General features: G+C 52.3%; 235 protein-coding genes and 1 riboswitch (1 of these 236 cut by a window edge). Of the genes, 78 read left to right on the top strand and 157 right to left on the bottom strand.

Annotation, left to right across the window (positions count from 1 at the left end; translation table 11 throughout):
• The 3 genes in view from KNO58_RS01175 to KNO58_RS01165 are tightly spaced (each overlapping or abutting the next) and all read right to left on the bottom strand, a layout consistent with a single transcriptional unit that may run on beyond the window.
• Nucleotides 1–980, bottom strand: partial view of a UDP-glucose--hexose-1-phosphate uridylyltransferase gene (locus KNO58_RS01175; RefSeq protein ID WP_214751324.1) — the 5' portion only. 535 nt of this gene lie to the left of the window's left edge; only the first 980 of its 1515 coding nucleotides appear in the window; the start codon lies at nucleotides 978–980; its stop codon lies beyond the left edge, outside the window.
• Nucleotides 980–1981, bottom strand: coding sequence for a UDP-glucose 4-epimerase GalE (galE, locus tag KNO58_RS01170; RefSeq protein WP_214751322.1), 1002 nt, complete (start codon nucleotides 1979–1981; stop codon nucleotides 980–982). Before galE (KNO58_RS01170) ends, KNO58_RS01175 begins: the two co-directional genes overlap by 1 nt.
• On the bottom strand, nucleotides 1981–3165 hold the full coding sequence (locus KNO58_RS01165; RefSeq protein ID WP_214751320.1) for a galactokinase: 1185 nt from the start codon (nucleotides 3163–3165) through the stop codon (nucleotides 1981–1983). Before KNO58_RS01165 ends, galE (KNO58_RS01170) begins: the two co-directional genes overlap by 1 nt.
• A gap of 291 nt (nucleotides 3166–3456) precedes the next feature.
• Here KNO58_RS01165 and KNO58_RS01160 point away from each other — a divergent pair, with 291 nt between their 5' ends.
• The 8 genes from KNO58_RS01160 to KNO58_RS01125 all read left to right on the top strand — a co-directional run bounded on the left by KNO58_RS01160 (nucleotide 3457) and on the right by KNO58_RS01125 (nucleotide 12431).
• Entirely contained in the window at nucleotides 3457–4713 is a 1257-nt protein-coding gene (locus KNO58_RS01160) for a type 2 periplasmic-binding domain-containing protein (RefSeq protein ID WP_214714289.1), read from the top strand.
• 71 nt (nucleotides 4714–4784) lie between these two features.
• Complete coding sequence (locus KNO58_RS01155; protein WP_251026038.1) at nucleotides 4785–5798, top strand: carbohydrate ABC transporter permease; 1014 nt, start codon at nucleotides 4785–4787, stop codon at nucleotides 5796–5798.
• Nucleotides 5795–6625, top strand: a complete 831-nt coding sequence (locus tag KNO58_RS01150; protein WP_214714294.1) for a carbohydrate ABC transporter permease — start codon at nucleotides 5795–5797, stop codon at nucleotides 6623–6625. Before KNO58_RS01155 ends, KNO58_RS01150 begins: the two co-directional genes overlap by 4 nt.
• Before the next feature lie 10 nt (nucleotides 6626–6635).
• On the top strand, nucleotides 6636–7562 hold the full coding sequence (locus tag KNO58_RS01145; protein WP_214751316.1) for a glycoside hydrolase family 43 protein: 927 nt from the start codon (nucleotides 6636–6638) through the stop codon (nucleotides 7560–7562).
• Nucleotides 7563–7583: 21 nt separating this feature from the next.
• Complete coding sequence (locus KNO58_RS01140) at nucleotides 7584–9368, top strand: glycoside hydrolase family 2 protein (protein WP_214751314.1); 1785 nt, start codon at nucleotides 7584–7586, stop codon at nucleotides 9366–9368.
• A gap of 49 nt (nucleotides 9369–9417) precedes the next feature.
• Complete coding sequence (locus KNO58_RS01135; RefSeq protein WP_214751312.1) at nucleotides 9418–10746, top strand: glycoside hydrolase family 43 protein; 1329 nt, start codon at nucleotides 9418–9420, stop codon at nucleotides 10744–10746.
• A 357-nt stretch (nucleotides 10747–11103) separates the two neighbouring features.
• Nucleotides 11104–11556: a sigma factor gene (locus tag KNO58_RS01130; RefSeq protein ID WP_214751311.1), complete on the top strand. Its 453-nt coding sequence runs from the start codon at nucleotides 11104–11106 to the stop codon at nucleotides 11554–11556.
• A 5-nt stretch (nucleotides 11557–11561) separates the two neighbouring features.
• Entirely contained in the window at nucleotides 11562–12431 is an 870-nt protein-coding gene (locus KNO58_RS01125) for a tyrosine-type recombinase/integrase (protein WP_214751308.1), read from the top strand.
• 348 nt (nucleotides 12432–12779) lie between these two features.
• On the opposite strand, the gene KNO58_RS01120 is transcribed toward KNO58_RS01125, so the two are convergent.
• The 11 genes from KNO58_RS01120 to KNO58_RS01070 form a co-directional block, all read right to left on the bottom strand.
• On the bottom strand, nucleotides 12780–13790 hold the full coding sequence (locus KNO58_RS01120; RefSeq protein ID WP_214751306.1) for a nitroreductase family protein: 1011 nt from the start codon (nucleotides 13788–13790) through the stop codon (nucleotides 12780–12782).
• A complete protein-coding gene (locus KNO58_RS01115; protein WP_214751304.1) occupies nucleotides 13791–15287 on the bottom strand; it encodes an oligosaccharide flippase family protein in 1497 nt (498 codons plus the stop codon).
• 18 nt (nucleotides 15288–15305) lie between these two features.
• Nucleotides 15306–16409, bottom strand: a complete 1104-nt coding sequence (locus KNO58_RS01110; RefSeq protein WP_214751302.1) for a polysaccharide pyruvyl transferase family protein — start codon at nucleotides 16407–16409, stop codon at nucleotides 15306–15308.
• Nucleotides 16406–17245, bottom strand: a complete 840-nt coding sequence (locus KNO58_RS01105; RefSeq protein ID WP_214751300.1) for a glycosyltransferase family 2 protein — start codon at nucleotides 17243–17245, stop codon at nucleotides 16406–16408. The genes KNO58_RS01110 and KNO58_RS01105 overlap by 4 nt, the downstream gene beginning before the upstream one ends.
• Before the next feature lie 18 nt (nucleotides 17246–17263).
• Nucleotides 17264–18235 (bottom strand): EpsG family protein, encoded by a 972-nt coding sequence (locus KNO58_RS15445; RefSeq protein WP_353047412.1) that lies wholly within the window; start codon nucleotides 18233–18235, stop codon nucleotides 17264–17266.
• A gap of 146 nt (nucleotides 18236–18381) precedes the next feature.
• Nucleotides 18382–19473 carry a glycosyltransferase family 4 protein gene (locus KNO58_RS01095; protein WP_214751295.1) on the bottom strand — a complete coding sequence of 364 codons (1092 nt, stop codon included), beginning with the start codon at nucleotides 19471–19473 and terminating at the stop codon, nucleotides 18382–18384.
• Between the two features lie 4 nt (nucleotides 19474–19477).
• Complete coding sequence (locus KNO58_RS01090; protein ID WP_260570731.1) at nucleotides 19478–20122, bottom strand: sugar transferase; 645 nt, start codon at nucleotides 20120–20122, stop codon at nucleotides 19478–19480.
• A 130-nt stretch (nucleotides 20123–20252) separates the two neighbouring features.
• Nucleotides 20253–21146 carry a UTP--glucose-1-phosphate uridylyltransferase GalU gene (gene galU, locus KNO58_RS01085; protein WP_214751293.1) on the bottom strand — a complete coding sequence of 298 codons (894 nt, stop codon included), beginning with the start codon at nucleotides 21144–21146 and terminating at the stop codon, nucleotides 20253–20255.
• A gap of 217 nt (nucleotides 21147–21363) precedes the next feature.
• A complete protein-coding gene (locus KNO58_RS01080; RefSeq protein WP_214751290.1) occupies nucleotides 21364–22131 on the bottom strand; it encodes a tyrosine-protein phosphatase in 768 nt (255 codons plus the stop codon).
• A gap of 14 nt (nucleotides 22132–22145) precedes the next feature.
• Nucleotides 22146–22862 carry a CpsD/CapB family tyrosine-protein kinase gene (locus tag KNO58_RS01075; RefSeq protein WP_214751288.1) on the bottom strand — a complete coding sequence of 239 codons (717 nt, stop codon included), beginning with the start codon at nucleotides 22860–22862 and terminating at the stop codon, nucleotides 22146–22148.
• On the bottom strand, nucleotides 22855–23577 hold the full coding sequence (locus KNO58_RS01070; RefSeq protein ID WP_214751286.1) for a YveK family protein: 723 nt from the start codon (nucleotides 23575–23577) through the stop codon (nucleotides 22855–22857). Before KNO58_RS01070 ends, KNO58_RS01075 begins: the two co-directional genes overlap by 8 nt.
• A gap of 195 nt (nucleotides 23578–23772) precedes the next feature.
• Here KNO58_RS01070 and KNO58_RS01065 point away from each other — a divergent pair, with 195 nt between their 5' ends.
• Both KNO58_RS01065 and galE (KNO58_RS01060) read left to right on the top strand, forming a co-directional pair.
• Nucleotides 23773–25005: a hypothetical protein gene (locus KNO58_RS01065; protein ID WP_214751284.1), complete on the top strand. Its 1233-nt coding sequence runs from the start codon at nucleotides 23773–23775 to the stop codon at nucleotides 25003–25005.
• 32 nt (nucleotides 25006–25037) lie between these two features.
• The gene (gene galE / locus KNO58_RS01060) at nucleotides 25038–26054 is read left to right on the top strand and encodes a UDP-glucose 4-epimerase GalE (protein ID WP_214751281.1); all 1017 of its coding nucleotides are present in this window, start codon (nucleotides 25038–25040) and stop codon (nucleotides 26052–26054) included.
• 23 nt (nucleotides 26055–26077) lie between these two features.
• Here galE (KNO58_RS01060) and KNO58_RS01055 read toward each other — a convergent pair whose 3' ends face one another.
• From KNO58_RS01055 to KNO58_RS01035, 5 genes are all read right to left on the bottom strand, one after another.
• Nucleotides 26078–26428, bottom strand: coding sequence for a hypothetical protein (locus tag KNO58_RS01055; RefSeq protein ID WP_214751279.1), 351 nt, complete (start codon nucleotides 26426–26428; stop codon nucleotides 26078–26080).
• Nucleotides 26429–26553: 125 nt separating this feature from the next.
• Nucleotides 26554–27753 carry an alpha-amylase family glycosyl hydrolase gene (locus tag KNO58_RS01050; protein WP_214751277.1) on the bottom strand — a complete coding sequence of 400 codons (1200 nt, stop codon included), beginning with the start codon at nucleotides 27751–27753 and terminating at the stop codon, nucleotides 26554–26556.
• 83 nt (nucleotides 27754–27836) lie between these two features.
• Nucleotides 27837–28760, bottom strand: a complete 924-nt coding sequence (locus KNO58_RS01045) for an LCP family glycopolymer transferase (protein WP_214751274.1) — start codon at nucleotides 28758–28760, stop codon at nucleotides 27837–27839.
• Between the two features lie 103 nt (nucleotides 28761–28863).
• Nucleotides 28864–29709, bottom strand: a complete 846-nt coding sequence (locus KNO58_RS01040; RefSeq protein ID WP_214751272.1) for a YihY/virulence factor BrkB family protein — start codon at nucleotides 29707–29709, stop codon at nucleotides 28864–28866.
• Nucleotides 29710–29782: 73 nt separating this feature from the next.
• Complete coding sequence (locus tag KNO58_RS01035; RefSeq protein ID WP_214751270.1) at nucleotides 29783–30736, bottom strand: LCP family glycopolymer transferase; 954 nt, start codon at nucleotides 30734–30736, stop codon at nucleotides 29783–29785.
• A 434-nt stretch (nucleotides 30737–31170) separates the two neighbouring features.
• Here KNO58_RS01035 and KNO58_RS01030 point away from each other — a divergent pair, with 434 nt between their 5' ends.
• The 4 genes from KNO58_RS01030 (at nucleotide 31171) to KNO58_RS01015 (ending at nucleotide 33705) form a co-directional block, all read left to right on the top strand.
• Nucleotides 31171–31383 carry a hypothetical protein gene (locus KNO58_RS01030; RefSeq protein ID WP_214751268.1) on the top strand — a complete coding sequence of 71 codons (213 nt, stop codon included), beginning with the start codon at nucleotides 31171–31173 and terminating at the stop codon, nucleotides 31381–31383.
• A 61-nt stretch (nucleotides 31384–31444) separates the two neighbouring features.
• Nucleotides 31445–32326, top strand: coding sequence for a phosphogluconate dehydrogenase (NAD(+)-dependent, decarboxylating) (gnd, locus tag KNO58_RS01025; protein ID WP_214751266.1), 882 nt, complete (start codon nucleotides 31445–31447; stop codon nucleotides 32324–32326).
• Between the two features lie 142 nt (nucleotides 32327–32468).
• A complete protein-coding gene (locus tag KNO58_RS01020) occupies nucleotides 32469–32981 on the top strand; it encodes a DUF1643 domain-containing protein (protein ID WP_214751264.1) in 513 nt (170 codons plus the stop codon).
• A 235-nt stretch (nucleotides 32982–33216) separates the two neighbouring features.
• Complete coding sequence (locus KNO58_RS01015) at nucleotides 33217–33705, top strand: hypothetical protein (protein ID WP_214751262.1); 489 nt, start codon at nucleotides 33217–33219, stop codon at nucleotides 33703–33705.
• Nucleotides 33706–33747: 42 nt separating this feature from the next.
• Here KNO58_RS01015 and KNO58_RS01010 read toward each other — a convergent pair whose 3' ends face one another.
• The 4 genes from KNO58_RS01010 to amaP (KNO58_RS00995) all read right to left on the bottom strand — a co-directional run bounded on the left by KNO58_RS01010 (nucleotide 33748) and on the right by amaP (KNO58_RS00995) (nucleotide 35722).
• A complete protein-coding gene (locus KNO58_RS01010) occupies nucleotides 33748–34362 on the bottom strand; it encodes a flavodoxin family protein (protein WP_214751260.1) in 615 nt (204 codons plus the stop codon).
• A gap of 121 nt (nucleotides 34363–34483) precedes the next feature.
• A complete protein-coding gene (locus KNO58_RS01005) occupies nucleotides 34484–34927 on the bottom strand; it encodes an Asp23/Gls24 family envelope stress response protein (protein WP_214751258.1) in 444 nt (147 codons plus the stop codon).
• Nucleotides 34928–34951: 24 nt separating this feature from the next.
• Entirely contained in the window at nucleotides 34952–35167 is a 216-nt protein-coding gene (locus KNO58_RS01000; RefSeq protein ID WP_214751256.1) for a DUF2273 domain-containing protein, read from the bottom strand.
• A gap of 12 nt (nucleotides 35168–35179) precedes the next feature.
• Nucleotides 35180–35722, bottom strand: a complete 543-nt coding sequence (gene amaP / locus KNO58_RS00995) for an alkaline shock response membrane anchor protein AmaP (protein WP_214751254.1) — start codon at nucleotides 35720–35722, stop codon at nucleotides 35180–35182.
• A 345-nt stretch (nucleotides 35723–36067) separates the two neighbouring features.
• On the opposite strand from amaP (KNO58_RS00995), the gene KNO58_RS00990 reads away from it, so the two are divergent.
• Nucleotides 36068–37273 carry an MDR family MFS transporter gene (locus tag KNO58_RS00990; protein ID WP_214751252.1) on the top strand — a complete coding sequence of 402 codons (1206 nt, stop codon included), beginning with the start codon at nucleotides 36068–36070 and terminating at the stop codon, nucleotides 37271–37273.
• A 225-nt stretch (nucleotides 37274–37498) separates the two neighbouring features.
• Nucleotides 37499–38470 carry a GGDEF domain-containing protein gene (locus KNO58_RS00985; RefSeq protein ID WP_251026009.1) on the top strand — a complete coding sequence of 324 codons (972 nt, stop codon included), beginning with the start codon at nucleotides 37499–37501 and terminating at the stop codon, nucleotides 38468–38470.
• A 30-nt stretch (nucleotides 38471–38500) separates the two neighbouring features.
• Here KNO58_RS00985 and KNO58_RS00980 read toward each other — a convergent pair whose 3' ends face one another.
• From KNO58_RS00980 to amaP (KNO58_RS00960), 5 genes are all read right to left on the bottom strand, one after another.
• Nucleotides 38501–40093, bottom strand: coding sequence for an FMN-binding glutamate synthase family protein (locus KNO58_RS00980; protein ID WP_214751250.1), 1593 nt, complete (start codon nucleotides 40091–40093; stop codon nucleotides 38501–38503).
• Between the two features lie 59 nt (nucleotides 40094–40152).
• Entirely contained in the window at nucleotides 40153–40536 is a 384-nt protein-coding gene (locus KNO58_RS00975) for a hypothetical protein (RefSeq protein ID WP_214751247.1), read from the bottom strand.
• Between the two features lie 163 nt (nucleotides 40537–40699).
• Nucleotides 40700–41140 (bottom strand): Asp23/Gls24 family envelope stress response protein, encoded by a 441-nt coding sequence (locus tag KNO58_RS00970; RefSeq protein WP_214751245.1) that lies wholly within the window; start codon nucleotides 41138–41140, stop codon nucleotides 40700–40702.
• A gap of 52 nt (nucleotides 41141–41192) precedes the next feature.
• Entirely contained in the window at nucleotides 41193–41399 is a 207-nt protein-coding gene (locus tag KNO58_RS00965; RefSeq protein ID WP_214751243.1) for a DUF2273 domain-containing protein, read from the bottom strand.
• A gap of 12 nt (nucleotides 41400–41411) precedes the next feature.
• A complete protein-coding gene (amaP, locus tag KNO58_RS00960) occupies nucleotides 41412–41954 on the bottom strand; it encodes an alkaline shock response membrane anchor protein AmaP (protein ID WP_214751241.1) in 543 nt (180 codons plus the stop codon).
• Between the two features lie 341 nt (nucleotides 41955–42295).
• Between amaP (KNO58_RS00960) and KNO58_RS00955 the strand changes: the two genes are divergently transcribed.
• On the top strand, nucleotides 42296–43351 hold the full coding sequence (locus tag KNO58_RS00955) for a TIGR04086 family membrane protein (protein WP_251026008.1): 1056 nt from the start codon (nucleotides 42296–42298) through the stop codon (nucleotides 43349–43351).
• 49 nt (nucleotides 43352–43400) lie between these two features.
• On the opposite strand, the gene KNO58_RS00950 is transcribed toward KNO58_RS00955, so the two are convergent.
• Nucleotides 43401–44249, bottom strand: coding sequence for a MurR/RpiR family transcriptional regulator (locus KNO58_RS00950; protein WP_214751239.1), 849 nt, complete (start codon nucleotides 44247–44249; stop codon nucleotides 43401–43403).
• Nucleotides 44250–44457: 208 nt separating this feature from the next.
• On the opposite strand from KNO58_RS00950, the gene KNO58_RS00945 reads away from it, so the two are divergent.
• The 4 genes from KNO58_RS00945 to gntK all read left to right on the top strand — a co-directional run bounded on the left by KNO58_RS00945 (nucleotide 44458) and on the right by gntK (nucleotide 50850).
• On the top strand, nucleotides 44458–46884 hold the full coding sequence (locus KNO58_RS00945; RefSeq protein ID WP_312845866.1) for an EAL domain-containing protein: 2427 nt from the start codon (nucleotides 44458–44460) through the stop codon (nucleotides 46882–46884).
• Nucleotides 46885–47022: 138 nt separating this feature from the next.
• Nucleotides 47023–47907 carry a phosphogluconate dehydrogenase (NAD(+)-dependent, decarboxylating) gene (gnd, locus tag KNO58_RS00940; RefSeq protein WP_214751235.1) on the top strand — a complete coding sequence of 295 codons (885 nt, stop codon included), beginning with the start codon at nucleotides 47023–47025 and terminating at the stop codon, nucleotides 47905–47907.
• 82 nt (nucleotides 47908–47989) lie between these two features.
• Nucleotides 47990–49333 carry a GntT/GntP/DsdX family permease gene (locus KNO58_RS00935; RefSeq protein ID WP_214751233.1) on the top strand — a complete coding sequence of 448 codons (1344 nt, stop codon included), beginning with the start codon at nucleotides 47990–47992 and terminating at the stop codon, nucleotides 49331–49333.
• A 17-nt stretch (nucleotides 49334–49350) separates the two neighbouring features.
• Entirely contained in the window at nucleotides 49351–50850 is a 1500-nt protein-coding gene (gntK, locus tag KNO58_RS00930; protein ID WP_260575739.1) for a gluconokinase, read from the top strand.
• A 474-nt stretch (nucleotides 50851–51324) separates the two neighbouring features.
• Here gntK and KNO58_RS00925 read toward each other — a convergent pair whose 3' ends face one another.
• Nucleotides 51325–51846 (bottom strand): dihydrofolate reductase family protein, encoded by a 522-nt coding sequence (locus KNO58_RS00925; RefSeq protein ID WP_376778139.1) that lies wholly within the window; start codon nucleotides 51844–51846, stop codon nucleotides 51325–51327.
• A gap of 72 nt (nucleotides 51847–51918) precedes the next feature.
• Here KNO58_RS00925 and KNO58_RS00920 point away from each other — a divergent pair, with 72 nt between their 5' ends.
• From KNO58_RS00920 to KNO58_RS00900, 5 genes are all read left to right on the top strand, one after another.
• Nucleotides 51919–52809 carry a helix-turn-helix transcriptional regulator gene (locus KNO58_RS00920; RefSeq protein WP_251026007.1) on the top strand — a complete coding sequence of 297 codons (891 nt, stop codon included), beginning with the start codon at nucleotides 51919–51921 and terminating at the stop codon, nucleotides 52807–52809.
• Between the two features lie 84 nt (nucleotides 52810–52893).
• A complete protein-coding gene (locus KNO58_RS00915; protein ID WP_214751225.1) occupies nucleotides 52894–53163 on the top strand; it encodes a hypothetical protein in 270 nt (89 codons plus the stop codon).
• A gap of 93 nt (nucleotides 53164–53256) precedes the next feature.
• Complete coding sequence (locus KNO58_RS00910) at nucleotides 53257–53730, top strand: GNAT family N-acetyltransferase (RefSeq protein WP_214751223.1); 474 nt, start codon at nucleotides 53257–53259, stop codon at nucleotides 53728–53730.
• 134 nt (nucleotides 53731–53864) lie between these two features.
• Nucleotides 53865–54581, top strand: a complete 717-nt coding sequence (locus KNO58_RS00905; RefSeq protein WP_214751221.1) for a polysaccharide deacetylase family protein — start codon at nucleotides 53865–53867, stop codon at nucleotides 54579–54581.
• A 127-nt stretch (nucleotides 54582–54708) separates the two neighbouring features.
• Entirely contained in the window at nucleotides 54709–55647 is a 939-nt protein-coding gene (locus KNO58_RS00900; protein ID WP_214751219.1) for a peptidoglycan DD-metalloendopeptidase family protein, read from the top strand.
• Between the two features lie 41 nt (nucleotides 55648–55688).
• Here the strand turns inward: KNO58_RS00900 and KNO58_RS00895 are convergent, their stop codons facing one another.
• The 4 genes from KNO58_RS00895 to KNO58_RS00880 form a co-directional block, all read right to left on the bottom strand.
• Complete coding sequence (locus KNO58_RS00895) at nucleotides 55689–56087, bottom strand: cytidine deaminase (RefSeq protein ID WP_021066236.1); 399 nt, start codon at nucleotides 56085–56087, stop codon at nucleotides 55689–55691.
• 133 nt (nucleotides 56088–56220) lie between these two features.
• Nucleotides 56221–56583: a cyclophilin-like fold protein gene (locus KNO58_RS00890; RefSeq protein WP_214751217.1), complete on the bottom strand. Its 363-nt coding sequence runs from the start codon at nucleotides 56581–56583 to the stop codon at nucleotides 56221–56223.
• 65 nt (nucleotides 56584–56648) lie between these two features.
• On the bottom strand, nucleotides 56649–57209 hold the full coding sequence (locus KNO58_RS00885; RefSeq protein ID WP_214751880.1) for a sugar O-acetyltransferase: 561 nt from the start codon (nucleotides 57207–57209) through the stop codon (nucleotides 56649–56651).
• A complete protein-coding gene (locus tag KNO58_RS00880; RefSeq protein WP_251026006.1) occupies nucleotides 57209–57940 on the bottom strand; it encodes an SDR family oxidoreductase in 732 nt (243 codons plus the stop codon). The genes KNO58_RS00885 and KNO58_RS00880 overlap by 1 nt, the downstream gene beginning before the upstream one ends.
• Nucleotides 57941–58044: 104 nt before the next feature.
• On the opposite strand from KNO58_RS00880, the gene KNO58_RS00875 reads away from it, so the two are divergent.
• On the top strand, nucleotides 58045–58923 hold the full coding sequence (locus KNO58_RS00875) for a LysR family transcriptional regulator (protein WP_214751215.1): 879 nt from the start codon (nucleotides 58045–58047) through the stop codon (nucleotides 58921–58923).
• Here KNO58_RS00875 and KNO58_RS00870 read toward each other — a convergent pair.
• On the bottom strand, nucleotides 58920–59492 hold the full coding sequence (locus KNO58_RS00870) for a TetR/AcrR family transcriptional regulator (RefSeq protein WP_214751878.1): 573 nt from the start codon (nucleotides 59490–59492) through the stop codon (nucleotides 58920–58922). The genes KNO58_RS00875 and KNO58_RS00870 overlap by 4 nt on opposite strands.
• Before the next feature lie 138 nt (nucleotides 59493–59630).
• On the opposite strand from KNO58_RS00870, the gene KNO58_RS00865 reads away from it, so the two are divergent.
• Nucleotides 59631–60380, top strand: coding sequence for an SDR family oxidoreductase (locus tag KNO58_RS00865; RefSeq protein WP_021066230.1), 750 nt, complete (start codon nucleotides 59631–59633; stop codon nucleotides 60378–60380).
• 46 nt (nucleotides 60381–60426) lie between these two features.
• Here the strand turns inward: KNO58_RS00865 and KNO58_RS00860 are convergent, their stop codons facing one another.
• The 5 genes from KNO58_RS00860 to KNO58_RS00840 form a co-directional block, all read right to left on the bottom strand.
• Entirely contained in the window at nucleotides 60427–61446 is a 1020-nt protein-coding gene (locus KNO58_RS00860; RefSeq protein ID WP_214751213.1) for a FecCD family ABC transporter permease, read from the bottom strand.
• Nucleotides 61443–62462, bottom strand: a complete 1020-nt coding sequence (locus tag KNO58_RS00855; protein ID WP_214751211.1) for a FecCD family ABC transporter permease — start codon at nucleotides 62460–62462, stop codon at nucleotides 61443–61445. The genes KNO58_RS00860 and KNO58_RS00855 overlap by 4 nt, the downstream gene beginning before the upstream one ends.
• A gap of 4 nt (nucleotides 62463–62466) precedes the next feature.
• Entirely contained in the window at nucleotides 62467–63501 is a 1035-nt protein-coding gene (locus KNO58_RS00850) for an ABC transporter substrate-binding protein (RefSeq protein WP_214751209.1), read from the bottom strand.
• A 169-nt stretch (nucleotides 63502–63670) separates the two neighbouring features.
• Nucleotides 63671–64168: a hypothetical protein gene (locus tag KNO58_RS00845; protein WP_214751206.1), complete on the bottom strand. Its 498-nt coding sequence runs from the start codon at nucleotides 64166–64168 to the stop codon at nucleotides 63671–63673.
• Nucleotides 64169–64219: 51 nt separating this feature from the next.
• Nucleotides 64220–64819: an FMN-binding negative transcriptional regulator gene (locus KNO58_RS00840; RefSeq protein ID WP_214751204.1), complete on the bottom strand. Its 600-nt coding sequence runs from the start codon at nucleotides 64817–64819 to the stop codon at nucleotides 64220–64222.
• 107 nt (nucleotides 64820–64926) lie between these two features.
• Here KNO58_RS00840 and KNO58_RS00835 point away from each other — a divergent pair, with 107 nt between their 5' ends.
• Complete coding sequence (locus tag KNO58_RS00835; RefSeq protein ID WP_214751202.1) at nucleotides 64927–65613, top strand: haloacid dehalogenase type II; 687 nt, start codon at nucleotides 64927–64929, stop codon at nucleotides 65611–65613.
• Here the strand turns inward: KNO58_RS00835 and paiA are convergent.
• A complete protein-coding gene (gene paiA / locus KNO58_RS00830) occupies nucleotides 65588–66109 on the bottom strand; it encodes a spermidine/spermine N(1)-acetyltransferase (RefSeq protein WP_214751877.1) in 522 nt (173 codons plus the stop codon). The two genes, KNO58_RS00835 and paiA, sit on opposite strands and share 26 nt — an antisense overlap.
• An 8-nt stretch (nucleotides 66110–66117) precedes the next feature.
• On the bottom strand, nucleotides 66118–66570 hold the full coding sequence (locus KNO58_RS00825) for a MarR family winged helix-turn-helix transcriptional regulator (protein ID WP_214751200.1): 453 nt from the start codon (nucleotides 66568–66570) through the stop codon (nucleotides 66118–66120).
• A 142-nt stretch (nucleotides 66571–66712) separates the two neighbouring features.
• Here KNO58_RS00825 and KNO58_RS00820 point away from each other — a divergent pair, with 142 nt between their 5' ends.
• Entirely contained in the window at nucleotides 66713–67069 is a 357-nt protein-coding gene (locus tag KNO58_RS00820; RefSeq protein ID WP_214751197.1) for a DUF2200 domain-containing protein, read from the top strand.
• A complete protein-coding gene (locus KNO58_RS00815; protein ID WP_214751195.1) occupies nucleotides 67069–67491 on the top strand; it encodes a DUF1801 domain-containing protein in 423 nt (140 codons plus the stop codon). The genes KNO58_RS00820 and KNO58_RS00815 overlap by 1 nt, the downstream gene beginning before the upstream one ends.
• Nucleotides 67492–67504: 13 nt before the next feature.
• Here KNO58_RS00815 and KNO58_RS00810 read toward each other — a convergent pair whose 3' ends face one another.
• Both KNO58_RS00810 and KNO58_RS00805 read right to left on the bottom strand, forming a co-directional pair.
• Nucleotides 67505–69265 carry a helix-turn-helix domain-containing protein gene (locus KNO58_RS00810; RefSeq protein ID WP_214751193.1) on the bottom strand — a complete coding sequence of 587 codons (1761 nt, stop codon included), beginning with the start codon at nucleotides 69263–69265 and terminating at the stop codon, nucleotides 67505–67507.
• 115 nt (nucleotides 69266–69380) lie between these two features.
• Nucleotides 69381–71090 carry a methyl-accepting chemotaxis protein gene (locus KNO58_RS00805; protein ID WP_214751191.1) on the bottom strand — a complete coding sequence of 570 codons (1710 nt, stop codon included), beginning with the start codon at nucleotides 71088–71090 and terminating at the stop codon, nucleotides 69381–69383.
• Nucleotides 71091–71294: 204 nt separating this feature from the next.
• On the opposite strand from KNO58_RS00805, the gene KNO58_RS00800 reads away from it, so the two are divergent.
• Both KNO58_RS00800 and KNO58_RS00795 read left to right on the top strand, forming a co-directional pair.
• Nucleotides 71295–71942: a TVP38/TMEM64 family protein gene (locus KNO58_RS00800; RefSeq protein ID WP_214751188.1), complete on the top strand. Its 648-nt coding sequence runs from the start codon at nucleotides 71295–71297 to the stop codon at nucleotides 71940–71942.
• Nucleotides 71943–72061: 119 nt separating this feature from the next.
• Entirely contained in the window at nucleotides 72062–73594 is a 1533-nt protein-coding gene (locus KNO58_RS00795; protein WP_214751186.1) for a methyl-accepting chemotaxis protein, read from the top strand.
• Between the two features lie 45 nt (nucleotides 73595–73639).
• On the opposite strand, the gene KNO58_RS00790 is transcribed toward KNO58_RS00795, so the two are convergent.
• From KNO58_RS00790 to KNO58_RS00755, 8 genes are all read right to left on the bottom strand, one after another.
• Nucleotides 73640–74722: a universal stress protein gene (locus KNO58_RS00790; protein ID WP_214751183.1), complete on the bottom strand. Its 1083-nt coding sequence runs from the start codon at nucleotides 74720–74722 to the stop codon at nucleotides 73640–73642.
• Nucleotides 74719–75216 (bottom strand): potassium-transporting ATPase subunit C, encoded by a 498-nt coding sequence (locus tag KNO58_RS00785; protein ID WP_214751181.1) that lies wholly within the window; start codon nucleotides 75214–75216, stop codon nucleotides 74719–74721. Before KNO58_RS00785 ends, KNO58_RS00790 begins: the two co-directional genes overlap by 4 nt.
• A 9-nt stretch (nucleotides 75217–75225) precedes the next feature.
• Nucleotides 75226–77247 carry a potassium-transporting ATPase subunit KdpB gene (gene kdpB / locus KNO58_RS00780; protein ID WP_214751179.1) on the bottom strand — a complete coding sequence of 674 codons (2022 nt, stop codon included), beginning with the start codon at nucleotides 77245–77247 and terminating at the stop codon, nucleotides 75226–75228.
• Between the two features lie 16 nt (nucleotides 77248–77263).
• On the bottom strand, nucleotides 77264–78901 hold the full coding sequence (gene kdpA / locus KNO58_RS00775) for a potassium-transporting ATPase subunit KdpA (protein WP_214751178.1): 1638 nt from the start codon (nucleotides 78899–78901) through the stop codon (nucleotides 77264–77266).
• Between the two features lie 25 nt (nucleotides 78902–78926).
• Nucleotides 78927–79007 (bottom strand): K(+)-transporting ATPase subunit F, encoded by an 81-nt coding sequence (gene kdpF, locus KNO58_RS15440; RefSeq protein WP_214751876.1) that lies wholly within the window; start codon nucleotides 79005–79007, stop codon nucleotides 78927–78929.
• 209 nt (nucleotides 79008–79216) lie between these two features.
• Nucleotides 79217–79360, bottom strand: a riboswitch (cyclic di-AMP (ydaO/yuaA leader).
• Nucleotides 79361–79699: 339 nt separating this feature from the next.
• The gene (locus tag KNO58_RS00765; RefSeq protein ID WP_214751176.1) at nucleotides 79700–80566 is read right to left on the bottom strand and encodes an SDR family oxidoreductase; all 867 of its coding nucleotides are present in this window, start codon (nucleotides 80564–80566) and stop codon (nucleotides 79700–79702) included.
• A gap of 75 nt (nucleotides 80567–80641) precedes the next feature.
• Nucleotides 80642–81478, bottom strand: a complete 837-nt coding sequence (locus tag KNO58_RS00760) for a Cof-type HAD-IIB family hydrolase (RefSeq protein ID WP_214751174.1) — start codon at nucleotides 81476–81478, stop codon at nucleotides 80642–80644.
• A 146-nt stretch (nucleotides 81479–81624) separates the two neighbouring features.
• A complete protein-coding gene (locus KNO58_RS00755; RefSeq protein ID WP_260570651.1) occupies nucleotides 81625–82506 on the bottom strand; it encodes an AraC family transcriptional regulator in 882 nt (293 codons plus the stop codon).
• A gap of 156 nt (nucleotides 82507–82662) precedes the next feature.
• Here KNO58_RS00755 and KNO58_RS00750 point away from each other — a divergent pair, with 156 nt between their 5' ends.
• From KNO58_RS00750 to KNO58_RS00730, 5 genes are all read left to right on the top strand, one after another.
• A complete protein-coding gene (locus tag KNO58_RS00750; RefSeq protein WP_214751172.1) occupies nucleotides 82663–82908 on the top strand; it encodes a hypothetical protein in 246 nt (81 codons plus the stop codon).
• 13 nt (nucleotides 82909–82921) lie between these two features.
• Nucleotides 82922–83902: an aldo/keto reductase gene (locus tag KNO58_RS00745; RefSeq protein WP_214751170.1), complete on the top strand. Its 981-nt coding sequence runs from the start codon at nucleotides 82922–82924 to the stop codon at nucleotides 83900–83902.
• Between the two features lie 89 nt (nucleotides 83903–83991).
• Nucleotides 83992–84615, top strand: coding sequence for a DedA family protein (locus tag KNO58_RS00740; protein WP_214751168.1), 624 nt, complete (start codon nucleotides 83992–83994; stop codon nucleotides 84613–84615).
• 129 nt (nucleotides 84616–84744) lie between these two features.
• Nucleotides 84745–85662 carry a TerC family protein gene (locus tag KNO58_RS00735; RefSeq protein WP_214720334.1) on the top strand — a complete coding sequence of 306 codons (918 nt, stop codon included), beginning with the start codon at nucleotides 84745–84747 and terminating at the stop codon, nucleotides 85660–85662.
• A 325-nt stretch (nucleotides 85663–85987) separates the two neighbouring features.
• Complete coding sequence (locus KNO58_RS00730) at nucleotides 85988–86191, top strand: hypothetical protein (RefSeq protein ID WP_214751166.1); 204 nt, start codon at nucleotides 85988–85990, stop codon at nucleotides 86189–86191.
• A gap of 14 nt (nucleotides 86192–86205) precedes the next feature.
• On the opposite strand, the gene KNO58_RS00725 is transcribed toward KNO58_RS00730, so the two are convergent.
• A complete protein-coding gene (locus KNO58_RS00725) occupies nucleotides 86206–86703 on the bottom strand; it encodes a DUF305 domain-containing protein (RefSeq protein WP_214751164.1) in 498 nt (165 codons plus the stop codon).
• Between the two features lie 173 nt (nucleotides 86704–86876).
• Between KNO58_RS00725 and KNO58_RS00720 the strand changes: the two genes are divergently transcribed.
• From KNO58_RS00720 to KNO58_RS00710, 3 genes are all read left to right on the top strand, one after another.
• Nucleotides 86877–88331 (top strand): UDP-N-acetylmuramoyl-L-alanyl-D-glutamate--2,6-diaminopimelate ligase, encoded by a 1455-nt coding sequence (locus KNO58_RS00720; RefSeq protein WP_214751162.1) that lies wholly within the window; start codon nucleotides 86877–86879, stop codon nucleotides 88329–88331.
• A gap of 76 nt (nucleotides 88332–88407) precedes the next feature.
• On the top strand, nucleotides 88408–89085 hold the full coding sequence (locus KNO58_RS00715; RefSeq protein WP_214751160.1) for a response regulator transcription factor: 678 nt from the start codon (nucleotides 88408–88410) through the stop codon (nucleotides 89083–89085).
• Entirely contained in the window at nucleotides 89082–90476 is a 1395-nt protein-coding gene (locus KNO58_RS00710) for a sensor histidine kinase (protein WP_214751158.1), read from the top strand. The genes KNO58_RS00715 and KNO58_RS00710 overlap by 4 nt, the downstream gene beginning before the upstream one ends.
• Before the next feature lie 38 nt (nucleotides 90477–90514).
• Here the strand turns inward: KNO58_RS00710 and KNO58_RS00705 are convergent, their stop codons facing one another.
• Nucleotides 90515–91471: a F510_1955 family glycosylhydrolase gene (locus KNO58_RS00705; protein ID WP_214751156.1), complete on the bottom strand. Its 957-nt coding sequence runs from the start codon at nucleotides 91469–91471 to the stop codon at nucleotides 90515–90517.
• Nucleotides 91472–91531: 60 nt separating this feature from the next.
• Nucleotides 91532–93388: a heavy metal translocating P-type ATPase gene (locus tag KNO58_RS00700; protein ID WP_376778138.1), complete on the bottom strand. Its 1857-nt coding sequence runs from the start codon at nucleotides 93386–93388 to the stop codon at nucleotides 91532–91534.
• 283 nt (nucleotides 93389–93671) lie between these two features.
• Here KNO58_RS00700 and KNO58_RS00695 point away from each other — a divergent pair, with 283 nt between their 5' ends.
• From KNO58_RS00695 to KNO58_RS00670, 6 genes are all read left to right on the top strand, one after another.
• Nucleotides 93672–95171 (top strand): multicopper oxidase family protein, encoded by a 1500-nt coding sequence (locus tag KNO58_RS00695; RefSeq protein WP_214751154.1) that lies wholly within the window; start codon nucleotides 93672–93674, stop codon nucleotides 95169–95171.
• A gap of 26 nt (nucleotides 95172–95197) precedes the next feature.
• Complete coding sequence (locus tag KNO58_RS00690; RefSeq protein WP_214751151.1) at nucleotides 95198–95779, top strand: YdhK family protein; 582 nt, start codon at nucleotides 95198–95200, stop codon at nucleotides 95777–95779.
• 427 nt (nucleotides 95780–96206) lie between these two features.
• The gene (locus KNO58_RS00685) at nucleotides 96207–96896 is read left to right on the top strand and encodes a M23 family metallopeptidase (protein ID WP_214751149.1); all 690 of its coding nucleotides are present in this window, start codon (nucleotides 96207–96209) and stop codon (nucleotides 96894–96896) included.
• A 203-nt stretch (nucleotides 96897–97099) separates the two neighbouring features.
• Nucleotides 97100–98266, top strand: a complete 1167-nt coding sequence (locus KNO58_RS00680; RefSeq protein ID WP_214751147.1) for a sensor histidine kinase — start codon at nucleotides 97100–97102, stop codon at nucleotides 98264–98266.
• A 91-nt stretch (nucleotides 98267–98357) separates the two neighbouring features.
• A complete protein-coding gene (locus KNO58_RS00675) occupies nucleotides 98358–98504 on the top strand; it encodes a hypothetical protein (protein WP_021066172.1) in 147 nt (48 codons plus the stop codon).
• A gap of 49 nt (nucleotides 98505–98553) precedes the next feature.
• Nucleotides 98554–98718 (top strand): hypothetical protein, encoded by a 165-nt coding sequence (locus KNO58_RS00670; RefSeq protein ID WP_214751145.1) that lies wholly within the window; start codon nucleotides 98554–98556, stop codon nucleotides 98716–98718.
• A 53-nt stretch (nucleotides 98719–98771) separates the two neighbouring features.
• Here the strand turns inward: KNO58_RS00670 and KNO58_RS00665 are convergent, their stop codons facing one another.
• Complete coding sequence (locus KNO58_RS00665) at nucleotides 98772–99668, bottom strand: AraC family transcriptional regulator (protein ID WP_260570652.1); 897 nt, start codon at nucleotides 99666–99668, stop codon at nucleotides 98772–98774.
• Nucleotides 99669–99904: 236 nt separating this feature from the next.
• Between KNO58_RS00665 and KNO58_RS00660 the strand changes: the two genes are divergently transcribed.
• Nucleotides 99905–101014, top strand: a complete 1110-nt coding sequence (locus KNO58_RS00660; RefSeq protein WP_214751143.1) for a sensor histidine kinase — start codon at nucleotides 99905–99907, stop codon at nucleotides 101012–101014.
• Between the two features lie 61 nt (nucleotides 101015–101075).
• Here the strand turns inward: KNO58_RS00660 and KNO58_RS00655 are convergent, their stop codons facing one another.
• Genes KNO58_RS00655 through KNO58_RS00635 form a run of 5 tightly spaced genes read right to left on the bottom strand, consistent with a single transcriptional unit; the run spans nucleotide 101076 to nucleotide 106546 of the window.
• Complete coding sequence (locus tag KNO58_RS00655) at nucleotides 101076–102689, bottom strand: glycoside hydrolase family 13 protein (protein WP_214751141.1); 1614 nt, start codon at nucleotides 102687–102689, stop codon at nucleotides 101076–101078.
• Between the two features lie 54 nt (nucleotides 102690–102743).
• A complete protein-coding gene (gene pgmB, locus KNO58_RS00650) occupies nucleotides 102744–103394 on the bottom strand; it encodes a beta-phosphoglucomutase (protein WP_214751139.1) in 651 nt (216 codons plus the stop codon).
• Nucleotides 103395–103405: 11 nt separating this feature from the next.
• Nucleotides 103406–104230, bottom strand: a complete 825-nt coding sequence (locus KNO58_RS00645) for a carbohydrate ABC transporter permease (protein WP_214751137.1) — start codon at nucleotides 104228–104230, stop codon at nucleotides 103406–103408.
• Nucleotides 104231–104242: 12 nt separating this feature from the next.
• On the bottom strand, nucleotides 104243–105208 hold the full coding sequence (locus KNO58_RS00640; RefSeq protein WP_214751135.1) for a carbohydrate ABC transporter permease: 966 nt from the start codon (nucleotides 105206–105208) through the stop codon (nucleotides 104243–104245).
• A 60-nt stretch (nucleotides 105209–105268) separates the two neighbouring features.
• Nucleotides 105269–106546 (bottom strand): ABC transporter substrate-binding protein, encoded by a 1278-nt coding sequence (locus KNO58_RS00635; RefSeq protein ID WP_214751133.1) that lies wholly within the window; start codon nucleotides 106544–106546, stop codon nucleotides 105269–105271.
• A 230-nt stretch (nucleotides 106547–106776) separates the two neighbouring features.
• Here KNO58_RS00635 and KNO58_RS00630 point away from each other — a divergent pair, with 230 nt between their 5' ends.
• Nucleotides 106777–107793, top strand: a complete 1017-nt coding sequence (locus KNO58_RS00630) for a LacI family DNA-binding transcriptional regulator (RefSeq protein WP_214751131.1) — start codon at nucleotides 106777–106779, stop codon at nucleotides 107791–107793.
• Here KNO58_RS00630 and KNO58_RS00625 read toward each other — a convergent pair whose 3' ends face one another.
• Complete coding sequence (locus KNO58_RS00625; RefSeq protein ID WP_214751129.1) at nucleotides 107794–108507, bottom strand: DUF1189 domain-containing protein; 714 nt, start codon at nucleotides 108505–108507, stop codon at nucleotides 107794–107796.
• Between the two features lie 171 nt (nucleotides 108508–108678).
• On the opposite strand from KNO58_RS00625, the gene KNO58_RS00620 reads away from it, so the two are divergent.
• A complete protein-coding gene (locus KNO58_RS00620; protein WP_214751872.1) occupies nucleotides 108679–111018 on the top strand; it encodes a glycoside hydrolase family 65 protein in 2340 nt (779 codons plus the stop codon).
• A complete protein-coding gene (locus tag KNO58_RS00615; RefSeq protein ID WP_214751127.1) occupies nucleotides 111015–112292 on the top strand; it encodes a glycoside hydrolase family 32 protein in 1278 nt (425 codons plus the stop codon). Before KNO58_RS00620 ends, KNO58_RS00615 begins: the two co-directional genes overlap by 4 nt.
• A gap of 35 nt (nucleotides 112293–112327) precedes the next feature.
• On the opposite strand, the gene KNO58_RS00610 is transcribed toward KNO58_RS00615, so the two are convergent.
• From KNO58_RS00610 to KNO58_RS00580, 7 genes are all read right to left on the bottom strand, one after another.
• Nucleotides 112328–113047: a glycerophosphodiester phosphodiesterase gene (locus KNO58_RS00610; protein ID WP_214751125.1), complete on the bottom strand. Its 720-nt coding sequence runs from the start codon at nucleotides 113045–113047 to the stop codon at nucleotides 112328–112330.
• Nucleotides 113019–114329 carry an ABC transporter substrate-binding protein gene (locus KNO58_RS00605; RefSeq protein WP_214751123.1) on the bottom strand — a complete coding sequence of 437 codons (1311 nt, stop codon included), beginning with the start codon at nucleotides 114327–114329 and terminating at the stop codon, nucleotides 113019–113021. Before KNO58_RS00605 ends, KNO58_RS00610 begins: the two co-directional genes overlap by 29 nt.
• Before the next feature lie 15 nt (nucleotides 114330–114344).
• Nucleotides 114345–115154, bottom strand: a complete 810-nt coding sequence (locus KNO58_RS00600; protein WP_214751122.1) for a carbohydrate ABC transporter permease — start codon at nucleotides 115152–115154, stop codon at nucleotides 114345–114347.
• Nucleotides 115151–116056, bottom strand: a complete 906-nt coding sequence (locus KNO58_RS00595; protein ID WP_214751120.1) for a carbohydrate ABC transporter permease — start codon at nucleotides 116054–116056, stop codon at nucleotides 115151–115153. The genes KNO58_RS00600 and KNO58_RS00595 overlap by 4 nt, the downstream gene beginning before the upstream one ends.
• Complete coding sequence (locus tag KNO58_RS00590) at nucleotides 116053–117144, bottom strand: ABC transporter ATP-binding protein (RefSeq protein ID WP_214751118.1); 1092 nt, start codon at nucleotides 117142–117144, stop codon at nucleotides 116053–116055. The genes KNO58_RS00595 and KNO58_RS00590 overlap by 4 nt, the downstream gene beginning before the upstream one ends.
• Nucleotides 117141–117728 carry a glycerol-3-phosphate responsive antiterminator gene (locus tag KNO58_RS00585; protein WP_376778137.1) on the bottom strand — a complete coding sequence of 196 codons (588 nt, stop codon included), beginning with the start codon at nucleotides 117726–117728 and terminating at the stop codon, nucleotides 117141–117143. Before KNO58_RS00585 ends, KNO58_RS00590 begins: the two co-directional genes overlap by 4 nt.
• Nucleotides 117729–117928: 200 nt before the next feature.
• On the bottom strand, nucleotides 117929–119416 hold the full coding sequence (locus KNO58_RS00580) for a cryptochrome/photolyase family protein (RefSeq protein ID WP_214751113.1): 1488 nt from the start codon (nucleotides 119414–119416) through the stop codon (nucleotides 117929–117931).
• Between the two features lie 74 nt (nucleotides 119417–119490).
• Here KNO58_RS00580 and KNO58_RS00575 point away from each other — a divergent pair, with 74 nt between their 5' ends.
• Complete coding sequence (locus tag KNO58_RS00575) at nucleotides 119491–120117, top strand: class I SAM-dependent methyltransferase (protein ID WP_214751110.1); 627 nt, start codon at nucleotides 119491–119493, stop codon at nucleotides 120115–120117.
• Nucleotides 120118–120119: 2 nt separating this feature from the next.
• On the opposite strand, the gene KNO58_RS00570 is transcribed toward KNO58_RS00575, so the two are convergent.
• From KNO58_RS00570 to KNO58_RS00545, 6 genes are all read right to left on the bottom strand, one after another.
• Nucleotides 120120–120398: a hypothetical protein gene (locus tag KNO58_RS00570; protein WP_214751108.1), complete on the bottom strand. Its 279-nt coding sequence runs from the start codon at nucleotides 120396–120398 to the stop codon at nucleotides 120120–120122.
• Nucleotides 120399–120511: 113 nt separating this feature from the next.
• Nucleotides 120512–121561 (bottom strand): C45 family autoproteolytic acyltransferase/hydrolase, encoded by a 1050-nt coding sequence (locus tag KNO58_RS00565; RefSeq protein WP_214751106.1) that lies wholly within the window; start codon nucleotides 121559–121561, stop codon nucleotides 120512–120514.
• A 63-nt stretch (nucleotides 121562–121624) separates the two neighbouring features.
• The gene (locus KNO58_RS00560) at nucleotides 121625–123364 is read right to left on the bottom strand and encodes a methyl-accepting chemotaxis protein (RefSeq protein WP_214751104.1); all 1740 of its coding nucleotides are present in this window, start codon (nucleotides 123362–123364) and stop codon (nucleotides 121625–121627) included.
• A 95-nt stretch (nucleotides 123365–123459) separates the two neighbouring features.
• Nucleotides 123460–123909, bottom strand: a complete 450-nt coding sequence (locus tag KNO58_RS00555) for a hypothetical protein (RefSeq protein ID WP_214751102.1) — start codon at nucleotides 123907–123909, stop codon at nucleotides 123460–123462.
• 12 nt (nucleotides 123910–123921) lie between these two features.
• Complete coding sequence (gene fabZ, locus KNO58_RS00550) at nucleotides 123922–124344, bottom strand: 3-hydroxyacyl-ACP dehydratase FabZ (protein ID WP_021066156.1); 423 nt, start codon at nucleotides 124342–124344, stop codon at nucleotides 123922–123924.
• Nucleotides 124345–124357: 13 nt separating this feature from the next.
• Entirely contained in the window at nucleotides 124358–124609 is a 252-nt protein-coding gene (locus KNO58_RS00545) for a DNA-directed RNA polymerase subunit beta (RefSeq protein WP_029594701.1), read from the bottom strand.
• A 207-nt stretch (nucleotides 124610–124816) separates the two neighbouring features.
• Here KNO58_RS00545 and mscL point away from each other — a divergent pair, with 207 nt between their 5' ends.
• Complete coding sequence (gene mscL, locus KNO58_RS00540) at nucleotides 124817–125194, top strand: large-conductance mechanosensitive channel protein MscL (protein WP_214751100.1); 378 nt, start codon at nucleotides 124817–124819, stop codon at nucleotides 125192–125194.
• A gap of 27 nt (nucleotides 125195–125221) precedes the next feature.
• Here mscL and KNO58_RS00535 read toward each other — a convergent pair whose 3' ends face one another.
• The 4 genes from KNO58_RS00535 to KNO58_RS00520 form a co-directional block, all read right to left on the bottom strand.
• On the bottom strand, nucleotides 125222–125497 hold the full coding sequence (locus KNO58_RS00535) for a glycerate kinase (protein WP_251026003.1): 276 nt from the start codon (nucleotides 125495–125497) through the stop codon (nucleotides 125222–125224).
• Nucleotides 125498–125561: 64 nt separating this feature from the next.
• On the bottom strand, nucleotides 125562–126341 hold the full coding sequence (locus tag KNO58_RS00530) for a flagellar hook-basal body protein (RefSeq protein WP_214751098.1): 780 nt from the start codon (nucleotides 126339–126341) through the stop codon (nucleotides 125562–125564).
• A gap of 11 nt (nucleotides 126342–126352) precedes the next feature.
• Complete coding sequence (locus KNO58_RS00525; RefSeq protein ID WP_214751096.1) at nucleotides 126353–127126, bottom strand: flagellar hook-basal body protein; 774 nt, start codon at nucleotides 127124–127126, stop codon at nucleotides 126353–126355.
• Between the two features lie 117 nt (nucleotides 127127–127243).
• Entirely contained in the window at nucleotides 127244–129175 is a 1932-nt protein-coding gene (locus KNO58_RS00520) for a sensor histidine kinase (RefSeq protein WP_214751094.1), read from the bottom strand.
• Nucleotides 129176–129355: 180 nt separating this feature from the next.
• On the opposite strand from KNO58_RS00520, the gene KNO58_RS00515 reads away from it, so the two are divergent.
• On the top strand, nucleotides 129356–131167 hold the full coding sequence (locus KNO58_RS00515; protein WP_214751092.1) for a sensor histidine kinase: 1812 nt from the start codon (nucleotides 129356–129358) through the stop codon (nucleotides 131165–131167).
• The gene (locus KNO58_RS00510) at nucleotides 131148–131927 is read left to right on the top strand and encodes a response regulator (RefSeq protein WP_214751090.1); all 780 of its coding nucleotides are present in this window, start codon (nucleotides 131148–131150) and stop codon (nucleotides 131925–131927) included. The genes KNO58_RS00515 and KNO58_RS00510 overlap by 20 nt, the downstream gene beginning before the upstream one ends.
• Before the next feature lie 35 nt (nucleotides 131928–131962).
• Here KNO58_RS00510 and KNO58_RS00505 read toward each other — a convergent pair whose 3' ends face one another.
• From KNO58_RS00505 to KNO58_RS00430, 16 genes are all read right to left on the bottom strand, one after another.
• A complete protein-coding gene (locus tag KNO58_RS00505; RefSeq protein WP_214751088.1) occupies nucleotides 131963–132724 on the bottom strand; it encodes an SDR family oxidoreductase in 762 nt (253 codons plus the stop codon).
• Nucleotides 132725–133159: a DUF4275 family protein gene (locus KNO58_RS00500; protein WP_214751086.1), complete on the bottom strand. Its 435-nt coding sequence runs from the start codon at nucleotides 133157–133159 to the stop codon at nucleotides 132725–132727. It lies immediately after the preceding gene.
• A gap of 101 nt (nucleotides 133160–133260) precedes the next feature.
• The gene (gene mreB, locus KNO58_RS00495; RefSeq protein ID WP_214751084.1) at nucleotides 133261–134247 is read right to left on the bottom strand and encodes a rod shape-determining protein; all 987 of its coding nucleotides are present in this window, start codon (nucleotides 134245–134247) and stop codon (nucleotides 133261–133263) included.
• A 77-nt stretch (nucleotides 134248–134324) separates the two neighbouring features.
• Nucleotides 134325–135626 carry a UDP-N-acetylglucosamine 1-carboxyvinyltransferase gene (gene murA / locus KNO58_RS00490; RefSeq protein WP_214719350.1) on the bottom strand — a complete coding sequence of 434 codons (1302 nt, stop codon included), beginning with the start codon at nucleotides 135624–135626 and terminating at the stop codon, nucleotides 134325–134327.
• A 246-nt stretch (nucleotides 135627–135872) separates the two neighbouring features.
• Entirely contained in the window at nucleotides 135873–136091 is a 219-nt protein-coding gene (locus KNO58_RS00485; RefSeq protein ID WP_021066143.1) for a DUF1146 family protein, read from the bottom strand.
• A 197-nt stretch (nucleotides 136092–136288) separates the two neighbouring features.
• A complete protein-coding gene (locus KNO58_RS00480) occupies nucleotides 136289–137485 on the bottom strand; it encodes an EAL and HDOD domain-containing protein (protein ID WP_251026002.1) in 1197 nt (398 codons plus the stop codon).
• Nucleotides 137486–137662: 177 nt separating this feature from the next.
• Entirely contained in the window at nucleotides 137663–138073 is a 411-nt protein-coding gene (locus KNO58_RS00475; RefSeq protein ID WP_128123479.1) for a F0F1 ATP synthase subunit epsilon, read from the bottom strand.
• A gap of 28 nt (nucleotides 138074–138101) precedes the next feature.
• On the bottom strand, nucleotides 138102–139520 hold the full coding sequence (gene atpD, locus KNO58_RS00470) for a F0F1 ATP synthase subunit beta (RefSeq protein WP_285222543.1): 1419 nt from the start codon (nucleotides 139518–139520) through the stop codon (nucleotides 138102–138104).
• Between the two features lie 34 nt (nucleotides 139521–139554).
• Nucleotides 139555–140412, bottom strand: a complete 858-nt coding sequence (gene atpG, locus KNO58_RS00465; protein ID WP_214719348.1) for an ATP synthase F1 subunit gamma — start codon at nucleotides 140410–140412, stop codon at nucleotides 139555–139557.
• Between the two features lie 36 nt (nucleotides 140413–140448).
• Entirely contained in the window at nucleotides 140449–141957 is a 1509-nt protein-coding gene (gene atpA, locus KNO58_RS00460; RefSeq protein ID WP_114165153.1) for a F0F1 ATP synthase subunit alpha, read from the bottom strand.
• 18 nt (nucleotides 141958–141975) lie between these two features.
• Nucleotides 141976–142509, bottom strand: a complete 534-nt coding sequence (locus KNO58_RS00455) for a F0F1 ATP synthase subunit delta (RefSeq protein ID WP_114165154.1) — start codon at nucleotides 142507–142509, stop codon at nucleotides 141976–141978.
• A complete protein-coding gene (gene atpF / locus KNO58_RS00450) occupies nucleotides 142509–143036 on the bottom strand; it encodes a F0F1 ATP synthase subunit B (RefSeq protein ID WP_021066136.1) in 528 nt (175 codons plus the stop codon). Before atpF ends, KNO58_RS00455 begins: the two co-directional genes overlap by 1 nt.
• 71 nt (nucleotides 143037–143107) lie before the next feature.
• Nucleotides 143108–143320 carry a F0F1 ATP synthase subunit C gene (gene atpE, locus KNO58_RS00445; RefSeq protein WP_024370837.1) on the bottom strand — a complete coding sequence of 71 codons (213 nt, stop codon included), beginning with the start codon at nucleotides 143318–143320 and terminating at the stop codon, nucleotides 143108–143110.
• A 78-nt stretch (nucleotides 143321–143398) separates the two neighbouring features.
• Nucleotides 143399–144136 (bottom strand): F0F1 ATP synthase subunit A, encoded by a 738-nt coding sequence (gene atpB / locus KNO58_RS00440; protein WP_114165155.1) that lies wholly within the window; start codon nucleotides 144134–144136, stop codon nucleotides 143399–143401.
• Nucleotides 144136–144564 carry an ATP synthase subunit I gene (locus KNO58_RS00435; protein WP_214751082.1) on the bottom strand — a complete coding sequence of 143 codons (429 nt, stop codon included), beginning with the start codon at nucleotides 144562–144564 and terminating at the stop codon, nucleotides 144136–144138. The genes atpB and KNO58_RS00435 overlap by 1 nt, the downstream gene beginning before the upstream one ends.
• The gene (locus tag KNO58_RS00430; RefSeq protein ID WP_021066132.1) at nucleotides 144561–144788 is read right to left on the bottom strand and encodes a hypothetical protein; all 228 of its coding nucleotides are present in this window, start codon (nucleotides 144786–144788) and stop codon (nucleotides 144561–144563) included. The genes KNO58_RS00435 and KNO58_RS00430 overlap by 4 nt, the downstream gene beginning before the upstream one ends.
• 645 nt (nucleotides 144789–145433) lie before the next feature.
• On the opposite strand from KNO58_RS00430, the gene KNO58_RS00425 reads away from it, so the two are divergent.
• From KNO58_RS00425 to KNO58_RS00410, 4 genes are all read left to right on the top strand, one after another.
• Nucleotides 145434–146834 (top strand): FAD-binding oxidoreductase, encoded by a 1401-nt coding sequence (locus KNO58_RS00425; RefSeq protein WP_251026031.1) that lies wholly within the window; start codon nucleotides 145434–145436, stop codon nucleotides 146832–146834.
• Nucleotides 146831–148162: a (Fe-S)-binding protein gene (locus KNO58_RS00420; protein WP_251026001.1), complete on the top strand. Its 1332-nt coding sequence runs from the start codon at nucleotides 146831–146833 to the stop codon at nucleotides 148160–148162. Before KNO58_RS00425 ends, KNO58_RS00420 begins: the two co-directional genes overlap by 4 nt.
• Before the next feature lie 183 nt (nucleotides 148163–148345).
• On the top strand, nucleotides 148346–149470 hold the full coding sequence (locus tag KNO58_RS00415; protein ID WP_021066129.1) for an ABC transporter ATP-binding protein: 1125 nt from the start codon (nucleotides 148346–148348) through the stop codon (nucleotides 149468–149470).
• Entirely contained in the window at nucleotides 149467–151053 is a 1587-nt protein-coding gene (locus tag KNO58_RS00410) for an ABC transporter permease/substrate-binding protein (RefSeq protein WP_214751078.1), read from the top strand. Before KNO58_RS00415 ends, KNO58_RS00410 begins: the two co-directional genes overlap by 4 nt.
• A 60-nt stretch (nucleotides 151054–151113) precedes the next feature.
• Here the strand turns inward: KNO58_RS00410 and KNO58_RS00405 are convergent, their stop codons facing one another.
• From KNO58_RS00405 to glyA, 10 genes are all read right to left on the bottom strand, one after another.
• Nucleotides 151114–152274, bottom strand: a complete 1161-nt coding sequence (locus tag KNO58_RS00405) for a GGDEF domain-containing protein (protein ID WP_251026000.1) — start codon at nucleotides 152272–152274, stop codon at nucleotides 151114–151116.
• A 156-nt stretch (nucleotides 152275–152430) separates the two neighbouring features.
• Nucleotides 152431–153060, bottom strand: coding sequence for a uracil phosphoribosyltransferase (gene upp, locus KNO58_RS00400; protein ID WP_021066126.1), 630 nt, complete (start codon nucleotides 153058–153060; stop codon nucleotides 152431–152433).
• A gap of 143 nt (nucleotides 153061–153203) precedes the next feature.
• The gene (locus KNO58_RS00395; RefSeq protein WP_214751076.1) at nucleotides 153204–154580 is read right to left on the bottom strand and encodes a glycoside hydrolase family 191 protein; all 1377 of its coding nucleotides are present in this window, start codon (nucleotides 154578–154580) and stop codon (nucleotides 153204–153206) included.
• Between the two features lie 360 nt (nucleotides 154581–154940).
• Nucleotides 154941–156170: a hypothetical protein gene (locus KNO58_RS00390; RefSeq protein WP_214751074.1), complete on the bottom strand. Its 1230-nt coding sequence runs from the start codon at nucleotides 156168–156170 to the stop codon at nucleotides 154941–154943.
• Between the two features lie 136 nt (nucleotides 156171–156306).
• On the bottom strand, nucleotides 156307–157023 hold the full coding sequence (locus tag KNO58_RS00385; protein ID WP_251025999.1) for a hypothetical protein: 717 nt from the start codon (nucleotides 157021–157023) through the stop codon (nucleotides 156307–156309).
• A 116-nt stretch (nucleotides 157024–157139) separates the two neighbouring features.
• Entirely contained in the window at nucleotides 157140–158378 is a 1239-nt protein-coding gene (locus tag KNO58_RS00380) for a sensor histidine kinase (protein ID WP_214751070.1), read from the bottom strand.
• Between the two features lies 1 nt (nucleotide 158379).
• On the bottom strand, nucleotides 158380–159057 hold the full coding sequence (locus tag KNO58_RS00375) for a response regulator transcription factor (protein ID WP_214751068.1): 678 nt from the start codon (nucleotides 159055–159057) through the stop codon (nucleotides 158380–158382).
• Between the two features lie 71 nt (nucleotides 159058–159128).
• A complete protein-coding gene (locus KNO58_RS00370) occupies nucleotides 159129–159398 on the bottom strand; it encodes a hypothetical protein (RefSeq protein ID WP_214751066.1) in 270 nt (89 codons plus the stop codon).
• A 108-nt stretch (nucleotides 159399–159506) separates the two neighbouring features.
• Complete coding sequence (locus KNO58_RS00365) at nucleotides 159507–160433, bottom strand: hypothetical protein (protein WP_214751064.1); 927 nt, start codon at nucleotides 160431–160433, stop codon at nucleotides 159507–159509.
• Between the two features lie 3 nt (nucleotides 160434–160436).
• Entirely contained in the window at nucleotides 160437–161690 is a 1254-nt protein-coding gene (gene glyA, locus KNO58_RS00360; protein WP_021066118.1) for a serine hydroxymethyltransferase, read from the bottom strand.
• Between the two features lie 129 nt (nucleotides 161691–161819).
• On the opposite strand from glyA, the gene KNO58_RS00355 reads away from it, so the two are divergent.
• Nucleotides 161820–162605 carry an alpha/beta hydrolase gene (locus KNO58_RS00355; protein WP_214751062.1) on the top strand — a complete coding sequence of 262 codons (786 nt, stop codon included), beginning with the start codon at nucleotides 161820–161822 and terminating at the stop codon, nucleotides 162603–162605.
• A 33-nt stretch (nucleotides 162606–162638) separates the two neighbouring features.
• Here KNO58_RS00355 and KNO58_RS00350 read toward each other — a convergent pair whose 3' ends face one another.
• The 9 genes from KNO58_RS00350 to rho all read right to left on the bottom strand — a co-directional run bounded on the left by KNO58_RS00350 (nucleotide 162639) and on the right by rho (nucleotide 169558).
• Entirely contained in the window at nucleotides 162639–163181 is a 543-nt protein-coding gene (locus KNO58_RS00350) for a TIGR01440 family protein (protein WP_214751867.1), read from the bottom strand.
• Nucleotides 163178–163618 carry a ribose 5-phosphate isomerase B gene (rpiB, locus tag KNO58_RS00345; protein ID WP_214751060.1) on the bottom strand — a complete coding sequence of 147 codons (441 nt, stop codon included), beginning with the start codon at nucleotides 163616–163618 and terminating at the stop codon, nucleotides 163178–163180. The genes KNO58_RS00350 and rpiB overlap by 4 nt, the downstream gene beginning before the upstream one ends.
• Before the next feature lie 4 nt (nucleotides 163619–163622).
• Nucleotides 163623–164123: a low molecular weight protein arginine phosphatase gene (locus KNO58_RS00340; RefSeq protein WP_021066114.1), complete on the bottom strand. Its 501-nt coding sequence runs from the start codon at nucleotides 164121–164123 to the stop codon at nucleotides 163623–163625.
• A gap of 34 nt (nucleotides 164124–164157) precedes the next feature.
• Nucleotides 164158–165156 carry an L-threonylcarbamoyladenylate synthase gene (locus tag KNO58_RS00335; protein WP_214751058.1) on the bottom strand — a complete coding sequence of 333 codons (999 nt, stop codon included), beginning with the start codon at nucleotides 165154–165156 and terminating at the stop codon, nucleotides 164158–164160.
• A complete protein-coding gene (gene prmC / locus KNO58_RS00330) occupies nucleotides 165122–165994 on the bottom strand; it encodes a peptide chain release factor N(5)-glutamine methyltransferase (protein ID WP_214751866.1) in 873 nt (290 codons plus the stop codon). Before prmC ends, KNO58_RS00335 begins: the two co-directional genes overlap by 35 nt.
• Complete coding sequence (prfA, locus tag KNO58_RS00325) at nucleotides 165994–167064, bottom strand: peptide chain release factor 1 (RefSeq protein WP_214751056.1); 1071 nt, start codon at nucleotides 167062–167064, stop codon at nucleotides 165994–165996. Before prfA ends, prmC begins: the two co-directional genes overlap by 1 nt.
• Before the next feature lie 79 nt (nucleotides 167065–167143).
• Nucleotides 167144–167755, bottom strand: coding sequence for a thymidine kinase (locus KNO58_RS00320; RefSeq protein WP_214751054.1), 612 nt, complete (start codon nucleotides 167753–167755; stop codon nucleotides 167144–167146).
• Nucleotides 167756–167892: 137 nt separating this feature from the next.
• A complete protein-coding gene (locus KNO58_RS00315) occupies nucleotides 167893–168135 on the bottom strand; it encodes a type B 50S ribosomal protein L31 (RefSeq protein ID WP_021066109.1) in 243 nt (80 codons plus the stop codon).
• A gap of 82 nt (nucleotides 168136–168217) precedes the next feature.
• Nucleotides 168218–169558: a transcription termination factor Rho gene (gene rho, locus KNO58_RS00310; protein ID WP_214751052.1), complete on the bottom strand. Its 1341-nt coding sequence runs from the start codon at nucleotides 169556–169558 to the stop codon at nucleotides 168218–168220.
• Between the two features lie 378 nt (nucleotides 169559–169936).
• On the opposite strand from rho, the gene KNO58_RS00305 reads away from it, so the two are divergent.
• A complete protein-coding gene (locus tag KNO58_RS00305) occupies nucleotides 169937–170632 on the top strand; it encodes a C40 family peptidase (protein WP_214751050.1) in 696 nt (231 codons plus the stop codon).
• Between the two features lie 119 nt (nucleotides 170633–170751).
• Nucleotides 170752–171150 (top strand): hypothetical protein, encoded by a 399-nt coding sequence (locus tag KNO58_RS00300; RefSeq protein WP_214751047.1) that lies wholly within the window; start codon nucleotides 170752–170754, stop codon nucleotides 171148–171150.
• 12 nt (nucleotides 171151–171162) lie between these two features.
• Here KNO58_RS00300 and KNO58_RS00295 read toward each other — a convergent pair whose 3' ends face one another.
• From KNO58_RS00295 to KNO58_RS00260, 8 genes are all read right to left on the bottom strand, one after another.
• Nucleotides 171163–171933, bottom strand: coding sequence for an ABC transporter permease (locus KNO58_RS00295; protein WP_138858765.1), 771 nt, complete (start codon nucleotides 171931–171933; stop codon nucleotides 171163–171165).
• Nucleotides 171923–172849: an ATP-binding cassette domain-containing protein gene (locus KNO58_RS00290; RefSeq protein ID WP_214751045.1), complete on the bottom strand. Its 927-nt coding sequence runs from the start codon at nucleotides 172847–172849 to the stop codon at nucleotides 171923–171925. The genes KNO58_RS00295 and KNO58_RS00290 overlap by 11 nt, the downstream gene beginning before the upstream one ends.
• A gap of 101 nt (nucleotides 172850–172950) precedes the next feature.
• Nucleotides 172951–173919 (bottom strand): class II fructose-bisphosphatase, encoded by a 969-nt coding sequence (glpX, locus tag KNO58_RS00285; protein ID WP_029594665.1) that lies wholly within the window; start codon nucleotides 173917–173919, stop codon nucleotides 172951–172953.
• Nucleotides 173920–173935: 16 nt separating this feature from the next.
• The gene (murA, locus tag KNO58_RS00280) at nucleotides 173936–175189 is read right to left on the bottom strand and encodes a UDP-N-acetylglucosamine 1-carboxyvinyltransferase (RefSeq protein ID WP_214751043.1); all 1254 of its coding nucleotides are present in this window, start codon (nucleotides 175187–175189) and stop codon (nucleotides 173936–173938) included.
• Between the two features lie 26 nt (nucleotides 175190–175215).
• Nucleotides 175216–175866, bottom strand: coding sequence for a fructose-6-phosphate aldolase (gene fsa / locus KNO58_RS00275; RefSeq protein WP_214751041.1), 651 nt, complete (start codon nucleotides 175864–175866; stop codon nucleotides 175216–175218).
• Between the two features lie 174 nt (nucleotides 175867–176040).
• Nucleotides 176041–176895, bottom strand: a complete 855-nt coding sequence (gene fba / locus KNO58_RS00270; RefSeq protein ID WP_021066099.1) for a class II fructose-1,6-bisphosphate aldolase — start codon at nucleotides 176893–176895, stop codon at nucleotides 176041–176043.
• Between the two features lie 157 nt (nucleotides 176896–177052).
• A complete protein-coding gene (locus KNO58_RS00265; protein ID WP_021066098.1) occupies nucleotides 177053–177415 on the bottom strand; it encodes a response regulator in 363 nt (120 codons plus the stop codon).
• An 80-nt stretch (nucleotides 177416–177495) separates the two neighbouring features.
• On the bottom strand, nucleotides 177496–177846 hold the full coding sequence (locus KNO58_RS00260) for a YxeA family protein (protein WP_214751039.1): 351 nt from the start codon (nucleotides 177844–177846) through the stop codon (nucleotides 177496–177498).
• A gap of 112 nt (nucleotides 177847–177958) precedes the next feature.
• On the opposite strand from KNO58_RS00260, the gene KNO58_RS00255 reads away from it, so the two are divergent.
• Complete coding sequence (locus tag KNO58_RS00255) at nucleotides 177959–178381, top strand: hypothetical protein (RefSeq protein WP_214751037.1); 423 nt, start codon at nucleotides 177959–177961, stop codon at nucleotides 178379–178381.
• 36 nt (nucleotides 178382–178417) lie between these two features.
• Here the strand turns inward: KNO58_RS00255 and KNO58_RS00250 are convergent, their stop codons facing one another.
• Nucleotides 178418–180073, bottom strand: a complete 1656-nt coding sequence (locus tag KNO58_RS00250; RefSeq protein WP_214751035.1) for a glycerol-3-phosphate dehydrogenase/oxidase — start codon at nucleotides 180071–180073, stop codon at nucleotides 178418–178420.
• Between the two features lie 262 nt (nucleotides 180074–180335).
• Between KNO58_RS00250 and KNO58_RS00245 the strand changes: the two genes are divergently transcribed.
• The 3 genes from KNO58_RS00245 (at nucleotide 180336) to KNO58_RS00235 (ending at nucleotide 182711) form a co-directional block, all read left to right on the top strand.
• A complete protein-coding gene (locus KNO58_RS00245; protein WP_214751033.1) occupies nucleotides 180336–181451 on the top strand; it encodes an NADH-dependent flavin oxidoreductase in 1116 nt (371 codons plus the stop codon).
• Between the two features lie 264 nt (nucleotides 181452–181715).
• Complete coding sequence (locus KNO58_RS00240) at nucleotides 181716–181928, top strand: hypothetical protein (protein ID WP_214751031.1); 213 nt, start codon at nucleotides 181716–181718, stop codon at nucleotides 181926–181928.
• Nucleotides 181929–181967: 39 nt separating this feature from the next.
• Entirely contained in the window at nucleotides 181968–182711 is a 744-nt protein-coding gene (locus KNO58_RS00235; RefSeq protein WP_214751029.1) for a helix-turn-helix transcriptional regulator, read from the top strand.
• Between the two features lie 14 nt (nucleotides 182712–182725).
• Here the strand turns inward: KNO58_RS00235 and KNO58_RS00230 are convergent, their stop codons facing one another.
• The 5 genes from KNO58_RS00230 to KNO58_RS00210 form a co-directional block, all read right to left on the bottom strand.
• Complete coding sequence (locus KNO58_RS00230; RefSeq protein ID WP_214751027.1) at nucleotides 182726–183274, bottom strand: GNAT family N-acetyltransferase; 549 nt, start codon at nucleotides 183272–183274, stop codon at nucleotides 182726–182728.
• Between the two features lie 42 nt (nucleotides 183275–183316).
• Complete coding sequence (locus KNO58_RS00225; protein ID WP_214751025.1) at nucleotides 183317–184147, bottom strand: TVP38/TMEM64 family protein; 831 nt, start codon at nucleotides 184145–184147, stop codon at nucleotides 183317–183319.
• Nucleotides 184148–184280: 133 nt separating this feature from the next.
• Nucleotides 184281–185876 (bottom strand): CTP synthase, encoded by a 1596-nt coding sequence (locus KNO58_RS00220; protein ID WP_214751023.1) that lies wholly within the window; start codon nucleotides 185874–185876, stop codon nucleotides 184281–184283.
• A gap of 235 nt (nucleotides 185877–186111) precedes the next feature.
• Nucleotides 186112–186591, bottom strand: coding sequence for a DNA-directed RNA polymerase subunit delta (gene rpoE, locus KNO58_RS00215; protein WP_021066088.1), 480 nt, complete (start codon nucleotides 186589–186591; stop codon nucleotides 186112–186114).
• Between the two features lie 80 nt (nucleotides 186592–186671).
• Nucleotides 186672–187991, bottom strand: coding sequence for a hypothetical protein (locus tag KNO58_RS00210; protein ID WP_214751021.1), 1320 nt, complete (start codon nucleotides 187989–187991; stop codon nucleotides 186672–186674).
• 173 nt (nucleotides 187992–188164) lie between these two features.
• On the opposite strand from KNO58_RS00210, the gene KNO58_RS00205 reads away from it, so the two are divergent.
• Entirely contained in the window at nucleotides 188165–189463 is a 1299-nt protein-coding gene (locus KNO58_RS00205; RefSeq protein ID WP_214751019.1) for a methyl-accepting chemotaxis protein, read from the top strand.
• A 40-nt stretch (nucleotides 189464–189503) separates the two neighbouring features.
• Here KNO58_RS00205 and KNO58_RS00200 read toward each other — a convergent pair whose 3' ends face one another.
• The 7 genes from KNO58_RS00200 to KNO58_RS00170 form a co-directional block, all read right to left on the bottom strand.
• Nucleotides 189504–191633: a (Fe-S)-binding protein gene (locus KNO58_RS00200; RefSeq protein WP_214751017.1), complete on the bottom strand. Its 2130-nt coding sequence runs from the start codon at nucleotides 191631–191633 to the stop codon at nucleotides 189504–189506.
• A gap of 91 nt (nucleotides 191634–191724) precedes the next feature.
• On the bottom strand, nucleotides 191725–192441 hold the full coding sequence (locus KNO58_RS00195; protein ID WP_214751015.1) for a hypothetical protein: 717 nt from the start codon (nucleotides 192439–192441) through the stop codon (nucleotides 191725–191727).
• Between the two features lie 6 nt (nucleotides 192442–192447).
• Nucleotides 192448–192963 (bottom strand): GNAT family N-acetyltransferase, encoded by a 516-nt coding sequence (locus KNO58_RS00190; protein WP_214751012.1) that lies wholly within the window; start codon nucleotides 192961–192963, stop codon nucleotides 192448–192450.
• Nucleotides 192964–193096: 133 nt separating this feature from the next.
• Entirely contained in the window at nucleotides 193097–193525 is a 429-nt protein-coding gene (locus KNO58_RS00185) for a hypothetical protein (protein WP_214751009.1), read from the bottom strand.
• Entirely contained in the window at nucleotides 193522–193941 is a 420-nt protein-coding gene (locus tag KNO58_RS00180) for a YwiB family protein (RefSeq protein WP_214751007.1), read from the bottom strand. The genes KNO58_RS00185 and KNO58_RS00180 overlap by 4 nt, the downstream gene beginning before the upstream one ends.
• A gap of 186 nt (nucleotides 193942–194127) precedes the next feature.
• The gene (locus tag KNO58_RS00175) at nucleotides 194128–194787 is read right to left on the bottom strand and encodes a Type 1 glutamine amidotransferase-like domain-containing protein (protein ID WP_214751004.1); all 660 of its coding nucleotides are present in this window, start codon (nucleotides 194785–194787) and stop codon (nucleotides 194128–194130) included.
• 90 nt (nucleotides 194788–194877) lie between these two features.
• On the bottom strand, nucleotides 194878–196605 hold the full coding sequence (locus tag KNO58_RS00170; protein ID WP_285222542.1) for a glycoside hydrolase family 13 protein: 1728 nt from the start codon (nucleotides 196603–196605) through the stop codon (nucleotides 194878–194880).
• Nucleotides 196606–196818: 213 nt separating this feature from the next.
• Here KNO58_RS00170 and KNO58_RS00165 point away from each other — a divergent pair, with 213 nt between their 5' ends.
• Nucleotides 196819–197283 (top strand): GNAT family N-acetyltransferase, encoded by a 465-nt coding sequence (locus tag KNO58_RS00165; protein ID WP_214751001.1) that lies wholly within the window; start codon nucleotides 196819–196821, stop codon nucleotides 197281–197283.
• A 47-nt stretch (nucleotides 197284–197330) separates the two neighbouring features.
• On the top strand, nucleotides 197331–198095 hold the full coding sequence (locus KNO58_RS00160; protein WP_214750999.1) for a MerR family transcriptional regulator: 765 nt from the start codon (nucleotides 197331–197333) through the stop codon (nucleotides 198093–198095).
• 31 nt (nucleotides 198096–198126) lie between these two features.
• Here the strand turns inward: KNO58_RS00160 and KNO58_RS00155 are convergent, their stop codons facing one another.
• The 5 genes from KNO58_RS00155 to KNO58_RS00135 form a co-directional block, all read right to left on the bottom strand.
• On the bottom strand, nucleotides 198127–198780 hold the full coding sequence (locus KNO58_RS00155; RefSeq protein ID WP_214750997.1) for a hypothetical protein: 654 nt from the start codon (nucleotides 198778–198780) through the stop codon (nucleotides 198127–198129).
• A gap of 89 nt (nucleotides 198781–198869) precedes the next feature.
• Nucleotides 198870–199454 (bottom strand): hypothetical protein, encoded by a 585-nt coding sequence (locus KNO58_RS00150; protein WP_214750995.1) that lies wholly within the window; start codon nucleotides 199452–199454, stop codon nucleotides 198870–198872.
• Between the two features lie 12 nt (nucleotides 199455–199466).
• On the bottom strand, nucleotides 199467–200609 hold the full coding sequence (locus KNO58_RS00145; protein ID WP_214750993.1) for a DegT/DnrJ/EryC1/StrS family aminotransferase: 1143 nt from the start codon (nucleotides 200607–200609) through the stop codon (nucleotides 199467–199469).
• Nucleotides 200606–201448 carry an NAD-dependent epimerase/dehydratase family protein gene (locus KNO58_RS00140; RefSeq protein ID WP_214750991.1) on the bottom strand — a complete coding sequence of 281 codons (843 nt, stop codon included), beginning with the start codon at nucleotides 201446–201448 and terminating at the stop codon, nucleotides 200606–200608. Before KNO58_RS00140 ends, KNO58_RS00145 begins: the two co-directional genes overlap by 4 nt.
• Nucleotides 201449–201477: 29 nt before the next feature.
• A complete protein-coding gene (locus tag KNO58_RS00135; protein WP_214750989.1) occupies nucleotides 201478–203397 on the bottom strand; it encodes a polysaccharide biosynthesis protein in 1920 nt (639 codons plus the stop codon).
• Nucleotides 203398–203816: 419 nt separating this feature from the next.
• Between KNO58_RS00135 and KNO58_RS00130 the strand changes: the two genes are divergently transcribed.
• The gene (locus KNO58_RS00130; RefSeq protein WP_214750987.1) at nucleotides 203817–204569 is read left to right on the top strand and encodes a homing endonuclease associated repeat-containing protein; all 753 of its coding nucleotides are present in this window, start codon (nucleotides 203817–203819) and stop codon (nucleotides 204567–204569) included.
• A gap of 37 nt (nucleotides 204570–204606) precedes the next feature.
• Here KNO58_RS00130 and KNO58_RS00125 read toward each other — a convergent pair whose 3' ends face one another.
• From KNO58_RS00125 to speE, 4 genes are all read right to left on the bottom strand, one after another.
• Nucleotides 204607–205557 carry a sodium-dependent bicarbonate transport family permease gene (locus KNO58_RS00125; RefSeq protein ID WP_214750985.1) on the bottom strand — a complete coding sequence of 317 codons (951 nt, stop codon included), beginning with the start codon at nucleotides 205555–205557 and terminating at the stop codon, nucleotides 204607–204609.
• 199 nt (nucleotides 205558–205756) lie between these two features.
• Nucleotides 205757–206125, bottom strand: coding sequence for a Na-translocating system protein MpsC family protein (locus KNO58_RS00120; protein ID WP_214750984.1), 369 nt, complete (start codon nucleotides 206123–206125; stop codon nucleotides 205757–205759).
• A gap of 2 nt (nucleotides 206126–206127) precedes the next feature.
• On the bottom strand, nucleotides 206128–207009 hold the full coding sequence (gene speB, locus KNO58_RS00115) for an agmatinase (RefSeq protein ID WP_214750982.1): 882 nt from the start codon (nucleotides 207007–207009) through the stop codon (nucleotides 206128–206130).
• Nucleotides 207006–207845: a polyamine aminopropyltransferase gene (speE, locus tag KNO58_RS00110; protein ID WP_214750980.1), complete on the bottom strand. Its 840-nt coding sequence runs from the start codon at nucleotides 207843–207845 to the stop codon at nucleotides 207006–207008. Before speE ends, speB begins: the two co-directional genes overlap by 4 nt.
• A gap of 204 nt (nucleotides 207846–208049) precedes the next feature.
• On the opposite strand from speE, the gene KNO58_RS00105 reads away from it, so the two are divergent.
• Nucleotides 208050–208970 carry an EAL domain-containing protein gene (locus KNO58_RS00105; protein WP_251025996.1) on the top strand — a complete coding sequence of 307 codons (921 nt, stop codon included), beginning with the start codon at nucleotides 208050–208052 and terminating at the stop codon, nucleotides 208968–208970.
• A 36-nt stretch (nucleotides 208971–209006) separates the two neighbouring features.
• Here KNO58_RS00105 and KNO58_RS00100 read toward each other — a convergent pair whose 3' ends face one another.
• Nucleotides 209007–209153 (bottom strand): hypothetical protein, encoded by a 147-nt coding sequence (locus KNO58_RS00100; RefSeq protein WP_214750978.1) that lies wholly within the window; start codon nucleotides 209151–209153, stop codon nucleotides 209007–209009.
• Nucleotides 209154–209291: 138 nt separating this feature from the next.
• Here KNO58_RS00100 and cls point away from each other — a divergent pair, with 138 nt between their 5' ends.
• A complete protein-coding gene (gene cls / locus KNO58_RS00095; protein WP_260570785.1) occupies nucleotides 209292–210815 on the top strand; it encodes a cardiolipin synthase in 1524 nt (507 codons plus the stop codon).
• Here cls and KNO58_RS00090 read toward each other — a convergent pair.
• The 9 genes from KNO58_RS00090 to ypfJ form a co-directional block, all read right to left on the bottom strand.
• Complete coding sequence (locus KNO58_RS00090) at nucleotides 210791–211324, bottom strand: TVP38/TMEM64 family protein (protein ID WP_214750974.1); 534 nt, start codon at nucleotides 211322–211324, stop codon at nucleotides 210791–210793. The two genes, cls and KNO58_RS00090, sit on opposite strands and share 25 nt — an antisense overlap.
• A 61-nt stretch (nucleotides 211325–211385) precedes the next feature.
• Complete coding sequence (locus KNO58_RS00085) at nucleotides 211386–212648, bottom strand: dicarboxylate/amino acid:cation symporter (protein WP_214750972.1); 1263 nt, start codon at nucleotides 212646–212648, stop codon at nucleotides 211386–211388.
• Nucleotides 212649–212805: 157 nt separating this feature from the next.
• A complete protein-coding gene (locus tag KNO58_RS00080; RefSeq protein WP_214750970.1) occupies nucleotides 212806–213309 on the bottom strand; it encodes a YwhD family protein in 504 nt (167 codons plus the stop codon).
• Between the two features lie 57 nt (nucleotides 213310–213366).
• Nucleotides 213367–214419 carry a DUF871 domain-containing protein gene (locus tag KNO58_RS00075; protein ID WP_214750967.1) on the bottom strand — a complete coding sequence of 351 codons (1053 nt, stop codon included), beginning with the start codon at nucleotides 214417–214419 and terminating at the stop codon, nucleotides 213367–213369.
• A 54-nt stretch (nucleotides 214420–214473) separates the two neighbouring features.
• Nucleotides 214474–215847 (bottom strand): PTS transporter subunit EIIC, encoded by a 1374-nt coding sequence (locus KNO58_RS00070; protein WP_214750965.1) that lies wholly within the window; start codon nucleotides 215845–215847, stop codon nucleotides 214474–214476.
• A 12-nt stretch (nucleotides 215848–215859) separates the two neighbouring features.
• Nucleotides 215860–216753, bottom strand: a complete 894-nt coding sequence (gene murQ, locus KNO58_RS00065) for an N-acetylmuramic acid 6-phosphate etherase (protein WP_260570789.1) — start codon at nucleotides 216751–216753, stop codon at nucleotides 215860–215862.
• 163 nt (nucleotides 216754–216916) lie between these two features.
• On the bottom strand, nucleotides 216917–217372 hold the full coding sequence (locus KNO58_RS00060; protein WP_214750961.1) for a GNAT family N-acetyltransferase: 456 nt from the start codon (nucleotides 217370–217372) through the stop codon (nucleotides 216917–216919).
• Nucleotides 217369–218217: a MurR/RpiR family transcriptional regulator gene (locus KNO58_RS00055; protein ID WP_021066056.1), complete on the bottom strand. Its 849-nt coding sequence runs from the start codon at nucleotides 218215–218217 to the stop codon at nucleotides 217369–217371. The genes KNO58_RS00060 and KNO58_RS00055 overlap by 4 nt, the downstream gene beginning before the upstream one ends.
• Before the next feature lie 108 nt (nucleotides 218218–218325).
• Complete coding sequence (gene ypfJ, locus KNO58_RS00050) at nucleotides 218326–219183, bottom strand: KPN_02809 family neutral zinc metallopeptidase (protein ID WP_214750959.1); 858 nt, start codon at nucleotides 219181–219183, stop codon at nucleotides 218326–218328.
• 163 nt (nucleotides 219184–219346) lie between these two features.
• Here ypfJ and KNO58_RS00045 point away from each other — a divergent pair, with 163 nt between their 5' ends.
• Nucleotides 219347–219535 carry a 2-hydroxymuconate tautomerase gene (locus tag KNO58_RS00045; protein WP_012727443.1) on the top strand — a complete coding sequence of 63 codons (189 nt, stop codon included), beginning with the start codon at nucleotides 219347–219349 and terminating at the stop codon, nucleotides 219533–219535.
• A 42-nt stretch (nucleotides 219536–219577) separates the two neighbouring features.
• Here the strand turns inward: KNO58_RS00045 and KNO58_RS00040 are convergent, their stop codons facing one another.
• Complete coding sequence (locus tag KNO58_RS00040; RefSeq protein WP_214750957.1) at nucleotides 219578–221164, bottom strand: Na/Pi cotransporter family protein; 1587 nt, start codon at nucleotides 221162–221164, stop codon at nucleotides 219578–219580.
• A gap of 23 nt (nucleotides 221165–221187) precedes the next feature.
• A complete protein-coding gene (locus tag KNO58_RS00035) occupies nucleotides 221188–222483 on the bottom strand; it encodes an HD domain-containing protein (RefSeq protein WP_214750955.1) in 1296 nt (431 codons plus the stop codon).
• A 100-nt stretch (nucleotides 222484–222583) separates the two neighbouring features.
• Here KNO58_RS00035 and KNO58_RS00030 point away from each other — a divergent pair, with 100 nt between their 5' ends.
• From KNO58_RS00030 to KNO58_RS00020, 3 genes are all read left to right on the top strand, one after another.
• The gene (locus KNO58_RS00030) at nucleotides 222584–223432 is read left to right on the top strand and encodes a lipoate--protein ligase family protein (RefSeq protein ID WP_214750953.1); all 849 of its coding nucleotides are present in this window, start codon (nucleotides 222584–222586) and stop codon (nucleotides 223430–223432) included.
• Between the two features lie 4 nt (nucleotides 223433–223436).
• Nucleotides 223437–224282, top strand: coding sequence for a DegV family protein (locus KNO58_RS00025; RefSeq protein ID WP_214750951.1), 846 nt, complete (start codon nucleotides 223437–223439; stop codon nucleotides 224280–224282).
• A gap of 89 nt (nucleotides 224283–224371) precedes the next feature.
• Entirely contained in the window at nucleotides 224372–224632 is a 261-nt protein-coding gene (locus tag KNO58_RS00020) for a hypothetical protein (RefSeq protein WP_214750949.1), read from the top strand.
• A gap of 39 nt (nucleotides 224633–224671) precedes the next feature.
• Here KNO58_RS00020 and KNO58_RS00015 read toward each other — a convergent pair whose 3' ends face one another.
• Complete coding sequence (locus KNO58_RS00015; protein ID WP_214750947.1) at nucleotides 224672–226621, bottom strand: glycoside hydrolase family 3 protein; 1950 nt, start codon at nucleotides 226619–226621, stop codon at nucleotides 224672–224674.
• Between the two features lie 326 nt (nucleotides 226622–226947).
• Here KNO58_RS00015 and lipA point away from each other — a divergent pair, with 326 nt between their 5' ends.
• Both lipA and KNO58_RS00005 read left to right on the top strand, forming a co-directional pair.
• Nucleotides 226948–227847 (top strand): lipoyl synthase, encoded by a 900-nt coding sequence (lipA, locus tag KNO58_RS00010; RefSeq protein ID WP_353047411.1) that lies wholly within the window; start codon nucleotides 226948–226950, stop codon nucleotides 227845–227847.
• Between the two features lie 18 nt (nucleotides 227848–227865).
• Entirely contained in the window at nucleotides 227866–228696 is an 831-nt protein-coding gene (locus KNO58_RS00005; RefSeq protein ID WP_214750943.1) for a lipoate--protein ligase family protein, read from the top strand.
• The last annotated feature ends 97 nt before the right edge of the window (nucleotides 228697–228793 follow it).

Raw genomic sequence — 228793 nt, 5'->3', positions numbered from 1 at the left:
AGCACGAGCGTGGCCGCTTGAATCAATTGCTCTTTCTCCACCCCTCTCAGACGGACGACCGATAACGGCCATTTTAAATACGTCGCTTCAATCGAAGGGAACGCTTTGAGGTCAAGCGGGAACAACTCCTCGGCCTGTGCCATCGCAAAGTCGTAGCGTCCCCCTTGGTAATGGTCGTGCGACAAGATGGAGCCTCCGACAATCGGCAGGTCGGCGTTCGATCCGGCGAAATAGTGCGGGAACTTATCGACAAAATCCAATAAGCGCTCGAACGCCCCTTCATCGATGACCATGTCCCGATGCTCTTCCGACAATAAGATGCAGTGCTCGTTGTAATAGACATACGGCGAGTATTGGAAATACCACGGTTGTCCGCCCAAGCGGATCGGGACGACACGGTGATTCGTACGTGCCGGGTGGTCCAATCGGCCAGCGTATCCCTCATTCTCGACGCATAGGAGACACTTCGGATAGTCGACCGACCCTGCAGTCGGTTGCAGCAATTTTTGTCGCGCAATTTCAGCTGGATCTTTCTCCGGCTTTGACATATTGATGGTGATATCGAGTTCTCCATATGACGTCGCGACTTGATACGAGATGTTTTTGGCGATTCGTGCCGTCTGAATATAGTTCGATGCTTGAGACAAGTGATAGAAGTAATCGGTCGCTTTCGTCGGTTCATCAAAGTATTTAAGTTGGAACATGTACTCCAAATCAGACGGTTTTGGTAAAAATACATCCATCACTTTAGCAGCCAACATCTCTTTCGTCTCCAAGAAGTCCTCAATCAGGTTCTGCCGCACCGCTTCCTCTGTGATATGATTCAACAGCTCAGGAATGCTCCCGTCGCTATGTGGGACCTCAGCCCACGTGACTCCTAATAAATCGAATAGGCGGTTGCGACAATAGACGATGTCACGACTCGTAATCAACTCTTGACGCTTCGCCTCATCAATCAATCCTTCGATATACGTATTCATCAAGACGTCACGCCTCCCTTATAGCCGTTCGGATGCGCCCGGTGCCAATCCCAAGCGTCCTGAATGATCCGTTTCACGTCAGTGCGCGATGGTTCCCATCCGAGGATGCGTTTCGCTTTCGCCGATGACGCGATGAGACGCGGCGGGTCACCTGGCCGACGCTCTTGTTCCACGGCCGGGATCGCATGACCGGTAACCGCCCGCGCTTCTTCAATCATCTCTTGGACAGAGAAACCATTATTCGAACCGAGGTTAAACACCTCGCTCACCCCACCTTCTTTCAAATAGTCGAGCGCCAAGACGTGCGCCTGAATCAAGTCCTCCACATGAATGTAATCCCGGATGCATGTCCCATCCACCGTCGGATAATCCGTCCCAAAAATGGAGATTGCCTCACGCTGACCGTTCGCGACTTGAAGAACGAGTGGCAGCAAGTGCGTCTCTGGATGGTGATCCTCACCGATGACACCGCCTGCGCGCGCACCGGCCACGTTGAAGTAACGGAGCGAGACGAATCGTAATCCATGCGCCGCCTCTGTCCACTGAATCATTCGCTCCATCGCGAGCTTCGTCTCCCCATAGGTCGACGTCGGTCTCGTCACGGCTTCCTCCGTAATCGGCATCACGTCTTGTTCACCGTATGTCGCTGCCGTCGACGAGAAAACGAGACGTTTCACGTCATGGGCCACCATCACCTCGAGCAAGCACTGCGTTCCATGGACGTTGTTGTCATAATATTTGAGCGGATTGGTCATCGACTCACCGACGAGCGAGTTGGCAGCGAAATGGACGACTTGATCAATCGTTTCTGTCGTGAACACGTCGCTCAAGAAGTTGCGGTCTCGGATATCGCCTTCATAAAACCGCGCCTGCGGATGAACCGATTCCCGATGTCCCGTCTCCAAATTATCAATCACGACGACATCCTCGCCGCGATCCAATAATTGATACACAGCATGTGACCCGATATAACCGGCTCCACCAACGACTAATGTTGTCATCACACTTCCTCCTTCATCCCAAGCTTCATTTCATGTGCTCCTTCACCGATTGAGGCCACATAGAACGTCGGGGCATACCCGATTTCTTCCGAATACCGTTCGGACACCGCTTGACGAAACGAATCAATCGCCTCATCGCGGACGAGGGCAATCGCACATCCTCCAAAACCGGCACCGGTCATCCGGGCCCCGATGGCCCCGTTCGCCCAAGCAGCCTCGACAAGCGTATCGAGCTCTTTTCCCGTCACTTCGTAATCATCTCGAAGCGAGACATGCGACGCATTCATGAGACGGCCGAAATCCTCGAGCCGATTCTCTTTTAAGGCGACGAGCGCCTGGAGCGTCCGATTATTTTCATAGACGGCGTGTCGGGCCCGTTTGACGAGCGTCTCGTCTTGAAGCAGAGAGACGTTCGACTCGAACGTGTCCGGTGTCACATCACCGAGCGACTGAATCGATAACGTACGTTGCAACTGCCCGAGCGCCGTCTCACACTCGGCCCGACGTTCATTGTATTTCGAGTCGGCCAGCTCCCGTCGCTTGTTCGTATTCATGATGACGATTGAGAGACCATCCAAGTCGATGGGTGCATATTCACACGCAAGCGTGTCGCAATCGAGGAGCATCGCGTGACCTCGCTTGCCCATGCCGATGGCGAACTGATCCATAATCCCACTGTTGACACCAATGTACTCGTTCTCGGCCCGTTGCCCCAGCTTCACGAGCTCAAGTGGTTCAAGGTCGAGTCGCTCGATTACATTCAGTCCAAACGCCGTCGCCAGCTCGATTGACGCAGATGAAGACAATCCGGCACCATTCGGAATGTTTCCGAAGAACCACATGTCGATGCCCGTGGCGATGGCCTGAGTCCGTTCCTGCAACAAATGAAGCATCGCTTTCGGATAGTTCGCCCAGTCATCTTCTTCCCGGAACGCTAAATCGCCTAGTCGACGTTCAATCACCCCCACTTCAGGAAAGTTCTCTGAATAGAAGCGGACGACATCGTCTTCACGCTTCCGCATCAAGACGTACGTTCCAAACGTAATCGCAGCCGGAAAGACATGCCCCCCGTTGTAGTCCGTATGCTCGCCGATTAAATTGATTCGACCAGGTGCGAAAAAGAGATGCGTCGGTTCTGTCTCGAACGTTTGTTTATACGACGCGATCATTTGTTTTTGATTCATAGTAATCCTCCTCGGACGATTGAGTAAACGCTTTCACAACTCCATTCTCGTCATTATTTTACTAAAAGTCAATGTAATTTTACTAATTAAATTTGTCTAAATCGTTTATTATAGCCATTTAAAACGTTTATATTGCGACATAACTTCCTAGATGAGAATAATTTAATCGCCTGTATTAAATGAAATAAAAATAATAGTTAAATTTTTTAGTAAAAAATATGTTGCATTATTCATTAAAATTCGTTAAGTTTTATTTGAAAGCGGTTACACCATTATTGGAGGAGGATTCATATGAACATGAAAAAAATTGGAGCAGCGGCTTCAACGGGGTTGTTGGTCTTCTCTCTCGCAGCTTGTAGCGGGGGCGATTCTTCAAGTGATAGCGGGAAAACACAAATCAAGTTCATCAACGGTTTCACCGGCGGGGACGGTGCCTTCATGACGAAAATCGTGGACGGGTTCAACTCTAGCCAGGACGAGTTCGAGGTCGTCCAGTCGCAAGAGAAGGATCACTATACGAAATTCAAGTCAGGGAATTACGATTTGGTCGTCATCCACGAGACGAGCCTTGAGACGTACCAAAAAGATCAATTGATTCAAGACGCCGGCCCTTATATGGAAACAGCCGGATTAGCAGAAGATGACTTCAACGCGGCAGGTATCCAGTCGGGTACGGTCGAAGACAAACTGTTCGGGGTACCGCTCGACATTCACCCGCTCACGATGTTCTATAACGAAGAACTCGTCAGCGAAGCTCCGACGGATTACGAGCAACTGAAGGCACTCGGCGAAACGCTTCAAAGTGAGAACGAGAACCTGTATGCGTTTGGCCTCCCATCGACCGGATTGACGACGTTCTACTTCACGGCCGCCGCCGCGCAAAACGGCATCGACCTTGCGAAAGATGGATATCTCGACTTCACACAGAGCGACTATGCCGATGCGCTCATGCAGTATCACGACATGGTCTTTAAAGACAACACGTCACCTGAAAAACTCGGTCTCGACGGTGAGTTCCAGGCGTTCATGAAGTCAGCGGATGAAGGGGCCAAACAAACGGCCGTCACGATGACCGGTCCTTGGTACTATCAAGCCGTGAAAGAGAAATACGCGGACAACCTCGGCATCGGTGCCATGCCGACACTATTCGAAACGGCAGCGACGACAGGTAACGCCCATACAATCTCGGTCGCCGCTTCAGTCGAGGACGAAGAAGTGAAAGACGGTATCTCTGAGTTCTTGAAGTATCTCTACACACCAGAAAACTTGGCGAACTGGGCTGAATCTGGCCAGACACCATCACACCTTGCGACACTCGACTTGATTACGGAAGACCCCGAGAAATATGAGTTGGCTGCGAAGAACCAAGAGCAGCTCGACACATATGTGGCCGCACCGCGCGTCTATCAATTCGATGAGCAAATGCGTTACATGAACGAAGTCGTCTTCACGAAGTTGACGAGTGAACCAAATCTTACAAAAGATGCGCTCATGAGTGAGCTTGAAAAAGCGACGAAAGCCGCTAAACAGATCGCAGATACTCAATAAGCTGAAGGACACGAGGTCAGTGCAGGGTATCCTGCACTGATTTCTTATGAAGGAGGGTCTTCCCCGTGCATATGACGAACAAATCAAAGTGGCTTGGGTTCATCTTCGTTGTCCCATTCCTGGTAAGCTTCCTAGTCTTTTGGTTAATCCCGCTCTTATACGGCATCTGGATCAGTCTTCACGACTTCCGGTTGTCGGTTGGAAACAATGGATTCATCGGTTTGAAGAACTATGTCGACATCTTGACACCTGACACGATTTATAACCGAACGTTCATGACCTCGCTCAAAAACACCCTCATGTTCATCGTGTTAAGCGTACCGCCGCTCATCTTAATCAGTCTCGGTCTCGCCTTACTGATCGAGCACTTACCGAAAAAATTGAAGACGTTCTTCCGGACCGTCTTTTTCTTGTCCTACTCGATTTCAGTCACCGCCGTGTCCGCCATCTACTTGTGGCTCTTCGGAGCGAACGGTGGGTATATCAACAATATTTTGATGAAGGCCGGACTTATCTCGTCGCCAATCAACTGGACTGGTGACCAACCGTATGCCTGGCTCGTCATCGTCATCGCGACCATCTGGTGGACGATCGGCTTCAACATGTTGTTGTTCGTCAACGCGCTCGACGAAGTCGACGGCACGCTTTACGAGGCCGCTGACTTGGACGGGGCCTCGGCTTGGAATAAATTCCGTTTCATCACGTTGCCAGAGATTCGAAACATCTCGATTTTCGTCATGATCACGACCGTCATCGCCTCATTCAACTTATACGGACAATCGCTCCTCATCACACGAGGCGGACCTGAACAGTCGACGAGCTCACTCATCATGGGCATCAACACGACCGTCTTCGGCAACAACCAACTCGGTGTCGGGTCGGCGATGGCGCTCCTCATGGGGGTCATCATGATGCTCATCACCGGCATCCAATATTGGATCTCGTATAAGAGTGACAAAGACGAACTCGCGAAACCGAGTCGCAAAGAGCGGAAACGTTTGAAACGGGCCGTCAATGCCGGACCGACGAACGTCAATCAGCACCCTGCTGCCACAATCGATAAAAAGGAGCGAAAAATCACATGAGACAGAAACGAATCAAATCAGGCATTCTCGTTGCGGTCGCCTCTGTACTCGCCGTGCTCTTTCTCTTCCCGCTCGTTTGGATGGTGTTCACATCCTTTAAAACGTTGAGCGAATCGCTCGCGAGTGCCTCGCTGTTCCCACGTCAATGGACGCTTGAGAACTATGCCAGCATCTTCTCGGCCTCAGCCGACTCGAACATGGTCCAGTGGACAATCAACACGGCGATCGTCACGTTAATCGGTACCGTGCTCGTCATCTTCGTCGACGTCCTCGCCGCTTATGCGCTGGCTCGCCTCAACATCCCGTTCAAGAAGGTCATTCTCGGCATCGTCGTCGTCGCCTTGACCGTCCCGGGAATCGTCACGTTGTTCCCCGCCTTCTATCTGTTCAAGAGCGCGGATCTACTCGACACATACGCCCCGCTCATTTTGCCGTATTCGGCCGGGACGCTCGGCGTGTTCTTGATTTACAACTTCTTGCGCTCGTTCCCGAAAGAACTCGAAGAAGCGGCTTATCTCGATGGCGCGTCGCAATGGCAAGTCTTGACGCAAGTCATCTTCCCATCAATTAAACCCGTCGTCACGACGCTCGGGGTGGTCACGTTCCTTGCCATTTACAACGACTTCCTCTGGCCGTCACTCGTCACGAACAGCGACGAGATGAAGACGCTCACGCTCGGGGTCGCCACGCTCGTGCAAGGCTCGAACTTCGTCAATCCGGCAGCCATGATGGCATCGACCGTCGTCGCGACCGTACCGGCACTGATTATCTTCCTCTGGGCGAACAAATACTTCGTCAAAGGCGTCACCAATTCTGGAATCAAGTGAGGCGATGTTAATGCAAGCGACACATCTTCCTATTCAAACCGTGAAACGGACGGATCTTCATATGCGTGATCCGTTCGTTTTTTCGGATGAATCGACACAGACATATTACTTATTCGGCACGACGTTCGCCGACGGCGTCGGCGACATCGAACCCGGCTTCCACGTCTACACGAGCAATAATCTCGAGGACTGGACCGGACCTTATCTCGCCTTCTCCCCGCCGGCCGGGTATTGGGGCGTTCGTCATTATTGGGCGCCCGAGGTCCATCGCGTCGACGACAGCTATTGGATGCTCGCGACGTGTAAAGGCGGGATTGGCGTCCATCGGGGCACGACGATTTTACGGGCCGACCATCCCGGCGGACCGTATCACCCGCTCTATAACGAAGCGACCACACCTCAAGAAGAAGAGGCGCTCGATGGGACCCTATACGAGGAGGACGGCAGACGTTTTCTCGTCTACTGCCATGAATGGACGCAGCAATATTACGGAGAAATCAAGGCCGTCGAACTTGATGCCGGGCGCCCCATCGGTCGACCGTTTCAAATCGTCCGCGCCGGTGACCAGTCGTGGATTCGAAAATTCAGTGACCCGCGCATTCAGAAGGAAGGTTATTTGACCGACGCCCCTTTCTTCTATAAAGCGGCGAACGGGCACCTGCTCATGTTTTGGTCGAGCTATGCCGACGCCCATGTGACCGGCGGTGCCGGAGGCTACACGGTCGCCGTCGTCCGTTCGACGTCAGGCTCGATTGTCGGGCCATGGGCCGAAGACGAGACGCTTTTCCTCGACAAGGACGCCGGGCACTGTAGCCTGTTCCGTACGTTCTCAGGCGAACTGATGCTTTGTACACATTCTCCCGACACACCTCACGGGATGGAACGGCCGACGTTCTTTTCGTTAATCGAGACAAATGATGGACTGATGATTCAGTAACCAACAAAGGAGTAGACACTTATGACAATCACACACTTCCCTCGACCACAATTCATCCGGAACGACTGGCAGTCCCTCGACGGCGCCTGGCAATTCGCTTTCGACGATGACAATAAAGGACTCCAAGAACATTGGTTCAAAGGACACGACTTCCCGCTCACCATCAACGTCCCGTTCGCCTATCAGACGGAACGAAGCGGTGTGCATGACCCGAGCTTCCATGACGTCGTCTGGTACGAGCGGACGTTTGACGTGCCGAGCGAGTGGAACGAGCGCGTCGTCTTACATTTCAGCGCCGTCGATTACGAGACGGCCGTATATGTGAATGATCAATTGGTCGGCACGCACATCGGCGGGCAGACCCCGTTCTCGTTCGACATCACCGACGTCTTGAATCACGAAGCAGAACGCGTCTCCGTCCGTGTGTTCGACCCGTCGACAGATGAGACGATTCCACGTGGGAAACAGTTCTGGCAAGAAGCGCCTGACTCGATTTGGTACACGCGAACGACCGGAATATGGCAGAGCGTCTGGCTCGAGCATGTGCCACACGCCTCGCTCCAACGCGTCCGGATGACACCTGACCTCGATCAAGGCGAGATTCGACTCGCCTACGACGTTTCGCCCGGCGCGGTCGGACTCACGCTCGAGACCGAGATTTCCTTCCAAGGCGAGCTCGTCAGCTCAGAGCAAACCCGACTCGTCTCGACGACCGGGACGCGTGCCGTCAACGTCCTGGGGCCGCATATCTTCCATACGAATTTCCATCACGATGGTCGGACGTGGACCCCGGAGAACCCGAACTTGTTCGATATCGTCTTCCGCTTAAAAGACGGCGAACGAATCGTCGACGAAGTAACGTCGTATTTCGGAATGCGAAAAATCCATACCGAGGGCGGCATGTTCTATTTGAACAACAAGCCGTACTATCAAAAACTCGTCCTCGACCAAGGGTATTGGCGCGAGAGCCTCCTCACCCCGCCGTCGGACGACGCGTTGAGACGCGATATCGAGCTCGCCAAAGAGATGGGCTTCAACGGCTGTCGGAAGCACCAAAAAGTCGAGGACCCGCGCTTCCTCTACTGGGCGGATCACCTCGGCTATCTCGTCTGGGGCGAATCGGCGGCCTCCGCCTTCTATACAGAAGACGCGGCGGCACGCCTGACGAGAGAGTGGATCGAGATTGTCGAACGTGACTATAACCATCCGTCAATCGTGGCCTGGGTGCCACTCAACGAGAGCTGGGGCATCCCGCTCGTCCGATCGGATGCGATGCAGCAGCATCACTCGCAGGCGATGTACCATTTGATTCACTCGATTGACGGCACACGTCCCGTCATCTCGAACGACGGTTGGGAACTGACCGTGACCGACCTCTGTGCCATCCATAACTATAATCATGGCCAAGCAGACGAGACGGAGAAATACGAGGTGTACAAACAAGACCTCGCGACGACCGAGTCGCTCCTCGCGTCGCAACCGGCCCGTCGTCGGATTTACGCGAACGGCTTCAGCCATCAAGGCGAACCGATTCTTCTCACCGAGTTCGGCGGGATCGGCTACAAAATCGGTGGCGACGCCGGCTGGGGCTACACGTCGGTCTCTGACGGCGAGACGTTCGTGAACGACTACGCTCGCATCATGGACGCCGTCTACGCCTCCCGTGCGCTCCACGGCTATTGCTATACCCAACTGACAGATGTCGAACAAGAGATTAACGGGTTGCTCACGTATGACCGGGAACCGAAAGTCCCACTCGAGACGATTCGCCAAATCAATGACCAGTGGCATCACGAAATCCGTTAATCCATCACAGGTGCCTCTCGAGGCACCTTTTCTTCTAAAGGAGGAGCTTATGAAACGAAAATCTATGTGGATCAACGCTGCCCTCGTCGGTATCATCGCCATCGCGCTCGTCGGTTGGTCACTCACTAGAGCGGATCAATTGACCGAGAGTGACACGTTCATGAACCCAATTCTACCGGACGGCGCTGACCCGTTCCTATATGAGCATGAAGGGTCATACGTCTATACGCAGACGACCGGCAGCAACGTCACGCTGTGGCGCACCGATGCCCCGACCGAGCTGGCGACAGCCGAATCGAAGGTCATTTGGCAACCGACGAAAGGCGAACGGGACATTTGGGCCCCTGAGATTCATTTCGTGAACGACCGCTGGTACGTCTACTATGCGGCCGTCATGCCGGGCGAGGTGCACAAGATGTATGTGCTCGAGTCGGCGACCGCGGACCCGTTCTCCGATTACACGGAAAAAGGTGTCATCGAGGACCCGTCCGGTAAGTGGGCCATCGATGGCACGATTCTCAAGAACGGCGATGACCTGTATTACGTCTGGTCGGGTTGGGAGGGCGACGTCAACGTCAGCCAATACTTGTATATCGCCGAGATGTCCGACCCGATGACGATTTCGAGTGAGCGGGTCGAGTTGTCTCGTCCGACCTATGACTGGGAGTCGCTCGGTGCCCCACCGTCGATCAACGAGGGGCCTCAAATCCTGATGAAAGAGGACCAAATCCATATCGTCTATTCGGCGAGTGGCAGTTGGACCGACTTTTATCAGCTTGGTCTGTTGTCGGCGGCTAGCGACGCCGACTTGATGGACCCTAACGCCTGGACCAAACAAGAAGAGCCCGTCTTCTCATCGAATGAAGACGTCTTCGGTCCCGGTCACGCTTCGTTCGTGACGTCCCCGGATGGAACGGAAGACTGGATTGTCTATCATGCCGCCCGCGCCGAAGGGAGTGGCTGGACACGGAACGTACGGATGCAGCCGTTTACTTGGGAGGACAATGTACCGGTGTTCGGCGAACCGGTCTCGACGGATGAAGCTCTCCCGCTCCCGTCAGGCCAGACAGGAACGCTTGCGGTCGAGCTGAATGAATCGATGACACCTGACAGCCCCGTAAAGCTGCGACTCGATATCCCAGAGAGCGGCCGTTATCACGTTGTCCTTTATGTCGAGAACCAAACCGAGGTCCCATATACGCTGTCGTACGATGAAAAGTCGTTACGGGGTATGGCCCTTGCAAACGATGGTAACGTCCCCACCCAAAACATCGTCGTCTTTGATGCTTTGGCATTCGATTCCGGTTCAGCCTCAATCGAAATCATGGCCGAGCTTGAAAGTAAAATTAATAGTATTGAGTTACGATATGCGAATTAAAACAGGCCCGAACCTTCCCACTTTTGAGGAAGATTCGGGCCTTTCTGTTTGAACAATGCTCATCATCTCGTAAAGTACTGCCTCATCGCTCAATTTAGTTGATTGCTAGTACAGTCAACAGCATGAAAAAATTAACGTACTGAACGACATCCATTCGCTTCACCGGATATTCATCGATATCCGAGATGGACTAGCGCCCTTATCGCACATAAGCCTAGGGCTTAATTGAAATATCGGCTTACAATAACGAATGGAGTCGGAAGGCGAACGTACAGCAACAACTATTCGCCGAATATCGATGACTATACTCGAATTAACCTAGGAAAACCAACAGAGCGCTCGGAAATGAATTGCCACATGAATCAAATCGACAATCAAATCCACGAATGGGAACCGATGATTCACTATGTCATCCGCCACCTATCGATTCACCCGAACGAACAGGAAGACTGCGCCCAAATCGCAAGGATCGCTCTTTGGGAAGCGTTGAATCGCGGCTGCACGCTGTCCAAGACGTATTGCTTCCAGCGAATCCGGGGCGCCATCCTGAACCACCAACAAAAGAACGCCCGCCATTTGAAACATGAGGTCGCCGCCGAACGGATCCCAGAACAATGCATGGCATCCGAACGTAATCTCTTCGACTGGCTAGACGAGCAGCGGTTGTTGCTGTCGCCCCGCCATTTCGAACTCCTCTGCCACTTGATTGATGGGACCGAACAGACGCTGTCTTATTCGCCGAGTCGTTTGAGGGCTTATAAGGCCGACGTCCAACGCGAACTGAAAGAGGCAATCAACTTGAAGGAGTGAACGACATGAAGCATGTATTACTGAGTGAGGCAATCGACATGTATTTGACCGACATGAGAGAACGAAAAGAAGCCCCCGAGACGACGCTGAAAAGCACGCGTAACTCGTTACTGCGCTTTGCTCGCTATGCAGCCGAACACGATGCAGTGTACATCCAAGATATCAACGAAACGAACCATGCAATCCCGTATAAGAAACAACTAAGCGGAATGGCCGACAATACGGTGAAATCCTATATCATGCGCATCCGTGGACTGTTCACGTTTGCCATCGAACAACGGTGGATGCAACATAATCCGTTCGGTCGCATCGTCACACGGGAGGGCGTCAGCGAACCGCCGACGATCATTACCCGCGACCAATTGAACACGGTGCTGTACCACGCCCGCAATTACACACTCTATACAATTTATCTCGTCGGAGGGGATGCCGGATTACGAATCAGTGAGATTTTGAATTTAGAACTCAATCACATTGATTTCGAGGAGCGCTTGTTGACGGTTCAAAAAGGAAAAGGAGATAAAACCCGCTATGTCCCGATGACACCACGACTCACCGACGAACTGAAGAAGTATATTGCCACGCACCGACCGAAAACAGGGAAATCGAATCGTATTTTCTTGATGCCGACCGGACGTGTCGTCCAACCCGGCTTTGTGAACCATGATTTGAAGGCAATCGCGCAAGAACAGTTCGGCGTGAAGCTGACAAGCCATATGTTACGTCATAGTTTTGCGACGACGCTATACAATAAGAGTCAAAATATCCTTGGTGTAGCCAATCTCCTCGGGCATAAGTCAATCAATACGACGGAGCGCTATCTCCATGTGTCAAGAGAGCGGAGTCGGAAGTTGATTGAGGGGTTGAATGAATAAGTAAAGTAGATGAATCTTGATTCGAAGCACTAGTTTTCACACAACCCGATAACCTTTAGTTGAAATATCCTCAACGAAATTAATCTGAGTTCCGTTTTGATTTTAAGTAAAGATTATACATTTATGAAAAAATATTAATTTTATTCTATCGTTTACACATAAGCATTCTGATAACGAAAGCAACGTTCAAATTCGACTCGAGTTTGCTGACATGATGGATGATACAACGATTTTTACTCATGGTTAATTCACTAGTTTGAATGAATAGGGATACCGTATACACTAAGGTAAATACGAAAAAACCGAATGAGGGATTTTCCAAGTATCCATCATTCGGTTTAAATTTTATTAAATTATTTTTAAAACCTCTTTTACGTGTCTTCTATTTGATACAGCAACTTTTGTTTTTTCTGGGATTCCTCCGATTGCAATCATCATTAATAAGGCTTCCCCATTGCCAATACCAGCATCTTTTTTTAGTTTAATTGATGAAGAGTTATCCAAAGCTAAATTCAATGGGCAAGTTCCTACACCCAGAGAATGTAGCGCATATAATATCGACATTGAATACATACCCCCATCTACCAAATGTTGATTTCTCTCTGACGAACCGACAAAGTGATCCATACGCGTAGTTATAATCAGTAATTTGTCAGCTAAATGCCCAAATCCTCTATTGCCATTTTGATGCTTTAGCAATTTTTTAATATTTTCTTTGTCTTTATATAGATAAACTCGACTAGATTGTCTATTACAAACAGACGGGGTTTTCTGAGCAATTTCGACCGCCTTCTCAACCAAGTCTATATCAATATTTTCGCCAGAAAAATCTCTTAAACTGTATCTAGAATGAGCAAGATTTTCAAAATTGCTATTAATTCCTAAAATCTCAGATTTTTCAACTTCTTTGGCTCCTGCAATAATTTCATTATTCCATTCAATTTGCCTTAGTTTTTTTATTTCTGTTTCAACACTACTTACTTCTTCTCCTAAATTGCTATTGAAAATAACATACTCATTCAGGCATTTAAAAGTTATATTAGCAGTCTCAGTTACACCGTATTTTTGAACATAAATTTTTAATAATTTTATTAAATGTTCAATAGACTTAATTCCAAATTTCGGACGGGGGTTCGGCATAACCATTCCTTTTTCAATTTTATGATAATAAAATATCATTTCTGATTCTAACATTTCTTTACTTTTCCGACTTGGATTTACTCCAGAGGCAGAATATTTAACAAAATTTATTCCATCATATAAAGATTCAAAGAGAATAACGGTAGAAATAAACGCTTTATTATTTTTCAAATACAATTTAAATTCTAGTGGTAATATTTTTTTCAAGTAAGATTTCAATTAATTACCCTCCGTTTGCTTAATAGGATTTTTTATTGGGAAAATCTCAGAGAAACGATAAAACGAAAAATTAAGTATTACATAAATCAATGTGAAGAATACGATTTTAATAAAGTAAAATAAACCTTCATTAGTGATAAGATTTTCAACCAATAAAGATATAAATAAAGATAAACCAATAGGTACTAATAAACCAAAAATCCCTTTCCAAAACATAAACATATTCATTTTTATTGAATATTGATAATAGAGATTCATTATTAAAAAATTGCCTACCAGCAAGAAAATACTTGTAGAATAAGCAATACCTACTTCACCATAGTCTTTTACCAAAAATACAGAAAGAAGCAGATTAGAAACAGCTAACGCGACATATAATATAGATCGAAAAGCATGTTTATTCATAGCTTGCAGTATAGAAATTCCAACATTTTGAATCAATGGGATAAGCAAAGCGATCATCAATATGAGAGTAGTACTATAAACTTCGATAAATTCCTTTCCTGCCCAAATCGAAATAAAATGTTCACCAAAAATTCCAAATCCAATCAGAATGTAAGAAAGAATAATAAATTGTATTTTCCCAACTTTCACAAAAATCTGATTAACCTGACTTAAATCTTTCTCTTGATTTATAATTTTTGTTAATTTAGGCAAGAAAAGGCTGCTAATCGCAGTTGAACATAACATATATACTCTTATAAATTGAATGCTTAGTGCATACACTCCTATTGAAGTAGCATTTCCATAAACGCCTAAAATTATTTGTCCCGTGTTCCAGTATATCTGATCTACAATGATATTCAAAAATACATAAAATGAGTATGTTAATACTTCTTTCAGTAATACATAATCATTTGTTTTGAAATCCCATGCGATTTTCATAACATATACCGCATAATACGCATAATACAACATAATAGAAATATTTACCAAAGCCATAACTACTATTAGAGATGTTGACTTAAAATCAAGAAAAAGTAATGGGATACTTATCACCGGAACTAAAATGATTCTTAATAAGTTTACAAACTTAAATACTATTAACTTTTCATGAGCTTGAATTATTGAACCAAAAACTGAAAGAGGTAAAGAAATTGCAGTAGACAAAGTTAATATCAAAATCATGTTTTTTACATCATTTAATTGACTCGGGTTTAAAGATGAACTAAACATATTATCTATATTTATGTAAATTCCTAAACCAATTAAAGCGCAAAAAAATCCTAACACTAAAAAAATTTTTATAAACATACCTACCAATATATTATTTTCTTTAGTGTCTTCTATACTTGAGGAAATATATCTAATTACTGCATTACCCAATCCTAAATCTAAAATGGATAGATAGATTGCAAACGTAGCTACAAGCGAATATACCCCAAATTCTTCAGCGCCTAAGAATTTTATTTGTAAAGGTGTGTAAAATAGTGTGATTAAAATAGTCAAAAAAATGCCTATATAGGTAAGAGCAGCAGCTCTTTTAATTTCTATCATTTTTAATCATTCTCTCTTTTATTGTGTTCCTAGTGCTTCATTCATAAATTTCCGTGATTTTTGAATTTCTTTTTCTAAAATTAAGTTGGACTCCGAATAATCTGACACCCACAAATCTTCTTTTTCCATAGATGCCCATTTTCGTTTTTTCATATTGAATGTACTTAAAATAGTGTCAATTCGTGAATTCATAGAAGGTACACCATCTTCTCGTTCAAATACAACAAAGTTTTTATTGAAAATAATTGAGAATACTACTCCATGGAAGGAATCAGTTAAAAATATCTCTGAAGATCTTATTAAACTAAGAAATCCACTTGGATCAACGCTGTAATATTCTAAACAATTTAAATCTGAAATATTTATAATTTCTAATTTTTTTTCCTTAGCAATATTATTAATTGTTTCATTTCTCCCGGCTGAAATTTCACCTAAAAAATATGTAAGCAAATATTTTTTCGACGGTTTAACAGGGCTCTGATTCGCTACTTCTGCCCATTTTTCAGCTGAAATCATCAATGTTGGATCTAGTAAAACATGTGACTCTCTTCCTGTTAACTCTTTAATAATTTTTTGTCCTGCATTTTCACGAACTGATAAAAAAGGAATACCTTCTATCATAGTTTTATATTCATTCTTATATTCACTTGGTATTTCAGATATTCCAAAGCTTGGCGCATAAGAAATTCTTTTTTCAACAGAAGCAAATTTTAAAAAGTCGTTTGCATTTCCATTTCTGAAATTAGGGTTCCAAATTTGATCGCTACCAACTACAAAATAATCGTATTTTTGGTCCACTTGTACACTGCTATCACTATAGCTCTCTTCTATTATATTTCGAAGTGTAAACTCATTAAAATTATTCATACGTTCTTTTTTATAAGTAACATATTTGGCATTTGTAATTCTATCTACAAATTTACTTTTAATTTTTTTGATGCTGATTTTTTTTAGTTTTTGCGTTATTTTTTTTCTTTTTGAAAATACACTGTCAAAGGGGATGTTTGTCAAAGTTACTACCTGACTGTTAAACTCCTTTAGAAATTCTTGCAATGCATAATTTTGTAATCTATTTCCATAATTGTCGTAATCCAGAATGGTAATAATGGCAATTTTTTTCATTTTGATATCTCTCTTTTCATATTTTTATAGTACAATGCAACTAATAAGCGTCTTAAAAATTTCAAATTGCTTAAAACTATGAATGGAGCAATTTGAAATTTCTCTTTTATAGTTCCAGACTTCATGATTTTAAAGTAATTGTTTAGTTCTCCAATTTGCATTTTAAGAAGATTACTTCCAAGTCCTGACTCAGCATAATAATGTTTATCCGTATAAACAAGATTATTTTGAATCAAATAGCAATCCTTTTTCAACGTGAAAATATTTTTTAACAGGAAAGCATAATCTTCAGAGAATCTTTCTTTCTCAGGAAATAGAGAGCCAATATTATATTTATTGATTACTATTGAAGAAGTAGGGATATAGTTTTTTAAGAGTATCTTAAATGGAGTAACTTTAATGTAGGTTAGACTCTTTTTTTTCTCAATATTTTCAAACTCTTTAGCCATCATTCTATTGTGACCTATTATTGAAAAATCTTCATTCAAATGCTTCACTAAATTATCAACTTGCTCGATTTTTAATTTGTCCCATATTTCGTCTGCATCTAGTAAACATACAATCTTATGTTTAGAATTTAAAATGCCCAAATTCCGTGCCGAACCTGGCCCTTTATTTATGGAATGATACATAGAATTAACTTTTAAGGGTACATCAGAGAATATCTGATTTATTTTTGATAGAAGTACAGTGTCTAATTTTTTTTTAGTGCTGCAGTCATCGACAATAATTATCTCTCCTATTAATTCTAGTTTAGTTTGCTTTCTAATAGAATCGAGCGCACGAACAAGACCTTTTTCATTCTCATAGTATGGGATTACAACTGAATATTTCACTGAATTACCTGCCTACTTTCATATTAAATATGGGACCACTCCATGCTTATTTCCAATTAGTCTGAGTAAGTAATATAAAACCCAAAAAACGATTGTAAAGTAATTAAAGTAAGTATACTTCCCACTGCTATATGACCTTTTAAAAATCCATGCATAAAAAAGAATTATAGAGGGATAAAAATAATATTGAAATCTGTCTATTGCTTCAATTCCTGAGAAAGCATAAAGTATCAAGAAGATGAAATAATAGTTTAAAATGTATGTTCCCGCTACATCTTTTTGTTTATTTATATATAGTGTATATCCAATATATAAAAAGATGTATTGAACAAAGATAGGTAGGAATTCTGTGAACCCTTTACTTCCTTCCTCCATAATGAAAAAACTAGATCCAGCTCCATACTTCAAAGTATAAAATTCAAAGTACCTAAATATTGGTTGAATTATCGATTTGATAAAACTTGAAAAATAGCCGATAGTTATTAGCATGAAGCCACTTAGAAGTATAAAATGATTTAACTTTAAAAATCTAAAAACCAAGAAGCTTAGAGTTAGAATCGCACTATTGTGGAATCCTGACGCAACTACTATTAAAACAATAAAAAGAGTAATCATCTTAAGATTAAGTTTTTTGGAATTATAAATTACTGAAACTGCTAAAAAAACAATTGAAATTGCAATACTTTGCCTGACTACATTGAAAGAAATTAAATAGTAGTAACTTGAAATAAAATAAAAAATCAGAACCCATTTTGGGAAATCTAATCTTAATATCGTGTAAAACGAAACTGAAACAAACAAAAACGATGTAATATAAATAAAATAACTGTACTCATTATTTTGAATACTATATGTGTAGATAAAATTAATAAGAGGATCAAAGTACACTTCAAAATTTCCATACCAAAAAAATTTGTAATACATGATTCCATCAGTTCCTACTTCAGGTGCTCGCATAATACTAAGAAGAAGTAATGCTGAAAAAAACATAAAACTAGTAATATATACCAGCGGAATCTTGTAATTTATTATGTGGTTATTTGACTCTTCTTTGTATACAAAATTATCATGATATCTTCCTTGAAAGCTCACACACACAAGTACAAATGCAAGCATTACTATATAGATCATCATATTCATTCACCTTTATAAACTTCATCAATTAAGGAAATGTTTTTTTCTATTTCAAAACGATTAATAAAATGAAAATAAGAGTTCTCAGATAACGTCGATATACCTCTTTTTTCCAAAATGCTAATTATGTCAGAAGCAATACTAGAATTTTGATCTTCCAACTTGAAAATCAAGCCGTTATTGAAATAAAGTTCTTTATGTCCAATTACATCGCTTAAAATTATAGGTTTTTTATACGATAAAGCTTCAACCACTGAATATGGCATACCTTCATAGAAAGCTGTCGACATATAAATATCGATTTTATCAAAAAAATCTTCTTCAATATTTTCGTATGCAATATGCCCTAATAAGAAACAATATTTCTCCATACTGTTATCTTGAATAAATTTTTGCATGTTTTCCTTAAGAGGACCGTCTCCCCCATAATAAAATTCATAATTATGCTTACTATCCTTCTCCTGAATAGCTTTAGCTAATTCAAGAAATCTCATTGGATTTTTTTGTTCATTTAATCTACTGAGACTGCCAATTCTAATTTTTTTGCTAAGAATATCGCCGTTTCTACTTTTAGGTTTTTTTACACCATTATAAATAATATGCGATTTTTTTTGATAATCATCTAAAATTTTATTATTAATTGCATGTGATTCCTCTGATTCAGAAACGTGAATTATTTTAAAAGAACTTTTTACTATCATTTTTTCTAAAAATAGAATTATTCTTCTTTTAAAATATGATAAATTTGGTCTTTGTGAATAATATGCATGTGGTGTATAAATAATTTTCAAATGAGGAAAGATACATTTCAGAATTATAGCCTGTATACCACAAAAAGTACTATGAGCATGGATAATTTCAACTTTTCTTTTTTTTACAATACTACTTAGTTTTAAAGTATCGCCTGTTAAAAATTTGAAAATTTTCTTTCTACCTTTACCAACAAAAACTATATTAGAATCTCTACTATTAATATCATCTTCTCCAAATACAACCATTTTAATTGAGTGATTGCTATATTTCATTATTGAATCTATGTGGGTCTTTACGCCCCCTCCATATGCTTCAGATGTTAATAGGATTTCTTTATTCAATTTATTATATTCCTTTCTTTAGAACCATTACTTGAATCGTTTTCAATATCAATTTTATATCAAGCAAAAGAGTCCGTTCTTTTATATATAATAAATCTAGATTGACCATTTCTTCAAATCCAACTTCATTTCTCGCTGTCACCTGCCACAATCCGGTACATCCTGGTTTCACAGTTAAACGTTGGAAATGCTTTTCTTCATACAACATTACTTCACGTGGTAATGGCGGCCTTGGACCTACTAGCGACATCTCACCTTTAATTACATTGATCAACTGAGGAATTTCATCTAAACTAGTTTTTCTTATAAAACGCCCAATCTTTGTAACACGTGGGTCGTTTTTCATTTTGAACATTGCGCCTGTTACTTCATTTTCAACTAGAAGATTAGCTAACAAATCTTCCGCATTAACAATCATAGAACGAAATTTGTACATGCGAAATAATTTACCTCTATTCCCAACACGCTCTTGAATGAAAAAAATTGATGCTTTTGGATCTTCTAATTTAATTAATAACCCTAATATTATAAGTACGGGAGTGAGAATCACTATTCCTAATACAGCACCTCCAATATCTATAGCCCTTTTTAAAAACGAATAAATAATAGAGGGTTCAGAATCGATTGTGTCCCTAAAAACATTATCAATTGTTAGAAATGAAATCTCACTCTCTATGACTTGCTTTGGGATTTCATTTTGAACAGGAACTAAAGTTGCAGCAATTTCATTATTTTCAGAGTTTATTTTATCCAAAACAGTTTCCCCTTTGCTTTCTAATTTATTTGCTTAATACTATTTCAGAGCTAAGCAATTCTTTCATCATTTCTCTTACATCTTCCCCTAAGTCTTCTCTTGCCAAAGCAAACTCCAGAGTCGTTCTAATGAATCCTAATTTTTCACCAACATCATATCTTTTGCCATCAAATTCATATGCAAATACTCTTTGCATTTCATTTAAACGAGTAATAGCATCGGTTAATTGAATTTCATTACCTGTTCCAGGTTTTTGAGTCTCTAAATATTTGAAAATTTCTGGTGTGAATAAATATCGCCCTAAAATTGCCAAATTAGACGGAGCAGTACCGAAAGTTGGTTTTTCCACAAAAGATTTCACTTTATGTAGCGTTGATGACACACTCGAACTTAAATCTACAATTCCATAACGTTGCGTTTCTTCATCCGAAACAGCTTGCACACCTATAATAGAACTATTAGTAATTTCATACTGTTTAATTAACTGGCGTGTACATGGAACATCTGCCTGCACAATATCATCTCCAAGCATTACTACAAAAGGCTCATTGCCTACGAATGCTTTTGCTTGTAAGACCGCATGCCCTAAGCCCATCGGCTTAGATTGACGAATGAAATGAATATTTATATTAGTAGTTTCTTCGACAAGCTGCAAAAACTCAGATTTACCTTTCTCAATTAGAATTTGTTCGAGTTCCGGCACAGAATCAAAATGATCTTCAATGGCCCGTTTACCTTTACCAGTCACAATTAGAATATCCTCAATCCCTGATTCAACAGCCTCTTCAATGATGTATTGAATCGTTGGTTTATCGACAATCGGTAACATTTCTTTAGGCATCGCTTTTGTTGCTGGTAAAAAACGTGTTCCTAAACCTGCTGCTGGAATAACTGCTTTTTTAATTCGTTTTGTAGTCATATACTCTACTCCTTTTGGTAAATTATATATTATATGCATGATTAGTATTAAAAAAGGGTATAAATTACATCATTTCAAAAATATAAATCAAGGTTATCACTTTAGACCTAATATAAAAACATGTGAGGAGTAAAATAAACCTAAAATCGTTCGACAGTTATCGACAAAATGTTTATATCTAGGAATTAGATGTCCATAATTAGTTGAAATTAATACACTATTTTTTCCACTTACCTCGCCAGTTTTTCGTCGGTAGCGTCGGTGGATCAATGAATACAAACTCATCTTTCATAATCGCTTCCGCATTGACTACGTAACTTTCCCACTTGTCTTGACCAAGCTCTTCACGAACAACTTTCTCGACTTCCGTCCAATAAAATGTTCGGCGGCCAGTGCTATGAGCATCTGATGCAATCAAATGACTCAACCCATTACGTAGGAAAGCAAAAGCCAACTCCTTAACGTTCTGACCGAACTCCCCAGTCAAACTGCTAGTCGTAATCTGCGAGAGCGCACCAGATGAGACGAAATCCATCAATCGTTTCGGATTGATTGCGAACTCTTTATTGCGCTCAGGGTGGGCAATCACAGGCGTGTAGCCTTCCGTTTGAAGACCGAAGAAGAGTTGTTCCGCATAGGCTGGCACTGAATCACTCGGGAACTCCACTAAAACGTAACGAGACCCGGCAAGAGATAATGCTTTTCCTTGCTCTAGTGACTCAACAAGGTCTCCAAAAATCCGGATTTCTTGACCTGTGTATAAATCGAGGTTGATTCCTTCTTGCCGCAAAACGTTTTGTAATCTCGTGACAGCATTCGATACATCCAGCTGACTTGTGTCAAACTGTGGGTGAAACGCGTGGGGGGTGACCACGATTGCGGTCACCCCTTCACTTACGGCGCGTTTCGCCATCTCGACCGCTTGTTCAACTGTTTCCGGACCGTCATCAACGGCCGGCAATAAGTGACAATGGATATCAATCATGGCACGCTCTCCTTTTATTCGTATGCGTAATAGTAATAGTAATCGTCACTGCCTTGTGGCTCACGTTTGTTCAACACAACACCAAGAATATGAGCTTCAGCGAGCGTCAATTGTTCTTTCGCTTTGACAACCATCTGACGATCCGATTTATCACAACCGACAACAAGAACAACACCGTCAACTTTACGAGCCAAGAGGCGTGTATCTGCCACTTGCATCATCGGTGGGGCATCCAAAATGACGATGTCGTAGTTCGCTCGAAGTTCTTCTAATACTCGATCCATCATTTTTGAAGACAATAGCTCTGAAGGGTTTGGGGGAATGGGGCCTGCCGCAATCAAATCTAAGTTTTCGATTTGAGTCGAATGTGTCGCCTTTTCAACAGTCGTTTTTTTAGCCAACACAGTCGAGAGACCAATCCCATTCGAAAGACGGAACGTGAAGTGAGCCGTAGGACGACGCATGTCACAGTCAACGAGTAACACACGTTTTCCTTGCTGCGCATAGACGACTGCAAGGTTTGACGATGTCGTCGATTTTCCTTCTCCTGACGATGCTGATGTGATGACCATCGTCTGTAAATCATCATCGACAGCTGTAAACTCTAGGTTCGTCCGAATCGTCCGGTATTGCTCCGAAATCGGTGACTTCGGTTTAAGAACGGTGATTAACTCACGACCAGTTTTGTCATATTGAATGTGTTTACTCTTCTTTTTTCCGAACTTAAACATGGACTTGTTCACCTTTCATGTTAGCTTGGCGCTGTTGACGCATTTCGACTTTATCAATCACAGGGATTGATCCGAGAACTGGGAGCTCCAAAATATTTTCAACGTCTTGTTCCGTCTTAATCCGACGATCCAACACAACCTTGAGAAACGCAATAGTAACTCCAATCATTAAACCAAGCACTGTTGCGATAGCTGTATTCAATAAAATGTTAGGTTTCACCGGCAACATCGGAACAGATGCATTCGAAAGCACTTTGACGTTATCGACACTCATCAATTCCGGTACTTCTTTTGAAAAGACATCACTAATTTCATTTGCAATATCAGTAGCAAGAACCGGGTTTGTATGCTGAACTTTAATGTTAATGACCTGTGAGTTTTGTTCGCTGTTAACCGTGATTAAATTACTAATATTATCAGGTGCTCCAACTACATTTTCTTGTACTTGTTCAAGAATAGCTGGGCTTTGGATAATGACACGGTACGTATTTACAAGTGTTACTGATGATTGAATCTGACTATTGTCCAAAGGCATATTTTCACCTTGTTTAGGGGCTACCAATACCTGTGTCGATGCCTCATATGTCGGACTAATCACGAACGAGCTAACTAAAAAGGCGATAAGTGCCGCGATGATTGCTAAACTGACGATGAGCCACTTGCTCCGTTTTAAGATAGAGAATAGTTCTCCAAGGGAAATTGTTTCTTCTTTCATGCTCGTGTTTTCTCTCCTCTGTTCTTTAAAATCACTACTGGAAAAATTCCGCAGATAATATTTAACAATGCCAATACCAAAACATTATAGCAAAAATCCTCACAGTTGATGACCCATTTTTTAAAATTTGGGTTTTTTGGTATGTAAATCTGATAAACTTTGTTAGGAAGAACTTAACAAAAGGAGGAGACAATAGTGCACGTTAGTGAGCGCCTACTCCAGTTGTACGCAGATACGAATGCGGCAACACGTACAAAACTACAAGATGTCATTAAACAAAATTTAGGGGACGGGAAATCGTTGACCGTGTCCTTCGAAGAATTGACCGGCACGACGGCGCCATCGCTCCCAACCGAAGAAAAATCGGCGTCAGACTTCGCTGGTTGGATCAAGGATGGTAAGAAAGATGCCACGTTTCTTCCATACTATGTGTCTTTACTCGAGATGCATGAGAATGTATTGAACAAAGAAGCGACGGTTCCTCAATCCGCACCGATTGACAAGACAGGCGTCAAGGGGACACCAATCGAGGACAAGGCATCGGTACCTGTTCCTGAGCCAACCGTAGTTGAAACTCCGAAAGCGGAAGAAAAACCACCCGTTACAAAGCAACGTTATATGCCGGAAGCGCCAGTCCCATCACGCGCGGAACGAGCCAAGTACCAACGTACCATTGAACCAGCACGACCAAAACGTAAGTCCGGCAAATGGATTGGCGTCCTTTTACTCTTCGCTTTACTCATAGGAGGTGGCTATATCGGGTATCCATATGTTATGGACTTGTTGGAGCCAAAACAAGAAGCCAAAGTCGTCGAGGAAACGCCGAAACCTGATCCTGAACCGGTCGTTCAAGAGCCGGAAACGAATTACGTCTGGCTTGCATCGAAAAACGTCAATCTCGTCTCAGAACCGAACGGCACGACAGTCACCTATATAGGAGATATCGGCGACCGTTACGAGATTGTGAAGGAACAAGACAATCATGTCGAAGTGAATCTGGATGGAACGACAGCATGGGCCCCACTCGACGCCGTCACGACCGACTGGCCGACGCGCAACTTGACGGACAGCGCCCTACTCGACTGGGTGAACACGAACTTGAACAACGATTGGCTCGGTGAATCAATTCCTGACTTCTTTGCTATGAACGAAGCCGCACTCACGGAGACCATCGACGCGCCGTATGGTCGTGAAACAGATGCGTTGAACGCCTATGCGTTTTATAACGGCGGTTTCTTCGTAATCCAAGACGACAAAGTACACGCCATCGATTGGACGAACACACAAACGACGCGTGAGGTATTCAGCCCGCTCGGCGAACCAGTCCTCGAAACTGACGATGCAGTAGTTTACGAGAGTGAGACATATTCACTCCGCTTATTTGAAGGCACAAACGGACAGACCCGGGTGCGCTTAACTGAAAAGTAATCAATAGAGGATTTTGGGAAGGGGTTATTCATATGAACACTATTTTAGTCACAGGCGGTGCCGGTTACATCGGCACCCATACTGTCTTACAGTTGCTTGCAACAGGTCACGACGTCATCGTTTTGGACAACTTATCGAACAGCCGTCGCGAGGCGCTCGATCGTGTCGAAGCGTTGACCGGGAAATCGGTCACGTTCTATCTCGGCGATATCCTCGACCGCGAACTGCTCGAACAAATCTTTTTGACACATACGATTGACGCCGTTATTCACTTTGCCGGGCTGAAAGCCGTCGGGGAATCGGTATCGGAGCCGCTCCGCTACTACGAGAACAACGTCGTCGGTACGACCGTCCTTTTAGAAGTGATGAACGCGTTCGACGTAAAACGAATCGTATTCAGTTCGTCGGCGACGGTGTATGGTATGCCGGAACGGACCCCGATTGACGAGTCGTTCCCGCTCAGCGCGACAAACCCGTACGGACGGACGAAACTGATGATTGAAGATATCATGCGCGACCTCGCCGTTGCCGACCCGTCTTGGAGCATCGCTCTCTTGCGCTACTTCAACCCGATCGGCGCCCACGAGTCAGGTCAGATTGGTGAAGACCCGTTTGACATCCCGAACAATTTGATGCCATACATCACGCAAGTCGCCGTCGGCCGATTGAACGAATTGAGCGTGTTCGGTGACGATTACGACACACCAGACGGTACCGGTGTCCGCGACTATATTCACGTCGTCGACTTGGCCGAAGGTCACTTGAAGGCACTCGACTACGTCATGGACCACACTGGTGCCGAGGCGTTCAACTTAGGGACCGGGACCGGCTATAGCGTCCTTGACCTCGTGCATGCTTTCGAAGCCGAGAGTGGAAAAGATGTTCCTTACCAAGTAACGCCACGCCGCCCGGGCGACATCGCTATGTGCTTTGCCAATCCATCAAAGTCGAAACGTGTACTCGGCTGGGAAGCGAAACACGACGTCCGCGCCATGTGCCGCGACGCTTGGAACTGGCAATCGAACAACCCGAACGGTTATCGGGCATAAGAAAAACGGCTGACACGAGAACCTTAAGGTTCTTCTGTCAGCCGTTTTGTCACGTCCACTTCAATAATTTCGGGTTCTTTGCCTGGTGTGACGAGCACGCCGAAGTCGAGGACGGCAATCACGATCGCGATGCCAGCTAGCCCCCATGCCGCGTCGAACGTAAACTCGCCGACGATTAAGCCGAACAAGACGAACGCTGCGAACGTCAAATAGTAGAACTTGCGCCAAATCGTCCGGTACTCGATTGCAAACTCACGGTCCCACATGTAGAAAAATACATAGCCCGCTAAGGCAATGAATAGCGTTGCGAACATCCAATACGAAAATGAATGAAACGTAAGGCTTAACACATGCATAAATAGTGACTGATTCACGGGAATTCGCTCCTTAGGTGTATGTAGGATTTTGTCATGGAAATTCCTTCTATACCCATTTTCCTACCAAATGAATCATGAGTCAATACACCTAAATCACACAATTCGATTTTGAACCAAAAGACCTATTCAGATTTTACCCACACAAACCCGTAGGCGTCGAGGTCGATTGTCTCGACCGGTTCACCCGTGAACAGGTTCGTCCCGCCCGTCCGAACGGTCACGGGCTCATTGCTGACGTTCGTATACAACATGAGCTTCTCCCCTTCACTTTTCCGCTCGACCGTGAAGATGCGCTTATCGGACGTATCGATTCGCTGTGCAACATACGGCGAAAAGGCCGGGTGCGTCCGTTTGACGTTCAACTGGCTGATGATGCCGGAGAATACTTGCAGGCGATACGGGTCCGTCTTCAGCTCTTGGATCAGCGCGTCATGGTCGACCGGTGTCTGGACACCGAGCAGTGTCCGATAATCAACGGCCGGGATGCCCTGCAGCGAGAACAAGATGCTGTGGGCGGCGAGAATCATGTCGACGCTCGGCTCAATCAAGTTTTTCTCGAACGGGTCACGCTCATGAATCGACAAGAAGTTGAAGTACGTCTTGCCGTCTTCTGGCGTCTCGATCCGGTTCGCCCAGTCGGACAATTTCTTCGCGTCACCTTGCGCGAAGGCGAGCATGGTATGCGACGCGAGGTCGAAGTGACAGATGGCGTCGGCGACGCTGATGTATGAGCCGAGCTCCGACACGTCCCCTTCATACGCGAGAATCAACTGGCCGTGCGGTTTATAGTGATGGAGCACCACGTGCCACAGTTCGATGACGCGTCGTATGCTCTGCTCGGGCATGCCGCGGAATGACTGGACGTGGACACGTAGCTTCGTCGCACCTTGGGCGAGCCGCTCGATGAAGCCGTCCGTCTCCTCGAGCAGATTAAACTGTAGCTCGTTATAGACGTCCGGCTCCGTATCGTACATGAGTTCGAACTCATGCTTGAAGCGTCCGAGGTCTTCATACAGTCGGATACGCGGATTGATGGCCGTATCGGTCGGCTTGGCCGGGTATGGGAACAGCGAGACGAGATACAAGTCGCTGATGGACGCCTGCACGTGTTCCTTCAACAGATCATGGAGCGCGTCCAAATCCGGGCTCCCGTCCGTCGTGACGGCGTTGGCGTCGATCATGAGCACGCTCGTCTTCTCGCTCACACCTTCCCCGTCGTGCCAATGATGACCGTCCCACTTCGTAAACAGCTCTTGCCAGTCTTCTGCTGTATGGTCGTCCTCTAATCGATTGATGATCGGTTCAACAGTTTCCCAAAGCATGATATCCCTCCTCAGTGTCTCTTTATCACTCCCACCGAACCACGATTTTCAAACGCAAAAAAAGCCATCCCATAAGGAATGACTTAGTTCATCAATCGCTGCAGCTCGGCTTGGACGTCGGCGAGCGAGGCCGAATCCGGATTCCAGTAATAGATACCGTCGGACTCGAGACCACCTGAACCTTCGATTCGGAGCGTGCTGGCGTTACGAAACGCTTTCATATAGTCTGTCGACAACGTCACGAGCTCATTGAACTCGATGTTCGTCTTGGCGCGGTTGCCGGCGACGTCGAGCAGCTTCGTCACTTTGTCGACCGAGAAGTCAGAGCGCCCCTTCTCGACGATGGCCGCGACGACAGCGCGCTGTCGCTCCTGGCGGCCGAAGTCACCGTTCGGATCGTCGTAACGCATGCGGGCGTATGACAACGCCGAGGCACCGTTCAAATCGACCTGGCCAATCGGATAGTTGTAACCGTCCGACGAGAACGCGAAGCTGTTCTCTACCGTGATGCCACCGAGCGCATCGACGACCTCGGTGAACGCCTCCATGTCCGCCTCGACGACGTAATCAATCGGAATATCGAGTAACCCTTCGACCGTGTTCATCGCCATCTCAGCCCCACCGAACGCGTAGGCATGGTTGATTTTATCGTTCATACCTTTGCCAACGATTTCTGTCTTCGTATCGCGCGGGATGCTGAGCATCGCGCCTTCGTCCGTCGTCGGGTTGAGCGTCATGACGATGATTGAATCACTCCGTCCCTGCTCCCCGTCACGGCGGTCAATCCCGAGTAGTAACACCGATACCGATTCCTTCTGTTCAATCGTCTCGACTTGTTTCCGTTCCGGACTGATTTCAAGATTATCGTTCACTTTCGTCACCGTCTCGTTGACGTCCCGGTACATCGACCAGACGAACAGACCACCGGCGACGAGGAAAATCGTCAGAACGCCGAGCGTGATCGCCAACACTTTTTTCCAGCGTGATTTCTTCTTATGTCTCGCCATGCGTGCACCTGCTTTCAAAATCGTTAGATATGGATATAATTCCCGCTTCACGTGTTGTATTATAGCACGTTGTCAAAAAATGCTAACCATATCTTTTCAATTTTCATGGGAAATGTGCCTTATACCGTGTGCGCCGCATATGGTCAGGCCAAGCCGCGTTGATTTCAGCACCGAGCAACATCGTCGCAGCCGTCAAGTAGAGCCAAATCTGGAGCAAGATGACGATCCCAATCGTCCCGTACGTATCACCGAACATCGAGAACTGGTCGACGTAGACGCTATAGCCCGTCGACAGCATCTGCCAGGAGATGACGGCGAAGGTGGCGCCTGGGAGCGTCTCGATGAAACGTACGCGTTGCTGCGGGGCAATCTTATAGAACAGCGAGAACGCGAAGATGAGGATGACCGTCGACACCGTATACCGGGTGAGTGTCGCCAGACGGTCGAAGTCCTCGAGCCGTGGAAACCACGTATACATGAGCTCGACGAACTCACGGCCAAAAATATGGAACACAATCAAGATGACGGCACCAACGCTGAAGGCGATAAGCGTGAGTAACCCAATCAAACGACGGACGACGTAGCTCCGGGCTTCCGTCTCCCCATAGGCGAACACGGTCAGCTTGACGAGGCGGGCCGTCCCGTTCGATGCCGACCAGACGGCAATGATGGCACCGATTGAGACGAGGCCGGCGTTGATGTTGCCGCTGACGTCATATACGATTGACAGCATGTCCCGCACGCTCGAGCCCGGGATGAGAATCTCGATCTGTTCGATCAACAAGGCGTCGTCAATCCCGAACCACGCCATGACGGCGAACAAGAGGACGAACGTCGGAAAGATGGCGAGAAACCAAAAGAACGCGAGCGTCGCGCTATAGTCGTTAATATGATGGTCCTTGAACCGATGGCGGACGTCGATGACGAGACGGATTAGGCGGTCGAGCACGCGGGTCACTCCTTTTCTATTTATTATCGCACATATTAAAACGCCCCATCCGATTTTTGGATGAGGCGAACCGTCACTGTTCCATCAATTGTCCGAGATACGACTTCACGTCTTCGAGTGAAGCGGCGTCCGGGTTCCAGTAATAGATGCCGTCGCTTTCTTTCCCGCCCGTTCCTTCGAGGCGAAGGACGTCCTGGTTTTTGAAAGCGGCCATATAGTCGCTCGAGAGCGTGCGGATGTCTTTGAACGTCATGTTCGTCTTGGCGTTGTTGCCGAGCACGTCGAGCATGTTGTTGAATTTCGAGATTGAGAAGTCGTCTTTGCCTTTATTGACGAGCGCCGTGATGACGTCACGTTGGCGCTCCTGGCGACCGAAGTCCCCGCTCGGGTCGTCATAGCGCATGCGCGTGTAAGCGAGCGCCTCTGACCCGTTGAGCGTAAGTGCGCCCGGTTCGAACGTATGCTCACCTGATGTGAACGCCAAGTTGTTCGTCACGTTGACGCCGCCGAGCAGGTCGACCGTGTCTTGGAAGCCCTTCATATCAACTTCAGCCACGTAATCGATTGGGATGTCGAGTAGGTTCTCGACCGTGTCGAGAGCCATCTCGGCTCCACCGAACGCATAGGCGTGGTTGATTTTGTCAGACGTCTCTTTGCCGACGATCTCCGTCTTCGTGTCACGCGGGATGCTAAGCATCGCGCTTTGATCCGTGTTCGGGTTAAGCGTCATGACGATAATCGAGTCGCTGCGACCTTGCTCGTCGGCACGACGGTCGACGCCGAGGAGAAGGACCGAGATCGGCTTCTTATCGTTGATGGCTTCTGTCGTCATGCGCTCCGGGCTAAGGCCCGTCGACTCGTTCAACCGTTCGACGGTCGAATCGACTTGATTATATAGGTATGTAGCCACCCCGACTCCGATGAGCAGGAACAACCCTACTACGATTCCCGCAATCATCGCGATACGTTTGGCGGGCGAACTCTTTCTACGGCGTTTCTTGACTCTCTTTTTCTTTTGCTCTTCCATGACATAACACCTTTCCTCGAACCCTTGAATGAAATAGACCAGGTTTTAGTTTATCACGCAAACAATTTCGACTTTTTAAGTTTTTTATAAAAAAGGTAAATGAATGCCGAATGATGTCGAAATATTCGTTCGTTTTTAAATATCGGATTTACCACTTCAATTGTTTAGCGTTCCACGCACATTCCTTCGTAAGAGTACCACGCCTCGATCTATATGAAACCGTCATCACTTTTGACTCATATGTATAAGGTCCTGCTTTTCGGACGGGGAATGCTTGAATTCATGTCGAAACTGCGTCAAATATGTGATTTTATAGGTCTGTTTCCTTATATTTAAAAATCTTTTTGGGACATATGAATGATTTTTTGTAATAATTGACTCATTCTTAATTCAGCTGTAAATAAAAACCTAATTATTGGTGGGGGAATCGGCAGATGCGTTACGTCGTCACGTGTTTTTTAGAGAAAAACGAGCTTTGTTCATTCGTCATCTACGGGGGGACGATTCATGAGGCTGCATTCACGTTCGAAAAGACGTTGAAGGTCGCCAGTCCGCTCAACGACTTCGTCGAACTGAGTGACGGCAAGCAAGTAAAGGTCGGGTCCATCCTCGCCTACCGCATCGATGAAGTAAAGCCGCTCTTTTGAAGTCCCTCCATTTCGGGTAACCCTTATAAGGAAACCAAATCAACGAACGGGGTGAACCGATATGGAATTAGGGATGATCGGACTTGGAAAGATGGGGTTGAACTTGGCGCTCAATTTGACGGACAAAGGGCACCGCGTCCTCGGCTACGATCCGGGCAACGTGTCGACGAGCCAATTCGAGACGAAACAATCGCTCGAAGAAGTCGTCGACGGACTCAAAGCACCACGCGTCGTCTGGGTGATGGTGCCGGCCGGTGACGTGACGGAACACGTTTTGAACGACTTGCACGCGTTATTGTCACCGGGGGATATCGTCATCGACGGCGGTAACTCGAACTATAAGGAATCGATGCGGCGGGCCGAGCACTTCAAGGACAAGCTCATCTACTTCTTTGACGTCGGGACGAGTGGTGGTATGGAAGGGGCACGACACGGTGCCTGCACGATGATCGGCGGAGATTTGGAGGCGTTCGGTAAAATCGAGGAGTTGTTCCGCGACGTGTCAACGGACAACGGCTATCTCTATGCCGGACCGAGTGGCAGTGGCCACTTCTTGAAGATGATTCATAACGGCATCGAGTACGGCATGATGCAGGCGATTGCCGAAGGGTTCGAGATTCTCGAGAAGAGCCCGTTCGAGTACGACCACGAGCAAGTCGCCCGCGTCTGGAACCACGGCTCTGTCGTCCGTTCGTGGCTGATGGAGCTGACCGAGAGCGCGTTCCATAAGGATGCGAAGCTCGACGAGATTAAAGGGGTCATGCATGCGTCAGGGGAAGGCAAATGGACGGTCGAGACAGCGCTCGAGTATGGGGTGCCGGCCCCGGTCATCGCCATGTCACTCATGATGCGACAACGTTCGCTCGAAGAGGACACGTTCTCCGGGAAAGTCGTCGCCGCCCTCCGGAACGAGTTCGGTGGGCATGCGGTGGAAAAAAAGTAAGGATTAGCGTCAACCCGAAGCTGGTTGACGTTTTTTATATGTCTAAGTTTGTCAACGTCCACCCATAACCTTTTTTCACGAGGCAGTTTACCTCATAATGGATATAATAAAATAAACTATTTCATTGAAGCGAGGCGATTGGATGTCAAATGCATGGGATTCAAGTTATAAGGTACGCGCAGTGTTAGATGAACAAAAACAATATCGATACCTATTTGAGTGTACGTGGGGTTTAAAAGAGCGTTACGTCACATTCATCATGTTAAATCCGAGTGTTGGAAATCAAGACCGACCTGATCCGACTTTAAAACGCTGTATCAATTTTGCTAAGGATTGGGGATATGACGGCATTAGGGTCGTTAATTTGTTTGCGGGGATTTCCACTAAGCCTCAGAACTTAAGTTCCATGCCTGATCCAATCGGTCCAGAAAATGATTACTATATCTCAACATATACAAAGGACTCAGAAATGGTCGTCCTCGCCTGGGGTCAAGCTATCACATCAAACCTTGCCCGTAGCCGTATGGAGGAAACACTATTCTTATTGCGCGACAAACCTCTATACTGTCTTGCTAAAACGAATTGTGGCACTTATCCAAAACATCCTTTGTTTTTAAGAAGAGACTTAACCCCTATCCCTTTTGTTAATCATTGAACATCCGTATTATTATTCTGCATACTTTACTCATCTTGTTGTCTAAAACCGATTTTTTAAAGTCGGTTTTTTATTGTAGTATTTGTCACTCTTGCTCTTCATCAAAGAAACGTTGGTACCGATGGAAATCGCGTACATTTTTTCCTGTAAATGTACTAATTTCTGTAAAACTCTTTTCGCTTCAGCAGGCGTATGATGAAAGAGCAGCATATCTTGTGACACAGAAGGAGCCGGCATGATGCGTAAACTTCACGACTATAACGTCCACATCCCGAAAGAGCTTTATGAGCCAGGAGACAGACCCGTGTTCCGGAGACGGAATCATAGCTGGCAGGACATGGAGGCATGCTTTAACAACCTCGTCGCCCAAGCGTTCCATGCGTTCGAGCATGGCGGGTACTTCTTATGTGAGGCGTACGCTCTGGTCCACACCCGTATTCACATGCTCAAGCTGAAACGAACGTGTGAGGATGGACGCGGCGTCGAGATGCACGTGACTTATTTGCATGAAATGAAAGATATCTACGTCATGTTTTATATTGACGGTGTAGCGACCCGGGCGCGAACGGCCTGGCTGTCGAACGGGATTCTGATTCTCCAGCCGGACTCGTATGAAAATTGGCTCCACTTTGAACCATGCTGGGTCGGGGATCATTTCATCGACGAAATCTCGATTTTATTGCTGAGAGAGTTCCGCAAAATCGAGCTCCGATCAAGGTTCTAATGTGAACAGCCCCTAGATGTCTAGGGGCTGTCGCGCTGTCCGTCACTCCATGACGTTGCCTTCCGCCGGGATTGGCGTCTGCTTCAATAGGTTCGCGAAATGATAGAGGTTGTACGCCATGACGCGACCGTTCTTTTTCGTGAAGGCATTGTCGCGGCCGGCATCGATGTATGAGTCGCCTGGACCGGCCTCACCGACCCAATACGTGTCGACGTTCGGCGGGACAGTGAAACCGATATGGGATAGCCCATATAAGATGGACGCACAGGCGTGCTTCGCCCCGTCCTCGTTCCCCGTCACGACGACACCGCCGACTTTATTGTAGTAGATGGCCTGGCCTTTTTCGTTCGTCAACGCGCTACCACCGTACAACCGCTCGATGACTTGCGTGGCGATACTACTCTTCTCACCGAGCCAAAGCGGTGTGCCGATGATGAGGATGTCGGCGGCCTTCACTCTCTCGAAGATCTGCGGCCACTCGTCCCCGTCCCCTTCATCCTCCGTCACTCCGAACGCGACGTTGTAGTCGACGACACGGACAATCTCCGAGTCGACCCCGAGTTTGTCGAAGTGCGGAATGATATCTTTCATGAGCCCTTCCGTGTGCGAGGGCGTGCCCTCGCCTTTCAACGAACAGTTCAAGAATAAGGCTTTCATCGAATCCCTCCTTAGATGATCAACAGTTAGGTGTTCCCCTTCCTAAAACGAGTTAATCGCTCGAGCCTGTCCGCGAGGCGGCATAAAAAAGACAGTCCTGTGGAAAAGGACTGCCCGCATATCAGACAAGGTCACGGCTCGGTTCGCCCACTTCTTCGACCGTCTTCCGTTTCACATCGAACTCTTCCCGTGTCATGACGTCTTCGACGTGCATGTTCACTTCGACGACATCGAGACCGGTCATGTCGGTCATCGCCTTTTTGATTTTCAAAACAGTGTCGTCAAAGATGCCCGGTATGCTTTTGCCGTATTCGACGATGACACGTAAATCGAGCGCGACTTGATGCTCCCCAATCTCAGCGTCAATTCCTTTCGTGATGTCTTCGGTGCTCCGAAACCGGTCCGTGAATCCGCTCATGAAGCCACCGCTCATCGACAGGATGCCTTGCACTTCCCCCGTGGCGAGTCCGGCGATTTTCTTGATGACCTGCTCCTCGAACGTCAGTTTATTGTGCCGCCCTCCATCCACCACATTCGTCGGGAGGCTCATATTTTCGTCTTGCATGACCGCTCACTCCTTTGTATCGATTCAGCGCCGCTGCTTCCGTGTGAAAAATTCTACCCACTCGTTTACGTGGAGCGCCCCATCGCCCCATTTCCCGATTAAGAAACCGACCAGTGCCAACGTCACGATCAATACCGTCTGCCCGAAGCCAATCGTCAGGAACAGCACCGCAATGATCACCCCGACGACAATTCCGATGAGACGGAAGCGATAAGGGAACAATATCGTTTTCGTATCCATCACAGCACCTCCTTATACGACTCGTTCTGACGTCTGCCGCTTCGTATCTTGAATGTTCAGTGACACGTCCGTCACGGGCACTTCGAGCAACGACTCAAGACGCTCTTTCACATGCGTCTGAATCTCTTTGCCAAGCGTCGGCAAGCCTTGCCGATTGAAGACGGAACAGTCGATGTGGACGCGCACGCTGTCTCGCTTCGAATCGATGTCAACGTTGACGTCCGGCGCCCGCACCCCTTGGAACGGCTTCAACGACTCATACACCATCTTCTCAATCGTCTCGGTCGAAATCGTGATCCGCCCTTCCCCCGTCTGAATCGTGTAACGCCCCGTATTCGACTTGGCCACCAAACCAGTCACGAGCATGACGAGGAAGACGACACCGAGGAAAATCGAGAGGGCGAGCACGGTGTAGACGTACTCTTCTTGGTTTTGCCAACGCTCCCAATAAGGACTGAGTTGCGGGACGTCATAAATGCCGAGCAACAGTACCACCACGCTCACCAACCCGACGATGCCAGTGATGACCAATATGAATCGATTCAACCTGTTCATACCCACATCCCCTTTGTGCACTCCGCTTCATCTGACAATTTCGCCCCGCTCCGTTAATGTCTGTCTTTATATTTTCCCGTTCTAGCTCGATGGAAACAATTCATATTATGAAGGATCAGTAAGAGATTTTACTTCCTGGGAACACAAAAAACGGTCACTCTCCGCTCGGGAAAGTGACCGCTCCATCTAATAATCAGAACTTATGTTCGGTTTATGGTACAGCGCAAACAAGCGCATATATATTCGCTTTTTCTATTTTTAGCTTAGCAAATCCCGCAACATAAGTCTATTCTTTCTCAGCTGGACTCCCTACAGTAGAGATAGACTTTGGAAAGGAGCACATCGATGGAATCATACCGCTGGGACCTCAATCTGAAGGTCCGCTTGTTCGGTGAAGGTCTGTTCAATCTGTTGTTTTGGATGTACTTCCCGTTCATCACCGTCTATTTTGCTCAAACACTCGGCGTCGAGCTGGCCGGTCTGCTCATGGCCGTGCCTCCACTGTTCCTTCTGATCGGCAGTTTGATTGGCGGTTCGCTCGCAGACGAGAGCGGACGCCGTCCCGTCATGCTCGTCGGGACGTTCGCGCAAGGGATCTTGTTCCTCGCCTTCGCCTTGTCGACGAACGCCTACGTCGATTATGTCACCTATATCGGCATCGGCTTCATGGGCGCGATCTATAAACCGGCCAGCTCGGCCATGGTCGCCGACCTCGTACCGACCGAACATTTACGGGACGTGTTCGCGACGTTCATGGCGTCGAACAATATCGGCGCCGTGCTCGGTCCCATCCTCGGGGCGGTCTTGTTCTTCGAGCATCGTCAGGCACTCCTGCTCGGTTGCGCCTTCGTCCTGTTCGGGTACGGGGTGCTGCTCGCGGCACTGACTCATGAGACACGGCCGGCCTCGACCAAGACGACGGTCGCGACGACATTCCGCACCCAAGGGCGTTCGTATGCGACGATTCTGCGTGATCCGTTGTTCCGCCTCTATTTGATTGCCGGCGTGTTCGCCTTGATCCCGATCATGCAGCTCGACGTGTATTTACCGGTCTATTTGATTGAACAGGCCCCGGCCACGTTCGACGTCTCGAACACGGTCCTGTTCGGTTGGCTCGTCGCCTATAACGGGCTCTTGTTCGTCGTCTTCATCATGCCGGTCACGCGCATGTTCCGCGCCTGGAATGAACGACGTGTCTTCCTGTTGTCGACATTTCTCGCCGGCTTCGGGACGTTCCTCGTCGCCTTCTCGTCGAACATCTGGTATTTGCTCGTCGTCACGACCGTGTTCACGTTCGGCGAATTGATTCGTTCCCCCGTCAGCCAAAGCTTCGTCAGTCGCTACGCACCAGCCGAGTCACGCGGCCAATATCTCGCGGCCGATACGCTCCAAAACACGATCGGCAAGTTCCTCGCGCCGGTGACGGTGCTCGCCTCGGGCTTCGTCTCCCCGATTGCCGTCTTCACACTCATCTTGCTGTCGGCGCTCACCGGGATGGGACTATATGCGAAGTTATTTGACAGGCTGAGTGAAAAGAAAGTCTCGTCGTGAGGCAATCGCTCATCGTCAAAATCAGATTGGTGAAATTGCATGCTAAAAATTGACAAACGATAACGATTTGGTACGGTTGACCTATACTTTCCATTCAAAGGTCGTGAGGTTATCGCAATCACTCTATTATTGATGAACGCCTGTGTCGCGTTCACGGGATTCTACTTAATCTCCAAGATTTATCACTCGTTCCTATTCTCCTCGTCCTATGCGAGAAGCATCCTCATGGGCGGGCTCGCCGGGATGATCGGTCTCTTCCTGATGATAAATGCCGTCGAAGTGAACGAGGACGTCCGCATCGACTTGCGCCATTTGCCGGCAATCCTCCTCGCGTTTTACGGGGCCCGTTTGCCGCTCTTCATCGCCACCGGCATCATCGCCAGCTCCCGGCTGTTGTTCGGTCTCTCCGACCAAGCCATCATCGCGTTCATCGGGACGTTCGTCGTCGGGCTGGGGATGTTGTGGATTCACCGTCGCTTCGCCGACCGAATGTTCCTCCAAGTGATGGCGCTGAACGTCTGGGCTTTGAGCATGCTGTCGTTCGGACTGTGGCTCAATCTCGGTTGGGGTGGAACCTATGTCTCGCTCATCATGACGCTGTGGATGGTCGGATTGGTCGCCGGTCTCTTGGCCAGCGCGTTAACAATCGATTTGGAACGGACCACGCGCCGGGCCAAGGAATACCAACGCTCGGCCGAACGCGATCATTTGACCGGGCTGTTCAATCGACGTGTATGGGAGCAGTCAACCGAACCCCTCGGTGCCACATCCCGCTCCTATCACGTGATGATTTTAGATATCGACCATTTCAAACGTGTGAACGATGTGTATGGCCACGCCAACGGAGACTTGGTGTTGAAACGTTTCGCCGAACTGTTAGTCAGCGAGACGAGAACACAAGACGTCGTGGCACGGCTCGGCGGGGAAGAGTTCGCGATTCTCATTCATGACTTGCCCGTCACGAAAGCGAATAAAATCGCCGAACGGATTCGCGCCAACGTCGAGACGGAGTCTTTCTTCTTGAACGGCTTCGACCCGATTCACATCACGGTCTCGATCGGGGTCGCACACGCCAAGGCCTGTCCGGTCGTCGTCGCGACCGAGGCGGCCGACAACGCCCTGTATGAGGCGAAGCACGGTGGACGAAACCGAGTCGTCAGCACAGGCGTGACGAACGAGCAATTCGGTACGGCTTGAGGAATCAAAAAGACGGATGGCCCGCGCGGGTCATCCGTCTTTCGCTTGTCCATCGAATAATTCCTCGCCTCGCTTCACCCGGCCGTCCGGATACTTATAGGCGACATGCTCGAGCGACAGCTTCGTCGGCGTATCGAGACCGGCCGCTGCCGTCATGTTATAGAGCCCTTCGCGAAGTGAGATGATATAGTTCGTTACGCGGTAACTCTTCTCATCGACGACGAGGGCGTGCTGCAGTTTCGGGTCCGTCGTCGCGACACCGACCGGACATCGGTTCGTATGGCATACTTGCGCCTGGATACAGCCGACGTTGAACATGAGCCCGCGGGCGATGTTGACGCAGTCGGCCCCGAGCGCGAGGGCGACTGCAATCTTATCAGCCGTGACGAGCTTGCCGGAAGCAAACAAGGTGATGCGGTCACGGATTCCATATTTTATGAGTAATTGATGCACATACGGGAGTGCCGCCTTCAACGGCAGTCCGACCGAATCGGCGAGCTCTTGATATGTCGCCCCGGTCCCGCCTTCTCCGCCGTCGACCGTGATGAAATCAGGATGCTGACCGGAAGAAGCCATCTCTTGCACGAGCGCCTCGACGTCCGCAAGGCGTCCGACGACGAGCTTGATGCCGACCGGTTTGCCGCCGATGTCGCGCAGCCACTCGATGAAGCTGAGCAGTTCCTTGTCCGACTTGAACTCGGAGAATCGGTTCGGGCTGTCAATCGTCACGCCGATCTTGACGTTCCGGATGCGGGCAATCTCTTCCGTCACTTTCGCACCGTCGATATGGCCGCCTCTAGTCTTCGCGCCTTGGGCGAGCTTCAACTCGAAGGCACGCACTTGCGGAATCTCACTCTTCGCTTTGAACGCCGCGTCCGAGAACGTCCCGTCCTCGGTCCGGACGCCGAACAGCGCCGGCCCGATTTGACAGATGAGGTCGACCCCGCCCTTCAAATGATGGTCCGACAGCCCGCCTTCGCCGGTGTTCATCCACGTCCCTTTGGCCCGACCGAGCCCGATCGACAGCGCCGTGATGGCGTTCTCGCCGAGTGAGCCAAAACTCATCGCCGACTGCCCGACGAGACCGCGAAGGCGGAACGGCTCCCGACACGTCTGTTTCCCGATGACGATGCTGTCCTCTTCCGTCAACAAGTACGGACCGATCTCTCGTTCGACGACCCGCTCCTTACGGGTGAACAGGTTGTCCTCCTCGACTTGATAGAGGTGAGTCTTCACGGTCTGGCTGTTATCGACGCGGAGTTCATTCCGGTTCGTCGGATAGAGAACGTTCTGCAGATAGAACCCGCCCCGCTCGAAATCCCGCTCTGAGCCGAACCCGATGATGCGCGACTTATATTTCCCGGAAATAACGGCCGCCTCATAGTCGTTCCGCGAGAACGGTTTCGCCTCGTTGTCGTTCAAGAACAAATATTGCCGCATCTCAGGCCCGACCTTCTCCAAGATATAACGTACCTTACCGAGAATCGGGAAGTTGCGGAGGACGGAATGCTCGCGCTGATGGCGGTCCTTGCGCCAGAGATAGAAAATGAACAGGAACGGGGCGGCAATCATCGACACCATCAGGACGAGCACGATGGCGAGCATCGTCGTGTTCACGGACATGACTTGACCTCCTTCAACTAGACGAATAACCCGTCCCGACTGATTCGGGACAGGTTTGTTCATTTGGGTATGGTGACGTCGTCGAAGTGCTCGTCGCGGCAGAGCGTGATTGCCTGCATCGCCAATTGATAGTCAGGTTGCGGCAGGCTGATCAGTTCGGTCGGGAGCACCCATTCTTTATTGTTGTACAAGTGGATGACGAGTTTGACGAGGATGAAATCTTGCTTCTCGAACGTGTTGTCATCGATAATGGTCGCCGTGCTGATTTTGCCTTGCTCGAGGTCCATGTACGGCAACAACAGGTTTCGCACCCGTTCATTCCCGGCGATGACGTATAGGGCGGAAAAATACTCTTTCTTGACGTCACCCGGATTATGAAGCCGCTGGGCCAACTGTTTGAACACGTCGTAGTGCTCGGTCGTCAAGAATTCAAGTTTGTTCATATCGGTCTTTCCTCTCTGTATGGACGAAAATCAATCTGTGTATAGTAATTCCACCCTTTTGCGAATTGTAATCCTTTCGTCATACCCGTACCCCTACTTGTATGTGCACCTTATTCAAACGACAGACGTCCGCATACGAAATGCGGACGTCTGTTTGATATCGTTAGACGAGTTCACGGCTCGTTTCCACTTCAGACTCCGACGCCCGACTCTTGGCGTCGAACTCGGCTTTCGTCATGACGTCCTCGACATGCATGTTCACCTCGACGACCTCGAGCCCGGTCATTTCGCTCATCGCGGCCTTGATTTTCGTGACCGTCTCATTGAAGACGCCTGGGATGTTCTTGCCGTATTCAACGATGACGCGCAAATCGAGGGCGACTTGGCGTTCGCCGACCTCGGCGTCGATGCCTTTCGTGATGTCTTCGGTGCTCCGGAAACGGTCCGTGAGACCGCTCATGAACCCACCGCTCATCGACAAAATCCCTTGAACTTCGCTCGTGGCGAGCCCGGCGATTTTCTTGATGACCTGCTCTTCAAACGTCAATTTGTTTTGACGGATCGTCTCTTCTGTTCGATTCACATTTACGTTTTCGTTAGCCATGTCAATAATCTCCTTTTGTGTTCATTGGTTTGACCGATTGGTAAGGTCGTTGTTAGTTGCGGGTGAAAAAGGCCACCCATTCTTCCATACGAAGTGCCCCGTCACGCCACTTGCCGATTACGAAACCGATGAACGTGAGCGTCACGATGAGAAGCGTCGGACCGAAGCCGATCGTGAGGAAGAGCACTGCCATGATGAGGCCGAGCCCCGCTCCGATGAGCCGGAACCGGTACGGCCACAACATTGTTTTTGTATCCATGCTAGTCCCTCCTTATACGACCCGCTCTGACGTCTTGCGCAACGTATCGTAGATATTGAGTGACACTTCGGCCACTGGCACTTCGATCAACGATTCGATCCGCTCTTTGACGTGCGTTTGAATCGTCTTCCCGAGCGTCGGCAACCCGTCCTGTTTGAACACGGCGCAGTCGATGTGGACGCGCACCTGCTCCCGTTTCGAGTCGATGGCGACGGACACGTCCGGCGAGCGCAGCCCTTGGAATTGCTTGAGCGATTCCTGGACCGTCTTCTCGATTGTGTCTTTCGATACCGTGATTCGGCCTTCATTCGTCTGAATCGTGTACCGTCTCGGTTTTGCTTTGGCGGCCAACCCTGTCATCAGCATGAGCAGGAAGATGACCGCGAGGAATATGCCGATTGCGAGGATCGTGTACATATACCAGTCTTCGTTTTGCCATTGGTCAATATACGTTTGGATTTGAGGGACGTCATACACGCCGAGCAATAGCAGCGCTACGCTCAACAGTCCGATGACGCCCGTTACGACCAAGAGGGCTCGATTGAATCCATTCATCCGTTTATCTCCTTCTCTATCATGTCGTGCCTAAGCGACGTGTCTATTTTTCGTCGCTGTTACCAATCGGTAGTTGTGTTGATTCCCGTTCATACGAACTTGAAAAATTTCGATGTGTTAAATATTTTTTTATTATAATAGTTGAGACTTGAACTCTTATAATTGTTGATATCATGCGGTTTCTTTTTCTATAGAAGAGAATTTACCGAATAATTCGTTCAGAACTTGAAATAAAATTTTACACAACACATCAATGAGTTTGTAATTTTCTTTCCCGGGTAAATTCCGTTCATGGACGATGCAGTTCATACATTTACACGAGAATGGAGACAAAGAAAATCATGGAAACTAGAAGACAAACACGCTTCAGTCAGTATTTGCGTCCGGAGGCGGACGCGGCGGGGAAAAACGTATCTTGGGGATCGATCCTCGCAGGTGTCGTCACCTTTTTCGCACTTCTCTTAACGTTTAGCTTCATCGGATCGGCCATCGGTTTTGGCGTTACCGACGTCACGTCTGACAATCCGTTTGACGGCGTCGGCACAGGATTGATTATCTGGGGAATTCTCACGCTCATCCTATCCTTGTTCGCCGCTGGATTCGTATCCGGTGTGACATCGGCCCGGAGCGGACTCATCCACGGATTCTTGACGTGGGCCACGAGCGTCATCTTGCTATTCTCGCTCCTCACGTTCACGACGATCAATACGTTCCAAACGGTCGGATCAGTCCTCGGGACGGTCGGTAGTGCTGCAGGCAGCGGCATCAGCACGGTCGCAAGCGGCGCGTCGGACGCAGTTACGAACGGATTCACGGCCATCTCTGACAACGTCACGGACGTGAACACGGACGAGTTGCAAGGCAATGTCGAAGAGATTTTACGTGACACGGACATCGAAGAATTGCAGCCGGAATACTTGCAAGGCCAGCTCGACGCAGCCCGTGAAGATGCAACCGAAGCCGGGAAACAAGCGTTGACGAACCCCGAAAACTTTGACCAAATCGTCGCTGACCTCGGTGACAAGTTGACGGAGCGCGCCGAAACAATCGAGCAATCGGTCGATGAGCAAGAGATTGCCGATGCGGTCGCTCAAAATACAGATTTGACACAAGCGGAAGCGGAAGAAGCCACACAAAACATCGTGAACAGTTTGAATGAAGCGACGACACAAGCAAGCGAACAAATCGCTAACGCCCAACAGACACTCGAAGAGACGTCACAAGAGTTAGAGACGCAAATCGAAGAGTTGCGCGTCCAAACGGAACAAGCGGCTGAAACCGCGTCGACCGTTTCGATTTGGAGCTTCGTCGCCCTCATCTTGACGATGATTTTGACATCGATCGCCGGAATTGTCGGCTCGAGCACGGCACGCCGTGATGACACGGTCAACCGATAACAACAAAAAATCCGTCCGCTTTTTATAAGCGGGACGGATTTTTTTGCGTTCACATGCGCCGGAGCGAGATGGCCTCGCGCATTTTTTGGAGCGATTCTCTACCCTCTTCCCCGCGCCGCATCATGACGACGGTGAACAAGGCGTCTATTAGACTGAGCTCGGCGATTCGCGAGGCGAGCGCCTCGGAGCGGAACTCCGTCTCTTGCGACACGGTATAGAGGGCGACGTCACACAGTTTCGACAGCGGCGACTTCGCGTAGTTCGTGATAGCGATCGTCGGGACGCCACGCTCGTTCAACACTTTCGCCACATCGAGCGTGTCTTTCGAGGCACCCGAGTGCGAGATGAGGACGGCGACGTCGTCGGTCGTCAGTTGCGACGCCGACATGAGCTGCATATGCGACTCCAAATTCGCCGTGACGAATAATCCGCTCCGGACGAACTTGTGATACGCGTCGAGCGCGATGACAGCCGAGCCCCCGCTCCCAAAGAACTCGATGCGGCGGGCCGACAAGAGAAGCGCGACAGCCTCGTCGAGTGAGGCCCCGTCCAAGATTTGCCGCGTCGCCTCGAGCGTCTTCACGTTCGACGTGAAAATCTTCTCGGCGATCTCAAGCGGTGTGTCTTCTTGCGAGATGTCCTCATGGATGTCTTGGAGCGGCGCGACGACATCAGTGGCGAGCGCAATTTTCAGCGCCTGATAGCCTTTGAAGCCGACGCGCTGACAGAAACGGAATACGGTCGACTCGGCGACGTCGAGGTCGTCGGCGACTTGGTTAATCGTATGATGGATGATGCGTTCGGGCTGCTTCAAGATATAATCGGCGATACGTTGCTCTTTCTTGCCGAGTGTCGTATAGGCACCACGGATGCGGGCCAGGCCGTTCATCGATTCCATATGTCTCACCCTTTTTCTTTTTACGATACCGTTTCGAAAAAAATTCCGCAATCAAAGACTGAATGTTCTATCTGTCAATGTGCCAAACTATTGACCCACTGTGGAAAAGATTCCCTTCACGTCAAGACAAATATGCTAAGCTAGGAAAGCTCATTTTTGAGAACCTGTCAGCTTTCGTCCGTTTGTCCCGACTTTAATGAAGAAAGGGTTGGTCCCCATCGAACACCACCTCCATAGTACGTACAGTCTTCCCCTCGTCTTGTTATCCATCGCCGTCGCCGTCTTCTCAGCCTTTGTCTCACTCGATATTAGCAGTCGGCTCAAATATGCCGAACGGGTGTCGCGCATCCGTTGGGTGAGCGCCGGAGCCCTCAGTCTCGGGCTCGGCATTTGGGCGATGCATTTCATCGGCATGTTGGCCTTTCATTTAGAGGCCGACGTATCCTACCATATCGGTATCGTCATCGCCTCCATCATTCCAGCCATCGTCTCGTCCGGGTTCGCCTTTTACATCGTCAGTCGGCAGACGGCACGACCGCGCGATCTAGTCATCAGTGCCGTCTTCATCAGCATCGGTATCGTCTCGATGCATTACGTCGGCATGGAAGCGATGCAGATGAACGCCGTCCTGACATACGACCCGTTCATGTGGGTGTTATCGGCGGTCGTCGCGTTCGTCGCCTCGCTCGTCGGGCTGTATCTGTTGTTCTCGCTCCCGGACGTGTCGCGGTTCCATTGGCGGAGGCTCGTCTGCTCTCTCTTGATCGGGCTCGCCGTCTCGGGGATGCACTATATCGGCATGGGTGCGGCCGAGTTCACGCCACTCGCGACGCCACAACCATTGACCGGCTTCTCGATGGACAGCACGCTCCTCGCCTTTTGGATTGGCGGCAGTGTCACGACGCTGTTTGTGCTCATGCTCATCTCGCTTCGCAATGAGAAGCAGCTCGAGCGTCAGTCGATCGAACTCGAAACGAAGTTCCAGTCCGTCATCGAGTCGGCGAACGATGCCATCATCGTCGCGGACGACAAACGCCGCATCGTGCAATGGAATCATGGGGCCGAGCGACTGTTCGGTTATGCCGCAAGCGAGGTGCTCGGGGAATCGATCACGCTCATCATGCCCGAGCGCTTTAAAGTCGCACACGAACAAGGCATGAAACGCTATCGTCAGACCCGTGAAGCGAACGTCATCGGCCGCACGGTCGAGCTCGTCGGACTGCGCAAGGACGGCACCGAGTTCCCGTTCGAGATGTCACTCGGCACGTGGGAGACGGAGAAGGGTCTCTTCTTCAGCAGCATCATCCGCGATATCAGTGAACGGAAACAAATCGAGGAACAAATCAACGACCTCGTCTATTTGGACACGTTGACCGGCCTGCCGAACCGACGCCTGTTCAACGACCGGCTCGACGCCCTTCTCGCGCAAGGCAACGAGTCGACATTCTCCCTGTTTTATATCGACCTCGACAACTTCAAGGTCATCAATGACCGGTTCGGCCACTCGTCAGGTGACGTCTTCTTGCGCCAAGTGACGGACCGTCTGTTGACGACGACCAATAAGAGCGACACGCTCGCCCGTCTCGGCGGGGACGAGTTCGTCATCCTGTCGCCGAACACCGGCAGTAACTTGGCCGCTCACCGTGCCCAAGAGATCACGAACGCGTTGAACCAACCGTTCCTGCTCGAAGGCGAGGACGTGTTCACGAGTCTGTCGATTGGGATTAGCCTCTACCCGTCCGACGGGCGGACGGCCGATGACTTATTGAAAAATGCCGACATCGCCATGTATCGGGCGAAAGAGGACGGCAAGAACGGCTTCCAGTTCTTCACGACCGAGATGAACGAGTCCGTCGCCCGCAAGTCACAGCTCGCGATGGCGCTCCGGAAAGGCATCGGGCGCGGCGAGTTTACGATTCATTATCAGCCGCAAGTGCACCTCGAGACGGAGACGCTCATCGGCGTCGAGGCGCTCGTGCGTTGGACGCACCCCGAGCTCGGCATGATCTCGCCGGCCGAGTTCATCCCGATTGCCGAAGAGACCGGCAGCATCCACCGTCTCGGCGAATACGTCTTGAACGAGGCGTGTCGGCAGAACAAGGCGTGGCAGGACGCGGGTATCGCACCGTTCCGCGTCGCCGTCAACATCTCGGCGCTCCAGTTCGCACAAAAAGATTTGCCGGACATCGTCAGCCAGGCGCTCGAGGCGACCGGTCTCGCCCCGGAATACCTCGAGCTCGAGTTGACCGAGACCGTCATCCAGAGCGCGCAAAGCGCCATCGAGACGATGGAGGCGCTCGTCGCCCTCGGCGTCCACTTGTCAATCGACGACTTCGGAACCGGCTACTCGTCGCTCAGCTACTTGAAGCTGTTCCCGATCGACACGCTGAAAATCGACCAACATTTCACGAAAAACATCGAGACCGACTCGAAGGACGCCGCTCTCGTCAAGACGATCATCCGGATGGCACACGAGCTCGGGTTGAACGTCATCGCCGAAGGCGTCGAGACGAAAGCACAGGTCGCCTTCCTCAAAGCCGAGGAGTGCAATCAGGCGCAAGGCTACTATTATAATAAGCCGATGCCGGCCGAAGAACTCGACTCGTTCCTGTATCCATATAAGAAAAGTGTTTGACCCTCGTCCCGCCTACACGTTAGGTCGGGACGCTTTTTTGTGTTCTTCGAAAAAAATTCCGTCATTCGACTTGTAAATCGAATTTAATTTGATATTATAGTGGAGAGATGGAAAAAAATTCGATTTAGAGGTGACGATATGCAAATCGGTTTGATTGGATTAGGCAAGATGGGATACAACTTGGCGCTCAACTTGAGCGACCACGGTCATACGGTCGTCGGGACGGACGCCGGGAACGTCGAGGCGACATCGAAGTTTGAGATCGTGCCGACGCTTGAGGACATCGTCAACTCGCTCGAGACACCACGCGTCGTCTGGGCGATGGTGCCGGCCGGTGACATCACTGAGGCCGTACTGGCAGAACTGCTCGAGAAGCTGGAGCCAGGTGACATCGTCATCGACGGCGGCAACTCGAACTACAAGCTGTCGGTCGCTCGCGCCGAACAGTTCAGCGCCAAAGGCATCGCCTTCTTCGACTGCGGGACGAGCGGTGGCACGGAAGGTGCCCGCAACGGCGCCTGCACGATGGTCGGTGGTGACGCCGATGCGTGGCCGACAATCGAGCCGATTTTCAAAGATCTCTCGGTCGAGAACGGCTATTTGTACACGGGACCTGCCGGCAGCGGCCACTTCTTGAAGATGATCCACAACGGCATCGAGTACGGGATGATGCAGGCGATTGCCGAAGGGTTCGACATTTTGGAGAAGAGCCCGTTCGATTACGATTACGAACAGGTCGCCCGCGTCTGGAACCACGGATCGGTCGTCCGCTCATGGCTCATGGAGTTGACCGAGAACGCGTTCTCGAAAGACGCGAAGCTCGACGACATCCGCGGCGTCATGCATTCCTCAGGGGAAGGAAAATGGACGGTCGAGACGGCGCTCGAGCTACAGGCGGCGGCCCCGGTCATCGCCATGTCGCTCATGATGCGCTATCGCTCGCTCGAGGACGACACGTTCTCCGGGAAAGTCGTCGCCGCGCTCCGCAACGAGTTCGGGGGCCACGCGGTCGTCAAGAAATAACCGCAAGGAAAAGGTCAGGGGTGGCCTTTTCCTTTGTAAATATTTGTAAACGGTTACACATACGGTAAAGGGGGAAATACATATGTCGAGTTCGACACTCATTTTAATCGCAGTCGCAGGGATTTTCTTGCTCTTATTCTTGGTCATGCGGACGAAGCTCCACGCCTTCGTCTCACTTCTCCTCGTCAGTCTGCTCGTCGGGGTCGCGGCCGGTATGCCGCTCGGGGACGTCATCACCTCGATTCAGAACGGGATGGGCGGAACGCTCGGCTTCGTCGCCGTCGTCGTCGGTCTCGGTGCCATGTTCGGGAAGATGTTAGAAGTCTCGGGTGGTGCGGAACGTCTCGCCCAGACGCTCGTCAATAAGTTCGGTGAGGACAAGGCGCAATGGGCGCTCGCCCTCACCGGCTTCATCGTCGCCGTCCCGGTCTTCTTCGACGTCGGCTTCATCATTCTCGTCCCGATCGTTTATGGCCTCGCCAAAAAGACGGGCCGCTCGCTCTTGTACTACGGGATTCCGCTCCTCGCGGGTCTCGCCGTCACGCACAGTTTCATCCCGCCGACGCCGGGTCCGATTGCCGTCGCCAACTTGATCGGGGCCGAGCTCGGATGGGTCATCTTGTTCGGGGTCATCGCCGGGATTCCGGCAACGATTCTCGCCGGGCCAATCTTTGCGAAGTATATCGCCAAAAAGATTCACGTCAATATCCCGGACTATATGGAGTTCGAAGAGATTGATACGTCGAAAGAACTGCCGAGCTTCAAGATGATCGTCTCGCTCATCTCGATTCCGCTCGTCTTGATTCTCGCCAACACGTTGTCCGCCGTCTTGCTTGAAGAAGGCAACGGCATCCGCACGTTCTTCACGTTCATGGGTCACCCGTTCGTCGCCTTGACGCTCGCGACATTGCTCACGTTCATCTTCCTCGGCACACGTCGTGGCTATACGCGTGACGAAGTCCAGGAGATTGCGACGAAAGCACTCGAACCGGCTGGGATTATCATCCTTGTCACGGGTGCCGGTGGCGTGTTCAAACAAGTGTTGATCGACTCGGGTGTCGGTGACGTGCTCGGAGAAATGATGGCCGGGTCAGCACTCCCGGCGATTGTGCTCGCCTTCTTGATTGCGGCCGTCGTCCGTGTCGCCCAAGGTTCGGCGACCGTCTCGATGGTCACGGCGGCAGGACTCATCACGCCGCTTCTCGAACTTCAAAATATCACCGGTGCCGCGCTCGGTCTAATTGTCATCTCGATCGCCTCGGGTGCGACGGTACTCTCGCACGTCAACGACTCAGGTTTCTGGCTCGTCAACCGCTACTTCGGGCTCGACGTGAAAGACACGCTCAAGTCGTGGACCGTCATGGAAACGATTATTGGATTGACCGGCTTCGCGGTCGTCTTCTTGATCAGCTTGTTTATCATTTAAGTTAGGAAGTGATGTGTGTGTACACGATTGGCGTCGATATCGGGACGACGAGCACGAAAGCCGTCCTGTTCCATAACCAGCAACAACTCGCGGTACATAACGTGTTGTACCCGCTCCTCACCCCGGACACGGAGACGGCCGAGCAAGACCCGGTCGTCATCTACGGGGCCGTGCTCGAGGCGATTTCCGCCGTCCGTGCCAAAGCCGACGGTCCGATTCGCTTCGCCTCATTCAGCTCAGCGATGCACAGCCTGATTGCGCTCGATGCGTCGGGCCGCCCGCTCACCCACAGCATCACGTGGGCCGACAGCCGGGCCAACCCGTATACGCAAGAAATCAAACGCGACTTCGATGCGAGTGCGCTCCATATGCGCACCGGCACACCTGTCCATCCGATGGCGCCGCTGTCGAAGCTGCGTTGGCTGAAAGCCGAGCATGCGGACGTGTTCGCTCGAGCCGTAAAATTCGTTTCCATCAAAGAGTACGTCTTCTATCGCCTGACCGGTCGCTTCGTCATCGACCATTCGATTGCCTCGGCGACCGGGCTGTTCAACTTGAAGAACTGCGATTGGGATCCAGAGGCGCTCGACGTCGCCGGGGTCACACCCAATCAACTGTCCGAGCTCGTGCCGACGACCGAAATTTTGACGCTTAAATCTGATGTGGTTGAGACGCTTGGCTGGGACTTCCCACTCGTCATCGGGGCGAGTGACGGGGTATTGTCGAACCTCGGTGTCGGGGCGTTCGAACAAGGCGTCGTCGCCGTCACGATCGGGACGAGCGGTGCCATCCGCACGGTCGTCCGGGAACCGGTCGAGGACCCGAAAGGACGTATCTTCTGTTACGCCTTGACCGACAAACATTGGGTCATCGGTGGACCGGTCAATAACGGCGGCATCATCCTCCGCTGGCTCCGCGACGAGTTCGCGGCGAGCGAGGTCGAGACGGCGAAACGGCTCGGGATGGACGCGTATGACGTGTTGACGCGCATCGCCGAGACGGTCAAGCCGGGCTCGGACGGGCTGTTGTTCCACCCGTATTTGATGGGTGAACGGGCCCCGCTCTGGGACTCGAACGCACGCGGTTCGTTCTTCGGGTTGAGTATCCACCATAAGCGCGAGCACTTCATCCGCGCAGTACTCGAAGGCGTCATCTTCAACTTGTATACGGTCATGCTGGCGCTCGACGAGTTGACGGGCGCGCCGAACCGGATTCACGCGACGGGCGGGTTCGCCCAGTCGAGTTTGTGGCGCCAAATGATGGCCGACATCTTCGATACACCGGTCGTCGTGCCGGAAAGCCATGAGAGTTCGTGTCTCGGTGCGGTTATGCTCGGGGAGTACGCGTTCGGGGATATCGACGACTTCACGGCTGTGCCACAAGTGACGCACGAGCATACGCCAAATCATGAAGCGACCACGATTTACCGGGAGTTGCTGCCGATTTATATCCGGCTCTCCCGTCATCTCGCTGAAGAGTATGAAGCGATTTCTGCGTTTCAACGGAAGCATGTATAAGAAGAGGCCGAGTTCATGATGAACTCGGCCTTGTTTATTGATCAACGCAATTAATCTTTCTTCTAGGTTAGATTCCTCAAGCGAAAGAGATGGTATACTTTTCATGATTAGAAATCCATTCTAAATGATGAGAGACGAGGTAAAATCGAATGAATAGCATCCTTGATTCTTTGATTGCGGCAATCCCCTTTATCTTCTTTGGCGTTTTGCTCATCAAATCAAAAGATCAGACAAAGTCTGGAGAGACCGGCGCACCGACAGACGGAACTGAAATCTTGTTCAGTTTGTTTCTATCTTTTTTCAGACCAAAAGTCTTGGGATACGCATTCGTCTTGGTCGGCCTGTCATTTGTCGCGATCACGTTTCTTGTTAATTTTATATAACGCACGAAATGATGAAACGTCACATGCAATTCTTCGAACACATGACGCTTTGATACACCAAGTCGACGCTTTCAAAGGTCGGCTTTTTTATTTACCGCTCGTACGTCACCATGACGAACTGTCCCGACGAGCGTTGGCTCGTCAATTTCAACTTCGTCTCTTTCGTGCCTTCCGGGAAGAGCGGAATCCCTTCGCCTAATACGACCGGGGCGATGGCAATCTCGTAGCTGTCAATCAAGTCATGCGCCATCGCTTCCTTGATGACCTCGCCTCCCCCAACGATCCAAATGTCTCCGTCGACGTCTTGCTTCAATCGTTCGATGAGCTGTTCAATCGGCTCGTCCGTGAACGTGACGTGCTCGGCTTCCCGGTCCGGACTGCGTGTCAAAATATAGTTCGGGATATCCTTGTATGGATAGCCGTTCGGCTCAAGCACGAGCACTTCCTCATACGTCTTTCGTCCCATGATGACGGCGCCGACCGTCTGGAAAAAGTCGGCGTAGCCGTTGTCCCCTTCCCCCTCGACCGCGAACAACCAATCGAGTCGGTCGTTCATGCGCGCAATTTTTCCATCCAAACTTGTCGCGATATATAAGACGACGTTTGCCATGATGAATTCCTCCTTGATTCGTGATACATTCAGCTTAATCGATAAACACGACAAAACATGACGGGAATGAGAATAATGAAAAAACGACACCTGCAGTTGATACGACTGTTGAACCGAGGACGTCGGTTCACGGCAGACGAACTGTCCGCTGAGACAGGTGCCTCGGTCCGGACGATTCAGCGCGATATGCTGACGCTCGAAGAACTCGGCTATCCAATTTGGAGCGTACCCGGCACAGGCGGTGGCTATGAGATGTTGCCGAACCGATTGCTCCCGCCGCTCCAGCTCCGGGAACAGGAAGCGGTCGCGCTCTACCTCACCCTCAAATGGATGGAACAGATTCCGGACGTGCCGTTCGGTGAACTACGCGACACACTGTCCGACTGGTACGTGAACGAGTTGCCGCACGACCTCGAGACGAAAATCGCTCGGCTCGAGAAGAACATCCTTTGGCTTGGGAATCAGACCGTCCCATCGTCCCCGTTCACGAAAGACGTGTTTCAAGCAGTCGAGCAACGGCGCAACATCGAAGTGACGTACGCGACGACGAAAGGATCACGCACGTTCACCGTCGCACCGGTCGGGATGGCACTCCTCGATTTGAAATGGTACGTATTCGGTCTCTCGGATTACGGGCTGCGCCAATATCGGATCGACCGGATTGAAGCGATGCGTCTCCTTGATGACACGTTCGAAGCGGACGATTTGGCGACGCTACTCGAGGCGAGTGACGAACGAAGCGGCGTGACCGTCCGGCTCAACATCACCACGCTCGGCCGCCGTCTACTTGAAGACGTATTACCCGATATCAGCGAAAAGAATGAGTGGGAGGTACCGGAAGCCGAGCTTTCGTTCTTGTCGCGGCAATTGCTAGCCGCCGGAGCGGAAGTCGAGGTCATCGAGCCGATTAAACTGCGGGAGATGATGCGGGAGCAGGCGGCGCGGTTATGGAACCTGTATCGATAATCAAATCGATGCTTTGGCCTCATGTAAGAATTGTCTTTATCTGGTAATATGAGTCCATATTGCTATATGTAAAGGAGCGTTTTCATGACCAAGCTATCTTTCTCCACTTTGTTCGTCTCCATCAGTGTCATCTCGCTATTCGCCATCATGGTGTACCTCAACATCTCAACGCTCGAACTGAACGAAACAATCGGTTCAGGCCTGTTCTACTTGAAGGGCTATTATGAAGAAGACAATATGATTGTCACCGAGCAAGGGATTGGTGTCATCACGTTGCCGCTCGCCATCGGTCTCGTTACATCGACCCTCATTAAGCTCATCCAGCACTACAAAGCACCGTCTGTCACGAACTAAAAACAAGCCCTTCAATCTGAGGATTGAGGGGCTTTTCTACGACTATCCCTTGCTGGTGATGCACGGTACACTAAGAGGACACAGGAGGGATTCATGATGACATTCACGACGACCCGCTGCCTCATCCGACCATTCGAGCAAGATGACATTGAACCGTTCATGGTGTATCGAAACGACTTGGACTGGATGCAGCACCAATCGTTCAAAGGATTAACGCTTGAAGAATATGAACGCTCTTTACTCGGCGACCAAGCCATCACTCAAGGCATGCAACTCGCCATCATCCATCAAGAGACGAATGATTTGATTGGCGATTTGTATGTGCAGCAAGACGGGACGACTTATTGGGTTGGCTATACGATTTCGCCCCGACACGCGCGCCAAGGCTATGCGTTCGAAGTCGTGTCCGGATTGATTCGTCATTTGTCCGACCAAGGGGCTGAGACAATCAAAGCCGGTGCCCTTCCGACGAACGAGGCGTCCATCGCCCTCTTGAAAAAGTTGAATTTTACCTTTATCACAATGGAAGACGACGAACAGATTTATGCGCTTGATGTAACGAAATGAACCGACTCACATCCCCGTCCCTGATTTTCAATTTCAGATGCATTTTTAGCTTCAAATTTGAATCAGATGTATGGTACTCTATTTTCCAAACCATACCACGTCACCTGTTTTTGCCTTGAGGGAGTTTTGTTTGGATGATGAAACGTGTCATTTTGCTCATGTCGATTTTTTTGCTGATCAGCTCCCTGTCACAGGCAGCGATTTCGAAACCGAAAGCCTATAACGACCGCAGCCTCATCTATTTGACGCTCGATGACGGACCGAATCGAAAGACGGGCGCGTTGCTCGACGTCTTGAAAAAACATCGGGTGAAGGCGACCTTCTTCATCCTTGGGAAGAATATCAAGGGCAATGAGCACCTCATCCGACGTATCGTCGCTGATGGCCATCTCATCGCCTTGCATGGGATGACACACGTGCGCGAGGAGTTTTATGAATCGCCGATGACGGCCGTTCGCCAAATGCAAGAAGTCCAGACGCTCATCTATGACGTGACCGGCATCCATACGAACATGGCCCGCACGATTTACGGTAGTGACGCCGGGATGACGCCGGCGCACTGGCAAGCGATGGACGAGGCCGGTTTCGAGATTTGGGACTGGAACGTCGGCAGTCTCGACCATATCTATAAGAAAGACAACGCCCCAATCGAGCAGCGTGTGTTCAACCGACTCGAGGCGAATTATGAGATGAATATCGCCTCGATCATCTTGGCACACGATCACTCGATGACACCGCAAGCGCTCGATACGATTATCCGTTATGCGAAAGAACGCGACTATGAGTTCAGGACGCTAGAAGGCGTACATCCCGCTTACAACTTTTTCAATCCGTGGGAACCGAATGAATGAATGAATGAATGAATGAATGAATGAATGACACATGCTGAGTTCACTTGGGCTCAGCTTTTTGTTTGCTCGAAACTTTATGTTCTTGACGCCGTATACAGTAGGAACAACTAGCAAAGGTGGAACCCACATGCAACTCGACGGCCGAACGTTTCCTAAATCATTTCTCGATGGTCAATTCGATTCAATCTATAGCCAGACGACCGACTCATTCAAACAACAGACCTCGCTCGACACGTTCTATCGGCTCGCCACCTCATTCAATGAAGGTGTTCGCCGCTATCGGGTGGTGAATGACATGAAATTGAACGGAAGCCGTCATCTCGTCTGGATGGATGACCGAAAAGAACGCGTGCTTAGCGTTACGTTCAATCAGGACGACCTCATCGAGGAACTATTTATGACGCCCCATCAACCCGATTCGAGGGGTGACCGTCGCTTCACGAAACATACATACCACCTCCCGTTCACGGATGACTGGCTCGTCCTATCAGGTGGCACACACCCTGGTGAGAATAGGCACTATCCGGAACGCGCGCAACGATATGCGTATGATTTCATAAAAGTGAACAACAACTGGTCATATAACAAGACAAAGTCCGGGAACCACTCGTTTTATGCGTTCGGGGAACGGATCATCACACCGTTGGACGGGACGGTGGTGGTAGTGGTCGATGATGTACCTGACGTCCCAGATTCGAGTCGCCCTTTCGGCAATCACGTCATCCTGGAGCATGCCAACGGCGAGTACAGTCTCCTCGCCCACCTCGAAGCCGGTTCGATTGCCGTCAACGTCGGAGACCGTGTCAAGACACGTCAATTGATCGGCCGTTGCGGCAACTCGGGGGATTCATCTGAACCGCACCTTCACTTTCAAGTGATGGACAGTTCTGACTTGGCATCCGCCACCTCACTTCGAATTCGGCTAAAAGGAAGAAAGAAACCGGTCCGCGGTCAAATCATCAGACCGAAACCAGCCTACTTACCGAATCACACGAACTTGGCCGCTGACTTTTTATTTGAACTCGCACTTGCCGTTCCGCGACTCTTGTTTAACTTTTGGAGGTAATCAAAAATGTCCCCACATCAATCGATGTGGGGACATTGCTGTTACATCTCGAGTTCTGTGAACGCGAGCGGGACAAGCTCTTCAAGCGTCACTTCTTTCACGTCGGCGTTGCCGTTCGTGAGCAACACTTTGAAGTCCGGGTCGCCGAACTCGACGAGCACTTGGCGGCAGATGCTGCATGGCGGCAAGAAGTCGACCGTGTCGCCTGACACCGCGACGGCTTCGAAATCGCCTTTTTTATAACCTTGCGCGACCGCTGTAAAGATGGCCGTACGCTCGGCACAGTTCGTCGCACCGAACGAGACGTTCTCGACGTTGACGCCGTCGATGACCGTTCCGTCCTTCATAAGAAGCGCCGCTCCGACGCGGAAGTTTGAATACGGCGAGTAGGCGTTCTCTTTCACTTGGCGGGCACGCTCGACTAATTGTTGTTGGTTCATGGGATCATTGTCCTCTCTGACTCGAAATGAACTGATGCCAGTTCCCGGCCTCTCTTTTTTGGGCAGGATTTTTAGCATACACCTCAAGCGATAGAGAAGTCAACGAAAATTTGAAAGCGGTCACACTGTTGTGTCAGTTTTGAAACGTCAGCTCGACCGTCCCGCTCCCGAGTAGCGGTGCAAGCGTGGAGAAGTCCTCGACCCGACCGATGCGCGTATACGCATAACTCGTCTCGACGTCCTTATAAAACAAGACGAGACAGTCATCCCCATACAGCATGACATCCCCGGCCCGAATCGAGCCGACACGTTCGGGGTTCGTCGGGAACGGTTCGTCGAAATAAAAGTATTTCTCGTTCTGATGCAAGTCCTGCATCGACAGCGTGAGCGGAAGTCGGGCTTGGAGCACCTTCGCTGTCGGGTTGTTTTCGAAACGTACTATGACGTTTATTGCGTCTACTTGTGACGTCACTCCTTCCTGATTCTCCGGATCCATCACCTTGTAGTCCCCACACGCAGCGAGAAACAACATGGAAGCGACTAATCCGAGTCGGATGACGATCATGACGTCTGAACGACACGAGCCGGTGTCCCGGTGACCGTCACATTGTCCGGGACGTCTTTCGTCACCGTCGCATTGGCTGCGACGATGGCGTTCTCGCCGATGGTGACACCCGGCAAAATCGTCGCCCCGGCCCCGATCCAGGCGTTCCGTTTCACACGAATCGGCCTCGTAATCAAGCCGCGCCGTTCGGTCGGGTCGGTCGGATGGTTGACCGTCAACAGCTTGGCGAACGGACCGATCAAGACGTGGTCTTCGATGTCGATGCCGCCGAGATCGGTGAACATGACGCCACGGTTGATGAAGATATTCTTCCCGAGTGTGATGTGTTTCCCGAAATCGGTATAGAACGGCGGCAGCACTGTGACCGAGTCCGCGACGTCTTGCCCGAGCAGCTCCGAGAGCGTACGCTGGAACTCGTCTTTCGGCAAGTACTGATAATTCAGGCGCATGAGTGTCGGCTCGATGGCTCGTTGAATGTGATGAATCTCTTCAAAGACAGCCTCGCCCGCAGCGATTGTTCGGCCGGACACGCGTTCTCTCAATCCGCTACCCATCATCACACCTGTTGTTTCGTCGGTCGGATGATGAGGTTGCTGACAGAGACCCGGTCCGGTGTGTCGATGGCGTAAACGACCGCTTCAGCCACATCCTCACTCGTCAATCCCCACTCGGTTTGCGCCTCATGGAGCGCCTGGGCGGCTTGTTTGTCACTGATTGTGTTGTACAGCTCGGTCTGGACGGCTCCCGGCGAGATAATCGTCGATTTGACGTTGTTCTCTCGCTGTTCTTGGCGCAAGCCTTCCATGATGGCGCGGACCGCGAACTTCGTCCCGCAGTAGACGGCCGACTCCGGATAGACGACGTGCCCGGCCACCGAATCGGTCGCGATGATATGACCCGACTGTTGACGTTCCAAGATTGGGAGCACAGCGGCAATCCCGTTTAATACCCCGGTCACGTTCACATCGAGCATGGCCTGCCACTCGTCACGGCGCCCCTCGACGAGCCGCGCGGTCGGCATGATCCCGGCGTTGTTGAACAAGACATCGATATGCCCGAACGTGTCGAGTGCAGTTTGCACTACCGCCTCGACAGCTGCGTAGTCCGTGACATCGGCTTGCTGGATGACGATGTCGGCCTCGGGATGCTTCGCTTGGATGGCTTCCAACCGGTCAAGACGACGAGCGGCGAGCACGAGATTCGCACCCCGCTCAGCCAATAGATGGGCCGTCGCTTCGCCGATTCCGCTCGACGCCCCCATGATGATGACAACTTTGTTGATGGTCATAATCCATTCCTCCTTTGATTGACTTCAGTATAGGAACGGACAAGCATCATGTCTAATGCTACTATTTGATTAAGAACCATAACGAAAACGCATGGAGGGATGACATGGAGCTACAACAGCTACGCTACTTCCTCGCCGTCGCGAGCGAGAAGAATATTACGCGCGCGGCCGAACACTTACGGCTGTCGCAACCGGCATTGTCTCGGCAAATCCATCAGCTCGAGGACAGTCTCGGCGGTCCGTTGTTCGAACGGAGCCAAGGCGGGGTCACGCTGACCGAACGGGGTTACTATTTGGCCGAACACGCCAAAGAGATGGTCCGTCTGGCCGATAAAATCTCGGTCAACTTGAATACGGCGACGCCCGTCAGCGGAGAACTGTATATCGGCGGTGGCGAGACGGAGACGCTCACCTCAGTAATCGAGACGCTTCGACAGATGAAACAGCTTCATCCCGACGTCAAATTACGCCTGTATAGCGGCAACGGGGACGACGTCATCGACAAGTTGGACCGGGGTATCCTCGACTTCGGGGTCGTGATCGAACCAATCAATCTGGCCGCTTACGCCTCGCGCGAGCTCCCCCATGTCGACCGTTGGGGCATCTTGACGCGCCGCGACAGTCATGTCGGACAAAAGAGTGCCATTGAGACCGGGGATCTTCTCGACTTGCCGCTCATCTTGTCGGAGCAATCGCTCGTCGACCGGCATTTGTCGGCCCGACTCGGTGTCGATTTGTCTGAAGCCGACGTCGTCGCGACGTATAACCTGCTCTATAACGCCTCACTCCTCGTCCGGGAAGGCATCGGGCACGCGCTCTGTCTCGACGGGATCATCAACACGCAAGGGACCGAGTTGGTGTTCGTCCAGCTCCATCCCCCGCTCACGTCTTCCGTCCATTTGATTTGGAAGAGCGGGAGTCGCCTGTCGAACGTCGCCTCGACATTTTTAGAGCTGTTCGATGAACGGGAAACGGCCACCTAAACACGGCGGCCGGAATCGAGACGCAATATGTGCGCCAACTGCTCGTTCATCTCGTCCGGGGTGGCCGCAAAGTCGTGTTCGGCCCAATGGATGATCATCCCGACGATGGCGTTCGCTTGATACGAACAGAATAACTCATGGTCAATCTTGTCTTGCTTGTGCGCCGCCGTATCGCGGAGGAGCAACTTCCGCACCTCGGCGAACAGCATGTAGTAGTAAGCGAGCGGTACATTTTTCGAGAAGACGATGCGATAGAAATCGACGTACGTCTGAACGTGGTGAAAGATACGGATCGTCGAAGGTTCGAGTTCGCGCGGATTGAGTAGCTTCACATGACGATACGGCTCCTCATACGATTTGGCGAGGTCGGCCGTGATCTCTTGGAAATACTCCTCAAATACGTCCTCAATCCGCGCATAATGCAAATAAAACGTGCCCCGATTGACATTTGCCACACGACAAAGTTCCGAAATCGTCACTTGTTCGAGCGAACGATTCCTCAATAATTCGACGAGCGCCTCATGAAGCGCTCGTTTTGTTTTGATGACACGCAAGTCCGGCTTCATGATTCGCACATTCCTCTCAACAGTTATGACTGGAAGTGTTGATTACTCAACAGAATCGCTCTTCATTGATTATTGTAAGCGCTTTCTAAAGTTCATTATAATAGTTATTGAACACATGTACAATAAAAGGAGGAATCAGTCATGCGCTTATCGGGGAAAGTGGCGATTGTCACAGGGGCAGCATCAGGAATGGGAAAAGCGATCGCAGAGTTGTACGCGCAAGAAGGGGCGAAAGTCGTCGTCTCGGACATGAATCTTGACGGGGCGAAGCACGTCGCCGAGAATATCTCAGGCGAGGCCATCGCCATTCAGACGGACGTGACGTCTGAAGAAGCGCTCCAACAGTTGTTCGATGAGACGGTGAAGACATTCGGTCAAGTCGACATCCTCGTCAACAACGCCGGCATCATGGACGGAATGGAGCCGGTAGGTGAGATTTCTAACGAGCGTTGGGAGAAAATCTTTGCCGTCAACACAGTGTCGGTCATGAAATCGATGCGCATCGCCGTCGACTTGTTCACGAAGCAAGGGCACGGCGTCATCGTCAACAACATCTCGGCCGGGGGTTTGTATGGAGCTCGAGCCGGCGCGGCCTACACGGCGTCGAAACACGCCGTCGTCGGATTGACGAAGAACACGGCGTTCATGTATGCCGACCAAAACATCCGTTGTAACGGGATTGCGCCGGGCGCGGTCGCGACGAACATCGGCTCGACGATGACGAACATGAGTCAAGCCGGGTTCGGTCGCCAACAGCTCGGGATGGCCATCAACCCACGCATCGGACAACCGGAAGAGATCGCTCAACTCGCTCTCTTCCTCGGCTCGGACGAATCGAGTTTCATCAACGGTCAAGTCGTCGCCATCGACGGTGGTTGGACGGCCTACTAATCAAAAAAATGAGCCACATCCCGCGTAGGATGTGGCTCATTTCTCGTTATAGCTCCCCTCTCCGGTTCATCCGGATCAAGAGATAAATCAAATACGGCGCCCCGACCATGCCGGTGATGACACCGACGGGATAGCGGGCCGTGAAGGCGAACTGGCCGATGAGATCGGCCGCGAGCACCAAGATGACGCCGACGAGTGCCGCCGGGATAATCGTCGAACGCCCGTCCCCGACGAGCCGTTTGGCGATTGGTCCCGCCAGAAACGCGACGAAGGCGATCGGTCCGGTCGTCGCCGTCGCGAGCGCGAGCATGAGCACCGAGGCGACGATGAGCAGGACGCGCGTCTGATTCGTCTTGACGCCGAGCGACGTCGCCGTCATCTCCCCGAGCTCTAAAATCTGGAGCTGTCGGCTGAGTCGGAGGATGACCGGGAGGCAGAGCGCGACCGCAAAAATGAGCGGCGGGAGCGTCTCCATCTTCACCCCGTTCAAGCTACCGCTCAACCAGCGCATCGCCGTCCCGACATCGTTTTGGCGGCTGATGAGCAACAGATAGTTGATGACTGCCGTGAGCATCGCTTGAATGCCGATTCCGACCAGCACGAGCCGGCCAATTGAGAAGGCGGCGCCTTTTGACAAGAAGTAGATGGCGAGGACGGTCAACAGTCCGCCGATGACCGAGATGATGGAGACGAACGTATCGCTCGCCTGTAAGACGACGATGCCGAACACGGCCGCCGCACTCGACCCGGTCGTGATGCCGATGACGTTCGGGTTGGCGAGCGGGTTGCGGAGCATCGTCTGAAATACCGTCCCGGCGATCCCGAACGCAAGTCCGGCGAAGACACCACCGAGCATGCGCGGCAGACGGATCGTGCCGACGGCGAACGAGGCTCCCGGGACTTGTTCCCCGAACAAGACGCGGATGATGTCTGCGACCGGGTAAATCGTGTTGCCGAGCATGAGCATCAATGCGCTCAACGTAAGGGCCAGCGCGAACAAGACGAGCGTCACGAAGACGGTCCGTTGCCGACGCTTGCGACTGTTGTGGATAATCGGTTGATTCATACGCCACGCACCTTCACTTTCATCGTCAAGGCGATCAAAATCGGGGCCCCGACGAACGCCGTGACAATCCCGACTTCGAGTTCACCGGGACTGCCGAGCAGACGACCCGCCACGTCGGCGAACGTGAGTAAAATCGCGCCCGTCAGTGCCGACATCGGGATGATATACCGTTCATCCGCTCCAATGACCAAGCGGACGAGATGCGGCGCCAAGAGACCGATAAAGCCGATTGGTCCAGCCAGTGCCGTCGCCGCCCCGCACAAAATCACACCTGCGAATGAGGCAATCAGTTTCAACGTGCCGATGCGGACACCGAGACCCGTGGCGAGCTCTTCCCCGAGCGCCAAGATGTTGAGGGACGGTGCCGCCAAGATGGCGATGACGATCCCGCCGATAAAGAACGGCAGGAACGTCATAATCGAATCCATCGTCCCGGCCCCGACGCTACCGACTTGCCAGAACCGGAACTGGTCCATGACGTTCGAGCGCGGAATCATGATGGCCATGACGAGTGACGACAACGCCGCACTCGTCGCCGCACCGGCCAAGACTAGTTTGAGCGGCGTCGAACCGCCCCGCCCGAGCGAGCCGATTCCGAACACGAACGTCGCCGTGAGTAACGCCCCGACAAGCGCGAACCAAATATAGTCGCTCGCGGTCGAGATGTTGAAGAAAGCAATCCCGACGACGACGAACAGCGCCGCTCCCGTGTTGACTCCGAGAATGCTCGGGTCGGCAATCGGGTTACGTGTCACCGACTGCATCAATGCGCCCGAGACACCGAGCGCCGCCCCGCACATGAAACTGAACACCGTCCGAACGACCCGTTGCCGGACGATGTCCGCTTCATACGACTGAACAGCCGGACGGAATAAACCGTCAAGCAGTTCATCCCATCCGACTGTCCGTGAGCCGAAAGCAAGCGAAGCGAGCATACAGACGACGAGCAGGACGAGCGACCCTACGAGGAGGAGCCCGAACCGTCTCGGCGTGTGTAACTTCTTCGGCATATTCATTTGATTACTCGACTTTCGCGAGTGCTTCTGACACGAGTTTCACGTAGTCGTCAATCGTGTATTCGATTGAGAGTGGTGATGGCGTCCCAGCAGCAGCGAGCGGCGTGTTATCTTCGATCATGACGACCGAACCGCGTTCGATGGCCGGCACTTTGCTATAGAGCGGGTCAGCTTGAAGGGCTTTCAACGTGTCTTCGTTCCCGTAGGCGACGAAGATGTCGACGTCGTTCAAAATGTCAGCGTTCTCTGAGCTGAGCTCGAGGTAGAAGCTGTTCTCATCTTTGATTTGGCTCGTGATGTTCTCAGGATACTCCATGCCGAGTTCTTCGATGAAGGCACCACGTGGGTCACCTGTCGTGTAGATGTAGAACTTCGAGAGATCGTCCGGGCTGAGCGCGACGAATGCCGCTTTCTTCCCTTTCATCTCCGGTACTTCAGCAGCCTTGTCGGCGATGAGTTTCTCAGTGTCTTCAATCAACTGTTGACCTTCTGCTTCCATACCCATGGCGATTGAGTCGTAACGAACCGTGTCCTGCCATGATGACACCCAAGGCGTCTCTTGATAGGCGACGACCGGTGCGATTTGTGTCAACGTGTCGTAATCTTCTTGCGTGATACCTGAGTAGGCGGCAAGAATGACGTCCGGCTGTGAGTCGGCGATCGCTTCGAAGTCGAGGCCGTCCGTATCTTGATAGATGTTCGGGTTTTCTTCACCGAGGTCTTTCAACTTGTCAGCCGTCCATGGCAACATGCCGCTGCCGTCTTGGACACCATAGTTCGCAGCCGAGAAACCGACTGGGACGACGCCGAGTGCGAGCGCGACGTCTTGGTTCGACCAACCGACCGTTGCGACGCGTTCTGGCTTCTTGTCGATGACCGTCTCGCCTAATGCGTGTTTGATTGTGATTGGATAGCCTTCTGCCGTTTCGGCAGATTCATCTGTCGTGGCTGCATCTTCATTGTTCGAGCCGCATCCTGCGAGCACGAGCACGAAAGCAGACATGATGATGAACATATGTAGCAGTTTCTTATAGTTCATGTTCGAATCCCCTTTTCTCTCTATGACAACGTTTTACGTCGACATTGATAATCATTATCATTTATGAGTATAGGACGAATCATCGAACGCTGTCAATCTGAACTTCAAGATATCTTCTGAAAAATAGAAACAGCCCGCGTCTCTCATCCGGTGAGAAAGCGGGCTGACGTCATAACGTTTGATTGGCCAAATTGATCAGTTGTTGGACCGGTAAGCGGGTCTCGTCGTCAAGTTCGACGGAGTTGCCATCGATGTAGTAGATGATTCGGGCGGTGAAGCCGTCTTTGTTGATCCACCATAACCCTTGGGACGTCGATTCCGCCTCATCATAGAAAGCAGAGGTCCCGTCCGCAAGTACGTATTGGTCTCCGTACGACGAGACGTCCTCCACGTCTTCAGGTTCATCGACGACTTTATGGACGATGTAGCGCAACTCTTGTGCCGTCTCCTCGTTCACATAGTTAAATACGAATTGATGCATGTGGTGCGGATTTTCGATATCAACCTCACTGTAGCGCTGCGTGATCTCAAACGGAAACGCTATCGGTTCCTCAAATGCGTATTCAATCGGTAGGTTTGGTTGGTCGGCTCGATCCGTCGCCAGCTCGACCAAGGCTAGTAGAACAAGAAGACCACCTAGTACCCGCACAATCCATTTCATTTTCATTGATTTTCGCTCGTTTCGTCATAGATTTAAGTTTCGACTCATTTCCACACCTTACGATTGCCGTTTCTCGCGCATCACATCCGCAATCGGGCACCCTGCCTGCTCGAGCTCGGAGACGATGCGTGTATAATCCTTCTCGTTTCGATTCTGACTCAGCTTGAACGCCGCCTGCATCTCCGAAATGTCGATGCGGAACCCGACGACGCCATATTTCTGCCGTTGCACCGGCTCAGACAGTTCCCCCCAGACGACGGCGTGCTCGCGGTCGCCTTCATGGTCTTGAAGCAGTCCGGCCAGATCTTCCTCGAGTTCGTCCGCATTCAAGATGGTCGCCCGCCCATACGCATGGACGGCCTGATAGTTCCACGTCGATACGTCCTCATGGCCGTACCACGATGCCGACACGTAAGCGTCTGGGCCTTGGACGATCAAGAGGACGGTCTGGTCTTCAATCGTTTGCCATTGCGGATTATTTTTCGCGATGTGTGTCGTGAACCAGGTGCGGCCGTCTTCCTCATGGAAACGGAGCGGCACGTGCGTCGCAATCGGCTTCTGTCCGTCATGCGTGACGACGGTGCCGAACGGATGGGCCTTCAGAAAGGCGTAGACTTCTTTCGGGTCATTCACGGCGTATAGTTTCGGGACGTACATCAAATTCCTCCTGTCTTGTTCGTTGTTCAACTGACTGGACCCTTCCGTATAATTCACGCCAACTAGGGTAAAGAGTAGATGACGCTAAATGATTGAGGAGGGATATGATGAAACCACATGTTAAAGCATTCGTGTTCGATGTCTACGGGACCTTGTTCGATGTCCATTCCGTAAAGGCGGCGTGTGACGAACAGTTCCCCGGAAAAGGTGACCAAATCAGCCAGACGTGGCGGACGAAACAACTCGACTACTTCTTCACCCGCCACATCATGGGGCGTTACACGGATTTCTCTGTCGTCACACGCGACGCCTTACGGTACGCCTTGGCGACAGCCGACGTGACGTGGACGACCGAGACGGAGGATGCGTTGATTGCCACTTACGCCGACCTGTCGCCATATGAAGAGGTCGCGGATGTCTTACATCAACTGCATCATAAACAGACCATCGTCCTCTCGAACGGGACGGACGCGATGCTTGAGGCGCTCATCCATAACGCCGGGTTCACCGACCTGTTCGATGAACTCGTCAGCATCGACGGCATCAAACAGGCCAAGCCGTCACCGGCCGCCTACATGCATTGGTTCAAAAACAGCGGACTGAAGCGGGACGAGGTGCTGTTTCTATCCTCGAACGGTTGGGACATCGCCGGTGCGAAGAACTTCGGGTTCCACACGGCTTGGATCAACCGCGACGGCAAACCGGTCGATATGCCCGACCTGGCTCCTGACGCCGTCTACGAGGACTTGTCAGGCATACTGGAATGGGTCACGGACGAAGCGGCTTGGCCATAATCAAATCGACTTGAGCGTCGTCACCCATATAAAACGTGTGCGCCCCGGTCTGGACGAAGCCGTGCTTTCGGTAAAAGGCGAGTGCCTTGTGGTTATGTTCCCACACACCGAGCCAGATTTCACGCTTCTTCAGTTCGTTCGCACAGCGGATGGCCTGGTCGTACAGCGCCTTGCCGACACCGCTTCCTTGGAAGGCACGTCGCACGTAAATTCGTTCGAGTTCGAACGCCTCTTCGCCCATGGCCTCGGTCTGGGCGTTGTTGGCGTTCACTTTTAGATAGCCGGCCACTTCCCCATCGAGCATGGCGAAAAAGAACTGTGAGTCCGGATTCGAAAGCTCCTGTTCAAGTTGCGCCACGTTGTACGCCCGCTCGAGATACGCGGCCAGATGCGCCGGGTCATTCTCGGCTTCGAACGTTTCCGTGAACGTCTCGATGCTGATGGTGCGAAGTGCGTCAACGTCTTCGATTGTACAAGCTTTGATAGTGATCATGATTGTTCCCCCTAGTAGTCTCGTTTCTTCCCTTTTTTCACGGCATCCCAGTCCCCTTCAATATTGTGGCGGACCCGCTTCAACAACCGGAGCAGCTGCTCGGCTTCTTGGTCGCTCAGCCCGGCGAGCGCGACGTTAGTCGAATGCTCATGCTCGCGGATGATGACCGGGTACAGCGCCTTGCCCCGTTCAGTCGGGACGAGCCGCTTGATTTTCTTGTTGTGCGGGTCGTCCTGCTTCGTGATCAACCCGTTCGTTTCCAACTTTTGAACCGCCCGCGCCGCCGTCGTCCGATCGACTTTGATCAATTCGGCGAGCTTCTCTTGAATGATACCCGGCTCCTCACAAATCCGGACCAAATATAAATATTGCCCTTTCGTCAGCTCGAGCTCTTTGAACTCGATATTGCTGATCGAATCGAGGGCACGGGCAATCATCCCGATTTCACGCAAATGGTCTCTCATACAATCCTCCTGATTGTTGTATTTACAATACGTTACGTTCAGTATAATCCGTTTAGTTGCATTTGCAACAAAAAGTATTTTGGATATGGGCTTTGATTATGTGAGAAAATGAAGGTATCATTCCACGAAACGAGGGGATTTCATGGCACACCGTATTTACACGACGAGCTTTGCGAGCGTCTATCCGCTTTACGTCGCGAAAGCCGAACGGAAAGGCCGGACGAAAGACGAAGTCGATACGATTATTCGCTGGTTGACCGGTTATGACGAGTCTGGGCTCGAGCGCCAACTCGCTGCCGAGGTCGACTTTGACACATTCTTCGCCGCTGCACCCAAGATGAACGAAGACCGCGCCTTGATTAAAGGCGTCGTCTGCGGCGTCCGCGTCGAGAATGTCGAGGAGCCGCTCATGCGCGAAATCCGTTACTTGGACAAACTCGTCGACGAACTGGCCAAAGGCAAGGCGATGGCGAAGATTTTACGAGGAGGCGACGTCTGATGGACTATACGACACTCGTCGACGACAAGCGGCTCGACGCTTTCATCCGTTTGATTGATGTGATTGACGCGAACTTGCCGGACGGGTTCGAGAAGACGAGCGATGGGAACGGCATCCACTACGTCGTACCGCTATCGACATATCCGTCCGGGTATCACGTCACACCGGGCACCCCGCTCCCGTTTTTGAGCGTCATCGCCCAGAAGCATCACGTCGCCGTGTATCATATGGGGGTCTATAGTGACCCGGAGTTGCTTCGATGGTTCGAAGAGGAATACGCCGCACAAGTGCCGACGAAGCTCGACATGGGCAAGAGCTGTATCCGCTTCAAAAATGTGAAGCATATCCCATATGAGTTGATTGGCGAACTCGTCTCGAAGATGACACCAGAGCAATGGATTGCCGCGTACGAATCACGTTAAAAAAAGTCAAACCTCACTCGGTTTGACTTTTTTTACTTTCTAAATCACTTTTTTTGAAATGATTGTAGTAATAAGTTCTAACATGTTCTGTAGTTAGGGTTGGATATTCTTGTTTAAGTTGTTCAGCTACTTTTTGAAACCTTACTTTCAGTGGTGAAGTCATTTCATATTTTTTTAAATACATATTTAATTTTTGATTTCGAATTAAGAGTATGTCCTTTTTCCCTAATTTCATTTTTCTCAACTGTGCTCTCACGCCCTGTATAGGCAGTTCAAGGGTCTCAGCAATAACTTTCGACTTCATTCCTTCTTGATACAACTGAGCTATTTTAACTCGATAGTCCTCTTTCCCTTTGATGATTTTTATTTTATTTTCTTTATCACCAAATTTTGAATAGTAATAACCTTTTACAATACTCAAAGTAATTTCTGGATGTTCATCGACTAAACTATCGACAACCCACTTAAATTTTTCAGACAGGACTTGATGATCTGTAAAACTAGAAAGCATTTCATGAATCTTATTATTCCTTAATTTTATTACTTGCTTTTGATTAAGGTTCATATTTCTTAAATGATAATTAACCATATTTGTGGACATGTTTAGGTCTTTTGCGATTTTTTTACTGGACTTACCCTCGTGAAAGAGTTCAATTAATTTCTCTGTAGTTTTTTGATGATTTTGTTTTTTCTGTTCCTGTTTCTTTTTGTACTTTAATGGATAACTACCACTATATTCAGCCAACGCTTTTCCTAACAAAATCATATTTACATATTTATAAGAAACATTTACTTTCTGAGCAATTGTTGGATTATCTAGTCCTTGTTTATCGTAGGCAATAATTTGCTCGACCAACATTTTATGATACTCATGAATATCAGAATTGTATTGATTCTCGTCAATGCTTTTCACTATTCGATCAAGCTCTCCAATAATTTCATTTTGCTTTTCCAACTCTAATTTTATAAAGAAGGATTGTAGACTTAACCATTTATAAATACTCATTTTTCGAATACCTTGCTTAACCGTTATCATCTCTCGACTTCCTAAAAGATAGATGACAGTGACAGCATCAAATTCATGCTTATACTTTATTATTTCTTTCTCAATTTCGGTTTTAATACTTCTTTTGATATCGATTGCTGTATGAGAATGGCTATCATAGAGATCAGGGATAGATCCACTTCTGAAGCGCTTAGAATATTCAAAAGGTGCATTAAACTTGATTAATATTCTTATAATATCAAACTCTATTTCTTTACCTTGTTTCAAAAATGTTCCTATATACATATTTCTACTGATCAAATCAGGATTTTCACCCATATCTAAAAGAAAAGAACGATAGGAGTGCCTCCCCTTATGAAGTCGCTGAGTTGCTTTGTTAAATGCCAAATGCTTTTCTTTGATATAACTTTCATATAAAGGTTCAGATTTTTGTTTCAGTTTTTCGAAATACATTTTCAAAGTTATCTCATCCCAAAAACCTCCTATCCACCCATAATACTTATGAAAAATACCTTCATACATAAAATCCACTAACTGACTTAACGTGTAGGGACCAGGGTAGTCCATCAAAAATTTTAAATGTGAAAGTGTAATGCTTGTTCCATTTGTATGAGTAATCCCTACTTGTCCGTCTTTATAAATTCTCATTTCAATCCATTTGTCATTAACACTTTGTCTTTTAAACCACTTTCCGTCATCAAACCTCACTCTTTTCGTTTCAATCAAATCTATATGGAGTTGATTGATGCGTAACAAAAACTTATTCAATATCCTTCTCCTCGCCCGGATAATTTTTTAACCCACAGTTTTTATCAATCAATTACAAATAACAATTTAAGTCTAATCATTAAAAAGAGTAGAGGATAATCCTCTACTCCGTAAATCATACCGTAAATTTCTTCGTCATTTGACGCATCTCATCTGCCATGTTCGACAGTTCTTGGGCCGAGGCCGTGATTTCTTCCATCGACGCCATCTGTTCTTCCGTCGCCGCCGAGGTGTTCTCGGTGTCGGTCGCCGTCGTCTCCGTGATGCCTTGAATCTCGTTCACCGATCGTAAAATCTCGGTCGCTCCAGCCGCCATCTCTTGGACAGACCCAGACACTTCCTCTACTTTTTTTCCGACCTCTTCGATTGCCCGCTTGATGTCCTCGAACGCTAGCCCAGCCTGTTGGACGTTCGTGACGCTGTGGCCCATCTCGTTCTCGACGACGTGCATCGTCTGGACGGCTTGTTTCGTCTCTGTCTGCGTATCTCCAATCAAACCAGAGATTCGTTTCGTCGCGATCGCCGATTCTTCGGCGAGCTTCCGCACTTCCGACGCTACGACAGCGAATCCACGCCCTTGGTCGCCGGCCCGGGCCGCTTCGATGGCCGCGTTTAAGGCAAGTAAGTTTGTCTGTTCGGCAATGCCGGAGATTGTACCGGTGATGCTGCCGATTTCTTGCGAGCGGACGTCGAGTTGACCGATGACCGTCTGCAACGCCTTCACTTTCTCATTCATCGCCTCGAGCTGGGACTCGAGCGTCTCAATCAACTCGTTGCCGGTCCCGACTTTTTGGAGTGCCCCATCCGACAGTTCGGTCATGTGTTGGGCACTGTCCGAGACGTGATGAATCCCGTTCGTCAATTCCGTGAGCGTGCTGCTCGATTCTTTCACCCGCGTCAATTGACGGACCGAACCGGAGGCGATCTCCTCCATCGTGACGGCAACCATCTCTGTCGCTTTCGTCGTCTCTTCGACGTTCGATTTCAAATCGTCCGATGACGTTGCGACGCGTCCAGCTGTTGTGGTGACGTTGCCTATCAAGTCGCGAAGACTGTCTTTCATCTCATTGAACGAATTGGCGAGCGAACCGATCTCGTCACGCGACGTGTACGTGCTGTCGACCGTCAAATCGCCGGCTCCAGCACGGCTCATTAATCCATTCAACTCACGAATCGGACGGACGATGAGGCGCGTGATGTATACGCCGAGCCCGATTGAGACGAGTGCCCCGATGGCGACGAGCACCCAGAACAACGTGACCGATTCTGTCCGCTCGTTCTGCATCGTCGTGCTTGCCGTCTCGGCTTCTGCATTGATGCCATTCATGACGACCGTGGCCGTTTCGACGAGATCTTGACGAATCGGACGCAAGTCACTTAAATAGACACGATACGCTGCGGCGTTCTCGCCACGTAACGCAGGTTGAAGCACAAGCTCCGTCCCTTCCAAGTAATTCGCAATTTCGGTGTTCAAGTCGTCGACTCGTCCTTGCATCTCGCCATCGGTCGAAGCGAACGTCTCATTGAACAGCTTTAGGTTCGTGCCGATGCTGTCACGTCGTTCCGTGATGCTCGCCTGCAATTCTTCATTTCGAGACGCATCCGTCGTCAGCATCATCTCGAGCAAATACCCGTCCAAGGCACGGTTATCCGTCCGAATTTGACCGAGTGCGCGAATCGGCAATAACCGGTCCTCGTAAATGGATTCTCCCGCATCGGCCATGCGTCCCATGAAGACGTGGCTGAGTGTGGCGACGAGAACGAGTGTCGCGATGAATACGCTGATCAATACTGTCAGTTTTTTAGACATCTTCAAATTTTTCACGATGATCCCCCCTACCTGATTTATCGTAGGTAAGAGGCTTGAAATGAAGTGTATTTACACATGCGTTGACCTATGTTTCCATTTTTAGCCACACTGATGAACGCAATCGCACATTGCCGACGCATTTGTAGGCTGGCTCCCCTTCATTCGGAGGCAAAATGCGATACGATAAACAAAAGAACTGATGGAAAGGAGGCGTCCGCTGTGCCCCGCTGGCTCAAACTTAGTCTCATGCTCACCGTGTTCGGGAGTATCTTCTATATCACTCATTTCCACTATGAACTCCGTCCGTCTGACGTCCGTGACATCGTCTTGTCGTTCGGCTGGTGGGGTCCGGTCGTCTTTTTCCTCATCTATGCAATCGGTCCAATCATCTTCTTACCGACGTCGGTCCTATCGCTCGGCGCCGGTCTCGCCTTCGGGGTGTGGCCGGGCGTCCTCTATATCCTATTCGGGGCGACGGCGGCGGCCGTGACCGGTTACGTCATGGCCCGACTGTTCGGCAGGTCCGTGCTCAAGGTCGAGAGCTATCCATGGTCGGAGAAGCTGTTCACGCAGATGGAGCAACGCGGTTTTCTATACGTGTTCGTCTTGCGGCTCATCCCGCTCGTCAGCTTCGATTTGCTCAGTTACGCGGGCGGAATTGCTAAGGTTCGGTTCCGGTCGTTTATCCTGGCGACCGTGCTCGGCATGATTCCCGGGACACTCGCCTATAGCTTTCTCGGTGCGAGTCTCGCCTCAGGCAGTATCACCTTGGTCGTCATCGCCGCCCTCGTTTTCGTCACTTTGATCGGCGTCACCTACTACTTCCGCGAACCGGTCAAACGCTGGCTCGGCCTCACTTCTGAGTAGAGAAGCACATTCGCTTCTCTTTTTTTCATCCTCAATATGCAAAACCGGTAAAGATTCGTGTCAATCGGACGATAGTGGGGTAGATATATAGACCTACAACCAGAATGCGAGGAATTAGTATGAGTTCTACGAAACGTAATCCTTTGATGCTTGTCATCACGTTCATCATTGTTTTGACATCCATTGTCGTCCATGCACTCCACCGCTTCACCGATTTCGCCTATACATACACTGTGCTTCGGAACGGCGTCGTCGGTTATGAACATCCAACCGCGACATGGGTATTGTTCGCTATCCCCATCGTCCTCTTCATCGCGATGATGATGAGCCACCCATTTAAACCTCGCGCCTTCCCCTATCTCATGATGCTCACGCTCACGTTCGCTAGCATCTCGACCGTCGCTGGTGGACAAGGGCTCGTCGAGTATCACTTCTCGATTTTCGTCGTCCTGGCGATTCTCTCGTTCATGCGCCGCATTGATTTAATCGTTTACAGCACTGTCATTTTCGCCGTGCAACATTTGGCCGGCTATTTCTTCGTCCCGGAAATCATCTGTGGAACGGCTGACTATCCGTTCAGCTTGTTGCTCGTCCATGCGGTCTATCTCATCTTGCTCAGTGCCGTGCTCGTCGCGCAAATCCACTACCGCAACCTCGAGTCGTCACTTGTCAAAGCACAAGAAGACGAGACGCGTCGATTGTTACAGCAGGCCGTATACGAAACGAGCCGACTCGTCATGACGCTCAAAACCCATGCGACCGAGCTCGAGACGGCGGCCAACCAGTCCCTCTCCTCAGGCGAACAAATCGCGGTCACCGTCGATCCGATTGTCGCGCACGCGACGGATCAAGAGACGTCGATGAACCACGGGGCCGAGGAGATTCAATCGATTCGCTCCCTCACGGCGCTCATCCAAGAACGGATGGCGCAAACAGCTGCCGCTTCATCACGGATTGCGGCCGACGCCATTGCCGGGGACGGAGACATGCGACGGATGGAAGCGAAGGTAGAGGAAATTATCAGGGAATCGGAACGACTCGAGCGTGTCGTCACGACGATGTCGAACCGGTCGACTGAGATTCAAGCCATCCTGCAGCACGTCGAGACAATCAGCGACCAGACGAACATGCTGGCCTTGAACGCCTCGATTGAAGCCGCACGGGCGGGTGACGCCGGTCGTGGTTTCGCCGTCGTCGCTTCTGAAGTCGGAAAGCTCGCCGTCCAGTCCCGAGATTATGCAGCCGAGATGACCCGCGTTCTAGGTGGACTGATGGATGACACAATCATCGTCCGCGATTCGGCACAGTTATTCAAACGCGCGACCGAGAACTGTCAAACCGTCTCGGCCGATGTGACGGCCGTCTTCCATCGTTTGACCGAGGACGTGTCTGAAATCGATGGGCAAATCAGCTCGATTCAAGAGACGCGGCAACGCGTGACGTCGCAGATGGAGACACTCGAGACGCGCCTCGCGACGACAAAACGATCGGCGAGCGAACTCCAACAACAGATTCAGCACGTCGCCGCCGCGACCGAGGAACAAGTCGCCATCCAAAAAGAGTTGAGCCACATGTCGGACCGGCTCGCTTCTACCGCGAGCACGTTAGAAGACGTGACCCGTCAGCTCGAAACTAGAAGCGAGACACGTTAAAACCCGCCGTATTCGTTACCTGATAACGAATGCGGCGGGTTTTCTTTAAATGTCGTCAGACACGACGTGGATATCAAGGTTTTTCGTATCGCGCATGATGGCATTGACGATGGAGCCTCGCCTGACCTCTTGCCAGCGCGTTCTGGCGGATTGACCTAAGATGAGCTGTGTGATCCGCTTCTCATTGGCGATTTCCGTGATGCGCTTGTCGAGCCGTTGCTTCGACGTTTGTACGATTAACACCTCAGCCTGGAACGATGTCCCGCTCTCACGGATGACCCGCAACACTTCGGCTTCCTGCTTCGACAGTCTGGCTTCGTCTCGATCAAGGATTGTCATGATATACAGTTTCGCTTTTAGACGGCTCGCCATGCGAAAGCCGCGATACATCAATTTTCGGGCGTTCCCGTTCAATTTGACGCATACCATGATGCGCTCTTGCAGTCGCGTCGGATCTTCGACGACGTTCTTCGTGGCGCGATACACTTGTTCATCGACCTCGTCAGCGACCTGTCGTAACGCCACTTCCCGCAGACTCGATAAATTCGTCAATGTGAAGAACGAGTTCAAGCTCTGCTCGATTTTGTCTTTGCGATAGATTTTTCCTTGTTTCATTCGTTCTTGAAGTGTCTGAGGTGTCACATCGACCAATAGAATCTCATCCGCCTGGCTAAGAAATAAATCGGGGATTCGTTCCCTGACCTCGACCCCCGTGATACCCTTGACCATCATCAATAAGCTTTCAAAATGCTGAATGTTGACCGCCGCATACACATCAATCCCGTGCTCTAAAATCACTTGCACATCTTGATAACGTTTGGCCCGTAACGATCCAGGTGCATTTGTATGGGCTAACTCATCGATTAAAACGACATCGGGTCGTAAGGCGACAATGGCATCGACGTTTACTTCTTCGAACGAATGTCCTTTATAGTCGATAGTAAGCAGAGGAATGATGGGTAAATCACCAATCATCGCCTCTGTTTCATGACGGCCATGCGTCTCAATCAATCCGATGTACACGGCTTTCCCTTCTCGGACAAGACCGTGGGCATCCGCCAGCATTTTATACGTCTTGCCGACACCTGGGGCGGCCCCGATATACAGGCGGAGGTGACCCCGCTTCATTGACCGCTCTCATCTAGTTGCAGATTGAGACGTAACACGTTCACGTACGTCCCTCCGTTAGAGACGTCTTCGATGACTGCTCGTACCGCATCTGGTTGAAGCCCGCGCGCCTCAGCGACCCGTTCCACTTGCGCCGTGGCATGTTCAAGCGAGATATGGGGATCAAGACCCGAACCGGACGTCTCGACCGCTCCCGGCATGGTCGAATCATACGCCGGTCTATCGGGGTGACTCTCAGCCAAATTATCTCCACCCGATTGTCCCGTCAGTTGGTCGACGGCTGACGGACGACCGTGAAAGTAATTGTCTGACGTGAACGGCTGTGCAATCAACATAGATCCAACCCATTCCCCTTCTCGTTCGACGAGCGAGCCCTGCGCCCGGTCGTCAAAAAATAATTGCCCTGTCACTAGTAAGAAACTCGGAAACAGTACGCCGCATAATACAGTCGTCAACCCCGCGACGATTCCTGCTTGGCCCCATTCTTTTCTCATGTCCATTCCTCACATCCATAGATTTAATAGTAAATCGAGTGCTTTAATCCCGATGAACGGGATCATCATGCCACCAACCCCATAAATGAGTAAGTTTCGTCGCAACAGACGTTCTGACCCGACCGCTTCGTAACGCACTCCTTTCATCGCAATCGGAATCAATAGCGGAATGATGATCGCGTTGAATAACAACGCCGCCAAGATGGCAGATTCCGGCGATCCGAGCCGCATCACGTTCAGCCAGTCCATCTCCGGGATGCCCGCAACGAACATCGCCGGTAAAATCGCGAAATATTTCGCCACATCATTGGAGATAGAGAACGTCGTCAACGCACCGCGCGTCATGAGCAGTTGCTTACCGATTTCCACCACTTCGATGATTTTCGTCGGATTGGAATCCAAGTCAATCATATTTGCCGCCTCTTTCGCTGCCTGCGTTCCGCTGTTCATCGCCAGACCCACATCCGCTTGTGCGAGAGCGGGTGCATCGTTTGTTCCGTCTCCAGTCATAGCGACAAGGTGTCCTGCCTTTTGCTCTTCACGGATGATTCGAATTTTATCCTCTGGTGTACATTCGGCCACGAACGCATCGACGCCTGCTTCTTTGGCAATCGTTGCGGCAGTGAGCGGGTTGTCCCCGGTACACATCACGGTTTTAATACCCATCTTGCGCAGGCGATCGAATCGTTCACGCATACCCGGCTTGACCGTGTCCTTCAAATGAATGACCCCAACAATCCGTTCATTCTCAGCAATGACGAGTGGTGTCCCCCCAGACATCGAGATTTGTTCGACAATCGATGCAACGTCTTCCGGCACATGTCCTCCGAGCGAAGTGATCCACTGCATGATAGCGCTCGCAGCCCCTTTTCGAACACGGCGGCCGTCTGTCAAGTCAAGGCCTGACATCCGTGTTTCTGCCTGAAACGGGATGACCTCGGCCCCGTCTTTAGGGGAGGTGTCTACGTCGCTCCAGGCCTCTTTCGCCAATGTGATGACCGATCTGCCTTCCGGCGTCTCATCAGCAAGCGATGTCAACACGGCAACGCCGAGTGCTTGCGACGCACTAACACCCTCGACTGGAAGCACCTCATAGGCCATGCGATTACCGAACGTGATCGTGCCCGTCTTATCTAAAATGATGGTCCGCACGTCACCTGCGGCTTCTACCGCCTTCCCGCTCATAGCAATCACATTAAAACGCGTGACACGGTCCATACCAGCAATCCCGATTGCTGAGAGCAATCCACCGATCGTCGTCGGAATCAAACAGACGAGCAGTGCAATCAACACGGGCGGGGACAATGTAAATCCGAGATAAGCCGTGAAGGCAGGCAACGTCATGACGACAAGCAAGAAGATGAGACTGAGCGAGACGAGGAAGAGCGATAACGCAATCTCGTTCGGTGTCTTTTGACGCGACGATCCCTCGACGAGGACAATCATCTGGTCGAGAAATGACTCCCCGGGATCGCTCGTAATTCGAACTTCAATCTCATCACTCACGACGAGCGTCCCGCCGATTACCGAAGAAAAATCTCCGCCGGACTCTTTGATAACCGGCGCCGACTCGCCTGTAATAGCGGACTCATCGATCGAGGCAAGACCAGAGATGATTTCCCCATCACCAGGGACGTAATCCCCTGCCCGGACGATTACGATATCTCCTTTTCGCAATACCGACGACGCGACCTCTTCGACACCGCGTTTCGATTTCCGACGTGCCATGACATCATTCTTCGATGCACGCAACGTGGCAGCCTGTGCTTTCCCTCGTCCTTCCGCAATCGCTTCCGCGAAATTTGCGAACCAAAGCGTGACCAGTAAAATCAAACTGACGGCAAGATTAAACCCACGCATTTCATCTGAGACAAGTGTATATAGAGCAGACAAAATGAATCCGCCAAAGACTAAAAATAATACCGGTTGTTTAACCATCGCTATCGGATTGAGTTTCCGGATTCCTTCCACCGAAGCGGAGCGAATTAGCGCGGCATCAATCCCGCGCGCTGTTGAATTTGAATCATTCATCACATTATCTCCTCAATTATTGTAAAGTGAGCCATTCAGTGAGCGGCCCTAACACGAGTACCGGTAAAAACGTCAATGCCCCGACAATCAAGATAATCCCGATCAAGACGACAGCGAATAAGCCAGTATCTGTCCGGAGCGCCTCTTCCGAATGAATCATCGGTTTAGATTGGAAACTACCCGCAATCGCAAGCATGAGCAACAAAGGGACATACCGTCCGAAGAACATGGCGAACGTCGTCGTGATATTCCAAAACACCGTCCCATCTAGCAACCCTTCGAATCCTGAACCGTTATTGGCGACCGCGGATGTATATTCATACAAAATTTGAGAGATACCATGGGCACCACTATTAGTAATCGCGTCACGTCCCTCTGGCATGAACAGCGCGACTCCTGAAAAGACGAGAATGAGTAATGGCGACACAATCAATGTCAACGCGACCAACTTCATCTCACGCGCCTCAACCTTTTTACCGAGCAAGCTAGGTGTATGACCGATGAGTAGCGCCGCCACGAAAATGGTGATGATGACATAAATCATAAAGTTCATAAATCCGGCACCCGCTCCACCGAAGACGACGTTGAGCATCATGTTCCCCATCAGAATCAGACCGGCAAGTGACGGCAAGGAGTCGTGCATCGCATTGACCGCCCCCGTCTCGGCAGCTGTCGTAATCGCGCTATACAGCGCTGTCCCAACGATCCCGAACCGTACCTCTTGTCCATGGAGTGAAGGAGTCGAATGGAGCACCGCGAACATCGCCACCGTGCCGATTAAAAAGAGACTGAGCATGACCCCAAAATATAGGAAGCCTTGACGACGACGCCCTGAGATTTGCCCATAGATGAACGGCATGGACATCGGCAACAGCAACATCAAGAACATTTGAATATAGTTCGTCCACTCGTTCGGGTTTTCAAACGGGTGTGCGGCGTTCGTTGCAAAGTAACCGCCTCCGTTGTTCCCTAACTGTTTGATGACTTCAAACGAGGCGACTGGTCCGCGCTGAATGACTTGTATCGCGCCTTCTAACGTCGTGACGTTAACATTTGCACTAAACGTCTGAGGAACTCCAAGGCTGATGAACAACAGTCCGAAGAACAGACTGATCGGCAGCAGGACATGTACAATCAATCGAATGAAGTCAGCGAAAAACACACCAATCGGTTTATTCAAAATCCCGCGAATAAAAGCGAGCGACATCGTCATGGCCATCGTCGGTGCGACGAACATCACTGTCGTCAAAACGAACGTTTGTGACAAATGGGAGAGTGCCTCCCCTGCGTAATGTTGCTGGTCGGTATTCGTCATGAAGCTGACAATCGTGTGAAGCGCCACATGCCACTCCAAGTTGTCAGCGCCGTTCGGATTAAGCGGCAGCATCCCTTGAAAGCGAAGCAAGCCATACCCGAACAACAAAAAGAATGTGTTCAGAATTAAAAAGTCCCGGGCGTACCCCACCCATGATTGACTGCCGCGTTCGTCAAGACGAAGCCGCTTTAGCCATTTCGTTTCTGTGTGTTTCATGAAATAATCTGGACGCTCTGCGACAGGTTTAAATCGTACCCCGATATATCGTCCGAGCATGACACTCGTGACGGTCGTGACAAGTAGCAACAAACCAAGTGCCACTATAAATGTTGACCACATAACCATTCTCCTCTAACAAAATAATTTAAAATCGTTCCGGGATAAGTAACGCGTAGAATAGATAGAGCATATATCCGACACCGACCAAGAGAAGCAATATAGTCATTGATTCACCTCTTCTCGTTCCATTCCGATGTATCTAAGACACGGACCAAACCTTGCATCAAAGCCAGTAAGCCAATCAATATGATGATCGCGAGCGCATCGAACAAAATAAAATCCCCTTTTTAAGAAAAATAAGTAATTTTTTGGTTTTAAAAGCGCAAAAAAGCCACGAGGCAAGAAGCGGCCCCCGTGACAAGTCACAGCATGAGTCGGATCCCCCTAAAACGCCTGCGAGGTTAGCTGTCGGATTCGGGCCTGCCTAGGAGTTGGCCCTACCTCAAAGAGGATTCACCCCAGTCCGAACTGGACAGTGGGTCCCCCGCTTCCATCTCTGGAACTCGGCGAAAAAGATTTTTCAACAAATACGTATTTGGTTGATGAAATGGATATTACGCCGATTGAAAATCGATGTAAATATGATTTTTATTTTTTTTTGCCCATTCAAATTATCAGATTTTTCCAAACATCACATTCGCTCGAAATATGATTAACCATAACTTTTTTACCAATCATTTTTTGACTTTTTAGAGCTTTTTTAATCAACTTGAGATTCCGGTAGACAACCATCGGCTTGGTCCAGTCCCTTGTTCTGAGCAGTTACGCTTCATCATTTCAAGTGGATTTGACCTTGAAACAAGACTGATCATCCCAACTGAATCCATAAAAAAAAGATGACCGAAGTCATCATTTTCCTTATGATTCAAGTTCATGAACGAGTTTTGATAATGCGTCGCGAAGCGGTGTCACCGGACGACCGAGTACCAACTCGAAATCGTTCGACTCGACTTCAAGTGAGCCGTTGCGGATGCTGTCTTGAATGCCGACGACGATTGGAATCGCACCTTCTGGCACCCCCGCGCCGCGCATGACGCCAGCGTACGCGTCCAAGCTTACTTCTTGGAGCGGCACCTCACGCCCGAGCACTTCACTGAGCGCCTCGACGAGTTCGGCTTGCGTATGAAGCGGACCTGACAGTTCAAAAATGTCCTGTTCGAAATCGTCCGCGAGCAACACGTTCGCCGCCGCTTCAGCGTAATCTTCTTGTAGCGCCCAACCGACTTTGCCGTCACGTGCCGCCGTCACCCAAGGGGCGCCGGCAAGCACGCCTTGAATGCTACCAAGTTCGTTTTCTAAGTACCAATTGTTGCGCAAGAACGCATGCGGGATCCCCGTCCGCTCGATTGCGCCTTCGGTCTCGACATGTGGCGGTGCCATCAAGTTTTGGCTCTCTGTCGCGTCGGCGAGACTCGTATAGGCGATGAACGATACGCCTGCGCGCTCGGCCGCCTCGACGGCGTTCGCATGTTGACGGATGCGCGTGTCGTTGTCCCCGTCCGCCGAAATGATGAGCAGTCGTTCGACGCCTTTGAACGCTTCATCGAGCGTCTCAGGCTTGTCGAAGTCCCCATGTCGCACATCGACACCTTTCGCTTTCAGTGCTTCCGCTTTCTCCGGATTGCGGACGCTGACCGCGAGTTCACTTGCGGGTATCGACTTGAGTAACACATCGACAATTTTCGAACCGAGTTTCCCGGTTGCACCTGTGATTAAGTATTTCATGTCTTCTTCCTCCTTTTTCGTTCACCCGGTACTGTTCCCGGACACGTCACATTCATAACCTCTGAAACGCGCTGTTCAAACGAGCCCATATTTCTTGAAACTGTTCGCAAGCCCGTCTTGATCACAGGCGTCCGTCACGTCGTCGGCGACGCGCTTGACCTCGGGTTTGGCGTTGCCCATGGCGACACCGACCTTGACGTATTCAAGCATCTCGAGGTCATTCAACCCGTCCCCGTAGGCGAACGTCTGCGCTCGCTCGAGCCCTAGATGTTCGAGCAGTGTCGCAATCGCCGTCGCTTTGTTGACGCCCGGGATGGACAGCTCCCCGCTGTTGGCCCCGAATACGGCGACCGTGCTCGGGATGACGGTGAAGCGGGATGCGAACTCTTGTTGGATGACGTCGAGCGGGACGGATGAGCCGAGGAACGAGATTTTGTTCACGTCGGGACGAACGAGGTCGACCCCTTCCATCATCGCGTCATGGAACGGCTTCAAACCGCGCTCGATCGTCGCACTCGCCTCCGGATTGTTCGCCATCAATTCATCAATCATCGTCGCCACCCGTGCCTTGGCGTTGCCGCCGGCGAACAGGCCGTCGTTCGACTCGAGATAGAAATCGATGCCGTGTTCGGTGAAGAACGAGATGAGGTGACTCAAATCATCGACGGAGACTTGTTGGTGGTACAACACTTCCTCCTCGAGCTCGATGTAGCCTCCGGCTGCCCCGATGATGCCGTCAAAGCCGACGTCGAGAATATCCGAGAACAGCTCGGCCTTCGAGCGCCCGGTCGATAAGAAGACGAGATGGCCGTTCTGTCGCGCCTGCCGGACGGACTCTTTGGCCGATTCCGGGATGTTGCCATGGTCATCGACGAGCGTGCCGTCGACGTCTAGAAAGATGATGTGTTGCATAATATCCTCCTCTTTTGTCCTGAAAACAAGAAAAACCTAAACCAGACGCAACACGTGCGCCCAATTTAGGTTTTGCCTGATGATTCAGTAACAATCCTGATGTATACTATTTTCCCCTCAAGCATACCGCTCGCGCATTTCCTTTGTCAAAGCTGTCGTTGTTGCCGCACGTCGGCCCGTGGCGACAGCCCGAACAACCGGGCATACTCGCGGCTGAACTGCGATGGACTCTCGTAGCCGACCTGGAACGCCGCCTCGCCCACGTCCGTCGCCTGCATGAGCAACAGCCGTCTCGCCTCTTGAAGCCGTAACTGCTTTTGGAATTGGAGCGGGCTCATCGCCGTCACTTCCTTGAAATGACGATGGAGCGTCGAGACGCTCATATTGGCGACGCGGGCCAACTCTTCACTCCGAATCGTCTCGTTGAAGTTCGCGATGATGTGGTCGATGACGCGCTTGATCCGGAACGCCTGACTCCCCTCGAACGCCAACTGTCGCAGCATCTCCCCGTTCGACCCTTGCGCCACCCAATACAGGAGTTCGCGCTTATAGAGAGGCGCGAGTGCCACGTGATCCGGTGTGTCGACAAGACGGGCGAGACGTAGCGCGACATCGAACAGCGCCTCGTCGGCATCGGCGATATACATGCCCCGCTTCGGTTCACGCGGCTCGGTCAGTTCGACGTGCCCGACGGCATCAATCAAATCGTCAATCGTCAACTCGAGTTTCAACGCCACGTATGGGACGTCTGCGCTCGCTTTCGTCACTTGTCCCGTCACAGGCAAGTCGACCGAGGCGACGAGGTAATGTCCACCCTCGTAGACGAGCCGTTCGTCACCGAACAACATCTCTTTCCCCCCCTGCAGGATTAGGCAAAATGATGGTTCATTGACGCGAGTGATTGGTTCGGTCACCATCGATTCATGAATGAACGTCATCGCCGGGACGATTGTCGGATGCACCCCGTCCCCCGGTATGTGTCGTGTGATGACGTCAATCAGTTGCAGTCGTGTCTCGATGTCGTTCACCCTCCCTCTATATTCTCCCCTTCAGTATACGGTAGATCGTTTTCTTGGACGAGGCCTGTCCACCCTGTTGAGAGGATTAGGCAAAAACACGACATGAACGCGCTAACGCTCGCCCCACATCTCGCGTCATACTGGTGGCAAAGGAGGGGAAACGACATGGAAAAGACGTATCACGTGACGGTCGAACGTGGCTTCGCGACATTGCTCACCCGTTGTGCGCATTACGCGCTTGCCCATAACGTGGCGATTCGGCTCGATTCATTCCGACTCGAACCGACACCAGAGGCACTTGTCGAGGCGCTAGCGCTTCCGCTTGGCACCCATACCGAATTACGATTGACCATCAACGATGACAGTAGCGTGGATGAGTTCGAACGGTTCCTCTCCACGTATCAACTTTGAAGGAGGCATTTTCATGGAATACGTAAAACTTGGCAATACGGGACTCGATGTCTCAAGGCTCTGTCTCGGCTGTATGGGCTTTGGTGACGCGAACCGATGGATTCATGACTGGGTGCTTGATGAAGCGGCGACCCGCCCGATCATTAAACAAGCACTCGACCTCGGTATCAACTTTTTTGACACGGCGAACATCTACTCGAAAGGCACGAGCGAGGAATACGTCGGACGTGCGCTTCGGGATTATGCGAATCGGGACGAGATCGTACTCGCGACGAAAGTTCACGGTCGAATGCACGATGGTCCGAACGGTGGCGGCTTGTCGCGGAAGGCGATTCTGTCAGAAATCGACCATAGTTTGAAACGGCTCGGGACCGATTACGTCGACCTGTATATCATCCACCGCTGGGACTATGACACACCAATCGAAGAGACGATGGAGGCGCTCCATGACGTCGTCAAATCCGGGAAGGCCCGCTATATCGGTGCATCGGCAATGTACGCCTGGCAGTTCCAAAAAGCGCTCCACGTGGCGGAACGAAACAACTGGACCCGGTTCGTGTCGATGCAAAACCATTTGAATTTGATTTATCGGGAAGAAGAGCGTGAGATGCTGCCGCTCTGCCGGGAAGAGAAAATCGGGATCACACCGTACAGTCCGCTCGCCTCGGGGCGCCTGACACGCGACGTGTCGACCGTGACCCACCGCTCCGAGACGGACGTGATTCAACGTTCGAAGTATGACGCGACGATGGACGCCGACCGGCTCATCATCGATCGGGTCGCCGCCATCGCTGAGACGCGGGGAATTACCCGGACACAGGTCGCCCTCGCCTGGCTCTTGCAACAAGACACGGTCACCTCGCCAATCGTTGGTGCCACGAAGCAGCGTCATTTGGACGAGGCGGCCGGTGCGCTGGCCGTCACGTTGACAAAAGAAGAGATTGCTTCGCTCGAAGAACCGTACGTCCCGCACGCGGTCGTCGGCGCGATTTGAGTCGAAATTCAACCTCAAGTCGTATAGGCGTGCTCCTTGCCGTCGGGTAAAGTAGACAGAGATGTCATATACGCAAGGAGAACCGATTCATGGAACAATGGATTCAACAAATGATTGAGCAGTTCGGTTATTGGGGCGTGCTCTTCCTAATCTTTATCGAGAACGTCTTCCCCCCTATCCCGTCCGAGCTCATTTTAATATTCGGCGGTTTCTTCACGACGACGACGGGACTGTCCCCAATCGGGATGATTCTCGCGGCGACGGTCGGTGCCGTCATTGGGGCCATCGTCTTGTATAGCGTCGGTCTATTCTTCGACGAGGAACGTCTGGAGTCATGGGTCGCGCGTTATGGCAAACGTCTTTATTTGAAAGTCGACGACGTCCGTATGGCCGATCGCTGGTTCGACCGCTTCGGACCAAAACTCGTCTTCTTTGGTCGCTTCGTTCCCGTCGTCCGCAGCCTCATCTCGATTCCGGCCGGCATGTCGAACATGCCGTTCGTCAAATTTTTGATGCTGACGACACTCGGAACGCTAATTTGGAACACGGTGCTCATCTTTGTCGGCGTTTACGTCGGGGAGAATTGGCAAGTGTGGCTTGGCCATATCGAGACGTATTCGCATGTCATGTATGGCGTCCTCGCCGTCATCCTGCTCGGACTAGGCGCTTTCATCGTCCGGGTCATTTGGTCACGTCGCTCTGAACAGCGTTAAGTTTGCACACTCCGAAATCGATTCGGAGTGTTTTTTTGCGGAATCGCAGTTTTTCCTCTTGACTTTGAGTTCTTATGACCTTAAATTGATTATATAGAGTTCACATGAACTTAAAAGGAGGAATTATTGTTGACCCTACTCATCGCCTTTTTGGCACTCGTCGTCTTCATGCTCGCGCTTGACCTCGGGGTGTTCCACCGCAAGGCACACGAAGTCTCGCTCCGTGAGGCATGGACATGGACGTTCGTCTGGATCGGGATTGCCATCGCGTTCGGCGGTTGGTTGTTCTACTCGCAAGGCAGCACGGTCGCGACAGAATATGCGAGCGTCTACTTCATCGAGAAAGCACTCGCCATCGATAACGTGTTCGTCTTCTCGCTCGTATTCGCCTACTTCGCGATTCCGCTCAAGTATCAGCATAAGGTGTTGTTCTGGGGCATTCTCGGGGCAATCTTCTTCCGGGCCGTCTTCATCGTCGCCGGGGTGTCGTTGTTAGAGAACTTCGGTTGGGTCTATTACGTGTTCGGTGCCTTCCTCATCTATACAGGATGGATGATGTTCAAAAACATCGGCAAGGACGAATCGCTCGAAGAGAACAAGACGATCCGTTGGCTCGAGCGCCGCTTGCCGATCACGCAAGACATCTCGTCTGGTAAGTTCACGAAACGCATCAACGGCAAACTGTTCTTCACACCGCTGTTCATCGCGCTCATCTTCATCGAGCTGTCGGATATCGTCTTCGCCGTCGACTCAGTCGCGGCCAGCTTCGCCTACTCGCGTGACCCGTATATCATCTTCTACGCAAACATCATGGCGATTCTTGGACTCCGTAGCCTCTACTTCGTCCTCGCCAACTTGATTGATCGCTTCTACTACTTGAAGCACGGGCTCAGCTTCATGCTCGTCTTCATCGGAGCGAAGATGGTATTGGGCGACGTATACAAAATGCCGATTTGGATGTCACTTGGCGCAATCGTCCTCGTCATCTTGATCAGTGTCGTCTATAGTTTCTATAAAACGAAACCTGGTCAGAAAAATCACGTATAACAAAAAGGAGACGTGCTAGCCTCCCAGGTGTATCACTTCTCAATTGTGGGTAAACCTTTAGTCTAGCAAACACAGAAAAGGTGGTTACAAATGTTTGACCGTATGGGTGATGTGAGTATTGGACTCGTCTTCGGGATCGTGTTGACGCTTTTTTTCAACAGTCTTTGGGGACTTGGAGTCGGCGTGATGTTAGGAATCTTCTTCCTCGTCGCACCGCGCTCGACAAACCGCCGTACTAGAAAATATATACCTCAGATACGCTAAACCGGGGCGCACGCCTCGGTTTTTTCTTATGTATACTGGAGGAAAGGTTTGAGGAGGATATATGGATTATTCAACGACAGAACTGACGGAGGCGAAACGACAAATCGACTCGATTCTCCACAAACTGAACGAGACGGTGACGACGCTCGAGGCGAAAGAAGAGCCTACCCGCTATAAATCACAACTGACACTGGCGAAACGGCGCATTCACGCGCTGACGATTGCCGTCGCATTGATAGAGGCCCAACTTCATTCTGACACATGACAACAGCGACCGATTCACTCGGTCGCTGTTGTTGTCGATTTAGCTTCTTTTGCTGCTTCCTCTTCTTCTTTTTCTAACTCTTCAATCAATCGCTTCATCTCTTCGATTTCACGTCGTTGTGCTTCGATGATGTCTTCTGACAACTGTTTCACGCGCGGATCCTCAATCTCCGCCCGCTCGCTCGTCAAAATGGCGATCGAGTGGTGCGGAATCATCGCCTTCATCCAACTAACGTCATCGACCGTCGTCTGGCTCCGAACGAGCCATAGCGAGAGCCCGAACACGAGCGCGCTCACACCTAAGATGATGGTGTTCAGCTTCTTGTTTTTGTACATGCCCCACATGAACAGCAACATGACGAACGCCATGACCGAGCCCATGATGAGCGCCATATACAGGCGTGTCTGACTGAAGAAGACGTGGTCGAGTTGGAACACGTTCAAATACATGAGCCAATACATGAGGAATGTCGACACGAGAATCATCACTCCGAATTTTGCGTAAGGTTTCATCGTCTACTCCTCCTTTTCTGATGGTCTGTCTAAACCATTGATTGCCTAAACCAAATTCGTTGAAACGTCGAAGAAGCGCTCGCGACATGCCCCCTCTTCCTCATTTCACTTCTTTTTCACAAACGACGGCTATACTGTCAAAATGGACTTTGCCAACAAAGGAGAAATTCGAAGTGTTGAAAACCTTGCAAGACCTGTTGACGGAGCTGAAACAGCTCGTCACATGGACGTATTTAGACAATCCTGCCGAAACGATGATTGAGGGCATTTCCTTCTCTTCTAAAGAAATCAAACAAATTTTTTTATTTGTCTGTATCTCGGGCTATCGCCACGACGGCCATGATTACGTGAGCGAGGCGATTCATAACGGCGCGGTCGCCATCGTCGCCGAACGTCCGATCGAGGCCCGGGTGCCTGTCATCTATTGTAAAGACACGAAACATGCCCTGGCCGAGCTCGCCAATGCGTTTTATAATCATCCATCGACGCGACTTCGTCTGCATGGCGTCACCGGGACGAACGGAAAAACGACGACGACCGCGCTCGCCCATCAATTGTTTGAACATATCGGGATGTCAGCCGGACTCATCGGCACCCTCGGCATCACGTACGCCGGGAAGACGTTTGAGACGCCGAACACGACACCTGACCCGTTGACGATCAATCGCCACCTCCATGCCATGGTCGAAGCAGGTGTCACCGACTGTCTGATGGAAGTCTCGTCTCAGGCTATCGCGGAGGCACGGATTTCCGGCTTGGAGTTCGAGACGACTTCGTTCCTCAATCTGTCCCATGACCATCTGGACTATCATGGGACGATGGTGACGTACGCCTACACGAAAGCCCAGTTGTTTGCCCAGTTGAGGGATTCAGGGTGTGGCATCGTCAATGCCGACGATTCGCATCACGCGCTCATGCTGTCGCTGGCACCGTCCGCCGCCGACTCTTTTTTATTCAGCCGTCAGTCGACTGCCGCGAATTTGGTCGGGCATCGAAAAGACGAGCAGTTCATGCTCCAGTTAGGCGACGAGGTGGCGCAATCGCCCCTTCCGTTCCATGAGGACTATAATCTCGATAACACGTTGTGCGCCATCAGCATCGTCCTGCAAACCGGAGTTCCGTTGGCAGAGATACTGCCTCATATTAAAAAGTTGACGTTGCCGAGCGGACGCCTTGAACGCGTGACCAGAATCGAACAATCGGTCTATATCGACTATGGACATACGCCGGACGCCATCAAACAAGTCATGACGGCATTGACGGCCCGCTATCCTCGTGTGCTCGTGTTGCTCAGTGCTGCCGGTGAACGTGACCGCATGAAGCGCAGCATCATGACCGAGGTCGTCGCTGCTTCAGGCGCGGATGTCATTTTGACGGTCCATGACCCACGGCACGAAGATCCGCAACGCATCCTCGACGATTTGGCGGCCGGGTCATTTGCCGAACTGGTCCAATTCGCTGAACGTGAAGCAGCCATCCGGTTCTTCTGTGACCAGCTGGCGGGATATGATTGTGGCGTCATATTCGGAAAGGGACATGACCGCGTCGAGCGCATCGGAGACGAGGCCGTACCGTTCGACGAACCCGCACTCGTCCGACGGTTTCTTCAATCGCCTAAACTGCCCTGAAGGACAAGGAGAACGTTCACCGTCTCTCGAAACCGTTACGTAGATGAGACGGCTCAGTATCATAGGAGGACCACATATGAAAATTTTGATTGTCGATGACGAAATGAAGATGAGACGGTTGCTCCGTCTATTCTTAGAAGGCGACGGCTACACCTGTATCGAGGCAGCTGACGGACGAGAAGCGATGGAGTTGCTTTCCGAGCGTCCGGACTTGGTCATGTTAGACATCATGATGCCCGGTGTCGACGGCATCACATTGTGCCGCCAAATCAAGGTGCTCGATGCCGAACTACCCGTCGTCTTGCTGACGGCTCGGTCGGACAGTGAGACGACGATTCGCGGGTTGGACGCAGGCGCCGACGACTATGTCACGAAGCCGTTCGAAGGAAATGTGCTCCTGGCACGGATTCGCGCGGTGTTGCGACGGAGCCGTGTCACCAATGTGAACTATGGACAGTTGCGCTATGACGAAGCGAGCGGACGGATCCTCTATCAAGAACAAGAAGTCGTCATGACGCCGAAAGCGACGGCCATCTTGAAACTGTTTTTGCAACATCCGAACCGGCTATACAATCGCATGGATTTATACGACTTGGTGTGGCCCTACTCGTCCGAGTCGGATCCGCGCACGGTCGATGCCCATATCCGCATGATTCGCGACAAACTCGGCGAGGCTGGCTTCCCGATTGACGATTATTTGAAGACGGTGTGGGGGCGCGGCTATCGCTGGACCGAGGAGCGGTCGGACACATGACATTCCGACGCAACAGCCTTCCGTTCCGGATCAGTCTGATCTTTTTATTGACGACGTTATTGATTGAAGGGGTCTTGTTCTTATTGCTCTACCATACGCTCCTCGGTGAACGTGTCGTCGAAGAGATTAACCGACTCGAATCGAGGGCGGAAAGCCATGCGAGCGTACTGGCGATGAGTTTTAACGAGGAGACGATCGATCACGTCGCGACGATGGAGAGCGAGACCGACACGAAAGTCGCCATCACCGCTCCCGACCACTCGATTCTACAGACATCCAACCGCTTCCCCGATCCGCTCTCGATGCTCGTCCAAGCGGAAGCAGAGCGAGGGGATGCCGATGTGACGACCATCCTCGAAGACGATTGGGAGAACGAACCGTATCTCGCGGTACGGACCCCGATTGATGCGATGGAAAATGACACCCGTTACGGGTATGTATATATGTTTCTACCGACCGAGATTATCCATGGCATCAGTCATCGGCTCCAGCTCCGGTTTCTGTATATCACCGGCATCGCCCTCGTCATCACCATCATGACGTTCGTCCTGCTGAGCCGCTTGATTTCAAATCCGATTCAGCTGTTGCGCCGAGCGACCGAGGATGTGTTGACGAATCCTGAGACGTTGACACTGCCGACGTCCCGAGAGGATGAAATCGGCGAATTGGCCCGCTCGATTGAAGCGATGTCGCTTGAACTGGCTCGTCTCCGAAAAGAACGGAACCAGTTCTTGTCCGACCTCGCCCACGAGATTAAGACGCCGCTCACGTATCTGCAGGGATATGCCGAGATTGCCTCGAAGCCACAGACGCCAGAGCCGTTAAAAGCGCAGTCGATTCAGACGATTCTCGAGGAGAGCCAAGCGTTGACCGAGCTCGTCGAGAACGCGTTCCAGCTCGCCCAGTTGGACGAGAACACGTTCACGTTGCATCGCGAACCCGTGGCGGCAAATGAGCTATGCGAGGATTTACGAAGAGTACTCGATACGATGTTTCGAGTGACACCGATTGCGTTCGCCAGCAACACCGACTGTTCCTCCAAAGACGTCGTCTTACAGTTAGATCGACATCGCATCTTACAAGTGTTCCGCTCCATCGCCCACAATGCGATTCAGCATAGCGAAGCCGCTCATGTCCAATTCGATATGCAGCTTGCCGAGGAGACGCTCCACTTCACGATTCAAGACGACGGGAAAGGCATTCCTCAAGAAGACCTGCCTTACATCTTCGATCGCCTGTACCGGGTCGAAAAATCACGCTCCCGCCGTACGGGTGGCAGCGGGCTTGGGCTTGCCATCGCCCATCAAATCATCCGGTTGCACGATGGGACGTTGACCGTCGCCTCTGATTCATCCGGGACGACGTTCACCATCACGCTTCCGCTCCACTAAAAAGTATCCGGCGCCTGACTCAGGCGCCGGATACTTTTTCAGTTCACTTTCCCTGCTTGCAACAGTTGTGTCCATTCGTCGTCTTCATAGACGTATACACTGTTGTCCGATGTCGCTAGCAACAGTCGTTCGTCTTGGAAGACCAGTTCGACTGGGACGCTGTCCGCGTTCAGCGATGGCAGCTCAATGGTCGTCTCCGTCTCGTCGGTCAAATCCGAGACCACCAGATTGAACGAGGTACCTGTTTTAGCGATATACGCCAGTTGCCCCTTTGCTGTGGCCATCATGACGATATTTCCTTGATCGTTGAACGCCTCGAACATGTCTCCCCCGTCGCTCGAGACGAGGATGCCGTCCGGGCCATAGACGAAGACGCGTTTCGGTTCGCTCGCATCGGCCGTGATGCCGGCGATGCCTCGACCTTCGATCCCGTCCATCTTCATCGGCTCAAACGACGTACCACCGTCGAGCGACCGATAAAAACCTGGTTCGAGTTCACTCGTCGCCGTTTCTAAATACACGTAAAGGCTCTCGGATTCGAAGCCCGCACTCATGTAGTGAAAATCAGCCTCGCCCTCTAGCGAGCGAATCTCGAGCGTCTCCCCTTTATCGGTCCCGCGGACGACACCGAGCGGATTTTTATACGGTGAATCCTGTGCCGGGTGACCGCTCGCATAGAATCCGTCTGCGACGAGCTCGAAGCCCATATAGTCGTGTCGGTTCGACGACAATTCGTACCAGCCGTCTTCTCTGAATTCCATCAGTCCCGTATGCGTCGCGATGACCGGACGCCCGTCTGGCCAAAAGCCGGCACCGTGAATATGGGAGACCGCGGTGCCTGTTTTTGTCGCTGTCCAGCGGTCCGGCACCTGTTCCGTCGATGTCTCTTTTTCTTCCGTGACCGGTTCCGTCGACTCGCTCGCTGGTGTCGCGCCCCCACACGAGGCAAGGAATACTGTCATTATGAGCGTCGGTATGAGTAATGTTTGTTTCATTATAGAGTCCCTCCATCTTTAGCATCTTCCTCATTATAGAGACCAAAGATGAAAAACTTGTTAAAGCTTGAGCGTCCGCGCATTGAGCGCGACGATGACGGTACTGAGACTCATGAGCACGGCACCAACCGCCGGTGACAAGATGATGCCAAGCGGTGCCAGCACACCGGCCGCGAGCGGGATGGCGACGATGTTATAGCCAGCGGCCCACCACAGATTCTGAATCATCTTGTTGTATGTGTTGCGAGACAAGTCGAGAATCGACAGCACGTCTTTCGGGTTGCTCCGGACGAGGACGATATCGGCCGTCTCGACGGCGACGTCGGTGCCGCTCCCGATGGCAATGCCGACGTCCGCTTGGGCCAAAGCCGGTGCATCATTGATGCCGTCCCCGACCATCGCCACTTTGCTGCCGTCGGCTTGGACGGTTTGCACTTGCCGTGATTTATCGTCCGGCAACACTTCGGCGTACACTTCCTCGATATGAAGTTGCGACGCCACCCAGTCAGCCACTTTTCGATTGTCACCAGTGAGCATGATGGAGCGGACGCCCCGGTCTTTCAACGCTTGGACCGTCTCTTTCGCTTCATCGCGAACCATATCCGCCAAGGCGATCATCCCGACCAAGTCCCCGTCTCGAATCGTGAAGACGACGGTCTTCCCGGCGGCGGATAGCCGGTCGAACGCCGTTTCGTCAATTGAGAGCTCATGCTCCCGAATATAACGGGGGCTGACGACTTGAACGTGACCTCCCTCTACCTGTCCTTCTAATCCGACACCCGTAATCGAAGCGAAATCGACGACTTCAGGCAACGTCAACTTGCGTGCTTCCGCTTCCCGAAGAATGCCTCGTGCGAGCGGATGCTGAGAGGCCGTCTCGACCGCGGCGGCCAGACGTAACACGTCCTCTTCTGTATGAGAAGATGCGGCTTCAATATCCGTCACCCCGAAATCGCCTTGCGTCAACGTGCCCGTCTTATCGAAAATGACCGCATCGAGACGACGCGCCTCTTCGAATTGGGTCCGATTCCGAATCAACAGTCCGCGTTTCGCCGACAGGGCTGTCGAGACCGCCACGACGAGCGGAGACGCGAGACCAAGCGCGTGCGGACATGAGATGACCATGACGGTGACCATCCGTTCGACGGCCATGCTGACCGGGTAACCGAGGGCCATCCAGATGACGAACGTCAGCACCCCCGCTCCGACGGCGACATAAAACAAGAGCTTGGCGGCCCGATTGGCTAGGTTTTGCGTTTTCGATTTGGATTCCTGCGCTTCTTTGACCAAGTCGATGACTTTCGCCAAGTATGTGCTCTCTCCCGTGCTCGTCGTCGAAATCGTCATGCTACCTTCTTGGTTGATTGATCCGGCGATGACGACATCTCCTGTCTCTTTTTCGACAGGAATCGATTCACCGGTCAACATCGACTCATCAACCGTCGTCCGCCCTTTCAGCAGCTCCCCGTCGACAGGAATCTGCTCGCCCGGTTTGACGAGAATCAAATCCCCGACAGCGAGCGCCGAGACGGGAACGTCCTCGATGTCACTCCCGTTGATGCGGTGTGCCACGCTCGGTAATAGACGAACGAGCTGTTGCAACGCGTTCGACGCACCCATGATCGAGCGCATCTCAATCCAGTGCCCGAGCAACATGATGACGATTAACGTCGCCAACTCCCAAAAGAAGTCATGTCCATGCCCATACCCGAACACGATGGCGACACTATAGAAATACGCGACGCTGATGGCGAGTCCAATCAGCATCATCATCCCCGGATTTCGTTGACGCAATTCGTCGATGCTACCTTTCAAAAACGGCCACCCTCCGTAGACGTACACAATTGTCGCCAACACGAATAACGTCTCCTTTTCATAAGGAAACGTGAGTTCGAAACCGGCCCACTCTTGAATCATATCTGACAAGATGAGAATCGGGATTGTCAGCCCTAACGAGACGAAAAATCGACGCTTATACTCTTCAATCATCCCTTCATGTCCGCCGGCATGCGAGTCATGCACTTCCCCGTGTTCATGATGAGATGACGCGTGGTGTGAATGTTCCACGTTGACCACCTCCTATGTATACCATATACCCCTATATAGTATATAAAAACTTATTTTATCGTTTAACAAATATTTCATAACTTGTTGGTATAACTAAATAGGCTCTCGTTTTTAACTGAAAGGATGATGCCTTATGAACCGCGTAACGAAATGGGTCATCGGGATGGGTATAGTCAGTATCGTAATTGGATTGTTCTTGCTTTTGTTCACATTTGCTCCTGGAAACTGGATGATGGGCAACGGTTCATTCATGGGGGATCGACACGATGGTGGTATGATGCATGGCAACAACAGCATGGGACGTGGAGGCACCGTCGAGCTCGTCGCGTCGAACGAACCGAATCAACGACTCCCCATCCCGGAACGGCTACAACCCGACCGTGTGACGGACGAAGCGCTCTATTATACGGTGCGGACCGAACGTGGCGAGCACCGGTTCTTCGATCAAGGTGTCAGTAGCGAGACGCTTGGCTATAACGGAAGCTTGCTCGGACCGATGATTGAATTGCCGACTGGAAAGACCGTCTATATCACTACGATCAATCAACTCGATGAACCGACCTCGTTCCATTGGCACGGTCTCGTCATCCCGGGAGCCGAGGACGGCGGGCCACATCACTCACTCGATCCGGGTGAGCAGAGACAAGTCCGTCTCGATATCGACCAAGAACCGGGCACGCTCTGGTTCCACCCGCATCCGATGGGCGCGACGGCCGAACAAGTATACCTTGGTTTGGCCGGACTCTTGTACGTGACGGATCAAGCGGAGACCGGGTTGCCGAATGAATACGGTGTTGATGACATCCCGCTCATCGTCCAAGACCGTCTGTTCACGGATAACGGGCAGCTCGACTATGACCGCCAGATGAACGTCGATGGGACGGCAGGTGATACGTTGATTGCGAACGGAGCGATCAATACAACGTTCGACGTGACGACGAATTTATTGCGTGTCCGTCTCGTCAACGGTTCTAACGCCCGGAATCTCGACTTCTCCCTATCGAACGGGGAGGCGTTCACTCAAATCGCGACCGACGGCGGATTGCTCGATCGACCGGTTTCACTTGAGACGTTGACGCTCACACCTAGCGAACGGGCCGAGATTTTAATCGACTTTTCCGACTTGTCGCTCGGTGACGATCTCGCTCTTCAAGCTGACGGGATCCCGTTCACGACATTCACGGTGCGGGACCAAATCGAGCAAGACGGTGATTGGACGGAATCTTTTACGGAGGCCCCTGTCGCTAACGAGTCGAGCGAGGCCGATCGCCAGCTCACGTTGTTCGGGATGGGCAATATGGTGACGATTGACGGCAAACAGTTCGACCCTGACCGGATTGACATCAACGTCCGGCAAGGCTCGACCGAGGTGTGGGAAATTTATAACCGAGAAGACATGATGGGCGGGATGACCCACCCGTTCCACGTCCATGGCGTCCAATTCCGGATACTTGAACGGGACGGGAAACTCCCGCCTGAAAACGAACGTGGCCGGAAAGATACCTTCGCCGTTGCACCGGGGGAAAAAGTAAAAATTGAGATGACGTTTCGAGAGACAGGAACGTTCATGTACCACTGCCACATCCTGGAGCATGAAGAAAACGGGATGATGGGACAGTTGAAAGTAGACTAATCACACTTAACTTGGAGGGACTACGAATGAAATGGAATAAGAAACTTGGCATGATGACGATGGCACTCTCACTGAGCGGTTTACTCGTCGCTTGTGGTGAAGACAACACGACGAATACTGATACGAACATGAATGATCAAATGGAAGAGACGATGGACGGGAACGACCATTCAGGAATGGACATGTCCGGGTCTGGTGACGTCCCCGAAGGCTTGAAGTCAGCAGAGAACCCGACGTTCGCGGTCGGCGACACCGCCGTCATCACAGAGGCCCATATGCCAGGCATGGAAGGCGAGAAAGCGACCATCGTCGGTGCCTACGATACGGTCGCCTACAGTATCTCGTACGACCCGATGCACGGGGGCGAGCGCGTCAAAGACCATAAATGGATCATTCATGAAGAGATTGAAGGTGCACAGAACGACCCTTATGAGGTCGGTGATGAGGTGGAAGTCAATGCCGAGCATATGAGCGGTATGGGCGGCACGACTGCTACCATCGATTCTGTCGAAGAGACGACTGTCTATATGGTCGACTTCACGTTAGAATCCGGTGAAGAAGTGACCAACCACAAATGGGTCACCGAGGAAGAATTGTCGGCACCTTAATTGAAACGTGGTCACACTTTCTCAGTAAGAACAGGCAAGCTAAACCGGGGCACATGCCTCGGTTTTTCTTATGTATGGGACGAAGCATTTCAAGGAAGCAACTGACAAAAGGGGTTGATTCTCATCGACCCCTTTTTGATTTAGGCTAAACTAACTTAAATTACCCTGTTTTTCAAAAGCTAAACTACGAGAAAACGGAGTTTTTTTGAATTTTAGGCATATATCCTTTTACCAACAAAACGTTTCGAGTCTCACACCCGTTGATATGACTAGATTTTCACTAGTACATAATCGTTTTCATAACGATTATACTTTTTTGAAATATAAATGACATATTTGAAACTATTTTTTGATGGTAAAATTTTTTTGTAAGGTAATTATCATTGTTTTGTCGCATTGTTACATAATTGAAAGGATTTACCATACCATGAAAAAACAACTTATGACGATCACATTAGGCGCTCTTCTCGTTTCCGGCTTGACACTTCCTGCCTCGACACCGGTAGAGGCTTCGACATCGTATAAAGTCAAAGTCACGACGAATGTTTTGAACGTCCGTACCGGGCCTGCGACGACTTATCAAAAAGTCGGTAGCGCCACACTCGGCCAAACGTTCAAGTATCTAGGCGCGACCGGTTCATGGACAAAAATCAGTTATAACGGCAGCACCAAATACGTCGCAAGTACATATGTAAAAAAATATAGCGCTCCTTTCATCATGCCGACGAAAGGCACGTTGACGCAAGGCTACGGGCCAGCGAACGGCAAGTACGGCTACACATTCCATAATGGCATTGATTTGGCGGCCGCGAAAGGTACGCCAGTCCAAGCAGCAGCAACTGGACAAGTCATCGTCGCCCGCAATTACGGTGCGTACGGCAACCACGTCATGATTTCGCATACGATCAACGGTCAAGCGTACACGAGCGTCTACGCCCACATGGACCGCTTGAACGTCGTCAAAGGACAGACGATTGCCAAAGGCGCGAACATCGGAACGGTCGGCAACACCGGCAACTCGTTCGGAAGCCATCTCCATTTCGAGATTCACAAAAATAAGTATGTCTACAGTAGCTCGACGGCTGCGAATAGCGTCAACCCGTACACGTTGTTCTAATCCTGACACCTTCCTCCCATCCATGAGGAAGGTGTTTTTTCCTAGAATCTTGCGCAATCCGTCCGACAATCCCGATTAGGCACCGTTCCTAGCTAGGTCTATGGGGGGTATAGGGAATCGTCATCGAATGTCGTATAATAAAAGAGTATGTCGAATACTACTTTTGTTTATATATAGCTGTGTACGGAAGGGAGGTTCTCCTGATGAAGCGAAAGTCATTCTATCCAGCTCGCCGATTCTATCGGCACTCACCACTCAAACGTCCGAATCGGATTCACACGCCACATACCATTCCGATTCATTCCATCGTCGAAGAAGCTCAGGATGCGGTCTGTTATATTGATCTCACTCGCAATCACCTCTATACGAACGATGAGCTCCGTGCCATCTGCCCGTCGATGGTCACCCAGCGCTTCTCACGCCCGGAAGACATGACCCGTTTCTTCATGGATGCGTTCGAGCGGAACGGGGCGGACATGACTGATGTGACATCGTTTTGGGACGAGCTCATGACGAACCGGGTCGGTCGTCATCCGAGCATGGACGCGACCTCGCTCCGCATCGGTGAGCGGACGTTGCAGTTGATTTTTAACTTCACGCACACGCCGCGCGGTGTCTTTATCATGTGGCGGGACATCACGGATGCGATTCGCTTTGAGGAGCAGAAAGACGCGTTCCTCGCCGAGCTGTCCCACGAGTTCCGTTCCCCGCTCACGGCCATCAACGGCTACGCGGAGTTGCTCATGTACCAACATGGCGACGATGAGAAGACGCACGGGATGTTGACGCTCGTCAAACGGGAGGCCGAGCGCCTCGAGCGCCTCGTCGATAACTTCCTCGACTATCAGCGCGTGAACTACTCTGTGGAATGTTTGACACTGTCGACGCTCCAATTGCGTCCTCTGCTTGAAGACGTCGTCGCGCACTATGAAGCAACGGCACCGCAGCATGACGTCATCTTATCCGCGGTTGACCTGACCATCGAGGCTGATCAGGAGAAGCTGTTGCAGCTGCTCCATAACTTGATCGGCAACGCCATCAAGTATTCACCGAACGGCGGCACCGTCTACGTCGACCTGACGACCGAGGGCGACACGTCTGTCCTGTCGGTCCGTGACACCGGGATCGGAATCCCGAGCGACGCCATCCCGTACGTGTTCGACGAGTATTACCGGGTCGACTCCGATGCCCACCGGCCAATCAAAGGGACGGGTCTCGGTCTGCGGATCTGTAAACGCATCGCCGAGGCGCACGGCTGGGGCATCCATGCCGACTCGGTGTACGGCGAAGGCACGACGTTCTCCATCCATCTATATCCCAACGGTTCAATACATGCGGCGTCATTCGCCGAGCGAGAGACGTCCGACTGACAGGACTGGCCACGCGCCGGTCTTTTTTGTTGACTGAATCGTCTTCAAACCGGGAACAGACGAGAAGAGAGACGTAGAAAGGATGATTTGAATGAAACGTCAACGTGGTTTTTTGGCACTCCCGGTCGCCGTCGCCTTTATCCTCATCTTCGGGCTGCTGTTCGATAACTGGTGGCTCGGACTCGGCATCGGCATCGCGATGTTCTTCGCATTCCAAGGGACGAAGAAGAAGGCGTGAAACTTTTTTGAGGTGACAGTCGTAGAAACAGGGCAAAGGAGGCATGTCCATGTCTAACAAACAGACGACCGGCAGCTACGCCTTTCCGCTTGCCCTGGCGATCGGTGTCTCAACTGCCATCGCCCTCGACAACTATTTGATTGGGCTTGCAATCGGTGTCGGATTGTATTTCGCGTTTAGTGACCCGCCAAAGAAAGTCGATCATTCAAACTAGACGAACACCCCCGACCGGACGGAATCTTCATTCCATCGGTTCGGGGGTGTCGCTTATCCTCCTGTTCGTTGCTGCCGAATGTCCGCACGTGGGGACATGCCGAACAGGCGCGCATATTCACGGCTGAATTGAGATGGGCTTTCATACCCGACTTGGAACGCCGCCTCCCCGATATCTGCCGACTGCATCAACAACAGACGCCTTGCCTCCTGCAGACGGAGTTGTTTCTGATATTGCAGCGGACTCATCGTCGTCACTTCTTTGAAGTGTCGATGGAGCGACGACACGCTCATGCTCCCGATTTGAGCCAATTCTTCATTTCGGAGCACTTTTGAAAAGTGACGCATGATGTGGTCGATGACGCCTTTGATTTGGAAGGCTCGACTCCCTTCATAAGATAGCTGCGTCAACACATCGCCGAACGGGCCGTTCGCCAATAGATACAGCAACTCTTTCTTATATAGAGGTGCCAGTGTATCGATGTGTTCTGGTCGTTCGACGAGCTTCGCCAATCGTAGCGTCACATCCCGTAACGCCTCGTCGCTCTCCCCGACGAACAAGGCGCGTCGCTCGTCCTCTCCCTCCAAGATTCGCTCGGTCGAATGTCCGACCGCATCAATCAAATCATCCAAAGTAAATTCGACCATGATGGCGATATACGGCGCTACTTCCGTCGCCACCGTCACTTGACCGATGACCGGCAAATCGACCGAGGCCACGACGCTGTTGCCGCCTCGATAAATGAATGTTTCGTCACCGAGCAACACTTCTTTCTCACCTTGCAAAACGAGACAGAACGACGGCTTGTTCACGCGAGAAATTGGAGGTGCTACGAAGGACTGGTGAATGAAATACAGCGAGGGGACTGCCATCTGGTGAATCCCATCATCTGTGATTGACCGTTGGACCACGTCAATCATGTTTTGGATGGATGGTTCGATAACGTTCACGCTCCTTCATGTGATTTCTCTCAGTATACTGTATCAAGATTAGAAACAATCCGTTTCATTTCTCGAATTGAGCAAAATAGGCAAGAATTCGACTGATTTTCGATAACAACTGAAGCGTGGAGCACGCTATGCTTATTGGACCTGAACTATAAACATATATAACAATCACACATATATCTGCCTACTAATCAAACCATTTATGTCTTGGACATCTTTTGCTGAAAGGAGACCGCACGATGACCGAGCGGCATTTTGATTCGAACGAGCGGTCGGCCGATGACATGATTGTCGACACGACCCCCACATTCCCCTTCATCGATCAAGCCATCGATGCGGTATGTTATATCGACTTCACGACGAATCATTTTTATGCGAACGACCGCCTCCAAACGTTCTTCCCGACGCTTCAATCTTCCTCGTTCCCTACCCGATTGGCACTCGCGAATCACCTTCAAACGACGTTGCATCGGTATGGGTGTCCTGCCGACCAGGCGGCCGCATTATGGGAATCGGTCGTCGCCGCACAGCACATCACTCCGTTCCATGCAGGCGAACGGACGTTGACAATCGGCGAACGCTCGATGGCCCTCTCGTTGTACTTCATCCATCCGCGGACCGGTGTGTTCGTCGTCTGGCGCGACACGACCGCCGAAGTGAGACAACTGGAACAGCAGCACGCTTTTCTCGAGGAATTCACGCGAGAAGTACAGCATCCGCTGACATTGATTTCAAGCTATGCCGAACGACTGTCAGAACACCGGGACCTCGACCCATCGGCACAAGACTTGCTGCACGTCGTCCGTCGGGAGACGGAACGATTGGAGCATTTGCTCACCAGCTTTTTAGACTATCATCAACACACGACGCATGGGAAATTGACGGTGACGACGTTCCTACTCAATCCAATTTTACACAACCTATGCGCCCACTATACGACCCTATCCCCGTTTCACGACATCACACTTTCCGCACCAAAACCAGTCGTCATCCAAGCAGATGTCCAAAGCGTCTTACAGCTGTTACACAATTTGATTGGTAACGCCATCCGCCACTCGCCAGAAGGCGGGGGCATCCATCTCAGCTTGACGGACGCAGACGAGACAATCATCCTCAGTGTCCAAGATTCCGGTCTTGGCATCCCACCTCACTCGTTGCCACGTTTGTTCGACGCGAACGGACTCGATCAAGCGGAACTTGGTCTCTTGTTCTGTAAACAAATTGTGGAAGCCCATGGTTGGGGCATTCACGTCGAATCGATATACGGCGAAGGGACGACACGTCTTGTTGATATGCATCCGATTGATGTGATGAATATGAACAACATTCATGATGAGCCTGACCGATAATTTGCCCACATCATGAGAAATAGGTCACGCGCAGCGAGTCTTGCTGTGCGTGACCTATTTCTCATTGAATCGATTGGTCGCTATAAATTCTTGCTTCATGAGGGAATAAGCGTTTCGTCTCATTTGACACGTTTTGTAAGACGAGTTGCAAACCGTCCACATGGATTGGTAAGTCTTGTTCAGTATCTGAATGATTCAAGACGATGATGAACCGCTCGTCTCCTAACGTCCGTTCATACATATGCAACGACTCGTCTTGCGGAAGTAAATCTGTAAAGTCGCCGTAAACGAGCGCCTCATGTGATTTCCGCAGTTGAATCAGCTGTTGATAATAACGGAATATAGAATCCTCTCGCTCTAAGTCCGCCTCGACGTTCAGCTCGACGTAATTCGGATTGACGGTCATCCATGGTTTTCCTCCAGTGAAGCCCCCTTCCGCATGACCGTTCCACTGAATAGGGGTCCGTGAATTGTCGCGACTGAGCAGTTGCAGGCTCGCCAATACTTCTTTCGCATCTCTGCCTTTCGCCACTTCTTCGTCGTACCGATTCCGCATCGCGATATCCTGATACTCATCAATCGAGTCGAACGTGACGCCGGTCATCCCAATCTCCTCGCCCTGATAGATGTATGGCATGCCCGGAAGCGTGTGCGTGAGCGTGGCGAGCAGCTTCGCCGAAGCGACGCGATGTTCCCCGTCATTGCCATATCGAGTCACTTGGCGCGTATGATCGTGATTGTTCAAGAACTGTGAGTTCCAGCCCCGCCCTTTCAACCCTTCATGCCAATCACGTTGAATCGCTTTGAACCGCAACATGTCCCACGTCGGCATCTCGTCGGCGATTTGGAAATGGAACAACGTGTCGAGTTCACGACGCGACTCATCGACATAGAGCGCACCCTCGGCCGGCGTCACGAACGGGATTTCGCCGACCGTCATACAATCATAATGTTGTAGCACTTGGTCATGCATCTCTTGCAGATAGTCATGGATGCCGGGATTGTTCGCCAAATAACTCAAGTCATACGGGTTGGCCACATCTGACAAGTCCTTCCGTTTTGCGAGCAAATTGATGACGTCCATCCGGAATCCGTCGATGCCTTTGTCGAGCCAGAAGCGCATCATGCGGTAAATCTCGTGCCGCAACGCTTCATTTTCCCAGTTGAGATCCGGTTGCTCGACGGCGAACGAGTGATAGTAATACTGTTCGCTTCCCGCCTCATACTCCCAGCAGGACGGTGCAAAGTACGAGCGCCAGTTGTTTGGTGCTTTCCCGTCTACCGGGTCATGCCAGATGTAATAGTCTCGTTTGGGTGAGTCGGCCGATGCTTTCGCCTCTAAAAACCACGGATGTTGGTCAGATGTATGATTGACGACGAGGTCGAGGATGACTTTGAGCCCAATCGCGTGCGCTTCTTCCAACAATCGCTCGAAGTCCTCCATCGTGCCCGCCTTGTCCATGACCCGGTAATAGTCGGCGATATCATAGCCGTTGTCCTTGTCCGGGGAGACATAGAACGGGTTCAACCATACGACGTCCGCCCCGAGTTCTTTGATGTACGGCAACTTTCGGCGCACCCCTTCTAAATCACCGTAGCCATCCCCGTTCGTATCGAGGAAGCTCCGCCAGTATACTTGATAGACGACGGCCTCTTTCCACCACGTTCGTTTCATCCAATCTCCTCCTCATTAAAAATGCCTCGAGCGTCACCACTCGAGGCTTTGTTTTCAAATCCGCGTCAAGACGTTGTCGAGCGTGAGACCGGTCGTATCCGTGAAGACAATGTCCGCTTCGGTCAATACAAGCGGATCGCCGATACCGACGGCGAACATGCCTGCCGCATGGATTGCTTCAACTCCCGCGACCGCATCCTCGACACCGACACAGTCTTTCGGATCGACAGCTAACGCTTCGGCTGCTTTCAAGAACACTTCTGGATGTGGTTTCGAGTCTACGACGGTTGCCGCATCGACGATATGGTCAAACGCATGGAGCAAACCGAGTTGGCGTGTCACCATATGTGCATTCTTTGACGCCGACGCCATCCCGACCTTATAGCCTGCTTCTTTGAGTTCGCTCAACAACGCCTCAATTCCAGGCAAAATATCATCACTCGTAATCTTTGAAATGAGCGTTACATAATGTTCATTCTTTTTCGTAGCGAGTTGCTCCTTCTCTTCGGACGAAAAATCGTTCTCCCGACCTCCGTGACGAAGGATTCGTTCAAGTGACTCGGTCCGACTGACTCCTTTGAGCGTCTCATTGAATTCACGGTCAAACGGGATACCGAGGTCTTCGCCGAGTGCCTTCCAAGCCAAATAATGATATTCGGCACTATCGGTGATGACACCGTCTAAATCAAAAATGAAAGCTTTCATCGTCAATCTCCTTATTTGTCCCCACCGATTCGCAATCCTTGCATGAAGTACTTATTCAGCAAGATATACAAAATGATGATTGGAATGATACTGACAACCGAGGCCGCCATGATGTAGTTCCACTGTGTTGCGTTTTGACTTTGGAACGACTGCAGCCCGAGCGTCAGTGTGTATTTCTCAGGCGATGTGATGTAGAGGAGCGGTTTTAAGAACTCGTTCCAGAAGCCAAGGAATACGAAGACGGCTTGCGTCGCGACCGAGGCTTTCGCCATCGGGAAAACGATGCGCCAAAACGTCTGGAACCGGTTGAGCCCATCGACTTGTGCCGCTTCTTCGACTTCGCGTGGGAAGTTGATGAAGAACTGTCGCATCAAGAAGATGTACGCGAAGTTGATTGCCCCGGGAATAATCAAGGCGGAATACGTATCGAGAATCCCGAGCGAGCGCATAATCAAATAGTTCGGGATGAGCAAAATCTGTCCCGGTACCATCATGACGGCGAGAATCAAGAGGAATAAGTAGTTCCGTCCTGGGAACCGAAGCCGTGCGAGTGAATAACCCGCCATCGTGTTGAAGATGACGTTCACGATTGTCCCGACCGTCGCAATCAGAAACGAGTTCATGATCCAACGCGGGAACAACGGGTCTTTCGTAAAGATATGTTCAAAGTTGGCGAGCGTCGGGTTTTCCGGCCAAAGCGTCAGTCCCCCGGCCACAATCTCACTATACGGTTTGAACGAGGCGAGCACTGCCCATAGGAATGGATACAGTGTGACGAGCGCATAGGAGATGAGAATGACATACATCACGATACGCGGCCATGTTTTCTTTTTCATATCCATTCCTCCTTAATAGTTGGATTCTTCCTTGTTCAACTTACGGGCAAGCATCGACACCGCGAAGATGATGACCGTCAAGATGATGGCGAGCGCTGACGCATAACCCATCGTCCCAATCGTCTTGAACGCGTATTGATAGATGATGAGCGAGAAGGTGAGCGTCGCATTGTTCGGTCCCCCGGTCCCTCCGGAGATGATATACGCCTGATCGAACAGTTGGAAGCAACCGATAATTCCCATCAATAAGACGTAGTTTGTGACCGGCGTCAAGTTCGGCACCGTGATTTTCATCAATTTCTGCCACGCGTTCGCCCCATCGAGGGATGCCGCTTCATAGAGTGACGACGGAATGTCTTGCAGTCCCGCCAAATAGATGGTCATGAAGAACGGGACCGTCGACCAGATGTTCATGACCATGATGGTCGTGAGCGCAAAGTCGGTCTCGTTGATAAAGTTGACAGGTGCCTCAAGAAACCCAAGGCTGACGAGAACGTTGTTAATCGGACCGTTCAAACTGAATAAGAACATGAAAATCATCGTAAGCGCCGAACTCGATGTGAGTGTCGGTAAGAAGTAAATCGTCCGGAACGTGTTTTGGAACCGAATCCCAGAATTAAGGACGGCGGCCATCAACAGGGCGATCGCCGTTTGAATCGGGACGACGAACACTGCATATCGGAACGTATTTTTCAATGCGGTCCAGACCCGGTCGTCGTTCCACGCGTTGACATAGTTATCAAAGCCGACCCATTGAAAATCGATGCCGCCAAATAAATTGACGCGCGTAAACGACAAGAACAGCGAGTACGCAATCGGAAGTAACGTGAATGTCACTAAGATGATCAGCGTCGGCAACATGAACGTGATGCCCTGCATCGATTCACGACGGTTGCGCTCACTACCTTTTTTCTTTTTAGGCGGTGGTGCTTGCGATGCCGCATCCGTACGCCGATTGATTTCGAGCTGTGTGCCCATATGATCCTCCCTCTCCGAACACAACGAGGCTCGCGCGGTTACGCGAGCCCAATTGTTTCTTTATTGCAATTGCGTCTCGATATCTTTATTTGCTGTCTCTTCTGCTTTTTTCATCGCTTCTTCAAGCGTCATGTCGCCTTTTAACGCTGCCGGCAACAAGTTGTTGTACTCACGGGCAACGATTGAGAGGGAGTCCCCTTTTTGCCAAGGAGTCGCATACGCTCCAGCTGCAACAAACGGTGCTTTCAACTCATCGTCTTGAAGATTCAATTCTTCTGCAATTGATTTGAGTGAAGGCAAGACACCTGCTCCTTCAGACCAAATTTTCATGCCATCTTTTGATGTCGCGTAATCGATGAACTCCCAACCCGCAGCTTTTTCTTCCGAATCACTATTGAGTGAGTACGATACCGTGAACATCATTGAACCGCTATCGCCACCAATTGTCGGGACTTCTTTCGTTCCCATCTCGACATCCGGGAAGTTTTGCTGGATATGTGAAATCGCCCAGTTCCCTTCAATCATGATGGCGGCTTTTTCAGCTCCGAACGAGTCACCGGCCCAACCTTGACCAAGGTCGGCTGGTCGTTGAACAAGTTTGTCTTGGTAAGCATCCACAAGCGGTTGCAAGGCGGCGAGTTGATCTTGTTGCGACAAGACCGCTTTCCCGTCACCGTCCACGATATCCGTGCCACCTGACTGAAGTACGAACATATGACGCGCCAACTCAGATGATGTGATAGCTGGTGTCACACCTGATGGGAGCTCGCCCTGCAACTCTTTCAAGAAACCAGGAAGGTCTTCCATTTCTGTCGGAATGTCGTCCGCTGTGAATCCGGCATCCTCAATCATCTTCTTGTTATAATAGAGACCGAGCGTCGAGTAGTCTTTCGGTAGCCCGAACAACTGGTCTTCTGATTTGAACGCATTGATGGCCGGCTCATAAAAGTCGCCCAAATCTTTTTCGGTTTGCTCTACATATTGATCGATTGGCTCGAGTACCCCTTGCTTCGAAAGTTCAGGAGCGAGAAACGCATCGACGTAAAAGACATCTGGTGCTGTTCCACCGACAAGGTCAGTTTGAAGTTGTGTTTGATAGTCGTTATACACTTTCTTCTTCACTTTGATGCCCGTCTCGTCCGTGAAAGCCGCTAGCAATTCATCGAACGCTTTGACTTCAGCGTCTGTCCCTTTCCATGTCCCGACCGTGATTTCTTTTCCTTCGAGCTCAGACGGGTCTGAAGCGACTTGCGCTTCCTCCTCGCCGCCACACGCGGCAGTAAAGACAAGACCCGATAGCACGAAAACAGATAATGGCTTTGATACTTTTTTATTCATGTGTAATTTCCTCCTCATGGATGATCAAACCCGAATTAAAGTAAACGCTTTCAACTCACAACCTGATTTTATACCCGAAACGTTTCGGAAATCAAGTATTATTTTCAAACGGGTTAAAAACCCCTATTTTTAGAGGTTTACAGACCTTGCACTCTGCGTCTAGACTATAGATATCCAAATAAAATCCGAATATTAACCATAACGTTTTCATAGAGAAGGAGTCTACCACCATGGCCACTTTGAAAGATGTCTCCAAAGCGTCAGGCTTTTCCGTCACAACCGTGTCCCGCGCGTTGAACGGGTATGATGATGTAAATAAAGAGACGCGGGACAAGATTATGAACGTCGCGAAAGAGCTCGGTTACAGCCCGAACATCCTCGCCCGTAGCCTAGTCAAGAAGCAATCAAAGACAATCGGCTTTCTCGTCACCGACTTGAAACGAGAAAGTGTAAAGGATAATTTTCTGTTCGAGACGCTCTGTGGCGTATCGGATGAGCTGTCCACACTCGATTATGAGTTCGTCCTCCTCTCAACGACGACTTCTAAACAAAAAAATAAGACATACGGCCAGATGTGCGCCGAACGCCAGCTTGACGGTGTCGTCATTCAAGGCTTGAAACGCGATGACCCTTATTTGCTCGAAGCCATCGAGAGCACAGTCCCTTGCGTGTTAGTCGACATCCCCGTCGAAGGCGTGAACACCGGATACGTGACTTCAAATCAACTCGAAAGCGCCAAGCAGGCCGTTCGCTATTTGATTCGACTCGGACACCGTCACATCGCCTTCATGAACGGTGCTGCCCATGCGTATGTCTCGACGGTCCGATATGACGCTTATCGTCAAGTGCTTCAAGAAAACGGGATCGAGTTTCGTGATGATTACGTATTGAACGGTGATTTCGAAGAACTCGCCTCAAAAAGCGCGGCCTTGCCGTTTTTGTTGAATCATCCCGAGGTGACCGCGTTCTTCTGCGCTTCTGACGTGATGGCGCTCGGTGTCCTTCAGGCCACGCGCGAACTCGGCTTGAATGTGCCAGAGGATCTGTCGATTATCGGGTTCGATAACATTTTGTTGTCCCAATATGTGTCCCCGCCTCTCACTACTGTCGGACAACAGCCGTATGAGATGGGACGGAAGGCCGCTTCGATGGTCGTCCATATCGTCGAGGGACAAGACGTGCCGCACGAGGCGTTCGTCAATAATGAGCTGATTCTAAGAGAATCGGTCGCAAAAAATCGGCGATGATCATTCATCGCCGATTTTTCGTATCGTCATAAACGCAAAGATGCCGACGGTAGCCCAATATAGAACAGATAGCATCGGCACAGTGACCGGCAATAAAGCGATAACCGTTCGCACTAACAGCGGCGCCGTGATGCCATAAGCCGTAATCGTCCACGCCTCTTTATAGCGAATCGGCACGAAGCGACGGAATCCGAGTCCTGCGAGGGCAAGGAAAGAAATGACGACGAGATGAATCAACATGTCCACGACGATCGCCCCATAAATGTAGAGCGGATAGAACCATTTCAAATCCTCTAAAATCCGCACGACATCTCGTTCCGTCATTTCCGTCTCGCCTAAAAATCCAAGCAAGCTACTATATTCTTTCAACTCGGTCGAGACGCCACTACGTTTGAATACCCAACCCGAATCGTCTAGTAAGAGCGTCTGCAATGCGTCCGTTTCCCGCTCTTCCCCTACCATCACCGTCAAATCCAGTACTTCCATGTTAAACATAAATGGTTCTTCATAACGGATCCCTTGATCCGTGACTGTAAACGCCGGCAAATTCGTCGCAGCTTCGTTTGATTGGTTCACCCATTTCAAACCAAATACGAGTACATTCGCCATCAATACCGCGATGATGACATAAAAAATCGATTTCCAAATCGATTGCTTTCTCCATGCTTGTACCTTCTCGAATTGAAACCCCAGACTAGCAATCACCTGTTCCATGTCAAACCTCTTTTCTAAAACGTTTCTGACCCCATTTAATCACGTTTCTTGAGGTAAGGGAAGGAATCGAATGAAAATTGGTGTTGAATATCCGAAACGTTTCGGATAGAATGGGGTCGAATCAAGAAAGCGCTTTATTATACAGGAGGTTACAAAGTGACGAATACACTGATGAACTATACGACTGGTACTGGAGAGTTACAACATTGGCTCGTTGCAGAGGACGGGTTCCGTACAAATTGGCTTGGCAAAGGGGAGGCTGTGTTTTCACTCGGAAACGGCTACATGGGACTTCGTTCAGTCACAGAGGAGCACTATGCCAACGAGCAACGAAATTTATTTGTCGCGGGAACGTTCAATAAATTTGCTGATAACGAAGTGACCGAACTGCCGAACGCGGCGGATGTGTTATGGATGGAGTTCACATTGAATGGGGTCCGCTTTGATTTGACGCAAGGTGAGATTCTCGCCTACCGTCGCACGTTGAACGTAAAACAGGCCGAACTCGTTCGTGACGTCACTTGGCAGAGTCCAAACGGTGATGTCTATGACCTCACCTTCCGTCGCTTCGTATCGATGGACAATTTGCATGTCATCGCCCAACGTATCACCATCACACCAAAACAAGAGAGCGTGTTGACGATGACATCGGGGATTAATGGACAAATGACGAATAGTGGGGTCCAACACTTTTTAGAAGGCGACAAACGTCTCTATGACGGTCGATTCATGCAGCAACTACAGACGACGACAGAATCCGGCATCGACTTTGCCTTCCACAGCGTTCATCGTTTCACTCGTAACGTTCCGTTCGAGCCAAAATCGATTATTAAAATGGATCGTCGTCAAATCTATTTCGACTTCTCAGACATCGACGTCCCTGCAAATGAAACGTTGACGATTGAGAAATATTCGACCGTCTTTACTTCACGTGACAAAGATATCTCGGTCGAAACGACAGAAGAACTTGCCAACTTCGCATTGAACGCGACACGTGACGTCGAAGCACAAGGCTACGATCGTTTATTCAATGACCATGTCAATGCTTGGGACGAACTCGTCTGGTCGCACGCACCCATTACGATTGAATCGGAAGAAATGTTCGATCAGTTGGCGATCCGCTTCGCTCAGTACCATTTAGCTGTCATGACACCGAAACATGATCACCGGATGAATGTCGCGGCGAAAGGATTGTCCGGTGAAGGCTATAAAGGTCATACGTTCTGGGACACTGAAATCTTCATCTTGCCTTACTATACGTACACGAACCCGAAAATCGCGCGCAGTCTGCTCGAATATCGCTATCTATCATTGCCGGGAGCGCACCGTAAAGCGAAAGAGAATGGATACGAAGGGGCAATGTTCCCATGGGAATCGGCATGGCTCGACGATGGTGAAGTGACACCGGTCTGGGGTGCCGCCGATATCGTGACAGGTGAAGCGACGAAGATTTGGTCAGGTTTCATCGAGCAACATATCACGTCCGACATCGCCTTCGCGGCTTGGCAATATTATCATGTCACCGGTGACCAAGATTTCATGGACAGTTACGGCTATGAACTGCTCATCGATACGGCCAAGTTCTGGGCGAGCCGGCTCGAGTGGAATGAAGCTGAAGGGCGCTATGACATCAATCAAGTCGTCGGTCCTGACGAGTATAAGGAACATGTCGACAACAACGCTTTCACGAACTACACGGCGCACTGGAACATCCAAACAGCAATTCAGTATGTGGAACTGCTCCGTCAAGAGAAGCCGGAACTGTTCGAACAGTTGAACGAAAAACTAGATCTCGAGACAGCCGAGGAACGATTCCGCCACGTCCTCGATTTGATTTACTTGCCGCAAGTCCGTGAAGACGGGGTCTTGCCACAAGATGACACGTATTTGCAAAAAGAGATCATCGATTTAACGAAATACAAAAACCAAGAAAACGTCGGTTCGATGTTTTATGACTACAACCTCGAACAAGTGAACGAGATTCAAGTATCGAAACAAGCAGACGTCATGATTTTGATGTATTTGCTCGAAGACTTGTTCTCGGCAGACGTCAAACGTGCCAACTGGGAGTACTATGAGCCGAAGACGCTACATGACTCGTCGCTCTCTCTGTCGACACATAGCGTCCTTGCTTCAGACCTCGGTGACCAGGAGCTTGCCTACGACTTATTCCGTCGCGCGTCTGAAATCGATCTCGGACCGAACATGAAGACATCTGACGCAGGAATCCATGCGGCATCGCTCGGTGGGATTTGGCAAGCGGTCGTCAACGGATTCGGCGGTGTCCGGATGACAGGTGGAAACTTACGCATCTCGCCAATGCTCCCGCAAGCGTGGAACGCCCTGACGTACTCGATTGATTGGAAAGGTGAGACACTCGACGTTCACGCGTCTCAAGATCAAGTCACGATCACGCGTCGCACGCCTTCGACCGAACCGCTCGTCATCGAAGTGTATGGAGAGACACGAGAAATCACAGATACGTTCACAAGCGAAGTGTTGTCCGTATGAGCTATCGTCCCCGTTACCATTTCGCTCCGCCCTTCGGTTGGATGAACGACCCGAACGGACTCTGTCAGTTCAACGGTGTCTATCATTTGTTTTATCAATATCATCCATTCGGTGTGGAGTGGGACGATATGCACTGGGGACACGCCACATCGACCGACCTCCTTCATTGGGAACATAAGCCGATTGCACTGCGGCCAGATCATGACTATGATCGTGATGGCGTCTTCTCTGGAAGCGCCTTGGTGAAAGACGACGTCATTCACCTCTACTACACTGGTAATACGTGGCTCGACGAGAAGCGGGAGGCGCTGCATCAAGTCCAGTGCCTCGCCACGTCCGTCGACGGCGTGACGTTTGAAAAGGCTGCGCAGAATCCGCTCATTTCTGAAATACCACAACGTGGAAACGCTCACGTACGGGACCCGAAAGTATGGGAGGCAGACGGTCGTTTCTATATGGTACTCGGCACGCGTGACGCGACGGACGGGAAAGTCGTCTTGTACGACTCTGATGACGCTATCCATTGGTCCGAGCGCGGCGTCATTGCCGGCGAAACCGGACGCCACGGTTGGATGTGGGAATGCCCCGACCTCTTCTCGCTTGACGGTCAAGACGTCCTGCTCCTATCCCCCCAAGGTATGGAGCCCGACGGTGACCGGTATCACAATTTGCATCAATGCGGCTATTTCGTCGGCACGCTCGATCTCGAACTCCCGCGTTTCACGCATGGTCCGTTCACCGAGCTCGATTATGGCCATGACTTTTACGCGGCTCAAACATTTCTCGACGAGCGCGGCCGTCGGATTTTAATCGGATGGAACGCGATGTGGGAACGCGAGTGGCCGGAACAAGCCGAGGGATGGACGAACCAGATGACGATTCCTCGTGAACTGTCACTTCGCGACGGTCATCTATATATGACACCGATTGAAGAGATGATTTCGCTTCGACAACAAAGTCACGTGTTGGCTGGTCCGAAGTTTGAAGGCGATGCGTTCGAGTTGTCGTTTGCGACGCATGGCGATTTTCAATTCGACTGTTTCGGGAAAGCCGCTACTTTCTCGAAGACAGGCGATTGGCTCGAATTGACACGAGGCAGAGATGTTCGTCGGCTACAGGCAACGGGCACGACGTTCCGAATCTTCGTCGATGCGTCTTCCATGGAAGTATTCGTGAACGATGGGGAGTTCGTCTTCTCGAGCCGGGTCTATCCGACGTCTTCACGCACCCATCAACTACATGGCGACCTATCGGCAACCTTACACCGCTTTTAATCAATAACACCCGAGACTAGTGTCTCGGGTGTTATTTAGTGATGCGACTTCGATTGGAACCGCTCAACCTCGTCCGTCATGATGGCGTCGACACCGGTCATGTCCGGCAGCTCGCTCGGGTCGTTGATTGTGTAGAGGCGTAGCAGGCGATTCTGTTCGCGTAGCGTCGCCGCATCTTTCGTCCCGACGAACTCGGGCTGGGCGTGGACCGCCTCGGCCCCAATTCGCTCGACAAGGTCGATTAATCCCGGATGACCATCCCCGGTCAAGGCGGCGATTCTCGCGTCACGGGCGACGTCCCGCAACCGGACGAGTGTGTCCGGGTTGAACGACGAGAAGACGACACGCTCTTCTAACTTGAACTCGGTGACGGCGAGCCATGTCAAATACTCGATGCCCTCGTAATCAAATCGATCCGTCTTCAGCTCGATGTTGAGCGTGACGTCGGACGGTTCAATCAAGACGAGCACTTCCTCGAGCGTCGGAATCCGTTCCCCGCTCTCCGTCCGGAGCAAGCGGAGCTGTCGAAGCGTCATATCTTTGACGAAGCCGTTCCCGTTCGTCGTCCGGTCGACCGTCTCGTCATGGATGACGACGAGACGTCCGTCGCGCGTCAACTGGACATCGAGCTCGATGCCGTCGACGTGAGGCAACGCCGCCTTGAACGCGCTTAATGTGTTCTCCGGATATTTGGCGCTATAGCCGCGATGTGCGTAAATCAACATATCATTGCCCCAAGGTGGAAGTTGTCTCATCGGCCGCACTCTTCAACGCCTCTTCGACCGATACGCCTTGGTATAGGCTCTCCATGGCGTTGACGACGCTTTGACGTGACTGCGGGAACGTCGAGATGAGTGCGCCTTGTGTCGCTGGTGAGGCCTTCGTCTCGCTCAATTGATCGACCGTCACTTTCAGCTGCGGATACTCGGCCCACATCTCTTTGACGACCGGCTCGTCATACGCGTCCGGGTTGATGGCGAAGTAGCCCGTCTCGACGTGCCATTTGGCCTGCGCTTCTTTCGACGCCGCATACTTCATGAACTCCCATGCGCCCTGCTTCGTCTCGTCGGCGATGCCGTCACCCATCCAGAGCGAGGCTCCGCCGATGATGACACCTTCCCGATCGGCTTCGTTCGGGACCGGCAAGTATGACGCCCCGACCTCGAAGTCGGTGTTGTCCGCGACGGTCCGAATGCCGGCCGACGAGTCGAGATACATGGCGACTTTCCCTGATTGGAAAGCGGCACGCATGTCGTCCCAGTTTTGACCGACGTTTAGGAACGTCTTCTCGTCATACATCTCTTTAATCAAGTTGAAGGCGTTCTGCCCTTCTTCCCCATCAAAGACAGCTTTCGTAGGTGCCCCGCTACGGCCGTTGTCGTTGTCGACATAGAGCCCGCCTTGCGCGGCGACGAGTTGCTCGAAGAACCAACCGTAGTTGAGCATCGTGAAGCCGGTCTGGCCATCGGTCGTCAGCGCCTTCGCCGCTTGTTTCAACTCGTCATACGTGCGCGGCGCCTTCTCCGGGTCGAGCCCTGCTTTCTCGAACGCGTCTTTGTTGTAGATGAGCACCGGTGTCGACGAGTTGAACGGCATCGAGTACTGCTTGCCGTCGACTTGGTAATAACTCAAGATATTCTCTTCCCAGACGCTCGTGTCAAAGTCTTCTTTATCGATGAACTCTTGGACCGGCGTGATTTTGTTCGAGTCGATCATATACTTCGTGCCGACCTCGAACGTCTGCATGATGGCCGGTGCGTCTGGTGAGCCGGCGACGGCGTTGAACTTCGTGAGCGCCTCTTCATACGTGCCTTGGAACACCGGTTTCACTTCATATTCCTCTTGCGACTCGTTGAAGGCGTCGACTTGGTTGTTGAGTGCGGTCTCTAAGTCCCCGCTCATCGCGTGCCAGAACACGACTTCTGTCTTCCCGTCCGTCGTCGTGGTCGCCGCGGCCTCTTCCGCTTCTTGACTGCCACATGCCCCGAGTAATAATACCGAACTGGCCAACCCTGCGAGTAATGCTTTCTTTTTCATGAACGTTTCCCCCTATTATTTGATGGCGCCTTGCGTCAAGCCTTCCTGTAACTGCTTTTGTCCTGCGAATAACAGCATCAGTGTCGGGATGATGATCAGGATGACCGCCGCCATGACGACGCCCCAATCCGAGGCGACCTCGTTCGACTGCATCTGCTTAATCCCAATTTGCACCGTGCGCGCCTGCTCCGTGTTTGTCACGAGGAGCGGCCATAAGTACATGTTCCATGTCGTCAAAAAGCTATATACCGACAGCGTGACGAGCGGCGTCTTCGAGACCGGCAAGACGACGTTCCAAAAGAAGCGGAAGCGGCTGATGCCGGCGATTTGTGACGCCTCGTACATCTCGTACGGAATCGTCTTGAACTGTTGCCGGAGCAAGAACGTCCCGAACGCGAGCGCGAAGAACGGCACCGACAGCCCCCACACCGAGTTGAGCCACCCGAGCGACTGAATCGTCAAGAAGTTCGGTACCATCGTCGCTTCCCACGGCACCATCATCGTCGCGAGGAAGAGCATGAAGATGAGCCCTTTCCCTTTGAAGTCGATGAAGACGAACGCGAAGGCGGCTAGGCTCGACAAGACGACCTGGCCGACCATCACAAGGAGCGCGACGACGAGGCTGTTCCATAAGTACGTCATGAGCGGGATGCGCTCGAACGCGGCAATATAGTTGTCGAACGTGACGTCACGCGGGATGAGGTTTCCTTTTAACACCTCACTCCCGTCCATCAGACTGATCGAGAACGCGTAGGCAATCGGGAACAGCATGACGACGGCGCTCAAGACGAGGAGCGTATACGTGACTACTTTCCGTAGCGTCATTGGTAATGCACCTTCCTTTCGACGAGCTTGAACTGGAGCCACGTCAATGCCAGCACCGCGAGGAACAAGAGCACGGCCTGCGCACTCGCTCCGCCAACGTTATAGTTGATGAACGCATCTTTGTAAATGGCGTAGACGATGACGTTCGTCGAGTTCGTCGGCCCGCCTTTCGTGAGCAAATCAATCTGTCCGAACGTCTGGAACGCGTTGATGAGCGAGATGATGCCGACGAAGAACAGCGTCGGGGACAGCATCGGGATGGTGATTGCTCGGAGTTGGGTCCAATACCCCGTCCCGGCGATGTCCGCACTCTCGTAAAGCGTCCGGTCGATGTTTTGCAGGCCGCCGAGGAGAATCAAGAACGTGAAGCCGATGTTCATCCAGACGGTCGCGAGCGACACGGATAAGAGCGCGTACTGCGGGTCGAGGAGCCACTGCACCCCGCTCGCCCCGACCGCTTCCAAGAAACGGTTGAAGATGCCGATCGACGGGTTGTACATGAACATCCAGATGACGGATGAGGCTGCGACGCTCATCCCCATCGTCGCCGAGAATGCCGTCCGGAAGATGCCGATGCCGCGTAACTTCTCGTTGGCGAGCAGCGCGAGTCCGAGCGCGATGACGATTGTGAGTGGTACGGTCAACAGGACGAAGCCGATCGTCGCCTGAATGCTCTGCCAAAACGAGGCGCTCGTGAACAGCTTGGCGTAATGCTCGCCCCCCACATAACTGAGCGGCGTCCCTTGCGTGTCCGTCTGAAAGAAGCTCAAGTAAATCGTCCGGAACAGCGGATAGACGAGAAAAATCCCGAACAGCGCGATCGACGGGGATAAGTAGAGTAGCCCACTTGCCGCGTCCGACAATCGTGCCCGGACGCGCTGTCTCGGTAAGGCGACCGTCATTGGAACACCTCCAACGCCTCGAACAGTTTCGGTTGGCGCGGTTCGATACGATTGCCGTTCGTATCAAACAAAGATATCTGTTTCGGATCGACGTGACAGGCGATCTTCTCCCCGATCGACAGCGGCCATTGTCCCGGCCATTTGGCGAGCCATTCGACGCCACCCATATCGAAGGCGAGAATCGTCTCCGTACCGAGCACCTCGATATTCTTCAGTTCGGCATAGAACGTGACGTCCTCTTTTGCCGGCGTAATCTGTTCCGGGCGGATGCCGAGCGTCGCCGTATCTTCTCGCGTCAGCGTGTTCGGATGGAACAAACGTCCGTCCGAGGCAGTCCAACCGTTGTCCGTCCGTTGTACCGGCGTGAGATTCATCGGCGGTGACCCGATGAACGAGGCGACGAACGTATTCGCCGGCTTATTGTACAAATCGAGCGGTTGACCGACTTGTTGGACCTCGCCATCGTTCAACAGCATCATCCGGTCGGCCATCGTCATCGCCTCGACTTGGTCGTGGGTGACGTAAATCATCGTCAGCTTGAGCTTGCGTTGCAGCTGCCGAATCTCGGAGCGCATCTTGGCCCGAAGTTTCGCGTCCAAGTTCGAGAGCGGCTCGTCCATGAGGCAGATCGGTGACTCGGTGACGATGGCCCTCGCTAAGGCAACCCGTTGCCGCTGTCCGCCTGAGAGCTCGCGTGGCTTCCGCTTCAAATAGTCGGTCAGTCCTAGCGTCTCGGCCGCTGCTAGGCACCGTTCGCGCTGTTCGAGCTTCGTCAGTCCTTTCGTATGTAACCCGAATGTAATGTTCTTCTCGACGGTCATATGCGGATAGAGCGCATAGTTTTGGAACACCATCGACAGTTGACGTTCGCTCGGTTTCAAGTCGTTCGCGGCGACGCCATCGATGCGGAGCGTCCCGCTCGTGATCGACTCGAGCCCGGCAATCATTCGGAGCATCGTGCTCTTCCCGCAACCCGACGGTCCGACGAGGGCGAAGAATTCACCGGCCTCAATCGTCACGTCGATGCCACGAATCACCTCGGTGTCGTCATATGATTTTTTGATATTCTGCAGTTGAATTGATTTCATATGATATCCTCCTTCATTCCTTGCGCCGCCCATAATTGCTCGTCCCCAGTCGAGACGGCGAACGCTCCGTGGGACAAAGCTTCATGCACGTGAATCGGTTTTCGGATCATCCCACCCGTCACAATCGGTAGCGAGACGTGTTCCGCGACGTGCTCGATGACACTCGGAATGAGACCCGGCATCAGTTCGAGCGCGTCCGGCTGTTGGTCACGCGCCATCTTAATGCCTGAGGTGATGGCGTCCGAGTCGACGAGGAATAGGCGTTGCACCGTCATCAGGCCGGCCCGTTTGGCGTGTTGGATGACAGACGCCTTCGTCGTCACAATCCCGTCGGCACCGACCCGTTTCGCCAAATAGTCGATGCCGTCCCGGTCGAGACTGATGCCGTTGATACGTTCAGCGTGCAGGAACACGGTCCGATTCTCACGCTTCAAATGCGCGACATAGCGGTCGAGCGTACTGAGCGTCCCCATCATGAGGAACGTCGTCGTCACGTCCGACTGCAGGAACTTCTCGAGTTGTTTCGGTGATTTGATGGAGGCAATCATCTTCTCTTGTCCGATTGTGCGAAGTGTTTCATTCACTTGAATCATCCTTCCCTAGAAAAAAGGACCAACAGAAACAGGACGTCATCGACGTACGGGCTTCTGTTGGTCTCTCGAATGTTCTACCGGTTGCTATTCACTTGGCATGAGGGGTCTCACAAGTCATATCGTACCGGATGAATGTAAAGCGGCCGTGAAGCAGATGCAAAAGTTTGTGAAGACGACGTAAAAAAACCGACTCATAAGGAGTCGGTTTCGTCGAGCGTCTGTCTCGCCTTCGCCAAAATATCGGCTTTGACCTCATCATCGCGGCCTTGCCAGTTGCGAACCATCATCTTCATGCGTTGATTCTTCGCGAACCGTTCCTCGTGCTTGTCGATGAAGTTCCAATAGAGCGCGTTGAACGGACAAGCATCCTCTTCGGTCGTATGTTTCGGATTATACTTGCAGCTTTTACAGTAATCGCTCATCTTGTCGATATACTTCCCCGAGGCGATATACGGTTTCGTCGCGAGCTTGCCGCCGTCGGCATGGAGCGCCATCCCGAGCACGTTCGGCAAGACGACCCAGTCGTAGGCGTCGATATACATCTCGTTGAACCAGTCGCTCGTCTGTTGCGGCGACACCTCGAACAGCGTCGCGAAGTTGCCGAGCACCATGAGCCGTTGGATGTGATGATTGTGCGCCCGCTCGATGACCGGCTTCACGCTCTGATGGACGCAATACATGTCCGTCTCGGCGTCCCAGAAATAACCCGGCAAATCGCGTTCATGTTTGAACGTGTTGACCGATTCATAGCCCGGCATCGATGCCACATAGACGGCGCGCATATATTCGCGCCAGCCGAGGAGTTGACGGACGAATCCTTCGACCGAGGCGAGTGGCGCGTCCGAAGCCACCGCCGCCCGGACGACCTCGTCCGGTGTCAACAGCCCGATGTTGATGGCCGCGGACAACAGGCTATGCGACATCTCTTGATTGTCCGACAGCATCGCGTCCTGATAAGGACCGAACGTCTCGAGCCGCTCTTCGACGAAACGAGCGAGCGTCCGGCGTGCCTCGCTACGTGTCACCGGCCAGACGAACGGGGTGATTTCTCCCGGATGGTCCTTAAAGCCGGTCTCGACTTTTTGGATGACGTCTTTCGTGATGGCGTCCGGCCGGAAATGAATCGGTGCCGGGAACGTCAGCCCGTCTTTCGGCGGCTGACGGTTGTCCGCATCGAACGACCATTTCCCACCGCGCGGCTTCCCGTCTTCAAGCAACACGTCGAACCGTTTCCGCATCTGACGATAGAAACGATCCATCCGCCACGGCGCGTTGCCGATTGTGTCGACCGCTTCCTTCTTCGTTAAATAGAAGAGCGGCACGTCCGAATGTTCGACGAGCTTGTGGCTCTGACCAAACTGTTGCAACTTTTTCTCCATCGCGGCGTCGGTGACGGCCGTGTAATGAATCTCTTCTGGTTCATATCGTGTGAAGTGGTCGTCCCATGCATCCTGGAACGAGTCGGCCTCATGATAGTCGACCGTGTAGCCCTTTTCTCGCAGTTCCTCAGCGAAGTGGCGCATCGCCGAGAAAATGAGGATGAGCTTCTGTTTATGATACGGCCGCCACGTCGCCCGTGACGTCGCCTCAATCATGACGATGACGTCATCGCTCTCGACGTGATCGAATAGCTCGAGCTCATGCGACAGCTGATTGCCGAAAATCCAAAAAGAACGCATCGATTCAACTCTCCTCCCAAAATGGTTATGCTACACTCAATCTACATCTACTGGATTCGGAAAGGAATGGTTCGATGCGCTTCACACGTCTCCAAACATGGATTGACAGCCAATACGAGAACCCGCGCGGCATCGTCGGGACATATATCGGCGAGAAGATGGTGCGTCAACACCGGATCGAAGTCGATTGGACAATCGAGCAACTTGACCTTCAGCCCGACCATCGCGTCCTCGACCTCGGTTGCGGGGCCGGCGACGCACTGGCACAGATGCTGCGTGGCTTTGAGCACGTGCATGTGACCGGACTCGATCGTTCCCCGACCATCGTCCGCTCGGCGCTCCGACGAAATCGAACGAACGTGCAAGCCGGGCGAGCCGATGTCGTCGAAGGCGACCTCGGAACGCTCCCGTTTCCGGACGCGTGGTTTGACCGCGTCTTCAGCATCCACACCCTCTACTTTTGGGAAGACGTGCCTGCGGTGCTTGCCGAGATTGATCGCGTTCTCGTTCCGGGCGGGTCATTCGTTATCACTTACTGTGATGGGAAAGGTGACGTGACGTGGGACGGCATCGCATCCATCGTGCAGGAACAATTCATCCCCGCCACCTCTGCACTCGGCCTGACCGACGTCGTCGAGACACGCGGTCCTGACTCGCGCGATTATCATACGGTTGCCGTGTCCGGACGAAAACCCGTCTAACGTCAACCTCGGCTCTTCCTGGTGACCGCAATCCCGCCAAAGCCACTGATGATGGCGATATAGAAACCCAAATCGTAGAACCAGCCGGTGTTGTTCACTTCGTAGATGCGATACGTGTCATTGAACAATCCTAAAATGAGTGACACCGGTGCAATCCAACCGTGCCAGACACCCCAAAAGAATCCGGCCGGGTCGGTCGTGTACGTCCCGTCGCCCGGCACACAGCCGCCGAGGACGAGCATCAAACTGAGCATGATGGCTAATAATCCGATTCGTTTCATAATAAATCCCTCCTGCTTGTAGTATTCCCGGTTTTAAAGAATTCAGTACGGGCTAACGTGCGCCAGACGAACAAAACAAGCAGCGGCTCATGAAGAGTCGCTGCTTGTTTGTGTTAGCGCCAAAGTTGGACCGTGTTCGCGAACTCGATATCGGTCGCGATTTCCCCGTCGAGGGCATGTAAATCGAAATCCTTACCGTCGAGCCACTCCTGAAAATCGAAGATGACCGGGTCGCGGTCGCCGCCGAGGGCAAACCACGTCTCGAGTGTCTCCGGGAAGTAAGCGGCCGTGTGAATCGTACCGGCCCAACTCTTATACAGCTCCGAGAAGACGCCCTTGTCCGAGTCGTTCATGAGTCGGAACGCGCTCTCGGCGTCTTGGACGATATGTTGATACATCTTGATCTCCATCATCCGTCGCGTCGAGTCGTCGAGATGGTAACGGTTCTCGTGCTGCAACAACTCGAAATGGTTCGTGCAGATGTTCGACTCGCGGACGCGAATATCGCGCGGTGTCGCCTCGATGACACGCGTCTTCGACGACTTGTCGTGGACGACATATGTGAATGAGCCGCGGTGCGGAATCTCTTGAAGCAAATCGACCGCCTCCTCGACCGTGGCGCACGTCTCGAGAATCATCCGGCCGATCATCTGGCAGACGAACCCGTCCCCAGGCCGGCGTCGGTTGATGAAGTTATAGCCCATGGCGAGCCCTTTCTCATTCATCCCGTCCATCCGGCCGGTGACACGCGAGACGGGACCGATGACGGCGTAACCTTCATCAGGCTGGAACACGTTATAGCGTCCGTCGTACGTCATCGGGTGATAGTCATAGTTGCGGACGAGGAAGTTGTCGCCCGTCAAAATCGAACAGCCACTGATTGGATTATTGACCCGGAAATGACCGAAGTGAAGGAGCGTGTCGGCGAGCGTCAAATCGAGCTCGTCTTGGAGTCCGAGCAGTTCTTCCCAAATCTTCGGGGCGAACCGGTAGAACGCCTGCTTCGCCTCACGCTCGTCAATCTCGAAGCGTGGGACACGGAGCTTCCACTGGTCGGTCCGGTTCTCGAGCAGTTTGCTGCGCTTGATGTATTTGCCTTGAAAGCGGCCAAAGTCGTAATGACTGCCGCGGAATTGTGTGAGTTCACTAGAGACACGTTGCATGAAAAAACCTCCCTTCCGCCTAGTATACCGGACGCAACGGAGGTCTGTCTGACTTGAGACTGCTCACAACTTGAACTGTCGGCTCATGCTCTGCATGTCCTCGGCCGTGTGCGATAAATCTTTGACGAGCCGGTTCATCGTCTCGCTCGTCGCCGACATCTGTTCGGTCGAGGCGGCGACTTCCTCGTTGCCGGCCGTACTCTCTTCGGAGATCGACGCGATATCCGATAGCCCGCGTTTGATGTCGTCTTGATTCGTCTTGACGCGCCCGAGTTGCCCTTGCATCGAGTTCGTCAGGCGCTGCATTTCCCGCACGCTCTGCTCGATCTCGTTGAAGGCGCGCTTCGTCTCCTCGAGTGTCCGCTTGCCGTCCTCGGCGGCGTTCATGCTGTCCGTGAACGTCTCACCGAGCGCAATCGAGTTCCGTTTGACGCTACCGACAATCTCCGAGATCTCGCTGACCGAATGGGCGACACTGTCCGACAGCTTCCGAATCTCAGAGGCGACGACGGCGAAGCCTTTCCCGTGCTCCCCGGCACGAGCCGCCTCGATAGCCGCGTTCAAGGCGAGCAAGTTTGTCTGCTCCGAGATTTGACGGATCATCGTGACGAGCGCAGTCACTTCGTCCGCCTGTTGTTCGAAATCCTTCACCTGGCCTTGCGACTCACGCACTTGCAAATGGATGTTTGTCATCTTGCCGACGGAATACTCCATCAGTTCAAGACCTTCTGCCGTCACCCGACTGACGACTTCCGCTTGTTCGCTCACGCCGTTCCCGTCGTGCGCCGTCTGGTCGACGAGTCCCGAAAACTCATTCATGTGTCCGTACAGTTTCATCGTGAGCACGCTCTGATTCTCGACACCGCCCGCGATTTCTTCCATCGTGAACGCGATTTGACGCGAGGCATCGTTCACTTCTTCCGAGATACTCGCCACGTTGCCGCTCTCATCGCGCACCGTCTGAGCGGACGTTTGTAATCCGGATATCAAGTCGCGGAGCATTTTTGTCATCTGATCCATCGAAGCGGTAAGCCGCTTGATCTCATCGTTCGCCTTCAACTGGATGTTGTCCATCTCACAAGCAGCCGTCGCCAAGTCCCCACTCGCGATATGGGTCGCGACACGCTCGAGCTCACGGAGTGGACGAAGTTTCCAGCCAAGGTAGCGCCAAATGATGACCGAGGCGACCCCGAGCAAGACGACGAGTCCGATGAGAATCGGCGGCAAACTCTCTTGCAACACGTCTTCCGTCACCGCGGCGACGTCACTCGCCCCTTTATCGATGCCGAGGACACCGATGACGTCCCCGCCTTGTTTGATTGGAACGAGCACCGTCATATAGTCCCCGTACTCTGGGTCCTCGACGATCGGTGTCGTGACGGTCCCGCCTTCAAACGCCGCTTTGGCATCTTCGAACGACGTTGCCGTCGTCGGCGTGCCGATTTCGACCGCATCGGCCGCGCTCATCCCATCGACGATGATTTGAAGCTCTTCGCCGTCGGCTGCGAGTGTGTATACATACATCGCCCCGATTTGCGTCCGATATGTGTCGAGCTGTTCCCGAAACTGCTCGAACCGTTCATCTTTCGTCGGATTTTGCATGAAGGCCGCATACGCCTCCGCATCAATCGCCTCGCTGATGCGGGCCCCGTCTTCCAATAGAACGGCTTGCATCGAACTCTGTACCGTATGTTTCGTACTGACGTACTGCAACACGCCGAACGTGACGATGAGCAGCGTGATGAACGCCAGCATCATCGCCAAGATTCGCTTCTGCAGCGACTGTGGTTTGTTACGTTTCATGTGATTCCCTCCAATCGTCCTTACTGTATGTATCGGACGATTTTCGAGAAAACTGCACAAAAAACGGATGATTTTCGACAAAACCATCCGTCCGTTCATTCGTTTGTCGAATTCACAACCTCGAGCGGCATCGACAACTCGGCCTCGCCCTCTTCTCCAATATGGAAGAGCGGCAACGTCTCGGTGACGAATAAGTCAGGGTTCAAATCCGCTTGATAGACGTACGTCCGCACGTCCCCTTCACGTTCCGCGACGAGTTCACCGAACGGAATCGGGACACGCGTGCCGTCGACTTCATAACTGATGATCGTCGTCGGATCGAGGCGACGGTCTTCGAGCATCCGAATCGTGAACAGCATCGTCGAGCTGTTCGTCCGCTCGAGCGAGACGGCAATCGATTCCGATTGACCGGCCCGCTTGTCAATCATCGCATCATCGACATCCTGTTCGAATACGACGTTCTCCTCGGCTGGGTCATCTTGTACTTGTTGGCAACCGACGATGGTCGCCAATCCGAGAATCAAGGCAATCACCAATACGCGCATCTCGTCCTCTCCTCACTTCAAGGCGAAAGTGAGTTCCGCTTCACAAGCAACTTCTCCGTCGACTGTCGCTACGGCGCGTCCTTTACCGATTGGTCCACGCACTTTCAAGATTTCGACCTCGAGGCGCAATTGATCGCCCGGGACGACTTGACGTTTGAAGCGACATCCATCGATGCCTGCGAAGAACGCGAGTTTTCCGCGATTCGACTCTTGCTTGAGCATCGCGAACGCACCGACTTGTGCGAGCGCCTCGACAATCAAGACGCCAGGCATGACGTTATAGTCCGGGAAATGTCCGTTGAAGAACTCTTCATTCGCCGTTACATTCTTTAATCCAACGGCCCGTTTGCCCTCTTCGACTTCAAGAATTCGGTCGATGAGCAAGAACGGGTACCGATGCGGGATCACTTCTTTAATCTGTTCAATCGTGTACATGGTTCCACCACCCTTATGATGTTAGCCAAAAATCGGTGATATGGCGCCACGTGTCGATGTTGAACACGTCCTTCCACTCGCCTCCGCCAATTACGCTGTACCCGATGATGGCCCCAATCGCAAGCATCACGAAAGCCAACAGCAGGACAACGATGACGCGCAACAAGATCGGGAAACGTCGATGGTTCGATAATCGCTTCCGCTCCGTCCGCTCTTTGGACTCGGTCTGTTCCGAGCCGTTCTGTTCTTCGTTCGCCACGTCCATACATCCTTTCAGCTGAATTAATCATAACATATTAGTACCTGGTAATAAAACTATTGCATGAGTTCTATATAAGTGTAACGTATCTACCATACGTCGAACAAGCGCCCGGCCTAGGGCAAGGGCGACGCTTCTGTGAAAAATTCCTGCCCGCTTCCGCCTATGCTGTGCTACCGTAAGAGTATTCATCGTTTAGGAGGTATTATTTTTATGTGGAAAGAATTCAAAGAGTTTGCGATTAAAGGCAATGTGATCGACCTCGCCGTCGCCTTCATCCTCGGGGCTGCCTTCACGGCCATCGTCACGTCGCTCGTCAATGACATCTTCATGCCGTTCCTCGGCATCCTCATCGGCGGCATCGACTTCTCGACGCTCACGGCGTCAGTGCTCGGCGTGAACGTGACGTACGGCAACTTCTTGCAAGAAGTCGTCAAGTTCTTCCTCGTCGCCTTCGCCTTGTTCATGATGGTCAAAGTGTTGAACCGTCTGAAACGTGAGCAAGCGGTCGAAGAGACACCGGAACCGGAACTGTCGCGTGAGGAACAGCTCCTCTCCGAGATTCGCGACCTGTTGAAAGAACGCCCGTAACCAAAAGACGCCTGAACCGACTTCGGTTCAGGCGTCTTTGTCGAGTAAACGGTACGCTCGGCTGACGGCGTCAGTCAACAGCGGCGCCGCTTGTCGCATCGTCCCATCAAGCGACATGACGTCTTGTGTGATGGTCTCGGCATACGGATGTGTCAGGAGCCACGCATCTAAAAATCCTTCGCCGCCGTCTGAAATCGGCACCTCGATGACATCGTTTCCAGCGAGTGCCCGACAAACCGCCCGATTCGCTTCCACGCTCGTCAACGACCCTTTGAACGAATCCATCGCCACGACAATTCGCATGTCCATCCCTCCTCCTATTCAGTGTAACGCAAAAACCGCCCTTCCGAAGAAGAGCGGTCCGTGATTAACGCAGTGATGTGACGAGTCCCATCATCTGGTCGCTCATCGACAACGCTCGTGAATTCATCTGATACGCACGTTGCGTGATCGTCATATCGGTCATCTCTTTCGTCAAATCGACGTTCGACGACTCGAGCGTGCCTTCCATCAACAGATTGCCGAGCGGACGGTCGACGTCCGCCCCCAAATCAGCCGCATAGACGTTGTCACCGAGCGGACGGAGCGCCGACGTGTTACGCACCTCGACGATATCGAGACGGCCGAACTCTTGCTCGATCCCGTTCACGCTGGCGACGACCGTGCCGTCTTGACGGACGCGATGCGCCGTCGCCTCGTTCGGCATAGTGATCGGGTTGCCGTCCGCACCGAGGAGGGCGTTGCCGTTCACGTCGACGAGCGTCGTCGTGTCACCGACCGAGAGCTGCATGTTCCCACTCCGAGTCAATCCGACACCGTTCTCCGTCTCGACGGCGAAGAACTGACGGCTCGCTTTTAAGAACACATCAAGGCCACGGTCCGTCTTGCGAATCTGGCCGATATTGAACTGTTGGCTAATATCGGCGACGTGACCGCCAACGCCGATCCGAATCCCATTCGGCGTATCGCGCCCGACCTCGAGTTCGGCGCGAGGTTGATTATCATACGCCTGAGACAAGAGCGAGGCGAAGTGAGTCTGTTCCCGCTTATAGCCGGCCGTGTCGACGTTGGCGATGTTGTGACCGGTCACATCGAGCTGGCGCTGAAGCTGCGTGAGCGAAGAGACCGAGTTATAAATCGATTGCATAAGCTTCCTCCTTAACGAATCCGAGCGATTTCAATGGCCCGCTCGGCACTCTTGTCATATGCTTGGACAACTTTTTGGTTCGCCTCGAACTGACGGTACGTCGTCATCAAGTCGGCCATCGTCCGATCGAGATCGACGTTCGCCTCTTCAATGAACCCTTGCTGGAACAAAACGTTCGCAGCAGGCGGAGCGTCTCCATTGACCCGATAGTCGTTCCCGACTTGCTCGAGTGTCGCCAAGTCATCGATTTGGGCGGTACCGAGCGTCGCCACGTTCTGACCGAGCGACGTGATTTGACCGTCGCCTGACAACGTGAACTCACTCGACGGCAATTGAATCCGTTCGCCGGCGTCTGAGAGGATGTAGCCGCCATCCGCTGAGCGCAGGAAGCGCTCTTCATCGACTGCAAAGCGTCCGTTCGTCGTATAGAGCGTCTCACCGTTCTGTTCGACGGCGAACATCGCCGCACCCGTCGCGTCAGCCGGCACTTTCATATATACGTCGGTCGGGCTGCCCGTCTCCGAGATGCTGCCCGTCGAGAAACGCGGCATCGTCTCTTGCAGATATACGCCCGTCGACAACGTACCGACCTCGCCTTGGACGCGTGACCCCGAATTCCCTGGATGGCTCACTTGGGCGAGCAACATTTCTGGGAACGAGCGGACGACGCCGTTCGATGCCTTGAATCCAGGTGTCCGGACGTTACCGAGGTTATTGCTCAAAATCTCTTGTTGACGTTGGAGCGCGTTCATCGCGCCCGCCGCCGTATATAATCCGCGTAGCATGGTTCGTCTTCCTTTCATCGTTCAAAGTCTTCACTTTCTATATCGTACCAAAGGAACGTTTCATTCACCGTTTTTTGAAAAAAACTAAAAAACCACTCCGCGATGAAGTGGTTTTCGTCAATCGACAATCGGGAGTTCGACCGTCATGGTCGTCCCATTCCCAAGTTCAGAACTGACGCTGATCGTTCCGCCGTGCGATTCGATGATTTCCTTACAGATCGCAAGTCCAAGGCCGGTGCCTCCAATATTGCGACTCTGCTCGTTCTGGACACGGTAGAACTTCTCAAACAATCGTTCGGCATCTGCGGGTGCCACACCCATGCCTTCGTCTTCGATGGCGATCCGGATGACATCGTCATCACACGAGACGTTCACGGCGATATTGCCGCCGTCGGGTGAATACTTAATGGCGTTATTCAAGATGTTCGAGAACACCTGACGCAGTTGCGCCGGGTCTCCGGAAACACGAATCGTTTCATCGCAATCAAAATGGAACGCATGCAACTCGGTCGAACCGGCATGAATCTCAAGAATATCGGACAACATTTCGAACAAACTCTCGACTTTAAAGTCTTGCTCCGTTTTACCAGCTTCCATCTTCTGTACGTCGAGCAAGTTGCTGACGAGCCGCTCGAGCCGGGTCGTCTCGCTATGAATCATACTCAAGTAGCGTTTCCGCTTCTCTTCGTCGACGTGTCGATGTTCAAGCAGTTCGGTAAAGCCAAGAATGGATGTGAGCGGGGTCCGAAGTTCGTGAGACACCGTCGCAACGAGTTCCGTCTTCAACCGGTCAATCTCAATCTCTTTCGTAATGTCCCGCGACACAAACATCACGCCGAAACGTTCGTCCTGCAGTTCAATCGGTTCGGCGTACATCCGTATGATACGTCTTCCCCCTTGCATCGAATACGTAAACGTTTCATCGAATATTCCGCAATTTTTGGCACGATGCGTGAAGCGATTGAGTCCGTCCTGGTCATCGATTTGATCCATAAACGGTTTGTAGAACGCGTCAATCGGATATAAGCTTTGGCGGTCCCCAAACGGGAACGGTTGGTCATACAAATCAAACAGCGCCTCGTTTCCAAAGCGTTGATTCGTGTCCACCTCGACGAAGACAATCGCGTCGCGCATCGTATGAAGAATGCGGGCCGTCTTTTCGCGCTCACGCTCAAGTTCATCATGTTGATGAATCAACGAGCTCGACATCTCCGTGAATGACTTCGACAGTTGGCCGACCTCGTTTTTCATTGGCTCAATCGGAATCAGCGTGGCGTGCGGGTCAACGGCAAGCCGCTCACTGTTCGTGATGAGCGCCTCAAGCTGTTTCGTCAACCGCACAATATAAGGCTGTAAGCTGACGAACAGGATGAATAAGGCGCCAAGTAGAATGAGTAGCCACATCCACTGGGCTTTTGCGAGTTGTTCCGATAACTGCTCACGCAGTCCCGTCTCTTGAAAGTCGAGCTCAGAGCGATAGTCTGTGAACACCGATTCCATATCAACGATACTCGCACTCATGTCGGCCGCACTATTCGAATTAAATTTGAATCGCGTTTGATTTGATGACGCGTTTTTCGGCATAAGCTGGCCAACGGTCGCCATCTGTAAGAACGGCTCGTCCACCTCACCATTCGATTTAGCGACGACATAACGCTCGAGGCCGGGCATGACCCGTGTCGTATAGATGGTGAACAAAAGACGCGCATCTTCCGCGAAGGTCGTCTCTTCTTTCGTCTCTGCGTTCTGTTCGAACCAGCTCGTTTGGTCGTCGATGCGAGTTTGGGCTCGTTTGACTTCAGCCAGCAATGCATCTTCCCCTAGCAAGACGTGACCGCGCATCTCGTACTGCATCGACTGCCACGTCTCGAACAAGTCGGTCGCCCGGGCCCGCTGCTCACTGATGCGCTCGAGTTCGACTGTCGTGTCTCGGATTGCCTGCTGGGTATAAAAATATGTGCCGAGTGACGTCAACGTGATTAACGCGATCAATACGTAAAACACGGTGAGCACTTGGCGGCTAATTCGTTGTTCAATCCAGCGTTTCATATGTTGCCTTCTTTCATATTGGTGAGTAATCAGATTGTCATTTCAGTATGTTCGGCTATTCAAAAAAGTCAGTTTCGTGTACGATAAGAAAACATTGGTCACTTCTAAAAGTGAACGACTAGTGTCAGTATATCGTCCGTTTCTCACAAGAAACTCACAAATCACGAAGGGAATATGCAGATGACCCCTAAATCGATTGGGCTGGTCGTATTGATGATTGTCTTTGCACTCGCAGGCGGGCTCGCCTTGACACGAGGACAAACCATCGACGACGCAGTCACCGTCACACAAGGAACGGCCGATTTGACCGATTCCCGCGTGACCGAACACATCATGCGTCTGGATGGGACATGGCGCTTCCAATCGAGCTTTCTCGATCAAGTAGACCGTGAATCCTATCGAAGCGTTCCGCATATGACGCCACACAAAACGGCGACCTATGAGGCTGACATTAGCCTACCTCCGGGACAATATGCACTACGCGTCCCGCGTAACCACCCACATGTCAATCTCCTCATTGATGGAAAAAACGTCTCGCCCGTCTACGCATCGACAGTTGAAGACCCTCGGCATGCTTACCTCGTTCTCCTGGATACGCATACCCCGACGTTTCGTTTGACGATTCAAACAGCCGAGACGGAGGAGCTCGCAACTGGCGTTTCCGACAGTTTGCTCATCGGACCGACGAGCAATATGATGACGTACCATAATAAATATTTCAGTTATGAGTTTGTCATCGTCCTCATCTCGCTACTTATTTTCTCGTTCTATGCGATCGTTTGGCTATTTCATCGCAAAGAAGCGCTTTATTTGTATGGAGCCGCTTTCTTTTTCCTTGTCAGTATTTCACTGTTGACGAGCGATCAAATGATTGTCTTCGAACTTATCCCACTGATGACTTATGTCTTTGCCCATAAATTGAATTTGATTACAGCGCTCTTAAGCATTGCCATGCTCATTAACTTTGCGCTCAAGCTCGAACGCGTCCCATTCCGTCGCTTTTTGACGTACGTGGCGTATCCGTTTTATGCACTTAGCCTGATTGCCTTGGTGCTACCTTACAATGCACATACCACGTTTGACCAGTTTGCATGGCTTTACGTGCTGTTCATCACGTTCTTTTGGACCGGTCTGAATATCAACTGGTTGTTCGAGCGGAAAGATAACGGCTATCCGTTTGAATTTTTAGTTTTCACGGTGGCACTCATTATCGGGTACATCGGGCAGTTGTTGAACGCCTTGATTGATCACCCGAATCAGGAACTGTATACGAGTGTCATGTCACTCATTTATTTCTTGCTCATGTTCACGTTACTTCCGATACACTTATCGACCGATAAGCGACAAAAGCGTGAAGTTCAAACATTCGCCAATCAAAGTGAAATCTCATTTTTCAACGCCCAAATCAAACCACACTTCCTATACAACACGTTTGGGAACGTCATCGCGCTCTGCTATACGGCACCGACCGAGGCAGCACGGTTACTCAGTCACTTGAGCACATACGTCCGCTTCATCTTTGAGAACGGCCGCACTGAGAATGACATTTCACTTGGTCAAGAACTTGAGGTCATCGATTCGTACCTAATGATCGAGCAAACTCGTTTCAATGACGCCTTCACCATCACGAAGGATATCGATGAATCTGTGCTCAACGCTTCAATCCCACCGCTCTTATTGCAACCGCTCGTCGAGAACGCGGTTCAACACGGGTTGATGAAACAAGAAGGTGTGAAACGGCTCATGTTATCGGTCCAGGCATCGGACGATTCAATCGATATCCGGATTGCCGACAACGGCATCGGTTTCGATCCAACGCCGCATTTGAAACAATCAAATGGAATCGGTATCCCGAATGTCAGAAATCGGATCGGTTTCTTGCCAGGTGCCACGTTTAAATTAAATTCTGAGCCTGGGGTCGGTACGCATGTGCATATTCGACTTCCAAAACGAGAAAGGATGAATTCGCAACATGCGCACGATTTTGATTGAAGATGAACACCATATTTTGAGGATGATGGAACGCCTCATCCAAGCCGAACCGAACTTAAAATGGATGGGCTCGTTCCACGATCCGTTCCAAGCGCTTGATTTTTTAGCAAACCAGGAAGTCGACCTCGTGTTTCTCGATATCGAGATGCCACAGATGAGCGGCCTTGATTTCGCCAAACGTTTACCCGAAACAACGCAAGTCGTCTTTACGACGGCACACAGCCAATATGCGGTCGAAGCGTTCAACTTACAAGCGACACACTACCTGCTTAAACCAATCACCGAACAGATGATTCACGACCTGATCCCGCGCGTCTCGAAGCGATACGCGGAGACACTATCGACCGATCATCACCGGACGTGTACGATTCAATGTCTTGACCACTTCTCAGTCAAGACACAAGACGGCGACCTCGTCAAATGGCCGACGCAAAAAACCGAGGAACTGTTCGCCTACTTGATTTTCCACCGCGATAAAGTCGTCAACAAATGGCTCATTGCCGAGACGCTTTATCCAGATATCGACGAGCCGCAGCGGGCGCTCCATAACGTCTATAACCTCATCTATCGGTTGAAAAAGACGCTCGCCGAGTATGATTTGAGCATCACGGTTCAGACGATTAACAACGGCTACTCGCTCCATTTGGATGACGCCTGTCTTTGCGATTACCATGACTGGTTAGATGCAAAAGAAAAGCCGTTCCCGCAAACGGAATTGTCCACTCGACTCTTTGTCGACAAAGACTATACATGGCATTGAAAAGAGCTTCTCCCAATTCAAGGGAGAAGCTCTTTTCAGCGTCCGACGAAGCCACCGTCGACATGAAGATGTTGGCCGTTGACCCATGCCCCGTCCGGCCCCATGAGGAAGGCGATATAGCGGGCCGTGTCCTCAGGCGTGCCGACGCGCCCATGCGGGAACAGCGGCTCGAGCTGTTCGCGAAGCGCGTCATCAATCCAACCCGAATCGGTCGGGCCCGGGTCGAGCGCGTTCACAGAAATCCCGTACTGCCCGGCCCCGTTGGCGAGTGCCGGCGTGATGGCAATCAGCATACCTTTTGAGGCGATATAAGCCAAGTTGGATGCATCCGCACCGCCAGATACCATGAATAAAATTCGTCCGTCCGTATGCCCCGCTCGTTTGTATCGCTCGATGAAGGCAAACGTCAGACCAAGCGTCCCTTCGTTATTGACGAGATAATGCCGGCGGAGTGTCTCGGTCGTGAACGTATCGACGCTCACGTGCCGCTCATACGTCGCATTGTTAATCAGACGGCTCGGCGTACCGAGCGCCGCTTCGACGCGGTTGAGCAGCCCCTCTACGTCTCCAGACGACAAATCGTACGCCTCATGGGCCACACGGGCTCCTGATGTCCGTAATTCGTCGACGAAGCCGTCGATGAATTCCGGTTCCGCCCCGACACCTTCCGTGCCGTCAAACGGGCTCCAGTGCGTGATATACAAGTCATAGCCTGACGTAGCGAGTTTTCGCGCGACGGCCGCCCCGATGCCTTGTGTCCGGCTGACGCCGGTAATGAGTGTGAGTGGTCGTGCCATTTAATGATCCCCTTTAGTCCCAAATTTGGAGAGAAAGTATGGTCCCCAGTCTGCTTCGTGCGGAATGACATACGTCCACGTGTAAGTTGGGTCGACGATATAGACATCCGCATAGTCCATGGTCTCAACAATCAAGTCTCTCTTAGTGAGTGGTTTTGCTTGCGTCAAGTCGAGCTCGAGCACATCGTCCGAGTGTTGAAAAAAGAGGATCGCTTTCCACTTCCCGGCCCGTTCGAACGCATGGTCAGCAACTGTGCCGACGAGACAGCCATCAGTCCCTGTCACGATGTCTTCCCACAGGTAAGGGGAACGTCGTGTCCGCTGTTTCGGTCGGATGAAGTGCGCCCCCCACGTCTGACGCGCTTCTTGGCCACGGCCTTCAAACTCTGTGACCACGACCCCTTTCGCAGTCAATCGCTCAATCAATGGATTCATCTGCATTCCTCCCTCTTTAGTCTATCCATTTCCAGGGAATTCGGACAGTCCTGAACGCAAAAAAGGCACGACGCATGTAGACGTCGTACCTGTGGAGGAGATTACTTCAAACGATCCAGGTGCTCGAGCATGATGCCCGTGCCGTGCGCGACGCTGAGCGTCGGCTCTTCGGCGATCATGACCGGCAAACCGACACGCTCGGCGACGAGCTGATCGATGCCGTGGAGGAGCGAGCCGCCACCTGTCATGATGATGCCGCGGTCGATAATATCGGCCGCAAGTTCCGGAGGCGTCTGTTCAAGGACGCGCTTCGTCGCTTCGACGATCTCATTCGCCGATTCGGCCATCGCTTCACGGAGTTCTTCCGATGTGATGGTTACCGTACGTGGAAGCCCACGCACCATGTCACGACCTCGGATATCCATCGTCTCGTTACGACCGCCTGGGAAGACCGTCGCAATCTCTTTCTTGATTTGTTCGGCTGTCCGCTCACCGATGACAAGCTTATGCTTGTCTTTGATGGCGCGGAGGATGTCCGTGTCGAAACGGTCTCCGGCGATTTTAATCGTTTCGCCGCAGACGATGTCACCCATCGAGAGGATGGCAACGTCTGTCGTTCCGCCACCGATATCGACGATCATATGACCGACCGGCTTCCAGATGTCCATGCCCGAACCGACGGCTGCTGCTTTCGGTTCTACGGCGAGGAAGACCTCTTTTGCGCCGGCCTTCTCGGCCGCTTCACGGATGGCTTTCGCTTCGACCGGCGTCACGTTCGCCGGCGTACAGATGAGCATGCGGATGCCGCCAAAGAAACCGCGGACCTGAATCTTCTCGACAAAGTGACGAAGCATCTCTTCAGTTGTCGCGAAGTCGGCGATAACGCCGTCACGGAGTGGACGGATGGCGACGATGTCACCTGGTGTACGTCCAACCATTTCGTAAGCTTCCGTCCCGACAGCGAGTACTTTCCCTGTCGAACGCTTGATGGCAACGACCGATGGCTCATCGAGGACGATGCCTCGACCTTTGACGTGGATGACGACGTTTGCTGTTCCTAAATCAATCCCGATATCTTTTGAAAACATGGTGTGTAGGTTCCTCCGTTCATTACTTCATTGAAAAGAGCGAGAAGAGTCTCTCCTCGCTCCTATGAGTCTATTGATTAGTTCTTAACCATTTCTTCGGCAACTTCGACGTTCCCTTGGATGCGCTCGATGTCAGCACCGAGAGCTTGCAATTTCTTGTGGAAGTCGACGTACCCACGGTCGATGTGGTAGAGATCACCAACGCGTGTCTCTTCGTCCGCGATGAGTCCAGCGAGGACAAGGGCAGCACCAGCACGAAGGTCAGTCGAGACGACTTCAGCACCTTGGAGGCGAACGCCACCTTTGATGATGGCCGAACGGCCTTCGATTTTAATGTCTGCGTTCATGCGGCGGAACTCTTCCACGTGCATGAAGCGATTCTCAAACACTGTTTCTGTGATGACCGATGTACCGCCAGCTTTCAAGACGAGTGCCATCATTTGAGCTTGGATGTCAGTCGGGAAACCAGGGTGTGGCATTGTCTTCACGTCGACCGGCTTCAACTCATCCGGTGCCATGACACGCATGCCTTCTGCTGTATCCTCGAACTTGACGCCCATTTCTTCCATCTTCGAGATGAGCGGACGAAGGTGCTCGCGCTCAGCACCGATGACTTCGATGTCGCCGCCTGTGATGGCTCCAGCGACGAGGAACGTACCTGCTTCAATGCGGTCAGGAATGATTGAATGCTCAGCGCCGTGAAGCTTATCGACACCTTCGATGCGAATCGTTTCTGTACCGGCACCGCGCACGTGTGCGCCCATACCGTTCAAGAAATTGGCAAGGTCAACAATTTCAGGCTCTTTGGCGACGTTCTCGATGATCGTCGTGCCTTCCGCAAGGACAGCAGCCATCATGATGTTCTCTGTCGCGCCGACAGATGGGAAGTCCAAGTAGATTTTCGCACCTTTCAAGCGACCGTCAACCGAAGCTTCAACGAAACCGTTGCCGATGACCGTCTTTGCACCCATTGCTTCGAACCCTTTTAAGTGAAGGTCAATCGGACGTGAGCCGATTGAGCAACCGCCCGGCATCGCAACTCGTGCGTGCCCAAGGCGAGCGAGAAGAGGACCCATGACGAGGATTGAAGCACGCATCTTACGGACGTACTCAAGTGGCGCCTCGTCTTTGATTGTGCCCGACGCATCGACAGTGACTTCATTGCTCGCTTCGTCAAATGCAACCTCTGCACCGAGGTGACGAAGCACTTTGTTAATCGTGTACACATCAGCGAGGCGCGGCACGTTTTGAAGTACCGACTTTCCTTCACCTGCTAAAAGAGTGGCAACCAATGTTTTGAGTACGGCGTTTTTAGCTCCTTCAACACGCACAGTACCTGACAATTTACGTCCTCCACGGACTACAATCAAATCCTTCATATCTCTCTTTGTCCTCCAACTTCGTTGATTTTTTGTTTTATACGTCGATATCCGTTACCGGATGTGGTTGTGTCGATTACTATGATGGTTTGTATTACGTGACGCTTCATCAGAGAGAAAAATAATAATAAAAGCAACCATAAAATTCTGATGAAAAATATCGTCATGTCAGACGAATTTATCCTATCACGATAAACATATACGATACGTTACAGCAGGATTACAGTTTAGTAATCATTTCCCTGCCTACTGTAATGGTGCGAGTGCCTGTGCCAATCGGATATACTCCAAAAAGAACTGGGCGATCAGTGAACCGAAGACGACGGCCACGAGGACACGCAAGACAGCAGCTTGCGGACTCCTCACTTGATTGAGCAAACGGTCCCATTTGACCGGCATGAGCGCCCACCAAGCGACGTAGATCGCTACGACGTAGATGACGAGCGATAATACGGTGTTCAGCATCGACGATTCCCCTCTTTTCAAAAATTCGTACCATTTTTAATCATAGCATGTCACGTCAGAGAAAAAAAGACTTAGCGTTCAAGTGAGTGGTTGAATGGGTTCATCCGATCAACTCGCTTTCTCTCCAAAAACCGCATACAAAAGGAACGTCAATCGGCGCATGGCCTTAGTACAGTAATTGACGTCCCTTCAACATTTCAAACATTATTCACTTCAGCATCATAAGTTTGGCTCCAACGGATAGCCTCGACATAATAACGAGACAAGTCTGGCATCGTCTCATCGACGTCGACCGTTAATTGCTCATAGGCGAGAACGGTCTCAAGTAACCCGCGCAATTCGTTGTCGTCCCCGAGGAGAGCCGCCTTGACGATCGGTTCGACCGGAAGCTCCGACACGAGCGTCTGCATCGTCTCATCCAGGATGACGTCGAGCGACGAAAAGATGCCCGTGATGAACGCGTCGAACGCCGCCACGTGTGGCAGCGTATCAGCCGCAATCAGTTCCATCATCTTGCCACGGATGACGCTCTGTTTAATCAATTCTTTCGATTCGGACGTCTGCAGCTCACGCAACAGCATCAAATACGACCAACGCCGCATCTCATCGAGCCCGATACGCGCGACGGCCTGTTCGATCGATTGAATCGTGTGACGTCCCTTTTGATACACCGTATTGACCGAGCGCAGCATCTTATATGACAAATCGACACTGCGTTCGATTTGGCTGGCGATGCGACGGAAGTCTGGTTCCGGTCGATCGAGCTCTTTCAACACTTCTGTAAGTGTATGGCGGAGCGGATGGACCTCGGCGCCGTGGACGACCGTCGGCCGGCTAAAGAAGTATCCTTGGAACATGTGATAGCCGAGCTTCTTCGCAATCTCATACTCGGCCGGTGTCTCAATCTTTTCGGCTAAAAACTCGACCCGGTGCCCGAGCGCGTCGATTAAACGCTTCTGTTGGTCGACCGGCGTCGCCTGATAGTCGATTTTAATGATGTCGGCGAGTCCGATGAGCGGTCGATATTTCTCTTCGAACACGAAGTCATCGAGGGCGATCGTGTAGCCTTTCCGACGCAACGAGCGCAGGGCCGCCAGCACCTTCTCCGTCGGTTCGACGTGTTCGAGCACCTCGACGACGAGCGTCTGCCGCGGCAATAACGCCGGGACCTCACTCTCAATCAAGTTTTGTGGAAAGTTGATGAACGCCCTCGTCCCTTCCGTCAACTCACGAAAGTTGAACACGAGATAGGCGTTATGAATCACGTCAGCGGTCGCGAGCGAATCATCGACGTGTTCAAATATATTTTTCTCACTGCGGCGATATAACAGTTCATAGCCACAGATGCGTAGTTTTTGATCAAAGATCGGTTGGCGCGCAACATAAACTTTCATCCCATTGTCTCCTTTACCGTAGTTCCCATCTATATTATCGGATAAGGTGCGCCTATCTTCCACTATTTGGGCGTAAAACTTTTGATGCTTTAGACCCATATATAATGAAGGAACGTGATTGATTCGGTCTAATGTCACAGAAAAAGCCTTCCCCGCAAATGCGGGAAAGGCTGTTGGTCATTCTTTGATATCGCGAATGCTCAAGCGGTTAATCGCTTTTTTGAGCGCGAGCTCGGCACGACGGAATTCGAGATCCGAGAGCTTCGTGTCTTGAAGACGACGCTCGGCACGAACTTTAGCCGCAGAAGCACGGTCGTAGTCGATTTTATCCGCCATTTCGGCTGTTTCAGCTAAGATCGTCACCGTGTCGGGACGAACTTCCATGAAACCGCCGCTGAGTGCGATCAGCGTGCGTCCACCATCTTCGTGGCGCAGTTTGAGAACTGAGATATCGAGTGGTGTCACCATCGGGATGTGTTTCGGTAAGATACCGAGTTCACCGGTCACCGATTTGGCAATCACCATCCGTGCCTCGCCCTCATAGGCTGCACCATCCGGGGTGACGACGTTGACGTGAAGAGTATTCATCGTCTAGTTTCCCCCTTCCGTGTAGGTCTTAGACCAACGTCTTCGCTTTTTCGATGACGTCTTCGATTGGACCAACGAGACGGAATGCATCTTCTGGAAGATCATCGTGTTTACCATCGAGGATCTCTTTGAAGCCGCGAACTGTCTCTTTAACTGGTACGTACGAACCTTTTTGGCCTGTGAACTGCTCAGCCACGTGGAAGTTTTGTGACAAGAAGAACTGAATACGACGGGCACGGTGAACCGTGAGCTTATCGTCTTCAGACAACTCGTCCATACCGAGGATTGCGATGATATCTTGAAGCTCTTTGTAACGTTGAAGCGTCTGCTGGACGTTACGGGCTACTTCGTAGTGCTCTGGTCCGACGATGTCAGGCGAGAGGGCACGTGAAGTCGATGCGAGCGGGTCAACGGCTGGGTAAATCCCCATCTCCGAAAGACGACGCTCCAAGTTCGTCGTTGCATCAAGGTGAGCGAACGTTGTCGCTGGAGCCGGGTCAGTATAGTCATCGGCTGGTACGTAAACCGCTTGAATCGATGTGACCGATCCTTTAGCTGTTGACGTGATCCGCTCTTGAAGCATACCCATTTCCGTTGCGAGTGTTGGCTGGTAACCTACAGCAGATGGCATCCGACCGAGAAGGGCCGAAACTTCCGAACCTGCCTGTGTGAAACGGAAGATGTTATCGACGAAGAGAAGAACGTCTTGTCCTTGCTCATCGCGGAAGTATTCTGCCATTGTGAGACCCGTCAAGGCTACGCGGAGACGCGCGCCCGGCGGCTCGTTCATCTGACCGAAGACCATCGCCGTTTGCTTGATAACGCCTGAGTCCGTCATCTCGTGGAACAAGTCATTTCCTTCACGCGTACGCTCACCGACTCCTGCGAATACAGAAATCCCGCTGTGCTCTTGCGCGATGTTGTTGATGAGTTCCTGGATGAGAACGGTTTTACCTACACCGGCACCACCGAAGAGGCCGATTTTACCACCTTTGATGTATGGTGCGAGAAGGTCGACGACTTTGATTCCTGTTTCCAAGATTTCAACTTTTGTCGACAACTCATCGAACGTCGGTGCTTGACGGTGAATCGGTGACCGACGGACAGTCGGTGACACTTCTTTATCGTCAATCGGGTTACCGAGTACGTTGAAGACACGACCGAGCGTCTCTTCTCCGACTGGTACTGAAATCGGTGAACCTAAGTCAAGTACTTCCATGCCGCGGCGAACGCCGTCTGTTGAGTCCATCGCAATCGTACGGACCGTGTCATCGCCAAGGTGGATCGCCACTTCGAGCGTCAAGTCGACACTGACATCTTGCGCCGATGCAGCCACGTGTGTGACTTTAAGGGCGTTATAGATGTTCGGTAAGTGGTTGTCAAACTTAACGTCGATAACTGGGCCCATGACTGCGACTACGCGGCCTTTCATGCCGTATTCGTTCATCGTGTTAGCCTCCTACAATCTAGAGGGCGTGCGCTTATTCAAGCGCAGCCGCACCTCCGACAATCTCTGTGATTTCTTGTGTGATCGCCGCTTGACGCGCGCGGTTGAACTTGAGCTTGAGTCCACGGATGAGTTCATCCGCGTTGTCTGTCGCGTTCGACATCGCCGTCATCCGAGCCGCGTGCTCCGATACTTTCGCATCGAGGAGCGCGCCGTAGATGAGTCCTTCCGCGTAACGCGGGAGAAGCGCTGCTAAGATCGTTTCTTCTTCTGGTTCGTATTCATACATCACATTGGATGCGGTCTGTTCGATATTCCCAAGCGGAAGCAATCGATCAATCTTCACTTCTTGGCTGATGACAGAGATGAATGAGTTGTAGCAGAGCTTCAATTCATCAATCTCGCCTTCACTGAACGCGCCGACCGTCTGTTTGACGATCTCTGCGACTTCAACGAATGATGGCTGGTCGTTGAGTCCTGTCATGGCACTGTACACCGGAATGTTACGGGCCTTGAAGAACTGAACGCCGACCTTCCCGATCACGTACAGACGATACTCGTCTGTTGAATCGTGTTTGGCTTTCAACTCGCGATACACGTCACGAAGGACGCTGGCGTTGTATCCACCAGCAAGTCCGCGGTCTGACGTGATGACGATATAGCCGGTCCGTTTGACGGGACGGACTTGAAGCATCGGGTGTGTTGCGCCTGAAGTACCGCCGGCAATCGACGAGATGACTTCCTGCAACTTGGTCATGTACGGCTTGAAGTTGGCGTTGCTCCCTTGAGCGCGGTTCAATTTCGAGGCCGACACCATGTTCATCGCTTTCGTGATTTGCTTCGTGCTTTGGGTCGAGGTGATCCGCATCTGGATCTCACGTAATGATGCCATTTCGATTCACCACCTTAATAGACGCTCGTCACCGGATTAAACCGATGGCGAGAACGTCTTTTTGAATTCCGTAAGCGCATCGACCATCGCCTCGTCAGCAGGAAGGTTTCCTGTTTGACGGATTTCACGGCAGAGGTCCGCACGGTTTTGGTCGAGCCATGCGTTCATTTCTTTTTCGAAACGACGGATGTCTTCGACTGGGACATCATCGAGATGACCTTTCGTGAGTGCGTAGATGATGATAACTTGCTTGTCGACCGAGAGCGGTGCGTTCAAGTCTTGTTTCAAGACTTCAACGGTACGTTGTCCACGGTTTAGCTTCGCTTGTGTCGCTTTGTCGAGGTCCGACCCGAACTGGGCGAACGCTTCGAGCTCACGGTATGACGCGAGGTCAAGACGGAGCGTACCAGCAACTTTCTTCATCGCTTTCACTTGAGCCGAACCACCAACACGCGATACCGAGAGACCGGCGTTAATCGCTGGACGTACCCCTGAGAAGAAGAGGTCCGACTGAAGGAAGATTTGACCGTCTGTGATCGAGATAACGTTCGTCGGGATATACGCCGAGATATCCGACGCTTGTGTCTCGATGAACGGAAGAGCTGTCAATGAGCCGCCGCCGAGTTCGTCGTTCAACTTCGCTGCACGCTCAAGAAGGCGTGAGTGGAGGTAGAAGACATCCCCTGGGTAGGCTTCGCGGCCTGGAGGACGACGGAGAAGAAGCGAGAGCTCACGGTAAGCTGCCGCTTGTTTCGAGAGGTCATCATACACGACGAGGACGTGTTGTCCGCGGTCCATGAAGTACTCACCCATCGATACCCCAGCGAATGGTGCGAGATAAAGAAGTGGGGCTGGCTGTGAGGCCGATGCCGAAACAACGATCGTGTAATCGAGGGCGCCGTTTTGACGGAGCGTCTCAACTACGCCACGGACAGTCGATTCTTTCTGACCGATTGCGACGTAGATACAGATCATGTTTTCTTCTTTTTGGTTGATGATCGCATCGATTGCGACCGAAGTCTTACCAGTTTGACGGTCACCGATGATGAGCTCACGCTGACCGCGACCGATTGGTACGAGGGCGTCAATCGCCTTAATCCCAGTTTGGAGCGGTTCGTGAACTGACTTACGGGCCATAACGCCGTAAGCTTTACGCTCGATCGGGTTGTATGTGTCCGTCACGATCGGTCCGAGACCGTCGATTGGTTGTCCGAGTGGGTTGACGACGCGTCCGAGGAGCGCTTCACCGACTGGAACTTCCATGATGCGGCCCGTACGTTTTACCGAGTCGCCTTCTTTGATGCCTTTGTAGTCGCCAAGGATGATAATCCCGACGTTACCTTCTTCTAAGTTTTGCGCCAAGCCCATTACGCCGTTAGAGAACTCTACGAGTTCCCCCGCCATAACGTTATCGAGTCCGTATGCACGAGCGATACCGTCACCTACTTGAATGACTGTACCTGTCTCACTGACTTCGATTTCAGAACCGTACGAAGCGATCCGCTCTTTTAGCAGGGCGCTGATTTCTTCAGCTTTGATCGTCATTGAATTCACCCCTATTTCTTACGCATTCAACAATTCACGCTCGAGGCGTGTTAGTTTGTTTTCGATTGTGTCATCATACGTCGTGTAGCCGATCTGGACACGGAGTCCACCGATGACGTCTTCATCGACGACGTTCTTCAATTGAAGCGTCTTGTTCATCTTCTGACCGAAGACGAGTTCGACTTCTTTCAACTCTGTTGCCGACAACGGGTAAGCACTCGTGACGAACCCTTCGGCGATGCCACGGTAGTCGTTGATGTAATCAAGGACGTAGCGCGACAAGCCGCGAACCTCGCTCGCACGGTCGTTTTCGACCATGACGAGAAGTGTGTTGAGCACGATATCTGTCATGTCACCAAAGCTATGTGTTAAAAGCTGTGCAAGCTCGCTGTCACTGATTGCCGGATTCTCTAAGAGATTCGCAAGTTCAGGAGTCGCGTGGAGCACTTCATCGAGCAGACGCACTTCCGCTTCGACTTGGTCGAGCGTGCCTTGTTCCCGCGCTAAGTCGAAGAGCGCTTTGGCATAGCGTTTTGCTAACGATGTGTTCATCAGTTAGCACCTTTCGCTTTAGACAGGAAGTCTGTAACGAGGGCACGTTGTTTCACTTCGTCGCCTTTAAGGTCTGACTGAAGGACGTGGCGTGCGGCCGAGAGCGCCTGTGTGACGACTTCGGTCTGGAGCGATTGTTTCGCGAGCTCACGCTCACGTTCGATCGCTTTACCCGCCTCGATCTTGATTTGTTCGGCTTCCAAACGCGCCTGCTCCACCAAGCGTGCTTGTTCCGCTTCTGCTTGACGACGGCTTGAATCAAGCATTTCTTTCGATTCTGTCCGTGCTGCGCTGAGCGCGTCACGTTGTTCGACTACATATGTTTCCGCATCTTTGCGGCTCTTTTCAGCGAGTTCAATTTCGTTCGCTACATACTCTTCACGCTGTCTCATCATTCCAAGGAGTGGTCCCCAAGCAAATTTCTTCAACAGGGCCAAGAGTACGAGGAATGTGAAAAGTGTAAAGATCATATCCAGGATGCGGAGGCCTTCGCCACCAGCACCAGCTGCAATCATCATCGTATCCATGCATACCCTCCTCTTGACTAAATAAGTGAGGGAGACACGCTCCCTCTTACGTTGTTCTCGTTAACTCGTAATCAAGAGTTGAGGAGAAGGAAACCGACAGCCACACCGATGATCGGGAGGGCTTCAACCAAACCGATACCGATGAACATTGTTTGACGAAGTTCGTTTTTGAGTTCTGGCTGACGTGCTTGTCCTTGTACTGTTCCGTATACGATGAGACCGTTACCGATACCAGCCGCGAGTGCTCCAAGACCGATAACGAGTGCTGTTGCGAGAAGATTCATTTGTTCCATTGTGTATATTCCTCCTAAAAGTTAAGTAAATAGTTTTTTTGTTCAACGCTTTGGCGAGACCTGTCCGAATTAATGCTCGGCAGAAGCTTTATGCCCGATGTACACCATTGCAAGCGTCAGGAAAATATAGGATTGGATAACCCCGATAAAGATTGAGAAGCCTTGCCATAAAATCATTGGGAGAACTGCGAACACAGCACCGAGCGGGTTAAGTGCCCCTTCTGCGGTAATTGCGAGTCCCAAGATGATGGTAATCATGATTTCACCGGCAAAGATGTTACCGTAAAGACGCAGACCGAGCGTCAAGGTGTTCGCGAACTCCTCGATGAGCTTGATCGGCAATAAGAACCAGACCGGCTTCACGAATTCCGCCGAGTAGTGCTTCAAACCGTGTAGCTTCACGCCGTAATAGTGCGACATTGCAACGACGAGTGTCGACAATGCCAACGTGACGTAAGGATCGGCCGTCGGTGAGTTGAACCATAGATAGTGACCAGAAATGACGTTAAACGGTAGACCCATCAAGTTCGAGAAGAGAATGAACAAAATCAACGTCATTCCAAACCCGATGAAACGGCCCCCAGTCTTCCAGTCCATCGCACTCGAGATAATCCCGCGTGTGAATTCTGCGAAGAATTCCATTAAGTTCTGCTTACCAGTCGGCTTCATAGCCAAGCGTCGCGTTCCCCAAACGGCAAACGTAAATACGAGTAGTGATGCGATCAGCACCGTAATGACGTTCGTCCAGCTCCCATATAACGTATAGTCTCCGAGTTGTAGAGAATATGTGGGAAACTCATGACCCATTAGTATTCACCTCTTTTCCTGCTGAGCTGGGCAAGTGTGAACTCGCCAAATTGTATGATGTGGCCGGCGATTAGACCAGTTACCACCGCAATCAGCGATACTCGATCCTCATAAAAGAGGCCGACTATCACGGCTAGTGCACCGACTGCCATTCTTGAAACAGTCCCGTGCGACTTTGGGCGTCGTCCATGTTCGATGACGTCATACATGCGAATGACGCTTCGATTCTGCATATGTAGAATTATGAGACTACCGACCCCACCTAGGAACAAGCCGAGAAAGACCGGTTTGTACATAGGGACGATGAGCGCTCCGAGGAGGAGAATGGCGAACCATCCGATAAACCACTTCGTATAGCGTTTCATCAATTGCTGCTGTGCTTTTCTGTCTGCTTGCACTTGTTGTAGTTGCGTTTGTTCTAGCTTCATTCGTCCTCTCCTGTCAATAAACTTCGAAGGGTGAGAACAAGCGCCGTGATTCCGAGAGCCATGCCCAGAAACACCGACACATTCCAACCAAACGTGCCCCAAAATTCACGTCTCGCCCCGTATTGGCCAACGAGATAACCGATGACGATCGGTCCAGCGAGCGCGGTCGAAATTTGAGAGGCGAGCGAGGCGTAGGATAGGTAACGATTGTCTTTTTTCGTCATCCAAATCCCCCTTTCGAGCTGCCATGCTTTCCATCTTCTTCATCGAATTCACACTCGCGTGACCATCAAAAGTCACACAAGTTCAGAGTACTGGAAATGGCATAAGAAGTCAATGAATTTCACAATTATAAAAGCGCTTTAAATCAAGGTGTATCAAGGCTTTTACGCAGTTCACAAACTAAATTAAAATCGCTAAATTTTAAAAAAGTATGAAGAAATGATGAAATAAAAATGTTGACTTTATAACATTTCACATTGCGAATCAGATGAAGAATAGTTCAGTTATACCTCCACGTTTTGGAAAACACAATGACAAACGGCTTACGTTCACAAAAGGTTTTGAAACGGACGTTGACCCGATTTTGAAATCGTTTACATCGCCCTGTATCAGTATACCGATTATCTTTTTGTCGTGTCGAGGGGTTCTGACGAATTTGTAGTGACGAATCTCACAGGGTGGTTTTAGCCGTCTGCTCGTCTGGAAATCCCTTGCCATCAAGCCGAAATGGGTGGACAATACCAGTTCGAATCGCTACGATTACGATGTAAGCGCTATCTAAAAATGTGTCGATTTTGTGACTTTCGAAACCGACGCCCGCATCATGAGATTTTTGATGCGTGTGAGGAGGAACTTCCATGGACTGGATGAATCAATTACGTGAGGAAATTGGTGCCGACGTGGTCTTCACGGACCAGACGACCCGACTCGCCTATTCGTTTGACGCGACGCCGAACTATCAAGCGATGCCTGACGCAATCGTCGCCCCCCGCTCGACCGAACATGTACAGGCCGTGTTGCGGCTGTGCCACACACATCGAATCCCAGTCGTCCCCCGTGGGTCGGCGACGAACCTCGCCGGCGGGACGACGCCGCTTTCCGGTGGTGTCGTCATGGATTTCCGCTATATGGACCGCATCCTTGAAATCGACGAGAAGAATTTGACGGTGACGGTCGAGCCGGGCTGCATCACTGCCAACTTGGCACAAGCCGTCGAGGCGAAGGGCCTGTTCTATCCGCCGGACCCGAGCTCGATGAAAATTTCGACGATTGGCGGCAACATTAGCGAGAATTCGGGCGGGTTACGCGGGTTGAAGTATGGCGTGACGGCCAATTACGTGCTCGCGCTCGAGGCGGTGCTCCCGAACGGCGACATGCTGCACACGGGCGGCAAGCTCGCCAAAGACGTGGCCGGATACGATTTGACCCGTCTCCTCGTCGGCTCGGAAGGTACACTCGCCGTCATCACGCAAGCGACGCTCAAGCTCATCCCGCTCCCCGAGACGAAACAGACAATGCTGGCTTTTTTCGAGGACTTGGACAGCGCGGCCCGGACGGTGAGCCGCATCATCGAGAACCGCGTCATCCCGGCGACGCTCGAGTTCATGGACAAGAAGACGATCGAGGTCGTTGAGGCGTATGCGAACATCGGATTGCCGACAGACGTCGGCGCCCTCCTTCTATTAGAACAGGACGGCCCGCATGACGTCGTCCGTCAAGACATCGAGGCGATGCATGCGGTCTGTCTAGAAGAAGGTGCCTTGTCGGTCGAAGTGGCGCGAGATGAGGCGCATGCCGAGACGCTACGGTACGCGCGGCGCATCGCCTTATCCGCCCTCGCTCGCCTCAGCCCGACGACGATTTTAGAAGATGCGACCGTGCCGCGGAGCGAGATTGCCGAGATGGTCCGGCGCATCGAAGCGATTGGACGGGCGTACGACATTCAAATCGCTACGTTCGGCCATGCCGGTGACGGCAATTTGCATCCGACGGTCGCGACCGATGCCCGGAATCATGAAGAGATGGAACGCGTCGAGGCCGCGTTCGCCGATATTTTCGCCGCCGCGCTCGACCTCGGTGGGACGATCACCGGCGAGCACGGGGTCGGGGCGATGAAAGCTCCGTATCTTGAATGGAAGCTCGGACCGGCCGGGATTGACGTCATGAAAGGCATCAAACTCTCCTTCGACCCGCACGGCATCATGAACCCGCAGAAGATGTTCGCCAAAGCGGCGAAAAAACGCATCGTCCAAGGAGGTAAATCATGAAGCAGACGCCCGAACTCACCACTCGCATGACCGAGAAGCTCGACTATGAAGAGATGCTCGGCTGCATGCGCTGCGGCTTCTGCCTGCCGACGTGCCCGACGTATATCCGCTCGAAAGACGAGTCTGCCTCCCCGCGCGGTCGCATCGCCATCATGAAAGGTGTCGTCGACGGGTTGATCGAACCGGACGAAGGGGTTGAGAAGACGCTCAACGAATGTCTCGGTTGTCTCGCCTGTGAGCCGGCATGCCCGGCCGGTGTGCGCTATAGCGTCTTGCTCGAGGACGCACGCGCCGCCATCACTGAGCATAAACGTGCGACGGGGCAAATGCCGGTCCGCGAGCGGCTCGTCAGGAAAGTCGTCTTTGACGGGCTGTTCTTGAATAAGGCGAAGATGGAGACGGCGACGGGTTTTCTCCGCTTCTATCAACAGTCTGGCGTCCAGACACTTACTCACAAGCTCCGCATCCTCGACTGGTTCCCGGACCAGCTACAGAAGATGGAGACGATTTTGCCGACGGTCCCGCCGAAGACGGAGCGACGACGGCGTCCGGAGCGAATCTCTGGGACGGGGTCGACGACGGCCCGCGTCGCCTTCTTCAGTGGATGCTTGATGGACACGATGTTTTATGAGACAAACGCGAACACGATCAAACTGCTTCAAGCAGCGGGCTGCGACATCGTCATCCCGAAAACGCAGCAATGTTGCGGGGCCTTACATGGTCATGCTGGTGAACAGACGGGCGCCGTCACGCTCGCCAAGCAGAATATCGCAGCGTTCGAGGCCGGGGACGTCGATTACATCATCACGAACGCCGGCGGTTGCGGCGCGTTCCTCGTCGGCTATGACCATCTGTTGAAGCACGACCCGGAATGGGCCGAACGCGCGGAACGGTTCACGGCCAAGATTAAAGACTTCGCCTCGATTTTGATTGAGGTCGGCTTCCTCGACCGCGTACCGCTCTCCCTACCGGAGCAGCTCATCACGTACCAAGACTCGTGCCACCTCCGCAACGTGCAAAAAGGGGCACTCGCCCCGCGGGTATTGCTCCAGGCGATTGAAGGGGCCGTCTATATCGAACAGCAACATGCCGACCACTGTTGCGGCTCGGCCGGAGTTTACAACTTGTTGCAACCGGTGATTGCGAATGACATCCTCGAGATGAAGATGGGTCACGTCAACGCCACAGCGGCGCAAACGATTGTGACGTCGAACCCGGGCTGCCATATGCAGATGCAGCTCGGTATTCAAGAATATGGAACTGACTCGATGCGTGCCGTCCATTTGGCGGATTTACTCGTCGAAGCGATGAATCATCCTGCAAACTAACAAACCGAGGGAAGGACACGTAGCTACAAGTGTCCTTCCCTTTCACGTTTTAAAATAAAAAAGGATAATAATAATCCCCGCTTTATCAAACGTTCAAACGCTTTTTTTGAAAATAATGTTTACAATCATCTGACAACGGGCATATAAGGTTATGTGAAAATAATTATTGAAAAGGGTGACTGCATGATTGAGTTTAAACAAGTCAAGAAAACGTTCAAACAGACGACCGTCTTGAAAGAGATGAACCTCACAATCAACAAAGGTGAGCTCGTCGTCTTTATCGGCCCGTCCGGCTGTGGGAAGACGACATCGTTGAAAATGATTAACCGCTTGATTGAGCCGACGGAAGGCACGATTATCGTCAACGGCCAAGACACACGCAAAATGGATCCGATTGAACTGCGGCGCCAGATGGGCTACGTCATTCAACAGACCGGCCTCTTTCCGCATATGACGATTCGCGAAAACATTCAATTGATTGCGAGCCTCGAGGGTCATGCCGAACAAGACATGGACGCACGCACCGAACACCTTCTCCGTATGGTCGGTCTCGACCCGGATCAGTTCATCGATCGCTATCCGAGCGAATTGAGCGGTGGGCAACAACAACGCATCGGTTTCGCCCGCGCCCTCATGAACGATCCTGAAGTCATTTTGATGGATGAACCGTTCAGCGCCCTCGACCCAGTGACTCGGAACGACCTGCAAGAAGAACTGTTCAACCTGCAAGAAGAAGTGAAAAAGACGATTGTATTCGTCACCCATGATATGGATGAGGCGATCAAGCTGGCCGATCGCATTTGTATCATGCGCGACGGGGAAATCGTCCAGTTCGATACCCCGGAACAAATCCTTCGGAACCCGAAAGACGAGTACGTCGAATCATTCATCGGGAAGAATCGAATTTGGAACAGTCCTGAATTCATCAAAGCGAAAGATATCATGATCACCGACCCGGTATCAATCAGCGGGAAACGGACGGTGCTTCAAGCGATTGAAATCATGCGTTCGCGCAAAGTCGACAGTCTGTTGATCACCGACCGTGATCGCGTCCTCCAAGGACTCATCAAATTGAAAGACGTCCACAGCATCCAAGACAAGACGAAGCGACTCGAGGAAGTCATGAATACGAATTACGCCTTCGTCTCAATCGAGGACTCACTTCTCGATATTTTAGACGTCATGAACACGAGCGACCAAGGGTACCTCCCTGTCGTCGACGGTTCAATACTTCACGGCTTGATTACACGCAGCAGCTTGCTTTCCGTCCTCAGTGAGCAATTCATGCAAGAGGAGGAAACGCTATGAACGCCATTCAATCATTTTTCGATTACTTCACGAACAACACCGATCAAATCGGAACGCTCTTGCTCGAACACTTACAACTGACGGTGTTCGCTGTCTCACTCGCGGTCCTGTTAGGGGTACCGCTCGGGATTCTCATCTTACGGATTCCGCGCCTCGCGAAACCGATTCTCGGACTGACGAGCGTCGTCCAAGCCGTACCAAGTTTGGCTCTCCTCGGCTTCCTCATCCCGTTCATCGGAATCGGTTCGACGCCGGCCATCATCATGGTCGTCTTATACTCGCTCCTCCCGATCGTGAAGAACACGTACACTGGCCTTTCGAGCATCCCGGGTGATACGCTCGAGTCAGCTAAAGGGATCGGCCTAACCGACCGTCAGATTTTGAGTAAGATTCAGCTCCCGCTCGCACTCCCGATCATCATGGCCGGGATTCGCATCTCGGCGGTCACAGCCGTCGGACTCATGACCATCTCCGCGTTCGTCGGAGCCGGTGGTCTCGGCTATCTCGTCTTCGCCGGGATTCAAACCGTTGACAACAACCAAATCCTTGCCGGTGCCATCCCGGCCGGTCTGCTCGCACTGTTGATTGATTTCATCGTCAGCCGCATCGAGTACAAGGTCGCACCGAACGGCATCGTCCTCGCGGATGGCCGGATGAAGAAAAAGACGCGTCGTTCGGCGAAGAAAGTCACAAAACCACTCATCGTCATCGCGACGGCGTTCGTCCTACTCCTCGCCGGTTCGATTTACGCCTTCACCCGTGAAGACGACACGATTGTCGTCGGATCGAAAAACTTTACCGAGCAATTGATTCTCGGGAACATGGTCGCCGACTTGATCGAAGACAAGACAGACCTCGATGTGAAACGTCAATTGAACCTCGGCGGGACCCAGGTCGCTTTCAGCGCCCTGCGGACCGGTGAGATTGATACGTACGTCGAATATACAGGCACGTTGTTCGTCGATGTATTGAAGCAAGACGTCGAGAACGACCCGGACGTCGTCTACGACAAGGTCGTGAAACAAGTGAACGAACGTTTCGATATCCGCACGCTCGACCCGATCGGCTTCAATAACACGTATGCCATTGCCGTCAAACAAGAAGACGTCGACAAATACGGTTTAAAGACCGTCTCAGATCTTGCCTCGGTGAGTGACGAGCTCGTCTTTGGTCCGACAATCGAGTTCTCAAACCGTGAAGACGGATACCTCGGCTTGAAAGAAGCGTATCCGTTCAACTTCCAGGACGTGAAACCGGTCGACGGAGGACTCCGCTATACGGCACTCATGAACAATGAGAGTAACGCCATCGACAGCTTCTCGACCGACGGCTTGCTTAAACGCTTCGATTTGACCGTCCTCGAGGACGACAAACAGTTCTTCCCGCCGTATTACGCGGTCCCAATCGTCAGTGAAGAGACGCTCGCCGAGCATCCGGAGCTCGCGGACGTGTTGAACTTGCTGAGCGGGAAAATCACGGACGAGACGATGCAAGAGCTCAATTATCTTGCTGACGTCGAGAAACAACGTCCGGAGAAAGTCGCCCGCGACTTCCTCATCCAAGAAGGATTGATTGAACAATAAACCTATGCGAAAGACGACCTGCCCGTAAAATCGGGAAGGTCGTCTTTTTAGCCACCGTATTTATCCAACGTTCGTCGCCTGCCCGACTGAGACACGGTTGCGCCCACTCTGTTTCGCCTGATAGAGGGCTTGATCGGCTGCCGCAATCAAGTCGGTCTTATCACCACTTAGCGATGGCGCATGCTCGGCGACACCGATACTGACACTCACTTTCCGCAACGGGGTGTATGTCTCGTGCGCGATGTTCAGTTTCAGCACCGCCTGCCGAATCCGTTCTGCGATTTCTTTCGGTTGGCGCGCGTGGCGTGGCCGCAGGAGCACCGCGAACTCTTCGCCTCCATATCGGGCCGTCATCCCGTCTTCCCCGACCGCACGATGAATCGCTTTCGCTACTCTCTCGAGGCAAGCGTCTCCGGCTAAATGACCGTATGTATCGTTAAACGTCTTGAACGCATCGATATCGAGTAAGAGAAGTGCGAGCACGTCACCGGTATCGGTCGCTTCGTCCCACATCCGTTCTAGCTTCTCGTCAAACGCGCGACGATTCCAAATCCCGGTCAAGGCGTCATGGAGCGAGCGATGGATGAGCGCCTGTTTGCTGCGCTCGAGCCGGAACGTGTGCATGAACGTCAACAACAACAACAACGCGATGCCGACGACAATGAAGATGACCCATTTCGCCGAATTCGAGGCGGTTTCGCTTCGAAGCGTGGCTTGTTGGATGATCTTGTCGATATCTTCACGAAGGGCCGCATCGACGTCCCGAAACTGATTGATATAATCGATCCCGCTAAAACGGCGCGCGTTCGCTTCGACGACATCCCCCGCCTCGATGAGTTCGATTTGGGACGCATGGAACGCCTCCATCTGTTGAATGAGCGGCAATGCCTCGTCTTGAATCAATTGCTGCATGATGGGATGACGATCGTCGAGCTCACGAATCACCTGAATCGTCTCTACTAACGACCGTTTTGTCGCCTCATATTGTTCGAGCGACTGCGCATCTTGGTTATATGTATAGCCACGGACCGATAACTCTTGGTCAAGCAATAATCGAAACAGTTCCGAGGCGGCGTTCGAAATCGGAATCGCCTCTTCGACAATCCGCCGGTTCTCTTGCTCGATGTCTTGAAACGCACTATAGCTCCAGACGCTCGTCAAAAACAACGCCATCAAGGAGATGAGTAAATATCTTTGCAGTAGCGAGAATTTAGTCTTCATCGTGTCTCTTCCCTTATCCCGACATCGGACCGGCTTGCGGTCTCTTCCTCTTCTACTATCGGCCGTCTCTTCCGTCGTCTCAACTAATTTGAATCGATTGGTGCACATTCCCATAAAAAAGAGAGGATCACTGGGATCCTCTCATCGGGTTCATGCTTATTTTGTTCCGAACAGACGGTCACCTGCGTCACCGAGACCTGGTACGATGTAGCCGTGGTCGTTCAACTTCTCGTCAAGTGCGGCGAGATAGATTTCGACGTCCGGGTGTTCTGCTTGAACACGTTCCACACCTTCAGGGGCTGCACAGAGGCAAGCGAGCTTGATCGACTTGGCACCGTGCTTTTTAAGCGCGGCAATCGCGTCGGCTGCTGAACCGCCTGTCGCGAGCATCGGGTCGACGACGATGAAGTCACGTTCTGTGACGTCCGTCGGCAACTTGAGATAGTATTCGTGCGGCTCGAGCGTCTCTGGGTCACGGTATAAACCGATGTGACCGACTTTGACGTTCGGCATCATTTTGAGGAAGCCATCCACCATGCCGAGGCCTGCCCGTAAAATTGGGACGATTCCCAATTTCTTGCCGGCAATCATCTTCTGTGTCGATACAGAGACCGGTGTCTCGATTTCCACATCAGTAAGCGGAAGGTCGCGTGTAATTTCATATGCCATGAGTGACGAAACCTCGTCTACGAGTTCACGGAACTGCTTCGTCCCCGTCTCTACTTTACGCATAATCGTCATCTTGTGCTGAATCAATGGGTGGTCATAAACGTGTACTTTGCCCATCATGCTTCACTCCTCTCTCAATCTCTCTTGAGCATTGTACCCTAACTTTTCTGAGAAAGGTAGAGTCAACTTCTGTTTTCTAAGAGGTCAGACGAAACCCGAAGGAACGAAATCGATCCCTCGGGGTTCAGGTGACACACGGTTTAGAATTTGAAGAAGTTTAGGAAACCGGCCGTCTTGTGTTTCACTTTTCCGCACATGTTTCCTTTGGCGGCGTGATGGTCGTTAGACGAGCTGTGCTTGGCGGCATGCTTTTTAGCATGTTTTTTGGCATGCTTCTTCGCCTTCTTCTTCTCTTTTTTGTCTTTCTTCTCTTGCTTCCAGTCCGCTTTTGCTTTTTGTTTCGACTCGGTCGGTTTGTCCGTCGAGGCATCCGCTTTCGGTGCTGAGACTGGCTTTGCGACAGGCTTTGTTGTTGTCGTTTCAGCTGGCTTCGTCGTTGTCGTTGTAGCCGGCTTCGTTGTTGTCGTTTCAGCTGGCTTTGTTGTTGTCGTTGTAGCTGGCTTCGTCGTTGTCGTTGTAGCCGGCTTTGTTGTTGTCGTTTCAGCTGGCTTCGTCGTTGTCGTTGTAGCCGGCTTCGTTGTTGTCGTCGCAGCTGGCTTTGTTGTTGTCGTTGTAGCTGGCTTCGTCGTTGTCGTTGTAGCTGGCTTCGTTGTTGTCGTAGCTGGCTTTGTCGTTGTCGTCGTAGCTGGTTTCGTCGCCGGTGCTACTGCGGCCGGTGCCGTTGTCGGCGCCGTGTCCTTGGTGCGCGTCACGAGACCCGCATTCCAGTTCACGTAAGCATCCGCTTCGTGGAAGTGGATGAATCCAGAATCTTTGGCCAGTTTATGGCTATCCGCGCTAAGACGTGTCGAAATCGTAAGCGTCTTGACCGAATGCTTCGCGTCGACCGCTTGTAATTTCTTAATCATGTTTTGTGACCAAGCGTCACTCTTGATCGTGTCGGCGTTGAAGCTCTCCCACATGATGCCATCGACGTAAGGTGCCGTTGACGTTTCCAATGTGTCGAAGCCCCAGTTTTGAACCATGGCGATATCGCCATAGCGCGCCCGTGCTTGTTTCAAGAAGTTGACGAGTCCGTCCCGTTGCTGCTTGAGCACGGTCGGGTTGTTCAAATGTTCGTTATCGATATCACCGACCGTATCCATGAACACGCCATCGATGCCTTTGGCGATGACTTGGTTCTGGATTTCCGTGAGGAGCAATCCTTGGAAGTGCGGTGAGGCGATGTTCGTCAAGTACGAATCCCATTCCGAGTAATGGACACGTTGTCCGTTACGCGTAAAGAAGTCACCTGACTGAAGTTTTGACATGAGACCCGTGTTCCATGTCGCAACTTCCATGACGCTAATATATCCGAGTACTTTTGTCCCGCGTGCTTTGATTTGCTCCACTTGCGATTTCGTGTAATGGAGCGGCTCGATGATGACGAGGTCATAGTTTTGCATATCTTTCAAAATCGCTGCCGTTGGATGGCCATAATACACTTGATAGTTCTTCACACCGTCGAGTGGGTTCATGGTTTGTGCCCCCGTTTTAGACATGTTCAGACTAACAATCAACAACACTACCGTTAGAGACATAATTAACTTTTTCAATTTCACTACCTATTCCTCTCCTGATGACTGACAAAACGTGGTGACGGACGATGATGGTTGAATGGAGTTGTGTCTCGTTGCTCCCCCTTTTCTTATATTCAAATGACGAGAAGGTTAGTGCTGTGTGTTTTATGGATGTATCGGATTCGTGTATGTAATGTTGAACCTTCGCAAAAAAAATTATAGGATAGTTTTTTACGAAAACATAGTGTCAATTTGACAACAAAAACCCGTCTCACGACATGAAAGTGTCATGAAACGGGAATAGGTTTAGTTTTCAGCCTATATGTAAGTGTCGAGCAATTCTTCAAATTCCAGTTGATCAATCAAATAGACCCGCTTCGTCTCGACGTCCATCAATTGAAGGGACTCTTTCCCTTCCTCAATCCAAACGTCGAACCGTTGCTCGGTCAACTGTTCATACAACGCGAGCGTCCCGCGTCGTTCGCCTGTCGGTGCAGCGCTCGTCGTCTTCACACGGGACAATAGTTCGAACAGCTCGCGTGTGTTCGGGCCACCGAGATGAGCCGTCTTCGTTTCCGTCTCATACGTTGCCAACCGCATCACCTCTTTTTGCTCCGATGTGATCGTCAATTCACCGGCACCTGGTCGTTGAACGGTGCCCCATACCTCGATCACGGTACCATACCGACTTGATAAGACGGCAGAGTCTTTCTCCGTGACGTCTTCAATCGGTTTATCAGCGAGCACGATTCGCTTCAACAGACGCTGTCCTTCGGCGTCTAAATTGAAAATCGCTTCTTTCGAGTCGATTTGCACGTACTCGCCCGCGAGCGACGCAGGTAATACAGTGCGGTCCCACGCCTGTTTTGTGCCCATCTGGAGCGTGATCCGTTGATCGGCCAATTGGGTCAAGAACGCCACGCCTTCATTCTTGCCGCTCTCGAAGACGAACAGCCCCGGCTCAATCAATTGTCCCGCCTCAGTACCGTCTTGATAGACGAGATAGTTGACATGAAGCGCACCACGGTCCGGCGTGTGATACCGGAAGACCGAACCGGGAATAATCGTCTCATGCGTCTCATTGACCGCGAAGGCGCGTGCCACGGTCGCGACGTCCGGTTCAGGAACGAACGATAGCGTGTTCCCGACATCGACTTCCCTCGGCGCAGACGTGGCCGAGGACTCGAACGCCTCGAGTGCATCCGTCCGGAAGACACGCTCATTTTGTTCGTTGCTGTTCAAGCAAGAGATGTAACGGTCATCCCCGCTCCGCCAATATTTGACGGTCTTGCTGCCTAACTCATCATAGAAAGGATGACGGAATGTGATGGCCGCCAGTTCGGCCCGACGTGTCGGCAACACGTCTGTCGGTTGTTGCTCACAGTAAGCCAACAATCGCGTCTTTAACGCAGACGTCAACGGAACGTCTCGGTCTTGTTGAATCGCATACGTCGACAGTGGTCGTAAATTGAGCGCATTGATTTCACTCGTCCCGCAGCCACTGACTACCATCATAGCTAGACTCATCAGTCCGATGACTCTTCTCATCCCGCCCCCTCCTTTCACATTTATATGGTTCGAATCGCCTAAAATTTTCTTTTTCACTTTATCATACAATAATAATTATTGACCATGTTAAGAAGAATAAACAAAAAATGCCACTCGCGTGGCATTTTGGCATTTTTTAGTCGTCGTCGCGATCATCCTCTTGATCATCGTCACGGTCGTCATCTTGGTCATCATCGTTTTGATCATCTTGATCGTCCTGGTCATTTCGGTCATCGTCACGTTCAATCTCTTTCACTTGCTGTTGAAGGTTCAACTCGAGTTTGACACGGTCACCGGCTTTTGGCGCTTCGTCGTCAAGTTCGTAGCGGCTCGCGAGTTTAAATGTCTCCGACTTACCGTCACGCTCGATGGTCACGTCACGGTCCGACAGGCTGACGAACGTGCCGTAGATATCGAAGTCGTCACTCTCACGGTCGACTTCCTTCACTTCTTCGTTTTGATTGAATTCGAGTTTGACGCGGTCACCGGCTTTCGGTGTATCGTCGTCAATCTCATGACGGGCCGCGAGCGGGTACGTCGATTCTTTACCGCTGAAGCTGATCGTCACGTCACGATCCGATAAGCTGACGAGGGTACCATACAATTCATAATCATCGTCATCGACCGAGCGAACCGGCGTATCGTTCGACGCTGACCCTTCTGACGGAGCGGCCGCCTCTTGACTCGCATCATCTTGCGTGTCGTCTGCGGCATCATCGGTTCCGTTGTTCACGCTATCGACCGCCCGTGGGACGATGACCGTGTCCGTCTTGTCGTTCGCGACATACAACCCAATCCCGGCGACGGCTAGTACCGCCAACCCAACTCCTAAAATCCATCCGATTAATTTCATGATGTCTCCTCCTCGTTTCATGTGGTGAACTTGTTCTACATCTTCATCATAGAACGGTGACCTTAGAGCACCACGAGGATTCCATTAGAAAATGATGAGAATCTGCGAAAGATTTGTCATTTTGTGACGTAAAAGACACTGCCGTCCGGCGCGTTCGCATAACTGCCGACCTTCCATCCGTTCAAATCCGCCACTTCCTTGGCGATGGCGAGGCCAAGTCCGCTGCCGCTCCGGTCTCGCGCCTCATCGAGTCGATAGAAGCGGTCGAACAGTCGCGCCCGGTCTTCCTCACTGAGCGTCGTCCCATGGTCCCGTACTTCGATGCGGTCGGGCGTCATCGTGACACGCGTGTCGGTCGCATATTTCAAACTGTTGTCAATGAAAATGACGACGAGCCGTTGCAACGAATCGCGATGCCCGTGCCACTCCCCCATTGCCTCGATCGGTACGTGGATACCGTGCGATCGCTCGAATCGCTCGGTCAACTGCTCGGCCAGCTCGGTCAAGGTAATCGCTTCGGTCTCCACGTCTTCGAGCGAGGAGAAACGGCTCAGCTCGAGCATCGGTTCAATCAAGTCCTCACGCATTTGCCGCGACTCGGTCAAGATATGGTCAATCGCCTCGTCGCGGACGGCCGGGTCGCTCTGACCCCAGCGCCGAAGCAGTTTGGCGTACCCTTCGATGACGGTGAGCGGTGTCTTCAGTTCATGTGAAACATCGGCGACGAAACGTCGTTGTTGCTCCATCGACCCTTCGACTCGCGCAATCATTTGGTTAAAGCCCGTCGCGAGCGTCGATACCTCATCTTTGTCCTTGCCGACATCGATTGTCTCAAGCGTACCTGACTCGGTGATTCGTTCCATCGTCGATTCGAGACGGCGTAACGGGTCGAGCCCTTGGCGTACGATCCATAGACTGCCGAGGAACGTCACCGCCACGGCAATCAGGAAGATGACAAGGAAAATCGTCGCCAGCGTCCGCAGCGTTTCACTCACGGCCGCGTCTTGAAAGGCGTAACCAAGCCCATTCGACGTCGCGATGACGAACCAGTCATCGACGAGCGCCGGTTCCCCGAAATTGACCGGGAATCGAAGAGCGCCATCGGCCTGTCCACCGATGATGCCCCAATCGCCGTTCGCCTGCCGTTCGAGCACGACACTGTCCTCGTGCAACGACAAGACGGCTTGTTGGTTCCGCTCGTCTTCCTCGAGCAAGCTGAGCGCCTGGCGCAAGACGTCATAACGAGCGTCGACGATCTGTTGGCGCGAGACGAGCCAGGCGACACCGAACGAGGTGATCAGCAGGAACAACATGAATCCCGCCATCGCCAAGGCGATTTTCGTCCGTAGCTTCATCTTACTCACCACGCTTCAACATATAGCCGACGCCTCGGACCGTCTGAATCCAAGAGCCTCCGAGTTTCTTGCGGACATAGCGGACGTACACATCGACGACGTTCGTGTCCCCGTAATAGTCAAAGCCCCAGACGTGCTCGACGAGTTGATCGCGCGTGAGTACGCGCTCCGGATGTTCGAGCAAATAGACGAGCAAATCGAACTCACGTCGGGTCAAGTCGACTTTTTGCCCCTCACACATCACTTCGTGGCGATTGACGTCGACAGTCAACCCTTCATAAGTAAGAACCCGTTCACTCGTATCGACTTGGACGTGTTGCCGCATCCGTAAGAACGCCCGGATCCGCGCGAGTAACTCTTCCATCTCGAACGGTTTCGTGATGTAATCGTCGGCCCCGAGGTCGAGACCGCTCACTTTATCGTAGCGGTCCCCGCGTGCCGTCACCATCAATACCGGAAGTAACGGCTGCTCTTCTTTGACGCGGCGCACGACTTCAAGTCCGCTCATCTGCGGCAGCATGACGTCAAGCAACATCAGGTCAATCCCACCGGCGAGCGCCCGGTCGAGCCCGGCTCGCCCGTCATGGGCGACCTCGACTTCATAGCCGGCATGCATGAGTTCCAGTTCGAGCAGTCTGGCAATTTTAGCATCGTCTTCGACGACGAGAATCGTAGGCATGGCATTCATCCTTTCTCAAAAAAACGCCGAGCAGTCTGCCCGACGCATCATTCTAAGTGTTCCCGGATTCCTCAGTCAAAAAACGGACGAACCGCTTCAGGAATCGCTTGTTCGACGCGCAATTCGAACGAGTCGCCGATTTGGTCGAACGTCGACTCAAATCCCTCTACGCGAAACGCCATATCAGTCCCGATTTGGGCGAGTTGGTCGAGCCACGCGTTACCCGTCAAGGTAAATAATAAGAATCCGGCGACCCCAGCCAACATCAATGTCAATGCGAGCGCACCGACCATCGCCCCTCGAATCAATCTTCCAATCTTTCCTCTGCTAGTTGAGCGCATATGTCCCTCTCCCTTATCCTTTTTCTTTACTGTACGGGAGCGAGCTGAGAAAGAGCGGTGAAATTGATTAGAATTTGATGAGAAAAAGGTCACAGCACGGCTGCGACCTCAGTCTTCCTCGAGCACCGATTTGGCAATCGGGGCCCAGTATGTCCCGTCCATGGCGGCGACTTCGGCGAGCGTCGTCCGGTACGTGTCGTCCCCGGCCTTCTTCTCGGCGATGCCTTTCATCCATAAGACGTCCGCCTTATATCCCGACTCTGGATACGTGTCGACATAGGCGGCATAATCGGCAATCTTCGCTTCGCCGAGCTTGTTGTCGACGAGCAACCGATAAAAGCCGACGGCCTGTTCTTGGCCGGCTTTCGCCTTGCCGACGAGGAGCGCGTCGGCTTCCTCATAACGCTTGTCCGAGACGAGCGTCTCGACTTCACCGAGTGGGATGACGGCCGGCGCCTCAGGGGCTTCGGTCGTCTCGTCCTCGGTTTGGAGCGCCTCGTTCGCCTCCTCGAGTCGAGCGACTTCTTGTTCGAGCTCTTCTAACCGTTTCGCGAGTGCCTCATCCTCCGTCACCGTTTCGACTCGTTCGTTGGATGCGGTCGGCGTCACGGCAGGCGGCTCCGCATCCGGCCAAAGGAAGAGGGCGACCAGACCGAGGCCGACGACGAGCGGCAGACCGAGCCAAGATTTGTTCCATTTAAAGGCGTTGCGCCAAGCCGACAAGTCCGCATGACCGGTGACGGCCGGCGAGAACGAACGAAAGCGGCGCTGGGCCGCCTTCTTTCCGTTCGCCTTCACTTCGAGCGCAAGCCCGAGCCGATGAAACGCCGCCGGCACTTTCATTCCGAGAAGCGGTACAATCCGTTCACTTGCCTCGATATAATACCCGTGGTCGAGCAGCGTCGTCACGACCCCGAACTCGTTCGCGACGAGGCGAAACGTCGGGTCGTGCTCGCCTTTTCGGACGAGCCATTCTGTCATATCGATGAGCGGCAGTTCCGCAAGTTCCCGTTCTGCGAGTGTCCGTACGTCCATTCGTCAGCCTCGTTCAGGATAGAGCGAGAACTTCGACGTCAACGCGCGAACTGCTTCGTGCGCTTCCGCCAGCACTGCTTCATCTTCATGGTTCGTCAAGACGCGTCCGATCAAGCGAGCGACTTCACGCATATCGTCTTCTTTCAATCCGCGTGTCGTCATCGCGGCCGTCCCGAGTCGAATCCCGCTCGTGACGAACGGTGATGCCGGATCGAACGGAATCGTGTTCTTGTTGACCGTGATGCCGGCTGCGTCGAGCGCATGCTCGGCCGCTTTCCCGGTGATGTCGATGCCGCGGAGATCGACGAGGAGAAGGTGGTTATCCGTACCGCCCGATACGATGCGGAGCCCTTCCTCTTCAAGACCTTGTGCGAGCACTTGCGCGTTCTTGATGACTTGTGCCTGATACTCTTTGAACTCAGGTTGGAGCGCTTCTCCGAACGCCACGGCCTTCGCCGCGATGACATGCATGAGCGGACCGCCTTGAATGCCTGGGAAAATCGACTTGTCGATCGCCTTGGCGAACTCTTCTTTACAGAGAATCATGCCGCCGCGCGGTCCGCGAAGCGTCTTGTGCGTCGTCGTCGTCACGAAATGCGCGTGCTCGACCGGGTTCGGATGAAGACCGGCCGCGACGAGACCGGCGATGTGGGCCATGTCGACCATGAGGTAGGCACCGACGCTATCTGCGATTTCACGGAATTTGGCGAAGTCGATTGTCCGCGGGTACGCCGAGGCACCAGCGACGATGAGTTTTGGTTTATGTTCTTTCGCGAGGGCTGCGACGACGTCATAATCGATGTGTTCTGTCTCTTTGTCCACACCGTATTCGACGAAATTGTACTGAACGCCTGAGAAGTTGACCGGACTTCCGTGCGTCAAATGGCCACCGTGCGACAAGTTCATGCCGAGCACCGTGTCCCCTGCTTCAAGGACGGTGAAGTAAACGGCCATGTTCGCCTGCGCACCCGAATGCGGCTGGACGTTGGCGTGTTCTGCACCGAACAGCTCCTTGGCGCGGTCGCGGGCCAAGTTCTCTGCCACGTCGACGAACTCACAACCACCGTAGTAGCGACGGCCTGGATAACCTTCCGCGTACTTGTTCGTTAGCACGCCACCTTGCGCTTCCATCACTGCTTCTGAGACAAAATTCTCCGAGGCAATGAGTTCGATGTTCTCGCGTTGGCGACCGAGCTCGTGTTGCATCGCTTCAAACAATTCCGCATCCTGTACTTTCAACTTCGTCGTGTTTACCATGTTGAAACCCCCTCTGAATGTCTAAAAATCAACACCCCCATCGTAACATATGCTTCTTTTTTTGGGTATCGTCTAATCCACGGGCAAGTCGGGTATCATATGAAAGAAGACGATCAGAGGAGGCTACTTATGATTGAGACAAAACAAATCACCATTACCCCGTTCGAGCGCGAGCGGACGATTCGGGTGTATACCCCGGCCGATTATGACACGACAGACAAACGATATCCCGTGCTCTATATGCACGACGGGCAAAATGTGTTCGCCGATGAGGACGCGAGCTATAAGATGAGCTGGCGCGCCGGTGAATATATGGACGCCTCGAAGCGCGACATCATCATCGTCGGCATCGACAGCGCCCCCGGCGAGATGCGGCTCGACGAGTACGGTCCGTGGGAGAACCCGTACATCGGCGAGAGCCTGCTCAGTCAGGACGTGACGCTCGGCGGACAAGGATCGGCCTACATTGAATATATCGCCCAAGAGTTGAAGCCGATGATTGATGCGGACTACCGGACGAAACCGGACGAGACGGCGATGATGGGTAGCTCGATGGGTGGGTTGATCTCGATTTACGCCGCATGCGTCTATCCCGATATCTTCAAGCGCGTCGCCTCGTTGTCCTCGGCGTTCTGGTTCAACCAGACCGAACTCGAGCAATTGATTGACGCGAGTGATTTGAACGGCGTCGAACGTCTATACATGGACGTCGGTCGCAAAGAAGTCGAACAGCCGTCAGCGGACGGTCCGACGAACGAGATGTATCTCGAGTCGAGTGAGCGCGTCTACGCCCTGTTGCGCGATAAAGTCGACCACATCCGCTTCGAGGTCATCGAGGAGGGCGTGCATAACGAACTCGCTTGGCGGGAACGGTTCCCGATGGTCATTTCCTATCTATTCAGTGAAGAATTGTAACGCAAAAAAGCCGGTCAATGCGACCGGCTTTCGTCATTTCGCTGGATAGTGGGCCCGCGGGCCGCCAATCAGTTTCGGTCGCGTGATGGCGAACGTGACGTACGCCTCCCCGAGCTGCTTCGCCGACAATCGGACCGGAATCGCGACCGGCTTCAAATGCATGCCGATCAACGTCGAGCCGATATCGATGCCGGCGTCCGCTTGAATCGATTCAACGACGCACGGGGCATCGAAGCGTTCATACGCTTTCTCCGCCATCGCCCCGCCCGCTGCGCGGACCGGGACGACCGTCACTTCCGTCAACCCGAATTGTTTGAGCGTCCGACGTTCGACGGTAAGAGCACGGTTGATGTGCTCGCACCCTTGAAAGGCGAGATGGACACCAGTCTTGTCTCGAAACGCAAGGAACGCCTCAATCAAATCCGACGCCACATCAATCGAACCCGCTTTCCCGATTGTCTTGCCGACGACCTCGCTCGTCGAACAACCGATGACGAGCATCTTTTCCTCATCTAACGGAAACCGTTCATGCAACTCCGTCAATAAGTTCAAAAGCTCCGCCTTCATCGTCGTCACTTCGTTTCGTAAGCGCTCATCTTGTCGACACGGTTCGAGTGGCGTCCGCCTTCGAAGTCCGTATCGAGCCATGTCGCCACTAAGTCGAGTGCAAGACCCGGTCCGATGACGCGCTCGCCCATCGTCATGATGTTCGAGTCGTTATGTTGACGCGTCGCTTTCGCGCTGAACGAGTCGTGCACGAGTGCCGCCCGGATGCCTTTCACTTTGTTGGCGGCAATGCCAATGCCGATTCCAGTCCCACAAATCAAGATGCCACGGTCGAACTCGCCGGCCGCGACTGCTTCGGCGACCGGGATGGCTACGTCCGGATAATCAATTGAATCGGCCGAGTGCGTCCCGAAGTCCTTATATTCGTGACCGAGCTCCTCTAACAGTCCTACAATCTCTTTCTTCAAGTTGAAGCCGCCATGGTCGGCGCCAATTGCGATTTTCATTCCGTCATTCCCCCGTCTTCTTTGGTAGGCGTCTCGGTGGTTTTGTCACCTTTGACCCGTCATTCGTCAATTTTAGCACAAGTCGATTCACGAGTGGTTCGAGTTCGTTTCGGACTTGGCGATAGACGTTCATCGACCCTCCAAACGGGTCGTTGATATCGCGCTCGAGTCCCGTGACGAACTCATATAATGTGAATGTGCGATCGGCCAAATCCGGATACGTATCCCGAATTTGTTCACGATGCGCCCGTGTCATCGTCAAGATGACGTCCGACCAGCGTCCGAGGACGTCGTCAAACGTCTGCGTCACGTGCTCGAGCTCAATTCCTCGTTCACGCAACACTTGGAGTGCATTTTCTGATGCGTCAAACCCTTGCATCGTCCGAAGCCCGGCTGAACGAATATCGAACTCGTCCCCCGTCACTTTCGAGCGGAGCAGGGCCATCGCCATCGGGCTTCGGCATGTGTTCCCACTACATATGAATAATACGCGTTTCATCGACATCGCGTGATCCTCCTCTATGTCCTTAAGCCTCTTCCTATGGACGGATGACTTTACCGCCAGCCGCCTTATAGAGGCGGTTATAAACGGCAAGAGCGACTCCCGTCGGTTCAATCCGATTCACGTAAATCTCTTCTACATCCGTCTCATCAAATTTGCGCAACGCCTCATATAGCCGCTGGGCCGCCGTCTCCATCGAAGTCCCGAGAGAGAGGGTGACGTCAGCCGGGGTCGTCGCTTCATCGAACACGAGCGCGCCAACTCGTTTGCCCGCTTCCTGCCGTGCCATGACGACACGGACGAGGTCTGCGCGTCCCCCTTCGACTAAATACAGGGGTGCGCTCGGGGCATAATGGGTGTACTTCATTCCTGGTGATCGTGGCGCAGCTGTTTCATCGCTCAAGTTGGCATCGAGAATGACCGGGCCGATGACCGCTTCAATCGCTTCTTTCGTGACACCACCCGGACGCAAAATCGTCGCCGGTTCTGCCGTGCAATCGATTACGGTCGACTCGACGCCGATGCCCGTCGGTCCCCCATCCATAATACCCGCGATCCGACCGGTCAAATCATCTGCCACGTGCCGGGCCGACGTCGGTGATGGACGTCCCGAACGGTTCGCACTTGGTGCTGCTAGTCCAAGACCGGACGTGCGGATCAAGTCGAGCGCGGCCGGATGGTCCGGCATCCGCAATCCAATCGAATCAAGACCAGCCGTCACGAGTGACGACGCCCGACCGTTCGACGGTAAGATGATGGTCAAGGCACCGGGCCAAAACGCGTCCATTAAGCGTCTCGCGACCGGCGGGATGGTTTGCGCGAAATGTTCGGCCTGTTCGACCGTGGCGACGTGGACGATGAGCGGGTTGTCCGATGGTCTTCCTTTCGCCTCGAAAATCTTTTTGATGGCGACATCGTTCGTCGCATCTCCGGCGAGTCCGTAGACGGTCTCCGTCGGGATGGCAATCACCTCGCCAGCCTTCAAGAGACGTACCCCTTCCTCAACTTCTGTCGGCTTGATCCATTTCGTTTCCATGCGCAATCCCTTCCCTCACGGCGTAGACGATTCGGTCTTTGCCGTTTATATCTTTTAAAATACCCGTTTCTGCTTCAGGATAACGTTCGGACAGGTACGATTTCACAACTTGTCCTTGATTATACCCGATTTCAAATACAATCAATTGCCAATCGGCACACAGGACGCGCATCGAGTCGGCAATGATTGTTCGATAAAAGTCGAGCCCGTCCGCTCCGCCGAATAAGGCGAGGTGGGGCTCATATCCCGCCACCGTCTCATCGAGCAGTTCGTCCGCCTCAATATAAGGCGGATTCGAGACGAGGACACGAATCGAGTCGTCAGCAATCGGTGACAGGCAATCGCCTTCATGGAAGATGACGTCGGCACCGAGCGTCGCTGCATTTCGTTTGGCGACCGCAATCGCTTCCCGGGAAATATCGACCGTTTGGACACGGACACCGAGCTCGAGACTGAGCGTGACGGCAATCGCGCCGCTCCCTGTCCCGATGTCGACGATGTCATCGTCGGAGACGTTATGCACATGCTCGACGAGCCATTCAATCAGCTCTTCCGTTTCCGGACGCGGAATCAAGACGTCACGATTGACCTCGAACATCCGTCCATAAAACGGGGCGTGACCAATCAAATGTTGGACCGGCTCGCCGGCCAAAAGACGCTCGAGCCCGGCGTCAAACGACGCCGTCTCTTCCGGCGTCAATTCGTCAGACAAACGGATGAGCAGTCCCGTCCGATCGACGTCAAGGACGTGCATGAGCCACCACTCCGCCGTCGAGGCGTCACGCCCCGCGGCCGCAAGCTCCCGTTCCGCTTGTTTCAGCTTCGCTGCAATCCGCATCAATCGACATCCTCCATCAGACGGGCCTGTTCGTCCATGACGAGGGCGTCGATGATATCTTCAAGTTCTCCGGCGAGGACGCGGTCGAGCTTTTGGAGCGTCAAACCGATGCGGTGATCGGTCACACGGCTCTGCGGGAAATTATACGTCCGAATCCGCTCCGAGCGGTCTCCCGTTCCGACCGCAGACTTTCGTTGCGCCGACAATTCTTGAAGGTGTTCGCTCTGCATCTTGTCATACAGGCGAGCCCGGAGTACTTTGAGCGCCTTGTCCTTGTTTTTATGTTGCGACTTCTCGTCCTGACACGAGACGACGAGCCCCGACGGGATGTGCGTCAAGCGCACGGCCGATTGGGTCGTGTTGACCGACTGGCCACCTGGCCCCGACGATGTGAACGTGTCGACGCGGACGTCTTTCATATCGATGTGCACTTCGACGTCCTCTGCTTCCGGCAACACAGCGACCGTCGCCGTCGACGTATGAATCCGTCCACCCGACTCGGTCGATGGGACACGTTGGACCCGATGCGCTCCGTTCTCGAACTTCAGTTTCGAATAGGCACCCGCCCCGTTAATCAAGAACGTCACTTCTTTGAAGCCGCCGAGTTCTGTATAGTTGGCGTCAATCAATTCGGCCTTCCAGTTCTGCCGCTCGGCGAACCGGGTGTACATCTTATACAGGTCGACCGCGAACAGTGCCGCCTCGTCCCCACCGGCTGCCCCGCGAATCTCGACGATGACGTTCTTGTCGTCGTTCGGATCTTTCGGTAACAACAAGACGCGCAGTTTCGCCTCGAGCGCCTTCACTTCCGGCTCAAGGAGTGACATCTCCTCTTTGGCGAGCTCACGCATCTCGGCATCGAGCGTGCGATCCTCGAGCATCGTTTTCGCTTCTTTATACGCCGTGCTCGTCTCTTTATAGTGACGATACGCCTGTACCGTCTCTTCGAGTTGCGACTGTTCTTTTGAATATTGTCGTAATTTATTCGCATCGCTGAGCACTTCAGGGTCAGCGAGCATCTCATTTAATTGCATATAGCGTTCTTCTAATACGCTCAAACGGTCAAACATGATGATCCGTCCTTTCTCCGTCAAATCGAACTGTCTTCATTATAGCAAAAAACGAACCGCCGAGGGCGGTCCGTTGACGTCAGTCGGCCACTGTGTGGCGGACCGGGCGTGGTTTATTCGGGACGTCATGACAATGGCGGCAACGCGGTTCGTACGACTCCGACGCACCGACCAAGATGACCGGATCCTCGAAGCGGGCCGGTTCCCCGTCAATCAATCGTTGCGTCCGGGAAGCCGGGGCCCCGCATGACAGACAGATGGCCTGCAGTTTCGTGACGAACTCGGCACGTGACAACAGCTCTGGCATCATCGTGAACGGCTCCCCTCGGAAGTCCATGTCGAGGCCGGCGCAGATGACACGTTTATCTTCTGACGCTAATTGCTCGATGACGTCGACGATGCCTTCATCGAAAAATTGGACCTCGTCGATAGCGATGACTTGCGTCTCTTCGCGCACCGCGTCGTATAACTCTTGACTCGATTGAATCGGGACGGCCATGACCGAGTTGCCGCTATGGGAGACGACGTTCTCTTCGTGGTAACGGTCATCGATTCCTGGTTTAAATACTTGGACAGGGATTTTCCCGTAATGCGCCCGACGGACACGGCGGATGAGTTCCTCCGATTTCCCAGAAAACATACTTCCACAAATCACTTCTATCCAACCGTAACGGTTCGTCACATGCATCATTTTACTTCGCCCTCTCCTTCATTAATCGCTTCCCGATTATACCCATCTTTTTCTTGAAGAAAAAGGGTTGACTTCTATCTAGAAAAAATAAAAACCGCCAAGGGCAATCCCTAGGCGGTGTGCATACAAGTTGACGATTAGCGTTGGTACTTCTTGTTGAAGCGCTCGATACGACCGTCCGCAGATGCGAATTTCTGGCGACCTGTGTAGAATGGGTGCGAATCAGAAGATACATCGACACGGATGAGTGGGTATTCGTTACCATCTTCCATCGTGATTGTCTCGTTAGAGTAACGAGTCGAACCAGAGATGAATTTGAACTCAGTCGTCGAGTCCATGAATACGACTTTACGGTATTCTGGGTGGATTCCTTGTTTCATTGCTTTTCAACTCCTTCTGCCCTAAGTATTCTTTCAACCTAGAGAAAGTTCACTAGAATATAATAGCACCCGGTTCACGGATTTACAAGTCCGTTTTCGTTTTTTTCACCGGGCGTCGACTCTTTTTCTTATCGGCCTCAAGCGCCGCAAAAAAGTCGAGGTTCGTTTTCGTCTCGCGGACCCGGCGCAAGAACTGATCGACGAAGTCTGGCGACTCGTTCATCGTGCGACGAATCGTCCAAAGCGAGTCGAGTTCGCCTTTGCCGAGCAGCAATTCTTCCTTGCGCGTTCCCGAACGACGAATGTCGATGGCCGGGAAAATCCGACGTTCCGCCAGTTTGCGGTCGAGGTGCAGCTCCATGTTGCCCGTTCCTTTGAACTCTTCATAGATGACGTCATCCATGCGCGAACCGGTATCGACGAGGGCGGTGCCAAGAATCGTCAAACTGCCGCCGTCCTCGATATTACGGGCCGCCCCGAAGAATTTCTTCGGTTTATGAAACGCGGCCGGGTCAATCCCACCGGAGAGCGTTCGTCCGCTCGGCGGGACGGACAAGTTGTACGCCCGCGTCAGACGCGTGATCGAGTCGAGCAAGATGACAACGTCCTTCTTATGCTCGACGAGGCGCATCGCCCGTTCGAGCACGAGTTCCGAGATGCGGGCATGGTTCTCCGGTGTCTCGTCAAACGTCGAGTAGGCGACGTCTGCGCCCGGCACCGAACGTTGAATGTCCGTCACTTCTTCCGGCCGCTCATCAATCAACAGAATGATTAACTCGACGTTCGGATGGTTCGTCGTAATCGAGTTGGCAATCTCTTTTAAAAGAGACGTCTTCCCTGCCTTAGGCGGCGCAACGATCAAACCGCGTTGTCCGAAACCGACGGGCGCAATCATGTCCATGACGCGGACCGACAAATGATTCGGCTCCGTCTCGAGCACCATCTGTCGCTCCGGATAAATCGGCGTGAGCGCCGGGAAGTAGTCCCGGTTGCGCGTCGAGTCCGTCGTCTCGCCGTTAACCGCCTCGACACTGAGGAGGCCCTGGAACCGTTCATTCTCTTTCGGCTTCCGCACTTTCCCCGTCACGAGGTCGCCGTTTCGGAGATTGAAGCGACGAATTTGTGACGCCGCGATATAAATATCTTCAGACGATTGCGAGTAATTGATGGGGCGCAGGAAACCAAAACCGCCATCGTTTTGCGACTGTGGGTTAGGCGGAATGATTTCAAGGATCCCTTCGAGAAAATAAAGATCTTTTGATTCTGCCTGTGATTTCAATATCCGGAACATGAGCTCACGTTTCCGTGCCTCGCGATACTGGGGCACGTTCACTTCTTTCGCGATCTCATATAACTCTTTCAACGTCTTCGTCTCGAGTTCACGAAGCGTGTAGTTTTTAACCGGTTCAGTCGTTTGACTCATTCAAGTCACCTGTCTTTCATGATTCTATATTTCAAAAGTAAACGTTCATTCCTCATTCATCTAATCACACTTCCGTTAAACCGTCACTGTTGGAAAAACGGCTTTATGTCAGTCTATTCCCCTGTTGTTGAAAACATAACAGCCTTTTTACTATGTATGTAACAAATAAGTCTCTATTCTCGCATATTGTTTCAAATATGTTACAAGAAAACTGTTTTTGTCTTGTGATTGAAAAATGCCATCGGTCTTGCGCATGATATAGTTTATTTGCACAGGAAACCGGGTAATATCCGCAACTTGTGCTCTAACTTAGTTTACACACATCGATCATATACAGCCACTTAGGGTTTTATTTTAAAAAACGGAGGGAAATACACTATGTTAAAGCGTTTCGCATCTATCATCGTCGCTGCCACTCTCGCTTTCTCGGGTCTTGCTTTCACAACAGGTGAACAAGCAGAAGCCGCTACTGGAACATTCGCTTACTCGAAAGTCAACGGCTTGAACATCCGCACAGCACCGTCGCTCACATCGAAAGTTTCAGCAACGATGAACAAAGGCCAACGCTATACATACCTTGGTAAGGTTGGTTCGTTCTACAAAATCAACTACAAAGGGACTCACCGTTATATCTCAGCTTCATCTACTTACACGTACTTGAAAGCAAACACAGCAACTGCCACTAAAGTAACAACGTCTTCTGCATCAAGCGCTCGTACGAAACTTGTCGCTGAATCGAAGAAGTACCTCGGCACACCTTACCGTTACGGTGGAACGACAACTTCAGGCTTTGACTGCTCAGGTTACACAGGTCACGTTTACAAGAAAGCGATCAACAAATCGATCCCACGTGATTCACGCTCGCAATACGCAAACTCGAAAAAAGTTTCGAAGTCAGCGATTCAAGCCGGCGACCTCGTGTTCTTCTCACACAACGGAAGCACGATTCAACACGTTGGAATGGCACTCAGCAAAACACAAATGATCAACTCTGAAACAGGCGGCGTTAAATACGCGAGCTTCACATCAGGTTACTGGGCACCACGTTATGTCGGTGCAGGATCATACCTTTAATTCAAACGATCAAACGACCCGGTTCATAGGAACTGGGTCGTTTTTTTGTGTTCGTTCATCTTCTGTTCATCTGGCTTCGATACGATAAAGCCATCACGTCGAAGGAGTTGTTCTATGCCATGGAAAAGATTTGGAGTCTTCGTTTGATTCGCCTCGCTGCCGTTTTCGGTGTCATCGGAACGGTACTCGGATCGCACATGTCGGGTGCCGGCAGTTATGCCTTTCGTCCGATTCATGCCCACATTCTGCTCGCCGGTTGGCTATCGGTCTTCGCCTGGGGAGTCTTCTATCGCTTGTATGCGGTCCGGAACCAATTACTCGTTACGATTCACGGGTGGACGGCTGTCATCGGATCAATCGGCTTGACGAGCGGGATGTGGTTTTACACGATGAACCCGTTCCAATGGAATGAGACCGTCACCCTCGTCTACTTCATCATCGGGGGCACGGTCTCCTTAATCAGTTTTATTCTGTTTTTGATTGTGACGTTCATGATTGACCAGGACGAGCGGGGCTGAATCCCTTGCTCGTCATTTTTGTTTCAAGGCACCGCGTGCGTTCGTCGCCGCGAACACGACCATGATGACGCTCATCGCCCCGGCAACGGCAAGTCCGGCCGATAACGCGCTCCAGTCAATTGTCGGTTGTGTCAAGACGGCACGCATCCCTTCAAAAATATACGTCGTCGGATTAAACGTCGCCGCTACTTTGAGCCATTCCGCCTCAATCAACTCTTTCGGGACGAACGTCGTTGACAAGAAGATGAGCGGGAAAAATAAAAGGGTCCCGGCTTGTGCAGCCTGAGCGTTCCGTGTCTTCAACGCGACACCGACCGAGTAGCCGGCAAAACCAAGGCCGAATCCGATGGCAAGCAGCACCGTGAACAAGAAGCCAGGCAGACCGACCGGAATCGACAAACCGAGCAAGAACGCCACCCCGAAAATGAGGAGCGTCTGGACGAGCAGTTGCAGCATCCCGGCAATCATCGGTCCGAGCACAATCGCCGTCCGCGTCGCCGGAGTCAGAAGCAAGCGGGCGAAGTAGCCGCTCTCAATATCACGGACGAGCGCCTGTCCCGTCCCCCCCGCCCCGCCGACCGCCCCGGACACGATGGAGACAGGTAAGATGAAGTTCAAATAGGCGCTCCCATCAAACTGAGGAAGCGAAGCGACGCTCGACAATCCGCTCGTATACACGAGTAGGAAGAACACCGAGATAATCAAGTTAGGGATGAACGAAAACGGATTTCGAATCGTCGTGACGAGACTCCGTTTCGTGAAGAGCCATGTCTCAGTCCACATCGGGCACACCTCCTTCGTATGACTCGCCGGTCACTTTCAAAAAGACGTCATCGAGCGACGGTTGCTTCACGGTCAGACTTTCCGGTTGAAGCGACCGCTCATCGAGCTGGCGCACGACTTCCATCAGCGTATGGTCGACGAGCTCGAACGCCACGTGTTGCCCGGTCGCCGCATGACCGAACAGCGCAGCGGCTGCGGCCGCCTCTTGATTGCTGTGAAACGTCATCGCAATCGTCTCGCCGCCGACGAGTCGTTTCAGCGCCTCGGCCGTTCCTTCACTGACGATTTTCCCATGATTGATGATGGCAATTCGGTCGGCTAGTTCATCTGCTTCCTCTAAGTACTGGGTCGTCAAGAAAATCGTCGTACCGAACTCTTCGTTGAGTCGTCTCACCTCGTTCCAAATCTCGATGCGGCTCGCCGGGTCGAGCCCCGTCGTCGGTTCATCTAAAAACAAGACGGTCGGTCGATGGACGAGCGTGAGCGCCAAATCGAGCCGGCGCCGCATCCCGCCCGAATACGTCCCGCTTCTCCGGTCGGCCGCTTCCGTGAGTGAGACGACACGGAGCAGTTCCTCGGCGCGCGTCTCCGCCTCTTGTTTTGTCATCTTGAACAACCGCCCTTGCAGGACGAGCAGTTCCCGCCCGGTCAATACTTTATCGATTCCGGTCTCTTGCAGGGCGACACCGATGGACAAGCGGACGTCCTTCTCTTGTTTGACGACATCGAATCCGTTTACCCGCGCTTTCCCTTCGGTCGGTCGTACGAGCGTCGTCAACATTTGCACGGTCGTCGACTTGCCGGCCCCGTTCGGTCCAAGGAAAGCGAAAATCTCTCCTTCTTGCACCGAGAACGAGATTCCATCGACGGCCGGCACGTCCCCGAACGTTTTGACGAGCGATTCCACTTCAATCATCACACCCACCTCCTCCTCTTCCATTCCCGTTCTATCCGCATGTTAAATATGAAGAAACACATCAAAAAAGCTGTGGACGCAATGTCCACAGCTCGAGAGAATTAAGGTTTCATGACCATTTTCGGTTTTTTCTTCAAGGAGTGGATGCCTTCGACGAAACGGACCGTCCCTGACTTGGCACGCATGACGACCGAGTGCGTCTGACCGCCTTGTCCAGTGAACTGGACGCCGCGGAGCAACTCCCCGTCCGTCACACCCGTCGCGGCGAAGATGCAATCTTCTCCTTTGACGAGGTCGTCCAATAGTAAAATCCGGCCTGTATCGGCGATGCCCATGTCTTGGCAACGCTTCTCTTGGGCTTCGTCTTCAGGAAGCAGGCGACCTTGGAAGTCACCGCCGAGACACTTCATCGCGACGGCCGCGATGACACCTTCCGGCGCACCGCCAGAGCCGAGCAACAAGTCGACGCCCGTTTTCGGGAACGCCGTGTTGATGGCCGCAGCCACGTCTCCGTCGGGAATCAACTTGATGCGGGCACCCGTGGCACGAACGCGTTGAATCATCTCTTCGTGACGGTCACGATGTAAAATCGTGACGACGACGTCTTCGACGTTCTTGTTCTTCGCCTTGGCGACGATGGCGATATTCTCTTCAATCGAGTTGTCGAGACTGATCAACCCGGCCGCTTCCGGACCGACAGCGATTTTATCCATATACATGTCTGGCGCGTGCAATAAATCACCCGCATCGGCGACGGCGAGCACGGCGAGTGCTCCCCACGTTCCCGTCGCGACGATGCTCGTCCCTTCGAGCGGATCGACGGCGACGTCGAGGCGTGAGCCATAGCCGTTCCCGACTTTCTCACCGATGTAGAGCATCGGCGCCTCGTCCATCTCGCCTTCCCCGATGACGACGACTCCTTTCATCGGAATCGTATCGAACACTTCACGCATCGCGGTCGTCGCCGCGTCATCTGCCTCTTCTTTCAAGCCTTTACCCATCCAACGAGCCGAAGATAGCGCTGCCGCTTCTGTGACTCGGACCAATTCCATTGATAAACTACGTTCCACCCGAATTCTCCCCCTTTTACTCGGACACCTCATCGACCCAGACGAGCGCGCCGAGTTGTTTTAGTTTGCCGACGAAATCGACATATGAATCGTTCAATTTTTCCGCGTGGATTACGGTGGACTCGCCACTCGCTTGAAGTCCCGCTAAAGCGAGGGCTGCCCCGCTCCGTGCGTCCGCACATTCCATCTCCGCATTGGCGAGCGTTGTCCCACCACGGATGACAGCCGAAGCGTCCTCGAGCGTAATCTGCGCGTTCATGCGCCGCATTTCCGCAATATGACGGAAACGTTGGGCGTACAGCTTATCGGTGACGATACTCGTCCCGTTCGCTTTCAACAGCGCGGCCGACATGATCGGTTGTAAGTCGGTCGGATAACCCGAGTAATGGAAGACACGAATATCGATTGGTTCGAAGGCGTTCGCCCGCACCGTGATCGTCTCTTCCCCGACTTCGACGTCGGCCCCGTAATCCAATAGTTTTTGAATGACGCCTTCTAAGTGGGTCGGAATGACGTTGCGTACTGTCACTTCGCCCGCGACCGCGCCATAAATCATGAACGTCCCAGCCTCTAATCGATCGGGAATGAGCGTGTGTGTACAGCCGTGGAGTTTGTCGACCCCTTTGATGCGAATCTCGTCGGTGCCCGCCCCGATAACGTGGGCCCCCATCGAAGTGAGCATCGTGGCGACGTCGACGATTTCTGGGTCGATGGCCGCATTCTCGATGACGGTCGTTCCATCAGCGAGCACGGCTGCGAGCATGGCACTCACCGTCGCCCCGAACGAACGGAGGTCGAGATAGATGCGATTCCCTTCCAGCTTTTCGGCGTTCACATGATACAGTCCCGACTCGTTCTCGACTTTAATCCCGAGACGTTCGAGTGCCTTCAAATGTAAATCGATCGGTCGTGGACCAATCGCATATCCACCGGGAAGCCCCACGGCTCCTTTCCCAAAGCGAGCCGCGAACACCCCGAGCAAATAGACAGCGGCTCGGACTTTACGCGTCTCGGAGCCGAGCAACGGCATGGCGACGGCATCTTTTGCATGAAGCGTCATCCGTTCCCCGTCCCGTTCAATCGCGACGCCGAGTTCTTGTAATAGACTGAGCATCACTTCGACGTCCTCGATGACAGGGACGTTCTCAATCGTCACCGGTTCTTCTGTCAAAAGTGCTGCGACGAGACAAGGCAAGGCGCTCTGTTTGGCACCGCTAATGTCAACTGTTCCTTCAAGTTTCTGCTGTCCTACGATATGGAGAATTTCCACGAAGATCAAACCTTTCTGCGACAAGCTTATTTGGATTGAGCGTTGTTCCAATCCGCTAAGAATTGCTCGATCCCTTTGTCAGTGAGCGGATGTTTCATCATCTGTTCGATGACTTTGTATGGCACCGTGGCGATGTCGGCTCCAAGGAGGGCCGCCTTCGTCACGTGGACCGGATGGCGAACGGAAGCTGCGATGATCTCTGTATCGATGCCATGGATGGCAAAGATATTGGCAATCGTCTCGACGAGATCGAGACCATCTTGACCGATATCATCTAAACGACCGATGAATGGCGAGACGTATGACGCACCGGCCCGAGCCGCGAGTAGCGCTTGGTTGGCGTTAAAGATGAGCGTCACGTTCGTCTTGATGCCGAGCTGTGAAAACGTATTGACCGCTTCCATCCCTGCTGGCGTCATCGGTACCTTGACAGTAATATTCGGCGCGATGGCCGCAAGTTCCTTTCCTTCTTCCACCATACCCGCTGCGTCGAGCGCAATAACTTCCGCGCTGACTGAGAGATCCCCGACGATCTCACAGATTTCGCGTAGTCGTGTATGGAAATCGACGCCTTCTTTGGCGACGAGCGATGGATTCGTCGTCACGCCCCCGATGACGCCCATCTGATGAGCTTTCTTGATGTCTTCCACGTTTGCCGTGTCAATGAAAAAACGCATGTCCAATTCCTCCTCGAATGGTGTTGTGATCGCTTACACTCCTTATTATGAGGAAATTGTCGTGGAATTGCTACACCCTTTACGTCAAGGCGGCGATGGCGAGCATCGCTCCAATGAGCAACATTCAATAAAAAAAGCCGGTCCTCACAGGGAGAACCGACTGATGTGACAGGATTATGCTTGGTTGCTTGAACCGAACTCACGCATTTTGCCAGTAACGACGTTATAGATCGCTTCGACACCAGGGCCGATGACTTTACGTGGGTCATATACTTTCGAGTCCGTGTTGAGCTTCTCACGTACGGCACGAGTCCATTCTTGTTGGCACTCTGTGTTAACGTTGATTTTGCTGTGACCGAGCTCGATTGCTTTTTTGATTTGGTGCTCAGGAATACCTGAACCGCCGTGAAGAACGAGTGGAGTTTTAGTCGCTTCTGCGATTTCTTCCATCTCTTTGAAGCCGAGTTTAGGCTCGCCTTGGTATTCTCCGTGTACAGAACCGAGTGCCGCTGCAAGAGCGTCAACTTTCGCTTCTTTGACGACACGTACGCACTCGTCGAGGTCAGCGTATTGTACGCCGCCAACAACGCCGTCTTCTTCGCCGCCGACTGTGCCGACTTCCGCTTCAACTGAAGCACCTTTAGCGTGTGCGTATTCAACGACTTGTTTCGTCATTTCGATGTTCTCTTCGATCGGGTGGTGTGAACCGTCGATCATAACAGACGTGAAACCAGCGTCGATTGCTGCTTTACACTTGTCGAAAGATGAACCGTGGTCGAGGTGGATTGCAACTGGAACAGTGATGTTGTAGTCGTGCATGAGACCTTCAGTCATTTTAACAACTGTTGTGAAGCCACCCATGTACTTCGCTGCACCTTCTGATACACCGAGGATAACTGGTGATTTCTCGTCTTCCGCAGCGCGAAGAATCGCTTGCGTCCACTCGAGGTTGTTGATGTTGAATTGGCCTACTGCATACTTGCCTTCGAATGCTTTGTTAAGCATTTCTGTCATTGATACTAATGGCATAATGACATCCTCCTGTCTGTTCGCTATTGTGCACTTTGGGAAAAATGCCCCCGTGCAATTCGTTCCCATTATAACACACGTCGAAACGTGTGCCTATGCTATTCGGGCATAGAAATGGCTCTGCGCAAGCGTTTACATATGTCATCTTCGTGACGAATCACGTGATTTTGAGGACTTCTTTCACTTTTTCAATCATCCGATAAATATCGAACGGCTTTTCAAATTGCGCGGTAATGCCAAGCCGTTGCACTTCTTCGAGTGTCGATTTTTCCCCGAACGCGGTCATGATCATGACCGGGGTATCGATGTCGCGTTGTCGCATGTTACGTAGTACTTCATGGCCGAACATGCGGGGCATGTTCATATCGAGCAATACTAAATCGTATCCGTTCTGTTCGAGCTTTTCCCAAGCGTTCTGTCCGTCGTTCGCCGTGTCGACCTCGATGCCGAGGTTTTGGAACACTTGCGCCAACATCAACCGAATCCCGTCTTGGTCGTCTGCAATCAACATCCGTGACATCCATCTACCTTCTCTCCATAGTTTGCACTAGTATAACCATACCAAATCCAATTTCGTTTGGCGACGGACCTATTTTGAAATCAAGGCAACGGAATCGATAACGGCTCCTCGGTCTGTTCATCCTTCAACTGGGCCGGTACTTCCGACTCAGGTACCGGATCGTAGGCGGTCACCGTCCGCTCGTCTTTCACATACAGTTTCAAAAAATCGCCTTCGGCCAACCGGACCGGTGCCTCGAACGTGATTGGTCGTTTCTTGCCGTACTCATCATAGCCAATCGTTTCATACGTATGCGTCTTTCCTTGGTCGGTGACGTTTGCGCTCGGCACTTTTGTATAATAGACATCGGCGAACAGCCGATCTGTATCGATAAACCGCCATCCGAGAATCAAGACGAGGACGACGCCACCAATCGTAAATGCTCGTTTCATCGTAACTCTCCCGCCTTTCTCATTTCCATCTTTTTCAATACCATTGTCTCCCTATTTCTAAACACCGGGTACGCTGATATACTGAACACATGAAACGAATTGGAGCGAAATTATGAAACAATATTTGTTATACGTATTGTTCGTCTTGGCGATCGGAAGCATGGTCGCCCTCGTAGTGAACGTCTTCGGGGAAGAACAAGAAGAGATACGACTCGCCGCGGCCGTCGAGACCGATCTCGAGGATTTGCCAGAGACGTTCGCCGTGTTGTCCGAGACGTTCGATGAGCCCATCGCAGACAGTGACGTCGCCCGCATTAAAAAGCTGGCGTCTAATCCGGCACTCGACGAAATGAACCAGCACGCACTCGGTACCATCGAGGTCATCTTCGAGGGACGCCCGACCACGCTAACACTTGAAACGGACATATATCGCGAAGACGGCACATATCTTTATTTGTATCTGTTCGCTGATCCGGACGTCGTCGAGGCGCTCGACGAACGCATCATGGCGTATTATGAAGAATTGGGCATATAAAAAGGAACCTCGCCGCGACGAGGTTCCTTTTTATCGTTATTCGACGGTCACAGGTACGACAGCGAGATCGATTTCTTTCTCGACCTCGGCCCGCTCTTCTGCGAGACGGGCATCAGACCATTTGAAGACGTCGGCCATGCAACGGAGCACGCCGTCTTTATAGTTACGGACGAAGTCGATGTCAAAGAACATCGCCCCGGTACGACGGACGAGGAAGTCGATGGCCCGAACGACCGACTCTTCTTCGATGCCGTAAATAAGTTGTGCGTAGACGAACTCCGGAAGGTCGTACGCGTTCGAATCCATCCGCTCGATGACACGGTCGATGTTCGATCCGTATAGACGGACGAGTTGCTCGGCTTTGACGTCATCGAGACCTAGATTTTTCAATTCAGCCTTCTTCTTCGTCAAGAAGTCATCGAACCCTTTCGAACCACCAACATGGCCGCCCGACATCGGCATATGCTTCGTGCGCGAGGCGAGGAAGACGATGCCTTCTTCTTGTTTGAGTAGTTTCGCCACCAAATCGACGACGGTCTCTGACATCTTGCGGTAACCGGTCAACTTCCCACCGGCAATTGTGATTAAGCCGCTCTCCGACTGCCAAACCTCATCTTTCCGTGAAATCTCAGACGGGTCTTTGCCTTCCTCATAGATGAGCGGACGAATCCCAGCCCAGCTCGACTCGACGTCATCGGCTGTCACGTTCACGTCTGGGAACATATAATGAATCGCTTCTAAAATATAGTCGCGGTCCTCGGTAGTCATGCGCGGATGGGCTTTATCCTTATCGAAGAACGTATCCGTCGTCCCGACGTACGCCTTGCCGTCACGCGGAATCGCGAACACCATCCGGCCGTCCGGTGTATCGAAATAGATGGCTTGTTTGAGCGGGAATTTCGACTGGTCGATGACGAGGTGAATCCCTTTCGTCAAGCGGAGCATCTTCCCTTTATTCGAGCCGTCCTGTTCACGGAGCACGTCGACCCAAGGTCCGGTCGCGTTGATGACTTTCTTCGCATAGACGTCGTACGTCTTACCGTCGATTTGGTCTTCGACATGGACACCGACGACTTTGCCTTGCTCATAGATGAGACCGGTCACTTTCGAATAGTTCATGAGGAGGGCACCGTGGTTGGCCGCCTCTTTCGCGACTTCAATCGTCATCCGGGCGTCATCCGTCCGATATTCGACGTAATAGCCGCCACCGACGAGGCCGTCTTTTTTGACGAGCGGTGCTTTTTGAATGACCTCATCCGGTTTCAACATCAAGCGGCGCTCGGCGCGTTTGACGCCGGCCAAGAAGTCGTACACCATCAAGCCGACCGCTGTAGAGAGCGGTCCGAACGTGCCGCCTTTATGCATCGGCAATAGCATGCGTTCCGGCGTCGTGACGTGTGGTCCGTTCTCATAAACGATGGCGCGTTCTTTCCCGACTTCGGCGACGAGCGCGACTTCGAACTGTTTCAAATAGCGCAAGCCTCCATGGACGAGTTTCGTCGAGCGACTCGACGTCCCGGCTGCGAAATCTTGCATCTCGAGCACGGCCGTCTTCATTCCGCGAGACGCGGCATCGAGCGCGATGCCGGCACCGGTGATACCTCCGCCGACGACGAGCACGTCGTGACGCTCACCTGTTAACTGTTCATATCGTTTGGCACGTTCTTTTGCTGAGAAATTTTTAATTTCCATCTTGTCCCCTCCTATAATGAATCCGGTTCGATGTATACGAAAAGAGACCACAACAAAACAAGGCTTCGCCCCCCATGTCGTGGTCTCTCTGTAGTCTCCAACCGGTTATCAACTTTTCTCCTGTATTATACCCCATTCTCTAGCATTCAACCACCGACCCGCTCACGAAGTGTGCAACCTGCTCCTCCGAAAGCGTCCCGCTCGCATTTTTAAAAAGAGAAGACTAGACTTCAAGGTATCACCAACAAGGAGGAGTTTTTTTATGAAACGCATGTTACAACCTTTCCAATTCAAAAACGGCGTCGAGCTCCACAATCGGCTCGTACTTGCGCCGATGACCCATTATTCGTCAGAACCGACGGGTGAAGTGTCGGAACACGAACTCGCCTATTACCGGAAGCGGGCGAAGAACGTCGGCCTCGCCATCACGGCATGTGCTTACGTGACCGAAGACGGCAAAGGGTTCCCGAACGCCTTTGGTGTGAATGACGACAAATTCATCCCTGGGCTTCGTCAGCTCGCTGAAAGTTTGAGAGCGGAAGGCGCAAAAGCGATTCTTCAAATCTTCCATGCAGGACGCATGTCTCCTCCGGAACTCGTTCCGAACGAACAACCGGTGAGCGCCAGCGCCATCGCACCGGTTCGAGAAGGTGCCGCCACACCACGCGCCCTTGAGACTGAAGAAGTCGAAGCCATCATCGAGGCGTTCGGCGAAGCAACACGTCGTGCCATTGAGGCCGGTTTTGACGGTGTCGAGATTCACGGTGCGAACACGTATTTGATTCAACAGTTCTTCTCACCTCACTCGAATCGACGCGACGATCGCTTCGGTGGCGACGTAAACGCACGCCTCACATTCCCGCGTGAAGTCATTCGCTCGGTCAAGCGTGCAGCTGAAGGCGCGGACGATTTCTTAATCGGCTACCGCTTCTCGCCTGAAGAAGTCGAAGAGCCAGGCATCACGCTCGACGATACGGACGTATTGATCGATATGTTGCTCGAAGAAAACCTCGACTACCTCCACGCCTCGCTCTGGAACTTCAATATCGGTTCAATGCGGAACGAGAACGTGACGGAGCGGTCGATTGATCGCATTGCTAAACGCATCAACGGTGCTGTCCCGCTCATCGGAGTCGGACAGCTCCAGCGCCCAGGTCAAGTCGAAGATGCACTGAACGTCATCGACCTCGCCGCGCTCGGCCGCGAACTGATTATCGACCCGGATTGGCTCGAGAAAGTGAAAGACGGTCGTGAAGACGAAATCGAGACTGAACTCGACTTGAACAAACAAGCCGAACTCGCCGTCCCGGCTCCGCTCTGGAACGCCATCACAACACGTGCTGGCTGGTTCCCAATCAAAGACCAAGCCGTCAAATAAGCCATCAACCGCAGACTTCATGTCTGCGGTTTTTTGTTGTTTTCCTCATCATGTGATGATGTGACGATAGAAGTATGGCACAGACACAATTCCGTCACATTTTTCATCTTTTTCACCGCTCCTTTCGTGTTGACCTAACTTTCCAAGCCATCGTCCCCTTCGTAAGCTAAGGAAAGAGGCCGTTTCCTCGACGAGACTGCGGGCCAAGCCTTGCTTGCGCCACGCCTGTCTGTTTGACCGTCTTTTGAAAGGGGCATATGATGTATGACGAAAAAGCCAATTGATCTCGATGCGTACAACAAACAGCTCACTCAGTATCAACAGCGTACGAAAGAAGTCGCTGAAACGTATCGACAAAAAAGTAAGGAACTCGAACACCACCTCGAATCATCAACCCGTTCTCGTGAGGAAGTGCTTGTTCGCGAAATCGCCGAGTTAAAACAAGCGACCAAACGGAACGTTCCACGAAATAACTAAACGGTTTCCGATCGTACGACGAAAGAAGTGACTCATCCGATGCAAAACAAAATCAAACGCCAATTTCTAAATCACCTTCATCGTGACAAAAACTTGTTCGATGATTTTCAGCATGTGGATAACTTTTATATACTTGACCAACAAATCGTGAGTGCGCTCCGCAGCGCCCGCTCGATTCGGGCCGAGCAACTGCTTGAAACATTGACCCTCGACCTATTGAAACTTCCGGTCTCCGATGAGTACATGAGTGTCCGTTTCTACTACCGCGGCCTCGTCTATCACGTCATCCGTCTGATTCCAGTCGATAACCCAAACGTCCAGACCGCCCTGTACTATACGAGTGCGCTGCTCACCTTAATCGACGAGCTGACGACGACGCTCGACTTCATCTATGCCATCCCCGTCATTGTCGAGTATTTGACGAAGATGATGGCGTTCCTATCCCCTCCCGTGTCGACGAACCCGAATGTCACGACGACCATTCATTTGATTGAAGACCATTTGAAAGAGTCGGAACTATCGCTCCCTTGGATCGCTCGACAAATCGGGTTATCGAACAATTATTTGTCGGCCCTGTTCAAACAGGAGGTCGGCGAAAGTGTACCGGAACGAATCCGGCGCCGCCGCATCGATGCGTCCATCGCCGATTTGCTCGGAACGAATTTGCCGATTTGTACCATCGGCGAGAAATATCGCTTCGCCTCGTGCACGGCTTATATCAACACGTTCAAGACGTACAAACAAATGACTCCGCTCCAATACCGCCAATTGTTCCACACGTGAAAAGCGCTAAGCCTCTACCGAGACTTAGCGCTTTCTGTTATCCATTCTTCCCGCAGTATGCCCATGCGAATCGAGTCGTAACGCACGTCGTCGACGACGCGCACCTGACGAATCCGACCTTCGAGTTGCATGCCGATCTTCTCGGCCACTTTCATCATCCGCTCATTGCCCGACCACGTCGTCAATCCGATCCGGACCGTCGGCAATGTCTGAAACAGATGGCCGACCCACAGCTTGAGCGCCCGCGTGCCGATGCCACGATTCCAGCGGTCGGCTTGATGGAGGATGATCCCGACCTCAAGCCAGTTCTTGCCCGCATCCTCATAATAGAAGGAAACCGTCCCATAGACGGTCCCATCGACCTCGATGACCCACATGTCGTCACGGCCGACGTGTTCGTCCGCGCTCTGACAATACACCTCGTACGTCTGCGCCCGATGTTCAAAATACGGCGCGTCCCATTTTTTGAATTCTGGCGCCTCATCCTTATAGATCAATTCCCATAATCGATTCAAATCGCGTGCCTCAATCGGCCGAATCACTAACTCTTTATCGCAAACCATACCCTCGTCCTCTCTATCTATGCTCTCTACTCTTTCAAGGCGTCAGTTCGAATTCCCTTTTTTCCGTTTCCGCCAGACGAGCGCCAAAATGACGAGCAACAGACTTGCCGTCACCGAGACGACGGCGAACGGACTCGCGCCGGTGATAAACAGTTCACCGAGCGAGACCGAGTAGGCGAGACCGAACGACGTGACGAGCTTCGCGCCGATGGCAATCAAAGCGAATCGCGGGAATGGCACCCGGCTGAACCCGGCCGCGAGACAGATGACCTCATCAGGCAAAATCGGGATGATGAACAAGACAAGCAACACGCCAAGACCGTACTTGTCCACGTAGCGATCATACGTCGCGAGCTTGTCGGCGTCGATGAGCCGCATCACCCGCTCACGTCCAAACCGGGCCAGCCCATACATGACGAGGATGCCGAGCGTCGTCGCGACACTGCCGATTAAGGCCGCCCGGAGCGGACCGAGGGCGACACTGCCAATCGGGACACTGACGGCCTCTGGGACCGGGAGCGCGATCGGCTGCAGGAAACTGAAGGCGGCGAACACCCACATCGCTTGGTCGCCATACTGGTCGAGTAACCGTTCGAGCCCGTACGAGTCATATAAGACGAGTCCGAACGAGACGTAATAGACGAAGACGAACAACAAGAACAACGTGAACGTGACTTTGAGCATCTGTTTTAAATACGTGTTCGAGCCCTCACGAATCGACCGCAATAGACCGATTGACAGTGCGAGTAGCACAACCCCGGTCCACCCGAGTTGATACGGCAATAATAGTGTCGGTAAGACGACGAACGGCAACAGGCTGAGCGTGACGAGCGCCCCGCCGTATCCTGCATAAATCATAGTTCGTTCTCGCATGTCGCATCGCCCTCTCCCTGTTCTACTATTAGTGTACCCGCATTTCAGGCAACATGTATCCACCTGAAGCTGTTGCGCGTATCAGTCTTTTGCCCGAGAAAAAAGGCCACAGTCATAGACTGTGACCTGCCACTCATTCGCCGAGTGAAGCTTGGATGAAGTCGTGGAACAAGCGTTGCGGACGCTCTGGACGCGAAATGAGTTCTGGGTGGAACTGTGACGCGACGAACCACTTGTGCTCTGGAATCTCGATGATTTCGACGAGACGTCCGTCCGGGCTCGTTCCTGAGAACTTGAACCCTTCTGCCTCGAACGCTTCACGGTACTCGTTGTTGAACTCGTAACGGTGACGATGGCGCTCATAGACGAGCTCTTGATTGTAAGCAGCGTGTGCTTTCGTACCTGCCTCAAGCTTACATGGATAGAGGCCGAGACGGAGCGTGCCGCCGAGGTCCTCGATATCTTTTTGTTCCGGAAGCAAATCGATGATCGGATAGTTCGTCGATGGATCGATTTCGGCCGAGTGGGCACCGTCGAGCTTCAAGACGTTACGGGCGAATTCGACCGTCGCGAGCTGCATACCGAGGCAAATCCCGAAGAATGGGACGTTGTTCTCACGCGCATAACGCGTCGCTTCGATTTTCCCTTCAATGCCGCGTTCTCCGAATCCACCTGGGACGAGAATCCCGTCCGCGTCTCCGAGGAGCGTCTCGACGTTCTCTGACGTCACGTCTTCCGCATTGACCCAATCGATGTCGATATCGGCGTTGAAAGCGTAACCGGCGTGTTTGAGCGATTCTGCGACCGAGATGTACGCGTCACGAAGTTCGACGTATTTCCCGACGAGGGCGATTTTGACTTTCTTCTCGAGGTGCGTGACCGTATGCACGAGCTCTTTCCAAGCCGTCATGTCAGCGGCCGGCGTGTTGAAGCCGAAGTAATCGTTGACGAGCTGGTCCATCCCTTGTTTTTGAAGGTTGAGCGGCACTTCGTAAAGCGTCGACGCATCTTGTGCCTCGATGACCGCTTCTTTACGTGTGTCACAGAACAAGGCGATCTTTTCACGCATCTCTTCTGGGATATCGTGCTCGGTCCGGAGGACGATGATGTCCGGCTGAATCCCGTAACTGCGGAGCTCTTTGACACTATGTTGTGTCGGTTTCGTCTTCATCTCACCGGCAGCGCGGAGATAAGGGACGAGCGTACAGTGAACGTACATGACGTTCTCTTTGCCGATATCGTTCTTCACTTGACGAATGGCCTCGATGAACGGAAGCGACTCGATGTCCCCGACTGTTCCACCAATCTCTGTGATGACGACATCTGCGTTCGTCTCGCGACCGGCGCGGAAGACGCGGTCTTTAATCTCGTTCGTGATGTGCGGGATGACTTGGACCGTTCCCCCGTTATAATCGCCGCGACGCTCTTTTTTCAAGACAGTCGAGTAGATGCGACCTGACGTCACGTTGGCGTTTTGCGACAAGTTGATGTCGATGAAGCGCTCGTAGTGACCGAGGTCAAGGTCCGTCTCAGCGCCGTCATCTGTGACGAACACCTCTCCGTGCTGGTACGGGCTCATCGTTCCTGGATCGATATTGATATACGGGTCAAACTTCTGAATCGTCACGTTCAAACCTCGGTTTTTGAGTAGACGTGCGAGTGAAGCGGCTGTGATCCCTTTACCGAGTGAAGATACTACCCCACCTGTTACGAAAATATACTTTGTCATCATCATTCTCCTCTCTTAAATGCCACAACGGGAAACGAAAAAACAAAAAAAGCAAAAGTGCCCCCACTGAAATGGAGGACACTTTTGCTGCATCGTTACGTGCTAAACTAGCCCATGACTAATTTACGTCAGAGACGATGCAGTCGTCAAGTCATTATTTTTTCTTTTTTTCAACTGTCAAAAAAGAAAAAGAGACACGCCTAGCCGGGACAAATGCCCGGCTTTTTGCGGTCTCTTATAAATCATCCTCGTCTTCAAGGTCGAGGTCGTCGTCCAAGTCTTCGTCCTCGAACTCGTCAAGGCCTTCCACTTTTTCGGCTTCATCCTCGGCATCGAACTCAGATGCGTCAAAATCTTCACCCTTTGCAAAGACGTCAAGGTCGTCTTCAATGTCGACGATGCCTTCATCCGTCTCATCGATCTCTTCTTCGAACTCATCGAGCTCACCGCGTTGGCGTGCTTCGATAACGAGATCTTCGTCTGACTTATCGAACGGATACCAAACACGAAGCGCCCAACGGTTAGCTCCCAAGTTGACGAATAGTCCGTCGATGTTCATGTCCGTGTAGAGTTGCGCGATTTTCTCGAGCTCTTCCTCTTCACTTGCGAACGTATAGTTTTGTCTGATCAGCTCACGAATCTCATCAAATGACACTGGTTGCTCGCCAGTCTTTTGAAGAATTTCGTAAACAAAATCGATCAACGATTTATTCATTAAAGGACACTCCTTTTCCGTCACTAGTTAAACATCACTCCTCATTATAAACAAAACCGATATGAAAAAGCTAGAGGAAATTATTTTGATGTTTTGACGGTCTTTTGGATGCGTAACCAATAGAGCGTAATCAATCCGACGTTGAAAATCCAGGTCAGTCCGAGCACCCCAAGCATCCATTCGCGCGGGATTTTGAAAGACAACTCTGCATTGACCGACTGCCCGGTATACAGACCGTAGCCGAGCAATCCGACCATGAGTGCGGAATAGGCGACGACCATCCCGAACCGTTTCCATAGTTGCAAGAGCAGCGAGGCGAACTCTTTATTGTCCCCGTAAGATGCGTACAAATAGACGTGACCCGCACTCGCATACATCGTCTGGACGTACCCGCTCACAAACAAGACAGGGATGAACACGAGCGGCTCCAAAAAACCGAGGAAGAACATCAGCGACGTGACGAGCAAGACGTAATACGGATGACGCGCCACGTCAAACACACGGTTCAATAAAATCCAGCCGATGACCCCTGCCAAGAACGGAAGAAACACATAGAATAAGAGCACTTGAAACGAATATAGCGCTAGACTGACGAATACGGCGCCAATTAACGTCCAGCCGCCAAATAACCCGACGACGAACGCCAGCAGTTGGACTTGGCGCGTCTTAGTCGCGCTGACGTATGTCCGCGTCCGGTCTTGAAACAGCACCCATCCGACGTAGCCGAGCAAAATAATCATCAATAAAAAGATTTCCACGTACCCGCTCGCCCCTTCCAACAGGCTGAGGAGACGGCTCACCAACGTGAACACGGTGACGGCGATGAAAGCACGCACGAACTTCTCGGTCGCCCACGTCCACGTTGCCGTTTTCTCGAGCGGTAACTGTCTCACGAACAGCCACGGCAAGATTAGACTGACGAGAAAGAGAATGACGGCGCCGTCATACGATCGGCTCAGCACATAGGAGAAAACGACAATCCAAGCGACGAGGGCGAGTACGAGCGGGAGCGAACTCCCTCCCTGCTCCGTCGACTCATCCGCGCCGGACAGTTCTTTCAACTGGGATAGAATCGTCGTCATAATCGACCCGACACCAATCGACCCGACACCGACTAAAAATGCGCTCACTTCAATCGCCCAATCGAACGGCCACAAGAAGCAGACAAGGCCCGCGACCAAGATGGAGAGCGCCACTAAGAACGTCCGTTTCGAACCTAGCCGTCCGATGACATACACCCACAGTAACAGCCCCGACATGCTCGCGACATAGAAAATCAAGAATGGAATCAATCGCCCGACGCCGTCTTCGACTGCCATGATGGACAAAAATAAAATTTGGGGCAAGATTTGACTGCTGAGGGCACTGACAATCGTCAATAACACGACCGCGTTCTTCACAACGGACACCTCATTTCTCAAAAATGGCCGAGCCAATCTTTCTTTCTTCTCTTTCCCGCTTCTAGTGCAAAAACAACAAGCTTCATCGCACATCGATTTCTCAGTTTTTTCACATGTTTGCCGATATAGAATAGAACGCTATTTTAGCTGTACGAGAAAAAGGAGAATGAAACATGGCACTGTTCCGTAAATCAAAATCTACCGCCTACACCGCATCAATCGGTTTCCCTGATGTGTCGACGACCGCACGCCCGACCAATCCTAATTTGAACGGTCGCACGCATTATATGGGCTATACGTCGTCGCAAGTAAAACGACTGCAAGCAATGGCCCCGCTCGTCGAGTCAGTATTAGACGATGTCCTCGAAAACGTCCTCGACCACTTGATGTTGCAACCCGAGATGGTCCAAATTGCCAACGCCTCGTCGACACGCGAGCGACTAAAAAAAGTGTTCGCTGACTATTTCCGTAGCCTATTGACCGGGAACATCGATGACAAGTTCCTCGCCATGCGCAAACGGATGGGCCAGACGCATCACCACTATGCGGTACCGGTCGTCTGGTTCCTCGCGACGTATTCCGCTTTCAACACGTTGCTCGTCCCAAAAATCGTCGAGACGTACCAACACGACCCGGCCACATTGACCGAATCGCTCCTCGCGTTGTCCCATGCGATGAACTTGGACGCCCAAATCGTCACTGAGCAGTACGTCGATGCGCGTCTCGATGAGATTGAATCGGCAAACGTCGCTCGCGCGACGTTATTGAACGATGTCAGCCGCGTCAGCACGGAAGTCGCGACAACGATGGAACAGACCGGTCACGCCATGTCCGAGACGAGCAAGCGAGCCCATCAAGTGTTGTCCGAGACCGAGCAGACGGAGAAGATGAGCCGTCACTTGATGAGCTTGACGCATACGAACGGCGAGCAAATCGAACAGATGGAATCCGAGTTCAAACAGTCAGCGACGTACGTCGACGCCTCACTCGACCGCATCACCGCGCTCAAGGACGGCTCGCAAGAAATCGTCAGCATGACTCGGAGCATCGAACAGATCGCCAACCAGACGAACTTGTTGGCGTTGAACGCATCAATCGAAGCGGCCCGGGCCGGTGAACACGGCAAAGGTTTCGCCGTCGTCGCGACCGAAGTGCGGACGCTCGCCGAGAACGCGAAACAATTGAGCAGTCAAATCAACGTCCTCATCCACGAGAATGAGACGAACATCGCCGCCCTGCTCGACCAGATGGGCCAGATGCATCGGACGAATGACGAGGCGATGCGTCAACTCGGTGCCGTCAAAGCCGGTTTCTCGACTGTCAAAGACGAGATGGGCAATTACGTCCTATCCTTTGAACGCAATAAGCAAGACCTCGGTCAAATGGTCGAGACAATCTCCGCCATCAATGAGACGACGCAAGGCTTATCACACTTGACGTCTTCTTTACTGGCCACTGCTGAGATGCGCTAACGACAGAACAAGGCACGGTCCGCGGACCGTGCCTTGTTTTTTATTGAACGAGCGGTTCAGGTACTTCGAGTGGGGCCAGGGCGCGATCGAGCAGTTCGACGACGTCGAACGTACCGACCGTCTCATCGACTTCTTTCGCTTTCGTCCCGTCCGATAGCATCGTCAAGCAGTACGGACACGCCGAGCCAATGACCGTCGGTTTCGTCTCGAGCAACTGCTCGGTCCGGGCCACGTTGACGCGCGTCCCGACTTTCTCTTCTTGCCACATGAGACCGCCGCCGGCGCCGCAACACATGCCGTTCTCACGGTTCCGTTCCGCCTCGACGAGCTCGACGCCCGGGATACGTTCCAAGACGAAGCGCGGCGCGTCATAAATGCCGTTATAGCGTCCGAGATAGCACGAATCGTGATAGACGACACGCTCGTTCACGGAGAAGTCCGGTTTGACCCGGCCCGTATCGAGCAGCTCAGCGAGGAGCTCGGTATGGTGATACACTTTCACACCCGTGAGCCCGAAGTCCGGATATTCGTTTTTGAACGTGTTATACGCATGCGGGTCGACCGTGACGATTTTCGTGACCCCATACTTCTCGAATAGTTTGATGTTCGCCTCGGCGAGCTCTTGGAACAACAGCTCGTTCCCGATGCGACGTGGCGTATCGCCCGAGTTCTTCTCTTCGTTGCCGAGGATGGCGAACGAGACGCCGGCTTTGTTTAAGACGCTCGCAAAGCTTTGTGCGACTTTTTGGCTGCGGCTGTCATACGAGCCCATCGCCCCGACCCAGAAGAGGAATTCGAACTCTTCACCGGCCTTCTTCTTCTCTTTCGCCGTCGGGATGACGAGTTCTTCTCGGTCTTTGCGCCAGTTCTCGCGCTCTTTCCGGTTCATCCCCCACGGGTTGCCTTGCCGTTCGATATTGGCTACCGTACGTTGCGCCTCTGGATCCATCTTGCCTTCCATCATGACGAGGTAACGGCGCAAATCAATAATCTTGTCGACGTGCTCGTTCATGACCGGGCATTGGTCTTCACAGTTGCGGCACGTCGTACATGCCCAAATCTCTTCTTCGGTGATGACATTGCCGATCAACTCATCGGCGACGAGCATGTGTCCGTCTTGGGCCGCGGCTGCAATCTCGGCCCCTTGCGTATTTTGGAACAAGAGCGCCGGTGCCCACGGTGACTTCCGGGTGACGGCGGCCCCTTTCATATTCATATGGTCGCGCAGCTTGACGATGAGGTCCATCGGCGACAGCATTTTTCCGGTACCGGTCGCCGGGCAGACGTTCGTACAGCGGCCGCACTCGACACAGGCATACAAATCGACAAGTTGTTTTTGGTTGAAGTCTTCGATTTTATTGACGCCGAAGACGACTTCTTCGTCCGACTCCTCGGCCTCTTCCATCGCCGAGAAATCAACCGGGGCGAGACGACCGACCTGGTGCGTCCGGCCGAGCCAGACGTTGAGCGTCCCGGCAATCAAGTGGGCATGCTTGCCTTGCGGGATATAAATCATGAAGCTGAGCAAGAACAAGAGATGTAACCACCAGAAGACGACGAACAAGGCGAAGGCGACACCGCCTGGCACCCAAGCGAACGCCGACCCGATGAGTGTCGCGACAGGTTCGCCCCACATCGGAAGTTCTTCCTTATAGACGAGGTAGAACCCGTTCCCGAACAAGACCGATACCATCAGCCCACCGATAAAGATGAGAGCGAGTCCGGCCAAGAAGTTTCGTTTTAAGCGCACGAGCTTCTCGATGTAACGGCGGTAGAATCCCCAAACGACCGCGACGAGAATCATGAGCATGACGATTTCTTGCATGAACGTGAAAATCGGATAGAGCGGACCGAGCGGGATGTGCGGGAAACGCGTCCCGACGGCAAGCCCTTTCCAGATAAAGTCGATGGCCCCGAACTGGACGAGGATGAACCCATAGAACATCATGACGTGAATGATGCCGCTCTTCTTGTCTTTCAATAATTTCTTTTGGCCGAACACGTTGATCATGACCTGTTCGAGCCGCTCTTTATTCGTTTGACTCCATTCTGCCTGTTTCCCGAGCTTGATGAACGTATAGCGCTGATAGACCAGCGACGCAAACAAATATAGTCCATAGCCGAGGACGAGCAAGAATAGAATCCAGTTGACGATTAAAAATGTCGACATCCCCAAAACTCCCCCTTATGAAAACGGATTCAATCTTGGGTTTAGTATATCAAATAATGAATGAACAGTCATTCATTTTATTAAGGGAAGATTAGAAATAGAGGACGTGCTTCAACATCAAGAGCAGACCGCCATAGCACACGACGGCGAGGACGAACGTCCGAAAGTGGAGGTTACGGTCGGCCGGGAGTTCGAATTTGACGATATTCAGAATCATCGCCCCGGCGACGAAGGCGAATAAAATCGCCTCGATATGGGGCGGCAACTCGACGAATCGGGAGAAGAACCCGCCGACGAGAATCCCGCCGCTCAACAAATAGCGACCTTGCCGGATGTAGCGTTCTCCGTAATGGCGATACAAATCGTGGCCGACGGCGAGGAAGTGGACGCCGAGTGCCGTCGCGTAGAAGCTACGGGCGACGAACGTGACCGATGTCGCCGTGACGACGTATGCCGAGAACGACATGTACGCCGTCAACAGCGTAACTTGGAGCCAATACGACACGTTCTGGTCGATCGTCTCATCTTTGAAATACGGCGTCCGCACGACCCGCATCGTCCCGTAAAAGACGGTGAAGCCGAGCAGGCTGATGACGTAAATCTCGGACGGCAGGGCCAGGTCGAGCCATTCGACCCGGAGCGTGTCTTGCCGCTTGTTCAAGGACGGCAAGAGATACATGAAAAAGTAGGTGATGGCGATCCCGCTCGAAAACGAGAACCATTTTTGAGACGGCACCCGGTCCCGTGGAAACAAATAGATGCCGAAAAAATTGATGAGCGCCAAATAGACCACGATCCAGTTCGCCATCTCGTGTCACCCTTTCAGTTCAATCCAAAACCGCTCGACGATTTTCCCGCCTTCCGCCGTGAACGGCGTGTCCGGTATTCCTCCGTTATTCAAGATGACTTGGCGTGATGCCACGTTCGTCCGGTCACACGTGATCAACGCCCGCTCGATGCCGAGTTCTTTTGCCTTCTCGAGCGCGAGTTCGAGCTGTTTCGTCGCCAAACCTCGTCCGCGGGCACTCGGCTTGATACCGTATCCGATGTGGCCCCCGAAATTGAGCAAGTTGTCATTCAATTCGTGACGGATGTTCGCCGCCCCGAGCAATTCGTCCCCATTCGTCAGCCAATACGTCGTGCTCGGCACCCAACTGACGTTGTTCACCCGTATCTCTTTATCACGGATCTGTTTGACGTAGGACGCAAAGTCAGACGCATCGCGGTCGACCGCGTTCGGGACGATCGTCTCGCCCAGTTCGCGCCATTCTTTTAAAAATTCGAGTACTTGCGCTTGTTGCGCCATCGTTGTTTTGACGAGCTGTAGCATCTGACGTCCCCCTAATTGATTGGTCTCTTTTCATCATAACGAAGCCGATTCACGTTGAAAACAGACGTTCCAAAGACGAGATGTCGCCTTTTCCATAGAATCGGCTAGCAAAAAACCCGCAAGCGATTGCGGGTCAGTCTTCTAATCCTAGTCGTTTTGGCATCTGTGGGGCGAGCGTACGTGCCTCGTCTAAACGGCCTGCCTCGACGAGCGTATGGAAGCGTAAAAATTCCTCATGCGTCGCGTCACCGATGGCCGCCAAATAATCGATATAGCGTTCGTACACCGACTTGTCCTCAGGCCGCGCCTCAATCAACGCGACGTACAATCGGACCGTGTCTTCTCCATAGAGAAGCGGGAACTCATCGTTCAGCTGAAGCAGTTTATCGACCGAGTCCATATCGACGCCAGTCTCGTTGTCGTAGTGCCCGATGACCTGCTCAGCATGGTCCTCGAGGCGGCCACGCCACTCTTCATACTCGTCCTCGTTCGTCTCGAGCATCTCGAACCAATCTTCGTTCAACATTTCTTCAATTTTTTTCACGCGTTCTGCAAAATTCATCCTTCGTCTCCTCCTTCAAACGTCCATGTGACGTCGACGTCATAACTGCCCGCCACGTCCTCATTCATCGATAACTCGTATACGAAGCGGCAACGGCCGTCCGCGACATCGAGTCGCTCCGTCGTCGTCGCCATCGTCATCGACATGTATGGGTTTTTATATAAGCTCTGCGTCAGACGCCCTTCGATAAAAGAATGATTCATCTCAATCGGTCCTTTACAGATGAGCGCGAGCCGGCCTGTCGTATATTTGATTGTCGTCGGGACGACGCCGTCTTCTCGTTCTTGGTCGAACGTGATGATGAAGCCGGTCTTCAATTCATAATAGAGCCCATCGGCTTGCAGCTCGATTGGTTCCGCGATCTCACTGATTGTCGTCTTCTGGCGCACACGTACGCGTTTCGGTTCAATTGCCATGGTGATTCCCCTTTCCGCTGTCCCATCGTACCATATCTCGCGAACGGTCCGGAATCGCTAACATTTTCTTTCCCGGTTCATGTGTGCTTCACACGTCGGCTACGAGTAATTTTACGAGATGCGGATGCAGAGAGTACGCATTGCAAAAAAGACCACCGATGTGAGAATCCGTGGTCGCTCGTTTCGTTAAAACTTTAGCCATTTCCCCTCTGAAATTACATCGACACGTCCATCGACGACTCGAATCGCCGTTTCGTCATCAATGGCATAGCTCGGATCAGCCAACGTCTTTGCCCATTCCGTTGCATGCGCAGACGTGTTTTCTGGCAACATTTCGTGATCGAGATGAGGGAAAATCGAGAAATCGACATAGCCCAGCGTCCCATCTCCCTGCTCACCCGGGGCCTGCCAACCGACAAACTCCTCGCCAATCCGCGGGGTCATGACCATACTGCCGGCGCTCAAGCCGACATAGACACCCTTCCAGTCCGCCAACAGCTGCGCGACACCCGACTGCTTCATCCAATAATGCAAGAACAGCGGGTCGCCCCCGTTGACCAACAGCACATCCGCCTCATCGAACGCCGGTCTCCAAACCGCTTCATCGAGGCTTGGAAGGGCTGACAACTCGAGGACCCCGACCGATTTCCACTCTAACTCACACATCGGCGTCGAAAAATCCCCGTTGAAAAAGTTCCAGGCGTGATTCGTCCCGCCCGGCAACGCGTAAATTGCGGTCGGGATACAGAGGGCAGTACACTCCTCGATCGGTTTTCCTAACAACTCGAGCAACGCTTGTTTGATTCGTTCATTTTTAATACCTGCCGACGTCAATAACAGTCTCATGCCAATCCCTCCTCGTCTTCTTTAATGAATTCGTGTTCTCTCGTCATTTCCCTGTACGCAAAAAAGACAGGGAAATGCCCCTGTCTTGGATTAACTCATTTTATAGACGCGACCCTCGAACGGCTTCAAGTGGACGAGTGTCGTTTCATCATGCGGCTCGAGCGGCATGTTTTTCAAGACCACATCTTGTGAGCGCAACGTGAGCTCCGTCGCAAAAATCGCTTCCTCTCCCGTCAAGTTCGTCATGACGAGGTATTGCGAGTCACCAAGCGTGCGCGTGTACGCGTAAATCTCCGGGTGCTCCGGTAAGACAATGTCATACGTCCCATAGACGAACGTCTCGTCTTGCTTGCGAAGACGAATCATTTCTTTATAGAAGTTGAGAATCGAGTCGTCGTCTTCGAGCTGGGCATCGACGTTGATGTCCGTGTAGTTCGGGTTGATGCCGAACCAAGGCGTCTCAGCGAACGTGAAGCCCGCGTTCGGCGCATCGCTCCACTGCATCGGTGTGCGCGTGTTGTCCCGTGACGAGTTCCACGTGATGTCCATCATCTCTTCATGGCTCTTACCATGTTCGAGACCGATGTAATAGCGGTTGCGCGTCGCAATATCGTCGTACTGGTCGATTGAGTCGAACTTCACGTTCGTCATGCCGATCTCTTGACCTTGATAGATGAATGGCGTCCCTTGCATGAGGAAATACATCATCGCAATCGATTTCGCGCTCTCTTTCCAATAGCGCTCGTCATCGCCCCATGACGACACGGTCCGTGTCTGGTCGTGGTTCTCGACGTAGAGGGCGTTCCAGCCGTCTTCCTCGAGGCCTTTTTGCCATTTCGTGAGGACGTTCTTCAAATGGACGACGTCGAGTTTCGACTCGGCGTCTTCGCGCCAAAGACCCATGTGTTCGAATTGGAACACCATGTTCATCTTGCCTTCCTTCTCGCCGACCCACAGGTGAGCGTCGTCAGGCGACACGCCGTTCGCTTCACCGACCGTCATGATGTCGTGCTTGTTGAACGTCTCATCACGAAGTTCTTCCAAGTAGCCGTGAATCCCGTCGACGTTCATGTGCATCTCGAACGATGGCACGAAGTCGAGACCTTCCGGGTTCGGCAAATCGCCGAACGATGGGTGTTTGCGGATGTGACTGATCGCATCGACACGGAAGCCGTCGATGCCTTTGTCGAGCCACCAGTTGATCATATTATAGATCGTCTGACGCATCTCGGCATTCTCCCAGTTGAGGTCCGGCTGCTTCTTCGAGAAGACGTGCAAGAAATATTGCTCCGTCGTCTCATCGAACTCCCAAGCCGACCCGCCGAAAATGGACTCCCAGTTGTTTGGCTTCGAGCCGTCCGGTTTTCCGTCGCGCCAAATGTACCAGTCGCGTTTCGGGTTGTCTTTCGAGCTCTTCGATTCGATGAACCATGGGTGTTCGTCCGACGTATGGTTGACGACGAGGTCGAGCAACAGCTTCATGCCACGCGCATGGACTTCTTGTAAAAGACGGTCGAAGTCTTCCATCGTTCCGAACTCATCCATGATGTCCTGATAGTCGCTAATGTCATAGCCGTTGTCATCGTTCGGCGACTTATACATCGGGCAAATCCAGATGACGTCAACGCCGAGGTCTTTCAAATAGTCGAGCTTATCGATGATACCTTGAATATCGCCGATTCCATCTCCGTTCGCATCGTAGAAGCTGCGCGGGTAGATTTGATACGCGACGGCTTCTTTCCACCAGTTGCGTTTCAGTGTCTTCGTTTCTGTTTGTAACTTACCTTTTGTGTGTTGGTCACGTTGTAAAAGTTGCATGTGTCAATGATACTCCCTTATCCCTAAACTCACTGTGCATCCTATATACTAATATCAGTGCTGTTGTCTTTATATCGCATTAGCGCAATCGTTTGCACGATGCACTACGTTTATCTTAACAAAAATTCGAAATCAATACAAAGAGTGTTTCAACAGCTTACTCACCGTGTACCCTACACGAATTTGAAATGAAATGAAAGTGAGGCGACTTATATGATCCGTTTGGCCACACGGGCCGATCTTTCCGCGATCGATCAACTGATTTTAACAAAAGCCCAAGCGTTTCAGGCAGCCGGAAAAACGCAATGGGTGAAATATTTAGAACCGAGCCGGACCGATTTCGTGACCCATGACGTCACGAACGGGACCGTGTATGTATACGAAACAAATGGAACCATCACCGGGTCGGTCAGTTTGATTCCGCCGACGGCTTGGGATGAGAATTTATGGGACGATTCCCAGGGTGCCGTCTATTTACATCGGCTCGTCGTCGACGACCGTATGAAGGGCCAACAAGTCGGCGAACAGTTGATGCGTTATGCGCTCGCAGCGACGTCAGACCGGGTTCGCCTCGACTGTGTCGCCACGAACTCGTTTTTAAACGCCTATTATCCCCGCTTCGGCTTCCGTTATATCGGCGAACGGGATGGTTTTTCCTTGTTTGAAAAAGAAGCTTGACCTTGACGCGACGTCAACGTGTACGCTGAATCCAAGGAGGTGAGGACATGTATACGATTCAACAGCTCGCCACACTCGCCGGCACGACCACACGGACGCTCAGGCACTATGACGCGGTCGGTCTGCTTGTTGCCGAGCGTGACGCCAACGGATATCGTCGTTACTCGTCACATGACGCCGCGCGGTTGCAGACGATTCTGCTGTATCGCTCGCTCGACTTTCCGCTCGAGACGATTCAGGCGTTGCTCGAGGCCGAACCGTTCGACCGGACCCGTGCCCTCGAAGAACAAGTGACCGCGTTGCGCGCGAAGGCCGCCTATTTCGCGACACTCGCCGAGACGGCGGAATCGACGCTCACCTCACTGAGAGGAGGAATTCCAATGGAAGACAAATCATTGTTCAACGGTCTGTCGTTCGACGAACTGAAAGCCCATGAAGCGAAACACGAGTCCGAAGTCGTGGAGCGCTGGGGTGAGAGCGAGGCGTACAAGACGTCACGTGCACGCGCCGACAAACGTACGAAAGAAGACTGGGAAGCCCTCAGTCAACAGCAAGTCGATCTCGTCAAGCCGCTCGTCGACTTGTTCACTGCCGGTGTCCCGGTCGAAGACCCGCGTGTCCAAGCGGCCGTCCAGGCGAATCACGCGTTCATCAACGACCAGTTCTATGACTGCTCGCTCGACATGTTCAGCGGGCTCGGACAGATGTACGTCATGGACGAGCGCTTCACCGCATTTTATGACAAGTACGCCCCAGGGCTGGCTGTCTACTACAACGATGCCATTCAACACTTCTGCATCACCCAAAGCTAAACGAAACGGCCAAAGCATCGCGCTTTGGCCGTTATTTCGCCGTTCGGCGGTCATACACGTCTTCCTTTAACAACAGCTCGATGTGCCGTCTCAAGAGCGGAAGCGCCGTCGTGAGCTGCAAATACGGGTACGTGGCAAAGTTATCCGTCCCGCCGATATAGAGCACGGCACGGTCGACCACGGACCATCCCCGCTCGGTCCACTGTTCGATTCGTGTCTCACAGACGTCCGGTTTGGCCCGGAACGCCCAGTACGCCTCAATCTGTCCTTCAGCGATTGACGGTTTGACCGTCAACACCGGACAGTCGAATCGGGCGAGGACACTCGGGTCAATCGGTCCCGTCTCATGGGTGACGATGAGTTGCGGGTCGAGACGGTCGAGCCACATCGTCGTCTTCGTATCGTTCAAGGAAGTGACCCGGAGGATGTGATGGAACGGAATCGGCTCATCGTTCAACGGATAGCGTCCTTTCAGTTCTCGAATCCGTGCCCGGCTCGATACGCGCATGAGGGGCGCCATCGACCGGACATAGGCGTGTGTCAGCCAATGATTGATCGATTCGGGTCGATGTTCGCTCGGACCGTCTTCTTGAATCACATGGGTCACCCCTAAATTACGAATCGCCTGATAGACGTAGGCGGATGTGCGATGTTCCCCGATGAGCAACACGATTGGTCGGCCCATGGCGTTTCCCTCCCTCCAAGATGTTGCAGTTCAATTCAAAATCTAACGAGATGACAAATGCTCCGTTCATCGTGATTCCTCCTCCATGTTCACTTCTTCCCATTGCACGACTCACGAAGCTCCAATTCGGCGAGTGCCCGTTTCCAAGATCCATACCGTCGCGATATTTTGGCGACACTCGGTCGTTTATGTCGTTTGGCCCATTTCTGATACGTGACGGCGTTGAATGGGACCACGACCCGGCTTGCTTCGAGTAACGATTGGACGATTTCTGCTTTTTCACGTTCTGGTTGGACCGTAAAATGGAGTTCTTCTAAACGCTCGACCGTTTTCACGGCCAGACTCCAAGACCCGAAATGGGAAATAATATCACCTAGGGAAGGGGCGGTTTGACCTTTGGCCCACTGTTGATAGTGGGTGCTCGTCAATCTCCCTTCTTGTTCAAGTGCGAGCCGAAGCGCTGCGACGAGTTCTTGTTGGGTATATTGTTTGCGGGATTCGACGAGACCGGCCGCTTTCAACGCACCGGTCCATGACCCATAAAAATTGAGAACGTCGAGGAACGTCGGGACGTCTCGGTCTCGGCTCCAGAGCTGATATTGTTTGACAGTGAGGGTCGGAGTCAGAGATGCAGCGGCTCGAAGCGACTGGATAATCTCTGCTTCCCGGTTCATCGTTCGTCCTCCTCAGACACTTTGTTCGGTCACGATCGTACGTGTATCGAGTACCGTCTGGATGACCTGCTGTTGTTCCCCAATCGTCAAATCGGATCCCGAGGGAAGACAGATGCCGTTTTCGAAGAGGCGGCGACTGACATCGTCCCCGTCGACCGTCACGTATTCCGCATCGCGGTAAACGGGTTGTAAGTGCATCGGCTTCCAGACGGGACGCGACTCGATTCCGGCCGTGGCGAGACGCTCCATCAACGTGTCACGGTGCAACTCGGTCTGATCCAGCTGCATGGCCGTGAGCCAACGATTGGCCCGTGAATACGGGACTTCTTGTTGATACGTCGTCCCGAGTTGCCGGAACATGCGCTCGTAACGGGCGAAGACGCGACGTCTCGCTTGGACGCGTTGTTCGATCACTTCGAGCTGGCCCCGGCCGATCCCGGCCGAGACGTTACTCAACCGATAGTTATATCCGACTTGTTCATGCTCATAATGCGGGGCATCTTCCCGGGCTTGCGTGGCCAATTTGAGCGCTAACTGTCTCGTTTCTTCATTCGGCACCATCAGCATGCCACCGCCTGACGTCGTAATGATTTTATTGCCGTTGAACGAATAGAAGCCGATGTCACCGATCGTGCCCGTCATCTGCCCGTGCCATGTCGAGCCGAGTGATTCGGCCGCATCTTCAATCAACGGGACACCGTATTCGCGGCAGATGTGGCGAATCTCGCCGATTTTTGCGACGACGCCGTAGAGATGCACGACGATGACCGCTTTCGGAAGTTTCCCTTTCGTCGCCGCTTGAACGAACGCTTTCCGGAGCGCGTCCGGTGACATGTTCCACGTCGTCGTTTCCGAGTCGATAAACACCGGGATGGCCCCGACATAACGGATCGGGTTGACCGATGCCACGAACGTGAGCGATTGACAGAAGACCGTGTCATTCATTCCGACACCGAGGGTAAGTAACGCCAAATGGAGGGCAGCCGTGCCCGAGCTTGTCGCCAAGGCGTGAGGATGGTCCGTGTAAGCGGCCACTTCCGCTTCAAACGCATTGACGTTCGGGCCGAGCGGTGCAATCCAATTGCTAGCGAACGCCTCTTCGATATAAGCCATCTCACGTCCGGACATATGCGGCTTCGATAATAAGATGTTCATTTGATGCCCTCCTTCATCATGTTTTTATACGAGATATACCAGTCGACGACTTGCTCGAGTGCTTCAAATAACGATGTGCTCGGGCTGAAGCCAATCAACGTATCGAGCGTCGGGATGTCCGACTGGCGAAGCACCGATGCCCGCATCGGTAGCGACGTCTTGGCTGACTTGTTGAGGATATGGCCGACATCGGACAGTAACGTTTGAACGTTCACGTAGTCCGAGGCCGAGATTTGAAAGTAACCGACGGGTGACAGCCCCGTTTGAACCAAACGCAATAGTCGAACGACCGACTCGACGACGTCGTCGATATAGGAGACGTTGATGATATCCGTCGCATAATAGCCGGAGAGACGGACCCCGCGGTCGACGGCGACGATCGCTTTGGATACGAGTGTCGTGGCATCGTCCCAAGGGCCGAAGACGTCTTCCGTGAAGAGATGGATGGCGGGACCTTCTTCGTTCACTTCCTGTATCGGGAGGTCAAACGTGATGAACGACTTGAGCGGGACACGTTTCGTATGCAGTGCGATATATCGCTTCATCAGCTCATAACGTTCGAGCGGGTCGTCGACGGTACGGGTCGAACATAAGATGATGTGATGCGGTTCATGTCGATTCAAAATGCTGCGCATGACCGTCTTGTTCGCGAGTGTTGTGCGAATCAAGTGAAACTGCGGGTGCGTCAAGACGTAGAGACGTTGTTTGGCGATTCTCGTCTTGTGTCGTCCCTCATCATCGATGCCGACGACATCAAACCCTTCTTGTAACAGTCGACGTGCCAGATGGAACCCTTGAAAGCTGGCGACGCCGACGATGAGCACTGTTTGATCGACCATCGTTCTCCCCTCCTCGCTCATAGTGGCGTTCAGTTCCCATCGGCGAGACGTGACGCGGCGATATGAGGACGCATCCGTTTCACTCCGTGTGTGAACAGCCGTTCGATGTCTCGGTCGAGGTCGTCACTGTTGGCGATGAACAGCAATAGATACATCAACGCGTCACGGTCATCACGAAACGTTTCAATCAGATGCAAGACGGAGGAGACGGTTTTGAACGGGCGGGTCTGACCGACGAAGATTTTCGGGAAGACGTTCGCTTCCGGACCGAGCTCACTTTCAGCCAACAGTTCTTCGTACAACTTCTCACCGGGGCGAATCCCTGTAACCTCGATGCCGATTTGGTCGGTCGTGAAGCCGCTCAACTCGATCATCTTTTTCGCCAAATCGATGATTTTGACCGGGTCACCCATATCGAGCACGAACACTTCACCGCCTCGCGCTAAGACACTCGCTTGAATGACAAGGCGACTCGCTTCCGGAATGGTCATGAAGTAACGGGTCATCTCGGCGTCGGTGACGGTGACCGGTCCCCCGCGTAAAATCTGTTCTTTAAACAACGGGACGACCGAGCCGCGGCTGCCGAGGACGTTCCCGAAACGCACGACCGCGAAAATCGTGTCGCTGGCACGTGCCTTTTCTTGAACAACCATCTCGGCGATGCGTTTCGTCGAACCCATCACATTTGTCGGGTTGACCGCCTTATCCGTCGAAATCATGATGAAGCGATTTACTTTATGCCGGGCCGCGACGTCGACCATATGTTTCGTTCCGTAAATATTGTTTTTGACGGCTTCGAGCGGGTTGCCCTCCATGAGAGGAACGTGTTTGTGTGCGGCGGCGTGATAGACGATCTCCGGTTTATACATCCGGAACACCTCTTCAAGCCGGGCCTCGTCCTGCACGTCCCCGATGACGGGATGAAGCACCGTCTCCATCCCGAGTTCGCGCAACTCTCGTTCAATCAAATAAATACTGTTCTCGCCGTGACCGAGGAGAATCATTTCAGCCGGGGCGAATTTGATGAGCTGGCGGCACAGTTCCGAACCGATCGATCCACCGGCACCTGTGACGAGTATCGTCGCGCCTTCCACATGACTAGATATTCCAGATATGTCCAACTGGACCGGCTCTCGGCCGAGCAAGTCCTCGATTTTCACTTCACGGATTTCACTAATGGACACCTTTCCGGTCGCGAGCTCCGAAATCATCGGTAACGCATGGGATTCTGCGCCCGTCTTCTCAATCCGTTTGAGCAAGGCCAGACGTCGCGCATAGGACAGGCTCGGGATGGCCAAAATCACGACTTCAATCCCATGCTCTTGGATGATGCGCTCTAAATCGTCCGTCATCCCGAGCACCGGCACCCCGTGCACGTAAAGCGATTGAAGATGTGGATCGTCATCGAGCAGTCCGACGACGCAGAGGACGGTCGTGCGATGTTCTTTCAACTCACGGACGATCAACTGGCCCGAATCACCGGCACCGATGATGAGCGCTTTTCGTCCGGGGTGGTTGGAGTGTGGTTTGAACACATCGAAGACGTGGTTACGAGCCAAGAATCGCGTGAATAAAATCAAGTTGAAGGCGAGCAACCCTTGGACGGCGATCATCATGCCGAGCCCTGCCCCGAAGTGGAACTGGTTGTAGGCGTACAACACCAAGTCACTGCTCAATAAGGCGATGGCGACTTGTTTCATCTCATGGACCGAGGCGTAGCGCCAGTCGATGCGATGGATTTTTAACACCGTCCCGACGAGACTGAAGCTGATGATTTTGATGGCGACCATCGTCAACATTTCGTTCGATTCGAGCGCTGCGTACGACGTGAGTGTCGAGAACAGCAATTCGAACGTCACATAGAGGACAAATGAGACGATTAAGATGTCGAGACATAAGAACAGCAAATTTCGTTGGTTCTTCCGATACACGTTCACAAGTGTTGCCATGGTAGTTCGCACCTCCAAGAGTCTGAGTTGTTCGTTCGTGGTGTGGGTTGGAATGCGCAAAGATGCGTCGATGCTAGTAAACTACCCGACTCTTCTCGACAAATTTAAAGATAAAACAAGCTTTTTCTCATTAACGACATGGATGGCAACAAAGGAGTTCACGAAATTATTATCATGATTTCTTTCACATAATGAATAATTGTCGGACAAACGGGAAATGGGAATATACATAACCCGAATTGGGTATCGTTTACATTATTTTGCATCTCGTCTAAAACATCGCATAAGGAGGTAAACATCGATCGACAGCATTCTTTTTGACTAGCTCGTTGACTCTTCAACCAATACAAGCTGTTCATTCACACCAAGAGACCTTCCGAGACGCTCGCTGCGTCTCCCTCCAAAGGAGAGACACCAAGATGAAAAAATGGACACGCCCTCAAATCGTACAAGCGTTGCAGTTAGCTGCTCAAGAACATGCCGAGCTCGATTCAAAACGGTACAGCGTTTGGTCGCAAACCAAAAACGTACCGTCCCTTTCCACCGTTATCCACCAGTTCGGGTCTTGGCGCGAAGCACTCGTCGCCGCCCAAATTCAAATGTCGTTCCATTACTATTCAGATGAGGATATCCTTCAGGCATTGAATCAAGCCGCTGAGGAACTTTCGCTCTTCACGAGCCAAACGTATCGGGAGTGGTCGAAAGTAACACGTTCCCCGTCGCTGACGTTAATCAGCAGCCGGTTCGGCTCTTGGTCAAACGCGCTCCGGGAAGCCAAACTTCAGACGACCGCGGCGAAAAACAATGAAGAACGAATTATCCAAGCGTTGATTGAAGCGTCCGAGGAACTCGAACGTCTCACATCTCAGCATTACGCCATCTGGGCCCAAGAGCGCGGCTATCCGACGGTCGCAACCATCGCCCGGAAGTACGGGTCATGGAGCTACGCCTTATTCGTCCTCGATATCGCCCCGCCGAAGCGGAAATGGGATGAAGAGGACGTCATCGAGGCGCTCCGCGTTGCTAAACAAGAGTTATCACACTTCAGCATCCTCCATTATCGGAAATGGGCCGAAGGGCGCAACGTGCCGAGCACGTCGACCATCAACGCCCTATTCGGCAGCTGGACGGCAGCGTTGAAATGTATGGAAGAACAAAAAGTGAATCAATGAAAACAGGCCTGGTCTCGAATGGAGACCAGGCCTGTTTTCAGGTGACGATAGAAATGAACAATGGAATGCCGACGAGCAGATTGAACGGGAACGTGACAGCGAGGGCGAGCGTCAAATAAAACGACGGTTCCGCTTCGGGCACCGACGCCTGAAGCATGGCCGGGGCGGCGATATACGACCCGCTCGCGGCGAGCGTCATGAAGAGGATCGTCCCCCCGTCCGATAGCCCGGCCATCCCGGCCGCAATGTAGCCGATGACGGCCCCAATGAGTGGGAACGTCATGCCGATGACCAAAAATTTGAGACCATAGGATGGTACCGCCTTCAACTGATGACCGACCTTGACGCCCAGACTGAGCAGGAACAACAGCAACACGCCTGGGAACAAGTCGATGAAGAAAGGTTCGAGCGCCGATGTATCCGGCGTGACGATTCCGACGACGAGACCAGCCAACAAGAGCAGAATACTCTTGGAGAGCAGGCTGTCACGGATGACCGTGAACGATTGGGTCGGGGCCGCCGTAATCCCGAGGACGCGGCTCTGGTTGTACAAGAGCAGCGCCACGACGAGACCCGGAATCTCGAGCACGACGACGAGCGTCGTCATGAACGGCTCATAACTGATGCCGAGACGTTCGAGCTGGGCCGTCGCGGCGACGTACGTCACGAGTGAGACCGATCCGAACGTGGCCGCCATGGAAATTCGCTCCGGGAACGTGAACTTGAGCAGCGCGCCGAACCCGAAAGCGATGAGCGGCAAGATGATGCCGACGACGAGCGTCACTGCTAGCGGGAGCGCCAACTCGTCCATCGACACCGAGGCGAGCCCGATTCCCCCTTTCAACCCGATGGCGAGCAGTAAATACAAGTTGAGCGTGATGCTGAGCGACTCCGGGATTCGTAAATTTGATTTGCCGAGAGCAGCAATCACACCGGTCACGAACAGGAGCACCGGGGCGCTCGTCAATAAAAACGTCAATAGTTCCATACATTTCCTCCTAGACGACAAAAGCGCACACCAAAGAAAGGTGTGCGCTGCATGCCGACGGCTCGAACGCGTTCGCTCCGTCTAGCCGACAACTGTCGGTTTATTATTCGTTCAGCTCCGGGTCAAGACGACGAGGAAGCGCTCCGAAGCTCGCTTCATCAATCCTGACACGTATCTGCTTTCTAGTGTAAAAACGTCGTCACGGCTTGTCAATCCCACTGTCCCACGCGGAATCAAGGCGAAAGACGATGAGGCGTTCCCCCGTCTTCGTGCTGATGTCCGTGTGGAGCGAGATGAGCCGCCGGCCGAGCACCTCGTGCACGATGGCCTCGAGTTGCGGACGACCCGACTCGACGAGATTGTTGCGGTATTTCTTCAATTGCTCGCGCCCGGCCGACTTGGCGGCCAGTTCGTACTCAGCCGGGGTCAAGACGCCTTGGAGCGTCACGATGGCCAAGTCGCGGAGCAGGTCTGCTTTACACGTCAAGGAACCGCGTCCGAGATACTCTTTCTCCCATTGGGTGATGCGAGCACTCAGCTCCATCTCGAGCTGACCTTTTTTCGGCATCGTTACTTCACGAACCCGATCATCATCTCACGGAGAATCTTCGCGGCGGCGATGGCCGTCATGTCCGACTGGTCGTACGCCGGTGACACTTCGACGAGGTCGGCGCCGATGACGTCGACGTCGGAGTTTGCGATAGCGTGGACCGCTTCAAGCAATTCCTTCGTCGTGATACCGCCGATTTCTTGCGTGCCCGTTCCCGGTGCTGCCGATGGGTCGAGGACGTCGATGTCGATCGTGACGTACACTTTCTTCCCGGCGAGCGTCGGCAACACGCGTTTGAGCGGCTCGATCACTTCATATTTATACATGTTATAGCCGACTTCTTTGACCCAGTCGAACTCTTCTTTCATCCCAGAACGAATCCCGAACGAGTAACAGTTCGATGGTCCAATCAAGTTGGCCGCTTTTTTGAGCGGTGTCGAGTGCGACAACGGCTCGCCCTCGTATTCGTCACGGAGATCCGTGTGCGCATCGAAGTGAAGAATGACGAAATCGTCGCCGTACGCATCATGCATCGCCTTGATGACCGGCCAAGTGACGAGGTGTTCCCCACCCATACCGAGCGGGAACTTGCCTGCTTGGATGACGTCCTTGACGAATGACTCAATCATGTCGAGCGACTTCTGGGCGTTCCCGAACGGAAGTGGGATGTCACCGGCGTCATAGACGGCAGCTTCACTCAAGTCTCCATCTAAGTACGGGCTGTACTCTTCAAGACCGATTGAGACTTCACGGATCCGGTTCGGACCGAAACGCGATCCCGGACGGAAGCTGACCGTCCAGTCCATCGGCATGCCGTAAAGGACCGTCTTCGCGTCTGCGACTTCCGGCAAACTGGCGATAAACACTTTGCCCGAGTAGGCTTCATCGAAACGTTTAATCATTTCGTCAAGTCCTCCACGAATTTAGGAAGGACGAAGGCCGCATTGTGAAGCTTCGGCGTGTAGTACTTCGTCTCGATGTCGTGGAACCGCTCCGGTGCGACTGCTTCCGGGTCGTACTGCTTCGAACCGATTGTGAACGTCCACATGCCGCTCGGGTACGTCGGTACGTTCGCCGTGTACAACTTCGTGATTGGGAAAATCTCTTTCACGTCACGTTGAACCGTTTGGATAAGCTCTGGCGTGAACCACGGGTTATCCGTCTGTGCGACGAAGATGCCATCTTCTTTAAGCGCTCTCGAAATGCCAGCGTAGAATCCTTTCGTGAACAAGTTGGCCGCTGGGCCGACCGGTTCTGTCGAGTCGACCATGATGACATCGTACTCGTTCTCAGACTCGGCGATATGCATGAAGCCGTCGCCGACGATGACCTCAACGCGCGGGTTGTCGAGTTCACCTGCGATATTTGGTAAGTATTTCTTCGAATATTCAATGACTTTCCCGTCGATGTCGACGAGAACTGCTTTTTCGACTGATGGGTGTTTCATAATCTCACGGATGACGCCGCCGTCTCCGCCGCCGACTACGAGCACGTGCTTCGGATTCGGGTGCGTAAAGAGTGGGACGTGAGCCACCATCTCGTGATAGACGAATTCGTCCTTATCCGTCGTCATGACCATTCCGTCAAGTAACAACATTGTTCCGAACTCGTCCGTTTCGACCATTTCTAGTCGTTGAAACTCCGTTTGTTCGCTCTCATAAACGTGGTTTACACGGAACGTGATTCCGTAATCTTCTGTCTGGTGCTCCGTAAACCATAATTTTAATTTTTGGTCCATCGATAGAACCCCTTTCTGATTAAAAAGTTGTTCGTATGCGAGTGGCGTTTTGAGGCGCTTCTTATTCATACGATAGGAAGTATACAAAAACTGTCCGCATTTTGCACGATTTTTTTATTTATTTGTCCCGTCGTGTGAGTTTTATGTGAGTTTTATCCGATAAACTAGAGACAGAGTATTTCATCATCTGAAAGGAGTGATCCTATGTGGTCTCCGTGTACTGCCTGCTCCACGAACATCCCATTCTTTGAACGCGGCTTAGTCGTCGTCAATGAACAATCGCATCCATACGATTCCTTTGATGAATTGACCGAGCGGCTCACCACCGTTGAAGACGATGTGTATTGCGTCGATTTGACGACGAAACGACAAACTGCCATCATCTCGGCGCAGAATCTGCTTGAACAGATCGCCAATCGCGATACGATCGAACTCATTCAACACGGTGACTTTGAAAGTCACTTGCAACCGATCGTCCATCTCGATACGGGCGAACGGTTCGGTTATGAGGCGTTGCTCCGCAGTCGCAATAACATCTCCCCAGGAGAGTTATTCCGCGCGGCCAACCGGTTCGGCCTGCACTCGAAGCTCGACCAACGCGCCCGCGCCGAGGCGATTAAAGCAACTCATCATGCCGTCGCCCCGCACGAGAAGACGTTCATCAACTTCTTGCCGTCGACGATTTATAATCCAGACTATTGCTTGCAACACACGTTCGAGATTATCGACCAATACGGACTCAGTCCTGACCGCTTCATCTTTGAAGTCGTCGAGACGGAGAAAGTACAGGACGTCGCTCACTTGCAGCACGTCTTTTCTACATATAAGAAGCGCGGCATGAAAGTCGCCCTCGACGATGTCGGGGCCGGTTTCTCGACGCTCGATATGTTGAAACGGCTCGAACCGGACTATGTCAAAATCGATCGGTCGTACATCTCGTTTTGCGATCAGGACGCCGAAAAGCGGGCATTTTTGAAAAATGTACGTCAATTGACCAAATCGATGGGCATCACGATTCTCGCCGAAGGCATCGAACGCGCCGAAGAAGTCGACGTCTGTCGTGAACTCGGCTTCGATTTGGCCCAAGGGTATTACTTCGGGAAGCCTTCCCCGTACGCCATTTAAGACGAACGGCCACGAGCAAGCGCTCGAGGCCGTTTTTTAGTCGTCGTTCTCTTCCATATCATCATCGTTCTCTTGCATTTCCGTGTCGTTATTATCCATCGGTTCTTCGTCTGCTCCCCCGCAAGCCCCGAGAATGATGCCTGTCGCTAAGAGCGACGCGGCCAATGCACCTTTTTTCTTCATCGCTAACACCCCTTTTACGTTATGTCGTACAGTTACGATAATTCCCTTCGCCCATATCGTGAAACGTAATTTTAGATTAACAATGTGTAAACGGTGGAATGAATTCAGTGATGACAACTGAACAGAAAGAAGGTGTACGTGTTGAAACGACGCGTCTGGCAACTCCTCACCATGATTGTACTCGGCCTCCTCCTTCTCCTCGTCCTCTATTCCGTGGACGGATTGATTCCATTCTTGATCGGTCTCGCCATCGTGGCGCCGCTCCTCGTCGGCTGGTATATTTTATTCGACCAGGTCCAACCTCAGGCCAAACTCGCTTGGCTACTCGCCGTCCTGTTCATCCCGTTCCTCGGCGCCCTCGCCTGGGTATTGTTCGGACGGACGCCGCGACGCCATCGTCGGATTAAGCAGACTTCGACCGAGATTCGCATGTTCCGGCAAGCGATTGAAGCGGAACGCATCGAGACGTCCAACGACGTGTCCGATCGGTATCCGCTCACGCGCACGCTCGAAAAACTAGGGGCGACCGGTGCGGACGGCCACACTTCGACGAAACTGCTCGTCAACGGGGAGGCCAAGTTCGAAGCGGTGCTCCACGACATCGAGCAAGCGACGCATCACATCCATGTCCAATATTACCTGTTTCGGACCGATGAGATTTCGCTCAAAATCCGCGACGCCTTGATTAAGCGCTCGAATGAGAACGTCACCGTCCGGTTCTTGTATGACGGGCTCGGCAGTCAGGAAATCAATGAAGATTTCATCGAACCGCTCCGCGAGTCCCGTGTCCACGTCCAAGCGTTCGACCCGGTCGTCCATCCGCTGCTCGTGTTTAACGCCAACTTCCGCAATCATCAGAAGTTGATCGTCATCGACGGGCGAATCGCCTATACGGGTGGTCTGAACGTCGGAGATGAATATTTGGGCAAACATAAAAAGCTCGGATTTTGGCGTGATACGCACCTGCGCCTCGAAGGACCCCTCGTCCGGGAACTGCAGCGCCTGTTCGTCGAAAATTGGCTATATGCGGGGCATGAGGACGACAAAGAGACGTGGGACTTGTTTGCTGACAGCAAACACTTACCGCAATACTTTATCGGTGAACCGCAACCCGACAACGGGGCGACGCAACTGCTCGTCACCTCCCCCGGGAAAGATGTAACGATTCGGGACGGACTCATGGCTCTATTGATGGAGGCAAAAGAATCGATTTGGATGACAACTCCTTATTTGATTCCCCCACCGGAGATGCTCGCGCTGTTAGAAGTCGCCGGCAAACGCGGCATCGACGTCCGGATCGTCGTCCCCGGAAAAGGCGACGAATGGTTCAGCTTTCATGCGACCGAGTATTATTTCGAGCAACTGCTCAAACGGAACATCCGGATTTATAAATACAATCGTCATTTTATCCACGCAAAAACCGTCCTCATCGATGGCAAGATTGCGCTCGTCGGGACGGCTAACTTTGATTTTCGGAGCATGTATTTGAACCATGAGATGACCATCGCCCAGTTCGAGACGTCATCTATCCAAGAGTTGCATCAAGCGTTCTTGAACGACTTTGATGAATCGATTCTCGTCGACTGGTCGATGATGCGCAAGAAATCGAACGGCAAACGCTTCGTCGAAGCGTTCTGTCATATCTTCTCGCCGCTCCTCTGAGACAAGCGCCACACTGCGTATAAGACGGCGAGAACGGCGACGAGACCGAGTTGCCACCCGCTCGCCACGGTCAGGACGGCCGTGACCGCCAGCGCCTCCACCAAGAGCGCTGGCACTTTTCCAATCGTGCTCGCCACGGCGAACGATGGGAGCGACATCCGGCTGAATGCGGCCGACAGTGTGACGAGACCGGACGGTACGAACGGCAACAGCCGGAGACCGAGGACGAGGAACCATGCCTCGACCCCTTCGGCCTCACGGAGACGCCGTAGTCGCTTCCCGTCCGGTGACGTGTAGCGATGGAGCGCCTTACGATACAGGACGAAACTGAGTACGGCGCCGAATGCCTCACCAACAAAGGAAACGGCGACGCCTGGTCCAAAGCCTAGGATCTGAACGTTCAGCGCCGTCAAAAAGGCGCTCGGTAACACGCCCGCGATGGCGATGATGCTGTTTAAGATGATGCTGACCACGACAAACAGCGGGATTGGCAGCACTTCCCATTCCATTTAGTAAAACCTCACTTCATTTGAAAAGGCTGGCCCGGTATGAACCGGGTCAGCCTTTAGATTATTTTGCATCCACTTCATCCCACGAGTCTTCGTCGACTGCAGGAAGATGTTTCTCTTCGAGTTTCGAGACGACGACCGCACACGCGGCGTCACCTGTAATATTGACCGATGTCCGGAGCATATCGAGCACACGGTCGACACCGATGATCAGGGCAATCCCTTCGACCGGTAAGTTGACGGATTGTAAGACGAGCGCGAGCATGACAAGTCCGACACCTGGTACACCCGCCGTCCCGATTGAGGCGAGTACCGCAGTGATGACGACCGTAGCGAGCTCTGTGATCGTCAAATCAGCGTTGAACACTTGGGCGATGAAAATCGTCGCGACCCCTTGCATGATAGCCGTCCCGTCCATATTGACCGTCGCACCGAGCGGTTGGACGAATGACGAGATTGAGCGTGGGACGCCGAGTTTCGTCTGAGCCACTTCCATCGAGACCGGTAACGTCGCGTTCGACGACGATGTCGAGAATGCGAACGTCATCGCCTCGTAGAAGTTTTTAAAGAAGAAAATCGGATTCATTTTTCCGATTAATGCTACTGCGCCACCGTACACAACGACCGAGTGCAAGAACAGCGTCAAGACGACGGCGAACATATACCAGCCCATCGCGTATACGGCGTCGAGGCCGATGCCACCGATGGCCGAGGCGATCAAGGCGAAGGCACCGTATGGCGCGAGCTTCATGACCAAATGAATCAAGTACATCATGATGCGATCGCCTTGTTTGACGAATCGGCGCCATGTACGTGCTTTTTCACCGAGCGCAATCATCGCGAATCCGATGAGTGCCGCAAAGACGATGATTTGAAGCATGTTGCCTTCGGCGAGCGCTTGGACCGGATTCGTTGGAATCATGTTAACGAACGTCTGCACGATGTTCGACGACTCTTCCGAACCTGAGGCATCAAACTCAAGACCTGTCGTCGGGAAGTCCCCACGATCACCTGGCTTGATGATTTGAGCGACACCGAGAGCCAACACAATGGCGATGGCCGTTGTCGTCAAGAAGAAGAGCAATGATTTCGTACCGACGCGTCCAAGCTCTTTCGGGTCCCCGAGACCCATGACGCCAAGAATGATCGAGAAGAAGACGATCGGGACGACTAGCATTTTAATCAAGTTCAAAAATACGGTTCCGACCGGCGAGAGAAGATACGTGTTCGTCACATCGTAAATGTTCCCTGGCAATGCGGCCAATCCTAGACCGACGGCCACCCCCAACAGGAGGCCAATCATAATTTTCTTAGTTTCACTCATCGTGTCACCCTTTCTCTTTTACACAGTGCGTTTAGTATAGCATAATGCTGAATTTTCATACAATTACGGGGGAATCACAACATGATAACAAGTTCATGTTCCCAAATCAGGACACATGAAAACAAAAAAGATTGGAGACCGAAACGGTCCAATCTTTTTACTCGGCGCCTAAGCGTTCGAGCTCGGTTTGTAATTCAGTCGATTGTTCCCAAATCTCAGGACGATGCTCTTTCAAGAAAGCAGCGAGCACGTCGCGTGACGGTGCGTCCATCATATCGATGAGAATACGGCCTTTGAGCGACTTGTCCATCTGGTTGACGTGATACGGCAACAGTTTATAGCCGCGACGTGCCTCGAGGTCGATGGACATGTCGCAAGCTGCGACACCGCCGTAATAGAACCCTTCCGGCTTTCGTCCGACCGTGACCCAGACAATCCAATACGGTTTGCCGTTCGGCACCGCTTCCCGCTCCGTCAAAAACTTGATGCGTTTCTCGATCGCCGATTTGGCATGCATGGCCCCCATATCGATGACCGCGGTCCCCGCCTCGACATCGATGATGACGGGAGACATATTGTTCAAACTGAGCGAACCGACCCCAAAACCGCCGTGGCCATCGGTCGAATCGTCAGCGACGATATTAAAATTAATCTCTTTCATGGCATTCCCTCCCTCTCTACTGTACACAAAGACGAGGGAATGTGGCAATCCGGAACGTCAGCACCACTCGATTCGAAACTTCGTGCCCGGCCCGATCGCCCGGATGAGCGGCCGGTCTGCCTCGATGACGCGGCCCAGAACGTTGACCCGTTCGTCCGCCACCAAATCGCGTTTCGTCACTTGCAGCTCGCCGGCATAACGGCCGTACTTCGCGTTATCGACCGTGATCGTTCCGAGCGGACGAGGTTTTGCTGCCATCGGCTCGAGCAAGCGGTCCCCCGGACGGCCATAGCCCCTCGATTCGACCGAGCGGACGACGTCACGGGCCGGGTCCATCCGGTTCGTCTGGACACGATAGAAGGCGGCTTCAATCGTTGTCTCCGCTTCGGCCCGAAGGACGAGCATCTCGTCAGCGTGCGAGGCGAACTGTTCAATCGTCTCGTCAGCAAGTCCCGGATCGCCAATCAAGATGCGATCGACCGAATCCATGAGGTCCATGTAGCAGGCGAACGTTGAAAACGGGCGATGATCCTCGAGCGTCGGCAGCCGTTCGAACAGCGGTCCGCGCAATGTCCCGTCCCCGGGAATGAATGCCTGGACGCTCAAACCCTGTCGCTTCAGCCAGTCGTTCTTGGCATCGAACCAAGCTCGGTCGAGTCCCGTCTCCGGTCGCGGATAGAAATTGTGCCACGCCTCGACATTGTCCGTCACGAGGCCATGTTGCTTCATCTCTATGAGTTCTGTTTCAGACAACGTGCTCGCGTTCAAGGCGACCGTCATCCGGGTCGACAAATCGGCGACTTGTTTCGGCGTCACACCGTAATCGACACGCAGCCCCGTCACGCCCCATTCGGTGAGCGTATGGGCATCGTCCCACGTCTTGCCGAGTGCGGCGAGCGACGTTGGTGCGATATCGGCGAACAGTTCCATGTCGAGCTCTCGGGCGAGCGTCCCGAGGTCACGAAGCCGTTCTGTATACACCGACGTGTCATCCTCTGGAATATGAAGTGACGTGAACAGCGATGCAAAGCCGATCTCTCGCATGCGTCCGACCCATGTCTTGAACTGTGGTGTGAGCGGTTCACTCAAATAAACCGATAATCCTTTCATCAGAAAGCCCTCCTCGTCAAATGAAAAGGCGACTCCAGAGAGCCGCCTCGGTTGTTAAATCCCGTCTGCCATTTCTTCTTTGAAGCCGAAGAAATACGTGAAGATGAAGCCAGCCGTATACGAAATCACGAGACCTCCAATATACGTCAAGTACATACCGTTGTCGATGAGCGGCGTGAGCGAGAGACCAGAGACCCCAATCCCGAGCGCTGCCGTCTTCATCGTCGCTTGGAACGCACCGCCGACCGCGGCTCCCATACAAGCCGTCAAGAACGGACGGCCAAGCGGAAGGGTGACACCGTAAAGGAGCGGCTCGCCGATTCCGAGGAATCCGACCGGGATGGCCCCTTTGATGATGTTACGGAGGCGTTGGTTGCGCGTCTTCACGAAAATCGCGAGTGCTGCCCCGACTTGTCCAGCACCAGCCATCGCCAAGATCGGCAAGAGTGCCGTGTTCCCGACCGTGTTCAAGAGTTCCAAGTGAATCGGTGTGAGTCCGTGATGCAATCCGACCATGACGAGCGGCAAGAAGAAGCCAGCGAGTACGGCGCCAGCGACCGGACCACCGATTTCAAGCACGGCGTTCAGTCCTTGCATGATCCCATCTGACAATACGCCTGCGACCGGCATGATCGCATAGAGCGCCGTGAAACCGACGACGAGGACCGTGAGCAGCGGTGTAAAGATGATATCGACTGCTGTCGGCATGAAGCGACGCACGTGTTTCTCGATGTACGTCATGAGCCAAGCTGCAAAGATGACCCCGAACAATCCACCCCGTCCGACGACGAGCGGTTCCCCATAAATGGTGATGTCGGCGAGCATCGGGTTGAAGAGAATCCCCCCGGCGATGGCACCGAGTACCGGCGTGCCACCGAACTCTTTCGCCGTGTTCCAACCGACGAGGATGGCGAGGTAAGCAAAGACCGTGCTACCGAGCAATAAGAGGATTTGCATCCACGTTTCGGTCGGGTCGACCCCGGCGTTCTTCGCGAAGTTGGCTCCCCCGTTAATGATACCTGAAGCGACAAGACCTGGAATGAGCGGAATGAAGATATTCCCTAAGCGACGCAAGAAGCGCTTGAACGGCGACTTCTGTTTATCTTTTACTTTTTGACGTTCGATGGCCGCCCGTTCGTCCGGCGTCAAGTTCGCATCGACCGATTCCTCCCCGATGGCGAGCCCCGTCTCACGGCTGAGATGGTCCGCCACGCGGTTGACCGTCCCCGGGCCAACGACGATTTGCAACGTCTCGTCATCGATGACACCCATGACACCATCGATTTGTTTCAATGCGGCGAGATCCGCTTTCGTCGGATCTTTGAGCGCGAGACGCACACGCGTCATACAGTGCGCGAGTTGACGAATGTTATCTTTCCCCCCGACATGCTCTAATATCGCATGTGCCAGAACCTCTTCTTTCTTCATCTCGAATCCCCCTTATAGTGCGTCACGGACGAATCCGTTCGCACGCTCTAATCGCTCGACTGCCTCCGCATGCGGGACGTCGGCTAAAATCATGACGATCGCCGTCTTGACGTGACCACCGGATGAATCGAAATAACGCGCGGCCGTCTGTTCATCGACCCCTGTCGCTTCCGCAATCATCCGTTTGGCCCGCACTTCCAACTTTTCGTTTGTCGGCTGCACGTCGACCATCAAGTTTTGATACACTTTCCCTACCCCAATCATCGACGCCGTCGAGATCATGTTGAGGACGAGTTTTTGCGCCGTCCCTGCTTTCAAACGGGTCGATCCGGTCAATACTTCTGGTCCCGTCTCGACTTCGATTTTGAACTCGGCGTGTTCGCTGATTTTTGAACCTTTGTTACACGATAGCGCGGCTGTCGTCGCGCCGACCTCACGGGCGTAATCGAGCCCGCCGATGACGTACGGTGTCCGTCCGCTCGCGGCAATCCCGATGACGGTGTCTTTCTCATTCAAGTGAAGCGCTTTCAAATCATTGACTGCCAAATCCTTGCTGTCCTCTGCTCCCTCGACGGCTTTGATGAGCGCCCGCTCGCCCCCGGCGATGAGTCCGACGACCATATCCGGTGACACGCCGAACGTCGGCACGCATTCCGCCGCGTCTAAGATGCCGAGCCGCCCGCTCGTCCCTGCGCCGATATAAATCAAACGCCCGCCTTGTTTGAAGGATGCGATGGCACGCTTCGTCACGTCGGCAATGACCGACAGTTGTTCTTTAATGACGTGTGGGACCGATTGATCTTCCTCGTTCATCACTGCGAGGAACTCCTCGACCGCCATCTCGTCCAAGTGCATCGTTCGTTCATTTCGTCTTTCAGTAGCCAGTTTGTCTAACATCGCCACCATCCTTTCTTCTCTCTAATTTTATTGTACTAACTTGAAATTAAAAGTCAAACTTATTTAAAAAAATAAGGAAATAAAATTTCATTACGGGTCAAGCGTATACATGTAGATTTGTATACGTGTATACATCTATAGAAAAACGCCCGGCCCTAGTGGACCGAGCGCTTTAGTCGATGACTTTTTTCAGCACGTGGACGTGATCGCCCCGTGCCGTGACGGAATCTTTTTCATACACATAGCCTTGCCGCTCCCAAAAGTGGCGCGCCCGCTCATTGTGAGGCAAGACCCCGAGTCGGAACACGGTTTGGAACGGACGCATATATGCGTGTTCGAGCTGTTCATACAAGCGTGTCGCAATGCCAGTCCCGTGCAGCCGTTCATCGACGACAAATAGTCCGAGCCAAAGTGAGCCGTCGACCGGGTGTTGCTTCAACAAGTCGGCGACGGCGATGACATCCCCGTCCGCAAAGACGAGGCTGACGGTCCCTTCGGCTTCAAAGTCGGTCAGATTCTCGTCCCGGAACGTCTCGGGTGTCTGTCCGTTTAACGCGGCGAACGACCGTTGTCGTAAGAGAAACGTTGCCACCTTATCGCGCCACGTTGCGTCATAGACATGAATCATCGGCGCAACTTCACCATCTCGTCACGCGCCTCGGCGTAGCGATCAATCAATCCCTCGCCTTTGCGGTGCAACAGCCCCATATAAAGTGTGTCGATAATCGTCAACTGTGTCATCCGCGACGCGATGCTCGCAATCCGGAAGTCGCGTTCAACGCTCGGCGTGCAGAGTCGGACGTCCGCTTCCCGATAGAGCGGCGATTTATCGAGGTCCGTGATGGCGACGACCGGTACCCCTTTCTTCTTGGCGAAGCGGACGAGTTCGAGCACGTCTTTCGTCCGGCCCGACGTGCTGATGGCGACGAAGACGTCGTTCGGTCCGAGATGCGGGATGAGCGACAACATGTAATGGAAATCTTGCGATGTCTGGGCCGCATAGCCGAGCTTCGTGAATTTATATTGCGCGTCGTACGCAGCCGTCGACGAGCCGCCGACTCCATAAAATACGACTCGGTTGGCTCGCGCGAACGTATCAATCGCATGCTCGAGCTCACGCTTGTCCATCGCCTCGGCACATGCCTCGATGGCCATCTTGTTCACATGGATGACTTTTTGGAACGAATCGTACGGTGTATCTTTCTGCTGCAACACGTTGAAGTCGGTGAGCGTCGTCTCGGTGATCGCCAAGTCTTTGACGAGGGCAAGTTTGAACGCCTTGAAGCTATCGATGCCGACGACACGCGCAAAGCGGACGATACTCGCCTCGGACACGTCCGTCTTTTGAGCGAGCTCTTTCGTCGTCATATTTGGGACGAGCGTCGAGTGGGATAAAATATAGTCGGCGATTTTTTTCTCCACGGACGTCATCTCGCTTTTGGCGAATTCGATTTTTTTGAGTAAGGATTCCATCGGGTCATCCCCTTCCTACTTCTAGTTTCTGTTTCCATGATAGCGGATTCTTTCTTCACAAGCCAACTTGGACATGGAAAAAGGTCAAGCCATCGCTTGACCTCATCGTTATAAGTTTTTGGCGTTGAACGTATCGCCGCCTTGAATCGTCCCGTTTTGGAACCCTTTATCGAACCAACGTTTCCGTTGCTCGGATGTGCCGTGCGTGAACGAATCCGGCGTCACATAGCCGCGTGCCTGTTTTTGAAGCGTGTCATCCCCGATTTGATGCGCCGCATTCATCGCCTCTTCGACGTCACCGGCCTCGAGATAGCCCATCCCTTGGGCGTGGTGGGCCCAAACGCCCGCATAGTAATCGGCCTGGAGTTCGAAGCGAACCAAATATTTGTTGAACTCGGTCTCACTCATCTCGTTGCGGAGCGGCATAATCTCGTCCGTCGTGCCTAGCAACGTCTGGACGTGGTGACCGACCTCATGGGCGACGACGTACGCCATCGCGAAGTCACCCGGTGCGTTAAACTGTTGACTGAGGTCATCATAAAAACTTAAATCGATGTATAGTTTTTGGTCACCCGGACAGTAGAACGGCCCGACCGCTGATCCAGCGATGCCGCACGCAGATTCGACTTGGTCTTTATAGATGACGAGCGTCGGCTCCCGATACGTCAAGCCGTTCTCGGCAAAGATATCAGTCCACACTTCCTCGGTATCCCGTAGCACGACCGACACGAAATCGGCCATCTCTTCTTCCCGTGCCGAGCCTTCATACGTTCCAGAGGTCTGTTCCGGTTCTCCGAGTCCGATATTGTTGACAATATCGCCCGGATTGCCGCCATTGAGCAATGTGAAGACGATGACCAAGATGAGACCGAAGCCTCCTCCAATGCCTGCGATACCTTTCCCTCCGACACGTTGTCCCCGTCGATCCTCGACGTTCCGACTTGCTTGTCTGCCCTTCCATTTCATGCGCCTGTTCCTCCTACGACTAGTCTGTCTTGTTCCTTACCCCGTTTTCACATATTTCGCACCTGCAAATTTAGGGAGCATCGCGGAAGTGCCGACTTTGTTCTTCCCAGTCTGCGCGACTTTCTCTAAAATGAAAGAGAACGAACTAAAAGGAGGAAACAATATGCCATACGTAACGGTTAAAATGCTCCCAGGCCGCACGGTCGAACAAAAACGTGCGTTGATTGAAAAAGTGACGGACGCCGTCTCCGAGACGACGAACGCGCCGAAAGAAAACATCACCGTCTTCATCGAAGAGATGGACGCGACGCACTACGGTCAAGCCGGTGTCATGCACGCGGATAAGAAGTAAACACAGCGACCGCCCTTCCATCTCGGAGGGGCGGTCGCTTTTTCAGTCTTCCAAATTCACTTCAAACCGCTCGCTCGGGACGGTCGGTTTAATGAGGTGACGCGTCGCACGCCAAACGTGATAGCCGATCCGGTCGAGCCAGAGGAGGGCCTGCACCTTTTGAATCGTCTGGTCCATCTCGAGCTGATTGGCCGCCGTCTCTTCGAGTAGTTCGGCCCGGTGCGCCTTCCGATACTCGGCGAGCTGTTTCGAGGCCGTCTTCCACTGCCGCGACTCTTCCGGCGGCGTGTGATGGTTGAGCGTATCGACCATATCGAGCTCATGCAAGACGAGCTGGCGTGCGACTAAGAAGTCCGTATCGCGGAGCGCGTCGACCGGCTCGACTTCCCGCATGACGAACAGCCACCGCTCCAAGTGATCGATTGTATGGAGCAACGACAAATGTTGGCCATAGTCGTTGCGCCCTCGCCCTTCTTCCAATTGAATCGTGCTCAAAAACACCCGGACATCGCTAAGTGTCTTCTCGACGAGTTGGAGCTCATCGTCGCGTTTACGGGCCTCGGTCAGTAACAGTTGCGTCTCTTTGGCCAAATAGCGCTCAATCTCAATCAATGAGCGCCGGGCCGCCTCGAGCGCAACCGTCGGGATACGGGCCATGTTCGGGTTCAAAAAACGGATCAACTTCTCGGACCGACTCGGAATCCATTTGAGCAACTGACGGCTGAACGCCTCATGAAACGGCAGGAACGTGAACACCCCGAGCAGATGGAACGAGGTGTGGAACAAGGCGAGCCGCAACAGTTCGTTCCAGTTGAGCCGGTCGGCCACACCATTCACGACACCGAACAAGAGCGGGAACGTCAGCCAGCCGATGAGTAAAATCGAGCCATGGACGAGTACGTGCGCCAAGACGATACGGCGGGCCGATTTCCAGCCTCCGATTGATCCGATGGCGACGACGAGACTCGTCCCGGCACTTTGTCCAAGCACGAGCAGACAGGCTTGGGCGAGCGTCACTGTATCGGTCGCAAGCGCCGTCATCGTCAAGACGAGACCGATGCTCGAGGACTGCAACAAGACGGTCATGAGTAAGCCCGTCCCGAGCAACGCGAGTTGATGCAGCGGTGTGTCCGCTTCCCAACCGGCGAACGAGAACGTGACGACGTCGCGCATCGCCTCTTGGAGCGTCCCGATGCCGACGAAAATCAGACCGAGTCCGACCATGAGCATGCCGATGCGTTTGACGCGCCGCCCGATCAAGCGTAGCGCCATGCCGACCCCGATGAGCGGGAGCAACAGCTCGCGGATGTCCACGTTATAGCCTAAGAGTGCTACAATCCAGCCGGTCGTCGCACTGCCCGCGTTCGCCCCGATGACGAGTGTGAGCGCTTGGGTGAACGTTAACAGACCGGCGCTGACGAAGCTGATCGTCATGAGCGTCGTCACCGTCGACGACTGAAACAACGCCGTCATCGTCGCCCCGAGAAACGCACCCGAGACCGGCCCTTCCGCCAATCGGTTCAACCGCTGCCGGAGCCGCTCCCCGGCCATGTTTTTTAACGTATCCGTCAACAGCATCATCCCGAGCAAGAAGATGCCGACCCCGCCGACCAATGTGCCAACCCCCATGGTGTCACTTCCTTTTCAACGATTCACTCTCCTCGTAACGTTGACAACATCCATGTTTTTTCTGACGCGAAATCTTTCAAGTTGAGGAGCACGTCCTCGGGATAATAAATCTTCTCGTCCGACTGCCGCGAGTTCAAAATCGATTGGACGAGCATCGACACTTCCGAGATTTCGCGACGGTCGCCGTCGTTCATCTGCAAGTAGATGCCCTCATATGTGCCGTGGCCTTTATACAAATCGTATGGCAGTTGGCTGAGTTGGTCCTCAAGCAAGTAATAGCGCGTCGGCAACCCGATCGCCTCCATCGTCGCACGCAAGCGGTCCATGTAGCGGACGCGGTTCGCTTCCGGGAAGTTCTTATACTTCAACAGGCGACGGTTGACGAACCGGCTCGCAAGGTCGGCCAAAATTGGGTCGGCCTCATCCATCCATTCTTGGAAATAGAAATAGACGATCGTCTCGTCGAGCTTCAAATAATGCTCGAGCGTCATGTCCTCATGATTGAAAATCGGTAAGAAGTGTTTCGGCACCATGTCGAACGTATAGCCCGACGCATACAGCTCTTGCGCCCGCTCGAGCACGGCCTTGAGCAACAGGTCGCTCGAGCGTGTCGCCGGGTGGAGATACACTTGCCAGTACATCTGATAGCGGCGCATGATATAGTCCTCAATCGTATGCATGCCTGACTGTTTGACGACGACTTGATCCTCATCGGGGCGCAACACCCGAAGCATGCGCTCGAGGTCGAACTTGCCGTAACTGACACCGGCGAAATGGGCGTCGCGGAGCAGATAGTCCATCCGATCGACGTCGAGCTGAGAACTGAGGATGTTGACGAGCAATCGGTTCGGATGTGTCTTATTGATGATGGCCGCCACTTCTTCCGGGAAGCCGACCCCCATCTCGGACAGCACTTTGTTCACTTCCGTGTCCCCGAGAATAATCCGTTCGGTCCACACCTCGTGACGAACGGCAAAGACGTGCTCGAACGCGTGCGAGAAGGGACCGTGCCCGACATCGTGGAGCAGCGCCGCTGCGAGCAACAGCTCGCGGTTGCGGTCGTCCCATTCCGGATACTCATGGAACTGGTCAATCAACTGACGGGCAATCTCATAGACGCCGAGCGAATGATGGAAGCGCGTATGCTCGGCGCCGTGGAACGTCAAAAACGACGTCCCGAGCTGCTTGATACGACGTAACCGTTGAAACTCTTTCGTATTGATTAATTCCCAGACGAGATGATCATAGACGTATATATAACGGTGAACCGGATCTTTGAACACTTTCGAGCCTGACAATTGACCTCGTGACGTATACATGACGTTGCCCCCTACGTTTCATTATTGATGGATTCGACTTCTAGCGCGTTGTTCCTCCCGTGCTATAATGGGAAGGAAATTATTTATGTGAAAAGGAATTATGTATATGACCCATCCATTATTACGACAACCGACCTACCGTGTCATTGACCAGTCTTCGCTCGGTCCGGCGTTCCAAGCCGAGCAATCGTTCGCGACGGACGACACGCTCTGTGCCTCGACCGCGACGTCAGGTGCCGTCCTGCGGGCCTGGGTTCATCTAAACACGGTCGTGCTCGGGATTCAAGACGCCCGTCTGCCCCACTTGGAAGACGGCATCCGCTTGCTGCATGAACACGGCTTCCGCCCCGTCGTCCGCAATTCAGGCGGACTGGCCGTCGTCTTGGACGCGGACGTGTTGAACTTATCTTTGATTTTACCCGAGAAAGACGGCATTCAAATCGATAGCGGCTACGAGGCGATGACGTCACTCATCCAACTCATGTTCCAAGACGTGACGACGAAAATCGTGCCTGGCGAGATCGTCGGCTCCTACTGCCCGGGCAGCTTCGATTTGTCGATTGACGGGAAAAAGTTCGCCGGCATCTCACAGCGCCGCGTCCGTGGCGGCGTCGCCGTTCAGATTTACTTGAGCGTCCGCAAGAGCGGAAGTGAACGGGCCGCCCTCATCCGTGACTTTTATGCGCAAGCCATCCAGGGCGAAGCGACGCGCTTCACGTATCCCGAAATCGTCCCGGAGACGATGGCGTCGCTCGAAGACTTACTAGGAATTCCGCTCACCGTCGACGACGTGTTGCGTCGCGCCTACACCGTCCTCGGTGGCGTGAGTCAGCTGATTCCCGGCTCGCTCGATGCGACCGAACAAGCGACGCTCGCGACCCAGCTCGACCGGATGTGGAAACGCAATGAACCGATTCGCGACATTGAACAACAATTAGCAGAGGAGTGATTGCATGTTTAAACTCATCACCGATACCGGAGCCGATTTGACCAAAGATCAAGTCGTCGAGTACGGCCTCGAGATTTTGCCGCTCGGCGTTATCATCGACAATGAAGAATTTTTAGACGGGGAAACGATTCAACCGAAAGACGTGTACGACGCGATGCGGACCGGCAAGACACCGAAGACGTTCCAAATTGAGGCGGCCCGACTCGAGCACTGTTTCCGCCAACACCTCGAATCAGAAATCCCATTCCTGTATCTCGCTTTCTCGGGCGAGCTCTCGGGTACATACCAGACGGCCGTCATGGTCGGCAACCTACTTAAAGAAGAATACCCGAACAGCACGTTCCATATTCTCGATACGCGTGCTGCGTCTGTCGGCCAAGGGCTGTTCGTCAAGACAGTCGCCGAATATGGACAGGATCATACGTATGACGAGACGGTCGCCTATGCGACGTCGCTCGTCGGCAAGATCCGTCATTTGTTCACGGTCGAATCGCTCGAGTATTTGATGCGCGGCGGCCGTGTCTCGAAAGCGAGTGCGTTCATCGGGGACTTGTTGACGATTTTACCACTTCTCACGGTCGAAGACGGTAAGCTCGTCCCGATCGAGAAGATTCGCGGACACAAAAAAGTGATGCGCCGCATCGTCGAATGGATGACCGAGTCGAAACCGCTCGTCGAAGGCGGTCACGTCTTCATCGGTCACGGGGACGACCCGGTCAAAGCCGACCAATTCGAGGCGTTGCTCCGGGAACATGCGAACCCGGCGAGCGTCACGAAGACGATCGTCGGTTCGGCCATCGGGGCACACACAGGCCCTGGCCTTCTCGTCGTCGGCTATTTCGAGGCGTGAGGAAGCGGCACCGTGCTCCCCTTATTGCGCTATTCGCTGTCGTGCTGATTTTTACGCTCTTCAAAATTGATGAAGCACGACATCGCGATTTGTTACAGGCCTATTTGCAGGAGCAACATCGGCTTGACGAATCTGCTTATACGCTTCGCGTCTTTCCGAACCAATTCGGCTATTCATACAGCCTCACGTTAGACGCCGAGCCAAACATCTCTTACAATTTTTACGGCAAACGCCGAGACGGCATCATGCACGTCGTCTATAACGGTTATGACGCGAAAAAAGCGATTGGTCTCCTTGACCGCGAGTTCGAAGCCGTCAACTATGCGCTACTTGATACGTTATTCAAATGACAAACCGCGAGCACCCTCATAGGGCGCTCGCGGTTTTGTTTACTTGTTCCAGTTGCGGAATCCGTCACCGAATTCAAGATGCAGATCGTCGCCGAACACGCCGTTCTCGAACGTCGGCACATCGACCGGGAGTTTGCCCGTCGGCTTGACTTCACCGAAGATGGCGCGGATGCCGGCCGGGAGGTTCGGTCCTGCCGATTTGGCATTGCCCGCCTCTGAGTCCGGTCCATTCGGGTCACCTTTGAAACCGTAGATGATGAGCTGGGCCGGTGCATCCGGCTGAACCGCCACATCGTACGGGTTGCGCAGACTGAGCATGACTGACTTCTTACCCGTCTCATTCGCGTAACGGAACACTTCGGCCGGTACGTAGTTGTCAGCCGAAGTCGATTTCAGCTTGGCGCTGTTGTTCACGTTCGAACCGACGATGATATAGTCGGCCGCGTCGAGTTTTTCTTTCAATGCTGGGTTTTGATCCAAGTGCTTCGTCGATGCCGTATAGTTCGCGGCGATGACATTCACGTCTTTCATGTTGCCGGCGTTCTTCTCGAGCGACTTGATCGTCTTAATCATGCTGTCCGTCTGATCTTTCGCCGGTGACAAGACGAGGACCGTCTCACCTTTTTTAGGTTTGAACGGAAGCGTCTTGTCGTCGTTTTTCACGAGCGTGACGGCCGCCTCGGCGATTTCACGTTCTTTCGCTTTATGCTCGGCGCTGCCGACGACCGCATTCGCCTCAGCGAGTTTCGCCTCGAGCGTCGTCGTGTCGACCGACTCTTGCCAGATGCCGCGTTTCGCTTTGAGCGTCAAAATCCGCTCGACCGCTGCATCAATCTGTTCTTCTGATAAGCGTCCATCCTCGACGGCCGCCATGACTTCTTCAAAGATTGTCTCGAGCTTCACAACGTCCGCATTCGACCGGAGAATCGTCGGCATGAGCGCGATATCGACACCAGCCTCGAACGTCTTGATGACCGCTTCGGCTTCCGTAAAGTTGTCAGAAATTGCCTGCATGTTCAAGGCGTCCGTGATGACGATGCCTTCATAGCCCATGTCTTCACGCAAGACACCTGTGATGACGTCATCTGACAGTGTCGCCGGGAGCGGGAACGTGCCGCGCGGCGAATTGATTACCTCATCCTCGATTTGCGGCATCCCGATGTGGCCGGTCATAATCATATCGATGCCTTCGGTGATGGCCCGTTTAAACGGTAACAATTCGAGACCGCGCAAATCTTCGAGTGACTTGTCGACGATCGGCAGGCCGTAATGCGAATCGGTTGCCGTATCACCATGCCCCGGGAAATGCTTCGCCGTCGCGGCGACACCTTGGTCTTGAATCCCTTGCGTCATCGCCGAGCCGAGCTCGCCGACGAGTTCTGGGTCACTCGAGAACGAGCGGACGCCGATGACCGGGTTGGCCGGGTTGTTGTTGACGTCTAGTACCGGACCGAAGTTGACGTTCACCCCGAGAGCGTTCAACTCCGAACCGATAATATTCCCCGCGTCGTATGCGTACTGGCTGCTCCGTGTCGCCCCGAGCGCCATGTTGCCCGGCAAGTTCGTGCCTGTTCCGAGCCGAGTCACGATCCCACCCTCTTGGTCGATCGTGATGAAGAGCGGTACGTCGTTGCTTTCGTCTTGTTTGACGACTTCTTGGAGGTCGTGGACGAGTTTCGTCGTCTGTTCGGTCTCGGTCACGTTTTCCGCGAACAAGATGACACCCCCGAGGTCAAACCGATCGACGACGCGCGCCACATCTGTCGCAAGTGCCGTATGGTTCGCCCCGTTCCATAATCGGAAGTCTGGCATGATCATTTGACCGAGCTTTTGTTCAAGCGTCATCGACGCGAGCTTGGCGTCCACACGCTGCTCAATCGACGTTGCCGGCGTCTCCTCCGCTACGACCGCAGTCGCCATCGGGACCGATGAGACGAGTAGCGCTGTCGTTAGCCCCAGTGTCGCTGTCCAGTTCAATGCTTTGTTCATGTTCCCCACTCCTTTTTTGAAAGTTTCCCCGACCCCCAAACAAAAAGGCATGGAGGAAGAAGCGTTGCCTCACCAACGCTCGTTCACCCCATGCCTGATCGTATCAGTTACATATGGTCCTTATTCAGGTGGTCAACGTCAGTATAGCAATTCAAAAAATGGGAAACAACACTTCACATGAAAGCGTAACCATTTTGAAATATATGTTCTGTTTTGACACACAGCTGACCTGTATTGGCAAAGCCAATAATTTCGCTGGTTCGAATTCCACCTCATCTTTGGTAAACTCTTTTTGTTAGGGGTTAACTTTCAAAAAGGGGGAAATCATCTTGGCACGAGGGGAACTGAAACGAAAGCCGGAATGGTTAAAGATTAAACTGAACACGAATGAGACCTACACCGGTCTCAAAAAGATGATGCGCGAGAAAAACCTACATACGGTCTGTGAGGAAGCAAAATGTCCGAACATCCATGAATGTTGGGCCGTGCGCCGCACCGCGACGTTCATGATTCTTGGGAGCATCTGCACGCGTGCCTGCCGCTTCTGCGCGGTCACGACGGGCAAGCCGAACGAACTTGACTGGGAAGAACCGAAACGGGTCGCCGAGTCGGTCCGCCTCATGAACTTGAAACATGTCGTCATCACGGCCGTCGCCCGCGACGACTTGAACGACTATGGGGCGACGGTGTTCGCCGAGACGGTCCGCGCCGTCCGTGCCATGAACCCGGAGACATCGATCGAAGTGCTCCCATCCGATATGATGGGTGACTTCTCGGCGCTCCAGACGCTCATCGATGCCGGACCAGATATCATGAACCATAATTTGGAGACGGTCCGTCGTTTGACGCCGAGAGTCCGTGCCAAAGCGACGTACGACCGGACGCTCGAATTTTTAAAACGGTCGAAAGAACTGAACCCGGACATCCCGACGAAATCGTCCATCATGGTCGGACTCGGCGAGACGAAAGAAGAATTGATTCAGGCGATGGACGACCTCCGGGCCCACAACGTCGATATCCTCACGCTCGGCCAATACTTGCAGCCGACGAAGAAACATCTCGACGTCGAACGCTACTATCACCCGGACGAGTTCGCCGAGTTGAAAGAGATTGCCTTGGCGAAAGGCTTCTCCCACTGTGAGGCCGGACCGCTCGTCCGTTCTTCATATCACGCGGACGAACAAGTCCACAAGGCGCGTCGTCATACGATGTTGCCAATCGACTAAGAGAAAGAAGAGACACATATGACTGGAACGACATGGCATTTGCTTCACACCGCCCCGCTATCTCCGGCCGAGAATATGGCCATCGACGAGGCCATCGCCGGCTGGGTCGCACGCGGTGACATGAAACCGACACTCCGTTTTTACGCTTGGGCCCCGCACGCCATCAGCGTCGGGCGCTTTCAGCGGGCAACGCGTGACCTCGATCGCGTGGCGCTCACCTCGAACGGCATCCCGGTCGTCCGTCGTTTGACCGGTGGGCGGGCCGTCTTGCACGCGGATGAGCTGACGTATAGCGTCATCTTGCCTGAGACGATGCCGTCTTTGCCGACGAACGTCATCGAGAGCTATCGCCTCCTGACCGAAGGGGTGCGTCGCGGCTATCATGCGCTCGGCGTTCCGGCCGAATTCTCGGTACCGTTGACCGAGGCCGACCGCGAGGCGCTCCGAAAACCGAAGTCGGCCGTCTGTTTCGACGCCGCCTCGTACTATGAGCTCGCCGTCGACGGGAAAAAGATTGCCGGGAGCGCCCAAGTGCGCCATCAGGGCGCCGTCCTGCAACACGGCTCAATCCCGTTATCGATTGACGATGACGTCTTGTTCGACTGCTTCAACCTCGAAGCCGATGAAAAGGCTGAGGCGAAAGCCCGTTTCGGCGACAAAGCTGTTTCGTTGAACGAGACGCTCGGCCGGACGGTTGCGTTCGATGAGGTCGCCGCAGCGTTCACGGACGGATTCCGTGACGCGTTCGATTTGACGTTCGAGCCGCTGACGTTCACCGAGGCGCAACAACAAGAGATTCAGGAGCTCGTCACTAAGTACGAGAGTGACGAATGGGTCTGGAAACGTTAAAAAACGAGTCTCGCGACTCGTCAGCTTGTTGACTAACATCAATAGAATCGCTCGTCCTTCCGGCGCCCACGCTTTCCGCAGGCAATCCCGGAGCCGC

The sequence above is a fragment of the Exiguobacterium sp. J17977 genome, assembly GCF_018616375.1.
GTDB classification, from domain to species: domain Bacteria; phylum Bacillota; class Bacilli; order Exiguobacteriales; family Exiguobacteriaceae; genus Exiguobacterium; species Exiguobacterium mexicanum.
This window is presented reverse-complemented; position numbering and strand designations above follow the sequence as displayed.

Coding starts and splice junctions, on each gene's coding strand:
- KNO58_RS00355 (WP_214751062.1), top strand. CDS start 161,820: ATGATTGAGACAAAACAAATCACCATTACCCCGTTCGAGCGCGAGCGG.
- KNO58_RS00130 (WP_214750987.1), top strand. CDS start 203,817: ATGAAAAAATGGACACGCCCTCAAATCGTACAAGCGTTGCAGTTAGCT.
- KNO58_RS00815 (WP_214751195.1), top strand. CDS start 67,069: ATGGACTATACGACACTCGTCGACGACAAGCGGCTCGACGCTTTCATC.
- KNO58_RS00985 (WP_251026009.1), top strand. CDS start 37,499: ATGGGCGGGCTCGCCGGGATGATCGGTCTCTTCCTGATGATAAATGCC.
- KNO58_RS01080 (WP_214751290.1), bottom strand. CDS start 22,131: ATGATTGATATCCATTGTCACTTATTGCCGGCCGTTGATGACGGTCCG.
- KNO58_RS00825 (WP_214751200.1), bottom strand. CDS start 66,570: ATGAGAGACCATTTGCGTGAAATCGGGATGATTGCCCGTGCCCTCGAT.
- KNO58_RS01035 (WP_214751270.1), bottom strand. CDS start 30,736: ATGGAAGAGCAAAAGAAAAAGAGAGTCAAGAAACGCCGTAGAAAGAGT.
- KNO58_RS00675 (WP_021066172.1), top strand. CDS start 98,358: ATGAAACGTCAACGTGGTTTTTTGGCACTCCCGGTCGCCGTCGCCTTT.
- KNO58_RS00500 (WP_214751086.1), bottom strand. CDS start 133,159: ATGAATCCATTGATTGAGCGATTGACTGCGAAAGGGGTCGTGGTCACA.
- KNO58_RS00570 (WP_214751108.1), bottom strand. CDS start 120,398: ATGAAACGAATCGGATTATTAGCCATCATGCTCAGTTTGATGCTCGTC.
- KNO58_RS00975 (WP_214751247.1), bottom strand. CDS start 40,536: ATGAACAAACTTGAATTCTTGACGACCGAGCACTACGACGTGTTCAAA.
- KNO58_RS00380 (WP_214751070.1), bottom strand. CDS start 158,378: ATGAAGCTACGGACGAAAATCGCCTTGGCGATGGCGGGATTCATGTTG.
- KNO58_RS00955 (WP_251026008.1), top strand. CDS start 42,296: ATGGAAACTAGAAGACAAACACGCTTCAGTCAGTATTTGCGTCCGGAG.
- KNO58_RS00795 (WP_214751186.1), top strand. CDS start 72,062: ATGAGTTCTACGAAACGTAATCCTTTGATGCTTGTCATCACGTTCATC.
- KNO58_RS00100 (WP_214750978.1), bottom strand. CDS start 209,153: ATGAAGAAAAAAGGTGCATTGGCCGCGTCGCTCTTAGCGACAGGCATC.
- glyA (WP_021066118.1), bottom strand. CDS start 161,690: ATGGTAAACACGACGAAGTTGAAAGTACAGGATGCGGAATTGTTTGAA.
- pgmB (WP_214751139.1), bottom strand. CDS start 103,394: ATGAAAGCTTTCATTTTTGATTTAGACGGTGTCATCACCGATAGTGCC.
- KNO58_RS00260 (WP_214751039.1), bottom strand. CDS start 177,846: ATGAAACGAGCATTTACGATTGGTGGCGTCGTCCTCGTCTTGATTCTC.
- KNO58_RS00195 (WP_214751015.1), bottom strand. CDS start 192,441: ATGGCGAACTGGATCGTGGTCTATTTGGCGCTCATCAATTTTTTCGGC.
- KNO58_RS00885 (WP_214751880.1), bottom strand. CDS start 57,209: ATGATGGGTAGCGGATTGAGAGAACGCGTGTCCGGCCGAACAATCGCT.
- KNO58_RS01125 (WP_214751308.1), top strand. CDS start 11,562: ATGAAGCATGTATTACTGAGTGAGGCAATCGACATGTATTTGACCGAC.
- KNO58_RS00085 (WP_214750972.1), bottom strand. CDS start 212,648: ATGAGTGAAACTAAGAAAATTATGATTGGCCTCCTGTTGGGGGTGGCC.
- KNO58_RS00265 (WP_021066098.1), bottom strand. CDS start 177,415: ATGTCACGGATGTTGATTGCAGACGACCAAGACGGGATTCGGTTGATG.
- KNO58_RS00415 (WP_021066129.1), top strand. CDS start 148,346: ATGATTGAGTTTAAACAAGTCAAGAAAACGTTCAAACAGACGACCGTC.
- KNO58_RS00200 (WP_214751017.1), bottom strand. CDS start 191,633: ATGTCGACATTTTTAATCGTCAACTGGATTCTATTCTTGCTCGTCCTC.
- KNO58_RS00040 (WP_214750957.1), bottom strand. CDS start 221,164: ATGGGGGTTGGCACATTGGTCGGCGGGGTCGGCATCTTCTTGCTCGGG.
- KNO58_RS00950 (WP_214751239.1), bottom strand. CDS start 44,249: ATGGAATCGATGAACGGCCTGGCCCGCATCCGTGGTGCCTATACGACA.
- KNO58_RS00655 (WP_214751141.1), bottom strand. CDS start 102,689: ATGAAACGAACGTGGTGGAAAGAGGCCGTCGTCTATCAAGTATACTGG.
- KNO58_RS01160 (WP_214714289.1), top strand. CDS start 3,457: ATGAACATGAAAAAAATTGGAGCAGCGGCTTCAACGGGGTTGTTGGTC.
- KNO58_RS00630 (WP_214751131.1), top strand. CDS start 106,777: ATGGCCACTTTGAAAGATGTCTCCAAAGCGTCAGGCTTTTCCGTCACA.
- KNO58_RS00225 (WP_214751025.1), bottom strand. CDS start 184,147: ATGCGAGAACGAACTATGATTTATGCAGGATACGGCGGGGCGCTCGTC.
- KNO58_RS00370 (WP_214751066.1), bottom strand. CDS start 159,398: ATGCGCTCAACTAGCAGAGGAAAGATTGGAAGATTGATTCGAGGGGCG.
- KNO58_RS00790 (WP_214751183.1), bottom strand. CDS start 74,722: ATGAAGCGGGGTCACCTCCGCCTGTATATCGGGGCCGCCCCAGGTGTC.
- KNO58_RS00760 (WP_214751174.1), bottom strand. CDS start 81,478: ATGCAACACATCATCTTTCTAGACGTCGACGGCACGCTCGTCGATGAC.
- KNO58_RS01135 (WP_214751312.1), top strand. CDS start 9,418: ATGAAACGAAAATCTATGTGGATCAACGCTGCCCTCGTCGGTATCATC.
- KNO58_RS00850 (WP_214751209.1), bottom strand. CDS start 63,501: ATGAACTATAAGAAACTGCTACATATGTTCATCATCATGTCTGCTTTC.
- murA (WP_214719350.1), bottom strand. CDS start 135,626: ATGAAGGATTTGATTGTAGTCCGTGGAGGACGTAAATTGTCAGGTACT.
- KNO58_RS00395 (WP_214751076.1), bottom strand. CDS start 154,580: ATGAACCCACTCGACGGTGTGAAGAACTATCAAGTGTATTATGGCCAT.
- KNO58_RS00140 (WP_214750991.1), bottom strand. CDS start 201,448: ATGGTCGATCAAACAGTGCTCATCGTCGGCGTCGCCAGCTTTCAAGGG.
- KNO58_RS00240 (WP_214751031.1), top strand. CDS start 181,716: ATGACGAAAAAGCCAATTGATCTCGATGCGTACAACAAACAGCTCACT.
- KNO58_RS00725 (WP_214751164.1), bottom strand. CDS start 86,703: ATGAAACCTTACGCAAAATTCGGAGTGATGATTCTCGTGTCGACATTC.
- amaP (WP_214751254.1), bottom strand. CDS start 35,722: ATGAACAGGTTGAATCGATTCATATTGGTCATCACTGGCATCGTCGGG.
- prfA (WP_214751056.1), bottom strand. CDS start 167,064: ATGTTTGACCGTTTGAGCGTATTAGAAGAACGCTATATGCAATTAAAT.
- KNO58_RS00730 (WP_214751166.1), top strand. CDS start 85,988: ATGGATTATTCAACGACAGAACTGACGGAGGCGAAACGACAAATCGAC.
- KNO58_RS00510 (WP_214751090.1), top strand. CDS start 131,148: ATGCGCACGATTTTGATTGAAGATGAACACCATATTTTGAGGATGATG.
- galE (WP_214751281.1), top strand. CDS start 25,038: ATGAACACTATTTTAGTCACAGGCGGTGCCGGTTACATCGGCACCCAT.
- KNO58_RS00160 (WP_214750999.1), top strand. CDS start 197,331: ATGTATACGATTCAACAGCTCGCCACACTCGCCGGCACGACCACACGG.
- KNO58_RS00890 (WP_214751217.1), bottom strand. CDS start 56,583: ATGGATCCGGAGAATCAGGAAGGAGTGACGTCACAAGTAGACGCAATA.
- KNO58_RS00895 (WP_021066236.1), bottom strand. CDS start 56,087: ATGAACCAACAACAATTAGTCGAGCGTGCCCGCCAAGTGAAAGAGAAC.
- KNO58_RS00590 (WP_214751118.1), bottom strand. CDS start 117,144: ATGAAATCAATTCAACTGCAGAATATCAAAAAATCATATGACGACACC.
- KNO58_RS00230 (WP_214751027.1), bottom strand. CDS start 183,274: ATGGTTTGCGATAAAGAGTTAGTGATTCGGCCGATTGAGGCACGCGAT.
- KNO58_RS00335 (WP_214751058.1), bottom strand. CDS start 165,156: ATGGAAACGAAATGGATCAAGCCGACAGAAGTTGAGGAAGGGGTACGT.
- KNO58_RS00155 (WP_214750997.1), bottom strand. CDS start 198,780: ATGGGCCGACCAATCGTGTTGCTCATCGGGGAACATCGCACATCCGCC.
- KNO58_RS00410 (WP_214751078.1), top strand. CDS start 149,467: ATGAACGCCATTCAATCATTTTTCGATTACTTCACGAACAACACCGAT.
- KNO58_RS01070 (WP_214751286.1), bottom strand. CDS start 23,577: ATGAAAGAAGAAACAATTTCCCTTGGAGAACTATTCTCTATCTTAAAA.
- KNO58_RS01005 (WP_214751258.1), bottom strand. CDS start 34,927: ATGCAAGACGAAAATATGAGCCTCCCGACGAATGTGGTGGATGGAGGG.
- fabZ (WP_021066156.1), bottom strand. CDS start 124,344: ATGTACACGATTGAACAGATTAAAGAAGTGATCCCGCATCGGTACCCG.
- KNO58_RS00905 (WP_214751221.1), top strand. CDS start 53,865: ATGATGAAACGTGTCATTTTGCTCATGTCGATTTTTTTGCTGATCAGC.
- KNO58_RS00980 (WP_214751250.1), bottom strand. CDS start 40,093: ATGTCCGTGAACACGACGATGCTCGCCATCGTGCTCGTCCTGATGGTG.
- KNO58_RS00205 (WP_214751019.1), top strand. CDS start 188,165: ATGGCACTGTTCCGTAAATCAAAATCTACCGCCTACACCGCATCAATC.
- mscL (WP_214751100.1), top strand. CDS start 124,817: ATGTGGAAAGAATTCAAAGAGTTTGCGATTAAAGGCAATGTGATCGAC.
- KNO58_RS00485 (WP_021066143.1), bottom strand. CDS start 136,091: ATGCTGAACACCGTATTATCGCTCGTCATCTACGTCGTAGCGATCTAC.
- galE (WP_214751322.1), bottom strand. CDS start 1,981: ATGACAACATTAGTCGTTGGTGGAGCCGGTTATATCGGGTCACATGCT.
- KNO58_RS00125 (WP_214750985.1), bottom strand. CDS start 205,557: ATGGAACTATTGACGTTTTTATTGACGAGCGCCCCGGTGCTCCTGTTC.
- KNO58_RS00300 (WP_214751047.1), top strand. CDS start 170,752: ATGGAAAAGATTTGGAGTCTTCGTTTGATTCGCCTCGCTGCCGTTTTC.
- atpA (WP_114165153.1), bottom strand. CDS start 141,957: ATGACGATCAAAGCTGAAGAAATCAGCGCCCTGCTAAAAGAGCGGATC.
- KNO58_RS00820 (WP_214751197.1), top strand. CDS start 66,713: ATGGCACACCGTATTTACACGACGAGCTTTGCGAGCGTCTATCCGCTT.
- KNO58_RS00855 (WP_214751211.1), bottom strand. CDS start 62,462: ATGAATATGCCGAAGAAGTTACACACGCCGAGACGGTTCGGGCTCCTC.
- KNO58_RS00600 (WP_214751122.1), bottom strand. CDS start 115,154: ATGACGCTACGGAAAGTAGTCACGTATACGCTCCTCGTCTTGAGCGCC.
- KNO58_RS00320 (WP_214751054.1), bottom strand. CDS start 167,755: ATGATGCATGTGACGAACCGTTACGGTTGGATAGAAGTGATTTGTGGA.
- amaP (WP_214751241.1), bottom strand. CDS start 41,954: ATGAATGGATTCAATCGAGCCCTCTTGGTCGTAACGGGCGTCATCGGA.
- KNO58_RS00430 (WP_021066132.1), bottom strand. CDS start 144,788: ATGACGAAAAAAGACAATCGTTACCTATCCTACGCCTCGCTCGCCTCT.
- KNO58_RS01145 (WP_214751316.1), top strand. CDS start 6,636: ATGCAAGCGACACATCTTCCTATTCAAACCGTGAAACGGACGGATCTT.
- KNO58_RS00525 (WP_214751096.1), bottom strand. CDS start 127,126: ATGCTACGCGGATTATATACGGCGGCGGGCGCGATGAACGCGCTCCAA.
- KNO58_RS00005 (WP_214750943.1), top strand. CDS start 227,866: ATGACTGGAACGACATGGCATTTGCTTCACACCGCCCCGCTATCTCCG.
- KNO58_RS00745 (WP_214751170.1), top strand. CDS start 82,922: ATGGAATACGTAAAACTTGGCAATACGGGACTCGATGTCTCAAGGCTC.
- KNO58_RS00145 (WP_214750993.1), bottom strand. CDS start 200,609: ATGAACATCTTATTATCGAAGCCGCATATGTCCGGACGTGAGATGGCT.
- KNO58_RS00190 (WP_214751012.1), bottom strand. CDS start 192,963: ATGCTACAGCTCGTCAAAACAACGATGGCGCAACAAGCGCAAGTACTC.
- KNO58_RS00390 (WP_214751074.1), bottom strand. CDS start 156,170: ATGAGAAGAGTCATCGGACTGATGAGTCTAGCTATGATGGTAGTCAGT.
- KNO58_RS00015 (WP_214750947.1), bottom strand. CDS start 226,621: ATGAACAAAGCATTGAACTGGACAGCGACACTGGGGCTAACGACAGCG.
- mreB (WP_214751084.1), bottom strand. CDS start 134,247: ATGTTTTCAAAAGATATCGGGATTGATTTAGGAACAGCAAACGTCGTC.
- KNO58_RS00840 (WP_214751204.1), bottom strand. CDS start 64,819: ATGTACGTCCCGAAACTATACGCCGTGAATGACCCGAAAGAAGTCTAC.
- kdpF (WP_214751876.1), bottom strand. CDS start 79,007: ATGACTATATTGCTTCTCTTGGTCGGTGTCGGATATATGCTCTATCTA.
- KNO58_RS00535 (WP_251026003.1), bottom strand. CDS start 125,497: ATGCGAATTGTCGTGGCGATGGATTCGTTCAAAGGGTCGTTGACGAGC.
- KNO58_RS00420 (WP_251026001.1), top strand. CDS start 146,831: ATGAAGCAGACGCCCGAACTCACCACTCGCATGACCGAGAAGCTCGAC.
- KNO58_RS00910 (WP_214751223.1), top strand. CDS start 53,257: ATGATGACATTCACGACGACCCGCTGCCTCATCCGACCATTCGAGCAA.
- KNO58_RS01010 (WP_214751260.1), bottom strand. CDS start 34,362: ATGAAAGCCTTATTCTTGAACTGTTCGTTGAAAGGCGAGGGCACGCCC.
- KNO58_RS00290 (WP_214751045.1), bottom strand. CDS start 172,849: ATGATTGAAGTGGAATCGCTCGTCAAAACGTTCGGGGACGTGCCGGCC.
- KNO58_RS00990 (WP_214751252.1), top strand. CDS start 36,068: ATGGAATCATACCGCTGGGACCTCAATCTGAAGGTCCGCTTGTTCGGT.
- KNO58_RS00135 (WP_214750989.1), bottom strand. CDS start 203,397: ATGGCAACACTTGTGAACGTGTATCGGAAGAACCAACGAAATTTGCTG.
- KNO58_RS00920 (WP_251026007.1), top strand. CDS start 51,919: ATGAAAAAACGACACCTGCAGTTGATACGACTGTTGAACCGAGGACGT.
- ypfJ (WP_214750959.1), bottom strand. CDS start 219,183: ATGAAATGGAAGGGCAGACAAGCAAGTCGGAACGTCGAGGATCGACGG.
- KNO58_RS00595 (WP_214751120.1), bottom strand. CDS start 116,056: ATGACGGTCGCCTTACCGAGACAGCGCGTCCGGGCACGATTGTCGGAC.
- KNO58_RS00105 (WP_251025996.1), top strand. CDS start 208,050: ATGTGGTCTCCGTGTACTGCCTGCTCCACGAACATCCCATTCTTTGAA.
- KNO58_RS00645 (WP_214751137.1), bottom strand. CDS start 104,230: ATGAAAAAGAAAACATGGCCGCGTATCGTGATGTATGTCATTCTCATC.
- KNO58_RS00710 (WP_214751158.1), top strand. CDS start 89,082: ATGACATTCCGACGCAACAGCCTTCCGTTCCGGATCAGTCTGATCTTT.
- KNO58_RS00965 (WP_214751243.1), bottom strand. CDS start 41,399: ATGGATACAAAAACAATGTTGTGGCCGTACCGGTTCCGGCTCATCGGA.
- KNO58_RS00765 (WP_214751176.1), bottom strand. CDS start 80,566: ATGAAATACTTAATCACAGGTGCAACCGGGAAACTCGGTTCGAAAATT.
- KNO58_RS00860 (WP_214751213.1), bottom strand. CDS start 61,446: ATGAATCAACCGATTATCCACAACAGTCGCAAGCGTCGGCAACGGACC.
- kdpA (WP_214751178.1), bottom strand. CDS start 78,901: ATGTGGTCAACATTTATAGTGGCACTTGGTTTGTTGCTACTTGTCACG.
- KNO58_RS00635 (WP_214751133.1), bottom strand. CDS start 106,546: ATGAATAAAAAAGTATCAAAGCCATTATCTGTTTTCGTGCTATCGGGT.
- KNO58_RS00915 (WP_214751225.1), top strand. CDS start 52,894: ATGACCAAGCTATCTTTCTCCACTTTGTTCGTCTCCATCAGTGTCATC.
- KNO58_RS00670 (WP_214751145.1), top strand. CDS start 98,554: ATGTCTAACAAACAGACGACCGGCAGCTACGCCTTTCCGCTTGCCCTG.
- KNO58_RS00295 (WP_138858765.1), bottom strand. CDS start 171,933: ATGTGGACTGAGACATGGCTCTTCACGAAACGGAGTCTCGTCACGACG.
- KNO58_RS01045 (WP_214751274.1), bottom strand. CDS start 28,760: ATGGCGAGACATAAGAAGAAATCACGCTGGAAAAAAGTGTTGGCGATC.
- KNO58_RS01075 (WP_214751288.1), bottom strand. CDS start 22,862: ATGTTTAAGTTCGGAAAAAAGAAGAGTAAACACATTCAATATGACAAA.
- KNO58_RS00565 (WP_214751106.1), bottom strand. CDS start 121,561: ATGCAACGTGTCTCTAGTGAACTCACACAATTCCGCGGCAGTCATTAC.
- fba (WP_021066099.1), bottom strand. CDS start 176,895: ATGCCATTAGTATCAATGACAGAAATGCTTAACAAAGCATTCGAAGGC.
- KNO58_RS00405 (WP_251026000.1), bottom strand. CDS start 152,274: ATGAAGACTAAATTCTCGCTACTGCAAAGATATTTACTCATCTCCTTG.
- KNO58_RS00075 (WP_214750967.1), bottom strand. CDS start 214,419: ATGAAAGGATTATCGGTTTATTTGAGTGAACCGCTCACACCACAGTTC.
- fsa (WP_214751041.1), bottom strand. CDS start 175,866: ATGCGTTTTTTCATTGACACGGCAAACGTGGAAGACATCAAGAAAGCT.
- atpG (WP_214719348.1), bottom strand. CDS start 140,412: ATGGCATCATTACGTGAGATCCAGATGCGGATCACCTCGACCCAAAGC.
- prmC (WP_214751866.1), bottom strand. CDS start 165,994: ATGCGGATTGCAGCGAAGCTGAAACAAGCGGAACGGGAGCTTGCGGCC.
- KNO58_RS00970 (WP_214751245.1), bottom strand. CDS start 41,140: ATGGCTAACGAAAACGTAAATGTGAATCGAACAGAAGAGACGATCCGT.
- KNO58_RS01030 (WP_214751268.1), top strand. CDS start 31,171: ATGCGTTACGTCGTCACGTGTTTTTTAGAGAAAAACGAGCTTTGTTCA.
- KNO58_RS00425 (WP_251026031.1), top strand. CDS start 145,434: ATGAATCAATTACGTGAGGAAATTGGTGCCGACGTGGTCTTCACGGAC.
- KNO58_RS00835 (WP_214751202.1), top strand. CDS start 64,927: ATGAAACCACATGTTAAAGCATTCGTGTTCGATGTCTACGGGACCTTG.
- speE (WP_214750980.1), bottom strand. CDS start 207,845: ATGGACCAAAAATTAAAATTATGGTTTACGGAGCACCAGACAGAAGAT.
- KNO58_RS00615 (WP_214751127.1), top strand. CDS start 111,015: ATGAGCTATCGTCCCCGTTACCATTTCGCTCCGCCCTTCGGTTGGATG.
- KNO58_RS00605 (WP_214751123.1), bottom strand. CDS start 114,329: ATGAAAAAGAAAGCATTACTCGCAGGGTTGGCCAGTTCGGTATTATTA.
- KNO58_RS00660 (WP_214751143.1), top strand. CDS start 99,905: ATGACCGAGCGGCATTTTGATTCGAACGAGCGGTCGGCCGATGACATG.
- KNO58_RS00365 (WP_214751064.1), bottom strand. CDS start 160,433: ATGGACGTACGGACACTCGCAGAACGGGAACTTGCGGAACTGCCGCTC.
- KNO58_RS00685 (WP_214751149.1), top strand. CDS start 96,207: ATGAAAAAACAACTTATGACGATCACATTAGGCGCTCTTCTCGTTTCC.
- KNO58_RS00545 (WP_029594701.1), bottom strand. CDS start 124,609: ATGGACGTGGCGAACGAAGAACAGAACGGCTCGGAACAGACCGAGTCC.
- KNO58_RS00180 (WP_214751007.1), bottom strand. CDS start 193,941: ATGGCAATTGAACCGAAACGCGTACGTGTGCGCCAGAAGACGACAATC.
- KNO58_RS01115 (WP_214751304.1), bottom strand. CDS start 15,287: ATGATAGAAATTAAAAGAGCTGCTGCTCTTACCTATATAGGCATTTTT.
- KNO58_RS00620 (WP_214751872.1), top strand. CDS start 108,679: ATGAACTATACGACTGGTACTGGAGAGTTACAACATTGGCTCGTTGCA.
- KNO58_RS00785 (WP_214751181.1), bottom strand. CDS start 75,216: ATGAGAAAAGAATGGGGCCAAGCAGGAATCGTCGCGGGGTTGACGACT.
- KNO58_RS00185 (WP_214751009.1), bottom strand. CDS start 193,525: ATGAATTTTGCAGAACGCGTGAAAAAAATTGAAGAAATGTTGAACGAA.
- KNO58_RS00865 (WP_021066230.1), top strand. CDS start 59,631: ATGCGCTTATCGGGGAAAGTGGCGATTGTCACAGGGGCAGCATCAGGA.
- KNO58_RS00255 (WP_214751037.1), top strand. CDS start 177,959: ATGAAACAATATTTGTTATACGTATTGTTCGTCTTGGCGATCGGAAGC.
- KNO58_RS00045 (WP_012727443.1), top strand. CDS start 219,347: ATGCCATACGTAACGGTTAAAATGCTCCCAGGCCGCACGGTCGAACAA.
- KNO58_RS00505 (WP_214751088.1), bottom strand. CDS start 132,724: ATGGCACGACCACTCACACTCATTACCGGCGTCAGCCGGACACAAGGC.
- KNO58_RS00515 (WP_214751092.1), top strand. CDS start 129,356: ATGACCCCTAAATCGATTGGGCTGGTCGTATTGATGATTGTCTTTGCA.
- rpoE (WP_021066088.1), bottom strand. CDS start 186,591: ATGAATAAATCGTTGATCGATTTTGTTTACGAAATTCTTCAAAAGACT.
- KNO58_RS15445 (WP_353047412.1), bottom strand. CDS start 18,235: ATGTTTTTTTCAGCATTACTTCTTCTTAGTATTATGCGAGCACCTGAA.
- kdpB (WP_214751179.1), bottom strand. CDS start 77,247: ATGAATGATTCAAATTCAACAGCGCGCGGGATTGATGCCGCGCTAATT.
- KNO58_RS00560 (WP_214751104.1), bottom strand. CDS start 123,364: ATGAAACGTAACAAACCACAGTCGCTGCAGAAGCGAATCTTGGCGATG.
- KNO58_RS00740 (WP_214751168.1), top strand. CDS start 83,992: ATGGAACAATGGATTCAACAAATGATTGAGCAGTTCGGTTATTGGGGC.
- KNO58_RS00170 (WP_285222542.1), bottom strand. CDS start 196,605: ATGCAACTTTTACAACGTGACCAACACACAAAAGGTAAGTTACAAACA.
- KNO58_RS00475 (WP_128123479.1), bottom strand. CDS start 138,073: ATGAATACTCTTCACGTCAACGTCGTCACCCCGGATGGTGCAGCCTAT.
- KNO58_RS00530 (WP_214751098.1), bottom strand. CDS start 126,341: ATGCAATCGATTTATAACTCGGTCTCTTCGCTCACGCAGCTTCAGCGC.
- KNO58_RS00165 (WP_214751001.1), top strand. CDS start 196,819: ATGATCCGTTTGGCCACACGGGCCGATCTTTCCGCGATCGATCAACTG.
- KNO58_RS00025 (WP_214750951.1), top strand. CDS start 223,437: ATGTTTAAACTCATCACCGATACCGGAGCCGATTTGACCAAAGATCAA.
- KNO58_RS00455 (WP_114165154.1), bottom strand. CDS start 142,509: ATGAACACATCGTTAGCAAAACGCTATGCCAAAGCGCTCTTCGACTTA.
- gnd (WP_214751266.1), top strand. CDS start 31,445: ATGGAATTAGGGATGATCGGACTTGGAAAGATGGGGTTGAACTTGGCG.
- KNO58_RS00315 (WP_021066109.1), bottom strand. CDS start 168,135: ATGAAACAAGGAATCCACCCAGAATACCGTAAAGTCGTATTCATGGAC.
- KNO58_RS00150 (WP_214750995.1), bottom strand. CDS start 199,454: ATGAACCGGGAAGCAGAGATTATCCAGTCGCTTCGAGCCGCTGCATCT.
- KNO58_RS00385 (WP_251025999.1), bottom strand. CDS start 157,023: ATGAAATTAATCGGATGGATTTTAGGAGTTGGGTTGGCGGTACTAGCC.
- KNO58_RS00845 (WP_214751206.1), bottom strand. CDS start 64,168: ATGAAAATGAAATGGATTGTGCGGGTACTAGGTGGTCTTCTTGTTCTA.
- KNO58_RS00935 (WP_214751233.1), top strand. CDS start 47,990: ATGTCGAGTTCGACACTCATTTTAATCGCAGTCGCAGGGATTTTCTTG.
- galU (WP_214751293.1), bottom strand. CDS start 21,146: ATGACTACAAAACGAATTAAAAAAGCAGTTATTCCAGCAGCAGGTTTA.
- KNO58_RS00880 (WP_251026006.1), bottom strand. CDS start 57,940: ATGACCATCAACAAAGTTGTCATCATCATGGGGGCGTCGAGCGGAATC.
- KNO58_RS00035 (WP_214750955.1), bottom strand. CDS start 222,483: ATGTATACGTCACGAGGTCAATTGTCAGGCTCGAAAGTGTTCAAAGAT.
- KNO58_RS01050 (WP_214751277.1), bottom strand. CDS start 27,753: ATGCTTTGGGAAACTGTTGAACCGATCATCAATCGATTAGAGGACGAC.
- KNO58_RS00055 (WP_021066056.1), bottom strand. CDS start 218,217: ATGGAATCCTTACTCAAAAAAATCGAATTCGCCAAAAGCGAGATGACG.
- atpD (WP_285222543.1), bottom strand. CDS start 139,520: ATGAACGAATACGGCATGAAAGGCCGCGTAGTCGCAGTCATGGGCCCA.
- KNO58_RS00120 (WP_214750984.1), bottom strand. CDS start 206,125: ATGCCGAAAAAAGGTCAGCTCGAGATGGAGCTGAGTGCTCGCATCACC.
- KNO58_RS00625 (WP_214751129.1), bottom strand. CDS start 108,507: ATGGAACAGGTGATTGCTAGTCTGGGGTTTCAATTCGAGAAGGTACAA.
- KNO58_RS00245 (WP_214751033.1), top strand. CDS start 180,336: ATGAAACGCATGTTACAACCTTTCCAATTCAAAAACGGCGTCGAGCTC.
- KNO58_RS00480 (WP_251026002.1), bottom strand. CDS start 137,485: ATGAAAGTTTATGTTGCGCGCCAACCGATCTTTGATCAAAAACTACGC.
- KNO58_RS00610 (WP_214751125.1), bottom strand. CDS start 113,047: ATGAGACAACTTCCACCTTGGGGCAATGATATGTTGATTTACGCACAT.
- KNO58_RS00220 (WP_214751023.1), bottom strand. CDS start 185,876: ATGACAAAGTATATTTTCGTAACAGGTGGGGTAGTATCTTCACTCGGT.
- KNO58_RS00340 (WP_021066114.1), bottom strand. CDS start 164,123: ATGTCGATGAAACGCGTATTATTCATATGTAGTGGGAACACATGCCGA.
- KNO58_RS00175 (WP_214751004.1), bottom strand. CDS start 194,787: ATGAGACTGTTATTGACGTCGGCAGGTATTAAAAATGAACGAATCAAA.
- atpF (WP_021066136.1), bottom strand. CDS start 143,036: ATGGATACGATGATGATTGCAGCTGGTGCTGGTGGCGAAGGCCTCCGC.
- gnd (WP_214751235.1), top strand. CDS start 47,023: ATGCAAATCGGTTTGATTGGATTAGGCAAGATGGGATACAACTTGGCG.
- murQ (WP_260570789.1), bottom strand. CDS start 216,753: ATGGTGGCGATGTTAGACAAACTGGCTACTGAAAGACGAAATGAACGA.
- KNO58_RS00695 (WP_214751154.1), top strand. CDS start 93,672: ATGAACCGCGTAACGAAATGGGTCATCGGGATGGGTATAGTCAGTATC.
- KNO58_RS00060 (WP_214750961.1), bottom strand. CDS start 217,372: ATGATTCATGTCTATGACGCAACGTGGCGCGATAAGGTGGCAACGTTT.
- KNO58_RS00580 (WP_214751113.1), bottom strand. CDS start 119,416: ATGCGTTCTTTTTGGATTTTCGGCAATCAGCTGTCGCATGAGCTCGAG.
- KNO58_RS00520 (WP_214751094.1), bottom strand. CDS start 129,175: ATGAAACGCTGGATTGAACAACGAATTAGCCGCCAAGTGCTCACCGTG.
- KNO58_RS00715 (WP_214751160.1), top strand. CDS start 88,408: ATGAAAATTTTGATTGTCGATGACGAAATGAAGATGAGACGGTTGCTC.
- KNO58_RS00705 (WP_214751156.1), bottom strand. CDS start 91,471: ATGAAACAAACATTACTCATACCGACGCTCATAATGACAGTATTCCTT.
- KNO58_RS00080 (WP_214750970.1), bottom strand. CDS start 213,309: ATGAAAGAGATTAATTTTAATATCGTCGCTGACGATTCGACCGATGGC.
- KNO58_RS00900 (WP_214751219.1), top strand. CDS start 54,709: ATGCAACTCGACGGCCGAACGTTTCCTAAATCATTTCTCGATGGTCAA.
- atpB (WP_114165155.1), bottom strand. CDS start 144,136: ATGGGTCATGAGTTTCCCACATATTCTCTACAACTCGGAGACTATACG.
- KNO58_RS01140 (WP_214751314.1), top strand. CDS start 7,584: ATGACAATCACACACTTCCCTCGACCACAATTCATCCGGAACGACTGG.
- KNO58_RS01155 (WP_251026038.1), top strand. CDS start 4,785: ATGACGAACAAATCAAAGTGGCTTGGGTTCATCTTCGTTGTCCCATTC.
- KNO58_RS01020 (WP_214751264.1), top strand. CDS start 32,469: ATGTCAAATGCATGGGATTCAAGTTATAAGGTACGCGCAGTGTTAGAT.
- KNO58_RS00435 (WP_214751082.1), bottom strand. CDS start 144,564: ATGAAGCTAGAACAAACGCAACTACAACAAGTGCAAGCAGACAGAAAA.
- rpiB (WP_214751060.1), bottom strand. CDS start 163,618: ATGAAAATCGCAATTGGCGCCGACCATGGCGGCTTCAACTTGAAGAAA.
- KNO58_RS00250 (WP_214751035.1), bottom strand. CDS start 180,073: ATGGAAATTAAAAATTTCTCAGCAAAAGAACGTGCCAAACGATATGAA.
- KNO58_RS01110 (WP_214751302.1), bottom strand. CDS start 16,409: ATGAAAAAAATTGCCATTATTACCATTCTGGATTACGACAATTATGGA.
- KNO58_RS00575 (WP_214751110.1), top strand. CDS start 119,491: ATGCGCTTCACACGTCTCCAAACATGGATTGACAGCCAATACGAGAAC.
- atpE (WP_024370837.1), bottom strand. CDS start 143,320: ATGAATCTTCTCGCAACAGCACTCGTTATCGGTCTTGGAGCACTCGCG.
- KNO58_RS00030 (WP_214750953.1), top strand. CDS start 222,584: ATGTATATGACCCATCCATTATTACGACAACCGACCTACCGTGTCATT.
- KNO58_RS01165 (WP_214751320.1), bottom strand. CDS start 3,165: ATGAATCAAAAACAAATGATCGCGTCGTATAAACAAACGTTCGAGACA.
- upp (WP_021066126.1), bottom strand. CDS start 153,060: ATGGGCAAAGTACACGTTTATGACCACCCATTGATTCAGCACAAGATG.
- KNO58_RS00640 (WP_214751135.1), bottom strand. CDS start 105,208: ATGGGCACACAGCTCGAAATCAATCGGCGTACGGATGCGGCATCGCAA.
- KNO58_RS01150 (WP_214714294.1), top strand. CDS start 5,795: ATGAGACAGAAACGAATCAAATCAGGCATTCTCGTTGCGGTCGCCTCT.
- KNO58_RS00875 (WP_214751215.1), top strand. CDS start 58,045: ATGGAGCTACAACAGCTACGCTACTTCCTCGCCGTCGCGAGCGAGAAG.
- KNO58_RS01000 (WP_214751256.1), bottom strand. CDS start 35,167: ATGGATACGAAAACGATATTGTTCCCTTATCGCTTCCGTCTCATCGGA.
- KNO58_RS01015 (WP_214751262.1), top strand. CDS start 33,217: ATGATGCGTAAACTTCACGACTATAACGTCCACATCCCGAAAGAGCTT.
- KNO58_RS01130 (WP_214751311.1), top strand. CDS start 11,104: ATGAATCAAATCGACAATCAAATCCACGAATGGGAACCGATGATTCAC.
- rho (WP_214751052.1), bottom strand. CDS start 169,558: ATGAGTCAAACGACTGAACCGGTTAAAAACTACACGCTTCGTGAACTC.
- KNO58_RS00555 (WP_214751102.1), bottom strand. CDS start 123,909: ATGCGCGTATTGGTGATTGCCTTGATTCTCGGATTGGCGACCATCGTC.
- KNO58_RS00700 (WP_376778138.1), bottom strand. CDS start 93,388: ATGATTCAAGAGTGGGCCGGTTTCGAACTCACGTTTCCTTATGAAAAG.
- KNO58_RS00375 (WP_214751068.1), bottom strand. CDS start 159,057: ATGCCTACGATTCTCGTCGTCGAAGACGATGCTAAAATTGCCAGACTG.
- KNO58_RS00090 (WP_214750974.1), bottom strand. CDS start 211,324: ATGGAATGGGAAGTGCTGCCAATCCCGCTGTTTGTCGTGGTCAGCATC.
- KNO58_RS00690 (WP_214751151.1), top strand. CDS start 95,198: ATGAAATGGAATAAGAAACTTGGCATGATGACGATGGCACTCTCACTG.
- KNO58_RS00305 (WP_214751050.1), top strand. CDS start 169,937: ATGTTAAAGCGTTTCGCATCTATCATCGTCGCTGCCACTCTCGCTTTC.
- speB (WP_214750982.1), bottom strand. CDS start 207,009: ATGATTAAACGTTTCGATGAAGCCTACTCGGGCAAAGTGTTTATCGCC.
- KNO58_RS00070 (WP_214750965.1), bottom strand. CDS start 215,847: ATGAAGAAAGAAGAGGTTCTGGCACATGCGATATTAGAGCATGTCGGG.
- KNO58_RS00235 (WP_214751029.1), top strand. CDS start 181,968: ATGCAAAACAAAATCAAACGCCAATTTCTAAATCACCTTCATCGTGAC.
- KNO58_RS00680 (WP_214751147.1), top strand. CDS start 97,100: ATGAAGCGAAAGTCATTCTATCCAGCTCGCCGATTCTATCGGCACTCA.
- KNO58_RS00750 (WP_214751172.1), top strand. CDS start 82,663: ATGGAAAAGACGTATCACGTGACGGTCGAACGTGGCTTCGCGACATTG.